General features: G+C 41.9%; 236 protein-coding genes, 3 pseudogenes, 5 riboswitches and 1 other annotated feature (2 of these 245 only partly in view). Of the genes and pseudogenes, 170 read left to right on the forward strand and 69 right to left on the reverse strand.

The genetic code is table 11. From position 1 onward, the window contains the following. The 6 genes from P9989_RS04200 to P9989_RS04225 all read left to right on the forward strand — a co-directional run. Positions 1-719, forward strand: the 3' portion of a protein-coding gene (locus tag P9989_RS04200) for an iron-containing redox enzyme family protein (RefSeq protein ID WP_283077566.1). Its footprint begins 10 nt before the window's first position; 719 of the gene's 729 nt are visible here — the last part of the coding sequence; the start codon falls outside the window, past its left edge; its stop codon occupies positions 717-719. Between the two features lie 82 nt (positions 720-801). Further along, positions 802-2,274 carry an aldehyde dehydrogenase family protein gene (locus P9989_RS04205; protein WP_283078828.1) on the forward strand — a complete coding sequence of 491 codons (1,473 nt, stop codon included), beginning with the start codon at positions 802-804 and terminating at the stop codon, positions 2,272-2,274. 26 nt (positions 2,275-2,300) lie between these two features. Beyond that, positions 2,301-2,780 carry a GlcG/HbpS family heme-binding protein gene (locus P9989_RS04210; protein WP_283077567.1) on the forward strand — a complete coding sequence of 160 codons (480 nt, stop codon included), beginning with the start codon at positions 2,301-2,303 and terminating at the stop codon, positions 2,778-2,780. Between the two features lie 56 nt (positions 2,781-2,836). Then, positions 2,837-3,430 carry a chromate transporter gene (locus P9989_RS04215; protein WP_283077568.1) on the forward strand — a complete coding sequence of 198 codons (594 nt, stop codon included), beginning with the start codon at positions 2,837-2,839 and terminating at the stop codon, positions 3,428-3,430. Continuing rightward, entirely contained in the window at positions 3,427-3,957 is a 531-nt protein-coding gene (locus P9989_RS04220) for a chromate transporter (protein ID WP_283077569.1), read from the forward strand. The genes P9989_RS04215 and P9989_RS04220 overlap by 4 nt, the downstream gene beginning before the upstream one ends. 146 nt (positions 3,958-4,103) lie before the next feature. Beyond that, on the forward strand, positions 4,104-4,787 hold the full coding sequence (locus P9989_RS04225; RefSeq protein ID WP_283077570.1) for a GntR family transcriptional regulator: 684 nt from the start codon (positions 4,104-4,106) through the stop codon (positions 4,785-4,787). 37 nt (positions 4,788-4,824) lie between these two features. Here P9989_RS04225 and P9989_RS04230 read toward each other — a convergent pair whose 3' ends face one another. Further along, on the reverse strand, positions 4,825-5,664 hold the full coding sequence (locus P9989_RS04230) for an aspartate dehydrogenase (protein ID WP_283077571.1): 840 nt from the start codon (positions 5,662-5,664) through the stop codon (positions 4,825-4,827). A 128-nt stretch (positions 5,665-5,792) separates the two neighbouring features. On the opposite strand from P9989_RS04230, the gene P9989_RS04235 reads away from it, so the two are divergent. From P9989_RS04235 to P9989_RS21635, 8 genes are all read left to right on the forward strand, one after another. Then, entirely contained in the window at positions 5,793-6,152 is a 360-nt protein-coding gene (locus P9989_RS04235) for a 2Fe-2S iron-sulfur cluster-binding protein (RefSeq protein ID WP_283077572.1), read from the forward strand. 317 nt (positions 6,153-6,469) lie between these two features. Continuing rightward, positions 6,470-6,928 (forward strand): RidA family protein, encoded by a 459-nt coding sequence (locus P9989_RS04240; protein ID WP_283077573.1) that lies wholly within the window; start codon positions 6,470-6,472, stop codon positions 6,926-6,928. An 86-nt stretch (positions 6,929-7,014) separates the two neighbouring features. Then, positions 7,015-8,043 (forward strand): NAD(P)/FAD-dependent oxidoreductase, encoded by a 1,029-nt coding sequence (locus tag P9989_RS04245; RefSeq protein WP_283077574.1) that lies wholly within the window; start codon positions 7,015-7,017, stop codon positions 8,041-8,043. A gap of 36 nt (positions 8,044-8,079) precedes the next feature. Beyond that, complete coding sequence (locus P9989_RS04250) at positions 8,080-8,307, forward strand: ferredoxin (RefSeq protein ID WP_283077575.1); 228 nt, start codon at positions 8,080-8,082, stop codon at positions 8,305-8,307. Between the two features lie 114 nt (positions 8,308-8,421). Continuing rightward, positions 8,422-8,868 (forward strand): Fur family transcriptional regulator, encoded by a 447-nt coding sequence (locus tag P9989_RS04255; RefSeq protein ID WP_283077576.1) that lies wholly within the window; start codon positions 8,422-8,424, stop codon positions 8,866-8,868. Positions 8,869-9,059: 191 nt separating this feature from the next. Then, a complete protein-coding gene (locus P9989_RS04260) occupies positions 9,060-9,467 on the forward strand; it encodes a hypothetical protein (protein ID WP_283077577.1) in 408 nt (135 codons plus the stop codon). Positions 9,468-10,099: 632 nt separating this feature from the next. Further along, positions 10,100-11,638, forward strand: coding sequence for a malate:quinone oxidoreductase (locus tag P9989_RS04265; RefSeq protein ID WP_283077578.1), 1,539 nt, complete (start codon positions 10,100-10,102; stop codon positions 11,636-11,638). Positions 11,639-11,919: 281 nt separating this feature from the next. Next, entirely contained in the window at positions 11,920-11,973 is a 54-nt protein-coding gene (locus P9989_RS21635) for a putative holin-like toxin (RefSeq protein ID WP_428841951.1), read from the forward strand. 276 nt (positions 11,974-12,249) lie between these two features. Here the strand turns inward: P9989_RS21635 and P9989_RS04270 are convergent, their stop codons facing one another. Next, complete coding sequence (locus tag P9989_RS04270) at positions 12,250-13,632, reverse strand: LLM class flavin-dependent oxidoreductase (protein WP_283077579.1); 1,383 nt, start codon at positions 13,630-13,632, stop codon at positions 12,250-12,252. A gap of 113 nt (positions 13,633-13,745) precedes the next feature. Continuing rightward, a riboswitch (SAM riboswitch) is annotated at positions 13,746-13,850 on the reverse strand. A gap of 199 nt (positions 13,851-14,049) precedes the next feature. After that, positions 14,050-14,158: riboswitch (SAM riboswitch) on the forward strand. A 219-nt stretch (positions 14,159-14,377) separates the two neighbouring features. Here P9989_RS04270 and P9989_RS04275 point away from each other — a divergent pair. Then, positions 14,378-15,880: a sodium:solute symporter family protein gene (locus P9989_RS04275; RefSeq protein ID WP_283077580.1), complete on the forward strand. Its 1,503-nt coding sequence runs from the start codon at positions 14,378-14,380 to the stop codon at positions 15,878-15,880. Positions 15,881-16,245: 365 nt separating this feature from the next. Here the strand turns inward: P9989_RS04275 and P9989_RS04280 are convergent, their stop codons facing one another. Beyond that, the gene (locus P9989_RS04280; RefSeq protein ID WP_283077581.1) at positions 16,246-17,403 is read right to left on the reverse strand and encodes a PucR family transcriptional regulator; all 1,158 of its coding nucleotides are present in this window, start codon (positions 17,401-17,403) and stop codon (positions 16,246-16,248) included. A 324-nt stretch (positions 17,404-17,727) separates the two neighbouring features. Between P9989_RS04280 and P9989_RS04285 the strand changes: the two genes are divergently transcribed. From P9989_RS04285 to P9989_RS04320, 8 genes are read left to right on the forward strand one after another with little or no spacing between them, the layout of a single operon-like run. Next, on the forward strand, positions 17,728-19,068 hold the full coding sequence (locus tag P9989_RS04285) for an aminotransferase (protein ID WP_283077582.1): 1,341 nt from the start codon (positions 17,728-17,730) through the stop codon (positions 19,066-19,068). 20 nt (positions 19,069-19,088) lie between these two features. Further along, the gene (locus P9989_RS04290) at positions 19,089-19,370 is read left to right on the forward strand and encodes a YhdT family protein (RefSeq protein ID WP_283077583.1); all 282 of its coding nucleotides are present in this window, start codon (positions 19,089-19,091) and stop codon (positions 19,368-19,370) included. Beyond that, positions 19,367-20,833, forward strand: coding sequence for a sodium/pantothenate symporter (gene panF, locus P9989_RS04295; protein WP_283077584.1), 1,467 nt, complete (start codon positions 19,367-19,369; stop codon positions 20,831-20,833). The genes P9989_RS04290 and panF overlap by 4 nt, the downstream gene beginning before the upstream one ends. Beyond that, positions 20,834-22,063, forward strand: coding sequence for a M20 family metallopeptidase (locus tag P9989_RS04300; RefSeq protein WP_283077585.1), 1,230 nt, complete (start codon positions 20,834-20,836; stop codon positions 22,061-22,063). It begins immediately after the preceding gene. Then, positions 22,063-23,151, forward strand: coding sequence for a tartrate dehydrogenase (locus P9989_RS04305; RefSeq protein ID WP_390306409.1), 1,089 nt, complete (start codon positions 22,063-22,065; stop codon positions 23,149-23,151). The genes P9989_RS04300 and P9989_RS04305 overlap by 1 nt, the downstream gene beginning before the upstream one ends. Continuing rightward, positions 23,135-23,881 carry an SDR family NAD(P)-dependent oxidoreductase gene (locus P9989_RS04310; RefSeq protein ID WP_283077586.1) on the forward strand — a complete coding sequence of 249 codons (747 nt, stop codon included), beginning with the start codon at positions 23,135-23,137 and terminating at the stop codon, positions 23,879-23,881. The genes P9989_RS04305 and P9989_RS04310 overlap by 17 nt, the downstream gene beginning before the upstream one ends. Positions 23,882-23,899: 18 nt before the next feature. Next, positions 23,900-25,342: an aldehyde dehydrogenase family protein gene (locus P9989_RS04315; RefSeq protein ID WP_283077587.1), complete on the forward strand. Its 1,443-nt coding sequence runs from the start codon at positions 23,900-23,902 to the stop codon at positions 25,340-25,342. 37 nt (positions 25,343-25,379) lie between these two features. Beyond that, complete coding sequence (locus tag P9989_RS04320; protein ID WP_283078830.1) at positions 25,380-26,840, forward strand: CoA-acylating methylmalonate-semialdehyde dehydrogenase; 1,461 nt, start codon at positions 25,380-25,382, stop codon at positions 26,838-26,840. Positions 26,841-27,171: 331 nt separating this feature from the next. Here P9989_RS04320 and bglA read toward each other — a convergent pair whose 3' ends face one another. Both bglA and P9989_RS04330 read right to left on the reverse strand, forming a co-directional pair. Further along, entirely contained in the window at positions 27,172-28,611 is a 1,440-nt protein-coding gene (bglA, locus tag P9989_RS04325; protein WP_283077588.1) for a 6-phospho-beta-glucosidase BglA, read from the reverse strand. Positions 28,612-28,626: 15 nt separating this feature from the next. After that, positions 28,627-30,534 carry a beta-glucoside-specific PTS transporter subunit IIABC gene (locus P9989_RS04330; RefSeq protein WP_283077589.1) on the reverse strand — a complete coding sequence of 636 codons (1,908 nt, stop codon included), beginning with the start codon at positions 30,532-30,534 and terminating at the stop codon, positions 28,627-28,629. A 175-nt stretch (positions 30,535-30,709) separates the two neighbouring features. Between P9989_RS04330 and P9989_RS04335 the strand changes: the two genes are divergently transcribed. Then, entirely contained in the window at positions 30,710-31,420 is a 711-nt protein-coding gene (locus tag P9989_RS04335; RefSeq protein ID WP_283077590.1) for a GntR family transcriptional regulator, read from the forward strand. A 312-nt stretch (positions 31,421-31,732) separates the two neighbouring features. On the opposite strand, the gene P9989_RS04340 is transcribed toward P9989_RS04335, so the two are convergent. Further along, positions 31,733-32,941: a metallophosphoesterase gene (locus P9989_RS04340; protein ID WP_283077591.1), complete on the reverse strand. Its 1,209-nt coding sequence runs from the start codon at positions 32,939-32,941 to the stop codon at positions 31,733-31,735. Between the two features lie 279 nt (positions 32,942-33,220). Between P9989_RS04340 and P9989_RS04345 the strand changes: the two genes are divergently transcribed. Beyond that, complete coding sequence (locus P9989_RS04345; RefSeq protein WP_283077592.1) at positions 33,221-34,129, forward strand: endonuclease/exonuclease/phosphatase family protein; 909 nt, start codon at positions 33,221-33,223, stop codon at positions 34,127-34,129. 58 nt (positions 34,130-34,187) lie between these two features. Here the strand turns inward: P9989_RS04345 and P9989_RS04350 are convergent, their stop codons facing one another. Then, complete coding sequence (locus tag P9989_RS04350; protein WP_283077593.1) at positions 34,188-35,402, reverse strand: PLL family lectin; 1,215 nt, start codon at positions 35,400-35,402, stop codon at positions 34,188-34,190. Positions 35,403-35,731: 329 nt separating this feature from the next. Between P9989_RS04350 and P9989_RS04355 the strand changes: the two genes are divergently transcribed. The 5 genes from P9989_RS04355 to P9989_RS04375 all read left to right on the forward strand — a co-directional run bounded on the left by P9989_RS04355 (position 35,732) and on the right by P9989_RS04375 (position 40,927). Continuing rightward, the gene (locus tag P9989_RS04355; RefSeq protein ID WP_283077594.1) at positions 35,732-35,884 is read left to right on the forward strand and encodes a hypothetical protein; all 153 of its coding nucleotides are present in this window, start codon (positions 35,732-35,734) and stop codon (positions 35,882-35,884) included. 56 nt (positions 35,885-35,940) lie between these two features. Continuing rightward, complete coding sequence (locus tag P9989_RS04360; RefSeq protein ID WP_283077595.1) at positions 35,941-36,378, forward strand: DUF5392 family protein; 438 nt, start codon at positions 35,941-35,943, stop codon at positions 36,376-36,378. A gap of 326 nt (positions 36,379-36,704) precedes the next feature. After that, positions 36,705-38,075 (forward strand): sigma-54 interaction domain-containing protein, encoded by a 1,371-nt coding sequence (locus P9989_RS04365; protein WP_346274888.1) that lies wholly within the window; start codon positions 36,705-36,707, stop codon positions 38,073-38,075. A 152-nt stretch (positions 38,076-38,227) separates the two neighbouring features. Next, positions 38,228-39,604, forward strand: a complete 1,377-nt coding sequence (locus P9989_RS04370; protein WP_283077596.1) for a YjiH family protein — start codon at positions 38,228-38,230, stop codon at positions 39,602-39,604. Between the two features lie 18 nt (positions 39,605-39,622). Further along, a complete protein-coding gene (locus tag P9989_RS04375; protein WP_283077597.1) occupies positions 39,623-40,927 on the forward strand; it encodes an aspartate aminotransferase family protein in 1,305 nt (434 codons plus the stop codon). Between the two features lie 166 nt (positions 40,928-41,093). Here P9989_RS04375 and P9989_RS04380 read toward each other — a convergent pair whose 3' ends face one another. After that, positions 41,094-42,488, reverse strand: a complete 1,395-nt coding sequence (locus P9989_RS04380; RefSeq protein WP_283077598.1) for an FAD-binding oxidoreductase — start codon at positions 42,486-42,488, stop codon at positions 41,094-41,096. A 283-nt stretch (positions 42,489-42,771) separates the two neighbouring features. Here P9989_RS04380 and rraA point away from each other — a divergent pair, with 283 nt between their 5' ends. From rraA to P9989_RS21600, 10 genes and pseudogenes are all read left to right on the forward strand, one after another. Further along, positions 42,772-43,251, forward strand: coding sequence for a ribonuclease E activity regulator RraA (rraA, locus tag P9989_RS04385; RefSeq protein ID WP_283077599.1), 480 nt, complete (start codon positions 42,772-42,774; stop codon positions 43,249-43,251). A 292-nt stretch (positions 43,252-43,543) separates the two neighbouring features. Then, complete coding sequence (locus tag P9989_RS04390; protein ID WP_283077600.1) at positions 43,544-44,518, forward strand: sugar-binding transcriptional regulator; 975 nt, start codon at positions 43,544-43,546, stop codon at positions 44,516-44,518. Further along, entirely contained in the window at positions 44,515-44,961 is a 447-nt protein-coding gene (locus P9989_RS04395; RefSeq protein WP_283077601.1) for a transcriptional regulator GutM, read from the forward strand. The genes P9989_RS04390 and P9989_RS04395 overlap by 4 nt, the downstream gene beginning before the upstream one ends. Then, positions 44,961-45,521, forward strand: coding sequence for a PTS glucitol/sorbitol transporter subunit IIC (srlA, locus tag P9989_RS04400; RefSeq protein WP_283077602.1), 561 nt, complete (start codon positions 44,961-44,963; stop codon positions 45,519-45,521). The genes P9989_RS04395 and srlA overlap by 1 nt, the downstream gene beginning before the upstream one ends. Then, positions 45,514-46,533 carry a PTS glucitol/sorbitol transporter subunit IIB gene (srlE, locus tag P9989_RS04405; protein ID WP_283077603.1) on the forward strand — a complete coding sequence of 340 codons (1,020 nt, stop codon included), beginning with the start codon at positions 45,514-45,516 and terminating at the stop codon, positions 46,531-46,533. The genes srlA and srlE overlap by 8 nt, the downstream gene beginning before the upstream one ends. A gap of 18 nt (positions 46,534-46,551) precedes the next feature. Continuing rightward, entirely contained in the window at positions 46,552-46,917 is a 366-nt protein-coding gene (locus tag P9989_RS04410; protein ID WP_283077604.1) for a PTS glucitol/sorbitol transporter subunit IIA, read from the forward strand. 18 nt (positions 46,918-46,935) lie between these two features. Further along, on the forward strand, positions 46,936-47,721 hold the full coding sequence (gene srlD / locus P9989_RS04415; protein ID WP_283077605.1) for a sorbitol-6-phosphate dehydrogenase: 786 nt from the start codon (positions 46,936-46,938) through the stop codon (positions 47,719-47,721). Between the two features lie 77 nt (positions 47,722-47,798). After that, on the forward strand, positions 47,799-48,455 hold the full coding sequence (locus tag P9989_RS04420) for a transaldolase family protein (RefSeq protein ID WP_283077606.1): 657 nt from the start codon (positions 47,799-47,801) through the stop codon (positions 48,453-48,455). Positions 48,456-48,515: 60 nt separating this feature from the next. Beyond that, positions 48,516-49,172 carry an HAD family hydrolase gene (locus tag P9989_RS04425; protein ID WP_283077607.1) on the forward strand — a complete coding sequence of 219 codons (657 nt, stop codon included), beginning with the start codon at positions 48,516-48,518 and terminating at the stop codon, positions 49,170-49,172. 139 nt (positions 49,173-49,311) lie between these two features. Further along, positions 49,312-49,585 (forward strand): annotated as a pseudogene (locus P9989_RS21600) (UTRA domain-containing protein); the annotation flags it as partial. A 148-nt stretch (positions 49,586-49,733) separates the two neighbouring features. On the opposite strand, the gene P9989_RS04430 reads toward P9989_RS21600, so the two are convergent. Then, complete coding sequence (locus P9989_RS04430; RefSeq protein ID WP_283077608.1) at positions 49,734-50,345, reverse strand: FadR/GntR family transcriptional regulator; 612 nt, start codon at positions 50,343-50,345, stop codon at positions 49,734-49,736. A gap of 190 nt (positions 50,346-50,535) precedes the next feature. Here P9989_RS04430 and P9989_RS04435 point away from each other — a divergent pair, with 190 nt between their 5' ends. The 4 genes from P9989_RS04435 to P9989_RS04450 all read left to right on the forward strand — a co-directional run bounded on the left by P9989_RS04435 (position 50,536) and on the right by P9989_RS04450 (position 54,008). Beyond that, on the forward strand, positions 50,536-51,249 hold the full coding sequence (locus P9989_RS04435; RefSeq protein WP_283077609.1) for a FadR/GntR family transcriptional regulator: 714 nt from the start codon (positions 50,536-50,538) through the stop codon (positions 51,247-51,249). Positions 51,250-51,311: 62 nt separating this feature from the next. Next, the gene (locus P9989_RS04440; protein ID WP_283077610.1) at positions 51,312-51,995 is read left to right on the forward strand and encodes an RraA family protein; all 684 of its coding nucleotides are present in this window, start codon (positions 51,312-51,314) and stop codon (positions 51,993-51,995) included. Further along, positions 51,988-53,070: an Ldh family oxidoreductase gene (locus tag P9989_RS04445; protein WP_283077611.1), complete on the forward strand. Its 1,083-nt coding sequence runs from the start codon at positions 51,988-51,990 to the stop codon at positions 53,068-53,070. Before P9989_RS04440 ends, P9989_RS04445 begins: the two co-directional genes overlap by 8 nt. 29 nt (positions 53,071-53,099) lie before the next feature. Next, positions 53,100-54,008: a fumarylacetoacetate hydrolase family protein gene (locus P9989_RS04450; RefSeq protein ID WP_283077612.1), complete on the forward strand. Its 909-nt coding sequence runs from the start codon at positions 53,100-53,102 to the stop codon at positions 54,006-54,008. A 59-nt stretch (positions 54,009-54,067) separates the two neighbouring features. Here P9989_RS04450 and P9989_RS04455 read toward each other — a convergent pair whose 3' ends face one another. Further along, a complete protein-coding gene (locus tag P9989_RS04455; RefSeq protein WP_283077613.1) occupies positions 54,068-55,783 on the reverse strand; it encodes an IlvD/Edd family dehydratase in 1,716 nt (571 codons plus the stop codon). A 381-nt stretch (positions 55,784-56,164) separates the two neighbouring features. On the opposite strand from P9989_RS04455, the gene P9989_RS04460 reads away from it, so the two are divergent. The 10 genes and pseudogenes from P9989_RS04460 (at position 56,165) to P9989_RS04505 (ending at position 65,732) form a co-directional block, all read left to right on the forward strand. Continuing rightward, positions 56,165-57,412, forward strand: a complete 1,248-nt coding sequence (locus P9989_RS04460; protein ID WP_487247022.1) for a nickel pincer cofactor-dependent isomerase, group 22 — start codon at positions 56,165-56,167, stop codon at positions 57,410-57,412. Positions 57,413-57,426: 14 nt separating this feature from the next. Continuing rightward, a complete protein-coding gene (locus P9989_RS04465; protein WP_283077615.1) occupies positions 57,427-57,726 on the forward strand; it encodes a UxaA family hydrolase in 300 nt (99 codons plus the stop codon). Beyond that, positions 57,727-58,896, forward strand: a complete 1,170-nt coding sequence (locus P9989_RS04470; protein ID WP_283077616.1) for a UxaA family hydrolase — start codon at positions 57,727-57,729, stop codon at positions 58,894-58,896. Between the two features lie 78 nt (positions 58,897-58,974). Continuing rightward, positions 58,975-59,982, forward strand: a complete 1,008-nt coding sequence (locus tag P9989_RS04475) for a tripartite tricarboxylate transporter substrate binding protein (RefSeq protein WP_283077617.1) — start codon at positions 58,975-58,977, stop codon at positions 59,980-59,982. A 51-nt stretch (positions 59,983-60,033) separates the two neighbouring features. Beyond that, positions 60,034-60,507 carry a tripartite tricarboxylate transporter TctB family protein gene (locus tag P9989_RS04480; protein ID WP_283077618.1) on the forward strand — a complete coding sequence of 158 codons (474 nt, stop codon included), beginning with the start codon at positions 60,034-60,036 and terminating at the stop codon, positions 60,505-60,507. Positions 60,508-60,518: 11 nt separating this feature from the next. Next, on the forward strand, positions 60,519-62,048 hold the full coding sequence (locus P9989_RS04485) for a tripartite tricarboxylate transporter permease (protein WP_283077619.1): 1,530 nt from the start codon (positions 60,519-60,521) through the stop codon (positions 62,046-62,048). A gap of 30 nt (positions 62,049-62,078) precedes the next feature. After that, entirely contained in the window at positions 62,079-63,074 is a 996-nt protein-coding gene (locus tag P9989_RS04490; protein WP_283077620.1) for a 2-hydroxyacid dehydrogenase, read from the forward strand. A 28-nt stretch (positions 63,075-63,102) separates the two neighbouring features. After that, positions 63,103-63,888, forward strand: coding sequence for an SDR family oxidoreductase (locus P9989_RS04495; RefSeq protein WP_283077621.1), 786 nt, complete (start codon positions 63,103-63,105; stop codon positions 63,886-63,888). Between the two features lie 87 nt (positions 63,889-63,975). Beyond that, positions 63,976-64,733: pseudogene (gene larE, locus P9989_RS04500) on the forward strand (ATP-dependent sacrificial sulfur transferase LarE). 21 nt (positions 64,734-64,754) lie between these two features. After that, positions 64,755-65,732, forward strand: a complete 978-nt coding sequence (locus tag P9989_RS04505; RefSeq protein WP_283077622.1) for a tripartite tricarboxylate transporter substrate binding protein — start codon at positions 64,755-64,757, stop codon at positions 65,730-65,732. A 182-nt stretch (positions 65,733-65,914) separates the two neighbouring features. On the opposite strand, the gene P9989_RS04510 is transcribed toward P9989_RS04505, so the two are convergent. Then, complete coding sequence (locus tag P9989_RS04510; RefSeq protein ID WP_283077623.1) at positions 65,915-66,583, reverse strand: GntR family transcriptional regulator; 669 nt, start codon at positions 66,581-66,583, stop codon at positions 65,915-65,917. A 368-nt stretch (positions 66,584-66,951) separates the two neighbouring features. On the opposite strand from P9989_RS04510, the gene P9989_RS04515 reads away from it, so the two are divergent. The 14 genes from P9989_RS04515 (at position 66,952) to P9989_RS04580 (ending at position 82,010) form a co-directional block, all read left to right on the forward strand. Next, complete coding sequence (locus tag P9989_RS04515; RefSeq protein ID WP_283077624.1) at positions 66,952-68,148, forward strand: CaiB/BaiF CoA transferase family protein; 1,197 nt, start codon at positions 66,952-66,954, stop codon at positions 68,146-68,148. A 29-nt stretch (positions 68,149-68,177) separates the two neighbouring features. Continuing rightward, positions 68,178-69,092: a hydroxymethylglutaryl-CoA lyase gene (locus tag P9989_RS04520; protein WP_283077625.1), complete on the forward strand. Its 915-nt coding sequence runs from the start codon at positions 68,178-68,180 to the stop codon at positions 69,090-69,092. 89 nt (positions 69,093-69,181) lie between these two features. Continuing rightward, a complete protein-coding gene (locus P9989_RS04525; RefSeq protein ID WP_283077626.1) occupies positions 69,182-69,427 on the forward strand; it encodes a hypothetical protein in 246 nt (81 codons plus the stop codon). A 3-nt stretch (positions 69,428-69,430) separates the two neighbouring features. Further along, a complete protein-coding gene (locus P9989_RS04530; RefSeq protein ID WP_283077627.1) occupies positions 69,431-70,918 on the forward strand; it encodes a sodium:solute symporter family protein in 1,488 nt (495 codons plus the stop codon). Positions 70,919-71,029: 111 nt separating this feature from the next. After that, positions 71,030-72,274, forward strand: coding sequence for an MFS transporter (locus tag P9989_RS04535; RefSeq protein WP_283077628.1), 1,245 nt, complete (start codon positions 71,030-71,032; stop codon positions 72,272-72,274). Positions 72,275-72,312: 38 nt separating this feature from the next. Continuing rightward, complete coding sequence (locus P9989_RS04540) at positions 72,313-72,921, forward strand: flavin reductase family protein (RefSeq protein WP_283077629.1); 609 nt, start codon at positions 72,313-72,315, stop codon at positions 72,919-72,921. Positions 72,922-73,124: 203 nt separating this feature from the next. After that, on the forward strand, positions 73,125-73,811 hold the full coding sequence (locus P9989_RS04545) for an N-acetylmannosamine-6-phosphate 2-epimerase (RefSeq protein WP_283077630.1): 687 nt from the start codon (positions 73,125-73,127) through the stop codon (positions 73,809-73,811). A gap of 13 nt (positions 73,812-73,824) precedes the next feature. Beyond that, the gene (locus P9989_RS04550) at positions 73,825-74,691 is read left to right on the forward strand and encodes an N-acetylneuraminate lyase (protein WP_390306440.1); all 867 of its coding nucleotides are present in this window, start codon (positions 73,825-73,827) and stop codon (positions 74,689-74,691) included. Between the two features lie 25 nt (positions 74,692-74,716). Then, a complete protein-coding gene (locus P9989_RS04555) occupies positions 74,717-76,240 on the forward strand; it encodes a sodium:solute symporter family protein (RefSeq protein WP_283077631.1) in 1,524 nt (507 codons plus the stop codon). 16 nt (positions 76,241-76,256) lie between these two features. After that, positions 76,257-77,933: an FAD-binding protein gene (locus tag P9989_RS04560; RefSeq protein ID WP_283077632.1), complete on the forward strand. Its 1,677-nt coding sequence runs from the start codon at positions 76,257-76,259 to the stop codon at positions 77,931-77,933. Positions 77,934-77,999: 66 nt separating this feature from the next. Next, positions 78,000-78,899: an ROK family protein gene (locus P9989_RS04565; RefSeq protein ID WP_283077633.1), complete on the forward strand. Its 900-nt coding sequence runs from the start codon at positions 78,000-78,002 to the stop codon at positions 78,897-78,899. A gap of 24 nt (positions 78,900-78,923) precedes the next feature. Next, positions 78,924-79,763, forward strand: a complete 840-nt coding sequence (locus P9989_RS04570) for a MurR/RpiR family transcriptional regulator (protein WP_346274889.1) — start codon at positions 78,924-78,926, stop codon at positions 79,761-79,763. 354 nt (positions 79,764-80,117) lie between these two features. Further along, positions 80,118-81,464, forward strand: coding sequence for a hemolysin family protein (locus tag P9989_RS04575; protein WP_283077634.1), 1,347 nt, complete (start codon positions 80,118-80,120; stop codon positions 81,462-81,464). A 99-nt stretch (positions 81,465-81,563) separates the two neighbouring features. Then, entirely contained in the window at positions 81,564-82,010 is a 447-nt protein-coding gene (locus P9989_RS04580) for a YkvA family protein (protein WP_283077635.1), read from the forward strand. Between the two features lie 161 nt (positions 82,011-82,171). Here the strand turns inward: P9989_RS04580 and P9989_RS04585 are convergent, their stop codons facing one another. From P9989_RS04585 to uxuA, 9 genes and pseudogenes are all read right to left on the reverse strand, one after another. Next, the gene (locus tag P9989_RS04585; RefSeq protein ID WP_283077636.1) at positions 82,172-82,486 is read right to left on the reverse strand and encodes a hypothetical protein; all 315 of its coding nucleotides are present in this window, start codon (positions 82,484-82,486) and stop codon (positions 82,172-82,174) included. Positions 82,487-82,550: 64 nt separating this feature from the next. After that, positions 82,551-83,444 carry an ROK family protein gene (locus tag P9989_RS04590; RefSeq protein WP_283077637.1) on the reverse strand — a complete coding sequence of 298 codons (894 nt, stop codon included), beginning with the start codon at positions 83,442-83,444 and terminating at the stop codon, positions 82,551-82,553. A gap of 64 nt (positions 83,445-83,508) precedes the next feature. Beyond that, a complete protein-coding gene (locus tag P9989_RS04595; protein WP_283077638.1) occupies positions 83,509-84,948 on the reverse strand; it encodes a glycoside hydrolase family 1 protein in 1,440 nt (479 codons plus the stop codon). Between the two features lie 20 nt (positions 84,949-84,968). After that, positions 84,969-86,522, reverse strand: coding sequence for a response regulator transcription factor (locus P9989_RS04600; protein WP_283077639.1), 1,554 nt, complete (start codon positions 86,520-86,522; stop codon positions 84,969-84,971). Between the two features lie 4 nt (positions 86,523-86,526). Beyond that, positions 86,527-88,278, reverse strand: coding sequence for a cache domain-containing sensor histidine kinase (locus P9989_RS04605; protein ID WP_283077640.1), 1,752 nt, complete (start codon positions 88,276-88,278; stop codon positions 86,527-86,529). Between the two features lie 35 nt (positions 88,279-88,313). Next, the gene (locus P9989_RS04610) at positions 88,314-89,192 is read right to left on the reverse strand and encodes a carbohydrate ABC transporter permease (RefSeq protein ID WP_283077641.1); all 879 of its coding nucleotides are present in this window, start codon (positions 89,190-89,192) and stop codon (positions 88,314-88,316) included. 16 nt (positions 89,193-89,208) lie between these two features. Next, a complete protein-coding gene (locus tag P9989_RS04615; RefSeq protein ID WP_283077642.1) occupies positions 89,209-90,084 on the reverse strand; it encodes a carbohydrate ABC transporter permease in 876 nt (291 codons plus the stop codon). 44 nt (positions 90,085-90,128) lie between these two features. Next, on the reverse strand, positions 90,129-91,403 hold the full coding sequence (locus P9989_RS04620; protein ID WP_283077643.1) for an extracellular solute-binding protein: 1,275 nt from the start codon (positions 91,401-91,403) through the stop codon (positions 90,129-90,131). Positions 91,404-91,529: 126 nt separating this feature from the next. Beyond that, positions 91,530-92,565, reverse strand: a pseudogene (uxuA, locus tag P9989_RS04625) (mannonate dehydratase). A gap of 131 nt (positions 92,566-92,696) precedes the next feature. On the opposite strand from uxuA, the gene P9989_RS04630 reads away from it, so the two are divergent. From P9989_RS04630 to P9989_RS04645, 4 genes are all read left to right on the forward strand, one after another. Next, positions 92,697-93,266, forward strand: a complete 570-nt coding sequence (locus P9989_RS04630; RefSeq protein WP_283077644.1) for a GNAT family N-acetyltransferase — start codon at positions 92,697-92,699, stop codon at positions 93,264-93,266. A 116-nt stretch (positions 93,267-93,382) separates the two neighbouring features. Continuing rightward, the gene (locus P9989_RS04635; RefSeq protein WP_283077645.1) at positions 93,383-93,754 is read left to right on the forward strand and encodes a hypothetical protein; all 372 of its coding nucleotides are present in this window, start codon (positions 93,383-93,385) and stop codon (positions 93,752-93,754) included. A 35-nt stretch (positions 93,755-93,789) separates the two neighbouring features. Continuing rightward, positions 93,790-94,008: a hypothetical protein gene (locus tag P9989_RS04640; RefSeq protein WP_283077646.1), complete on the forward strand. Its 219-nt coding sequence runs from the start codon at positions 93,790-93,792 to the stop codon at positions 94,006-94,008. Positions 94,009-94,096: 88 nt separating this feature from the next. Next, positions 94,097-94,318 carry a hypothetical protein gene (locus P9989_RS04645; protein ID WP_283077647.1) on the forward strand — a complete coding sequence of 74 codons (222 nt, stop codon included), beginning with the start codon at positions 94,097-94,099 and terminating at the stop codon, positions 94,316-94,318. A gap of 203 nt (positions 94,319-94,521) precedes the next feature. Here the strand turns inward: P9989_RS04645 and P9989_RS04650 are convergent, their stop codons facing one another. Next, on the reverse strand, positions 94,522-94,644 hold the full coding sequence (locus tag P9989_RS04650) for a hypothetical protein (RefSeq protein WP_283077648.1): 123 nt from the start codon (positions 94,642-94,644) through the stop codon (positions 94,522-94,524). Between the two features lie 390 nt (positions 94,645-95,034). Here P9989_RS04650 and P9989_RS04655 point away from each other — a divergent pair, with 390 nt between their 5' ends. After that, positions 95,035-95,286 (forward strand): hypothetical protein, encoded by a 252-nt coding sequence (locus tag P9989_RS04655; protein ID WP_283077649.1) that lies wholly within the window; start codon positions 95,035-95,037, stop codon positions 95,284-95,286. Beyond that, positions 95,237-95,521 carry a GNAT family N-acetyltransferase gene (locus P9989_RS04660; protein ID WP_283077650.1) on the forward strand — a complete coding sequence of 95 codons (285 nt, stop codon included), beginning with the start codon at positions 95,237-95,239 and terminating at the stop codon, positions 95,519-95,521. Before P9989_RS04655 ends, P9989_RS04660 begins: the two co-directional genes overlap by 50 nt. A 486-nt stretch (positions 95,522-96,007) precedes the next feature. Here the strand turns inward: P9989_RS04660 and P9989_RS04665 are convergent, their stop codons facing one another. Both P9989_RS04665 and P9989_RS04670 read right to left on the reverse strand, forming a co-directional pair. Beyond that, positions 96,008-97,309, reverse strand: coding sequence for an MFS transporter (locus P9989_RS04665; RefSeq protein ID WP_283077651.1), 1,302 nt, complete (start codon positions 97,307-97,309; stop codon positions 96,008-96,010). A gap of 35 nt (positions 97,310-97,344) precedes the next feature. Further along, on the reverse strand, positions 97,345-98,304 hold the full coding sequence (locus P9989_RS04670; RefSeq protein WP_283077652.1) for an ornithine cyclodeaminase family protein: 960 nt from the start codon (positions 98,302-98,304) through the stop codon (positions 97,345-97,347). 226 nt (positions 98,305-98,530) lie between these two features. On the opposite strand from P9989_RS04670, the gene P9989_RS04675 reads away from it, so the two are divergent. The 3 genes from P9989_RS04675 (at position 98,531) to P9989_RS04685 (ending at position 100,987) form a co-directional block, all read left to right on the forward strand. Continuing rightward, positions 98,531-99,073, forward strand: coding sequence for a helix-turn-helix domain-containing protein (locus P9989_RS04675; RefSeq protein ID WP_283077653.1), 543 nt, complete (start codon positions 98,531-98,533; stop codon positions 99,071-99,073). A gap of 346 nt (positions 99,074-99,419) precedes the next feature. Beyond that, positions 99,420-100,559, forward strand: coding sequence for a M14 family metallopeptidase (locus tag P9989_RS04680; protein WP_283077654.1), 1,140 nt, complete (start codon positions 99,420-99,422; stop codon positions 100,557-100,559). Between the two features lie 47 nt (positions 100,560-100,606). Further along, positions 100,607-100,987 carry a DUF2512 family protein gene (locus P9989_RS04685; protein ID WP_283077655.1) on the forward strand — a complete coding sequence of 127 codons (381 nt, stop codon included), beginning with the start codon at positions 100,607-100,609 and terminating at the stop codon, positions 100,985-100,987. 111 nt (positions 100,988-101,098) lie between these two features. Here P9989_RS04685 and P9989_RS04690 read toward each other — a convergent pair whose 3' ends face one another. After that, a complete protein-coding gene (locus tag P9989_RS04690; RefSeq protein ID WP_283077656.1) occupies positions 101,099-101,740 on the reverse strand; it encodes a TetR/AcrR family transcriptional regulator in 642 nt (213 codons plus the stop codon). A gap of 165 nt (positions 101,741-101,905) precedes the next feature. Between P9989_RS04690 and P9989_RS04695 the strand changes: the two genes are divergently transcribed. Beyond that, on the forward strand, positions 101,906-104,158 hold the full coding sequence (locus P9989_RS04695; protein ID WP_390306456.1) for an MMPL family transporter: 2,253 nt from the start codon (positions 101,906-101,908) through the stop codon (positions 104,156-104,158). Between the two features lie 256 nt (positions 104,159-104,414). Further along, positions 104,415-104,669 (forward strand): hypothetical protein, encoded by a 255-nt coding sequence (locus P9989_RS04700; RefSeq protein WP_283077657.1) that lies wholly within the window; start codon positions 104,415-104,417, stop codon positions 104,667-104,669. Here P9989_RS04700 and P9989_RS04705 read toward each other — a convergent pair. Further along, positions 104,666-104,902, reverse strand: coding sequence for a hypothetical protein (locus P9989_RS04705; RefSeq protein WP_283077658.1), 237 nt, complete (start codon positions 104,900-104,902; stop codon positions 104,666-104,668). The two genes, P9989_RS04700 and P9989_RS04705, sit on opposite strands and share 4 nt — an antisense overlap. A 317-nt stretch (positions 104,903-105,219) precedes the next feature. Here P9989_RS04705 and P9989_RS04710 point away from each other — a divergent pair, with 317 nt between their 5' ends. The 4 genes from P9989_RS04710 (at position 105,220) to P9989_RS04725 (ending at position 108,486) form a co-directional block, all read left to right on the forward strand. Beyond that, complete coding sequence (locus P9989_RS04710) at positions 105,220-105,477, forward strand: transcriptional regulator SplA domain-containing protein (RefSeq protein ID WP_283077659.1); 258 nt, start codon at positions 105,220-105,222, stop codon at positions 105,475-105,477. After that, positions 105,470-106,498 carry a spore photoproduct lyase gene (gene splB, locus P9989_RS04715; protein ID WP_283077660.1) on the forward strand — a complete coding sequence of 343 codons (1,029 nt, stop codon included), beginning with the start codon at positions 105,470-105,472 and terminating at the stop codon, positions 106,496-106,498. The genes P9989_RS04710 and splB overlap by 8 nt, the downstream gene beginning before the upstream one ends. A 195-nt stretch (positions 106,499-106,693) precedes the next feature. Further along, positions 106,694-107,140, forward strand: a complete 447-nt coding sequence (locus tag P9989_RS04720; RefSeq protein ID WP_283077661.1) for a PH domain-containing protein — start codon at positions 106,694-106,696, stop codon at positions 107,138-107,140. Positions 107,141-107,277: 137 nt separating this feature from the next. Then, a complete protein-coding gene (locus P9989_RS04725; RefSeq protein WP_283077662.1) occupies positions 107,278-108,486 on the forward strand; it encodes a Bcr/CflA family efflux MFS transporter in 1,209 nt (402 codons plus the stop codon). A 121-nt stretch (positions 108,487-108,607) separates the two neighbouring features. Here P9989_RS04725 and P9989_RS04730 read toward each other — a convergent pair whose 3' ends face one another. The 9 genes from P9989_RS04730 to P9989_RS04770 all read right to left on the reverse strand — a co-directional run bounded on the left by P9989_RS04730 (position 108,608) and on the right by P9989_RS04770 (position 118,603). Further along, complete coding sequence (locus P9989_RS04730; protein ID WP_346274890.1) at positions 108,608-109,075, reverse strand: hypothetical protein; 468 nt, start codon at positions 109,073-109,075, stop codon at positions 108,608-108,610. Positions 109,076-109,089: 14 nt separating this feature from the next. Next, positions 109,090-109,884, reverse strand: a complete 795-nt coding sequence (locus P9989_RS04735) for a hypothetical protein (protein ID WP_283077664.1) — start codon at positions 109,882-109,884, stop codon at positions 109,090-109,092. A 219-nt stretch (positions 109,885-110,103) separates the two neighbouring features. Then, positions 110,104-111,480 carry an SLC13 family permease gene (locus P9989_RS04740; RefSeq protein ID WP_283077665.1) on the reverse strand — a complete coding sequence of 459 codons (1,377 nt, stop codon included), beginning with the start codon at positions 111,478-111,480 and terminating at the stop codon, positions 110,104-110,106. A gap of 57 nt (positions 111,481-111,537) precedes the next feature. Then, positions 111,538-113,046 (reverse strand): FAD-dependent tricarballylate dehydrogenase TcuA, encoded by a 1,509-nt coding sequence (tcuA, locus tag P9989_RS04745; RefSeq protein WP_283077666.1) that lies wholly within the window; start codon positions 113,044-113,046, stop codon positions 111,538-111,540. A 12-nt stretch (positions 113,047-113,058) separates the two neighbouring features. Next, positions 113,059-114,573 carry a tripartite tricarboxylate transporter permease gene (locus P9989_RS04750; RefSeq protein ID WP_283078835.1) on the reverse strand — a complete coding sequence of 505 codons (1,515 nt, stop codon included), beginning with the start codon at positions 114,571-114,573 and terminating at the stop codon, positions 113,059-113,061. 17 nt (positions 114,574-114,590) lie between these two features. Beyond that, positions 114,591-115,040, reverse strand: coding sequence for a tripartite tricarboxylate transporter TctB family protein (locus P9989_RS04755; RefSeq protein ID WP_283077667.1), 450 nt, complete (start codon positions 115,038-115,040; stop codon positions 114,591-114,593). A gap of 73 nt (positions 115,041-115,113) precedes the next feature. After that, complete coding sequence (locus P9989_RS04760) at positions 115,114-116,091, reverse strand: tripartite tricarboxylate transporter substrate binding protein (RefSeq protein ID WP_283077668.1); 978 nt, start codon at positions 116,089-116,091, stop codon at positions 115,114-115,116. A gap of 202 nt (positions 116,092-116,293) precedes the next feature. Next, on the reverse strand, positions 116,294-116,974 hold the full coding sequence (locus P9989_RS04765) for a response regulator (protein ID WP_283077669.1): 681 nt from the start codon (positions 116,972-116,974) through the stop codon (positions 116,294-116,296). A gap of 36 nt (positions 116,975-117,010) precedes the next feature. Next, a complete protein-coding gene (locus P9989_RS04770) occupies positions 117,011-118,603 on the reverse strand; it encodes a sensor histidine kinase (RefSeq protein WP_283077670.1) in 1,593 nt (530 codons plus the stop codon). Positions 118,604-118,767: 164 nt separating this feature from the next. Here P9989_RS04770 and P9989_RS04775 point away from each other — a divergent pair, with 164 nt between their 5' ends. The 14 genes from P9989_RS04775 (at position 118,768) to P9989_RS04840 (ending at position 138,501) form a co-directional block, all read left to right on the forward strand. Continuing rightward, positions 118,768-119,901, forward strand: coding sequence for a zinc-dependent alcohol dehydrogenase (locus P9989_RS04775; RefSeq protein ID WP_283077671.1), 1,134 nt, complete (start codon positions 118,768-118,770; stop codon positions 119,899-119,901). A gap of 426 nt (positions 119,902-120,327) precedes the next feature. After that, positions 120,328-121,677 carry an aminotransferase family protein gene (locus P9989_RS04780; RefSeq protein ID WP_283077672.1) on the forward strand — a complete coding sequence of 450 codons (1,350 nt, stop codon included), beginning with the start codon at positions 120,328-120,330 and terminating at the stop codon, positions 121,675-121,677. A gap of 41 nt (positions 121,678-121,718) precedes the next feature. Next, positions 121,719-123,173 carry an APC family permease gene (locus tag P9989_RS04785; RefSeq protein WP_283077673.1) on the forward strand — a complete coding sequence of 485 codons (1,455 nt, stop codon included), beginning with the start codon at positions 121,719-121,721 and terminating at the stop codon, positions 123,171-123,173. 116 nt (positions 123,174-123,289) lie between these two features. Then, the gene (locus P9989_RS04790) at positions 123,290-124,474 is read left to right on the forward strand and encodes a CaiB/BaiF CoA transferase family protein (protein ID WP_283077674.1); all 1,185 of its coding nucleotides are present in this window, start codon (positions 123,290-123,292) and stop codon (positions 124,472-124,474) included. A 99-nt stretch (positions 124,475-124,573) separates the two neighbouring features. Next, entirely contained in the window at positions 124,574-125,974 is a 1,401-nt protein-coding gene (locus P9989_RS04795; protein WP_283077675.1) for a sigma-54 interaction domain-containing protein, read from the forward strand. A gap of 232 nt (positions 125,975-126,206) precedes the next feature. Then, on the forward strand, positions 126,207-127,709 hold the full coding sequence (locus P9989_RS04800; protein ID WP_283077676.1) for an aminotransferase class I/II-fold pyridoxal phosphate-dependent enzyme: 1,503 nt from the start codon (positions 126,207-126,209) through the stop codon (positions 127,707-127,709). A 119-nt stretch (positions 127,710-127,828) separates the two neighbouring features. Continuing rightward, on the forward strand, positions 127,829-129,421 hold the full coding sequence (locus tag P9989_RS04805; RefSeq protein ID WP_283078836.1) for a Na+/H+ antiporter NhaC family protein: 1,593 nt from the start codon (positions 127,829-127,831) through the stop codon (positions 129,419-129,421). Positions 129,422-129,655: 234 nt separating this feature from the next. Next, entirely contained in the window at positions 129,656-131,122 is a 1,467-nt protein-coding gene (nhaC, locus tag P9989_RS04810) for a Na+/H+ antiporter NhaC (RefSeq protein WP_283077677.1), read from the forward strand. Positions 131,123-131,182: 60 nt separating this feature from the next. Continuing rightward, complete coding sequence (locus P9989_RS04815) at positions 131,183-131,419, forward strand: biotin/lipoyl attachment domain-containing protein (RefSeq protein ID WP_346274904.1); 237 nt, start codon at positions 131,183-131,185, stop codon at positions 131,417-131,419. Positions 131,420-131,555: 136 nt separating this feature from the next. Further along, the gene (locus P9989_RS04820) at positions 131,556-133,688 is read left to right on the forward strand and encodes a sigma 54-interacting transcriptional regulator (RefSeq protein WP_283077678.1); all 2,133 of its coding nucleotides are present in this window, start codon (positions 131,556-131,558) and stop codon (positions 133,686-133,688) included. Positions 133,689-133,879: 191 nt separating this feature from the next. Continuing rightward, positions 133,880-135,265, forward strand: coding sequence for an aminotransferase family protein (locus P9989_RS04825; RefSeq protein WP_283077679.1), 1,386 nt, complete (start codon positions 133,880-133,882; stop codon positions 135,263-135,265). A 36-nt stretch (positions 135,266-135,301) separates the two neighbouring features. Then, positions 135,302-136,387 (forward strand): C45 family autoproteolytic acyltransferase/hydrolase, encoded by a 1,086-nt coding sequence (locus P9989_RS04830; RefSeq protein ID WP_283077680.1) that lies wholly within the window; start codon positions 135,302-135,304, stop codon positions 136,385-136,387. Between the two features lie 11 nt (positions 136,388-136,398). Next, positions 136,399-137,829, forward strand: coding sequence for an NAD-dependent succinate-semialdehyde dehydrogenase (locus P9989_RS04835; protein WP_283077681.1), 1,431 nt, complete (start codon positions 136,399-136,401; stop codon positions 137,827-137,829). Between the two features lie 21 nt (positions 137,830-137,850). After that, the gene (locus P9989_RS04840; RefSeq protein ID WP_283077682.1) at positions 137,851-138,501 is read left to right on the forward strand and encodes a GNAT family N-acetyltransferase; all 651 of its coding nucleotides are present in this window, start codon (positions 137,851-137,853) and stop codon (positions 138,499-138,501) included. 209 nt (positions 138,502-138,710) lie between these two features. Here P9989_RS04840 and P9989_RS04845 read toward each other — a convergent pair whose 3' ends face one another. The 6 genes from P9989_RS04845 to P9989_RS04870 all read right to left on the reverse strand — a co-directional run bounded on the left by P9989_RS04845 (position 138,711) and on the right by P9989_RS04870 (position 142,873). Further along, positions 138,711-139,217 carry a peroxiredoxin family protein gene (locus tag P9989_RS04845; protein WP_283077683.1) on the reverse strand — a complete coding sequence of 169 codons (507 nt, stop codon included), beginning with the start codon at positions 139,215-139,217 and terminating at the stop codon, positions 138,711-138,713. A gap of 73 nt (positions 139,218-139,290) precedes the next feature. After that, entirely contained in the window at positions 139,291-140,067 is a 777-nt protein-coding gene (locus P9989_RS04850) for a TatD family hydrolase (protein WP_283077684.1), read from the reverse strand. After that, the gene (locus P9989_RS04855) at positions 140,064-140,801 is read right to left on the reverse strand and encodes an ABC transporter ATP-binding protein (RefSeq protein ID WP_283077685.1); all 738 of its coding nucleotides are present in this window, start codon (positions 140,799-140,801) and stop codon (positions 140,064-140,066) included. The genes P9989_RS04850 and P9989_RS04855 overlap by 4 nt, the downstream gene beginning before the upstream one ends. Then, positions 140,794-141,567 (reverse strand): ABC transporter permease, encoded by a 774-nt coding sequence (locus tag P9989_RS04860; protein WP_283077686.1) that lies wholly within the window; start codon positions 141,565-141,567, stop codon positions 140,794-140,796. Before P9989_RS04860 ends, P9989_RS04855 begins: the two co-directional genes overlap by 8 nt. Then, a complete protein-coding gene (locus tag P9989_RS04865) occupies positions 141,567-141,857 on the reverse strand; it encodes a thiamine-binding protein (RefSeq protein ID WP_283077687.1) in 291 nt (96 codons plus the stop codon). The genes P9989_RS04860 and P9989_RS04865 overlap by 1 nt, the downstream gene beginning before the upstream one ends. A 23-nt stretch (positions 141,858-141,880) precedes the next feature. Beyond that, positions 141,881-142,873, reverse strand: a complete 993-nt coding sequence (locus tag P9989_RS04870) for an ABC transporter substrate-binding protein (RefSeq protein ID WP_283077688.1) — start codon at positions 142,871-142,873, stop codon at positions 141,881-141,883. Positions 142,874-142,994: 121 nt separating this feature from the next. Continuing rightward, positions 142,995-143,106, reverse strand: a riboswitch (TPP riboswitch). A 167-nt stretch (positions 143,107-143,273) separates the two neighbouring features. Here P9989_RS04870 and P9989_RS04875 point away from each other — a divergent pair. From P9989_RS04875 to gvpU, 15 genes are all read left to right on the forward strand, one after another. Continuing rightward, positions 143,274-143,456: a CsbD family protein gene (locus P9989_RS04875; protein WP_283077689.1), complete on the forward strand. Its 183-nt coding sequence runs from the start codon at positions 143,274-143,276 to the stop codon at positions 143,454-143,456. A gap of 430 nt (positions 143,457-143,886) precedes the next feature. After that, entirely contained in the window at positions 143,887-144,147 is a 261-nt protein-coding gene (gene gvpA, locus P9989_RS04880) for a gas vesicle structural protein GvpA (RefSeq protein WP_283077690.1), read from the forward strand. 43 nt (positions 144,148-144,190) lie between these two features. Further along, the gene (gene gvpT, locus P9989_RS04885; RefSeq protein ID WP_283077691.1) at positions 144,191-144,706 is read left to right on the forward strand and encodes a YtxH domain-containing protein; all 516 of its coding nucleotides are present in this window, start codon (positions 144,191-144,193) and stop codon (positions 144,704-144,706) included. A 32-nt stretch (positions 144,707-144,738) separates the two neighbouring features. After that, positions 144,739-145,197 (forward strand): gas vesicle protein GvpQ, encoded by a 459-nt coding sequence (gvpQ, locus tag P9989_RS04890; protein ID WP_283077692.1) that lies wholly within the window; start codon positions 144,739-144,741, stop codon positions 145,195-145,197. Between the two features lie 33 nt (positions 145,198-145,230). Further along, positions 145,231-145,491, forward strand: a complete 261-nt coding sequence (gene gvpJ / locus P9989_RS04895) for a gas vesicle protein GvpJ (protein WP_079526327.1) — start codon at positions 145,231-145,233, stop codon at positions 145,489-145,491. A gap of 75 nt (positions 145,492-145,566) precedes the next feature. Beyond that, on the forward strand, positions 145,567-145,827 hold the full coding sequence (gene gvpO, locus P9989_RS04900) for a gas vesicle protein GvpO (protein WP_283077693.1): 261 nt from the start codon (positions 145,567-145,569) through the stop codon (positions 145,825-145,827). 26 nt (positions 145,828-145,853) lie between these two features. Then, the gene (gene gvpN, locus P9989_RS04905) at positions 145,854-146,765 is read left to right on the forward strand and encodes a gas vesicle protein GvpN (RefSeq protein ID WP_283077694.1); all 912 of its coding nucleotides are present in this window, start codon (positions 145,854-145,856) and stop codon (positions 146,763-146,765) included. A 26-nt stretch (positions 146,766-146,791) separates the two neighbouring features. Continuing rightward, entirely contained in the window at positions 146,792-147,559 is a 768-nt protein-coding gene (locus P9989_RS04910) for a GvpL/GvpF family gas vesicle protein (RefSeq protein ID WP_283077695.1), read from the forward strand. Further along, on the forward strand, positions 147,559-147,819 hold the full coding sequence (locus P9989_RS04915) for a gas vesicle protein GvpG (RefSeq protein ID WP_283077696.1): 261 nt from the start codon (positions 147,559-147,561) through the stop codon (positions 147,817-147,819). Before P9989_RS04910 ends, P9989_RS04915 begins: the two co-directional genes overlap by 1 nt. 7 nt (positions 147,820-147,826) lie before the next feature. Then, entirely contained in the window at positions 147,827-148,633 is an 807-nt protein-coding gene (locus P9989_RS04920) for a GvpL/GvpF family gas vesicle protein (RefSeq protein WP_283077697.1), read from the forward strand. A gap of 18 nt (positions 148,634-148,651) precedes the next feature. Then, positions 148,652-148,930, forward strand: a complete 279-nt coding sequence (locus P9989_RS04925; protein WP_283077698.1) for a gas vesicle protein — start codon at positions 148,652-148,654, stop codon at positions 148,928-148,930. Then, positions 148,896-149,180 (forward strand): gas vesicle protein K, encoded by a 285-nt coding sequence (locus P9989_RS04930; protein ID WP_283077699.1) that lies wholly within the window; start codon positions 148,896-148,898, stop codon positions 149,178-149,180. The genes P9989_RS04925 and P9989_RS04930 overlap by 35 nt, the downstream gene beginning before the upstream one ends. A 45-nt stretch (positions 149,181-149,225) precedes the next feature. Then, positions 149,226-149,552 carry a gas vesicle protein gene (locus P9989_RS04935; RefSeq protein WP_079526342.1) on the forward strand — a complete coding sequence of 109 codons (327 nt, stop codon included), beginning with the start codon at positions 149,226-149,228 and terminating at the stop codon, positions 149,550-149,552. Positions 149,553-149,569: 17 nt separating this feature from the next. Continuing rightward, positions 149,570-150,427, forward strand: a complete 858-nt coding sequence (gene gvpT / locus P9989_RS04940) for a YtxH domain-containing protein (protein ID WP_283077700.1) — start codon at positions 149,570-149,572, stop codon at positions 150,425-150,427. A gap of 27 nt (positions 150,428-150,454) precedes the next feature. After that, positions 150,455-150,859: a gas vesicle accessory protein GvpU gene (gene gvpU, locus P9989_RS04945; RefSeq protein WP_283077701.1), complete on the forward strand. Its 405-nt coding sequence runs from the start codon at positions 150,455-150,457 to the stop codon at positions 150,857-150,859. 209 nt (positions 150,860-151,068) lie between these two features. Here gvpU and P9989_RS04950 read toward each other — a convergent pair whose 3' ends face one another. From P9989_RS04950 to P9989_RS04960, 3 genes are all read right to left on the reverse strand, one after another. Next, positions 151,069-152,721: a peptide ABC transporter substrate-binding protein gene (locus P9989_RS04950; RefSeq protein ID WP_283078838.1), complete on the reverse strand. Its 1,653-nt coding sequence runs from the start codon at positions 152,719-152,721 to the stop codon at positions 151,069-151,071. A gap of 458 nt (positions 152,722-153,179) precedes the next feature. Further along, the gene (locus P9989_RS04955) at positions 153,180-154,241 is read right to left on the reverse strand and encodes an NAD(P)/FAD-dependent oxidoreductase (protein ID WP_283078839.1); all 1,062 of its coding nucleotides are present in this window, start codon (positions 154,239-154,241) and stop codon (positions 153,180-153,182) included. Positions 154,242-154,363: 122 nt separating this feature from the next. Then, entirely contained in the window at positions 154,364-155,557 is a 1,194-nt protein-coding gene (locus P9989_RS04960) for a C39 family peptidase (RefSeq protein WP_283077702.1), read from the reverse strand. 207 nt (positions 155,558-155,764) lie between these two features. On the opposite strand from P9989_RS04960, the gene P9989_RS04965 reads away from it, so the two are divergent. From P9989_RS04965 to P9989_RS04985, 5 genes are all read left to right on the forward strand, one after another. Then, positions 155,765-157,141, forward strand: coding sequence for a Glu/Leu/Phe/Val family dehydrogenase (locus P9989_RS04965; RefSeq protein ID WP_283077703.1), 1,377 nt, complete (start codon positions 155,765-155,767; stop codon positions 157,139-157,141). A gap of 179 nt (positions 157,142-157,320) precedes the next feature. Next, a complete protein-coding gene (locus tag P9989_RS04970) occupies positions 157,321-158,136 on the forward strand; it encodes an amino acid ABC transporter substrate-binding protein (RefSeq protein ID WP_283077704.1) in 816 nt (271 codons plus the stop codon). Further along, complete coding sequence (locus P9989_RS04975; protein WP_283077705.1) at positions 158,120-158,821, forward strand: ABC transporter permease subunit; 702 nt, start codon at positions 158,120-158,122, stop codon at positions 158,819-158,821. Before P9989_RS04970 ends, P9989_RS04975 begins: the two co-directional genes overlap by 17 nt. Positions 158,822-158,833: 12 nt before the next feature. Next, positions 158,834-159,571 (forward strand): amino acid ABC transporter ATP-binding protein, encoded by a 738-nt coding sequence (locus tag P9989_RS04980; protein WP_283077706.1) that lies wholly within the window; start codon positions 158,834-158,836, stop codon positions 159,569-159,571. A gap of 247 nt (positions 159,572-159,818) precedes the next feature. Continuing rightward, the gene (locus P9989_RS04985) at positions 159,819-160,886 is read left to right on the forward strand and encodes a C45 family autoproteolytic acyltransferase/hydrolase (protein ID WP_283077707.1); all 1,068 of its coding nucleotides are present in this window, start codon (positions 159,819-159,821) and stop codon (positions 160,884-160,886) included. Between the two features lie 122 nt (positions 160,887-161,008). Here the strand turns inward: P9989_RS04985 and ssuE are convergent, their stop codons facing one another. Next, positions 161,009-161,554: an NADPH-dependent FMN reductase gene (ssuE, locus tag P9989_RS04990; RefSeq protein WP_283077708.1), complete on the reverse strand. Its 546-nt coding sequence runs from the start codon at positions 161,552-161,554 to the stop codon at positions 161,009-161,011. 120 nt (positions 161,555-161,674) lie between these two features. Continuing rightward, positions 161,675-161,783, reverse strand: a riboswitch (SAM riboswitch). Positions 161,784-162,027: 244 nt separating this feature from the next. Here ssuE and P9989_RS04995 point away from each other — a divergent pair. The 6 genes from P9989_RS04995 to P9989_RS05020 all read left to right on the forward strand — a co-directional run bounded on the left by P9989_RS04995 (position 162,028) and on the right by P9989_RS05020 (position 167,699). After that, positions 162,028-162,684, forward strand: a complete 657-nt coding sequence (locus tag P9989_RS04995; protein ID WP_283077709.1) for a FadR/GntR family transcriptional regulator — start codon at positions 162,028-162,030, stop codon at positions 162,682-162,684. 38 nt (positions 162,685-162,722) lie between these two features. Then, positions 162,723-164,000: an Nramp family divalent metal transporter gene (locus tag P9989_RS05000; protein WP_346274891.1), complete on the forward strand. Its 1,278-nt coding sequence runs from the start codon at positions 162,723-162,725 to the stop codon at positions 163,998-164,000. Positions 164,001-164,021: 21 nt separating this feature from the next. Then, entirely contained in the window at positions 164,022-165,230 is a 1,209-nt protein-coding gene (gene lhgO, locus P9989_RS05005; RefSeq protein ID WP_283078841.1) for an L-2-hydroxyglutarate oxidase, read from the forward strand. A gap of 129 nt (positions 165,231-165,359) precedes the next feature. Further along, positions 165,360-166,430 (forward strand): YkvI family membrane protein, encoded by a 1,071-nt coding sequence (locus P9989_RS05010; RefSeq protein ID WP_283077710.1) that lies wholly within the window; start codon positions 165,360-165,362, stop codon positions 166,428-166,430. Between the two features lie 158 nt (positions 166,431-166,588). Beyond that, a complete protein-coding gene (locus P9989_RS05015) occupies positions 166,589-166,759 on the forward strand; it encodes a hypothetical protein (protein ID WP_283077711.1) in 171 nt (56 codons plus the stop codon). 115 nt (positions 166,760-166,874) lie between these two features. Next, on the forward strand, positions 166,875-167,699 hold the full coding sequence (locus P9989_RS05020) for a YihY/virulence factor BrkB family protein (protein WP_283077712.1): 825 nt from the start codon (positions 166,875-166,877) through the stop codon (positions 167,697-167,699). Between the two features lie 62 nt (positions 167,700-167,761). Here P9989_RS05020 and P9989_RS05025 read toward each other — a convergent pair whose 3' ends face one another. The 3 genes from P9989_RS05025 to P9989_RS05035 all read right to left on the reverse strand — a co-directional run bounded on the left by P9989_RS05025 (position 167,762) and on the right by P9989_RS05035 (position 170,876). Next, entirely contained in the window at positions 167,762-168,247 is a 486-nt protein-coding gene (locus P9989_RS05025) for a DinB family protein (RefSeq protein WP_283077713.1), read from the reverse strand. Between the two features lie 162 nt (positions 168,248-168,409). Further along, positions 168,410-169,387 carry a bile acid:sodium symporter family protein gene (locus P9989_RS05030; protein ID WP_283077714.1) on the reverse strand — a complete coding sequence of 326 codons (978 nt, stop codon included), beginning with the start codon at positions 169,385-169,387 and terminating at the stop codon, positions 168,410-168,412. Between the two features lie 235 nt (positions 169,388-169,622). Then, positions 169,623-170,876, reverse strand: a complete 1,254-nt coding sequence (locus P9989_RS05035) for a dicarboxylate/amino acid:cation symporter (protein WP_283077715.1) — start codon at positions 170,874-170,876, stop codon at positions 169,623-169,625. A 116-nt stretch (positions 170,877-170,992) separates the two neighbouring features. Between P9989_RS05035 and P9989_RS05040 the strand changes: the two genes are divergently transcribed. The 4 genes from P9989_RS05040 to P9989_RS05055 all read left to right on the forward strand — a co-directional run bounded on the left by P9989_RS05040 (position 170,993) and on the right by P9989_RS05055 (position 173,145). Beyond that, complete coding sequence (locus P9989_RS05040) at positions 170,993-171,133, forward strand: hypothetical protein (RefSeq protein ID WP_283077716.1); 141 nt, start codon at positions 170,993-170,995, stop codon at positions 171,131-171,133. Positions 171,134-171,448: 315 nt separating this feature from the next. Further along, positions 171,449-171,865, forward strand: coding sequence for an HIT family protein (locus tag P9989_RS05045; RefSeq protein WP_283077717.1), 417 nt, complete (start codon positions 171,449-171,451; stop codon positions 171,863-171,865). A gap of 350 nt (positions 171,866-172,215) precedes the next feature. Continuing rightward, positions 172,216-172,632: a GNAT family N-acetyltransferase gene (locus P9989_RS05050; protein WP_283077718.1), complete on the forward strand. Its 417-nt coding sequence runs from the start codon at positions 172,216-172,218 to the stop codon at positions 172,630-172,632. 48 nt (positions 172,633-172,680) lie between these two features. After that, the gene (locus P9989_RS05055; RefSeq protein ID WP_283077719.1) at positions 172,681-173,145 is read left to right on the forward strand and encodes an NUDIX hydrolase; all 465 of its coding nucleotides are present in this window, start codon (positions 172,681-172,683) and stop codon (positions 173,143-173,145) included. A gap of 263 nt (positions 173,146-173,408) precedes the next feature. On the opposite strand, the gene P9989_RS05060 is transcribed toward P9989_RS05055, so the two are convergent. Continuing rightward, positions 173,409-173,858, reverse strand: coding sequence for an Lrp/AsnC family transcriptional regulator (locus P9989_RS05060; protein WP_079526793.1), 450 nt, complete (start codon positions 173,856-173,858; stop codon positions 173,409-173,411). 354 nt (positions 173,859-174,212) lie between these two features. On the opposite strand from P9989_RS05060, the gene nikB reads away from it, so the two are divergent. From nikB to eutH, 11 genes are all read left to right on the forward strand, one after another. Continuing rightward, entirely contained in the window at positions 174,213-175,154 is a 942-nt protein-coding gene (gene nikB / locus P9989_RS05065; RefSeq protein ID WP_283077720.1) for a nickel ABC transporter permease, read from the forward strand. An 18-nt stretch (positions 175,155-175,172) separates the two neighbouring features. Next, entirely contained in the window at positions 175,173-176,081 is a 909-nt protein-coding gene (locus P9989_RS05070; RefSeq protein WP_283077721.1) for an ABC transporter permease, read from the forward strand. A 17-nt stretch (positions 176,082-176,098) separates the two neighbouring features. Continuing rightward, on the forward strand, positions 176,099-177,640 hold the full coding sequence (locus P9989_RS05075; RefSeq protein WP_283077722.1) for a glutathione ABC transporter substrate-binding protein: 1,542 nt from the start codon (positions 176,099-176,101) through the stop codon (positions 177,638-177,640). 10 nt (positions 177,641-177,650) lie between these two features. After that, on the forward strand, positions 177,651-178,652 hold the full coding sequence (locus tag P9989_RS05080) for an ABC transporter ATP-binding protein (protein WP_283077723.1): 1,002 nt from the start codon (positions 177,651-177,653) through the stop codon (positions 178,650-178,652). Beyond that, positions 178,624-179,598 carry an ABC transporter ATP-binding protein gene (locus P9989_RS05085; protein WP_283077724.1) on the forward strand — a complete coding sequence of 325 codons (975 nt, stop codon included), beginning with the start codon at positions 178,624-178,626 and terminating at the stop codon, positions 179,596-179,598. The genes P9989_RS05080 and P9989_RS05085 overlap by 29 nt, the downstream gene beginning before the upstream one ends. Positions 179,599-179,676: 78 nt before the next feature. After that, positions 179,677-181,281 carry a gamma-glutamyltransferase gene (gene ggt, locus P9989_RS05090; RefSeq protein ID WP_283078842.1) on the forward strand — a complete coding sequence of 535 codons (1,605 nt, stop codon included), beginning with the start codon at positions 179,677-179,679 and terminating at the stop codon, positions 181,279-181,281. 30 nt (positions 181,282-181,311) lie between these two features. After that, positions 181,312-181,896, forward strand: a complete 585-nt coding sequence (locus P9989_RS05095) for a chromate transporter (RefSeq protein WP_283077725.1) — start codon at positions 181,312-181,314, stop codon at positions 181,894-181,896. Next, positions 181,893-182,423, forward strand: coding sequence for a chromate transporter (locus tag P9989_RS05100; RefSeq protein ID WP_283077726.1), 531 nt, complete (start codon positions 181,893-181,895; stop codon positions 182,421-182,423). The genes P9989_RS05095 and P9989_RS05100 overlap by 4 nt, the downstream gene beginning before the upstream one ends. 124 nt (positions 182,424-182,547) lie before the next feature. Further along, positions 182,548-183,243 (forward strand): AIM24 family protein, encoded by a 696-nt coding sequence (locus P9989_RS05105; protein ID WP_283077727.1) that lies wholly within the window; start codon positions 182,548-182,550, stop codon positions 183,241-183,243. A 153-nt stretch (positions 183,244-183,396) separates the two neighbouring features. Continuing rightward, positions 183,397-183,519: riboswitch (SAM riboswitch) on the forward strand. A 122-nt stretch (positions 183,520-183,641) separates the two neighbouring features. Next, positions 183,642-184,115 carry a peptide-methionine (S)-S-oxide reductase MsrA gene (gene msrA / locus P9989_RS05110; protein ID WP_283077728.1) on the forward strand — a complete coding sequence of 158 codons (474 nt, stop codon included), beginning with the start codon at positions 183,642-183,644 and terminating at the stop codon, positions 184,113-184,115. A 168-nt stretch (positions 184,116-184,283) separates the two neighbouring features. Continuing rightward, on the forward strand, positions 184,284-185,444 hold the full coding sequence (gene eutH / locus P9989_RS05115) for an ethanolamine utilization protein EutH (RefSeq protein WP_283077729.1): 1,161 nt from the start codon (positions 184,284-184,286) through the stop codon (positions 185,442-185,444). Here the strand turns inward: eutH and P9989_RS05120 are convergent. After that, positions 185,379-185,621, reverse strand: a complete 243-nt coding sequence (locus P9989_RS05120; RefSeq protein ID WP_283077730.1) for a hypothetical protein — start codon at positions 185,619-185,621, stop codon at positions 185,379-185,381. The genes eutH and P9989_RS05120 overlap by 66 nt on opposite strands. 226 nt (positions 185,622-185,847) lie before the next feature. Between P9989_RS05120 and P9989_RS05125 the strand changes: the two genes are divergently transcribed. Further along, positions 185,848-186,762, forward strand: a complete 915-nt coding sequence (locus P9989_RS05125) for a DMT family transporter (protein ID WP_283077731.1) — start codon at positions 185,848-185,850, stop codon at positions 186,760-186,762. Between the two features lie 127 nt (positions 186,763-186,889). Here the strand turns inward: P9989_RS05125 and P9989_RS05130 are convergent, their stop codons facing one another. From P9989_RS05130 to argS, 5 genes are all read right to left on the reverse strand, one after another. After that, positions 186,890-187,372 carry a ribonuclease H-like YkuK family protein gene (locus P9989_RS05130; protein WP_283078843.1) on the reverse strand — a complete coding sequence of 161 codons (483 nt, stop codon included), beginning with the start codon at positions 187,370-187,372 and terminating at the stop codon, positions 186,890-186,892. 297 nt (positions 187,373-187,669) lie between these two features. Continuing rightward, on the reverse strand, positions 187,670-187,924 hold the full coding sequence (locus tag P9989_RS05135; RefSeq protein WP_283077732.1) for a hypothetical protein: 255 nt from the start codon (positions 187,922-187,924) through the stop codon (positions 187,670-187,672). Positions 187,925-187,989: 65 nt separating this feature from the next. Continuing rightward, entirely contained in the window at positions 187,990-189,462 is a 1,473-nt protein-coding gene (locus P9989_RS05140) for a DHA2 family efflux MFS transporter permease subunit (RefSeq protein WP_283077733.1), read from the reverse strand. Positions 189,463-189,528: 66 nt separating this feature from the next. After that, entirely contained in the window at positions 189,529-190,083 is a 555-nt protein-coding gene (locus tag P9989_RS05145; RefSeq protein WP_283077734.1) for a uridine kinase family protein, read from the reverse strand. Positions 190,084-190,097: 14 nt separating this feature from the next. Next, the gene (argS, locus tag P9989_RS05150; RefSeq protein WP_283077735.1) at positions 190,098-191,780 is read right to left on the reverse strand and encodes an arginine--tRNA ligase; all 1,683 of its coding nucleotides are present in this window, start codon (positions 191,778-191,780) and stop codon (positions 190,098-190,100) included. Between the two features lie 39 nt (positions 191,781-191,819). After that, positions 191,820-192,030 (reverse strand) — a binding site (T-box leader). A 96-nt stretch (positions 192,031-192,126) separates the two neighbouring features. Between argS and P9989_RS05155 the strand changes: the two genes are divergently transcribed. The 6 genes from P9989_RS05155 to P9989_RS05180 all read left to right on the forward strand — a co-directional run bounded on the left by P9989_RS05155 (position 192,127) and on the right by P9989_RS05180 (position 199,306). Next, entirely contained in the window at positions 192,127-192,744 is a 618-nt protein-coding gene (locus tag P9989_RS05155; protein ID WP_283077736.1) for a DUF421 domain-containing protein, read from the forward strand. A gap of 420 nt (positions 192,745-193,164) precedes the next feature. Further along, positions 193,165-194,007, forward strand: a complete 843-nt coding sequence (gene proC / locus P9989_RS05160) for a pyrroline-5-carboxylate reductase (protein WP_283077737.1) — start codon at positions 193,165-193,167, stop codon at positions 194,005-194,007. A 56-nt stretch (positions 194,008-194,063) separates the two neighbouring features. After that, on the forward strand, positions 194,064-195,197 hold the full coding sequence (proB, locus tag P9989_RS05165) for a glutamate 5-kinase (protein WP_283077738.1): 1,134 nt from the start codon (positions 194,064-194,066) through the stop codon (positions 195,195-195,197). A gap of 83 nt (positions 195,198-195,280) precedes the next feature. Beyond that, positions 195,281-196,543 (forward strand): glutamate-5-semialdehyde dehydrogenase, encoded by a 1,263-nt coding sequence (locus tag P9989_RS05170; RefSeq protein ID WP_283077739.1) that lies wholly within the window; start codon positions 195,281-195,283, stop codon positions 196,541-196,543. A gap of 343 nt (positions 196,544-196,886) precedes the next feature. Next, entirely contained in the window at positions 196,887-197,678 is a 792-nt protein-coding gene (locus tag P9989_RS05175) for a nucleotidyltransferase domain-containing protein (RefSeq protein ID WP_283077740.1), read from the forward strand. A 152-nt stretch (positions 197,679-197,830) separates the two neighbouring features. Next, positions 197,831-199,306 carry a catalase gene (locus P9989_RS05180; protein ID WP_283077741.1) on the forward strand — a complete coding sequence of 492 codons (1,476 nt, stop codon included), beginning with the start codon at positions 197,831-197,833 and terminating at the stop codon, positions 199,304-199,306. A 180-nt stretch (positions 199,307-199,486) separates the two neighbouring features. Here the strand turns inward: P9989_RS05180 and P9989_RS05185 are convergent, their stop codons facing one another. The 3 genes from P9989_RS05185 to P9989_RS05195 all read right to left on the reverse strand — a co-directional run bounded on the left by P9989_RS05185 (position 199,487) and on the right by P9989_RS05195 (position 200,224). Further along, positions 199,487-199,642: a DUF1540 domain-containing protein gene (locus P9989_RS05185; RefSeq protein ID WP_283077742.1), complete on the reverse strand. Its 156-nt coding sequence runs from the start codon at positions 199,640-199,642 to the stop codon at positions 199,487-199,489. A 111-nt stretch (positions 199,643-199,753) separates the two neighbouring features. Next, entirely contained in the window at positions 199,754-200,029 is a 276-nt protein-coding gene (locus tag P9989_RS05190) for an OsmC family protein (protein WP_283077743.1), read from the reverse strand. Beyond that, positions 200,030-200,224, reverse strand: a complete 195-nt coding sequence (locus P9989_RS05195) for a hypothetical protein (protein ID WP_283077744.1) — start codon at positions 200,222-200,224, stop codon at positions 200,030-200,032. A gap of 102 nt (positions 200,225-200,326) precedes the next feature. On the opposite strand from P9989_RS05195, the gene P9989_RS05200 reads away from it, so the two are divergent. The 9 genes from P9989_RS05200 to P9989_RS05240 all read left to right on the forward strand — a co-directional run bounded on the left by P9989_RS05200 (position 200,327) and on the right by P9989_RS05240 (position 209,037). Further along, positions 200,327-200,839: a GNAT family N-acetyltransferase gene (locus tag P9989_RS05200; RefSeq protein WP_283077745.1), complete on the forward strand. Its 513-nt coding sequence runs from the start codon at positions 200,327-200,329 to the stop codon at positions 200,837-200,839. A gap of 339 nt (positions 200,840-201,178) precedes the next feature. Further along, a complete protein-coding gene (thpD, locus tag P9989_RS05205; RefSeq protein WP_283077746.1) occupies positions 201,179-202,081 on the forward strand; it encodes an ectoine hydroxylase in 903 nt (300 codons plus the stop codon). A 321-nt stretch (positions 202,082-202,402) separates the two neighbouring features. Continuing rightward, positions 202,403-203,614, forward strand: a complete 1,212-nt coding sequence (locus P9989_RS05210; RefSeq protein WP_283077747.1) for an MFS transporter — start codon at positions 202,403-202,405, stop codon at positions 203,612-203,614. A gap of 379 nt (positions 203,615-203,993) precedes the next feature. Next, complete coding sequence (locus P9989_RS05215) at positions 203,994-204,866, forward strand: 3-hydroxyacyl-CoA dehydrogenase family protein (RefSeq protein WP_283077748.1); 873 nt, start codon at positions 203,994-203,996, stop codon at positions 204,864-204,866. Positions 204,867-204,882: 16 nt separating this feature from the next. Beyond that, positions 204,883-205,281: an acyl-CoA thioesterase gene (locus P9989_RS05220; protein ID WP_283077749.1), complete on the forward strand. Its 399-nt coding sequence runs from the start codon at positions 204,883-204,885 to the stop codon at positions 205,279-205,281. A gap of 12 nt (positions 205,282-205,293) precedes the next feature. Continuing rightward, the gene (locus tag P9989_RS05225) at positions 205,294-206,349 is read left to right on the forward strand and encodes a phosphotransferase family protein (RefSeq protein WP_283077750.1); all 1,056 of its coding nucleotides are present in this window, start codon (positions 205,294-205,296) and stop codon (positions 206,347-206,349) included. A 1-nt stretch (position 206,350) separates the two neighbouring features. Next, positions 206,351-207,079, forward strand: coding sequence for a 2-phosphosulfolactate phosphatase (locus tag P9989_RS05230; RefSeq protein ID WP_283077751.1), 729 nt, complete (start codon positions 206,351-206,353; stop codon positions 207,077-207,079). Between the two features lie 182 nt (positions 207,080-207,261). Continuing rightward, positions 207,262-208,050, forward strand: coding sequence for an enoyl-CoA hydratase/isomerase family protein (locus P9989_RS05235; RefSeq protein ID WP_283077752.1), 789 nt, complete (start codon positions 207,262-207,264; stop codon positions 208,048-208,050). A 12-nt stretch (positions 208,051-208,062) separates the two neighbouring features. Further along, complete coding sequence (locus P9989_RS05240; RefSeq protein ID WP_283077753.1) at positions 208,063-209,037, forward strand: quinone oxidoreductase family protein; 975 nt, start codon at positions 208,063-208,065, stop codon at positions 209,035-209,037. 118 nt (positions 209,038-209,155) lie between these two features. Here P9989_RS05240 and glnA read toward each other — a convergent pair whose 3' ends face one another. Beyond that, positions 209,156-210,466 (reverse strand): type I glutamate--ammonia ligase, encoded by a 1,311-nt coding sequence (gene glnA / locus P9989_RS05245; protein WP_283077754.1) that lies wholly within the window; start codon positions 210,464-210,466, stop codon positions 209,156-209,158. 187 nt (positions 210,467-210,653) lie between these two features. Between glnA and P9989_RS05250 the strand changes: the two genes are divergently transcribed. Next, positions 210,654-211,112, forward strand: a complete 459-nt coding sequence (locus P9989_RS05250; RefSeq protein WP_283077755.1) for a DUF2188 domain-containing protein — start codon at positions 210,654-210,656, stop codon at positions 211,110-211,112. 93 nt (positions 211,113-211,205) lie between these two features. Next, positions 211,206-211,400: a YwbE family protein gene (locus tag P9989_RS05255; RefSeq protein ID WP_163529133.1), complete on the forward strand. Its 195-nt coding sequence runs from the start codon at positions 211,206-211,208 to the stop codon at positions 211,398-211,400. A 52-nt stretch (positions 211,401-211,452) separates the two neighbouring features. Here P9989_RS05255 and P9989_RS05260 read toward each other — a convergent pair whose 3' ends face one another. The 6 genes from P9989_RS05260 to P9989_RS05285 form a co-directional block, all read right to left on the reverse strand. Beyond that, a complete protein-coding gene (locus tag P9989_RS05260; RefSeq protein ID WP_283077756.1) occupies positions 211,453-211,854 on the reverse strand; it encodes a hypothetical protein in 402 nt (133 codons plus the stop codon). A 471-nt stretch (positions 211,855-212,325) separates the two neighbouring features. After that, a complete protein-coding gene (locus P9989_RS05265) occupies positions 212,326-213,318 on the reverse strand; it encodes an acrylyl-CoA reductase family protein (protein ID WP_283077757.1) in 993 nt (330 codons plus the stop codon). 42 nt (positions 213,319-213,360) lie between these two features. Then, complete coding sequence (locus P9989_RS05270; protein ID WP_283077758.1) at positions 213,361-213,558, reverse strand: hypothetical protein; 198 nt, start codon at positions 213,556-213,558, stop codon at positions 213,361-213,363. A gap of 114 nt (positions 213,559-213,672) precedes the next feature. Next, a complete protein-coding gene (locus P9989_RS05275) occupies positions 213,673-213,975 on the reverse strand; it encodes a hypothetical protein (protein ID WP_283077759.1) in 303 nt (100 codons plus the stop codon). Positions 213,976-214,074: 99 nt separating this feature from the next. Continuing rightward, positions 214,075-214,338 (reverse strand): hypothetical protein, encoded by a 264-nt coding sequence (locus tag P9989_RS05280; RefSeq protein ID WP_283077760.1) that lies wholly within the window; start codon positions 214,336-214,338, stop codon positions 214,075-214,077. 58 nt (positions 214,339-214,396) lie between these two features. Continuing rightward, complete coding sequence (locus tag P9989_RS05285) at positions 214,397-214,636, reverse strand: Parvovirus coat protein VP1-like protein (RefSeq protein ID WP_283077761.1); 240 nt, start codon at positions 214,634-214,636, stop codon at positions 214,397-214,399. A gap of 208 nt (positions 214,637-214,844) precedes the next feature. Between P9989_RS05285 and P9989_RS05290 the strand changes: the two genes are divergently transcribed. Next, complete coding sequence (locus P9989_RS05290; RefSeq protein WP_390306530.1) at positions 214,845-215,420, forward strand: M15 family metallopeptidase; 576 nt, start codon at positions 214,845-214,847, stop codon at positions 215,418-215,420. 56 nt (positions 215,421-215,476) lie between these two features. On the opposite strand, the gene P9989_RS05295 is transcribed toward P9989_RS05290, so the two are convergent. From P9989_RS05295 to mreBH, 3 genes are all read right to left on the reverse strand, one after another. After that, on the reverse strand, positions 215,477-216,397 hold the full coding sequence (locus P9989_RS05295; protein ID WP_283077762.1) for a ketopantoate reductase family protein: 921 nt from the start codon (positions 216,395-216,397) through the stop codon (positions 215,477-215,479). Positions 216,398-216,415: 18 nt separating this feature from the next. Then, positions 216,416-216,730, reverse strand: coding sequence for a hypothetical protein (locus P9989_RS05300; protein ID WP_283077763.1), 315 nt, complete (start codon positions 216,728-216,730; stop codon positions 216,416-216,418). 229 nt (positions 216,731-216,959) lie between these two features. Beyond that, positions 216,960-217,967: a rod-share determining protein MreBH gene (mreBH, locus tag P9989_RS05305; RefSeq protein WP_283077764.1), complete on the reverse strand. Its 1,008-nt coding sequence runs from the start codon at positions 217,965-217,967 to the stop codon at positions 216,960-216,962. A gap of 167 nt (positions 217,968-218,134) precedes the next feature. On the opposite strand from mreBH, the gene P9989_RS05310 reads away from it, so the two are divergent. Genes P9989_RS05310 through P9989_RS05325 form a run of 4 tightly spaced genes read left to right on the forward strand, consistent with a single transcriptional unit; the run spans position 218,135 to position 220,620 of the window. Beyond that, on the forward strand, positions 218,135-218,881 hold the full coding sequence (locus tag P9989_RS05310) for a YkgJ family cysteine cluster protein (RefSeq protein WP_283077765.1): 747 nt from the start codon (positions 218,135-218,137) through the stop codon (positions 218,879-218,881). After that, positions 218,871-219,506, forward strand: coding sequence for an MOSC domain-containing protein (locus tag P9989_RS05315; protein ID WP_283077766.1), 636 nt, complete (start codon positions 218,871-218,873; stop codon positions 219,504-219,506). Before P9989_RS05310 ends, P9989_RS05315 begins: the two co-directional genes overlap by 11 nt. Before the next feature lie 22 nt (positions 219,507-219,528). Further along, positions 219,529-219,900, forward strand: a complete 372-nt coding sequence (locus P9989_RS05320) for a DnaJ family domain-containing protein (protein WP_283077767.1) — start codon at positions 219,529-219,531, stop codon at positions 219,898-219,900. Positions 219,901-219,954: 54 nt separating this feature from the next. After that, positions 219,955-220,620 (forward strand): SOS response-associated peptidase, encoded by a 666-nt coding sequence (locus P9989_RS05325; protein WP_283077768.1) that lies wholly within the window; start codon positions 219,955-219,957, stop codon positions 220,618-220,620. A 389-nt stretch (positions 220,621-221,009) separates the two neighbouring features. Here P9989_RS05325 and P9989_RS05330 read toward each other — a convergent pair whose 3' ends face one another. Further along, a complete protein-coding gene (locus tag P9989_RS05330) occupies positions 221,010-222,389 on the reverse strand; it encodes an alanine/glycine:cation symporter family protein (protein ID WP_283077769.1) in 1,380 nt (459 codons plus the stop codon). 210 nt (positions 222,390-222,599) lie between these two features. Between P9989_RS05330 and P9989_RS05335 the strand changes: the two genes are divergently transcribed. From P9989_RS05335 to P9989_RS05345, 3 genes are read left to right on the forward strand one after another with little or no spacing between them, the layout of a single operon-like run. Beyond that, the gene (locus tag P9989_RS05335) at positions 222,600-223,082 is read left to right on the forward strand and encodes a low molecular weight protein-tyrosine-phosphatase (protein WP_283077770.1); all 483 of its coding nucleotides are present in this window, start codon (positions 222,600-222,602) and stop codon (positions 223,080-223,082) included. Then, the gene (locus P9989_RS05340) at positions 223,079-223,408 is read left to right on the forward strand and encodes a YtxH domain-containing protein (RefSeq protein ID WP_283077771.1); all 330 of its coding nucleotides are present in this window, start codon (positions 223,079-223,081) and stop codon (positions 223,406-223,408) included. Before P9989_RS05335 ends, P9989_RS05340 begins: the two co-directional genes overlap by 4 nt. Before the next feature lie 33 nt (positions 223,409-223,441). Further along, positions 223,442-224,260 carry a YihY/virulence factor BrkB family protein gene (locus P9989_RS05345; RefSeq protein ID WP_390306640.1) on the forward strand — a complete coding sequence of 273 codons (819 nt, stop codon included), beginning with the start codon at positions 223,442-223,444 and terminating at the stop codon, positions 224,258-224,260. A 116-nt stretch (positions 224,261-224,376) separates the two neighbouring features. Here P9989_RS05345 and P9989_RS05350 read toward each other — a convergent pair whose 3' ends face one another. After that, positions 224,377-226,302, reverse strand: coding sequence for a heavy metal translocating P-type ATPase (locus tag P9989_RS05350; RefSeq protein WP_283077773.1), 1,926 nt, complete (start codon positions 226,300-226,302; stop codon positions 224,377-224,379). Between the two features lie 302 nt (positions 226,303-226,604). Here P9989_RS05350 and P9989_RS05355 point away from each other — a divergent pair, with 302 nt between their 5' ends. From P9989_RS05355 to P9989_RS05380, 6 genes are all read left to right on the forward strand, one after another. Further along, positions 226,605-227,492, forward strand: coding sequence for a transporter substrate-binding domain-containing protein (locus P9989_RS05355; RefSeq protein ID WP_283077774.1), 888 nt, complete (start codon positions 226,605-226,607; stop codon positions 227,490-227,492). Between the two features lie 10 nt (positions 227,493-227,502). Beyond that, positions 227,503-228,195: an amino acid ABC transporter permease gene (locus P9989_RS05360; protein ID WP_283077775.1), complete on the forward strand. Its 693-nt coding sequence runs from the start codon at positions 227,503-227,505 to the stop codon at positions 228,193-228,195. Positions 228,196-228,432: 237 nt separating this feature from the next. Continuing rightward, the gene (locus P9989_RS05365; RefSeq protein WP_283077776.1) at positions 228,433-229,212 is read left to right on the forward strand and encodes a metal ABC transporter ATP-binding protein; all 780 of its coding nucleotides are present in this window, start codon (positions 228,433-228,435) and stop codon (positions 229,210-229,212) included. Continuing rightward, positions 229,209-230,066 carry a metal ABC transporter permease gene (locus tag P9989_RS05370; protein WP_283077777.1) on the forward strand — a complete coding sequence of 286 codons (858 nt, stop codon included), beginning with the start codon at positions 229,209-229,211 and terminating at the stop codon, positions 230,064-230,066. Before P9989_RS05365 ends, P9989_RS05370 begins: the two co-directional genes overlap by 4 nt. After that, positions 230,063-230,473 (forward strand): Fur family transcriptional regulator, encoded by a 411-nt coding sequence (locus P9989_RS05375; protein ID WP_283077778.1) that lies wholly within the window; start codon positions 230,063-230,065, stop codon positions 230,471-230,473. Before P9989_RS05370 ends, P9989_RS05375 begins: the two co-directional genes overlap by 4 nt. A 118-nt stretch (positions 230,474-230,591) precedes the next feature. Beyond that, a protein-coding gene (locus P9989_RS05380) for a metal ABC transporter solute-binding protein, Zn/Mn family (RefSeq protein WP_283077779.1) crosses the window boundary here: on the forward strand, positions 230,592-230,686 show its 5' portion. The gene runs 922 nt beyond the window's last position; the window shows 95 of its 1,017 coding nt (coding positions 1-95); the start codon lies at positions 230,592-230,594; the stop codon falls past the right edge of the window.

The following is a 230,686-nucleotide window of genomic DNA, read 5'->3' on the forward strand; positions in this document are numbered from 1 at the left end:
TATTATCAAAGGATGAGTTTCGTAAGGAGCTAGAAGAGGCGATTAAAGGGAACCACAGTCAGAAAGCACCTTTTACAGTTGCCTGGTCAGAAGGAAAGTTAGAGAGAAAACATTTCGCTAAATGGGCTGAAAACCATTACCACTATGTTGGACCATTTGCGAACTATCTTTCTTATATTTATCACAATACGCCAGAAGGACCAGAATTCGAAGATGCTAAGGACTTTACGCTACAAAATATGTATGAGGAAGAGATTGCAGCTGACCGTCACACGGATCTATTAATTCGTTTTGCTGAAGCATGTGGAACAACTGGTGATAGAGTTCGTGATCCTAAAAATATGGCAGCTACAACACTAGGATTACAAAGCTGGTGTTATTCGGTTGCATCTCGCGAGAATTTCGTTGTTGCTACAGCAGCACTTGTAGTCGGATTGGAATCTCAAGTTCCTGATATTTACCGTAAACAAACACCTACACTTCGTGAAAAATACGGGTTCGATGATGAATCGATCGAATTCTTCGACCTCCACATCGTATCTGATGAAATCCATGGGGAGCGCGGTTATAAGATTGTATTAGAGCATGCAAATACTCCAGAGCTACAACAACGTTGTTTAGAGATCGTTCGTACTGGAGCTGAAATGCGTCGCATGTACATGGATGGTCTTTGGAGAGAGTATCTTGAAAAAGACCTAGGTTCATTAGTACAAGCCTAATACTAAAAACAAATTAATAGTGTGGCAGTTTCCTCAAGAAGGGAGCTGCCACTTTGTTCATAAATAGCTATAAATGGAAAGGATGTATGGAATGTTAACAACGGAAGCAGAACTTTTTAATAATTTAGTTGATGGGGAGTGGAAACCATCAATTAGTCAAAGAACCTTCAATAGCATAAATCCAGCGAATAAAGAAGAGGTTGTTGGTGTATTTCAAGCCTCTACCGAAGAAGATGTAAAACTAGCAATTGAAGCAGCAGAAAGGGCTTTTCCGAACTGGTCCCAAACCCCTCCTTCTAAAAAAGCAACGATTTTAAACAAAGCAGCGGATTATCTTGAAGAAAATGTAGACCAATTTGCGGAAGAATTGACACGTGAAGAAGGAAAGGCGATTGGAGGATCTCGTAAAGAAGTGCTAAGATCCGCCCAAACGCTCCGTTATTATGCAGTCGAAGGACAGAGTTTCACAGGGGAAACGTTCCCGCATGATGACCCGCAAATGAAGGTTACATCTGAATTAGAGCCTTTAGGGGTTGTAACGGTTATCACTCCATGGAATTTCCCAATATCTATTCCAGCCAGAAAAATCGCCCCTGCTTTGATTACTGGAAACACGGTTGTATTTAAACCATCTTCCGAAACGCCTTTGATTGCTTTCCGCCTAGTAGAAGCTTTGAAGCAAGCGGGCCTTCCAGAAGGTGTACTTAATTTTGTAACGGGTAGCTCACGTGATATAGGGGACAGTCTAGTTGATCATCCTGGGGTCAAAGCAGTCACGTTCACTGGATCGACTTGGGCAGGGGAGCAAATTCATAGAAACGCATCACTAGATACACGAACACAGATGGAGTTGGGTGGGAAAAATCCACTTATTGTGATGAATGACGCAGATGTGGAGCTCGCCGCAAAGCTGACCATAAACGGTGGTTTTTCTTTATCTGGCCAGGCATGTACAGGAACTAGTAGAGTACTTGTCATGAAAGAAATGAAAGATCAATACCTTCAAGCATTAATAGAAAAAACAAGTGCCCTAAAAGTCGGAAATGGTTTTGAAGAGGGGGTAACGATCTGCCCGCTGGCCAGTGAAAAACAGTTGGAAAACGTCTTGAAGTACATTGAAATCGGAAAGGAAGAAGGGGCTGAGCTTGTATATGGAGGGAAGCATTTAACGGATGGCCATTATGCCAACGGTTATTATGTCCAACCAACCATATTCACCAATGTTTCACCCACCATGAGAATAGCTAAAGAGGAAATATTTGGACCAGTCATTTCAGTGATCGATGTGGAAAGTTATGAGGAAGCCATCTCCGTCGCCAATGATGTGGAATACGGGCTGGCTGCTTCTATCGTTACAAATAATATTGGCATTGCCCAACGGTTTACTAGAGAAATTCAAGCTGGAACCGTAAAAGTGAATCGTACGACAACAGGAAACTTGATTAATGCGCCGTTTGGTGGCATTAAAAAGTCTAGTACATCCACTTTCCGTGAATCAGGAAGAGACGGGTTAGGGTTTTTCACGCAAATTAAAACTGTATATGTTGGATATTAATTCACTTACAAGGAGGGACCCTTATCATGAAAAGTGTTATGAAATTGGACTTAGAAGAAGCAAAATTATTAATTGAAGAAGCCAAAAAGAAATCGGAAGAGATCAATGTGCTGGAAACGATTGCCGTAGTAGATGGGGGCGGGAACCTAATTGCTCTCGAGCGTATGAATGGCGCACGGATAACAGGTGCGGAAATTGCGATTGCTAAAGCATTCACCGCAGCAGGGCACAAACGCTCTACACATCTTTTTAACAAAGAGCCGAATGGACCGGTACTTCCAGGTAATGAGGCTTTTGGCATTCAGCACATGCTTCCTGGGAAATTTGCTGTTTTCGTCGGAGGTTTTCCAATTGTTGTTGATGGAGAAGTAATCGGCGGAATTGGTGTCAGTGGTGGAAATGGTGAACAGGATACAGCTGTAGGAACGGCAGCATTAGGCGCTTTGCAGAGTCACCTTCAACCAGATGGACATGAAGTGATTATAGAGGCTGATATCAAGGCATAGACGGTCCAGAACAGTACTTATACTTGCAGATTTTTTTACGAAAGAAGGAGATTGTTTTGAAACCTTATAAGGACCTTACAATCGGCTTCGCTAGGACAGGGGTTACTGGATACGGAGGCGGACCTTCAACGATTCCTTTGATAGAATATGAAGCTGTTAAGAAATACAAATGGATGACCGAAGGTGAATTTATCCAGACCTTGGCATTGGCTAACACGCTTCCAGGACCTATTGCGACAAAAATGGCAGCGTATATTGGCTATAAGGTGAAAGGGAACACAGGGGCAATTGTCGCTATTATCGCTCATATATTACCTTCTTTAGTGGGTATGTTGGTCATGTTGGGGGTATTGTACAGTTATAGGTCTTCTCCGATTGTTAGCGGTATGGTCCAAGGTGTTACTCCGATCATCGCCATTTTGCTGATGGGAATGGCATACAAGTTTGCGGACAAATCTCGTAAAGGGATGGGATCTCCGATCATGTTGTTACTCATGGGTGTCTCATTAGTTGTCCTGCAAGTTTTGAACCTGCATCCAGGCATAATGATCGGCGCCTGCCTAGCGGGGGGTTTTATCTTAGCAACCTATAAAAGTAAAAGGAACAAATCTCAGAGTAAATCTCAAGTACAGAGGGAAAAAAGCGTATGATGTATTGGGATATTTTTTGGGCGTTTTTTATTTCAAATCTACTTGGGTATGGTGGAGGGCCAGCTACTATACCTCTTATCCAGAATGAGGTTGTCAATCACTATGAATGGATGACCCTGAATGAATTCGGAGATTTATTTGCAATTGCGAATGTCTTGCCAGGTCCCATTGCAACCAAAATGGCTGGCTTTATTGGATATCAAGTCGGAGGGGGATTGGGTGCTGTTATTGCTCTGACGGCAACTATCCTTCCTTCAGCGATTGCGGTCATACTTCTGTTCAAGTTTTTAAATATTTTCAAGGATTCACCTCAGGTGAATCTAATGACAAAAGCAGTGCAGCCAGTTATTGCTGTTTTACTCGGTGTGTTGGCTTATAACTTCTTTCTTACAGCATTTGAGGACAGTGGTCTCATGCACCTCTCTATACTGACAGCGGCAGGATTACTTACAATGAATAAATTCAAGGTACACCCGGCGTTTGTCATCCTTGGGGCTTTATTTTATGGAGGAATTTTCCTATCATAGGATTATGGATAACATCGAGACGGTCAAGATATTCTTGGCCGTCTTTGGAATTTATACATGATAAAAATGGTGGTGTTCTGATATAATAGGTGTTAAAATGGTATACCATAAATCAGTATTGGGCAGGAAAGAAGGTGTTGCAAGTTATGAAGTGGGCAGAAGATGAACTGTTATCTATCCGTGAACGTGCATACCGTTACTTAAAAGATTTGATTTTAGAAGGGGAATACAAACCCGGTGATCGTTTGATTGAGAGGGAACTAGCTAATAAGCTTAATATTAGCCGTACACCCATACGGGAGGCGTTATTCAGGCTTGAGTCTCAGGGATTTGTGAAGACAGTACCCAGGAAAGGGGTAATCGTTTCCAATGTTTCTGAAGAAGAAGTGATTGAAGTGTTTACAATTCTTTCTTCGCTGGAAGTACTGGCGGCTAAGCTCGCCGCACAGAGAATGGATGAACCCACCCAAAAAGAGCTCGATATGAAAATTGAACAGTTGGAAGAACTGGAGAAACAAGACGATGAAGGGTTTGACAACAAACATATCGAAATGAACCTTCTTCTATATAAAGCTTCCAAAAGCCCCAGGCTCTACGAAATACTTTCCGGATTAACAGACTATATCCAGATGTCTGCAAACATGGGTTATGAAACCCCTGGTCGGAGAAAAGAATCGATGAGAGAGCATATTCAAATGATGAAAGCATTGCGAAACAAAGAAGATGATATGGCTGAATATTTAACAAAAATCCATATTGAAAATTCTAAGAAGGCATACATCAATTTTGTTCAACAACAAAAAGAGAAAAAGAAAAAAAATATTGAGTAAAAGCTAGGTTCAAAGGTACCTAGCTTTTTTATATGAATCAAATACCTATGACAATTGGGGAGGTGAAATCTTTTAACACCTTACAGATACTCATGGCAACGATGTAACCAGATTTTGGATTTTCAGCTGAAGGTGTGTTTTTAATGGTAAGCTCAACCTCACCAAAATACCCTTTCGCAACAATTTGGTGTGTATTGCTAGTCACTTCTGGATCGACAAGTACCTGTATCTTAGTTTTCTCGAATCCAACCCCTGCAAGGCTTAATGCAGCAGAAACATTCGTACTCTGAGGAAACAGTTTCGCTGACTCTTTGGCAGTACCTTCATAAATGACACTTGGTTCTAGGACGTTGTCTAAATTGACCTTCTCTTCTGCAATAGTGCCACGCCAAGCTTCCGGAGGTTTCCGTGTAACCAATTTGACCTCATCAATATTATGTATGGTAGATGCTGCAATCCGGTCCAATCCACCTATAGCGGCTGACGGGAGGATGAGCTTTTGGTTATGTGTATGGGCAGAGTGACGGACATCTTCAAGTAACTTCGTATCAGAAAACGCGCCAACGGATACTGTGATAAAATGGCTACCGGAAGAGAGAGCTCTAACAGCATATTGGTATACGGCTTCGTGCCCCGCACATTCAATAATCACATCATAATCATTTAGGAAAAATGTCTTCTCGTTGTCCGTCATTAAGTGGAAAGCCCCCGAACCTTCATATTTCCCTTTGTTTCTTACCAGAATAGAAGAAACAATTACACCTTTAACCTTGTGTTCCTTTATATATTCCAACACGTCTTTTCCGATTGCCCCATACCCAATCAAGCCAATCTTTAACATTTCTTCACCTGCTTTTATTTGTATTTGGTATACCATTAATTATACAGTAATCCATTTTTGGATTCAATTATAAATAAGCATCTCAATTTTTTTGCTATTTTTATTGTCAGAATATTTTAAATGTGGTATATTGTATACCAAACATATTGATAGGAGGATTCACAATGCCTAAAATCAACTATGCAACCAGCGGAAGAGTTATAGAGGCGCCGGAAAACTCAAATATTCTCAGAATTTCTTTAAGATATGATGGAGAACTTCCAAATAAATGCGGGGGAGGGATTTGTGGAACTTGCGTTTGTAAAATTGAAGAGGGCTATGAAAATCTTGACAATGTAAAGGTTCAGGAGAAAAGAAAACTGGGTGATGAATGGTTAAACAAAGGGTACCGGCTAGGTTGCCAATCATTTGTCACAGACGGGGATGTTACGGTTTCCTGGGATGAAGAAACAACAAAAGAAGTGAAGAAGCGTAAACCAGATAAAATTAAGAAAAAGGAAAAAATAACAACAACGGATAAATAATTTCACATTAGAAGTTAAAAATGAAAGGGCTTTCCAGCAATTATAGTGAAGAAGAGGTGGATAATATGTTGACATGCAGAGAACATGTAAAAGAAGCCATTCGTATCATGGACGTGCCTCATATTAGAAAAGCTCCAGCCGGTGTCAAATGTTCGTTTTGTAATCAGAAGGCATTACACGTTTCCTATATTAACAGACCTTGTAAATTCAAAATATCAAAACAGTTTAGGGAGAACATAGCGTTTGCGGAATAAACACTTCTTTTGAACGCTATGCAACTAGCTAGGAAGGGAAGCTGAATCGTGCAACTCGGAAAAATGGAAGTTGAAGATAAGCTACATTCGCTTGGTTTATGTTTACCTGATTTACCTAAACCATCAGGACATTACCTTGGAGCTGTAAAAGTCGACAAATTTTTATTTATAAGCGGTGTGACCTGTAAAAGAAATGGTGAATTGCTGTTTAAAGGACAGGTAGGAAGCGACTTATCAATCGAAGATGGGTATGAAGCTGCAAAAATAACGACACTAAATCATCTCTCTATCATTCAGGATATGCTCGGTGGATTCGACCAGATGGATCGTATTGTAAAACTGACTGGATATGTCAACTCTACGGATGGTTTTGGAAATGTTCCAGATGTGATTAACGGATCATCAGACTTTTTGGTTAATCTGTTTGGTGAATATGGAAAGCACGCCAGGTGTGCGGTAGGAGTAAGTTCATTGCCAGGCAATGCTGCTGTTGAAACTGATCTACTTCTTTCCATTAAGTAAATGGGAACATGCAAAATTTATAATTGAGCCGAATATTTTTAAATGCTTTAGGAGGTTACTATTCATTATGGAAAAGAGGTTCTACAGTGATTCAAGATGAATGCTATGATATTACAATTATAGGCGGAGGCCCAACCGGATTATTTACAGCTTTTTATGGCGGGATGAGACAGATGAAAGTGAAGATACTTGAAAGCATGCCTCAACTTGGGGGACAGTTATCGGCATTATATCCTGAGAAATATATATATGATGTTGCCGGGTTTCCTAAAGTGCGTGCACAAGATTTAGTGGAAGACTTGAAGGAACAGGCAATGCAGTTTAGTCCTACAGTCTCATTAGGGCAATCAGTCGACAAAGTGGAACGTTTAGAAGACAAAACTTTTTTGTTGACCACGGATAAAGGAGAGAAACACCTTACCAAAGCCATAATCATTACTGCTGGAGTAGGGGCATTTCAACCCCGGCCACTAAAAATCAGTAATGCAAACGACTATGAAAATAAAAACCTATTTTATTTTGTAAAAGACCTTAACCAGTTTTCAGGAAAGAAAGCCATTGTATGCGGTGGTGGTGACTCTGCTGTAGACTGGGCTAACATGCTGGAACCGATTGCAAGTGAAGTTACTTTGATCCATCGAAGAGATAAGTTCCGTGCTCATGAGAACAGCGTAGAGCAATTGAAAAACTCAAGCGTTAAAATCAGAAACCCGTACAACGTAAGAGAACTCATCGGCAGTGAGGAAAAGATCAATAAAGTTATCATTGAACATGTAAAAGATAAAACATCGGAAGAAGTCGAAATTGATGCTATTCTAGTAAATTATGGGTTTGCCTCATCACTAGGGCCTATTCAAGAATGGGAACTTGATATTAAAAAAAATTCCATTGTAGTTGATTCTAAAATGGAAACGAATATAGAAGGTATTTATGCGGTTGGAGACATCGCTACTTACGAAGGTAAAGTCAAATTAATTGCCACAGGATTTGGAGAAGCACCAGTTGCCGTAAGCAATGCGAAAAAGTATATTGACCCAAGTGCTCGTGTTCAGCCACTTCACAGTACGAGTGTTATGGCGGATAAAGGAAAGAAGAGTGAATTAGTTAATACCTAAGGAACCTGTTTTTATGAATGTTGAAGGAGGATTTAAATGGCAACATACACAAAGATTGATCAAGATACCTGTATCGGATGTGGTTCTTGTGGGGCGGTTTCTCCTGATGTCTATGACTATGATGATGAAGGTTTGGCATTTGTTATTCTTGATGACAATCAAGGATGTAAGGAAATTCCAGAAGATTTAATGGAAGATGTTGAAGATGCTTATGAAGAATGTCCGACAGAATCTATTAAACTCGCTAACGAACCATTCGATTGAATAAAATGCCTACGGTTACAAGTCGAGAGGGGAAGGGTATACCTTCCTCCTTTAATTAAACAAATCCCTGTAGCTCCAACTATATAAAAATCCAAATTATTAGAGGAAAGGTGAATGACGGTGTATGAGAAGAGGGAATCGAAAGCATTAGATTTATTAGAAGAATCAGGAGTGCGATCCACGCCTCAACGTCATGCAGTTCTTGATTATCTACTTAATACAAGGGTCCACCCCACGGCAGAGGAAATATACAGAGAACTGGAAGAAAAATTCCCACATATGAGTCTCACGACAGTGTATAACAATCTTCGTGTTTTACGTGAAGTTGGACTCGTTCGTGAATTAGCATTTGGTAATTTATCTAGCCGATTCGACTCTAACACAACGGATCATTATCATATAATATGTGATGAATGTGGCAAGGTTGTAGATTTTAATTATCCAATATTGAATGAAGTGGAGTCATTGGCCAGACAGCTAACAAGATTTGAAGTTAGCTACCACCGGATGGAGGTATATGGTAAATGTGAAGGGTGTCAAGGGTATCGAAAAGTTCAATGAAGTATTAATATAATTAGCTGCTGATCGAATCAATTCTTTTTAGGATTCTTCGTGCTCTATGAATGACAAATTATATGTTCAAGTACGAGGGGGGTCTTGTAGAACAAAGGATGAAAATAGATAGGGTATACAACAAATGTGTTGCGGAATGGTTACACCTAATCTCTCGTATTACAAGGAGGATCATTTTCATGAATAGGGAAAAAATCGCGGAAATGATTAGAGAAAGTGTTATTGATTACGATAAAGAGTTAATTATTGATGCAGCAGAAAAATTAAGGTCAAGTGTAAGCGATTTTTACTTTCAAGAGATTAATTTAAAAGGTAAATACCCCGATTTATCATTCAAATATTCTGGGAGTTTTGGTTTTACCTTTACATTTAAAGATAACAGCCTAGTTGGTCGTACTGACTTCGAACAATCTAAAATCATTCTTAAAAAAGTGTCTGGTCCTAAACACGTCCTCCAGCAGATAAAAGAGAGAATAATAGATGAAATCATTGCTAAAGACCATAAATTAAGTTGTAAAGACGGCGACTTTAACATTGAAGAAGTAGATGAATACCTCTCAAAAAGCATTGCAGAAATATTAAAATAAATTGTAATAACATTCATATTATCCTAGCGGGTTTCTGAAATAATCTCCTAGTGACCTATCACCCACTCTCTCTTATTCCAGAGTGTAAGAAATAGTGGCTTCTTTCCCCGACTAAAGGCAGTTATTGAGGGTCAATGCGATACATAAAAACAAACTTCTCCATACAACCTAACCACGTTTCAAAAAGTCAGGATATCAAATGGGAAAAAAGGGATGAGATTGACGTTTATAGGTAAGTTAACAGGTTGACATGAAAGTTTAGGAAGATGAAATTTACTTAAAGCAGAAGAAGATATTGATCCAGAAGGCATGAGTAAGTTGTTCCATTGCGCCGACAAATGATCATGCTGTGGGGAGATTTAGCTGATCAAAGCGAAAAAAGTCTTAATCCGTGCAAATAACCGGATTAAGGCTTTTTTTGTGTTTGTCCTACTGGGGTTATGGATGCACTTCCCTCCAACTTTTTGGTAAATATATAGTTTTAATTTTTAAAACAATAGTGATACACTAGGAAATAGTGAGTCAAAAAAGATATGCGTAATTAGGTTGCTCCCTGGATGATTGTGAAGCCTAAGTAGGAGCGCCTATATACTTTTGCTTTTTACAAATCTTAGTGAATAAGGATGGGACAAATGAGCAACAGCCAGAGTAAAACAGACGTTATTTTAATTGGTGCAGGAATTATGAGTGCGACGCTTGGAGCATTGTTGAAAGAACTAGTGCCGGACTGGAATATTCGCGTGTTTGAAAGGCTTGATAGTGGAGGAGAAGAAAGTTCAAACGTATGGAATAATGCGGGTACGGGACATGCTGCTCTGTGTGAGCTGAACTACACGAAGGAACAGCCGGACGGTTCGATCGACATGTCTAAAGCTACTAAAGTGAATGAACAATTTCAGGTTTCTAAGCAATTTTGGTCTTATCTTGTAAATAGTAATCTGATTCGTAATCCTCAAGAGTTCATTAAACCATTGCCTCATATGAGTATGGTGCAAGGGGAGCAGAATGTTAAGTTTCTAAGAAAGCGTTTTAATACGATGGTGGACAACCCTTTATTTGAAGCAATGGAATTTTCCGATGATCCGGAAACATTGAAAGATTGGATTCCGCTTATCATGAAGGGCCGGACTTCGAATGAAGCGATAGCCGCTACAAAAATCGATGCAGGAACAGATGTTAACTTTGGAGTGTTAACGCGTAAGTTGTTTGACACCTTAGAAAGTACAGACCTTGATGTCAATTACAAGCATAGTGTTGAGGATATCAAGCGAACTGACGATGGAGCATGGGAAGTGATGGTCCAGGATCTCGCTAATGATAAACTTGAAACCCATACGTCTGATTTTGTGTTTATCGGCGGGGGCGGTGGAAGTCTCCACTTGCTGCAAAAGACTGGTATTCCTGAATCCAAACATATCGGAGGCTTCCCGGTAAGCGGACAATTCATGGTGTGTAATAATCCGGAAGTGATCGAACAGCATCATGCCAAAGTGTACGGCAAAGCCAAAGTGGGAGCTCCGCCAATGTCTGTGCCTCATTTGGATACACGTTTTATCGACAATAAAACATCACTGCTGTTCGGACCGTTTGCAGGCTTTTCACCGAAGTTTTTAAAAACGGGCTCCTTGCTTGATTTGATAACATCCGTACGCAAGGATAATCTTGCAACGATGATTTCAGCAGGGGTGAAAAACGCTTCGTTGACGAAATATCTGATTGAACAAGTCGTTTTATCCAAAGAACAGCGCATGGAACAGTTACGTGAATTTATTCCAAACGCCAAGAGCGAGGATTGGGACTTAGTCACAGCGGGTCAACGTGTGCAAGTGATCAAAGATACGAAAGACGGCGGCAAAGGAACCCTTCAATTTGGTACGGAACTTGTGAATTCTGCTGACGGCTCGATTGCGGCCTTGCTTGGTGCCTCTCCAGGTGCTTCTACGGCCGTTTCTGTCATGCTTGAATTAATGGAGAAATGCTTTCCGCAGCATATCAAAGAATGGGAGCCGAAAATTAAAGAAATGATCCCTTCTTATGGAAAGAAATTAGTGGAAAACCCAGAGCTTATCCAGGAAATTCATACGTCTACAGCGCAAGCGCTTGACTTAGACGATCAAAAAAAAACGAATCCTGAGCAGGAACAGGAAACTCGTGTCTTACAAGAAGCATAAATAGCCGTTGGCTATTTATGCTTTCTTTTTTTTCTAGTTGTCTTGATTAATGATATAGACACATAACAAGGGATATATTCTTAATTGGATATATGGAAGAAGGTTCCAAGCCAAGAGAAGGGATTGCGGTAGTATGTAGTCTTAAAACATTATGGTGAATCCTATCATTTCTGCTATAATAATACTAGTATGATAGGGCTTTCATGGGTGGCGGTTCATTCCCCTAACTGTAAGATGAGAGGGGGTGATCCGATATGACAGTATTCGAAACACTGTTTCTGATGATTTCTTTCGGAACTTTAATTGTTGCTATACTGTCAAACCATAAAAAATAACCACCCATAGGCCTGGCAAGCATGTGGGTAGTTATTTCTAAAAACTCTATGTGAGCCGCCCCCTTGAAGGGCTATTGTACCTGACCGTTGGTGTGATAGCACTAACGGTCTTTTTTAGTATATGCAACTATTCTAATTTCATTATAACCTATTTTTTAAAATTGTAAAATTGATTTGTGTTGTATTATCGCGATTCGTTTATTATTGACAGTTAGTGTTTCTTGCAAGTATTACTGATGGGACAGTAGAGATGTCAACTTTGGCCCATCAAGGTAATCACGTTAACGAGTATCTATATTGACTGCCGGGATGATCCTCAGGTAGTACACTTTCCCCATGTGGAAACAGCTTTTCCCTCAATGTACCTTCCTGATAATCCTTCTTGTACAACCCGCGCTCTTGCAGTTCTGGTATCACCAGGTCAACAAAGTCCTCGAGGTCACCTGGGGTTACTAAATGGTTTAGGTTAAAGCCATCCACACCTGACTCTTCAAACTGGAATTGAATCGCGTCGGCCACTTCTTTCGGATTTCCGACGATAATACTGTTGCGGTCTGGGGATTCAAAGCGGTTCAACACTTCTCCGACGGTTAGTTTCTTAGGAGCATCCTTCGTCAGTGTGGCCGCTTTATAGTGGCCGCCTTCTGTAGACTTTGTGTATTCAAAAGGAAGATCCGGATCCATTTCTTCATACTCGCTGATGTCATATCCGCTTGCCCCGTACTGGGCTTTCGCGGCATCTGGACTCCAGTGGCGAGCGTATTCTTCAAACTTCTGCTCTGCTTCCTCTGTCGTCTCGCCAACGATTACGCTAAGGAAGGAGAAGATTTTAATATTGTCTGGATTGCGGCCGTGGTTTTCGGCCCGCTTGCGAATATCATCAGCATAGTAGTGAATTCGTTCTGGTGTTGGCCCACCGACAAAGATGCACTCGGCATGCTTGGAAGCAAATTCGCGTCCGCGTTCGGATGTGCCTGCTTGATAGATAACGGGTGTGCGTTGTAAAGACGGTTCACTCAGATGCGGGCCTTCCACGGAAAAGTATTTCCCTTCGTGATTAATTTCATGAACTTTGTCGGGGTCAACGAGTGTGTTGTTTTCAGCATCTTCTACAAACGCGTCATCTTCCCAGCTCGTTTCCCAGAGCTTATAAGACACATCGAGATATTCATCGGCGATATCGTAACGTTCGTCGTGTTTGATCATATTTTCTAAGCCAAAGTTGCGTGCTGCATTTGGCAAGTATGAGGTCACCACATTCCAGGCGACTCGCCCTTTTGTCAGGTGATCGAGGGTGGAGAAGCGCCGGGCATTTCCGAATGGAGCTTCATAAGTGGTGCTGACCGTCATCGCAAACGATAAATGCTCCGTCACGCTGGCCATCGCCGGGATCACTAGGGCGGGATCATTTAATGGCACCTGCAATCCATCGCGGATCGAAGGGTCTTTACTTTTTTTATAAACGTCATAGATTCCCAGTACATCGGCGAGGAACACGGCATCAAACTTGCCTCTTTCTAATAGTTTCGCTAAGTCCATCCAGTAATCTAAGTCTTTATAGCGGCGGTGGCGCTGACTTCTTGGATGCTTCCACAGTCCATGGGAATTGTGCATCGCGCTATTCATTTCAAAGGCATTTAGGATGATTTGTTTCGTCATTATGATTCCTCCTTAACTTCTCGCTGTATGTAGTTAAGCTTCAAGCACATGAAAAAGCCCCTTCTTTAAAAGAAAAAGAAGAGGCTGAATAACCGTACATGTATGAGAGCTCTTCCTTATCTTTCAAGCGTTCTCGCTTGCTGGAATTGGCACAGTACTTGATGTAGTCTGCTGCCGAGGTTTCAAAGGGCCAGTCCCTCCACCTCTCGGGATAAGAAATATCATTAAATTTTAAGTTGATCCAAAATATACAACATATCTGAAGACGTGTCAATGGCTGTTTTAGAAATATTCTGTACTTTACCTTGCAGGCATGGGGTTTATTGAATTTTTAAAAAATAGTGATTGACAGGGAATTCTTACCTCTGCTATGATGCTGTTTATCAGATTATTTGAACTAATTTCATAACGAATTCACTCTTATCAAGAGTTGGCTGAGGGATTTGGCCCTATGACGCCCGGCAACCACCCTATTAGGGGAACGGTGCTACTTCCAACAGACGGATGGATGTCTGGAAGATAAGAGGTTGGAGCAGTGTACATATTTCAGCCTCTTTCTTTTGAAAGGGGCTTTTTTATATGGTCCCGGAAAAAAGAGTTTTGGAACAGAAGAGTATTATGATCAATGAAAAGGAGAGAGGAATATGTTTACGATCTATTGGATTGCTTTGACCGCTTTCTGGGGAGTTGGCTTACTGATTTGGAATCGAAGCTATCGAAAATCTACGGAAGGAGGTCGTTACTAATGCAGCTCGTTACGGGACCGTTATTTTGGACGCTAGTCAGTCTGCTAGTCTTATATTTTATCTTTGTCACATGGATTGGGAAAAAGGGCAATAAGTTTAGTAAATCGATGAACGGTTTTGCCACAGCGAGAGGGAAGGTAAACCCGTGGCTGGTCGGGGCAAGCTATGCCGCGAGCTTTGCCAGTGCCAATTTGTTTATCGGAGTGCCGGGCTTAGCTTATGAGCATGGCGTATCCGTGTTATGGTACACGCTCGGCGGCTTCGGGGCTGGCTGGATTGCACTATTGCTGTTTGCGAAAAAGTTCTGGAAATACGGCAAGAAGTTTGGCGGGGTGTCGACCCTTCCTGAATGGCTCGGAAGGAGATACAACAGCAAAACCTTGCAAGTTCTTGTTACGTTTCTAGTCCTGTTTAACGTGTATTACATTGTCGGGCAAAATGTCGGATTAGCTACGATCTTTGAAACGGTTCTCGGCATTCCGTATTTCTGGGGAATTCTCGCCGGGGTAACGATTACGATTCTCTATATTGGCCTGGGTGGCGCTTTTGCACAAATTGTAACGGATGGTATTCAGGGAACCCTGATGGTGGTTACGTCGATCTTGATTTTTGCCTCTTTATTTTGGACGATCGGCGGGGGACTGAATTTATTTGGCGAACTTTCCTCCCAGCTGAAAGCGATCGATCCAGAACTCGTGGCTCCGTTAAATGGACCCTACAACAGTGTACTGGCCATATTATCGGTACAGTTTTTACATATCAGCTTTGTGGTTATGCCGCATTTGCTGAATAAGGTGCTGTCACTGGAAACGGAGGAGCAGCTGCGGCCGTTCACGATGTCAGCTGGGCTTGGTATGTTCTTCATTACTGTCTTGATGGTATTAGGCGGACTGGCGGCTCGAGTCATCGCACCATCTCTCGGCAGTGCCGACTCCGCGATTCCTGCTTATGTGCTAGAAGCATTTCCGCCGATCATTGGGGCGATCATTATCGTCGGGATCATTTCTGCGATTTTATCGAGCACCGACAGCCTGTATCTGAGTATCACCTCAAGCATTGGCAACGATCTCTACAAGGTATTGGCGCCGATTTTGTCAAAATCAAGGCTATCCGAGCATCAGCTCGATCTGCGTTCTGTCAAAGTGGCAAAAGGCTCGCTGGTGTTTGTTGGATTGGTCACCTTTTACCTCTCGCTCGATCGGCCTGAGTCGCTTGCGATCCTGATACAGTTCAGTTTTTCTGCGATTATTAGCGGCTTACTGGCGCCGATTGTATTAGGTTATCTCTGGGAAAAGGCGAACGGCTACGGTGCGATCGCCTCACTGCTTGCGGGGACGGGGCTGTATGTTGTGTTCACGAGTCTGAACGTTTTCCAAAATATTTATATTTCCTTGTTCCTGGCTGCAGCGGCCGGTTTCGTCGTGATGATCGTGACGAGCTTAGTTACAAAGTCTAATGTAACGAAAGAAGAAGAGGATGTCTTTCTAAAAGATGTGCTTTAAACCTATGAAAAATTAACTCAACGTTTTAGAAAGTTATAGGGTAGGCAAGTAATGGATTTAAGAAGGTACCTGTTTACAATGTTAAACAGATAACTAAATGAAATTATTCAAATAAACTTGTACACAAAGACCTAGCTCTACTACAATCTGTACTTTCTCAGTAGAAGGGGTAGCTACTGGCTTTGTCAGTAGCTCCAATTTTGTTGTCAATGCTGTTCAATTGAAATTTTACTTATCCATGAGTACTCCTTACCCGATAAATCCTAGCAATATTAAATACAGTTTCCATTTATTACGGTTGCGGCATCATGACGTCAAATAGAGTTAGGATAGTTATCATGGTTTGAAAGGGTCTGATATACAAGCTAGTTATTTTTTAAATGATTATTTATTTTTCCTTTATCTATTATGTTTCTAAACGACCAGAGGGCAATTTCCAAGGATAAGCGATCATATGAGGAGGTGAAATCTGTCTTCAAAAGTTTGTTGATCTTATCTAAGCGATGGTATAGGGTTTGGCGTACAATAAAGAGAGCGTTAGCCGTTTCTTGCTTGTTGCATTGATGACTTAAATATGTATCTAGTGTATTTAGCAGGTTGCTATCATTTTCTTGGTCATACTTAATTAGCGGAAAAAGATGCTCTTCAATTAGAGTTGAGAGTTTATTCTCTCTTATTAAGGGTTCCACTAACTTTTCAATGAACAATTCATCATAATGTAAGGTTCTTTTTTTTATTAATGAGTGATAAATTTTATTTGTTTCTTTAAGGGTGTTAATTGACTGAGCGACCTCATTCATATTGTGCATTTTTTGACCGATAAGTACTAGGGAAGGGAGAGAGTTGAAAAGTTTATCTAACCTTTTACGAAGTGTATGGATCTCGTCATTTAAATCGGAAACTAATAGAAATACCCCAGTTGTGGAGGCGAGGTTAGTGAAAATAATATTCAGTCCAAGCTCTTTTCCTAAGATACAAAAGTTAGGAACGGTCTCATTTGGATGGATCAAATAAAGGGAAGCAACTCCTGGATGCATGGGTTTTGTGGAAATGTCCGACATCACTGCCGTTGACGGATTATTCCACCATTGAATCAACCGTTGTTGGAAGGTTAAGTTTTCACCAGGGAAATAGAGTTGATCGTAGATTTTCTTGGTAATATCGATAAATCGTACTTGATTCTTGAACACAATAATAGGGAAGTTGTTTTCTTCAGCTATTTCTACCATCTCTTCAGGGATCTTCTCTACATAAGTGTTTAATTCTACACAGAGACCCGATGCTTGGTTTTCAATTAATTCATCCAAAAGTTTTGCACCTATATGAGGTTTCTCTGCCCATCCAATACCTGTCGTAAGTATTAATTCTCCCCCATTTATTAAGGCCTCGACCTTATTAACTTCGAGCACATGTGCCCATTTTACGATTCGTTGAGTACCTTTCAATCCGCATACTACTTTAGCTTTTTTAAAGCAGTCCATTGCTAACAACATTTCGATCGTTAATAGGTTATTTTCACTCATCTATATACCCCCTATTTTACACACTGTCCAAATATTTATAGTAAGATCTCATGAACTGTCTAATGAAATGTAAGTGCTTACATAATACAATAGAGTTAATATTCAAAATAATCATATCAAAAATTCTTAAAAACCGATAGAGAGGTGTCAAAATGAAGCAGGATAATACTGATCGTGTAAAGAGGTTAACGAATCATAAATAACAAATACAGTAGTCTGGATCGTGACACATACGAGTCAGTTTACAATCTGTCTAGTGGCGGTGTGCCCTTTTATAAGGGAAGAAAAGTAATTACGAGTCGTACTTAAACAGGGAGTGAGGATATGAATGAGACATTAGATTGGCAATGCAGGGATGAAGAAAATATTATGCACGCTCTAAAGCGGGCTAGTAAGCAACCACTTATAATTGAAAATGCAAAAGGGTGCTTTATTAAAGATAGTGATGGTAATAAATATTTAGATGGCATGGGGGGACTTTGGTGTGTCAATGTAGGTTATGGCAGAGAAGAACTTGCCGAGGCAGCAGCAGAACAAATGAAAAATATGTCCTACTTCCCTATGACAAACAGTCATCTTCCAGCAATTGAGTTGGCTGAAAAACTTAACACCTGGCTTAATAATGATTATGTTATTTTTTTCTCGAATAGCGGATCTGAAGCGAATGAAATGGCGTTTAAGATCGCTAGACAATACCACTCTCAAAATGATAGTTCGAGTAGATACAAGATTATTTCAAGATATCGGTCGTATCATGGAGCAACAATGGGTGCTTTGGCTGCAACAGGCCAGGCTGAAAGAAAGTATAAATACGAGCCATTAGCTGCAGGTTTTTTACACACAGTGCCCCCTGATTGTTATCATTGCCCATTAAATAAGAAACCATCTACTTGTAATCTTGAGTGCACAGACTTAATAGATCATACGATTACTTGGGAAGGGGAGGAAACCGTAGCGGCTATTATAATGGAACCCTATATTTCTGGAGGAGGCGTTCTAGTTCCTCCGCAAGGATATATGGAGAGGGTAAAAGATATATGTGAAAGACATGGTGTACTCTTGATTGTAGATGAAGTGATTAATGGTTTTGGACGAACAGGGAAAATGTTCGGTCACTTTCATGAGAATGTAACGCCAGACATAATAACAATGGCTAAAGGACTTACTAGCGGGTATCTCCCACTATCGGTAACAGCAATTCACAAGGACTGTTATGAAGCATTTGAAACCTCTGAAAAATATGACCACTTTCGAAGTGTAACAACCTTTGGGGGGAATCCAGCAGCCTGCGCAGTCGCGCTGAAAAATATCGAGATTATCGAAAGGGAGAAGTACATTGAGAATGCTTACAATCAAGGGGAACAGCTTTACGAGGATATGAAAGAACTCCTTTCTCACCCTAATGTTGGCGATATTCGATATAAAGGGTTAATGATGGGAATTGAACTTGTTGAAGACTCCATTAATAAAACACCCATTCACGAGGATAAGATAAATTTGGTTCTAAGCAAGTGTAAGGAAAAGGGAGTTATTATTGGGAAAAATGGGGACACCGTGGACGGATTTAATAATGTGTTAACGATTGCACCGCCATTATCGATCGATGCAGGAACTATAAGATTTCTTAGTGGTGTCGTGAAAGCTTCCATTTACGAAACTCTATAATTTAATGGGGAGATGGGAAAATGGCTCCAAAGAATCAAGACTACCGTTTTAAAATAGCAAACCGAGAGGCCTTAATCGGCGTTGCTTTAGCTATAATTAACTTCGTTTGGTGGTTTGCCTTTGCCTATGGGTTAGGAAGTAAACCGCCAGAAGAGTATAGTTATGTGTTTGGTCTGCCATCATGGTTTTTTTATAGTTGTGTGGGTGGTTTTATTTTCATAACTGTTCTGGTTATCTTTATTGTTAAGTTTTTTTTCGTAGAAGTGCCATTTGAAGATGAAGGTAGGGGTGATCAATCATGAATGTAGCCGTTATAGTACCACTATTACTCTTTTTAGTTATTATTTTTGCGGTTGGATTTATGGCGAGTCGATCCCTTAATAAGTCTAATAATGACTTTGTGCAAGAATATTTTCTTGGTGGTCGCCAGCTGGGTGGCTTTGTTTTAGCTATGACCATGATTGCCACTTACGGAAGTGCCAGTAGTTTTATTGGTGGACCTGGAGTAGCTTATACACAAGGTTTTGGTTGGGTTTTGCTCTCCATGTCACAAGTGGCTACGGGATACTTTGTTCTTATGATTTTAGGGAAGAAATTCGCTATTATGGCAAGAAGGTATAATGCGGTCACGTTAACAGATTTTTTAAAAGGTCGTTATCAGAGTAAATGGGTTGTGCTAACGGCGGCTTTTAGTATTATTATTTTTCTATTTTCAGCAATGGCAGCCCAATGGGTGGGTGGTGCAAGATTAATAGAATCTTTAACAGGAATATCTTACACTACATCCCTTTTTATTTTTGCTGTATCTGTGCTCATTTACGTAGTTATCGGTGGATTTAAGGCCGTCGCCTTAACGGATACTGTCCAGGGTGTGGTTATGTTTGTTGGAACCTTAGTCTTATTAATCGCTACGATTGTTGCTGGCGGCGGCATATCTAATATTATGGCAGATCTAGCAGCAGAAAACCCAGATTTAATTACGCCGTTTGGTGCAGACGGCAGTTTAACACCAACTTATGTTTCTTCCTTTTGGATCCTCGTCGGTGTAGCAGTAGTCGGGCTTCCTCAAGTTACAGTACGGGCTATGTCCTATAAAAGCTCGAAAGCGATGCACCGTGCCTTAATTATAGGGACAATCGTGGTTGGATTCATTATGTTAAACATGCACCTAATCGGTGTCTTTGCACGTCCGATCCTTCCAGGAATTGAAGTGGGGGATAAAGTTATGCCGCTCATTTCGCTAGAAGTGTTACCTGCCTGGCTAGCCGGGATAGTCTTAGCCGCCCCTATGGCTGCGATTATGTCAACAGTAGATTCCTTACTGCTTTTAGTTAGCTCATCGGTAGTTAAAGACATCTATATAAACTATATCAAACCAGATGCGTCACACCAAAGAGTAAAAAGCTTAAGCTTCGGAGTGACGACTGTCTTAGGAATACTAGTATTTTTAATGGCTCTAAATCCACCAGACCTGTTAATTTGGCTTAACCTATTTGCGTTTGGTGGTTTAGAAGCAACGTTTATTTGGCCAGTGGTCATGGGACTTTATTGGAAAACTGGAAATAAATACGGGGCACTCTCCTCTATGGCTGTTGGGATCGGTTCTTACATTATCATCGATCTCTTCTTTACATCACCATTTGGTATGCACAGTGTCGTTTTACCAGTTATTTTCTCCTTTATCGCATATGTAGTCGTTAGTTTAGCAACAAAAAGTATAGCTGTGAATAATATCGCCCAACAAAAAATTGAAAGGAGCATGTAAATGAAATCAACTAAACTACATTCTCAAAAAACGAGAGATCGTGAAGCTGTTATATCACTAACTCAGGAATTAGTTAGAATCCCTAGTGTTTACCGCCCTGGAGTAAAAGGCGGGAATGAAGAAAAGGTAGCCCATTATGTGGCTGACTATTTGAAGCAAAAAGGAATTGAAGTTCATATAGAAGAAGTTGAACCGGGACGGCCAAACGTCATTGGCATTGTGGACTCTGGGAAGCCTGGGAAAACGCTTCTTCTGGAGGGACATACGGACGTGGTGACAGAAGGGGATCATAGTGCATGGAGATATGATCCATTCGGAGCTGAAATTGTAGAGGGGAAAATGTATGGACGAGGAACGAACGATACGAAAGGAAATCTGGCCTGTATGATTACAGCTGTAGACTCTATCTTGCAAGATGACGAAGAATTTACAGGTAAAATTATTTTGTGTATCCCCTGTGATGAAGAAAGCATGATGATTGGAATCAAACATTTTATCAAAAATGGCTGGGCCGACAAAGTAGATGGTGCTATTATTTGTGAGCCTGAGGAAAATCAAGTATGTATAAGTCAACGCGGTGCTATGAGGCTAGAGCTGAAAACGTACGGAAAAATGGCACATGGTGCGATCTCGTGGAGCGGGATAAATCCTAACTGGAGGATGGCACGAATAATTGTTGAACTTGAAAGGCTAGAAAAGAAAGAGCAAGAGCGTCTAGGTAAGCATCCAACACTAGGTTGGCCGAGTATTACACCAACGATCTTAAGTGCACCAGTCAAAGGAGAAGCACAAATCAATGTCATTCCAGAGCAGTGTATGACAACATTAGATATAAGGACGGTACCGGGACAGGACCACGAGGTGCTTAAACAAGAGATTCTTGAGATTTTTACAAGGCTCAAAAAAGATGATGAGCATTTCAAAGCAGATTTTGGAGTGATAGAGGATCGTCCGTGGACAGAAACCGATAAAGAAGAGGCTGTGGTGAAAGCTGTCGCCAAAGCTGTAAAAAATGTGATGAAACAAGAGCCTAAATATAATGGAGTTCCGGGAGCTACCGATGGGACCTTCCTTCATATTGCTGGAGTACCTATAGTGACAATCGGTGCTGGTGATCGAGAAATTCCCCACCAAATTAATGAATATGTGGATATAGAAGAATTAGCTGAAACCACCCAAATCTATCGCCAAGCATGCTTGAATTTTCTTAATGAAGATGGTGACTGTTAATGCATAAAATTGCTGTGATTCCAGGTGATGGAATTGGGCGGGAAGTTATGGAGGAGGCCCTATGCGTATTAGAAGAGATTTGCAAGGCTAATTCTTTCCTTACCATCGAATGGGAGATTTTTAACTGGAGTTCAGAATATTACTTGCAGCATGGAGAAATGATGCCAAAGAATGGTTTGGACACCTTAAAAAAGTATGATGCTATATTGTTTGGAGCCATCGGTGATTCTCGTGTTCCAGACGAAGTGTCCATATGGGACTTAATCATGCCCATTCGTAAAAGGTTTAAGCAATATATTAATTTTCGACCTATAAAACAATTAGCAGGTATAAACGCTCCTCTACAAACTGAGAAGGACATTGACTTTGTTATCATTCGTGAGAACGCAGAAGGGGAATACTCCAATATGGGAGGAGGCCTCTACCAAGGTACATCTCAGGAAATGGCTGTGCAGAACACAGTCATGACGCGTGAAGGCGTGAAGAAGGCAAGTACTTTTGCTTTTAAATATGCTCGGTCAAAGAATTATAAAAAAGTAACGAGTGCCACAAAGTCTAATGCGATTTTGCATACAATGAAGCTCTGGGATAGGGAAGTGTCATCCGTTTCTAGCAATTACGATGACATCCATTTTGAGTCTATCTATATTGATGCCTTAACTGCTTATTTTGTTCAACGCCCCGAGGATTTTGAGGTAGTCTTAGCATCGAATTTGTTTGGCGACATTTTATCTGACCTAGGTTCGTCTATAGTGGGTGGTCTAGGAGTCTCGCCTTCAGCCAATATTAACCCTGAGGGGGATTACCCATCCATGTTTGAACCTGTCCATGGTTCTGCCCCGGACATTGCAGGCCAAGGAATCGCAAACCCAATTGCACAAGTGTGGTCGTTATCCCTTTTGCTCGAACATTTAGGATACGAACAACCCGCTGATGCCATTTTGCAATCGATTCAACATGTTATTCAAGAAAGTATCGTAACCCCGGATTTGGGAGGAACTTGCACAACTAAACAGGTAGGAAAAGCAATTCGAGATCAAGTTAAGTCAAACCTGTTGGAGGCCGAAAAGTATGAAAGTTCAAGGTAAGACGATTGTGGTGACTGGAGCCAATGGAGGAATGGGAGTAGCTGTCGTTAAACAATTACTAGAAGAGGGAGCCCAAGTAGTAGGCTGTGATTTGAAAGGTGATCAATTAACAGGATTGGGACAAGAAAAATTAGTGATTTTTGAAGGCGATTTACTAGAGGAGTCATTTGTTCGGCACGTATTTTCCGAAGCCAATGAACGATTTGGGAAGATTGATGGACTGGTTAATGCGGCGGGTATGGCTCAACAAGCCACTCCCATAGAGGAAACTACACTAGATATGTGGCATAATCTATTAGATATTAATATGACTCTACTATTTTTAAGCTGTAGAGAAGCGGTCAATTATATGAAGAAACAACAGAATGGAACGATAGTCAATGTTGCATCCATTTCGGCTGTACGGCCTCGTCCTGGATTACAATCATACATTGCATCTAAGGGCGGCGCAGAAAGTTTTTCAAGAGCGCTAGCTATCGAATTAGCGCATGAAAATATCCGAGTTAATACGGTTCATCCAGGTCCATGTGATACGAATATGCTTGAACAGTTTGCTGCTGAAGGTACGGATATGGAAAAGGCTAAAGAGGACATATTTAAGAGAAGTGTCCCTATGGGTAAACTGCTTACCCCAGAGAACATTGCTTCATCAATCGTTTTTCTGCTATCTGAGGAAGCGAACATGGTGACAGGCGCTACCCTAAATGTAGATGGTGGAAGAGGAATATAAAGAGAGAAAGGTGAAAAAATGGATAATCTCTTGATGTATGTAGATGGGAAATGGAAAGCTAGTCTTTCTGGTAAGACCATCGAGTTTTTGGATCCTTCAGACCAACAACCGCTTGGGACTATTCCAAGAGGTGAGAAGGCTGATGTCGATACTGCCGTGTCAGCTGCAAGGAAAGCTTTCGAGAGTGAGCTTTGGCGAACCATAAAACCTCACGAAAGAGGCTATATATTAACGGAAATGGCTAACAAAATTAGGTTAAATAAAGATGAGCTAGCAAATCTCGAAACGTCAGATGTGGGAAAACCTTTATCGCAAGCTTATTCAGATGTAGAAGCTGCGGCAAGATATTTTGAATTTTATGCAGGAGCAGCTGATAAGATAATGGGGGAAACGATTCCTATAGAGGATGGAATCATTGATTTTACCGTTCGTGATCCAATTGGTGTTACCGCTCATATTATTCCTTGGAACTATCCGATTCAAATTAGCTCAAGAAGTACGGCAGCGGCTATAGCCACTGGGAATACAGTGGTTCTTAAAACAGCTGAAGATACGTCACTAACAGCATTAAAACTAGCAGAGTATTTTCACGAAACAAACTTACCAAAAGGAGTCTTCAATGTCATCACTGGACTGGGTCACGAGGCAGGGGCAGCCTTATCCACACATCCTGATGTAAACCACATTACTTTCACAGGTTCTGTGGCCACAGGTAAGCAAATTATGAAATCAGCTGCTGAAAATATTGTTCCAGTCACATTAGAGTTAGGGGGAAAGTCTCCTAATATTGTATTTGCAGACTGTAACGAAGAGGCAGCACTTAATGGTGTAGTGAGGTCTATTATTCAGAACGCAGGACAAACCTGTTCAGCTGGATCGAGGTTACTTATTGAAGCTAACTATAAAGATAGGTTTCTTTCTTTATTAAAAGAGAAATTTAAGAAAGTTACAATTGGACCTGGTAAAGATGATTATGATTTAGGACCGATTCTATCAAAAGGTCAATTTGATAAAGTCTCTTCTTTTATTGAAAAGGCTTGGGAGGAAGGAGAGGTTATAACAGGAGGAGAAAGGGTAAATGTAAAAGGTTTCGAAGGTGGTTATTATTTGCAGCCTACCATTATCGACCAGATATCACATGAGAGTGATATAGCTCAACAAGAGATTTTTGGTCCAGTTTTATCGACCTTTTCATTTGAAGATGAACAAAAGGCCGTTGAGTTAGCTAATGGTACCGACTATGGATTAGTGACCGGAATTTGGACTGAGAATATCGGGAAGGCTCACCGAATAGTAGACAAAGTTCTTGCAGGCCAATTATTTATTAATAACTATGGAGCGGGCGGGGGAATTCAAATGCCCTTTGGTGGGTATAAAAGAAGTGGCTTTGGCAGAGAGAAAGGGTTGATTGCATTGAAAAATTATACTCAATTGAAAAACGTAGCAATTAAATATAAATAGGATAGCAATAGCTTAAGATATGAAGGGGGATGAGATGTTGACTCAAACAAAAGTAAAGTCAATTCAAAATTATGTGGGTGGAAAGTGGGTGACACCGAAGTCGGATCAAACGGAGGACGTGATCAATCCCGCTACAGGGGAAGTTATCGCCCGTGTGCCGATTTCGTCAGACGAGGACGTCGAGCATGCCGTAGAAGCAGCAGCTGAAGCCTTTGAAACATGGAAAGAGGTAGCCGTTCCAAAGCGGGCTCGCATTCTATTTAAGTATCAGCAATTGCTCGTAGACCATTGGGATGAGCTGGCCGAACTGATTACTGTGGAAAATGGAAAAAGCTTCAAAGAGGCATACGGGGAAGTGCAGCGCGGGATTGAATGTGTGGAGTTTGCTGCTGGGGCTCCAACATTGACGATGGGCTCGCAACTGCCATCGATTGCCTCAGGGCTTGAGTCCGGCGTTTACCGCTATCCTATTGGCGTAGTGGGTGGAATTACACCATTTAATTTTCCAATGATGGTTCCAGCCTGGATGTTTCCGCTGGCGATTGTGACAGGAAATACATTTGTGTTAAAGCCGTCGGAACGTACTCCGTTACTGGCGAATCGCCTGGCGGAATTGTTTGAGGAGGCTGGACTGCCTGAAGGGGTTCTGAACATTGTTCATGGCGCCCATGAGGTCGTCAATGGCTTATTAGACCATCAAAAAGTTGCGGCCATTTCTTTTGTAGGTTCTCAGCCTGTTGCTGAGTATGTATACAAACGAGGGACTCAAAATCTAAAACGTGTACAGGCTCTATCTGGTGCGAAAAACCATTCCATCGTGTTGCGTGATGCTAATATCGAAAATGCAGTCGACCAAATTATATCGGCGGCCTTCGGGTCAGCAGGTGAACGGTGTATGGCCTGTTCAGTTGTAGCTGTTGAGAATGCGGTTGCTGATGAACTGGTCGAAGGTCTTGTTCGCAAAGCCAATGGCATTAAAATCGGCAATGGATTAGACGAGGACGTTTTCTTAGGACCGGTGATTCGCGATCAACATAAAGAACGCACATTGCAGTACATCGAAACAGGTGAAAATGAAGGAGCCAAATTAGTGCGTGATGGCCGAGAAGATCAGAACATTCCGAATCAGGGATATTTTGTAGGACCGACGATTTTTGATGAAGTAACGAGCGAAATGAAAATCTGGCAGGATGAAATTTTCGCGCCAGTGCTGTCAATCAGCCGGGTGGAGAATCTTGAAGAAGCGGTACAGCTGACGAATCAGTCTCGGTTTGCGAATGGGGCTTGTCTGTTTACAAATGACGGCGGGCGTGTCCGTACATTCAGGGAAACGATTGATGCCGGGATGCTTGGTGTCAATATTGGAGTGCCCGCGCCAATGGCTTTCTTTCCGTTCTCAGGCTGGAAGGATTCCTTCTATGGTGATCTTCATGTCAACGGTCAGGATGGGGTGGAGTTCTATACACGTAAAAAAGTGATGACGACTCGTTGGGTATAAGATACAATATAGTGTTGTTAACTTGATAACCTTAAAACCTGGTTCGGTTCCAAGGAAACGGGAGCGGAGTGAAGGAATTGCATAACTTCCTATGCACTAGGGTTGCCGAGTAGCGTTATAAATTGAATTAAAACTCATCTATTTATAGAAGGGGATAGCGTTGGTTTAGCTTAGCTCCATTCCAAAATTTCCAAAGGTTAGCCTGGTAACTGATGAAAGAATAAGAGCCCAATTTCCTGATGAGAAATTGGGCTCTTTACATCTTCAGAACTGTAATTCTATTGTCCGCATTTGATAAATAAAATGGAGCGAGAACACCTATCTATTAAGATTACAATTCCTCACCATTCGTTTGAATGACTTTTTTATACCACTCAAATGAATCTTTCTTAGATCGCTTCATTGATCCATTTCCTTCATTATCACGGTCTACATGGATCATTCCATAACGTTTTTTCATTTCACCCGTTGTAAAGGACACGATATCTATGATTCCCCACGGCGTATAACCCATTAAATCGACACCATCGTACGTTACGGCTTTTTCTAATGCTTCAATATGAGACTTTAAATATTCGATTCTTTGGGAGTCATGGATGGAACCATCCTCTTCTAAAGTGTCGACAGCCCCAAATCCGTTTTCTACGATAAATAATGGGATTTGGTATCGATCATAGAAACGATTTAAGGTATACCTCAATCCAGTAGGATCAATCGCCCAACCCCAATCACTAGATTTAATGTATGGATTTTCTACACCATTTGGTAATCCACCATTAACGATATCTCCGGTATTATCATTTTCTATATCACTTTTAACGGTTGTAGACATGTAGTAACTGAAGCCTAAATAATCCACCGTACCATTTTTTAAGATTTCTGCATCCCCGTCTTCGAACTTGATCTGATATCCTTCTCTTTCAAATTCTTTTAAAGCATAGGTTGGGTAATATCCGCGAACTTGTACATCAGGGAAGAAGTATCGTTGTCTCATGACTTCTTCAGCTAACATGACATCTTCTGGTTTTGATGAATAAGGGTAAATAGGTACGTGTGAAACCATTGCTCCAATTTGGAACGCTGGGTTAATTTCTTTTCCTTTTGCTACGGCTAAAGCACTTGCAAGTAATTCATGGTGTCCCGCTTGATACATGACTTCTTTAGCGCTTTCGCCTTCTTTTACCACAACACCAGAGTTTGTCCATAAAAATATCGGGTTGTTCACATCCATTTTGTTATTGATTTCATTAAACGTCATCCAGTATTTCACTTTATTTTTATAGCGGTTAAAACAAACCTCTGCGAATCTAGCGAAAAAGTCTACTACCTTTCTATTTCTGAATCCGCCATATTCTCTTGCCAAATGTAATGGCATTTCAAAGTGCGATAGGGTAATGACAGGTTCGATTCCATGCTTCAGTAATTCATCAAATACATCATCATAGAATTGTAATCCCTCTTCGTTAGGCTCCGATTCATCACCTTTTGGAAAAATTCTAGTCCATCCGATTGAGGTTCTTAAACATTTTAATCCCATTTCAGAGAATAAGGCGATATCCTCTTTATAGTTACTATAGAAATCAATCGCTTCATGGTTCGGATAGAACTCATTTTCTTCAATCGTTTCTGTTATCTTTCTAGGAACGCCATGGGCACCCGCTGTCATGACATCTACTACGCTTGGTCCTTTTCCGCCTTGATTCCATCCACCTTCGAATTGATGGGCAGCTAAAGCACCGCCCCATAGAAAATCTTTTGGCATCTTACTCATTTTTTATTCCTCCCTTTATTTTACTACTGTCATCAATTTCTCGTTTAATGCACTATCATCACGCTTTTCGATGATAATTTCTTCATAATCACCTGAATTCGTTATGATAATAGGGGTAATGGTTTTTAATCCTTCATTTTGGATCAATTCTTTATCAAATTCGGCTAATACATCACCTTGATTGAATTTTTCGCCATCTTCTACATGTAAAGTAAAAGGTTCTCCATCTAATTTAACTGTATCTAGTCCAATATGCACAAGTAACTCAACACCATCTTCTGAACGTAAACCGATTGCATGTTTGGTATGTGCAACCATAACGACCGTTCCATCAAATGGGGCATATAATTTATTGTCTGATGGCTCTATGGCTACCCCCTTACCCATAGCTCCTGAACTAAATACTTCATCCGGAACCTCTGAAAGCGGCATTACCTTCCCGCTAAGTGGGGCAGTAATGGTTTCTTCATTAAGTTCAAACTGGTTTTGCTGGAATTCAGTTGCCTTTTGGCCCTGCTCTTCTACTAAGTTTTCACTACCTGCTTTTTTCGCTGTATCTTCACCATATCCGAAGATTTGAATTAAAATGACAGGGAGGATAATTGCAATGGCAACACCTAATAAGATCCCCCATATGGACATGGGGTAGTCGGCATCTATCCCATTTACAATGGTTAGAGGGCCTGGCAATCCTGCATAAGCAAAGTAATAAGGATTAAAGAAACTTGCGGCGATGGCACCAACCGCCCCTGAAATACAGCCAAATATAAACGGTTTCTTAAATCGTAACGTCACCCCGTAAATTGATGGCTCAGTTATGCCAAATATTCCAGTTATCCCGGCTGAAGCACTGACTTTTCGTATTTCCTGACTTTTTGCCTTAAGAAAAACACCCAACACGGCACCAATTTGTGAAATAACGGCAATTGTTTGGTAGGCCTGGAAAGAATCTCGGCCGTATAGATCGAAATTCGCTAACACCATAGGGGTAACTCCCCAATGTACGCCAAAAATAACGAGAATTTGCCATAACCCGCCAATAATAGCTCCAGCTACAGCGGGTGCGTTTTCTGCTAAGAAGTTATAACCATCTGCAATTCCATTTGCTCCTATAGTTGAAGCAGGCCCAATTAATAGAATCGTTAAAGGTACCATGATGATCATACATAAAAATGGGACAAATAACGGTCGGATCACTTCATTCATATTCTTGTTTAAAAACTTTTCAAGGTAAGACAAGATCCACACTAAAAATAGTGGTGGCAAAACCGAAGAGGTGTATACGGTTTCGGATAATCCAATACCTAAGAACGTAATGCTGCCACCTTCTGCAATTTTTGCCGCCATTTCTGCCCATGTCGGGCTAACTAATGCGGCACAACAGGCTACTGCTATATACGTGTTTGCTTTAAAGTGTTTTGATGCTGTAAGTGCGATAAAAATGGGTAAAAAGACAAATGGCGCCCATGAGATAAAACTTAAAACTTGGTAGGTTCCCGTTTCTACAAAACGATCAGAGAATAAATTAATCAATATTAATAAACCTTGTAAAATACCAGCTGCAGCTAAAATGTAAATAAACGGTGCAAAGACGGCTGACATCGTTGCAATAACACGGTTTAGGATCGTTCCTTTGTTTTCGCTTTCTCCCTCTGATGTATCCATGTTTACTAAACTCGAAAATTCTTCATAGACTTCTCCTACATGCTGACCAATAACCACCTGAAATTGACCATTATTTTCTACGACTGTAATAACTCCAGGCATGGATGATACTTCTTCTTTGGCTTTTGGTTTAGAACGCTTAAGCACGATTCTAAGTCTAGTTGCACATCTTTGGACTTTCAGAACATTCTCTTCTCCACCAACAGTGTCTAGAATCTCTTTCGCTAGTTTGGGATAATCTCTAACTTTTTCTGACATATTTAACCCTCCCTTGTTTATTTTTTATACGCTTACATTATAATTGTATCGGTATAATTAATCAATGACCAAATAATATTTATGTGATAGTATAATTTTACAGAGTGAGCTCCTGAAAGGTTTATGATATAATTTTCATAATGTATCGGGATAAATCAATTAAAGAGGAATGTCTATGTTAAAGTATCAACAAATTGCAAATGAAATTGAAACGTATATTAAAGAGCATGAACTTCAACAAAGCGATAAGCTGCCGGTATTAGAAACGCTAATGACTCAGTTTGAGGCGAGTAAGAGTACAATTACCAAGTCTTTAGATCTATTAGAAAAAAAGGGCGTTGTCTATCAAGTAAGAGGTAGTGGCATTTTTGTTAGAAGGCATAAAAGAAAAGGATATATTAGTCTATTCTCAAATCAAGGGTTTGCAAAGGAACTTGAAGGTTATCATTTAACATCAGAAGCGATTGAATTAGAAGTTAGAAAACCAACAGAAGAAGTGGCTCATAATTTAAATATTGGACTAGATGACGATATATATTATGTAAAACGGGTTCGTTATATAAACGGGCAAACCCTATGCCTAGAAGAATCCTTTTACAATAAATCAATCGTCACCTATTTAAATAAAGAAATTATCTCTGACTCCATATTTAATTATATTAGCGAAGGATTAGGTCTGAAGATCGGCTTTTCGGATTTATACCTTCGTGCCGATAAGCTTGAAGAGGAAGAAGCGAAGTATTTAGGTTTGCAAAAAGGGGACCCAAAAATTTACGTGGAAAGCATTTTTCATTTAACCAATGGGCAGCCATTTGACTTCTCAAAAATTTCCTATAACTATGAACAATCGCACTTTCTCATTCAAGGGACTAGTCATTTTTTATAAACATAAAAATATAAGCTTGGTTTCTTTTTCAGGGAAACCAAGCTTTTTTGTTGCCAGTGGAAGCGTGTCGGGCAGCGGCTTTGATAAGGGTTATAATCGAAGTGCTGCCCGACGTTTATTTATTCTATATCAAACAGACCCTATAAATGTTCATAGATCAACGCGCCGGGTTTTTTATCAATTTGCGTAAGGATTCCAAACATAGATACCTTGCAGAAATAACCAGAGAACAGATATCTTATCACCTTGTTCCCTGGTTATTCCCTGACTAGACATACTTAAATAATCGGTTATTATGAAAGACCAACAAAATCACTGATTATTTACTTTACCTTTATTCTTTCTTTGTTCAAGCGGTGCTGGGTCAATACTCTGATCGTTAGCAGTTAAGTCTATTCCATAGTCTTTAGCAAAAACCATGTGAGTATCCACCAGACCATCTTCTGTGTTTTCATCTAAATGAAATACTCTGGCACCGCGCAGCCTATTCTTTTCAGACCCTGATAAGCCGTATGCGCCAAAACCTGTGCTGCCGGCATAGCCGAGCATAATGCCGTAATAATTGCCTGCGTATGTATTGATGTGGTCATGGCCGCAAAAGACTCCTTTGACATCCCCTCTCTCAAGCATCGCTGAAAACAGGCCGCTATTAAACGGACCAGGGCACTCATCCTCATTTCTTTCACCAGTGATGCTGTGCTTTTTCACAGCTTTGGCATGGTCATCTGCGGTTCTTCCGTCAACACTTGCGAACCACATATACCTATGTTCCCAGAGAGGGATATGGATGAAGACAAGGGAAGGCACCTTACGTCCCCATTGCTGTTCGATTTTCTTTGATGTTTCATAATACCAGCTTACCTGGTTAAAGCGGAGCCAGTCCCATGTCGGGTAACCTGAAAAGTCCTGGCCGGCAATCGTTTTTGGAGCATATCTGCCACTATCCAGCAGCCAAAGGTTGAAGGCTGCCTTATTGCCTTTGGAGTTTTTAATAAGAAGATTCATATTCCCGGTTCCGGTAGTGTCTTTTGGCCCACGCGTATTTACATTATGTTTGTAGGATATGTAAACGTCCAGCATATCTTCTTCGTCAAGACCGCTTTTTGGAGTAGAATCCTCATCATGGTTACCAAATGTCACAGCCCATTTGATGCTGCGCTGTTCCATTGGTTGGGCAACATTGTTCATAGCTTGCTTCATTTCAGTAGGTGTCTCACAACCAATCGAAATATTGTCCCCGTTAAGGACAACGAGATCCGGTTTTTCTGAATCCAGCACTTTTTCCATGAGCTCGATTGTACGGCGATCTATGTGTTCATCATCCTGGGTATCGTTAAACTGTACAATTTTGAACTTTCCATCCTGGTTAAATTGAAGCTTTGCATGATCGTTTTTTGCAGCATAAGCTGTGTTTCCACTGAACAATCCCGTGGCCCCACCTGTAGAAGCCAGTGTTAATGCCAGTGTGCTCATTCCCCCTAATTTAATAAAATCCCTTCTGTTGAAATCTTTTTGATTCATCGTATGACCTCCTGTAATTGTGTTAGCATTTCACCTAATAGAATAGCTAAAGAAAATTAAATAGGTATGTACGGTCTGTAAACTATTGCTATAAAAAAGGATTCTATCCAGAAACATAGTTTTTATTTATCAATGTTCTTCTAAAGCATTCTTCGCATTTAGTAGGTTACAATCTAGGAATTTGAGGATAGCTTTAAAAGAATTTACATCTATTTATTAGGGACTTCACATAATTTTGGTACTTTTTATTTGTATTAACATTTTAGAGGAGGTTACAAATTGAGGAAAGTATGGAATGTTTTTATGTTGCTGCCCGTTTTATTTTTGATGGTGGGCAGCTTACTGTCCAGTCCCTTAGAGGCTTTTGCTTCTGAAAAAAGTAGTCAAGCTGCTGAAACAGAGTTAAGGGTGATGACGTTCAATTTAAGATATTTAAATGATAGTGATCCCTCTCCCCATACGTGGGAAGAAAGGCGTCCGACTGTGCGTCAGGTAATCAGAAAGGAACAACCTGATATCATTGGAACGCAAGAGGCTGTCTATCAACAGGTTAGACAGGTTGGTACCGATTTATCGAACTATAAATGGATTGGGTTAGGCAGAGAGGGAGGAAGCAAAGGAGAATTCATGGCGGTGTACTATAATGAGAACCGCTTTACGCCACTGGAATATGACCATTATTGGCTATCAGATACTCCACATATTGTTGGCTCGACTTCTTGGGGAAATACGATTCCACGGATGGTCACGTGGGTCAAATTTCATGATACCAAAACAGATCAGTCATTTTATTTTGTCAACACACACTTTGACCACATATCTGAGGAAGCGAGAGAGAAGAGTGCAGCTTTAATCAATGAAAAAGTAAAAGAGTTTGGCTCTGAGCTGCCTGTTATCTTAACGGGAGATTTTAATGCCAGTCCTGATAGTAAGCCTCACGAAATCCTTACAAAAGAGGGGCCATTTGTAGATACTTGGACTGCAGCAGATATAAGAATTAACGAACACCTCGGTACATTTAACGGATTCAATGATCCTACTGGCGGAGGACCGGACAAACGGATTGACTGGATTTTATCAACTGAGAATGTAACAACACAGTCTACCGAAATTGTAAACTACCGAAAAAATGGCCAGTATCCTAGTGATCACTACCCAGTTATTTCAGATCTGACTCTACAATACTAGACATATTTTGGGCAGCTTTTTCCACGTTTAAAAAGCTGCCCTTCGTTATTCTATAAAATTACTGCCCACGATAAATGTGGATCAGCTCACGATTATCTCCTCGCGCAAACACATCAACCCGGTTCGGTCCCCAGGACACCGCGGCTGGCTCCGAATTCAATGATCCGCCAAGGTTTTGCCAGTTGGACCACATCGAGCCGTTCCATGTTCTAAGATAAAGGTTTCGATTCGTGCCACGGACGAACACTTGCAGTTGATTTGGTCGTGTGGAGGAAACGGCAGGGCCTGATGTTAAGGTTCCGCCAAGACTCTCCCAGTTACTCCAGTTGGAACCGTTCCACCATTTGTGGATTAAGTTTTGATTTTGCCCTCTGGCGAAGACGTCAATTCGGTTCGGTCCCCAGGACACGGCCGCGGGTGCTGAGGATAGGGAGCCGCCGAGGTCTTCCCAATCTTCCCAGCGCGAGCCATTCCATGTTTTCTTATACAGGCGGTTGTTGGTGCCTCTGACAAAGACATCGAGCTGGTTTGAACGACGGGAAGAAACAGCAGGGGCACTCGTTAGCGTACCGCCGAGACTTTCCCAGTCACTCCACTGGCTGCCATTCCACCATTTGTGGTAAAGGCTGTCATCGGTTCCTCTTACGAATACATCAATTCGATTAGGCCCCCAGGACACGGCTGCGGGTGCTGACGTTAAGGTGCCGCCAAGGTTCTCCCAGTCACTCCACTGGCGGCCGTTCCACCATTTGTGATACAGACGATCTCCGGTTCCTCTGGCGAACACGTCAAGTCGATTTGGCTGCCACGAAGCTGCAGCGGGTCCTGACGTCAGCGTTCCTCCTAGACTTTCCCAGTTGGACCAGCCTTGGCCCGGCCCTGGTTGTGGCTGCCCTCCGCCGCCTCCGATTGCATCCAGAGTGATTTGAATGACGCGGGTCAAAATTCGCTGAGCGACATTTGGGGCAATACCAAATTGTCTGAAGAACAAGTTCAGCCATGGGATCCGCGCTTGGAATTGGGTGTAGATTTGGCTGGCGGATTGGCTGGTGTCGGCCTGGTTAAGCGTAAAGCTGACAGCAAGAGAAAATACATAATCAATTATGCCACGGTTCATGCCTGCTTGCTCGAGCTGGGTATACAAGTTGCTGTGCTGTGTACGAAGCAGCTGCATCACTTCCTGTAAACTCGGCTGCTGGCGCATATAGGCTTGGGGCGGGGCGTAGTAATAAGCTGGCATGTATGGGGGCTGCTCATATGGATGTCTAAACATGGATCTACCTCCTTTATTCATACAAAATCAGTATATGCAGAGCTGGGCGGAAGTGGGAATTCTTATTTGCTTCCTGACAACGAGCTCATATTGCGAACAAACAGCAATTGTGATAAAATAAAACCATAACATTTCCTATAACTTACTTATGTATATAAGGGGAGTAGCGTTGGAATGGGGGAAACTCATTCCAAAATAAAGTCCTCACGACATGGTTTTATAACCATCGGCTTTATTGACAAGCGATTGTTCAGCGAGACCTTTGCCCATCAGCGGCAAAGGTCTCGCTTTTTTTATTGACAAAATGACCATAATGGAGAGGTGCTAGAATGAAAGTAAATACATTAACTCTAGAAAAGATGAAGCGGATCGCTGCGATGTTGCAAAAGCAAGGGGTAAATGTTGAGCTAATCAAGAAGCCCAAGCCTTTAGATGTTTTTCCAAAGAAGCAATTTACTGTCATGACAGATCCAAAGTTGTAATAGTGTATAACGATAAACAGTTCGTATAAATTACTTCATTTAAAAGGAATGATCATATGAAGCTTATCAAGACAGATATGCCAGGTTTCATCAATAGGGAAATGGAACAGCTGCAGAAAACCGTGTCGCCTTTCATGAAGAAAGTATCTAACTATACATTGGTTTCATTGCCGTTCATTGCGATTTCCCTCATTAATCTCGTTTATTTATTAGTTGGTGCTCAGGGAGAAGTCTCACTGTTTACTCTCGGATTTTACGCACTGCTTGGTGCTATTGGTCTAGCACTATCGAAAGAAGCCAAGTTTCAAAAAAAAGAAATGGCCAAACGAAGCAGGGACTATATCATCGAGCGTATTCATAAGAGTGAAGTGATGTCTGAGGACAGTAAAAAGGAATACGTGTCTCTCATTAAAGGCCAGCCTTTCCACACAATGAACTATTTCATCAAGTTTCTGGAAGAGGAAAATCGAGAAAGCAGAATACAGGCCTATTAGGATGAAAAAGGACTCAGAGGATAATCTGGGTCCTTTTTATATAGGAGAGAAGAGAATTACGGCTTCCTGTCTGGGGAGGCTTTTTTTGTTTCATTGACAAGGGAGATAGTCGTTTTAGTGTATAAATAAAAATAGTTATGCATTTTTATAAAAACTGTTTGAATTTATCGAATTTTACGGTAGAATATAATACATGTTTTAACTTTATAAAATTCAAAAGTGAATAGGCGTCATGAAGTTGCTTGTATAAACGTTTTTCACCTTAATTAAAGTGATTTTATTCATATATGAATAAAATATTCATAGCCGGACGGGGAGGTTGAATCGTGGGAACAGATACCTGGAATGAATATCAGGCGATACTGCATTCGCTGAAAGATGACATTATCGTCACGAAGCCGGACGGAACGATCATGATCGCAAGTGAGACTGCAGGCGACATATACGGAATGGAGGCCGATCATTTAGTCGGGCGTTCCGTGTTCGATCTTGAAAAGGACGGGGTATTCACACCGCTCGCCACGCCGATGGTATTACGGATGAAAAAGCGCGTAACCTTCATTCAAACGGCTGCGAGTGGAAAGAAGTTGATGGTGACGGCACTTCCTGTACAGGGCCCTGCTGGTGAGATCACGCGCATTGTAAGTTATTCGCATGATATTACCGAGCTCAAGGAATTGAAGTCTTACATTGCCGACATGGAAGATGAGATGAAGCAGGTGCAGCACGAACTCGACCGTGTGAAACAAAAACAGCTGTCTCAGGAAGGCATAGTGTGGAAAAGTCACAAGATGCAGCAGATCATTCAAACCACCGAGCAGGTAGCGGATGTCGATGTGAATGTGCTGCTGCTTGGTGAGTCAGGAGTGGGGAAGTCATCGCTTGCTCAATTTATCCATAAGCGGAGTTCGCGTAAGGATGGCCCATTTATTGAAATCAATGCAGGGGCGATTTCTGAAACGTTGTTTGAGGCAGAGTTGTTCGGATATGTAGATGGAGCTTTTACAGGGGCTAAAAAGGGCGGCAGTAAAGGGTTTGCTGAGCTGGCTGAGGGAGGAACACTGTTTATCGATGAAATCGGTGAACTTTCCCAGCAGAATCAGGTCAAACTGTTAAAGCTTATTCAGGAGAAGCAATTTTACCGGATTGGCGGGCGCGAGTTAAGGACAGCTGATTTTCGCTTAATTACGGCCACCAATAAAGACCTCTCAGAGTCAATTGCTAAACATGAGTTTCGTGAAGATCTCTACTTCCGCATTAATGTCGTGCCGATCCAAATTCCCCCGCTCCGCGAACGTCCTGATGATATACCGGCTCTGATTGATCATATGATGGAGACCGTTTCTGATAAATATCGGAAGAAGAAGGTTCTCGATGGAGTGGTGTGGCAGGAGCTGCTGCTGAATCGATGGACGGGCAATGTCCGTGAATTGATTAATGTCATCGAACGGCTTGTGGTCACGTCTGTCGGGGAAGTGATTACGTTAGAGGATTTGCCGTCGGAGTTTAGGAACAACACACCAGCTCGTTTTAACAAACAACCAGACGAAACCCTGCCTGACACCTTAGCTCGTGTCGAGAGGCAAATTTTATTAGAAGCAAAGCAGCACTGCAAATCAACTGTAAAAATGGCGGAATTCCTAGGGGTTAGTCAGCCTTCTGTGTTTAGAAAATTGCGAAAACATGGAATAAACTAAAAATTTGGCATGATAGTTGCATTATTATAGAGCAGGTACTTTTTATCAGACTGCTGAAGCAGGCGATCATAATTAGATCATTGCTGTGGCAGGGCTTTTCCCGGCTTATTCAAAACTGAATAGCTGGATCAGAAAAATGAGGAGGGATTGTTATGGAACCAAAAAGAAGTACCTTGATACCAGAAGAACCTGCATTAAGAAGGGCAGATGTTTGGAAGTTTATGATTCCATCATTGCTCGGGATTATCCTGTTTCTTATCCCGATTCCGTTTGGTGGCAAAATTACAATCGGAGTCGGAGTATTTGCTGAAACGTTTCAGGGAGCTTTTGATAATTATCTCGTTGAAACAATGACCGTCGTACTTGTCCTATCAGCAGTTGGCGCTTTGTTCGCTAAACTTGCTAAGCCTGCCTTTATTGTGGACAAGCCCTTTATGAAAGGATTGTTCGATATTGGCTGGGGCTGGGTGATCACACGGATTGTTGCTGCAATTTTTGCGATTTTAACTTTATTCCAACTCGGTCCGAGTGTGATTCATTCAGATTTAACCGGTGGTACGGTGTTGTACTCATTAATTCCAGTGTTAACCACGTGGTTCTTATTTGCCGGATTTCTGATGCCGTTGCTTATGGATTTTGGATTGATGGATTTCTTTGGAACAATGTGCAGGAGAATTATGCGCCCGTTATTCAGAGTACCGGGCCGTTCATCGATTGATGCCCTTGCTTCGTGGATGGGCGCAGGAACAGTTGGGGTTTTGATTACTACACAGCAGTATGAAAGTGGCTATTATACGAAAAGGGAAGCCGCGGTGATTGCGACAAACTTTTCCATCAATTCAATTGCATTCAGTCTTGTTGTCATTAGTTTTATCGGACTGGAAGATATGTTTGTGCCGTTCTATCTGACGGTTGCCTTTTCAAGTATCGTAGCGGCGATTATCTGCCCGCGAATCCCGCCTCTTTCCAGAAAAGAGGATACGTATTATGAGGGAACAGGCAAGCAGATTTCTGAAGATATGCCTGAGGGAACCTCGAACGTGAAATGGGGTTTTCAAAAAGCTGTCGAGCAGGCTTCGAAGATTAAGAGCGGTGGGGAAGTTGTAAAAAGTGGCGTGAAGACGGTGGCGGATATCTACTTAGGATTGCTTCCACTCGTTATGGCTCTCGGAACGCTAGCTTTAATCATTGCGGAATTCACACCGATCTTTGATTATATTTCCTACCCGTTTGTCCCGATTCTCGAATTGCTGCAAATTCCTCAAGCTGCTGAGGCGGCACCGGCGATGCTTGTTGGATTTGCCGACATGTTCCTGCCGGCTGTCATTGGAGCGGGAATTGAAGCAGAACTGACGAAATTCGTAATCGCCTGTATTTCCTTGACCCAGCTAATTTATATGTCTGAAATTGGCATGCTGCTGATTAAATCGGAAATCCCGATTACTGTCGGCGAACTGTTCATCATTTTTTTACAGAGGACGGTTATCACACTACCTATCATCGTTGCAATTGCTCATATTATTTTTTAAAAAGGATGGATGTTCAACATGTCTCGTAAACTGAAAGAATTATTCCCGCAAATGTCTAACTTACTTGCCCCAAGCATGGCAAAAGATCATCCGAATCTGCCCGTCGTGAAAGAAGAAGGCTGTTATTATTACGGAGAAGACGGCAAAGAATATCTTGATTTTACGTCAGGGATCGCCGTAACCAACGTAGGTCACCGCCACCCTAAAGTAGTCCAGGCGATTAAAGACGGAGCGGACCAGCTGACACACGGTCCGTCTGGTGTAATTATGTATGAGTCAATTCTTGAACTTTCCAAACGGCTGGGGGAGAGATTGCCTGGAAAACTCGATTGTTTCTTTTATGGAAACAGTGGGGCTGAAGCCATTGAAGGTGCTCTTAAATTGGCGCGTCACGTGACCGGACGTCCCTATGCGGTCTCTTTTACCGGAGGATTCCATGGTCGTTCAATGGGAGCTCTCAGTGTCAGTACATCAAAAAGTAAATATCGCAAATTTCAGCAGCCGAATGGGCTGACTTATCAAATTCCTTATGCCGAACCTAAGGATGGCGCTGAAGCACAGTGTATCGAGCAGCTGGAAGCAGATTTCGAGCGGCTGTTTGATCATCAGGTGACCCCGGATGAAGTGGCTTGTGTGATTGTCGAACCGGTGCTTGGCGAAGGCGGATATGTCGTCCCACCTGCTGGCTGGCTGAAAAAAGTCCGGGAAATTTGTGATGAACACAGCATCCTGTTGATTTTTGATGAAGTGCAGACAGGCTTCGGTCGTACCGGAGAATGGTTCGCAGCCCAGACCTTTGGGGTCACCCCTGATATCATGGCGATTGCCAAAGGGATCGCAAGCGGAATGCCGCTTAGCGCCACCGTAGCCTCAAAAGAACTTATGGCCGAGTGGCCGCTCGGCAGCCACGCGACAACATTTGGCGGTAATCCCATCGCCTGTTCGGCCGCACTCGCTACTCTTGACGTTATTGAAGAAGAAGATCTGCTCGACAACGCCCGGTCACAAGGAGCCTACGCTATCGAGAAACTGTATGAACTCAAGCAGAAGTATTCATCGATTGGTGGTGTTCGCGGTGTCGGTCTGATGATTGGCTTCGATATTGTCGACCCGGAAACAGGAGAACCTGACAGTGAAGGGATGATGAATATTCTCAATCTTGCGCTGGAAAAAGGGGTCTTGTTTTACCTTGGAGGCAAGTATGCAAACGTGATTCGGATGATTCCACCGCTGATTGTGACGAGGAACCAAATTGATCAGGGGTTGCAGGCTTTAGAAGAAGCAGTTATTGCGCATGAGAAGGAATTGGTGATGAATAAATAAAGTAGGGATGGGAAGACCTTGTATATGTGTTAGGGAGGAAAAAGTTTCTTCGCTACTTGTAAATAGTTTAGATTATAATACCTTCGGAAAGCAGCTCAGGAATCCCCTGAGCTGCTTTTATCATTTTTCGGACAGAGGAAGGGAACAAAGTATTTATATATTAGATTTATAAACGCGTCTTTTTCTGATGGACTAGCTTGTAAGGATTAAGAATTTCTTTCTCATCTAAAGCTAACTTGATTTTTTCCATGACTCGTAACGCTTCGCCATGTTCTCTTTGCTGGTATTTCATTTTACCAAGACCTACTCCATGTTCACCTGTACAGGTGCCTCCTCTTTGTAGAGCATAGTCAACGATTTGCTCATTTAACTGTTCAGCTTTATTCACTTCATCTGGGTCATCCATATCCATCATAAGCAGAATGTGATAGTTTCCATCACCGACGTGACCAGTAATTCCGCCGTTAAGCTCGAGCTCATTCACTTTTTCTCTGGCGTGCTCAATCGCACCTGCAAGCTCAGAGATTGGAACACAAACATCTGTTACCATTAACTTTTTACCTGGATTTCCATGTACATAAGCATAAGCGAGGTTGTGTCTTGCTTCCCATAGACGGTTCCTCGCTGCATTATCTTTTTCAAAAAGAATCTCTTCACACTGATGGTCGGCAACGATTTCTTTCGTGAATTCTACGTCATAATTAAGCCCTGCTTCGTTTCCGTGAAATTCTAAAAATAAAGTAGGCTGCTCCTGATAACGCGTTTCACTAAACATGTTCACTTGCTTCATGGAGGGCTCATCGACAAGCTCCACTCTGGCAATCGGCACACCAGCCTGCAAAATGGATACGACTGCTTCCACTGCATTATTTACACTCGGAAAGGAAGCTCTCGCTGCAACAATATGCTCAGGAATTCCGTACACTTTGAACGTTAATTCTGTAATGCAGCCTAACGTCCCCTCTGAACCTACAAAGAGACTATTTAAGTTGTAACCTGAGGAAGATTTTTGTGCCAGGCTGCCCGTATGAATGATTTCCCCATCAGCGAGAACGACCTCTAAATCACGCACTTGATCTCGCATCACACCATATTTTACGGACGTTGTACCACTGGCGTTGGTAGCAGCCATACCGCCTAACGTAGCATCCGCACCCGGATCAACGGTGAAGAAAAGTCCGTATTTCTTTAGTTCTTTATTCAATTGTGAACGCGTGACGCCTGGCTGCACCTTGACTAGGAAATCCTTTTCCCGAACCTCAATTACTTTATTCATTTGCGAAAAGTCTATCGTAATTCCATGATCATAAGGAATCACATGCCCCTCTAAACTAGTTCCTAAACCATAAGGAGTGATAGGGGTTTGATAGGCATTTGCAACCTTCACAATTGCGCTTACTTCGTCAGTACTCTCTGGAAACACAACTAGATCTGGTGGACTGGCTTTATGATAGGATTCGTCATGACTATGTTGTTCGATTTGGGTTTCATTTTTTGAAACTTGATGCTCTTGTAAAAATGTTCTTAATTCCTCGTATAAGTTACTCTCTGTTAGGTTCATTTGAAGTCCCCTTTTAAAAGTTTGGTGGTAGTTGACTTATTTAAATAGGTTATTTGATATAAATTATACTAAATAGTCTAAATATTACAATGAGTGTGGAGTGACCAAATAGACGTTTAGCATTTGTCTCATCCCTTTTGAAGGCGAGTCAATTTATCCGTGATGCTATTATCAACACCTTGATATTAAACATCTAGTTATGTATAACAAAGTTGAATATAATTAATTGTAATAATACAATTATACAAACAATAAAAATGAATGATTGGAGGAATGAATTTAAATGAGCATTCAAACTGCAGATATTTGCGATACTCACCGCGAAAAGGTGCAAGTAGCGGAATCGGTGTTTAAACAATTCGGGAAGGTAAAATCCTTTTCAGGGTCTATTCATACCGTTAAGGTTTACGAGGATAATGTACTAGTTAAAAAAGCATTGCAAAGCATACCTGAAGGAAGTGTATTAGTTGTTGACGGAGGCGGCTCCCGTAAGTGTGCACTTCTCGGTGACAACTTGGCAGATATAGCAGTTACTCGAAAACTATCTGGTATTGTTGTTTATGGGTGCATAAGGGATAGCGCACAGATTAATGAAATGGACATAGGGGTTTTTGCCATAGGTACTAACCCATTAAAAAGCAATAAACAAGGAAAAGGCCAAGAAAATATTCCTGTACAATTCGCAGGAGTAAACATAGAACCTGGTTTTCATCTGTATGCAGATGAAGATGGGATATTGATTTCTGAAGATCAATTATTGTAGGAGACCGGTGAGAGGTAAGACACAGAAGGAAAGTGAGAATGAAACTCGACATGTAAAAGGAATAGGTGAATGGTCATCAGTCCTCAAGGAGTTTTCGATAACTCCTTGGGGACTTTTTTTACGAAACAACTAAGTATTTATACTTTGCACATTTGTGCTTTCCTTGCACAATCTTCTCTAATTTCCGACAAACCTATTGACCACCCCAGCACATGTCCTATAGTATAAAACTCAACAAATGCACATTATTTACACTAGTTGCACAAATGTGCGAAAAGGGAGGGGGAGACAAATGGATTGGAATGAAGAAAGACGTTTGATTAAAGTCGCCAAGATGTATTACAAGGACCAACTTACTCAGAGTGAGATCGCTAAAAGTCTGGGCATCTATCGAACAACCATTACGAGATTGCTTCAAAAAGCGCGAGAGGAAGGAATTGTTCAGGTCAATATTAAAGGAGAATATTCCGAACAGGTTGATTTAGAGGATCAATTATTAAAGCGCTTTAACATTAAGGAAGCTGTCGTCATTCCTTCATCACCAGAACAGACCGAGAGGGAGAGAAAGACGGATCTTGGTAAAGCTGCGGTCAATTTTTTGAACACGACGATAAGAGATGGTGATACTGTCGGCTTTGCTTGGGGAAGTACGCTTGGAAGCATGGTGGATGCGTTGGAGCGGTACAAAAAAAGGGAAGCGGATTTTGTTCCTTTAGTTGGCGGACCTGGAAAGATGCCTGTTGATCATCATGTGAACACAATTGTTTATAACCAGGCCAAGGCATTTGGGGGTCAAGCTCATTTTATTGATTCGGCAGCGATTGTTCCATCTACGCAATCTAAAAATGAAATTTTTGAATCCGCTTACTTCCAGGATGTGTTGGAGCTATGGAATAAACTTACCGTCGCTGTGGTCGGAATCGGCACTCAGCTAAGCTCATCCAATATGATTTTCTCAGGATTCTTAGGGGAGGAAGATTATAAGAGTTTAGAGAGTCAAGGGGCGATAGGTGACATTTGTTCAAGGTTTTACGACGTGAAAGGAAAGCCTGTTGATGGGAATGTCGGTGATCGTACGGTAGCCATTGAACTGGATCGGTTAAAAGAAATAGATTACTCAATTGGAGTGGCAGAGTCTGTTGAGAAGACAGCCTCAATCGTCGGAGCCTTAAGGGGAAATTATATTACCCACCTGCTGACAAATGATCAGACAGCGAGATCCATACTTGAATTTGTTGACGATGAAGAAGGAGGGGGTCTTACATGATCATTACTCTACTGGTGACGATAGCGGCCATGTTTCTAATTCAAACACTTCTAGGGATGGGGCAAGTCAAAAACTTCAATAAATATTATTCAGAAATGAGAAAAGAAGGCAAAGTCTCTATTGGACGATCCAAAGGTTTGATAAGGACCGGGGTTGTTCTATTAATCTCCATTGACCAGAAGGCAAGAATCAAAAAGGTTAAAAGGATGCAGGGGCTTACCGTCTTTACAAGATTTAAGGATTTAAACGGACTTGAAGGACAGCATTTATTAAAGATAGATGAGCAATCATTAAACCAATTTGATCGGTTTACCGTTAAAGCGATTATTGATGCGCAACATGTCTACAGGATTGTTCAAGCTGGGGGAGAACCTCCTAAACCGAAGAGTCCCTTGCAATCCGTACTACAGGTATTTAAAAGAAAAGAAGAGGTGAATAGCTAATGGATTTTCTAGTAAAGGCAGCCGAAGCGTTTATAGGACTGTTTGAAAGAGGAGCCGAGACATTTACCGGATTTGTTACCGGGATCATTCCGTTATTGATCATGTTACTAGTTGCAATGAATGCACTTGTGCACTTAGTTGGGCAAGATAAAGTGGAAAAGCTAGCAAGGAAATCTTCAGGCAATATCTTTACTCGTTATTTAGTATTACCCAATGTAGGGACGTTTTTTCTATTGAACCCAATGACTCTATCACTTGGAAGGTTTTTACCTGAAAAATATAAACCTGGCTATTATGCGTCAGCCAGTTATTCCTGTCATTCAATGAATGGGTTGTTCCCCCATGTAAACCCAGCAGAACTGTTTGTGTTTCTGGGTGTAGCAGCTGGTATTGAACAACTCGGTTTTTCTACGGCTGAATTTGCCCTTCGTTATTTCTTAGTAGGTATGGTTATGAATATGTTCCGAGGCTGGGTAACAGATTTTTGTGTGAGTTATGTAGAAAAACAACAAAAGGTGAATCTGCCTACTACGATGAAGGGAGAAGGGACGAGTGTCTAATCATACTGTGCTATACAATACGGTGATTATTGAAAAAGGACCAGGAGGATTTGGAGGACCATTAGAAATCACACCAACAGAAAAGAAAAATAAAATTGTCAACATTACGGGCGGACCGATCTCTTCTGTGGCAGAGCGGATAGCTGAAATCACAGGAGCGGAAATAGTAAATGGCTTTAAAACGAGTGTTCCTGAAGATGAAATGGCCTGTGTCATTATCGACTGTGGCGGGACATTACGAGCAGGTTTATATCCAAAGAAACAAATCCCTACCATTAATATCATGTCTACTGGTCCGAGTGGCCCGTTGGCCGAATTTATCAAAGAAGATATTTATGTGTCTGGTGTAAAATCGGAACAGCTTCAACATGCTGATGAAAAGAGTGAATCGGTAACTGAAGAGAAAGAAAGGGAACAAGAGGATTTAGAAGAAGCGGCTCAAGAAAAGTATGACACTTCGAAAAAAGTAAGTGAGCAATCTTCTGAGAATTTGATGACAAAAATCGGAATGATGATGGGAAATGTAGTCGGCGTCTTTTATCAAGCCGGACGTGAAACGATTGATACCGTTCTGAAAACGATTTTACCGTTTATGGCGTTTGTTGCGATGTTAATCGGTTTAATTCTTGAGACGGGGATTGGCGACCTTTTTGCTAACTTCCTATCCCCATTAGCCGGAAGTATCTGGGGACTGCTGTTACTATCAGCTATTGTATCTTTCCCGCTGCTATCTCCTTTCTTGGGGCCAGGAGCAGTTATTGCCCAGGTAATAGGAACGTTGATTGGTGTAGAAATCGGAAGAGGAAATATCCCTCCACAGTTTGCCTTACCGGCGGTGTTTGCCATCAACTCGCAAGCTGCTGCAGACTTCGTACCGGTTGGTTTAGGGCTGGCTGAAGCGGAGCCACAAACGGTTGAGGTAGGTGTTCCAGCTGTCTTATATGGAAGGTTCTTAACCGGAGCACCCACTGTTTTTGTAGCATGGCTGGCCAGCTTCGGCATGTATGAATAATTAAAGGAGTGTATTACCATGAGTCATATTTATCACACGAAAGTTACACAACTCGGACCTTTAGCGAATGAATTCATTAGTGAAAAAATCATTATCCTCTTTAAAGGAGATGCACCAGCTGAACTAGCTGAGTACTGTGTACTTCATAAAGAAAATCAATTAGAAGACCAAATCAAAGCGAATGATATTTTTAAAATCAATGATCGAGAATATGAAATTACTGGTGTAGGAGAAGCCGTTTATAAAAACCTCAATCAATTAGGTCATATCACACTTAAATTTGATGGGAATACAACACCGGACTTGCCTGGAACTCTTTCACTAGAAGACAAAGAGGTTCCTGAAATCCATGAGGGCGATATTTTAGAAATTATTCGAAACTAATTTTGGAGGGTCATATCTATGTCTAATAATCAAGATCAAGTAGCCATTGTTGCAGGAGGAGCCCAAAACCTTGGAGAACATTTAAGTTATCGGTTAGCTAAAGAGGGGTATAAGGTTGTCGTAGCAGATCTGAATTTTGATAATGCCAGTCAGGTAGCTGAAACGATTATGCAGGATTATGATACGGATGCACTCGCAGTTGAAGTGGATGTTGCCAATGAAGAAAAGGTAACGGCCATGGTAGAGCAAGTGAGGGAACGTTTTGATAGAATTGATGTGCTAGTATTTAATGCTGGGGTAGCCAAAAGTACAAAGATTACTAGCTTTGAATTAGCGGATTGGCAGTCTATGGTTAACGTTAATTTAACAGGGTATTTCTTGTGTGCAAGAGAAGTGGCTAAAGTAATGGTTGAACAAGGATCGGGTAATATCATCCAAATTAACTCCAAATCAGGAAAAGTGGGGAGCAAGCACAATGCTGGATATTCTTCCTCTAAGTTCGGCGGCGTTGGTTTAACGCAAAGTCTTGCCCTGGATTTGGCCGAACATGGAGTGAGAGTCAATAGTATTATGCCAGGAAACTTGCTTAAGTCACCTATGTTCCAAAGCTTAATCCCTTCTTACGCGAAGAAACTGGGAATTGCAGAAGACGAAGTGGAGAAGGTTTACGAAGAGAAAGTTCCAATGAAGCGAGGGTGCTCCTATGAGGATGTGGCCAATGCAGTCGTTTTCTATGCATCTGATCAAGCAGCTTATATGACTGGACAGTCTATTAACGTAACGGGCGGACAGGTCATGCATTAATTTTGAATAAAATAGTGATATTTGTTCCCCGGTGTAGACATGCAGCGGGGAACAGGTTTCTATCAGAAAGGAGTCAAATGATGAAACTACTAGTAGACTCTGCAAATCTTAGCCAAATTAAAAAGCTAAAAAACATCTTTCCAGTGACCGGGGTCACGACAAATCCATCTATTTTAGCAAAGGAAAGCCTCTTGCCACAGGAGTCTTTAAAGGAGGTTAATCATTTATTGGGTCCTAATGAAGAATTTCATGTGCAAGTTCTTTCTGAAAATGCCATAGAAATGAAAGAAGAGGCTTACCGTCTTTTGGATAATTACCGTGACTCTTTGTATGTGAAGATTCCAGTATCTGAGCAGGGATATAAGGCGATCGGCATGTTAAGCAAAGAGGGAGTGAGGGTAACGGCTACTGCTGTTTTCACTGTCCAACAAGGTATCCTTGCATCATTAGCCGGAGCAGATTATATTGCACCCTACGTAAATCGGATTGATAACCATAATGCTGATGGCATTGAGCTGATTAGCAAGTTGAGTAGCTTTTTTGAAAAAGAGCAGATCGAAACAAAGATCCTTGCTGCAAGCTTCAAGAATACCAAACAGATAGAAGATGCTCTGCTCCATGGTGCCTACAGTGTAACTGCACCACCAAGTTTGGTACGTGAAATGGGCAGCCATACAGGTACGAGTGATGCTATCAAAGGTTTTAAAAATGATTACAGCCAGGCGTTTAAATAAGATGACAACCAGGGGTATGCAAATAAGGCATACTCCTTTGGTTGTAAGGGAGTTGCTAAAGTGCTCAAGGCAATTATATTTGATTTTGACGGATTGATTTTCGATACAGAGACTCCACAATACCAAGTGCTGCAAGAGTTATTCAGAGAAAATGAAAGTGAACTTCCTTTAGAGGTATGGCAGGATGTCATTGGCACAGACTCGGATTTCTGTCCTTATACTTATCTGCAAACAAAAACGAATAAACAATATAATATAGAAAATCTCAAAAAAGAGATAGACAACCGCTTCCGAGAACGCGTGAAAACTATGGCATGCAGACCAGGGGTAAAAGACTATTTAAGCGAGGCAAAGGAAATGGGATTCAGGATAGGGCTGGCCTCAAGTTCTCATTATAAATGGGTGTCTACCCATTTAAAGAATTTAGGAATCTTTGATGAATTTGAGTGTATGAAAACAGCTGATGATGTGAAAAACGTGAAGCCTGATCCCGCACTCTACTTAAAGGCAGCCGAGGCTTTTAAAGTAGAAGCGGAGGAATGTTTAGTGTTTGAAGATTCGGCAAATGGGGCTTTGGCTGCAAAACGGGCGGGAATGGCTTGTGTGATTGTTCCTAATGAAGTGACAAGCGGGCTTTCCTTTTGTAAGGTTGAACGTCGTCTATCTTCTATGGAAGAAATAAAGTTGAAGCAGTTGGTCGAGGAAATTCAAATATAATTTTTTATCTTTTTAAATGATTGGGAATTATAGCTTGATTTTGCTGAGAACTATGAATATACAAAACGGTAATAAAGTAAAGGAGTGAGTAAGATGCAGAAAGAATTTTTATGAGGGGATGCTATATATGAATGGGTGAACCTTGTGCTTAGAAGAATCGTTTTACAATAAATCCAACGTTACCTATTTAAATTGAGAGATCATTTCTGACTCAATCTTTAATTATATTAGTGAAGGATTAGGACTAAAGATCGGTTTTTCGGATTTATACCTTTGTGCTAATAAGCTTGAAGAGGAAGAGGCTGCCTTTTAGGTTTGCAAAAAGGGGACCCTGAAATTTACGTAGAACCATTTTTCATTTAACCAATAGTCAACCTTTTGACTTTAGAAGGGTTTCCCATAACTATGAATAGTCACACTTCCTCATCCAGGGTACTAGTCATTTTTTATAAATCACGAGAAGAACATGCGTTAATTAAAACGTAGAAGCTTCCCAATGCTGTGATTAGAAAAGGGAAGCTTCTATGTTTGTATATGTGACTCACTGATTAGCCAGGCAAATTAAGGATGAAATGAGCTGAAAAAGTTCTCTAATATTTCTTGGTCTTCTTTATAGAAGGCAATTTTTAAATCATCAAGTTCCATGGGAGTTGTAACATTTTCAAAGTATTCATGACTGTTTAACAGCAAATAGATATTGTTCCATAAAGATAAGTAGTAATCATTAGATAGTTGGTTGCCAAGTTCATTGATCCAGGCTGAGAAACCAGCCCAAAAGTTCAATTTTTGACGTGAGTGAAGACTTACAGACGTTTCTTGTTTAAGTGACTTGATAATGATTTTCTCAGCACTCATTATGGCGACACCGAAATAATTTCTTAGCGTATCCAAACCGGGATCCTGTTGAATAAGGCTCATTGGAATGAGGAATGGGGGAGGTTCAGAGACAAAGGTTCCGCCGCCTTGCCTTGATTCTAGATACTTAAGCAATTCTAAAATTCGCAAGCCTTCTCGTACAGAGGAGCGGCTAACTTCTAGCAATTCACTTAATTTTCTTTCAGTCGGTAGTTTATCACCCTTTCTTAACTCATTCTCTTGAATATATGAAATAATTTGCCGGATTACCTCTTCAAACATCCTGGGTACTGAGTCTAATCGATAATTGTTCTTCATCCATCATCACCGTCTTTTTGTAGGTTAACTTTATTTTAACAAATATAATTACTTAAAAGTAGTGATTAGGGTATTGACGCATGGGATTGAATTCATTAGACTCTTTAATAAGAGTAATAATTTTAACATTGGTCAGACCATCATAAAAAGGATTCGTTGAACATAAAATTGAGTAAAATGGGGATAAAAAATGGTATTAAAACCGATTAAAAAAAAGAGGTTATTTGAAGAGATTATTTTAGCAATAGAGGAATATATTCATGAGGAGGGAATCCGTCCCGGTGAACGATTACCGTCAGAGAATCAACTCTCCACAATATTTGAAGTAAGTAAAACAGCTGTTAGAGAGGCAATGAGTGTGTTACATGCGAATGGCATCATTGAAAAGAGAACTGGTGCCGGTATTTTTTTAAAGGAATTACATGGGGAAAGTATTGCTGAAAGGGTTACGAATAACTTGCTTGAGCGTAGTGAATTACAAGAAATCCTTGAATTCCGCCGGGGGATGGAAGTGGAAGCAGTTGCCCTGGCAGCTATCAGAGCTACAACACAAGACATGGAGGTAATTCAGCAGGCGCATCAGAATCTTGTAGATGCCCATAACGATGGTTCCTTAGGATTAGAGGAAGATTATCTGTTTCATTATTCAATCATCCTGGCATCACATAATTCTATCTATAAGGATGTCTTTGACAGGGTATCTAATAAATTTGAAGAAGTCATGAGGATTAGTAAGATGCAGTCTGCGAAAGTCCCAGGTCGATTTGTGGAAGCCTATAAAGAACATGAACAGATTCTGAAAGGACTGCAGCTTAAGGATCCAAAAGCTGCCTCCGAAGCAATGAGACATCACTTGACGCAGAACGAGAGGAAAATTTGGTCGCACATTAAGAGTAAGGATTAAGTATAAGGTTCCTTACTCCACTTAATGGTCAGACCATAGTAAAATATAAAAGGAGGAAATGAATGATGAATGTTGGTTTTCGGATCAAAGAGGACTTTCCTCGTTTAGAAGATGTAGTTGTTAGGGGATTTAAAGGAATACCGACACCTATTATCGGTGATGTAATGGGAAGACAGCGGGCGATGAACCATTTTATCAAATCAGTAAATCATTCAGGTACTCATGTTTTTGGAAGCGCATTCACTGTAAGAACACATCCCTCTGATAACTTGCTTGTACATAAGGCAATGGATCTTGCGAAGCCTGGGGATATTATTGTAATTGATGCTTGTGGTGACATGGGGAATGCCATTCTGGGTGAAATTATGTGTCACTATGCAAAAGTAAAAGGGATTGCAGGGTATGTTGTCGATGGCCCAGTCCGTGATCTAAAGGGGATTGCTGATATGGGATTCCCGGTTTTTGCTAAGGGCGGCTCACCCCGAGGACCTTATAAAGAAGGCCCTGGTGAAATTAACACGACGATTAGCTGTGGTAATGTGCCAGTTTCTCCTGGTGATATCGTGGTAGGGGATGATGATGGTGTCATAGTAGTGCCGAAAAACGATGTCCCAGAAGTATTGCAAGATGCAGCAGCCTTAGCAGATAAAGAAGATGAAATTATCAAATCTATTTACGATGGGGACTGGGACAGGGCGTGGGTGGATGAAGTACTTCAAAAGAAAGGTTGTGTTGTTTATGAGTGATTATCAAGAGGAGCGTATTCCTAAGGAAAATCTGGAACTATTTATTGAAAAGATTTTTAGTGAAGCAGGTCTGGATGAAACCCAAGCCCGAACTATTGCCAGGCATCTTGTTTTTGCCAACCTGAGGGGGGTGGATTCCCATGGGGTAAATAGAGTCGATATCTATACTAAACGGCTTGATAGGAGTCTAGTAAAAAAAGAGTTCAGGTCTGAGCTGGTACGGGAATCTCCTGTTAGCGCTTTGATAGATGCACATAATAGTTCCGGAATACCCGCAGCTTCCTATGGAATAGAACTGGCGATAAAGAAGGCGAAAAGTTCGGGCGTGGGGATCGTAGGGGTTCACCATTCCAATCACTGTGGGATGTTGACTGATTACGTAAAAACAGCAGTTGATAATGACTGTATTGCAATCGCCACCACAAATGCCCCTTCAAATATGCCTCCATGGGGAGGTAAAGGCCGCTTTTTTGGGACGAATCCATTTTCATATGGAATACCTGCTGGAAACGAATCCAATATAATATTTGATATGGCGACGAGCAAAGTAGCCAGGGGGAAGATTATATTAGCGCAAAAAAATAATCAGGAAATACCGTTGGGATGGGCGCTATCTTCTGAAGGGGTTCCAACGCAAGATCCAATTGAAGCCTTAGATGGTGTAGTCCTTCCGGTTGGTGAGCACAAAGGATATGGAATTGCCTTTTTAGTAGAGACACTGTCAGCTCTTTTCACCGGGGCTGCATTTGGACCTTATATTGGGGATTTATATAAACAATTAGATCATTCTCAAAACGTTGGCCAATTCTTTTTAGTCATGCGTGCAGACCTTTTTCAAAGCTTAGATGTGTTTAAAGAGAGAATTGATCAAATGATTCGGGAGATTAGAGGTGTTCCGTTGATGGAGGGGGCTGAGAAGATTTACCTGCCTGGAGAAGTAGAGATGGAAACAATGAAGGAAAGAGAAGAAAATGGCATACCGTTATCAAGAGAGATTATTGATGAGCTAATAGAGGTTGCCGAACGATATAGTGTCGAACCTGAGCTTATTCAAAGCTTTAGGATCAATATATAATACCACCATTCAAAAAAGGAGAGTTTCGTATGAGATTAGCCACAATCAAAAGAAATGGACAAGAGAAGGCGGCTGTTATTACACAAAAAGGTGCTATTCTAGTAGAATCGATCAATCGTAATCTTAACTTGAACTGGAGTATAAATGTATTTGACCTCGTTCAAACAGGACAACTGGAACACTTGAAAGAATGGTACCGGTCCGGAGGTGAAGGAGAGTTAAATGATTTTCATGAAGTGATCCTTCATGAAGATATTGAAAATGGACCATTATACAGACAGCCACGAAAAATCTGGGGAATTGGTCTGAACTATGTGGAACATGCATCTGATCTTAGTGAGCAGGCACCAAATAAGGAACCAGCAAGCTTTATGAAACCAGATACATCTATTATTGGACCCGGAGACTGTATTAAAATACCACACCAATCTGACCGGACCACGGCTGAAGCGGAATTAGGTATCATAATTGGAAAAGAGTGCAAAAATGTCAGTGAAGAAGAGGCGCCACATGTAATTGCAGGCTTTACAACGGTTATTGATATGACTGCAGAAGACATCCTGCAGCTAAATCCACGGTATTTAACTAGGGCGAAGAGTTTTGATTCATTCTTCAGTTTTGGACCGGAACTTGTAACAGAGGATGAAGTAGATGAGGTCATGAACTTGCATGTATCAACCGTTATTAATGGCGAGCTTCACAGGAAAAATGTCGTTTCTAACATGACATTCCGTCCATGGGATTTGGTGTCCTTCCATTCAAAAGTCATGACGTTATTACCGGGCGACATTATTTCAACAGGGACTCCCGGGGCGGGTGTCATTAGGGACGGCGACGTCGTAGAATGCCAAATTGATGGATTTACTAAATTGACAAACCCAGTAAGAGATTTAAAAGTTAAGTCAAAAAAAGAAGCGTTGAGCAGGCAAATGATTTAAAAGTTTAACACTTCAATGGAAAAGGCTATCCCCCTTGAGGATAGCCTTTTTTAATGGATTTAATTTGTAGTTGCTTTTTCTTTTGTAGCAGCAAGCAGAAAATCAAAGTCACAGCCTCTATCTGCTTGTAGGACACATTCCTGATAGAGTTTCGTATATCCCCTGCCTTCTATGACAGGTGCTTCCCACTCTGAACGTCTTTTTTCCAATTCTTCTTCAGATACTAGAAGTTCTAATTTACGGTTTTCCACATCGAGTTCAATAAAATCTCCTGTCTTTACTAAACCAATCGGCCCGCCGACAGCTGATTCAGGAGCCACGTGCAGGATTACGGTTCCAAATGCTGTGCCACTCATCCGGGCATCGGAAATTCTCACCATGTCCCGGACTCCTTGCTTAAGCAATTTGTTCGGAATCGGCAGCATCCCGGCCTCTGGCATTCCCGGTGCTCCGACAGGACCTGTATTTTGTAAAATCAGGATATCGTCTGGACTAATATCCAACTCAGGGTCATCTATACGTTTCTCTAAGTCTTGAGAAGAACTGAAAACGACTGCTCTACCACTATGTTTTAGGAGTTCTTGTGAAGCTGCTTTTGGTTTTATGACAGCTCCATTAGGGGCAAGGTTTCCCTTTAATACAGCTATTCCCCCTTCTGTATGTAAAGGGGCATCAAAACGGGTAATAATATTCCGGTATACTTCAGGAACGTTCGCATCATCAATACTGTCTCTTAGGGGGGACCCTGTGACGGTTAATTCATCTAAATGGAGTAGCGGCTTCAATTCTTTTAGAACAGCTGGAGTTCCACCCGCCCTATAAAAATCTTCCATCTGATATTGGCCAGCGGGGCGTAAATTAGCGATAAAAGGAGTAGTCCTGCTTAATTGATCAAACAAATCAAGAGGTAATTCAATACCGAGTCTCCCAGCGACGGCTGTCAAATGAATGACAGCGTTGGTTGATCCTCCAACGGCCATCAAAGCCCGAATACCATTTTCAAGGGATTTTCTTGTAATTATTTTGGATGGTGTTAGTTCTTTTTCAACTAGTTCTACAATTTTCTTGCCTGTCTCTATGGCGTGATTCAGTCTTTTGTTTTCCGTAGCTGGAATAGCAGCACCGCCAGGAAGCATCATTCCAATTGCTTCTGAACAAACAGCCATTGTGCTTGCGCTTCCCATCACCATACAATGGCCAGCCGTAGGAGCTAACGCCTCATTAATTTCCTCAATTTGATTATCATCTATCTCACCGCCGCGGTATTCTTGCCAGAAGAAACGGCAGTCCGAGCATGCCCCTAGTGTTCTGCCTTCATATTCACCGTTATTCATAGGTCCGCCTGTAATCATAATCGAAGGGATATCTGCACTAGCTGCTCCCATCAGCTGGGAAGGGGTGACTTTATCACAGCCTCCAATTAACACAACACCGTCAATAGGCTGGGCTCGAATCATCTCCTCTGTATCCATTGCGGCAAGATTGCGGTAGAGCATAGTTGTTGGACTTGTATTGATTTCACCTAATGAAATGGTCGGAAATTCTAGTGGAATTCCGCCCGCCAATAATACCCCTTTTTTAATAGCTTCTATGAGTGGTTGAATATGGGAGTGACAACGATTGATTTCGCTTTTTGTATTGCAAATACCGATCACTGGCTTCTCATAGTCGTCTGGGTCAAACCCAAGATGCCGGTTAAATGCTTTCCTTATAAATTGGCTAAACCCAGAATCACCATACGATGTTAGTTTTTTAGTTTTATTAGTGTCTGTCATTTGTTTCCCTCCTAATCATTTTATATTATGGTAGGACCAAAGATATGCAATCTTTCTTTTTTAAGGGTACCACAAATGATCGGTTAACTGAACAAAAATTCAGAATTTTCGGAGCTGATAAAGTTTATAAAGGGAATATTGAGACATATGAGGTAGCTAAGTTAACTGTTGGTTTTTGAAAAACTTCTATAATCAGGTTGACAAAATTTTCAGAAATATTATATGATAACACCAAATCCATACATTTAGATTCTATTTTACAGCTTTGAATCTTTTAAAAGGGGAATAATTGGTCAGACCATATTAATATGGTAATTAAAACGGTTGTACTGAAATATGCATAGAACGAGAGGAGGGTAAGTCATAGTTGAGTTAATTGAAATTCTTCAGAAATTTTCAGGTCATTCCCTAACAGATTTAGATCGAAAAGTGCAGGAAGAAATCAGGAACACATTGCCTGTACATCATTTGCCTGCTCATGCTGAAATCGCCATAACAGCCGGAAGCCGAGGTATCACAAACATAGTAGAAATTTTAAGATCGGCGGTAGAAACACTTAAGCAGATGGGGTTTAAGCCGTTTTTAGTTCCTGCCATGGGAAGCCACGGGGGAGCCACTGATAGAGGACAGTTGAACGTATTAAAGCATTTGGGGATCACAGAGACTTCCGTTGGTGCCCCGATTCGATCATCCATGGAAACAGAATTACTTGGTCACACTTCTAATGGAAAACCGGTTTATATGGATAAAATCGCTTTTTCTGCGAATGGGATTATCGTTATTAATCGTGTCAAAGCTCATACAGCATTTCGCGGTAAGATCGAAAGTGGGTTGAGCAAGATGATTACAATCGGCTTGGGTAAGCGTAAGGGGGCATCATTTGTTCATAGTGACGGTGCTTTAAAAATGGCCGAAAATATTGAGAGCGTATCCAAATTCGCCCTGGAAAACAGTAACATTCAAATGGGCTTGGCTGTCGTTGAAAATGGCTATGAGGCTACAGCTGAGGTCGTAGGGATCAATAAACGCGATTGGCATAAACAGGAAGCGGAACTTCTCCAACAATCAAAAGCTATGATGCCAGGACTGCCAGTGGATAATATTCATTTGCTGATAGTTGAAGAGATGGGCAAAACATTTAGCGGAACTGGAATGGATCCAAATATTATTGGAAGGTGGAGGATCAACGGAGTCCCTGAACCAGAAAGCCCAGAGATTAAAAAAATTGCTGTTTTAGATCTTTCTGCCTCATCATTTGGTAATGCTCAAGGGATAGGATTAGCTGATTTCACCACAATGCGTTTGTTTAACAAAATTGACCGGAAATCTACCTATACAAATGCCCTCACCAGTACTTACTTGCAACGGGCGATGATCCCACTAATCTACGAAACTGAACAAGAAACGATTGAAACAGCCCTCCAAAGTCTTGGACCGGATACAGATATCGAATCTCTCAAAATCGTTCAAATTCCGAATACCCTTCATTTAGAAAGCGTATTTGTTTCCAGAGCTGTTCTGAAGGAGTTAGAGCAAAGCAACAAGGAATTTGAAGTTGTGGGCCGGCACCTTCTTTCATTTGATAAGAATCATGATTTGGAAAATAAACTTACTGTTACTTCACGTTGAAAAGGAGGGGCATATTGGAATCGACCAAAAAGAAATTGAAGTCTGCTTTTGTCATTCATCAAAAAGATAATGTCGCTGTCGCACTTTCATATTTGAATAAAGGAGATAAGTGCATCGTTAGATTGGGAGAATCAGAACGGGTGATTACAGTTTTAGATGATATCAACTTTGGTCATAAACTGGCATGTACGGCAATTGAAGAAAATGAAAGCGTTTTAAAGTATGGAGAAGAAATAGGAAGAATGAGCACGTCAGTAGAAAAAGGAAGGTGGATCCATAACCATAACATGTATTGCGAAAGGGGGCTGAAATAATTGCCAGATCGTTTTATGGGATACGCCAGAAAAAACGGACAAGCAGGTATTCGAAATCAAATCGCTGTTATACCATCTGTCTTCTGCTCCGCTAAGGTGGCTGAACGTATAGCTTACCAAGTACCAGGGTGTGTTTACTTTAGACATCCAGTGGGGTGCAGTCAAGTTGGGGAAGATCTTGAGGTAACCGCTAAAACGTTGATTGCAATTGGGAAAAATCCTAATTTTGCTGGTGTCGTTGTAGTTGGGTTAGGGTGTGAGCGCTTTTCTCCTTATGAACTCGCAGATGGGATTGCACCATCCAATAAAATGTTAGAGACTGTTGTAATTCAAGAAGAAGGTGATTCTTTATCTGCCATTCAAAAAGGGAGCAAGGTTGCACGGGAGATGCAGCAAATTGCTTCCAGGCAAGCAAGAGAAGAATTTCCGGTTAGTGAATTAATGATTGGATTAAACTGCGGTGGGTCTGATATGACATCTGGACTGATTGCAAACCCAGCACTGGGATACGCTTCAGACAAACTAGTCGATCAAGGGGGTTCTTCTATTTTAAGTGAGATCACGGAGCTAATTGGAACAGAAGATATCCTTGCCAGAAGGGCGAGTAGCGATGAGGTAGCGAATTCGATTAAAGAAACGATTAACCTTACTGAACAAAAACTGCAAAGACAGACACAAAATTCCACCAATAAAAAGCGAACACATCTCATTTCAAAAGGAAACTATGACGGAGGTTTATCAAGTGTTGTTGAAAAGTCTTTAGGAAGTATGAAGAAATCGGGTGATGCCGAGTTTAGTGGAGTCATCCAATACGGTCATCAACCTGACGGAAAAGGTTTGTTCTTGCTAGATTCTCCTGGTCATGATGGAGAAGTTTCAACAGGACAAGTGGCAGCAGGCGCTCAAATGATTTTGTTCCCAACTGGCCGTGGAACTCCCACAGGCTTTCCGGGGATTCCAGTCATTAAAATCACTGGAAACTCGAAAACTTACAGCAAAATGAAAGAAAACATAGATATTAATACTGGTTCTGTTTTAAATGGAGAGAAAACGTTAGAGCAATCAGGTGAAGGAATCTATCAGGAAATTCTAGAAGTAGCTTCAGGAAAGCAGGTAAAGTCGGAAATATTAGGACATGATGAGCAGTTTTGTATCACACGGCTGCCTTAATTATGTAAGCGCTTAAAGTAAGGGGGGAAAGTCTGAAGTGCAAATAGCTCAACCATTAAATCTTAAAGGAGATGAATGATGTTGAAAAAGTTATTTTCCATGTTTGCTATTTTTGGATTAATTCTTGTGTTAGCTGCCTGCGGTGGTGGTTCAAGTGCTTCTTCAGGTGACGGAGGGTCATCTGAGGGATCAGGCGCAGAAGGGTATCCTAACAAACCTATCGACATAATTGTCGCTTACGCAGCTGGGGGTGGAACCGATACGGGAGCACGTATCTTGAAGCCTTACTTGGAAGAGGAGCTGGGTGTAACCGTGAATATCGTGAATAAGCCTGGCGGCGGCGGATGGGTCGGATGGACTGAACTAGCTAATGCAGAACCTGATGGTTATACAATCGGGTATATTAACTCCCCAAACTTAATGACAGGCTATTTAAATCCGGCTTTTAATCGTGATGAAAGTCTTGAAAGCTTTATTCCGATTGCGAATCATGTTACGGATGCTGGTGCGATAGCTATCCGACCTGATGATGATCGCTTCTCTAATATCGAAGAACTAATCGAATATGCGAAAACACATGAGTTAACCGTAACCTCTACTGGGGTTGGCAGTGATGATCATTATGCCTCATTGAAAATGAATGACAAACTTGGAACAAAATTTAAACCGGTTCATAATAAAGGGTCTGCGGACAGCCGGGCACAAGTCCTTGGCGGCCATATCGATGTATTGTTCGCGAATGTGGGTGAAGTATTTAACTACCATAAGGATGGGAAGCTTAAGGTGGTAGCGACTATGGGAGAGGAACGCTCGCCGTTTCTAGAAAAGGTTCCTACGTTAGCTGAAAAGGGACACGAAGTTTACTCCTGGTCATCACGTGGGCTGGCTGCACCAAAAGGGGTCGATCCTGCAAAAATTGAAATTCTCCAAAAAGCATTAGAAAAAAGTATTAAAAATGAAAAGCAAATTGAGCAAATGTCCGAAATGGGACTGGAGGTTAATTACTTGGAGGGAGAAAGTTACATGGAGTCGTTAAAACAAGATGAGCAGGACGTTAAAGATCTACGCGATCTTCTAGGTTGGTAGTAAATATGGTCGGACTTTAGTCCGGCCTCTCTTAAAAAGGAGGAGGTTAACTTGACCAATAAGATCCATCAGGATGTGTTTGTTGGTGGTGCGATTGTGGCCATTTGCGTGGTTTTTTATATAAATTCTTTGGACCTCGCGGATCAGGCGGCATCATACCCACGCGGTGTCCTGGCAATCTTTGCTCTATTTGCTGTGATCATTATCATTAATGGGTTGAAAAAGACAAAACAAGAGAGGTCAGGGCAGGAAGTGGAATATGACGATGAAGAAGAAGATTTAAGCATGAAACTGCTTGAATCACCTCTCGTTGTACTGGGAATCGTTATCGTCTACGGAGTTCTTGTTTCATTAATTGGCTTTTTCCCTGCGACGGTATTATTTATGTCAGGGTTTTTGTTGTACAGGGGTGTAAAAGACTGGAAATCATACTTATACACGGTTGTCGGGATCAATCTTTTCATTTATTTGCTTTTTGTCATGCAATTAAATGTCCAGCTTCCACGAGGCATCTTTTTTGACTAGGGGGGAAAAGAATGAATACGGATCTACTGATTCAAGTATTTCAAAATCTACTTTCAGTCCAGGCTATCATTGCTTTGTTTATCGGGGTAGTTGGCGGCATTATTGTCGGTTCGCTTCCGGGGCTTAGTGCGACAATGGCGGTAGCTTTACTGGTCCCGGTTACATTCGGAATGGACCCCGCTGCGGGGTTGATGATGCTGGCCGCTATTTACACCTCAGCGGTTTATGGTGGCTCCATTTCAGCTATCCTCATTCATACACCTGGTACGCCAGCCGCCGCAGCTACTAGTCTTGATGGATATATGATGACCAAAAAGGGGCAAGGCGGAAAAGCAATTGGGGTCTCTACCATTTCTTCTATGATCGGCGGTACGATTAGCGGGGTTGCCCTGCTGTTTCTGGCTCCACCATTAGCCAAAGTCTCCTTAGCATTTAGTGCACCTGAATATTTTCTGCTGGGTGTTTTTGGATTAACGATTATTGGAAGCCTGGCAGGTAAATCGATGGCAAAAGGGCTTGCCTCCGGGGCGCTTGGTTTACTTATTGGTACAATCGGGGTTGATATTTTAACAGGATTTCCCCGATTCACCTTCGGGTCTATGTCACTAGAATCAGGGATTTCACTAGTTCCGGCCTTAATTGGGTTGTTTTCCCTATCACAAGTATTGATGTTAGCGGAAAACAAAGGGAAAGAGAAAAAAGAATCGGTAATCGGCAAAATTGGAAAAGTTCTTCCGTCCATTAAAGAGTTTAAGAGCATTTTTGTTACCATCCTTCGTTCTTCTGGACTAGGTGTATTCGTTGGTCTGCTACCAGGAGCTGGGGGAGATGTAGGTTCCTGGGTTGGATACAATGAGGCAAAGCGTTTTTCAAAGGATAAAAAGAAGTTTGGTACTGGTGCTATAGAAGGAGTCGCCGCACCTGAAGCTGCCAATAATGCGGTTACGGGTGGGGCATTAATTCCATTATTAACTTTGGGTATTCCCGGCAGCTCGACAACCGCAGTAATGCTAGGTGGCCTTATGATCCACGGTCTTGTCCCAGGGAATGGGATGTTTACTACAAACGCTAATATTACTTACTCCGTGATTTTTGGTTTTTTGCTAGCCAATATCTTGATGGGGATCGTTGGTTTGCTAGGTGCAAAATTTTTCATAAAAGCTTCAGGCATATCTGAAAAGCTGTTAATGCCAATTATTATCAGCCTTTGTGTGGTAGGGTCATTTTCCATTAATAATAATTTGTTTGATGTTTGGGTGATGATCGCATTCGGGTTGGTTGGATATTTGATGAGGAAAACTGGTTTTCACCCGGCTCCTGTTATTTTAGGGATGATTTTAGGTCCAATTGCTGAGAATGGGTTTAGACAGTCAATCTTAATGGCAGAAGGGAATCTACTTACTTATTATCTTACTCGACCGATATGCTTAGTTTTACTAGGTTTAATCATCATTTCTCTATTGTCACCTTTATTTCTTAAATGGAGACAAAAAAGGCAGGAGAATAATAACTTTTCAGTGGAAGAACAAGAAAGTGTCTAATTCATAAATAGAAATGAGGTGGACCTAACCATGCAAAATAAAAAAATTATCTATTTTGATAAAGTGTTTGATCAATTCAAACAGATTTTACATGAAAACAAGCCAGAGGGATTTGACTTGCAGTTTTGGACTGAAATGGGGGAAGAAAGGAAAAGCAGTCTTGAACAAGCGGAATACTTGCTGGTTGCCACAGAAAAACTAGATGAGGATATCCTATCACGGGCGAAACAGGCAAGGTTCATTCAGAAGACGGGGATAGGGGTGGATAATATTAATCTAGAGGCAGCGGAGAAATACCAATTACCTGTTGCTAACACCCCTGGGGCAAACGCGGCAGGGGTTGCGGAACTGACAATTCTCATGATTCTATCCCTCTATCGAAAGCTGCCGCTCCTCAATCAAGAGACCAAGTCTGGTAAATGGTTAATGTGGAAATTGAGGCCTTCATCGTTTGAAATGGAAGGTAAGACCCATGGATTTATCGGGTTTGGCAATATAGGCAGAGAAACAGCCCGCCGCTCAAGAGCACTCGGAACCAATGTCGTCTATTATGATAAATTTCAGGCTCCAGCGGAAACGGAAAGAGAATTAGACGCCGCTTATCTCCCGTTAGAAGAAGTGTTGAAGACATCTGATATTATCAGCCTTCATATCCCTTTTGTCCCTGAAACAAAAAGGTTAATCGGAGCGAGGGAGCTACAATTGATGAAATCAAATACTGTGCTGATTAATGTCTCAAGAGGAGGAATAGTTGACGAAAAGGCGTTAGCAGAGGCACTGAATAATGAAGTCATTGCAGGGGCTGGTATTGATGTTTGGGAAACGGAACCACCGGAGCTAGCTCACCCGCTGCTGAAATTGGAAAATGTGATTGCAACACCCCACATTGGAGCAGGAACTAGAGATACGTTAAACAGGGTTCTGCGAATGGCATTTGAGAATATAAAACGAGTGGATGAAGGAAATGCACCTAATTTCGTGGTTAATGGTGTGGGAAAACCAAAGGTAGAAAATGAGGTTAGGTGAAAAGGAACCGGAGAAAGGGGAGTAATAAATGGATTTGAACTTGGGTGGGAAAGTAGCCTTGGTTATTGCATCAAGCCAGGGATTAGGAAAAGCGATTGCTGCTCAACTGGTTAGTGAAGGCGCTGATGTTATGCTTACCAGTCGTAATGAAGAGAAATTAAAAAGCGTAAGTGAAGAATTAAAGCAACTTGGTAAAGGAAGTGTTTCGTATTTTCAAGCGGATATTACAAATGTGGAAGACATTCAATCACTCGTAGAAAACACCAGGGAAACATTCGGAAAAATTGATATTTTGATTAATAATGCAGGAGGCCCTCCTGGAGGAACATTTGATAAATTTGATGACGATGATTGGCAAAAAGCATTTGAATTAAATCTATTAAGCTATATACGTATTATTCGAGAAGTACTTCCGGATCTGAAAAAAGAAGGTGGACGAATCATTAACACAGCCTCATCATCAATTAAACAACCAATACCGGGTTTAATTCTATCCAATACATTCCGTTTAGGTATTGTGGGTTTAGCAAAAAGCTTAGCTGAAGAGCTCGCCCCTTATAATATTCTAGTAAATACTGTTGCGCCTGGCCGAATTGCTACAGACCGTGTAGCAGCTCTGGACCAAATGAAAGCTAATAACCAGGGGGTTTCTCAAGAACAAATAGAGGAAGCCTCTAAAAGAAACATACCCTTAGGACGATATGGGAGACCTGAAGAGTTCGCGAAGGTCGTAACTTTCCTGGTGTCAGAAGCTAGCACGTATGTAACGGGGAGCTCACTGCTTGTTGATGGTGGTATGGTGAAATCTATCTGAATAATGGTAAGCAGCAATACAAGGTATGTATTCTTTCGGGATACATGCCTTTAGTGTTCTAACTAAAAACAAAGAGGGGCGAGTAATATGAATAAAACAGTTAATGAGAAGAACCGCCACCTAGGTGAGATTCTTGAGGAAATGAACCGGGTTATTATCGCCTTTTCCGGAGGAGTTGACAGCACCTTAGTACTAAAAAGAGCACAGCAGGAATTGGGATCTTCTAATGTCTTAGCTGTTGTGGTAGCATCCGAACTTTTTCGCAATGAAGAATTTGAGGGTGCCGTTAGCCTTGCAGAGGGTATGGGCGTACGTGTCTATCAAACAGAAATAAAAGAACTAGAAGATGAAGGAATAGTAGCTAACACCCCTGATAGCTGGTACTACAGTAAAAAATTACTCTATTCCCATTTAAATCGGCTGGCTGAAAAGCGGGGGTTCGCAGTGTACTGCAGGAAGCCGGCTTCTATAAACAGGAAGTTCGCAGCCTAGCAAAAGAACTTGATCTTCCAGTTTGGGATAAACCTGCCTCATGCAGCCTGGCATCCAGAATCCCATATGGAACAAAACTGAATAAGCATAAAATTGAACAGGTAGACCAAGCAGAGAAGTTTATAACTAAACTAGGATTCAATACGGTTCGTATACGTCACCATGGGGAGGTCGCCCGGATCGAAGTAACTCCAGAGGAAAGTGCCGAGTTATTAGTTTATCGTGATAAAATAAATTCCTATCTTACTTCACTAGGTTATGTATCCCTAGATCTCCAGGGTTACCGTACAGGGAGTATGAATGAAATATTGGGTTATAAAACAACTGGTGCAGAAATACGGACTTTATCTTAATACAAAAACCGGGAGGAAGATATGTTGAAAAAGCTATACTGTCTCATTGGTCTCAGTATATTGTTGGTGTTATCTTCTTGTAGTATTACTACTGGCCAGAATGGAGAAAGTACTTTTCCCAATAAGCCTATTGATTTAATTGTTTCCTATGCTGCAGGGGGAGGTACAGATACAGGTGCCAGAATCCTGCAACCCTATCTGGAAGAGGAACTAGGGGTAACAGTAAACGTAGTCAATAAACCAGGCGGTGCTGGCTGGGTGGGCTGGACTGAATTAGCAAATGCTAAACCAGATGGATATACCATAGGCTATATCAATTCACCCAATATCATCACCGGTTACCTTGATCCGAAATTTAATCGAGATGAAAGCCTTGAAAGTTTCCAACTTATTGCAAACCATGTTCTAGACCCGGGGGTAATAGCAATACGACCTGACGATGACCGCTTCAGCAATATAAATGAGGTAGTAAAATATGCACAAGATCATAAACTAACTGCTACGACATCAGGAGTTGGGAGTAATGATCACATGGCGATATTAAAACTTAACAAATTTTATAACACAAAAATTACCCCTGTTCATACTAAAGGGGCAGCTAAGGGAGCAGCGCAGGTTTTAGGTGAACATATTGATTTATTTATAGCTAAGGTTGGTGAAGTTGCCAATCGACACAATAATGGGGAATTAAAAGCTGTGGCTGTTATGACCGAGGAAAGATCCCCATTTCTTGAAGAAGTACCGACGATGGAAGAGACAGGATATCCTGAAGTATCATCTAGGTCAGCACGGGGTATTGCAGCCCCTGCTGGTTTATCCAAAGAAAAACTTGAGATTTTAAATTCAGCACTTAAAAAGGCGATTGAACATAAAGAACAAGTGGAAAAAATGGAAGCTCAGGGGTTACAAATAAAGTACTTAGGACCAGAGGGCTTTCAAAAAATGCTTGAAGAAGATGAAAACTCAGTTAAAGGTCTAAGCGATTTACTAGGATATTAACAAAATGGTAAGAAGGTGAAGTTTAATAGAACATGATATTTTATTAAATCATTGGAGGTAATTGGAAAATGATATTTTTCCGGTTACCTCCATTTTTTCCATTTATGAACAATACATTCATAATGATTAGCAGAGATTTTAGGGATAGTAAGCATCTTAAAAGAATGCTCGCAGCCTTTAATTCAGTGAGCCTCACTAGCCGTATAACAATCATCAATATCATCGATCCGCAGCAGCACCTGATCTCGTCCGTGATAAATATGCTCATGCATCGCAACACGCGCCCGCTCCGTATCCTGTTCCTCGATCGCTTTCAAAATAACTTTATGCACATCAAGCGAGTGTCTTAGTTGATGCTCATCAAACCAGTAGAAAGAGCGGAAAATTAACGGGACTACGACTACTTTTGATATATGGGAATGAATATGCTGATTTTGCGAAGCCTTTATCACAGCGTCGTGGAACCCGTGGTTAATCTCTAAGATGTATTCAATGGTGGTTTCACCAGTTTTGAGGTAGCTATTGATCGCTTGCTCATACCTCTGATTGGCTGTCTTCATTTCCTCTATGTCGTCATCGGTGCGATGGATAGCCGCCTGGGCTGCAGCATACCCTTCTAACAATGTCCGTAAATCGTAAATTTGCTGAATATCCTGCTTGGTAAAGTGACGAACACGGACGCCCCGTTTCATAGACACCGTAAGTCCTTCTGATTCCAGTTGTTTAAGAGCCTCACGGATAGGCGTTCGGCTTATCTGTAATTTTTTTGCTAAAAATTCTTCGGTGAGTCGCATTTTCGGTGGGAATTCTCGATGCAAGATGGCTTGTTTAATATATTCATATGCATTCATGTCGTAACACCTCAACCTTATTGTATACAAAGGGAAGGCATGATTCAATGTGAAACGCTTTAATGTATACAAACATCTCATTTTTAAGGGATTATTTGCTATTTTATAGCATTTTTAGAATGTATGTTGATTTATTGTATACATAGTGCTACTATTAACGCAAGATTCAGAAATTTATGTATGCACCGAGCAAGTTGCTAAGGCAAATTAGACATCCCCTTTTAGCTCAGGATGAGAGTACAAATTTTTTTAGCGCAACAAAGAAAGCGCTGTCAAAATGGATTGAATTCATTCTCCAAGATTAAGGAAATCCAGAATGATGGAAGAGCGTTGTTCTACTTTACAAACTAGCACAAGAGGTGAGGTCCATGGGTCAAAGCTTAGAAGGAGTAAAAGTCTTAGAGTTAGGAAGTTTAATTGCTGGTCCGTTTGCCGGAAGGTTAATGGCTGAATTCGGGGCAGATGTAATAAAAGTCGAACCGCCGAAGAAAGGCGATCCGCTCCGCGACTGGCGTCATATTTACGAAGGAACATCGCTCTGGTGGCGGCTTCAATCCCGAAATAAAAAGTCAATTACCGTTGATTTAAAAAATGAGGAAGGTCAAGAGATTATTAAATCATTGATCAAGGAGTGTGATGTTCTCATTGAAAATTTCCGACCGGGGACTTTGGAGAAATGGAACCTTGGTTATGAGGAACTATCTGCGATTAACCCGGGTCTCGTGATGGTGAGGGTCTCGGGCTACGGACAAACGGGTCCTTACCGCGATAAGGCTGGGTTTGGCAGCATCGGAGAATCGATGGGCGGACTTCGTCACATTACGGGTAATCCTGAACTCCCGCCAACGAGGGTTGGTGTCAGCCTTGGTGATTCGCTTGCCGCTATGTATTCAGTGATTGGAGCAATGATGGCGATTTATCATCGCGACGTGAAAGGAACTGGAAAAGGTCAGGTGATTGATGTCGCTCTTTATGAGGCCGTATTTAGTTTAATGGAAGGATCGCTTCCTGAGTTTGATAAGCTTGGAGCCGTGCGTGAGCGGACAGGTTCGGCGCTGCCGGGGATTGCCCCTTCTAATACGTACCAATGCCTTGATGGGAAATACGTGGTGATTGGGGGAAATGGTGATGCGATTTTCAAACGCTTGATGAACGCGATTGGGCATCCGGGATTGGCTGAGGACGAACGGTTCCAGACAAATAGTGGACGGGCTGAGCATGCGGATTATCTCGATGAAACCATTGAGGCCTGGACGAAAACGGTGGATTTTGAAACAGCTTTACAAATGCTCGATGAAGCCCGCGTGCCTGCTGGGCCAATTTACAGTATTGACGACATCGTTAAGGATCCGCATTACTTGAGCAGGGAAATGATCCAGAATTTTAAATTGAATGAGCAAGAATCGCTGAAAATTCCTGGAGTTGTACCGAAGATGAGTGAAACACCAGGGGAAACGAAGTGGCTCGGTCCAGAACTCGGCCAGCATACCGATGAAGTGATGCGCAGCTGGTTGACGTATGATGATGCGAAGATTCAGCAGTTGAAAGAGAAAGGAATCATCTAGCCACATGCTTGAAGAGGGAGGAAATGGTTGTGCAGCGCATTTATATTCAAGAAGTCGCGACGAGAGACGGATTTCAAATTGAAGATCAGTTCGTACCGACAGACCAGAAGGTTGAGTTGATTAACAAGCTGGGTACAGCCGGGGTCGATAAAATTGAAGTGACTTCATTCGTGTCCCCAAAGGCGGTGCCTAACTTAAGAGATGCCGAGGAAGTCATGAAAGGTATTGACCGTAAGCCAGGTGTCACGTATACAACCTTAATTCCAAATGCAAAAGGAGCCGAACGTGCAGCAGCCTGTGAGGCAGACGAAGTCAATCTGGTCGCATCCGTCAGTGAAACACATAACAAGAAAAATGTTCGTCGGACGGTGGATCAATCGTTCGCTGATTTTAACACGATCGCAGACGTTCTATCCGGCACAGGAATCCAGATAAATGGAACACTGGCGACTACATTTGGATGTCCGTTTGAGGGGGGTATCGATGAAAACCGAGTGATGACCTTGATTGATCAATATCTTGACCTTGGAGCGGGCGGAATCACGCTCGCTGACACAACTGGGATGGCAACACCGAAGCAAGTTCATCAATTATGTGAGCATGTGCTCAATCGCTGGCCAGACTTACCAGTTACCCTACACTTTCATAACACAAGAGGAATGGGACTTGCCAATGTGATGGAAGGAATCCGTGTTGGTGTTACGCGCTATGATGCTTCGCTTGGCGGCTTAGGCGGCTGTCCATTTGCGCCAGGAGCAACTGGCAATATTTGTACTGAGGATCTCGTTCACATGCTGCGCTTTATGGATTATGAGATGAACGCAGATCTCGACCAGTTAATCGCAGCATCCAGGGATCTTGAGACTATTTTACAAAGGGAAGTGCCAGGGCAAATTATTAAAGCAGGCAAAATCAGCGATCTGCATTCTGTATCCTACTCATAGAAAAGCAATCTTCTTCCAGGAGAGGAGCTTTCGTCTTATTTTTTTATCAGTACATGTCTGAATATTGTGAACTAAGGGAGGATGGAAGTATGAGTAAACCGAAGAAAGAACCGATCAAGAACGGTAAGCTATGGATTATTTTTGGAATCCTGTTCGTCTTGATCAATCCATGGTATTTCCCGGAAGGTTCCTATCAGCCGCTGGTCTGGGGGATTCCGTACTGGGCGCTTATCATCATTGGTGCCTCGCTCTTATTGTCGGTGTTTATCTCCTATGTTATCAAATACCAATGGCAGTTGGAAGAAGAAGAGGAAGAAAAGAAGGAGGCGAAGTAATCCATGGAATTGGCATTTGCTGGCTGGTCAGGAATCTTAATTCTATTAATGTATGGTGTCATTATGCTTGGAGTCGGGATCGTCACCTATTGGAAGAATAGGAATGTCCACGAAAGTCTTGATGAGTATTATCTTGGCGGGCGCGGGCTCGGGGTCATGGTGTTGTTCTTTACGTTCTTCGCTACTCAATACAGTGGAAACACAGTTATCGGATACCCTCCGACGGCTTACCGGATGGGCTATGAGTATCTTGTATCTGTTCCTTATTTCATTCTGATTATCATGGTGTATTTAATGTTCGCACCAAGGATGTATTTGATGGGGAAAAAGTACAAACTGCTTACCCCTGTTGATTGGATTGAGAAGCGATTTAAGTCGAAACCGGTCTCGATACTGGCTGCCATTCTTATGTTGTATGCGTTAGGCAATTATCTATTAGAGCAGTTTGTAGCGATCGGTCAGGGTGTGGCTGGTTTAACTGGGGGGACAATTCCTTATCAAGTTGGGGTTGTATTCTTCATTGTTATCATGTTAATTTACGGCTGGCTTGGCGGTATGCGCTCCGTTGCCTACACGGATACCATGCAGGGGATCGCATTATTGTTCGGTGTGTTCATGCTTCTCATTGGTTCCATCATCTACTTTGGCGGATTGCCGAATGCTGCTGATTATATGCAAGCTTATTCTCCTGAGAAGTTAGGCGTTCCGGATGGGCCTGGCGCCGTCAACTGGTTTAGTTTATTAGTCCTTGTCGGCATTGGTGCGGCTGTTTATCCGCATGCGATTCAGAGAATTTTCTCGGCTAAAAGTGAAAAAACGTTAAAGAAGTCCTTTACACAGATGGCGTGGATGCCTTTCCTGACTGCAGGAGTTGTATTTATCGTAGGGATTATTGGTATCGCTGCGTTTCCGGATTTATCAACCGCCGAATCAGAGAAGCTTGTCGGAATGTTAGCGAGTGCGATTGCCAATCAACATGTCATTTTCTACTGGGCGATGGTTCTGTTGTTTGGCGGGGTAATCGCTGCGATTGTCTCAACAGCTGACTCCGTATTGCTGACGTTCTCATCCATTGTTTCCAATGATTTATATGGACGATATGTAAACCCTAAAGCTTCCGAGAATAAGAAAATTTTAGTAGGAAAACTTGTCGGGGTAGCAGCTGTGGTGCTGCTAGTGATTATTGCCTGGTTTCCTCCAGCAACTTTATATCAAATTTTCGTATTAAAGTTCGAACTGTTAATTCAAGTGGCTCCGGCCATCATTCTCGGATTGTACTGGAACCGCCTTCATCCGAAAGCTGTATTTACAGGAATGCTTGTAGGTACGGTGCTTGCTTCATTCATGACGTTTGCCAACATCACCCCGTTAGGCATATTTAGCGGCTTATGGGGATTGCTAATCAATCTGTTGATTTGTGTGATTGGCAGTATGTTTATGAGTGTGTCTGTTGCAGAGAAGGAAGAAGCTGATCAAGTTGTAGGGATGTAAGCTACAAGTGAACTATATAGACCAGTCAATCAGTAAATTGGCTGGTCTGTCTATGAGCTGTGGTAAAATGTGAGGAACTAGATTATCCGTTTAGAAAAGAGATGTCATGACATGAGAACAGTTGCAGTAAATCCTACACCGGTAAATTTGGCAAGTCCGTGGAAAATGTTGCTATGGCTGCTGATGGCTCAAATTATGGTCGCTTTTATTGGACGAAGCCTTGGACCGCTTGGTGTGTTAATTGAAGAAGATTTATCGTTGACAAAAACTCAAGTAGGCCTGTTGCCATCGGCGCTCTTCCTGGGCCAGGCGCTGGCTTCTATCCCTGCTGGTTTCGCTACGGATCGAGTCGGCTCAAGACCCTTGTTGCTCGTGTTATCCCTATGTCTTGGCACAAGCTTCCTGTTTATGACGTTTCAATCTGCATTTTGGCTTGTGCTTCTTTTAGTGATGATTGGCGGGCTGGGGTATGGCGGTATGCATCCCACCACTAATCGAGGTATAATTTATTGGTTTTCGCAAAAACAGCGAGGAACCGCAATGGGGATTAAACAAATGGGGATCACGTTTGGTTCAGCTCTCTCGGCAATTTTATTGTTGCCGCTAGCTGCTTCCTATGGCTGGAGACCTGTTGTGCTAATCGCCTGCCTAGGGTTAGTTAGTACAGGGGTGATAGCCTTTTTACTCTATCGTGATCCTCCCCAAGAAGCCGAAAAAAAAGAGAAGCCGACGTTTCGATCGGTTTATTCATCAATTCTAAGTATGGTTAAAAATAAAGCTTTATTACTCGTCAGCTTTAGTGCCATGGGGGTTAATGGCTCACAGATGTGCTTAAATACCTATCTTGTGTTGTTCGCCTATGAACAGCTAGGTCTGAGCCTCGTACTAGCAGGGACGCTGCTCGTCATTTCAGAGGTCGGCGGCTCGCTTGGCAGAGTAGGGTGGGGTGTGATCAGTGATCGTCTATTTGATGGAAAACGGCTGATCATCCTCGTGTTTATTGCTTGTATCACCCTGGCTGCGAGTGTCGTTGTAGCGTTTATTCCGGCTGGTACACCATTTTGGCTGCTCATACCTATTTTTCTCGTATTTGGCTTCTCGGTTTCGGGGTTTAATGGAATTTGGATGAATCTAGCCTCAGAACTCGTTCCTAAAGAGCAGGCGGGATTATCAAGCGGGTTCAGCATTACCCTCGGTTCAATAGGGGTGATCCTTATCCCGCCATTGTTCGGTTTTTTAGTTGACCAGAATCAGGGTTACACACTCGGCTGGCTGCTGATTTCCGGGATCATGGTAGTCGTGCTATTGATTCTAGCAAGTCTATACTTTGTGAAAAAGAGAGAAAGTGCCTTCTAATCACAGCGAGTTCATTTTACAAAAGGAGATAAGATGATATGAGGTTTGACCCTTCAGAACATGAGACGAAAAACATCTATAAATTATTATCAGGATCTGTGGTTCCGCGGCCCATCGCTTGGGTTTCAACCCTGTCTGACAGCGGGGTTCATAATCTGGCGCCATTTAGTTTCTTTACCGTTGCTTCAAGACAACCACCGATGCTCTGCATCTCAATTGGACCGGGGGTCGGAGCCAGAAAAGGAACAGTGAAAGACACTCTTGAGAACATTCGCACAAGTAAGGAATTCGTGATTAATATCTCCTCCACTCCACTAGGGAATGAGATGCAGAAAACATCTGAGAACCTGGCAAGCGAAGTAGATGAGTTTGAGGAAGCGGGGCTTACACCAATTTCGAGTGAAAAAATCAGACCGATGAGGGTCGAGGAAGCCCCGATTCACATGGAATGTAAGCTGCACCAGATCGTTGAGCTCGGCAGTGATCACTTACTGATTGGCGAAATGGTGCTCTATCATATTCAGGAAGATTATTATATGGAAGAGTATAAGGTGAATTTTGAAAAGTTGCGACCGTTAGGAAGGCTGGCAGCGAGTTTTAGCGAAAGCAGAGATTTTTTCTCGCTGCCAAAAGAAGATTTGAAATGAAGCGTTCTAGCATCCGCGTTTAAAGCTGATTTAAAAGCTTAAGCGCGGATGCTTTTTTATGCAGTCATCAATAAATGTATATTAACTATCATTTTTAAAAATAAATTGACAGTTTATAGTCATGGTGTTATAGTTCAATTACTGAAAGCGCTTTTCCATTTAGCTAATTGGACTATGCAATGACAATAGTAAGGAGATTCGTTATGAGCATTTTGGAAAAACTTAACAAGGGATTAATCGTGTCTTGTCAGGCATTAGAGGATGAACCGCTCCACAGTGCCTATATTATGAGCAAGATGGCATTGGCGGCTAAACAGGGGGGTGCTGCAGGCATTCGTGCCAATACGATTGTCGATATTCAAGCAATTAAAAAGGAAGTGGATCTTCCAATGATCGGCATTATCAAAAAAGACTTCCCTGAAAGTAAGGTGTTTATCACACCGACGATTCATGAGGTGGAGGCCCTTTATGAGGAAGGAGTGGACATCATTGCGCTTGACGCAACGAAGCAGCAACGGCCTGATGGAAAGAGTTTTCCGGAATTTTTTTCGGAAGTAAAGGTGAAATATCCGGATCAGTTATTTATGGCGGATATTTCTACACTCGAAGAAGGTATGGAAGCAGAAAAAACCGGGGTCGATATTGTTGCTCCAACTCTGGCCGGGTACACATCCTACTCGCAAGGAACCGTACCGTTGGAGTTAGTCAGGCAGCTGGTGGCGAGGCTATCTGTCCCTGTCATTGCGGAAGGTAATTTTGACACACCAGAAAAAGCGAAACAGGCACTCGAGTTAGGAGCACATGCAGTAGTTGTTGGAAGCGCGATTACCCGTCCGCAAGTGATTACGGAAAAATTCGCCGAAGCTGTCAAAGAAAAATCTTATAAATAGAAAGGTGATCGAGATGAAAGGGTTATATTCAGCACTTATGTGTTCCTTTGATGAACAAGGGCAGGTGAACGAACAAGGATTGAGGGAGATTGTTAGACACAATATTGATGTATCCAAGATTGATGGATTGTATGTCAACGGCAGTACGGGAGAAAATTTTCTCATTTCCACGGATCAGAAGAAGCAGATTTTTGACATTGTGAAGGATGAAGTGGGCAGTGACGTGAAGCTGATTGCGCAGATCGGTGCATTAAATATTGATGAAGCTGTGGAGCTGGGTCAGTTTGCTACAGAGCTCGGTTATGATGCGATCTCTGCTGTGACACCGTTCTATTACAAGTTTGATTTTGAAGAGGTAACGGATTACTATACAACTATTTTAGAGAACGTGGATAATGATTTAATCATCTATTCCATTCCTGCCTTAACAGGAGTGAATATGAATTTAGAGCAATTTGGTGAGCTGTTCGAACATGAAAAAGTCATTGGGGTGAAGTTCACAGCACCAGATTTCTTCTTACTTGAGAGGATCAGACATACTTTTCCTGACAAACTGATTTATTCAGGTTTCGATGAAATGCTGCTATCCGCGAGTGTGTTGAATGTTGATGGGGCGATTGGAAGTACGTTCAATGTGAATGGACAGCGTGCCAAGCAGATTTTTGAATTAGCACAAAGCGGGCAGATTGATGAGGCGCGAGAGGTGCAAAAAGTGACTAATGACTTAATTGGAGAAATTCTAGACAATGGGCTTTATCAGACTATTAAAGAGATATTGAAGCACAAAGATGTTGGTGCTGGAACTTGCAGGAAACCTATGAAATCGCTTACGGAAGATGGTGTGATCAGGGCTAAGCAGATGGCCGAGAAGTATTTGTAATTAATCAATAGGGGGATTGGTTGATATGACGGGAACTTTTGCAGTAATTGATTATATTATTTTATTTGCATACTTGTTATTCATCCTGTATGTCGGGATAGCGGTTGGGAAGAAAGGAATGAAAGGGAAGGAGTTCTTTAAAGGAGATGGAACGATCCCATGGTGGGTCACATCTGTCAGTCTTTTCGCCACATTGCTTAGTCCCATTTCCTTTTTATCACTTGCCGGAAACTCTTATGCTGATTCCTGGCAGTTATGGGTAGCTCAACTAGGGTTGTTTATTGCAGTGCCGATTGCTATTTTCATATTCTTGCCTGTCTATCGTAGTTTAAATCTCGATACGGCTTATGAATATCTGGAGAGAAGATTTGATAAGAATCTCCGCATGCTCGGAAGTATTCTGTTTATTGTGTATCAAGTTGGCAGAATGTCGATCATCATGTATCTCCCAGCTATCGCTCTATCTGCTGTAACCGGTATCAATTCCGTAGCTATTATTATTTTCATGGGGGTTATCGCCACCATCTATTCATCATTCGGTGGAATCAAATCGGTACTTTGGACGGACTTCATTCAAGGTGTTGTCTTAATTGGCGGTGGTGTGTTTGCTCTAATCATGCTGATTGTCTCTATTGATGGAGGGGTATCAGAAATCTTCCAAACCGGGATTGAGGATAATAAATTCTTCAGTAATGAGGTAATTTTTGACCCGAATATTCTTAATGACAGCTTATTCATAATTATTCTAGGTGCCGGGCTATCAACCGCCTTTTCTTATATTTCCAGTCAAGACATGGTTCAGCGCTATTTGACAACGAATGATTTGAAACAAATGAACAAGATGACGATTGGAAATGGGGTTCTCTCCATTGGAACAGCTACTTTGTTTTTCTTCATTGGTACAGCTATATATGTGTTTTATACGCAAAATCGGGGAGATAGTATTCCAAGCGGAAACTCGGATTTGATTTTTGCTAACTTTATCGTCAGCGAATTGCCAGCAGGAATTTCCGGGTTGTTGATCGCTGGTTTATTTGCAGCAGGTCAATCTACGCTTTCCACGGGATTGAACAGTGTTGCGACGAGTTGGACATTGGATATCCAGAAGGTCTTGAAGCCAGGTATGAGTGATGAGAAAAGTACTCGAATTGCTAGAAATGTATCGACGTTCGTTGGGATTCTGTCGATTGCCTTTGCCATTGCTCTCGTTTACTCAGACATTAGTTCGGCTTATGAATGGTTCAATGGATTAATGGGATTAGTGCTAGGTATTATTGGAGGAACTTTCACATTAGGTGTTATAACGAAAAAAGCCAATGCAAAGGGTGCCCTATACGGTTTTATTGCTACTTCTCTTGTTGCAATCTATGTATCATATTTCACAGACACCACCTTATGGGCCTACTCTCTCATTAATTTGGTTTGTTCCCTCTTATTCGGTTATCTATTTAGCTTAGTCTTCAGTGGAAAAAGTAAGGCAGAGGATGCCGATTTGGAACTTACCTTTTATGATCAGAAAAAAGAACTGAACGACAAAAAAATCGTGTAGCAGGTGGGTTGTGAACGTGAACATCAATAGAAAAATCACAACAGACGTATTGGTTGTCGGGAGCGGTTTATCCGGGATTAAAGTCAGCCAGGAACTTGCCGCTGCCAGCCATGACGTTCTAATGGTTACGAAAACAAAATTGGCTTCGGGCTCAAGTTTTTATCCGTTAAAAGCCTCCCTCGGGACTCAGGTGACCAAAGATGAAGAGGATAGGAAGCACTTCCTGGAGGATATTGAAGATTTGAGCCGTGGCATGCACAGACAGGATTTGGCTGAAGTGTATGTGAACGACATTCCTGATCGAGTACAGGAATATGAGGAGATCGGTGTTCATGCTAAGAAGTTAGAAGGCGAGAGGAAAGCTTGTTTCGCTAACCATTCCAGAGATATTTACTTGCTAAGTGACTGGGATCGAATTCGGAACAATGTCCGTGCGATTTTTAACCAATATAACAACCTGCAGTTAATGGAGAAAACAGTGGCGGTTTCCTTCATGAAAAAAGAAAACCGGGTTGTTGGCGCCTTGCTTCTAGATGAAGACAGCCAATTCGTTTTTGTTGAATGCAAAGCGGTCGTGTTAGCTTCGGGTGGGTTTGGCAGCATCTTTAAGCATAACCTTAACCCCGCAGATGTGGACGGATCTGGACACATTTTAGCACTTGAAGCGGGGGCCAGTCTGGTTAATATGGAATTCATTCAATTCATCCCTGGTATTACAACTCCCCGTTATAAAACATTGTTTGGTGAACACACGCTGATGTATTGTCAGGATATTGTGGATGACAACGGAGCCAGCTTACTTGATCCTTATTTACCAGAGGGAGTTTCAAAGCGGGAATGCTTGGAGATTCGCAGTACACACGGTCCGTTTACCCATTCGCTTAAATCAAAGTATTTTGATACCGCAATGATGAAAAACCTCATTACCTCGAAGGATGAACGAGGTTTCACTTTGTTATATGACGAAGAAATTTATAAAAATACTGAGGAATTTTACACAGTATATTTGGAGTGGCTGAAAGAGAAAAATGTCCATCTTACAGAAGATGAAGTGAAGATTGCCCCCTTTGCCCACGCGAGCAATGGCGGTGTGTTTATCGACACCTTTGGACGAACAGGCGTTGACGGGTTGTATGCTATTGGAGAACTCTCGTCTAACATTGAAGGGGCAAACAGACTCGGCGGAAACTCGACAGGGGCCTGCCTCGTGTTCGGTAAACGAGCGGCGGAGGATTGTGACAAGTATTTACGAACTTTAGCCCCTTATGAAATAAGTGAGGCAGAGGCTGATCAGTTCTTGCAAACACTTCTATCTGAGGCAGGGTCTGGTCATAAAATAGATCTTAATGTCAATCAGATGATTGATCAAATTAAGGAGATCATGTGGTATAGTGGAAATGTCGTCCGGTCAGAACAGCAGTTAATGACTGCACTGAAGGAAATCAAAGGATTTGAAGTAACCTTTCCTTTTGCAAAGTTAATCAAACATCAACACTCCCGGAAGCTGGCTGTTAAGGCAAGGAACTTTATTAAACTGGCTCAGATTTTGCTGCAGGCTATGCTTGAAAGGAAAGAAAGCCGAGGGGCTCATTATCGGGAGGACTATCCTAACGAGAATCCGGAATATAACAAACGATTATTTGTATCACAACAGAACGATCAACTGGTAACATTTAAGTTCTTTAATAAGTAGAGTTTTGAAGAGAAAAACCTTGTATAGGGGTTTTTCTCTTTTTATGAGAGAAAGGAGAGAACAATTATGCTGCTTGGTGTAATCGATATTGGAGGAACTTCGATTAAGTATGGAGCGGTAAATAAAATGGGAAAGCTGTTGTACAATGGGGCTGTTCCCACAGAGGCTCATTTAGGTGGACTTGAGGTTGTAAGGAAAGTGAATCAACTGTGTGAAAAATTAATGGATGCTTATGAAATTGAGGGAATTTCTATTAGCTCAGCGGGGCAAATTGACAGTGTAAGCGGAACAGTAGTCTTTGCGACCGATAATATCCCTGGCTATACAGGGGTGCCAGTTGAGGATATGGTAAGTAACCATACAGGATTGTCTGTAAAAGTGGAGAACGATGTAAATTGCACCGCGCTGGGTGAATACTGGCAGGGCGCAGCTTTCGGTGTAAATAATTTTCTATGTGTTACGATTGGGACAGGCATTGGTGGTGCTTTGTTTTTACATGGTAAACTATACACAGGCACACATTTCTCCGCAGGGGAACTCGGGCATATCCATCTTTATCCCGATGGAAAGCCATGTACATGTGGTAATTATGGATGTTTTGAAAGGTATGCCTCAAGTTCAGCTTTGGATGAGATGGTGACATCAGAATTTGGCAGCGAGGTCGATCTAAAGTTATTTTTTTCTTTAGTAAGGCAAGGGGATGCGGTATCCTTAAAGATTTTTGATCGCTGGATTGGAGATTTGACAACAGGATTACGCTCTCTTGTTCATATTTTTAATCCAGAGCTAATTGTCATTGGCGGAGGCATTACAGCCCAGGGAGAGTTCCTCCGAAGCGCCATTGAAGACTCGCTTTTACCACAAACGATGCCGAATCATCGCCACTCTTTACAGGTGAAACTTGCTGAGCATGATAATCAAGCGAATTTATTGGGGGCAGCTAAGCATTATTTGATGACTCAATAAGGAGGAAAGGAGCAAGAGGCTAAGGTGGAGAATACACAACGAAACGGAATTAAACCTTCTATATTAATGGAGCAAAATAAACAGATTTTCACGAAATCTGAAAATAAGATCTACAACTACATTCAATCCAACAAGCAGCGGGTGATTTACCATTCATTAACGGAATTATCTGAAGCCAGCGGGGTAGCTGAAGCAACCGTGTTACGATTTTTTCGAAAGTTAGGGTTTAAAGGCTTTCAAGATTTCAAGTTCTTATTTGCTCAGGAGATATCGTTAGAATCTGACCCTAATCATGATGAAACCTTTATCGAAAAGATTAGGAATAATATTGTTGGCGCTGTTGAAGACTCCTATGAGATCGTAGACAAGAGGGATTTGAACGAGGTGATTGAAGCTATTGATGCATCAGATGATGTTGTTGTATTTGGAATCGGTTCTTCAGGTATCGCCGGATTGGATATGCAGAACCGACTGATGCGCATTGGCAAACAAGTCAGTGTTGTAACAGACCCTCATTTTCAGGTCATGCGTGCGTCTTCAATGAATGAACGTACAGTAGTAATTGCTATCAGTTTGACGGGAAGTACCAAAGATATTATAGACACTGTAAAAATTGCTAAAGAGAAAAAGGCAACAGTTATTGCTTTAAGTAATTACACGAAATCACCATTAACTAAGTTTGCCGACCATGTGTTGCTTTCATCAGCCAAAGAAAGCCCGCTCGATAGCGGGTCATTGGTGTCTAAGATTACGCAACTGTTTTTGATCGATTTGATTTGTACAGGGCTGACGATGAAGAATTATGATGGGGCAGAGAAGGTTAAAATGGAGATCACGGAAAACATAGCGAGCAAGTTGTATTAATGTGCTTTATAAATATTGAAATATAAAAAGGACTCTTCCAAATGATTGAACCGAGGAAGAGTCCTTTTCTTATATATCTTGTCGATAGATAAAGTATTGTACATATATTCATTTTCTTCAGCAGGTCAAGGCTCTATAATAACAGGCCGATAGTTAATAGGGATGATCCAGTCGTTGTATGACTAAGATTCTGATCCCCTGTAGGCAAACAATCACACTTTTTCAATAGCAAAATAATACAGGATGAATTAGGAGAGGATTAAGATTATGGTTGAATGGGAAATGTAACATAATATTTCCTATCACTACCGCAAGTAGGGAATGATTTGTACTTTATATGGAGGGTTACATTCATTGACAATTGCAATAGGAACACTAATTATATTAATTATTATAAATGGTTTTTTTGCAGCATCAGAGATTGCTTTGATCTCATTAAATGATAAAAAAGTTAAGATGATGGCAGATAGTGGTGATAAAAAGGCGAAGAAACTTTACCACCTTATATCCGAACCAAGCCGCTTCTTGTCTACGATTCAAGTTGGCATTACACTGGCCGGATTCTTAGCCAGTGCATTTGCTGCTAATTTCTTTGCGGGGCCCTTAGCTGAAGCGCTGTATAATTTAGGGGTGCCGTTGTCTCAGGCGGTGCTTGGAACGATTTCCGTGGTGATTATTACAGTTGTGCTCTCTTATTTCACCCTGGTTTTTGGGGAGCTCGTACCGAAACAACTCGCCTTACAGAAAGGAGAGTTAATTTCAAACATTGCGGCAACACCTCTGACTTGGCTGTTTAAGGTTTCTTTGCCGATAGTGAAATTGCTTACTTTTTCCACAGACAACACGGTACGATTATTTGGGGTCGATCCTAATGCCGATAATGAAGAGGCGACCGAGGAAGATATCAGGATGCTGGTCGACGAGGGAGCGGAAAAGGGTTATATCCAAAAAGATGAGTCGTTTATGATCAAAAATATCTTTGAGTTTAATGATAAGACGGTTTCTGACATTATGACACACCGTACCGATTTGTCCGTGCTTTCGATGAATTCAACCTTACAAGAAACAGTACAATTAGTGAAAGAAGAAAAGTACACCCGCTTCCCCGTGTTTGAAGAAAGCATCGATCAAATTGTTGGTATTTTGCATACGAAGGATCTGATTCAATTCCTCGAGCGCCGAGAGTATGACTCATTTGATTTAAAGGAGACGATTCGAAAACCTCACTATGTGTTGGAAAACCAGCGCGTAGATGTCGTCCTCCGAGATATGCAAAAGAACAATATGCATATTGCTATTGTTCTCGATGAATTTGGAGGAACGGAAGGGATGATCACCTTCGAAGATGTTATTGAGGAAATCGTTGGTGAAATTTTCAGCGAAAATGTTGGCCCCGAGATTAGTGATGAGGAAATCACAAAGATTGACTCGGGAAAATATTCGGTGGCTGGGGTTGCACGGCTCTATCAACTCAATGAAGTGCTGGAAACTGATTTGCCAACTGACAAGTTTGAAACGATTAATGGATACCTTGTTGACCAAATAGGCTATGTTCCTACTGAAGATGAACATCCAGGGATTCAATATAAGCAGATCTCCTTTGAAGTGAAAGAAGTAGCGGACTACCGAATTGAAAAAGTTATTGCAACAGTTGAAGAAGGGGAGGAAGCGAGTGAACAACCCTCACAGGAAAGAAGTTGACCCTGCAGCTATTTTTGCCACAGAAGAAGTGGTCAGGTATAATTGCACCAGCCCCAGAAGGAGTAGAACAGCTCAGGGGTGAACAAGGAGGAGATGTAAGTGTCAACGGAAAAAGACTATGATAAGAAACTAGAGAATTTTGATTCATCTGAAGCCATTAAAGGGAAGGAAAAGCATTTCTCTGAAAATAAATATGTGGCCAAGCTGCTTAAGTATGCTAAGAAAATGGGAGTCAAAATCTCCTATTACAGCCTGTTGTTATTCTATACGTTCAAAAGTCCGGACACGCCTAAGTCTGTGAAAGTGACGATTGCAGGGGCCTTAGGATACTTGATTCTGCCACTGGATATTGTACCCGACTTTATCCCGGTACTGGGATTTGCGGATGATACAATGGTAGTTCTGTATGCCCTCTCCAAGGTCAAAGGTCACATTACGGATCCAATCAAGCAGCAGGCCCATGAACGTATGAAGCGAATTTTTGGTGTGAATTATGATGGCAAGAACGAAATAGATTCTACCCTGAAACCTCAACAAGAGGAATAATTCCTGAGTTTGAAATTGTAGAAAGCCTGATTTCACTGTGTATACAGCGGAAATCAGGCTTTTTTCTGTAGGATTGGAATTTTACTTAAAATCTGAGCAGTCGAATAAGAAACGTTCTTAGGGACTGATTCGTATAATATATAATTAATGTTCGGGATGGCTTAGAGCGTGCTTTGTAACTCTTCGTTTGAAACGGCACGCCAACCGTTATTTTTAAGCTTTTCTAAATAGGTTCCTATTTTAATTTCTTCCTTTTCAATCGCAAGGGGCGCGAGAGAAACCCAGCATTCATCAGAAGCATAATTTATTGTTACTTTTATTATTTCGTATCCATTGTGAAAGCCTGGATCAAATCCTGGGTCATCGATTATATCCCCTTCGACAGGGCGGATAGTAGATTCAAATGTTTTGATCAAAGTTTCACTCTCGCTTGGTTCTTTTACAGATGATATAAACAGCATTAAATTTATTTTCATGGGAGTCCCCTTTTTATATAGTGTACATCGCTTATATAAAGTATAGCTTATGGGGAAGGTGCGATCAATTAAATGCAGAGCTCTTTTCTTGCTGAATAAAACTATAAACTGCGCCTAATAAATTGGCATTCTGACGGAAATAACACAGGCCAATCCTAGGAGTTATCGTAGCGAGTTCTATTTTATCAATGATACGATTAACCCGCTTATCTATTTCCTCTACCAGATTATCACGAGCGCTGACACCGCCACTAATAAGAATCATCTCAGGATCATAAATATATTGGAGGTTATATAATCCAATTGCTAACAAGTGGTAAAATTCCTCAATCGCTTTTTCACAAATGGGGTCACCTTGATCGGCCATTTGGAAAACTTCTTCGCCAGTTAATAGGTCTGGATCCATATGTTTCTGTTTTGCTACTTTATGCACTAATGCTTTTGTGGAAGCGCGTCTGCTCCAAACATCGTTACTGTCGTGAATCTCATCAGAAACTAGCATATAACCGAACTCTCCGCCGTGAAGGTGGGCGCCTTTATGAATGTACCCTTCTTTAATGATCGTGCCGCCAATACCTGTCCCAATGACAACAACCAGAACATCGCTCTTTCCTTTCGCTGCTCCTTTCCAAATTTCAGCAATCCCTGCACAGTTGGCATCATTTTCTACGTTAACGGGTTTCCCGGTTAACTTCTCAACTGCTTGTTTCATCTTCCAACCAATAAGATACGGAATCGCACAGGATCCTTTAATCGGTCTTTCATTCGAGATAGCACCCGGGGAACTGATAGCAATACCTTTGCATGAATGAAATGTAACGGAGAGCTGGTGGATAAGCTGCAACAGACCTTCCTTTGTTGCTGGTGTTTTTTCTTTTCCCTTTTCATGAATGTTGGCGTCTAGATCGATGAGTCCGTATTTTACATAGGTCCCACCCAAATCGATCGCTAAATACATATAGATTCCCGCTTCCTTGAAAGAGGAGAGTGTTCCACAATCCGTGAATCACTCTCCATTTCTTTTATTTATAGTCTTTGTCATCAATGGCTTCAAATGTTTTTGAAGCGATCAGGTCTTTATACCAGTAAGCTGACTTTTTCAATGAGCGATCGCGGTTTTTTTCAAGGTCAATACTAACGAGACCGTAACGATTTTTGAAGGCATTCATAGGAGAAACATTATCAGAAAACGCCCAAAGCATATATCCTTTACAATTTGACCCTTCTTCTACCGCTTTTAATAGCCACTTCAAGTGTTCGCTTATAAATTCAATGCGATAATCGTCTTCGATCATGCCTTCTCCGTTGCGGAAGCGATGCTCATTTTCGACACCCATTCCATTTTCAGCGATAAACCATTCAATGTTGTTGTATTCCTGTTTCATACGCATCCCCATATCGTACATAATTTTCGGATAGATCTCCCAGCCACGGTAGGGGTTCATTTTCTTTCCAGGAAGTTCAAATTTCTCATAATAATAAGATGGATGAAACGGGATCCTCTCATTCCATACTGAGGTCCTCGCTTGCAAACGGTGGGGGAAGTAAAGATTCAACCCTACGTAGTCGACCGTGTTTTCTTGAATTGTTTGTATTTCTTCTTCTGTCCAGTCAAAATCAACGTTGTGTTTTTTTAACAACTCGAGTAATTCTTCAGGATAAGTGCCGTGGATAGCTGGGTCTAAGAACATTCGATTGAAAAATAGGTCATACATGCGTGCGGCTTCTTGATCGTGTGGAGCTGAGGAGCGTGCGTATGTAACTTCCGGATTCAGAATGACGCCAATTTTGGCTCCAGCTTTCTCAGCTAGATTTTTTTCCTTGAACAGTTCCACAACTTTAGCCGTCGCTACGTTTTTGTGATGGTTCCACTTCATCCATTTGTTTGTGTTTTGTTCAAACGGATAGCGAATCGCATCAAGAAAGACACGGGTTTGAACGACGACGGGCTCATTGAAGGTGAACCAGTGTTTAACACGGTCCCCATATCGATCGAATAATTTTTCTGCATATTGGACAAAAAGGTTAAGAACGTGCTTGGACTCCCATCCACCATACTCTTCGAATAGGACTGCAGGAACTTCGTAGTGTTCCATGCAAATCATCGGTTCAACACCTTGAGCGATTAATTCGTCGATAACGTCATCGATGTAACTAGCATATTCTTCATCTACTACAGTATTTTCATAATCAACTAAAAAACGGGACCAGTTAATGGAGGTGCGAAAATGAGTCAGCCCGATGTCCCTCATATACCCGATATCTTCTTTGTAGCGGTTGCGGAAGTCTGTAGCTACAGCTGGACCATAGCCGTTGTGCCAGACGTCTTTATTGTTCTTATACCATAAGTCTAAAAAAGAATCTTGAGAGTCTTTTTTTCCTGACCATCCTTCTGACTGCCAGGCAGATAGAGCTGCACCTATTATAAAATCATTGGGAACAGTTATATTTTGTGTTTTCATTTATGAATGCTCCTTTTCGTTTAACTTGATTGAACCGCCATTAATTTGCGGTATTTCGTAGGTGTTATCCCGGCTTGTTTTTTGAACACCTTTACAAAATGCTTATATTCCTGATATCCGACTTCCTCCGCGATCTCGCTCACTTTGAATGGGGTTTCGGTAAGCAAAGTTTTGGCGTGAGTAATACGTAATTCATGAATATATTCATTGAATTTCTTTCCCGTTTGCTGTTTGAAAAGCGAACTAAAATAATTGGGGGAGATATTGATTACATCAGCGACTTCCTGTGCTTTTATCTCTGATGTGTAATAGGTTTGAATGTATTCAATAGCCCTTTCGATTAACCACGCTTTAGGGTTTGTCTGGTGACTGTGAAGTTGCTTCAGAAGCTGTTGAATATCTTTCTGAAATAAACCTTTTATCAGTCCGTACGAGTTATATTCCCAAAAATTAATAGTAGAGTAGTCGTGAAAGTCCTCCGTTGCAGCTTCTCGACCAAGAAGTGATTCATATTGGTCGGTGGATTTTTTCAGCAGATGACTAATAGCATGAATCGTTTCACGGAAGGAGAAATTCTCTTCTTCCATGTGCGTAAACATCCTGTCGATATTTCTATGCACAGACTCTGTGTCGAACTGGAAGAGGGATTGACTCCATTCATCTACGAAGGAATCCGGAATTGTTTTCAAATTAGTCGGTTCTTTCTGTCCCACCCATACCTGTTCGTCTGAAAGCAGTGGAAACGTGGATAATTGGTGATTCATCTTGTTGTATGCTTCATGTAAATCCTGAATGATCACAAAGGTAGAATACGGGAGATGAATAAGACCGGGCTCCATATCTATGTCCAATAGTAGATCTGTGACTTCTGAACCTGTAGGGAGACGGCCCGTATTATTCGTCAGACAGGTGAGTAATACATTTGGCTCAGTAAAGATTGATAAGCTAGAATAACCATGCTCCTCTAGTTTAAGGTGGAGATTCTGCTGCCATTTTTGTTTGAATGCATCCAATTCATCATCGTTCTTATACTTAGTCACGTCTTTGTAGTGTTTTACCATACTGACAAAAGGGAGAACGGGTACTTGGTGATAAGCATGAAGCTCTTGGGGGGATTGTAAGGGTAAGCCCCATACTTGATGATAGATAGCATTTTCTAAATATGTTTTTTGAAGATGCTTCTGATCGGACCTGGTATTCTCAATTTCTCTTGCCACCTTTTGAATAAGAACAATCAGGTCATCGATATCTACAGGCTTCAATAGGTAGTCTTCAACACCGATTTTGACAGCTTGCTGAGCATAGGAAAAATCATCATAACCGCTAACCATAATGACTTTAATATGAGGGTGATATTCCGCCAGGTGAGAGGCTAATGCCAGCCCGTCCATGTTCGGCATACGGATATCTGTCAGGACGATGTCAATAGACAGTTTGTTCAACTGCTGCCTAGCGTCAATTCCGTCTACGGCACTAGCAGCCACTTCTATGCCATAATCGTTCCAGGGTATTGTCGTAGCCAGCCCCTGTCGGATCATTTGCTCATCATCGACAATCATAAGGTTACATGTCATAACGCTACCCTCGCTTTCCCTCTAAAGAATTCTTTTGTTGTTCCATGATGAATGGAAGTTTCAAACGCATCCAGGCCCCTTTTTCACAAGGGATATTTTCGAGGCCATACCCAGGTCCGCACGCAATTCTGATTCGCTCTTCTAAATTGTAAAGAGCGTAGCTCCCCTCCTGTTTAAAGGTGAAATCTTTATCTAAACCATGACCGTTATCTATCACATCTATCCATAGCTGTCCTTCTGTCCTCTGGCCATAAATGTGAATCGTACCTGAACGATTAAGGTTATGGAAACCATGGATAATGCTGTTTTCAATTAGCGGCTGAAGCAATTGCTTCAGCAATAGAGCATGGGAAAGGGAAGGGTCCACCTCAATTGAATAATCCATTCGGTCCCCCAGTCTATTTTTTTGGAGGTCTAAATAACTTCTAATATAATCAATTTCTTCATTTAACGTGATCCATGTTTTACCTTGATTTAAGTTGATACGGAAAATCTTAGACAAGTGCTCGATTTGCTCTCCAGTTTTCATCGCTTTTTCGATTCGAGCTGTCCAGCGAATCATATCGAGCGTATTATAGAGGAAATGTGGATCCATTTGGTTCTGTAAGGATTTTAGTTCTGATTCACGCTGTTTAATCTTCAACTTATATTCCTTATCGATATATTCCCTTATTTCCTGAACCATGTGATTGAATCGCATACCAAGTTGACCAATTTCATCGTGTGATGTAATCTTAACGGTTGCTGAGAAATCACCAGTTTCCAGCTGCTGAGTTTGATTGGTGAGCTCAATGATTCGTTTAACGTTAAAGCGGTAAAACCCGATGAAGGCAAGAACTCCTAATAAAATGAGCAAAACGATCATACCGGCAATTAGTGTCCTTACTTGATATAACTCACCGACAATGTTGTCTTCATCGACAATAGCAACGGAGAACCAGTCCGTATCTGTAATTGGTTTTTTAACGACGAGGTAGCTGTTGTCGTCAGTAACGTATCTTGTAGAATTGGTATCGCTTTCAACAACGAGATCGACAATTCGCTTGTTGGGGAACGATTCTCCAAGCATCGTTTCATCTTGATGAAGTACAACCTCACCGTCTTCTGACATAACAAAAAAGTTGCCTTGTTGATTACTTGTCCCTGTGCTGTATGCATCAAATAAATCTTGTTCATCAAGTCGAATGCGAACGAGTCCGATTGGTTTTGTAATGTTATCCAGGTCATTAATTTGTCTCGTTAAGCTAATAATGTGTTTTTCTCCGTCCCAAGCACTTATGACTGGGTAAGCATTACTCCAATGAATAGCACCCGAGGCTTTTTTAGCGTGTGCTGTTAATTGTCTCTCGTCCCCATGAGTGGGGTTACCAAAAGATAGCGTATGACCGTCCTTTGCTTGCAAATAGATTGAGTCAATATAATCCTGGGAAGTAATCTGAAAGGTGAAATATCCCCGAATTCCTTCCTCTGCCCTCTTATATGCCGCACTTGTCATATCTTCTTTTCCTGTTGTAAAAAAGGTTCGAAAGTTCTCATCATATATCATATAGGAGGACATACTTTCAATTCCTCTAATGACTGAGGTAAGGCTTTCTTCATTTTTATCAAGTAAATCGATCGTATTCATCTCTGCCTGGTTTTTAAATGTATTAGTTGTTTGAATATAAATGAGCGCTCCAAATAATACGGTTGGTAAAGTGATTAGTATGAAAAAAACCGAGGCGAATTGCTTTTTTAATCCCCAATGCTTGAACATGATGCATCAGCCTTTTTTTAATTGATACCTCAATTTTATCCTTTAACGGCACCTGCTGTCATGCCCTTGACGATTTCTTTCTCTAGTAATAGATAGAATGCCAGTATAGGAACGAGTGTCATCGTTAAACCGGCCATCTGGGCTCCGTAATCCGTGGTAAATTGTCCAGCGAAACTCGCAAGACCCAAAGGCAGTGTTTGAAGGTTCGGGTCATTAATAAGCACAAGGGCAAAAGAAAATTCATTCCAATTGTTAATGAAGTTTAGAATGACAACTGTTGCCAGGGCGGGCCGTGACATCGGGAGAATAATTGACCAGAAAATCCGGAAGATACCACAGCCATCCATAATGGCAGATTCCTCAATATCCTTAGGGAAAGCCTTCATAAAACTAGTTAATATAAAAATTGTAATTGGCAAGTTAAATGCAATGTAAGGAAACAGTAACGTAACTGAACTGTTTAATAACCCCAAGTTTCGAATTAAAATAAACATCGGAACGAGAGTGGCATGGATGGGGATAAGCATCCCAAAGAGGAACAACGTATATACTATTTTATTCATCTTGAAAGAGAATCTCGCCAAGAAGTAGGAAGCTAAGGCTCCAATGAAGACAGTTATAAGAGTGGCTGCTAAACAAATAAATATACTATTTTTAAACAGCACACCGAAATTTGCTGTGTTCCAGGCACTCACATAGTTTTCAAGAACAAATTCAGAAGGGAAGCCAAACTGGTTTACAGCAAATTCTTGCTCTGACTTAAAGGAGTTGATCACCATCCAAACAATTGGGTAAGCATTCACAATCGCAAATAGCGTAAGTATAATGTAAATGATTGTGTTTTTCTTGTTGCGCTTTTTCTTGACTTTTGATTTTGAATAAGTTTGAGAATTGGTACCAACAGTCGTGTCCATTCATATTCCCCCTTTCCTAAATCATTTTTCGACCAAGTAATTTAGTAACAATAAAGATTAGCAGTAAGCTGAAGAAGAAGATCACGACAGATACAGCACTTCCATAGCCATACTGAAGGTTACTGAACGTCTCATTGAACATATACAAAGCCATAACATCGGTGGAATGAGAGGGGCCGCCGTGTGTCATAACATAGATCAAATCAAAGGTTCTCAAACTCCCTGCGATACATAAAATAATCGCAACTAAAATGGTTTCCCATATCATCGGAATTGTAATTTTCCAAGTTGTGGTCCATTCATTGGCACCATCCATTCTTGCTGCTTCTAATACTTCTTCTGGAACATTTTGCAAGGCAGCTAGGAAAATGATCAAATAGAGGCCCACAAATTGCCAAACCACGGTTACACAGACTGCAATCATGGACCATTGTGTGTCGCCGAGCCAGTTTTGAGCCAATGCACCTAACCCAACTGCTCTTAATAATTCGTTGATCATCCCGTCCTGTGAGTTGTAAATCAAGCTCCAAGTTAAGGATATAACGACCGTTGAAAGAACAACAGGCATGAAGCCGATGGTGCGGAAAATTTTTGAACCTTTAAGTTTTCGGTTCAAAAGTAGAGCGATAAATAAAGCGATCGGCACCTGACCTAACACAGAAGCGAGTACGACATAAATGTTGTTTTTAGCAGAGTTCCAAAATAAAGGATCCTGAAATAACTCCTTGAAGTTACTTAGACCTACGTAAGTCATATCTGAGAAACCGTCCCATTCCATAAAAGAATAATAAAAGGATTGTAGGATTGGGTAAATGGCGAAAATCATATAGATGAGCAGGGCAGGGAAAAGGCCAAAAGTTATGGCCATTTGCTTGTTTTTAGCTAAATGCATCACTTTCCCTCCTTTAAAGTTGGCCACAAGTTGTGGCCTGCTTATTATTCGTTTTCTAGCTCTTCCTGCATATCTGCTGCTAATTCTTCCGGCGTTTTCTCACCTAATGTGATGGATTGAAGCCCGTTATTGATGACGTCTGTTACATTCGGTGGCAAGGTAGCATCATACACAGGTGCCAATCCATTTTGTGCAAAACTGTTTGCCTTTTTGTAGACTTCCGGTGCTCCATCAACCTCGACTTCTACAGGAACTATTATGTTTGCTTTCGCAAGCTCTTGATAGAGCTGATTTCCATAAAAGAATTTCAGAAATTTAAATGCAGCTTGCTGTTTTTCTTCGCTTAAGCTGCTATTTACAGCAATTCCGCCACCTGCTACGCCTGCAATTTTATTTTGATTGCCTTCGCCTTCTGCAAAGCTAGGAAACGGTGCCACTCCGATATTGTCTGTGTTTTCTACGTTATCTAAAATTGGACCAATGGCCCATGAGCCAGCAAAGTGCATTGCCGCATTTCCAGCAATAAATTCATTTCTTGACTGGGCTTCATCAAGTGTATTCATATCCACGTTAAATGCATCCATCTCTGAGAGTTCTTGAATGACAGTAAGAGCTTTAATGAATTGTCCATTTTCAAACGTACCTTCACCTTCTAATGTGTTTGGCAAAAATTCACTGCCAGTAAACCTGTCAGCAATTGTAGAAATATAGACAGACTGAAGAGGCCAAACCGCTTTGTTTCCCAGTGAAATGGGAGTGGTGCCCATGTTGTTTACTTCAGCAATAAGTTTTTTCAACCCTTCGTAAGAAGATGGAAATTCATTGTAACCAGCTTGCTGAATAATGTCTTTATTATAAAAAATAAGGCTGGTTTCACTAATGTTTGCAGGAATTGCATATTGTTCTTCATTAAAGGCGTAGTCTTTTAATATACCTTCAGGAATCTTATCTCTCCAATTATCCATGATCGGGTTCAGAGATAGTACAGCATTTCCCTCTACAAGCGGTTTGAGGCGAGCTCCTGGCCAAACGCGGAACATATCAGGAAGTTGCTTTCCGGCTGCTTGTGTGCGGAGTTTAGTTTCATATTGATCGTGAGGAATGCTTTCACTTATGACCTGAATATCTTCATGCTCCTTATTAAATTGCTTAATCATGTTTTTGTAGGCAGTATTTTCAGGACGTTCTTCAGTCCAGTCATTCCAAACGGTCAGTTCAATCACACCACTTCCGGAAGCTTCGTTACTATTCCCGCTACATCCAGCTAAGAACAGAACGAATATAACACTGAATAAAAGCCAACTAATTTTTTTCTTCAAAATTTATTCCCTCCTATTATTGAAGCGCTTACATAAAGTGTAGCAGGGTAAAAGAAAATCACTATCCTCTAAATCTACAAAAACATCTCCAATTTTACAAAATGATAAATATTTTGAATTGTAGGTTTATTTAAATCTTAAAGTATCGATAATTCCGTTTAAGTAAGTTGCTCCTAATGCTCTGTCATAGAGTCCGTAACCAGGTTTACCTTTTTCTTTCCAAATCATTCGACCATGGTCAGGACGAATTGGTCCATTATAGCCTGAGTTTACAAGGTGTCGCATAAGATCGACCATGGGAATAGAGCCGTCATGAATGGAGTGTGATGTTTCATGAAAGGATCCTTTCTTCGTATGTTTAACGTTTCTCGCATGAATGAAATGAATGCGATCTTTGGCAATATCTACTATATCAATTAGATCATTGTTCGGATCGGATCCAAATGAACCTGTACAAAAAGTGATACCATTATAGTAGCTGTCCATTTCTTTAAGGAGAAACTCTACATCTTGGCGGTTTTTCATAATTCTAGGGAGTTCGAAAATGCTCCAGGGCGGATCATCTGGATGTATAGCCATTAGAATATTTTCTTCTTCTGCCACAGGGATGATTTCTTTCAGGAAGTAGAGCAGGTTATCCATGAGCTGTTTTTCCGAAACTGTCTGATACCTTTCTAGTAATGTGTGAAGTTCTGTGGACTGGTAAGATAAATCCCACCCAGGTAAGGTTAAATGACCACTCAGAGGATTTATTTTTTCTAACTCATCAGCATCGTAAGAGAGGGTAGTAGAGCCATCGGATAACGTAGTCTGAATATTGGTCCTTGTCCAGTCAAAGACAGGCATAAGAGTTATAGCAAACCGTTTTAATGTTTGCTTGTGAGAGATGCTTTAGTGTTTGTTTATAATTATAGATATAAGTATCCCGATTTGAAGACCCGAGTTTAATTTCCTCATGTACAGGGACACTTTCTATTACTTCAAGCTTCATCCCGTGTTGTTCCACCATATCTTTTAGAGACATAATTCTATCTAACGGCCAAATTTCTCCATTAGGAATATCATAAATGGCAGAGACAATGCCTTTGACATTGGGGATTTGCTTAATCTCCTCCAATGAAACAGAATCTTCTTTTCCATACCAGCGAAAACACATTTTCATTGAATGTCCTCCTTTCTATTAAACAGGTTTTTATAATTGTATCTTTTTGAAGCAGGGAGGACATCCATAGAAACTACAAATTTATCACAATTTCTATTTTATATATAATGAGGTTTATTAGGAGGACGAGAATGAGGGTTAATCAAAAAAAATTTTACAAGAACAAAGTATATTACATAATTAGATCAGCCATAGAACAGGATGCGAAAACCCTGTCCAAAGTTAGAGCGGAAATTGATGGGGAGACGGAAAATCTCGATCGGGAGAAAGGAGAGGATTACATAGATGAAGAAGGTTTTAAAAAAATAATTAAAGAAGATACAGAGCGTATAAATAACCTATTTTTAGTTGCTGAAGTTAACAGAAGAATTGTAGGTTTTTCAAGGTGTGAAGGAAACAATTTGAAAAGGCTTTCCCATAAGGTGGATTTTGGAGTTGGTGTGTTAAAGGAATATTGGGGATATGGGATTGGAAGAAACCTTTTACAGGAATCTGTTTGTTGGGCTGATTCAAATGAAATTAAAAAAATGGCTTTGAATGTAATTGAAGCCAATGATAAAGCTGTAGAGCTTTATAAAAAATTTGGTTTTGAAGTAGAAGGTATTTTAAAAAAAGACAAATTCCTTTCAGACGGAAATTACTACAATACCATAGTGATGGGACGTTTGGGACCTCCAATGTCCCATTGGGTGGGTACATAATATCGAAACATTAAAGGATAAATTTATAAAAATATAGAAGGGGTTACTTAGGTGTTTTTAATAAAAAGGGGGTAAAAGATGAGTATTGAAAAGAGGTAGCAACCCAGGTTTATCGAATGCGAGAATTGCACGAGGATTTTTCAAAAGGCAGATTTGATGAGATGAATGAATACTATTCTAAGGAATTTCAGGGGTATCTTTATATGCCTGATCAGGATCAAGTAGAATTATTTAACTGGGAACAAATTAAAGAGGGAAATGAAAGTGCAGCAGCACATTATAAAGGGAAGGATATCAGATTTATTTATTCTGGCCTAACGATTATTCCCCAGTCTGAAATACAGGCTGCTGTTTCCTACGAAATAACGCATAAATATAAAGAAAAGGTCGTTCGAGCTTTATCGCTTGAAGTATGGCGAAAAGAGTCCGACGAAAAATGGAGAATGCTCAGGTGGTACGAAGAAAAGGGCTCAGTTTTAAATCAGTAGTTGCCGTTGCTACGGGAATGGAAGGGGGGATAGTTTTGATCAACACAGTATTGTTAGCTTTACTATCTTTCATCCTGGTAAGTGGTTTACTAGTGTTGATTGGATTCATGTATGATATCAAACTATTGATGTTTAGTTATTACGAAGAGACTTCCAGTGGGTTTGTAGCGGGAAGCTCAGTAATCCCTTTCATAATTGGGGGATTTTGTAGTTATGTTGTCAGAAGTTACTATCAGAAGAAGATCGTTAGGTAATGAGTTACAGGATTGACTTGTAATGAAACATAGAGGTGGTTTAACACGTATAAGGAATAAGTATTTTTTGTAAGGGAGTGATTTATGTATGACGACGAGTATTTTGACTCTCCTCGGGATCATTGTAGTGTTCGTATCACCAGTTTTAATTGGAATGTTTCGCAAACGTTCATCACGCTCCAGACACGATGCTGATTATGGTGACAGGTTGGAAAAAGCAAAAACGGCTTCTCGCGCTCAAGTAGAAGCCAGAAGCAAGATCAATGTGGAAATATACAGGAATTCTTCCGGCGGAGGTCCAGGCTGGTAGAAGAATAAAAACTAGATGGAGATATTCAAGGCGGATTATCTATTCCTTTATAGTTTATAAGGTTTAGGAAATGAAATAGGAAACAGCTACAAAAGTCTACCTGAATTCGTTTTAATAAGAAGATAAGAGACGTGCCGGATCCCCCATTTCAAAAGAAAGGGAATCCAAACACGTCTCTGAATAGTAGAGTCTGCTGTTTGCTATTAAACTAGGAGACTCTCTCTATCAATGGAAAGGGTTTGTAGTCTAGAACCAATCCCAACCACGACGTCGATGATGTCTACAGCAGCATCTATTACGATCTTCTGCACCACCAACCATATCATCTCGTAGACATCGGTTTACGGCACGACAGAAATCCTCGCCGTCAATATAAGATCTTACTGGAACCTTAAAATTATTATTTGAAGCACCAGCTACGTTGTTACCACAGTGTCTTCGATTAGAAGCACCGCCTACGTTATTATTACCACAGCAACTCATAGTAATCTCATCTCCTTTCCTACTAAATTGGTCTTACACGATATCTTATGTAAGCTGGAGGTTGTTGTTCAGACAACCCCCCATCCAATCAACAAAATGTGTTATAGCTTACTAGATAAGTTCCTCAGAAATATGGAGTAAGGGAAGGTATCTTATCGTATTAAACGTATAATGTCAGTTTCTAATGACGTAACGGGAATAGTTTTAACAAAAAAGCAAAGGGGGGGAATTGTATGGTTGTCATAAGTAGGGCGTCTTATGAGCATGTTGAAGGGATTTCCAGAGTTTGTTCTGAAGGATGTCTAGACACCTATCAAGGGATTAGAAGTGAAGAAAACATTATGAGGAATAATAAAATTTTTTATAACCATGATCGTATACACCGGGAACTAAAGGAAACAGTGGGGTGGGATGGTTATATTGTGGCGCTTGCGGATGAAGAAGTGGTTGGTTGGGGCGATTGGCGGCGGTATGATCGATCATGATAAAAGTGAGATTTACGTGTTATATTTAGATCCTAAACGTCGGAGAGAAGGGGTAGGTACTCACCTGCTCGATTACATAACCAGTATTCAAATTGAAAAAGGTGCAAAAGAACAATGGGTGTCAGTACAGAAAGGAAACCATAAAGGAATTCCTTTTTATGAAGCCAGGGATTTACTAAGAACTCTGAGAAGCTGGCTTACTCCAATGCGTCTGAAGAAGATTATATTTCCTTGAGAATGGTGAGGGAAATTTAACTTCTTTCCAGCTATTTATTGCAGTAAGCCCTTTTTAGAAGGAAGAAAGGCGATTCTAAAGGAAAAGGATATTGTCGCTGTTAAGAAAAGTAAACCTGGTGATTTCTGTAGCAGTGCTTGGATATGTAGGCTCGCTTATTTTTTGGGATGGTTTTGAACTGCCTACTCATCTAATGTTTTCTTTTTGGCCTTGATGTATTTGCTGATGGGTATAGAAGATGTTAAAGACAGAGGAGAGAAGTTTGGTTATCTTTATATTATTACATTCTTAATACTCTTCTCATTGCTACTTGGCGACCTGTTGAATATATTCTGAACTGCTAGAAACTCGCGCAAAACAGTAATAGATTGGATTTTTCTGGGGCTCTTTTTCAAGAATAGGTTTTCGCCTTTAACTGATAGTAGAATAATTATAACACCAAGGGATTTCCGCAAGTGGGAAATCCCTTGAGTATTTTGAAGTGTCTTAAATAGATTGTCTTGATTTTGACTGGTCTGAAATAGAGGTAACCTTAGAGTCACTAGTAAACTTAACTGCTATCAGTGAAATAACACCTGTTACAATTATAAAAATCGAAATAGGTGATGATGAATTATTGAATTGACTTAAAAGCCAGGTCGCAATGAGCGGCGCGGTTCCACCAGCTAAAGCAGCCCCGATCTGATAGCCTAAGGATATCCCAGTATAGCGGACTTTTGTCGAAAAAATCTCCGAGAACATTGTCCCAAGCACAGCTGTGATGGGCGGCCAAACAATTCCTAGAGCGATCACAGTAGCTACAATCACAGCCCAGGTCTCCCCAATTGATAAGAGTAAAAAGTATGGGTAGGCGTAGAGAATCATTCCAATTGTTCCGGCGATATAAACTGGTTTTCGTCCGACTTTATCCGAAATACGCCCCATAATGGGGATCATAATTGCTGTAATAAATGTAGCTATCGTAACGGAATTCAACACATTAATCTGGTCATACCCGAGTGTATCGGTTGCATAACTAACAACGAAAGTTGCGAAAATGTAAAACGGTGCGGTCTCGACAACTTTGGCTCCAACTGCAATTAGTACTTGGCGCCAGTGATACTTTAGTGTGTCGGCAATCGGCATTTTAGAGACTTGCCCTGATTCTTGCGCTTCTTTAAATGCCGGGGTTTCATCAAGCCCTTTTCGAATCCATAACCCGATAAAGACAAGCCCGGCACTGAGGATAAATGGCACTCTCCATCCCCATGCCATGAAGGCAGCTTCAGGAAGCAAGCTCATCAATGTTAGTGCTAATGTCCCTAATAGTAATCCAATCGGAACTCCCATTTGGGGGATACTTCCAAAAAAACCTTTCTTCTCCTCAGGCGCATATTCGACGGCAAGTAACAGGGCGCCGCCCCATTCTCCGCCAAGGCCGAGTCCTTGAATCAGTCTTAAGGTAATGAGTAAGATCGGTGCCCAGACACCAACTTGAGCATAGGTAGGAAGAAAGCCGATTAATACGGTGGCTCCGCCCATGAGGGATAAGGTTAAAACCAGGGTTTTCTTTCGTCCGATTTTGTCACCAATATGAGCAAATATGATTCCGCCCAGTGGACGAATGAAAAATGTTAATGAAAAGGAAGCGTAGGCTAACAGCAAGCCAATGACAGGATCAAAGCTAGGAAAAAACAATTCATTAAAAACAAGCGATGCTACAGTTCCATACAAAAAGTAATCAAACCATTCGATCGAACTTCCAGTTAAACTGGCAATTAATACTTTTCGGCTTAGTCGTTTATCCATCATCTTCCTCCTTGTATTCAGTCTTCAAAACATCCTTAATTTTGGACCATTTTTTCATACACTTTTGCGGCTGCAATCGTATCCATATAAGCCACACCTACCGACTTGTATAGTGTGATTTCATCATGGTTCCGTCGTCCTGACTTTTGCCCTGTGACGAGTTCAGCTAACTCACCGTTTACTTGATCCCATGTCCATTTCCCATGATCCGCTGCCTGAATCAGTTCACCGGCTTCATGTTGAACGCCTTCTAATGTATCGACCCACAATTGATCAAGCCGCTCAAGCGTATCCACACCGAATTCTTTCAGGTCAGGACGATAAGAGCCAATCGCATTAATGTGAACACCCGGTTTGAGAACATTGGCATCAAATAAGGCTTCCTGTGATTTTGAGCTCAACGAAAGTACGTCTGCTTTAGAAGCAGCATCATTAGCTGTATCACTAACGATTACGTCACCTTTCCAGCCTGACTGCTCGATTTCTTCCTTAAACGCCAAAGCTTTCTCTTCTGTCCGGTTCCATAAAAAAATGCGATCAATCGGTCTGATGGACAGGACAGCCTGGAGTTGTCCTCGTGACTGAGCCCCGCATCCTAATATGGAGAGCTGCCGCGCATCTTTCTTCGCAAGGTATTCTGTCGCAACACCAGCCCCGGCTCCAGTCCGCATCACAGTCAACCCGCTGGCTTCAATCGTAGCTAGATGCTGCCCATGAACTGTTTCCGTTAATAAAATTACTCCTTGTAAGGTGGAGATTCCGGCTGCGGGATTGTTTGGAAAAATACTGACGACCTTGACAGTTTCATACTCCATGTCTTCAATGTAAGAAGGCATAAACAAGGTGTTAGCTCCAGAGTGGGAATGATCCAACACTGTTCGGACAGGAGCATAGGTTTTATTTTGCGAATATAAGCGGAAACCTTCCTTCAGGTCTGCAATACACTCCTTCATCGTGTAAACAGAATCAATATCATGCTGAGTAATAAAGTTCATATTAGTTTCTCCTCTCTTTCATAAAATGGGACAGGTTCTCAGACTCGGGAGGTATAAATCAACTTTAAAATTGAAGTGTCACTTCAATTACGAAATTAGTTAAAATGTTATGATAGTTCAGATAATTTTACAAGCCTTAATCTGTTATTTGGTAAAATCGTTACATTTTGCCCATACTCCTGTATCCTTAGGGAGGAGTCCATCATTTGCAAAAGGATGCATACATATGAAAAACATAATCGGGAATCAAATCAAAGAGTTACGAAAGCAGAAGAAACTCACATTAAAACAAGTGTCTGAGAGGACCAGTCTATCCATCAGCTTTTTATCACAAGTTGAGCGGGCCAAGTCCTCTGTTACATTAGATTCGTTAAAGAAAATATCAGAAGTTCTGGATGTTAATCCGAGTTACTTCTTTCCGAGTGATCCGAAAACTGCCGTGAAGCGTAATACTGTAGACGAAAATTCGACTCCAACCACCCCCTTTATTTATAAGGATTTATCCGGTAACTTTGACCATTCGGTATTTACTCCGATCTTAGTTACACTAAGCCCGGGGGAAACGAATGGAAATCCTCTTTCTCATAAAGGTCAGGAGTTCTTGTATGTGCTGGAGGGAGAATTGACCGTATGGATGGAAGCGGAGGAATATGTACTGAGCCCGAATGATTGTATTCACCTTAACTCGACTGTTCAGCATTATTGGTTTAATCGGACAGAGGATGTTGTTAAATTTTTGTGTGTTTCAACTAATCCCGGACTGAATTAAAATAATGACCAGTAATTGCATTGTTCTAACTCTATAACTAAAGAGGTTTGTGTAAAGGCAGGGAAATACTTCTCTGCCTGTTTTTTTAACTTAGGGTCTTCGTTGTCTCCAGCATTGGCGATGGTTGAGCATGGAAGTTAGTTTAGGATTTATTTCATGAAGTTTACGTTGATAAGAAGAATTAATCTTAAAATTCTAATGGATCCGTTTCAATCACCCTTAAATCAGGAACAGTACAACCAAATTCAATTGACTAAAGCAGCATGGTATTCGCTGATTTCAGGTTGGTAAGGTTTTAATTTCCTTATTTGTAAGGCCAAATTTTCATACAAAGGATGGGAAGGCAATGGAAAAGACAGGTACCTATTTCAAATCAAACTATGAAGAATCACGAAAAACATTTCGGAACCATTTGGATACGATCAAGTTAAAATGGCCACAAGCTGTATTGTCCAGTGAAGTGATTGGTCAGGAAGATGATAACACCATAGATGTGATTTATTCACCTGCCGTGACGTCCAATCAGCAAGTACTGTTTTTTACAACCGGCGAACATGGCATAGAGGGGCATGCCGGGGCTGGTGTTCTTCACTTATTTGTAGATGAGTACCTTGATCAGGTAGATCCTGAAACTACTGGGATTTGCTTGATTCATGCCTTGAACCCATGGGGAATGAGACACTTCCGGCGGGTAACGGAAAATAATATAGACCTCAATCGGAACTATTTTTATAATCAATCTTCCGTAGCAGAAGAAGTAAATCGGAATTATGCGAAGGAAAGGGACCTTTTCCTTCCAAATGGGAAAATAAATGATCTTAAGGAAGAAAAGAGGAAACTGTATATCGAATTAGGCAAAGCATTGGCCAGAGAGGGATATGGTGGGATTACGAAAGCTAAAGGGATGGGGCAATTTGAGTTTAGACGGGGAGTTTATTTTGGAGGAAATGACGAGGAAGAATCCACTGCATTCTTAAAAGAGTGGCAAAAAAAACTATTATCCACCTATCCACGCGTCATCCACATGGACTGGCACACAGCCCTTGGCCCAGCAAACGAGATGACGATGGTCGTTTCAGAGCACGATTCTCGCGAGGAAAAAGAACTAAAATCTGACTATCAGATAAAAAATATAAAAAAGTTTACACCAACAGATGTGAAAGGCGATTCGACTAACCATTTTCACAAAGTACAACAGGAATTATATCCAGAGACGTATCTTTTCTCAGCCTTGTTCGAATTCGGGACATTCGGCACGAGCAAGAAAGCTGAGCTGCGTGAATTTACGACTATGATTTTAGAGAATCATATGTATTGGGGTGGAGCTGAGCAAGAAGAAGATGCTCAATGGATCTTGGATGAGTTTCAAGCTATGTTTTATCCAGATGATGCGAATTGGAGAGAAGCGGTGGTGAAGGAAACACGGGCAGGTATTGAATCGGTACTAGGAAGAGAGGGGATCTTGGCTGTTAATCAGTTTAAATAAAACTGCTTCTATACTAAAGCCTATCATAATTGAAGGAGGAGAGAATCATGGATCATGTAAAGGCGCTTGCAATTAAAGGGGTTATGACACTCCTATTCCTCTATGTAGTCTTAACCCTCGGATTTGGTGTTTCATTTCTTAATGTGCTGATCGTCACGATTGTTCTCGGAGCCGTTTCGTATCTCTTAGGTGATCTTTACCTTCTCATTAAAACAACGAACAGTGTGGCTGCGACAGCAGATGTGGGTTTAACGTTTATCATTGTGTGGCTGCTCGGCATGGCTTTGACTGGCCTCGGTACAGGGACAATGGCAGGTGCAGCAGCTATTTCCGCTGTAATCATTGCGCTTGGAGAATACTTTTTCCATATTTACGTTGTGTATAAGAGACTTGCAGTCAAAAAACGGTTAAAAGCATATATGTATTAATAATAGGAGGACTGCCCTGTTTATAGGGCAGTCCTTTTCCTTTCCTACACACAAATTGAACACTTAACGTTTGCATTCCCCCAAAATAGCCAGCCCATATGCCTGGTTGGTCTAATTTTGCGGGTCTTGAATATCCTTCGTTAAACCCTTCCAAAAGAAGTCAACAATTTGTTTGGCAGCTTCTTGTGGGGAAGAGAATATCGTTTGTTTATCGGCATTCTTATAGTTACCCGTATTGAGCAAAGAAATATATCCGTGCACAGCAAAGGCGGGATTGATGGGGGAAATGATCCCCTGATCGGTCGCTTCTTGAAAGAATTCCTCCATCGACGTATACATTGCTTCTTCTGCTTTTTGGATAGCCGTCAACTGCTCCTTCGAAAGCATGTTCTTGGCATTATGAATAAAACGCTCGGTATCTAAGTCAACCGAAACTTTCAGATAAGCTTCCGCCACGTTCAGCAATCTCGTTCGAAAGGGCTTGTCTTCGTTCAGGAGTTGAAGGGTCATATTTTGAATACGATACATCAACCTGATCATTGTCTCTGTATAAAGCTCTGATTTGGTTTTGTAATAATAGTACACCGATGCTTTCGTTACATTACAAGCCTTTGCCACATCATCCATCGATACATCCTGATAGCTGTTCTCGAGAAAAAGTTGAGATGCGTTGAATAGGATGAGTTCATCTGTCGGCTGTTTGTCTTTATAGTGAGGGGGACGTCCTGGGGAACGATTTGTTTGTTTCTCCATCTTTAAACTCCTTATACGAAAGGTCAAATTTAGTATAACACAGGCGGTTTGCTGAAAAGAAATAGCAAACTTTTGATAATTAACTGTCTAGTATATATAATTTAGAGTACATGTTTAGAGTATAAATACATAACGGTATTTGTAAAAGGGGAGGGAGAGATTCTTTTGAAAAAATCACTTATCACCCAGTGGGGTCAAATGGTCGCTGGTTCGAAAACGCGTTGGCTGACGATCATGATTTGGCTTTTGCTGGTTGTTGTTTTATCATTTGTCTGGCCACAGGTCAATCAGGAGGAAACCAATTCAAGTCAATTACTTCCAGACGATGCTATGTCGGTGGAGGCTTCAAATATTTCGTCCGAGCAATTTTCCAATGATTCGGGAGTTCCTCTATTAGTGGTCTGGCATCGAGATGGAGGACTTGAGGAAAAGGATTATGAAACAATCCAGAAGATTTATGGCAGCCTGGAAGAAGAGCCGGTCTCCAAACAGAAGTTAATCCCACCGTTTGCGAAAGCACCGCCGCAAGCTTTAAAGGGAGCAAGCTCTAAAGATGGGGTGGCCCTAACGACTCCTGTCTTTTTTGAAAAAGGGGCATCGACGGAATCGTTACAGCATGCTCTGGCTCAATTACAAGAGAGAATTATTGATCAGACTAGTGAGTCGGTCTTTCAGGAGGACCTCTCAGAAGATGGGCTGCACGTACGTTTTACGGGGCCAGTTGGCATTCAGATTGATGCTACAGAGTTATTTAGCAATGCCGATGTGACACTGTTAATGGCAACGGTCGGATTAGTTTTAGGACTGTTGATAATCTTATATCGCTCTCCGATCCTTGCATTAGTTCCTCTTGTTGCTGTAGGGGTGGCTTACGGTTTAATCAGTCCATTACTCGGCTTTATGGCCGATCAGGGTTGGATTGTGGTCGATTCCCAGGCGATTTCGATTATGACCGTCTTATTATTTGGAGCGGGAACAGACTATTGCTTGTTTCTCATCTCCCGGTACCGTGATGAATTACGAGTTGAAACAGATAAAAATATCGCTTTACAGAAAGCGGTTAGCGGGTCGGGTGGCGCGATCATGGTCAGTGCCTTAACGACGCTCACTGGGCTGTTAACATTAGGGCTGGCTTACTACGCTTCTTATGACCGCTTTGCCGTGCCGTTTAGTTTATCCATCCTGGTGATTGGTATTGCAGCCTTAACTTTGCTGCCAGCAATACTAGCTATCTTGGGAAGGGTGGCTTTCGTACCATTTATTCCTCGTACGGAAGAAATGATTCAAGAGGGGGAACGTAAAAAAGGAAAGTCCTTGCGGCGCCCCGAATCAACTGGTCCTATTAACCGGGCTATTGGTCGCTGGGCAACGGATAAACCATGGGCCATTATCCTTTCATGTACAATTTTGCTAGGTGGTCTGGCGCTATTTGTACCGAAAATCGATTACACGTATGGTTTGCTGGATTCTTTCCCGGAAGATATGCCTTCCCGTGAAGGATTCTCAATCATTGCTGATCATTATTCACCTGGAGAGGTGGCTCCTGCTCAAGTGATCGTTGAGACAGAGGGGGAAAAGGTGAATGTGATAGAGACGCTAAGCTCGCTTTCTGTTGTTGGATCGGTTAGTGGTCCGGTGGAAGGATCCGAGAATTCTTCCCTACTGAAATACAAAGTCACTCTAGCTGCTGATCCATATTCGGAAACAGCCATTCAGTCTATTCCGAATATGAAGAGCGAGGTAGCGGCCGCCCTCGAGGAAGCAGGAATAGAGAATGCCGCCAATAACGTGTGGATTGGGGGGGAAACGGCCGGACTTTATGATACGAAACAAATAACAAAACGAGACCAGTCCGTCATCATCCCGGCTGTACTGATCATCATCGCTGTGCTGCTGCTCGTTTATCTGCGTTCTATTGTAGCCATGATCTATTTACTAGGAACCGTAGTGCTATCATACCTTGGTGCCTTAGGGTTAGGGTGGCTGATCATCGATTACATCTATGAGGCAGATGGTATGTCAGGATTAATCCCGCTTTATGCTTTCGTATTTCTTGTGGCACTGGGTGAAGACTATAACATATTTATGGTCTCAAGCATTTGGAAAAAGCGCCATCACATGCCCCTGAAACAGGCTATACGCGAGGGAGTAAGCGAAACGAGTGGAGTTATAGGTTCTGCCGGACTCATTCTGGCGGGGACATTTTCGGTGCTTGCCGTGCTGCCACTTCAAGTATTAGTTCAATTTGGAACGGTGACGGCTATTGGCGTTCTCCTTGATACGTTTATTGTCCGACCATTACTGGTTCCTTCTCTCACCGCTGTATTAGGAAGATTCTCATTTTGGCCGGGTAAACTATGGAAGAGGAAAGATAGTGAAGGCGACATGGTTCAAAAGGAAGGGGAGTCCATGGAGTAGAACGAAGAGTGAACGGATTAAAAAATGGACTAGAAAGAATAAAGCACGTTTAGTTAAACGGGCTTTATTCTTGTAGAAAACTTAATATTATTTAGTCCTAATATTCAAAATATTAGACAGGAATTGTAGTTGATCTTACTATTTTGTGATAAAATGTAGAAAGCTATCTAAAAGTTTCATACAACCAAAACTACTTCGCCTCGAACCTCCGCAATACAAAGTTTGCTGTTGAAAAATGAATGAGGAGGGACTTGTCATGAGTTTTAAAGTAGTCGCTTTTTATAACGAAAAAACTGAAATCAACTTTCTCCAAAGTTCTCTCTTGGATTATAGAACAGAATTACATTTTAATACGAATGAAGAGGCCGAAGCTTTCATTTGTTATATAAAGAACAATGAATTCTCTCATGAAAATTATCGCTTTAAAATCATGCCATATAAACATCACCTTCTTATTGATGAGGGGGGGAAACATAGGGAAAAAAATATGGAAGCTTCGTCACTTTTTTAAATGGATCCACGGTTGTTTGGATCGGGGTCAATAAGGAAAAAATAGGTATCCTCCATTCCTTTAAAGGTATAGACAAACTTCCCGTGGTCTGAATGGAAATAAACAATCAGATAATCACCAGTTTGGTCTACCATTTTTTTACCCTTGTGAAAATGAGGACATTCGGTGATCGATACCTCATGAACATTTATAAATTCCTTGAGTGCGAGCATCATTTGCTGTGTTAAGTTCAAGACCATCACCTTTTATTTAAGAAATTAAACAATAAAGCCATAATTTGTCTGATCCGTCCCAGTGTGCTAAAGTCTTTTCCAATTAAAATCCACAGAAATCTTCCACTTACTAAACCAGAGATATCAAGGTAACCTCGATACCCCCTTCTCCGTTTAAGGGTTTAAGCTATTACTTGTACTTCTAAACAATACCCTTTACTTTTCTCTATAAACCCAATAGATGGACCTTGTTCTCGACCCACGATAAGAAAATCCCTATCATAAACTTCCTGTTCTGAGAGACAATAAGGCAAAATGTTTACAGAAAAGGTGAGTTTATGGAGTTACAGGAAATGTATAATGCTGGAGAAATTGTCTATGTGATTATTAGAAATCCTCACGCGCAAGACGTAGCTAACGTCCAAGAAGCAGCTGTTGTTCAGAACCCCGAGAACCCTCAAGAGTTAGCGCTGTTTGTGTATGAAACTTTTTATCCGCTAACAGATGAAGTGGCCGTATATAAGTCAGAAGAGCAAGCAGAACAAGCCTATCGTGAGGCATTTGGGACAAATGGAGAGGGTCAATTTTATGGTTAAGCCCTTTGTCCCTCAGCTCGTTTATGTGGAGCCCCGCGCCTTGGAATACCAAAAAGGGAGGGAGCTCATCGATAAATTTGAAGAGATGGGACTGGAAATTAAGCAGACAACGTCCCATAATCAAATTAGAAATTTGCCGGGGGACAATGATTTTCAGAAATATCGAATCGCAAAATCGACCCTTGTGGTTGGAGTTCGTAAGACATTGAAATTTGATACTTCGAAGCCTTCCGCAGAATATGCGATTCCCTTTGCAACAGGTTGTATGGGCCATTGCCACTACTGTTATTTACAAACGACGATGGGGAGTAAACCCTATATTCGCACATATGTGAATACAGAGGAGATTTTTTCAGCTGCAGAAGAGTATATGAAAGAGCGGGCTCCTGAACCCACTCGCTTTGAAGCTTCCTGTACATCAGATATCGTCGGTGTGGATCATCTGACTCACACGTTGAAAGATGCCATCGAATATTTTGGTCAATCAGAGCATGGAAAGCTCCGGTTCGTAACCAAGTTCGCTCATGTCGATCATTTACTCGATGCTAAGCATAATGGCCGTACTCGTTTTCGTTTCAGTATTAATGATGATTATGTGATTAAATATTTTGAACCGGGAACCTCGAAGCTGGATGACAGAATAGAAGCGGCTGTTAAGGTTGCAAAGGCAGGCTATCCTTTAGGATTCATTGTTGCCCCTATTTATTTGCATGATGGCTGGAAAGAAGGATACAAGAAGATGTTCGAGAAGCTGCAAGGCGTTCTCCCTGAACAGGCCGTTCAGGATTTAACCTTTGAGTTGATCCAGCATCGGTTTACGCAGCCTGCTAAACGAGTTATTCAGAAAAATTACCCCATGAGTAAGCTTGAGCTTGAGGAATCGAAAAGAAAATGGAAATGGGGCCGCTATGGGATTGGCAAGTATGTTTATCAGGATGAGGAGCAGGAAGATATGAAACACACGCTCGGAGGATATATTGAGCACTATTTTCCAAACGCAAAATTAGAGTATTTTACTTGATCCGCCCTATAATTAATGCCTCACGTCTTTATGTTACGAAGCAAGACTTATGCTGCAGTTGGAAAGATGCAAAATGATTTATAAAAGACATGCTGTGTACATCACGCATGTCTTTTTTCTTTTTAACAGGACGCTCTTTCTGTAAAATGTATTAGAAGAACCAGCTAGATAACTTATCAATCTGGAGGGGATGAGTTGAGATTTCGGTCGAAAATAGATTCTATGTTTATAGCTATTACGTCGGTGGTACTTCTAATTATTGGAATTGTCTTTCTGGTTCCTTATATCTTTGATGAATCCACCCATACATTTACTTTTACTGCAGTATGGTTATCAATATTTTTCCTTACCATAGCGTTTATTTTGTGGGTCTCTTTTTCCATAAACTATACATTTCATGAAACTTATTTGCATGTGAAAGGCGGCCCCTTCTTTAGTAAAATTCCATATGATGAGATTACCAAAGTAGCCCCTACGGAAGATATCTATACAGGTTATCGATTATTGTCATCCAGTAAAGGGATTGAAATCCATTATAAATCCGGGATCCTTGGCAGTGTGAAAATATCACCTAGAGAAAAGCATAGGTTCCTCTCTGAGCTCAAGAAGCATTGCCCCCAGGCGGAGGTTTATGAGAAATAAAGCGGAAAGGGTTGTGATCAGGGAAGACTAATTAATTGTATCAGGCATATACCTTTGCTAAAATAAATGAATTCGTATGAGGAATAGGGTTTCTATAGAGTTTAGATAAGATAACCAGGAAAGGTGTTTGAGGATTTATGCTGCATAATCCAACAGGGAAAGAAAGGATAGGGTTGGCCTTTCTCCTCGGTATGCTTGGGATATTAGGACCTCTTAATATTGATATGTATTTACCAAGTTTCCCTGCAATCGCTGATGATTTTGGGGCTAGTGCTTCACTTGTTCAGCTCAGTTTAACGGCTTGTTTAGTCGGGCTTGCGGTCGGTCAGCTGGTCGTCGGTCCTATTAGTGATGCACAGGGTAGAAGGAAACCGCTAATGATTTTCATTTTCTTATTTGCGTTAGCATCCCTTTTCTGTGCGTTGGCACCGAATATCATCACGTTAGTGGCGGCTCGTTTCCTGCAAGGATTTACAGCTTCAGCAGGGGTGGTTCTTTCTCGTGCTGTCGTACGTGACGTGTTTAGCGGAAGAGAACTTACGAAGTTTTTCGCACTTTTAATGGTGATCAATGCAACGGCTCCGATGATAGCCCCCATGACCGGAGGGGCTATCTTACTTTTACCATTCGCCACCTGGAATACGATTTTCTACTTTTTATGTATTCTTGGATTGATTATTGTTTCAGTGATTGCCTTAAAATTACCTGAAACCTTACCACCTGAGAAACGGATCCCAAGCTCGATTGGTCATTCCTTTCGCACTATTGGCAGTTTATTAAAAGATCGTTCTTTTATTGGCTACGCCTTGACGATTGGCTTCGTTCACGGCGGCAGCTTTGCTTATGTATCAGGAACGCCTTTTGTGTACCAGGGAATTTATGATGTGTCGCCTCAAGTGTTTAGTATTCTATTTGGTATTAATGGTCTGGCGATCATAAGCGGCAGTTTTATCATCGGTCGCTTGGGAGGAATCATTCATGAGCGGAGTTTGCTCAGAACGGCCGTCCTTATAGCTGTGAGTGCCACCTTCTTTTTGCTGATCATGACGATTATTGAAGGACCGTTAGCGACGCTTGTGATCCCGATTTTTATTTACATGACCTCTATGGGCATGATTCTCACCAGTACCTTTACGCTTGCAATGGAGAAACAAGGACATCGAGCAGGAAGTGCCAGTGCTGTCTTAGGGATGCTTCCGTTACTATTTGGATCGATGGTTTCCCCGCTTGTCGGCATCAATGAAACGACAGCTGTACCGATGGGAGCGACTTTATTTGTTACAGCTTCCATAGGTTCTGTAGCCTTTTTTACGATGACAACGAAGAATCAACAATCAAAAGCATAAAGGTTCTTCTTGAGAAAAGTTATTTATTAGGCTTCGTATATAGAGGGTTTTCCAATAGAGAAGAAGTGAGAATACAGGTGCGCATAAAGTGTTCTCACTCTCTTGCCCCTAAAAAATTGCGCTATACGCTTTGATAATCATTATCTACAGTGGCCACACCAAGAGCGAGGTTATCCCAAAGTATTTCCTCGACCATTTGAATTTTTTCTTCGTCACAATAAATGATAAGGATGAGCTCAGACGTTTTCCCTCTTAGTTTCCTTTGTTTTTTACGCTTTTTTATGTTGAACCACAGACTGATTAAGACCCCTGTCACACACCCAATTATAGCTGCGATGATCCCCCAGACAATCGGCCCCCATGCCAGGCGAAATCCCACACTGGCTCCAATCACTGAAAAGGCAGTTGCAAGAGCCGCCCCAATATCAAATAAACTAACTCCGTCTGAATGATGAATCGTATCAAGCAGCCTCCGGTTTTCTGTTCTATTATTCAAAGGAATAGCTAGTATACTCTCTTTTGGGATTTTTTCCATCTCAAGTGCTGAAAGCGCTAATTCCAAATATGTCGAATGTTCAAAGGTAGACATCACATACATCTCAATCACCTGTCTCTTTTGTTAAGGGTGTGGGGTAAGTCAAATTTGGGTTTCTGATAACGCTGTTGCAAAAAGGTTCTCTGCTCATTATCAAACAGCTTGTTATTTTCTACAGTATTGACGTATGAATCATACATAGCAAAGAAATAAACGGAAGGAATAAACAGGAGCCACTCCATATTCAGAACCTCGTTTGCTTGAGTAAGGTTTCCTAATACAAGTAAATGAATTCCCTCAAGAAAATGCGATAAATAAACGATGGTGACGACCCAGATCATAATGAAGAAGGCTGTCACGATTCTATGAATATAAAGCTGACCTGCCCCAGGCATAAAAAACGACCACATCACGGCAATCCACGGTTTTCTTTTATCGAGGTAGTTAATTTCCAATGCTGTAATCTGAAAATTAATAAAACGAGCGTTTTCCCGATCTGCCAGAATAAATACTTTATTCGTATCAACCGTTGTTCGGTAGCTGTCCCATATGCCATAAATGTAGACAGGAATATAGAGCAGCACCCACCTTGGTTCAAGGATCATTTTGGCCATCTCAAATTCCCTGTTAAATGAGTAGATCATGGCGAGATTAATATTGGCATTGACATTTATAATTATTTCCCAGAGAACCAGTACGTAACCACGAAGGTATTTGCATAAGAGGAGGTGTCCAAATCCAGGGAAAGCTGCAGACCACCAGGCGATAACAAATGGGTTTCTCAAATGGATTTGAGTGGTTCCAAGTGGACTGATATATGCTTTGTACCGTCGAGCTCGATCAGCGTTTTGGTAAGTTTGCAAAAAGATCCTCCCCTCATCACTTACAGTTATTCCCTATTCTGCTCATCTAGTCTAGTATTATACTTTCTAAGGAAAGAGGAGATGTGGTCGCTTGCTCAGTTAAGGGGGAGGGAGAGGGTTTGGATATGCTCGAATTTAACCACACTAAAAAACCCGAATAAGGGTAATTCTTTATATAATATTCGGGCTATTAGTTCATAAAAGAAAGGCGGGGTGAATTTATAATAAATAGTTCCAGAACAGGAATACAGAACCTCCAATGAGTGTCAGCCACAATACCGCGGAGGGCAGCCCAATCTTGAGTAAATCCCGATCCGTAAAATACCCGTAGGAATAGCTGATTAAGTGCACAGGTGACTGAGTGATTAGGAAAAAACCTGGAATACCGGTTAAAAATACGGCCATCGCTACAACGAGTGGTGAGAATCCTGCCAGGTTTTCACCGATTTGAATGGAGAGCGGAATCATGATCGTTAGGAAACCCAGGATATTTACAAAGATAATCCGGATCAAGGCGGTACATAGAATCAACGTTAATACAACAAGAATAGCTGATTGTGAGGACATGGAATCAATGAGGAAGTCCGCGATCCATTTGATTGTACCAGTTTTTACGAGCATCCCTGAGACCATGAGAGTGCTGGCGAAAAAAAGCATCATGTCCCAATTGATGGAGGTTTTGGCTTGTTCCCATTTCCATACCCCTATACCGGGGAGAATAGTTAAGACCGCTCCTAATAACCCGATTAGAGGGATAGAAAAACCGTGTAAGTTTTGTGTCGCCCATAAGACGAGCGTTAGACTCATTATGGCTATTACTTTTTTCTCGGCAATACTTATGTGTCCTAACTCTGCTAAGCGGTTGTCGAGCAGCTGCAGCAAGTGCTGCTTATCGATGTTTTCTGGTGGAAAGTAATATAAAAACAGACCCCATAATAAGACGACATATACTAGAATCGGTGGAGCGAAATACAACATCCATGTCATGTAATTCAGATCAGTAGAGAGGTCTGAGAAGAGTCCGAACGTATAGATTGTAGAGCTTGCACCTGTGGCAACAAAAGCCCCAGAGATGGCAGCTAAATAGCTGATGCCTATAAATAAAGCTGCACCTAAATTTTTCACCTCGCTAAATTCTTTTAAACTTTTTAATAGGCGATCAAGAACAGAGGTGACGAGATTCGCTTTGCCGACATTTGATGGAATCAGAATCGCCAGCACAAGCATTAGAATAAAGGATATAAACACCAGGGCACGGCCGGAGCCTCGGGATATTTTCAGCAATTGAAAGGAGACGCGGCTTGCCAGACCTGTTTCGATAAAAGCATGCGAAATGATGAATGTGGCAAATAGCAGCCAGACAATCTCAGAACTAAAGTAGGAAAGGGTTTCCGAATAGGTGAAAAAGTGAAAAGAAAGCAACAGAATAAATAATAGGGAGCTATAAGCTAATGGAAACACTCGGCCGATCCAAAGAATTTGAATAATTGTCAGCGCAGCAACAGCCTGTAATTTGATGTCCAGGTGGTAAAACGGCAGAAAAAATAGGAAGTATAACAAGATTGAAAGAATTAATAAACATGTTTTTTTATGCATAGAAGATGCTCCTATGGAAGAGAAAAACCACCATGAATCCGGTGGTTTCTCATTTGCTTATGAAGTGGTATTCGTTGTTTTATTTTGTACATAACGCGCTGCGGAAGCGCCGGCTGTTTTGCCAAAAACAGCTCCTGACATTAATCCGGACCCCCCGGGATAGTTCCCGTAGAAAATCCCGCCTACCATCTCCCCGGCAGCAAACAGGCCGGAAATGGGTTTGTTTTCTTCATTCAAAACTTCGCCCTCTGTATTAACGTGAATGCCGCCAAAAGAGAAAGTAATGCCACAGGTGACAGGGAAGGCGTAGAAAGGACCTTGCTCAATTGGCAGCGCCCAATTGGTTTTAGCTGGTATGATCCCGGTTGTTGATTTGCCATCTTTAACGGTGGGATTGTAGTAGCCATCTTCTACAGCGCTATTATAGTCAGCAATTGTTCTTAAAAACTGATCTTGGTTCACATCCAGTTTCTCAACTAATTCTTCAAGGGTGTCAGCTTGATAATAGGTCGCTTCATCTAAATTGTATTCTTTACGCAGCATTGGTCGAACTTGTTGATCATAGATTTGGTAGGCGATGTGGTCAGGCTGTTTTAGAATTTCCCGTCCATATTTTGCGTACGTATAATTTCTGAAATCGGCGCCTTCATCGACGAATCGTTCGCCTGCTTTATTCAGCATGATACTTAATGGATAGGAGTGCTTTTTGAAAATATCACCAGGTTTCGTAAAATCGCCAACCTTTGGAGCGTTATAGTCAGTGCCGATGGAGTGGCAGCCAGACCATTCGCCATATTTCTGAGCGCCTATATTAAGGGCCATCGTCAATCCGTCACCTGTATTGTACTCCGTACCGCGCACAATCGCTGCTTCCCATTCTTCGCCAATATGCTCAGAACGCATTTGTTTATTAGCTTCAAAGCTGCCGCACGCAATGATAACGCTTGTCGCAGGGACTTCAATCGTTCCATCGTTCTGTTCAACTACAACAGAAGAGATTTGATTGTTCTGCATGTTAAGTTGAACGGCACGTGATTTGTACCAAATATCAATTCCAAGCTCTGAGGCCCGTGCGAACAAAGTCTTCATCAGCCCCATGCCAATATTCTTCGTTTTGACAGGGAGTCCGCCCCAGAAGTGGTATTGTCCTTCTTTTTCAAAAGACTGATTGGCGTAATTGAGTTCAAACTCAACGCCATTCTCACTCATCCAGGAGATCGTTTGATAGGAATGATTAACTAAGTGATTGGCTAGAGCCGGAGTACTTTTCTCGCCGGTGACGCGCATGATGTCATCATAATAATCTTGCGTACTATACTCTGGCATCACTATCTTGTCAGCTTCTTCGTCTGTCAAATCAGGCATTAGTCTTCTAATATCACTAAGATCGTTGTAAGCAAAACGGATGGCCCCGTCTGTAAAATACGAGTTGCCGCCCCGTTTGTGTTCAGGCCCTCGTTCGAGAATAAGGACGCTAGCTCCTGTTTCTCGGGCTGAAATTGCTGCACATAAGGCAGCATTTCCAGCTCCGACAACAATTAAATCGTAATTGGAAACATTTTGCATTGTAGTTCCTCCTTAAGATGTTTTATGAATCTCGTCGTCTAGAACGTTATTCTTACTTCTTTTTTTAACCAGCTTGATGATAAGCGGGTAAAGCAGGGACAATAAGGTTAGGACGATTAAACCAATACTTACTCCAGATGAGAAGAAAATGCCAAGGCTGCCGTTTGAAGATAAAACAGCCATACGGAAATTCTGCTCCATATCGGCTCCGACGATTAAGGCAAGAACAAGTGGTGCAATCGGGAAGTCCAGCACTTTCATCATTAAGCCGAACAGCCCGAACACAAGTAGTAAGAAAAAGTCGATCGTTGAATAGCTTAAGGTGTACGTCCCGATAAAAGCTAATAGGACGATCACCGGGTAAAGCACTTTAGCCGGGGTATCAAGAATTTTGACAAGTAATCCCACGAGAAGGATATTAATAATGACTAAAGCGATATTACCGATAAACATACTGTTGATTAAGGCCCAGGCTGTCTCAGGCTGCTGTTCAAATAAAAGCGGTCCTGGTCTTAAGCCCAGCATAATCAAAGCGCCGAGCATGACGGCCGTGGTACCCGATCCCGGAATTCCCATAGTGAGGAGTGGTATCATTGCGCCTACTGAGGCAGCGTTGTTGGCGGATTCTGGTGCGGCCAGCCCTTCAACGGCACCATCTCCAAATTCCTCGGACTTTTTCGAGAGTTGTTTTTCAGTGGTGTATCCAATCATCGAGGCAATCGAACCACCGGCCCCTGGAAGAACACCGATCACGAATCCTAATGGTCCGCTCCGCAAAATCGGCCATTTCGAACGTTTCCATTGTTCTTTGGAAAACCAAACCTTGCCGACTTTTTTCTTTTCCTTTTTTTGTTGATCAATATTTAGAAAGTTATAGAGTACTTCACCTATGGCATAGACACCGATGATAACAATAAGAAAATCTATTCCTTCACTTAAATGGGGAAAACCCATGGTAAAGCGATAAACACCGGTTTGGGTATCGATTCCAACTGTACTTAAGGTAAGTCCAATCATCATCGCAAGGAACCCCTTGACCATTTTTCCAATAGACAGAGCGACAATCGCTGAGAGGGTCAGGAGCATTAATAAGAAATACTCTGCCGGTCCGAACTCTAAGGCAAAATTGGCTAACGGTTTAGCGAGAAAAATAAACCCGACAACAGCTATCATTCCGCCGATAAAGGAAGCAACAGCAGATATCGCCAGGGCTTGACCAGCTTGACCCTTTCTCGCCATGGGATAGCCATCAAATGTTGCGGCAATCGCTGAACCATCACCAGGCGTATTAAGGAGAATGGAGCTTCGTGAGCCGCCATACATCGCTCCATAATAGATAGCTGCCATTAGGATAATTGCACTGACTGGGTTCATACCAAACGTAACGGGGATTAATACGGCGACAGCAGTCGCTGGGCCTAGACCGGGAAGCATTCCAACAACGGTTCCTAAGAAACCCCCGATGATGATCCACATGATATTGATGGGTTCTAAGGCCATCGAAAGTCCTTCCATAAAACTGCTCATATCCATTTGACCACCTCCTAAGGTAAACTGACTCCGAGTAGGACGCTGAATGCATACCACGAAGCAAATGAAAAAATAATGGTAACCATGATATTTACCAGCCATTTTTTGAGACCATTAATATAAAAAAGAAGGGCACCTAAGTAAATAATGGTTGAAAATAGGAAGCCGATGCGGTCGAAGAGCAAGGCATAAATCGCACCGAACAGAAGAGTAAATCCAATCAATTTTGGTGTTCTTCCGGAAAGGATCTGTTTGATGTACTCATTTTCTTTATGAAGGTTCTTTAGTTCCTGAAAAAAGTAAATCACACTAAAGATCAGCATGATAACGCTTAATCCTGCTGGGAAATATATCGGTGCATTTGGGTTACCCAAGTTCGCCTTTGGCAAATTTAGTGACGCGATCAGGAAAACGATGCTGAATAGAATGAAGAAGACAGGGACGCCCACTTTTATAGTTTTCACCAGGTATTCACCTCTTTTTGTTAGAAATAAATGCCCGTTGCCTTATACTCCGACAACAGGCATTATCCATTGATCAGTCAACTAATCCAGAGTCTTCGATGAGTTGTTTGTATAAGTCGTGCTGCTCTTGTAAAAAGGCTTTGGTTTCTTCACTGTTCTTGTAGAAACCTTCCCAATCATTGTTCTTTAAGACTTTCTTCCATTCATCTGTTTTAACCATTTTGCTTAATTTCTTATCCCAGAAAGCGATCTGTTCTTCTGTCATGTCTGGTGGTCCCATTAAGCCTCTCCAGTGAGGGAAGACCAGGTCGACTCCTTGTTCTTTCCAAGTCGGCACATCTTCAATTCCTTTAATAGGTTTCTCAGAGGAAACGGCTAAAATCTCAAGTTTGTTAGCGATGTGCTGATCTTTCACTTCAGATAGGGAAGTAGTGACTGCGTCAACATGACCACCAAGCAAGGCTGTTACGACATCTCCACCACCTTCATAAACAAGAAAGTTCAACTTTGATGGGTCTATGCCATATTCACTGGCTGCTTGAACGATTGATAGGTGATCATCATTTCCAAGCCCTGGTCCTACGCCAATTTTGATGGAACTAGGATCTTCTTTTAGCGCTTTCATAAAATCTTTGGCTGACTTAAATTTCGAGTCTTTAGGAACAGCAAGGGATTGCCATTCTGTTGCTAGGGTAGCGATTGGAGTAAAATCTTTGTAAGTAAGTTCACTCTGACCCAACAGATTATTTGTTAACACCAGGCTTGAGTTAACAGCTAGGGAGTGAGCATCCTGGTTCTTTAAGTATTTCCAGCCTACTTCTCCACCGCCGCCAGGTTTATTAATGACGTTAATGTTTTCTTCTACTAATCCTTGTCCAGATAAAACCTTTTCAAGGGAACGAGCAGTTAAGTCCCATCCGCCGCCAGGTGAAGCGGGTGCCACGATCTCAAGATTTTTTGTAGGGTATTCCTGACTGCTTGAAGCATTACCTGAACAGGCTGCCATTAAGAGAAGAAGTAATAAAAGAGGAATCATTCCAAACTTTCGCATACAAACACTCCTTTTAGATTTTTTAGTCTTCCTTCACCTTACTTTGTTCATGAACGGTGCGAATGACTAATTAAATTTATCTTACCGTCACAAGCAATTTAGTGTAAACGTTTTCAAAATAATGTGTTTTATATAATTAAAAAACATTTTGTGCATTAAGTTCACAAAATGTTTTTACTATTTGTAAAACTATATAATAATTCTATTCATTACTATAGTAGCGACGTTCAGGACGACCAACGATTCCATAAACTTGTTCCACCGACGCTTCGTTAATCCCTACTAAATATTCAAGATATCTTCGAGCAGTTGTTCTCGATGCACCGATTTTTTCTCCAGCTTTTTCTGAAGTGATCCCCTCATTTTCCTGTGTCAGAATGGTTTTTATTTTCTCCAGTGTTCTAAAGTCAATCCCAGTTGGGAGGGAGGGTCTTTCCTGTTTCTTCGGCGGTGAACCTGAACCGAATACTTGCTCGAGAATATCTTTATTGACCTCATCCGTTGATTGGAGCATCTTCTTTTTCTTTTGATATCGAGCCAGGGATTCTTGGAATTGTTCGATCGTAACCGGCTTGATTAAGTAATCTTGAACTCCGTAATTGATCGATTTTTCTAAAAATTCCTTGTCTGTTGCAGCTGTGATCATAATAATATCAACTCTAGGATGCTGCTCTCTGATTTGGTGCAACAGTTCGGTCCCAAGCTCATCAGGCATATAGACATCCAATAGGAGCAGGTCAATCGAATGGTCTTCTAATAATTGCAATGTTTCTTTTGCAGTGCTGGCTTTGCCTGTTAACTGCATATTTTTCTCTTTAGCTAAAAACTCCTCATGAATTTGCGCCACTCGAAAGTCATCTTCTGCAATAACTACATGAAACATCAAACCATCCTCTCCAAGGTATTTTTCTAGTTCTATTTATCTCCATTCTTTAGGAAGAATTATGGTAAAAATGGTTCCCTCTAGTTCACGACTGTTTATTTCGATCGATCCTCCTAACATATCCACTTCTTCTTTCACATTGGCAAGACCATATCCACGATTATGGCCTTTAGAGGAAAAGCCCTTTTGAAAGATACGCTGCTCCATTCCATTTTTTAATCCACTGCCTTGATCGGCAATCTCAAACACAATATCGTTTCCTAAGTCGGTTACAAAGAAAGAAGCATGCTTATCTTTTTGATCAGAGACGGCTTCAAAGGCATTGTTAATGAGGTTGCCCAGAATCACAATTAGTGGAGATAACTGAATGTGCACTGGCAATGGATCTAAAGAACTGCCTTCTTCAATAATGAAGGTAATTTTTTTCTCCGAAGCTTTAGCAAATTTCCCTAGCAAGATTGCCTGTACTTTCTCGTCACGAATCTTTTTGAAAAACATTTCGGTGACCTGTTCTTGCGTATGAGTCTCTTCCTGAATCAACTGAATCGCTTCATTATATTTTCCGAGTTGAATCATTCCTAAGATCACATAGAGTTTGCTGGTGAACTCGTGGGCCTGGGCCCTCAGGTCTTCAGAATACTGCCTGACTTCAGAGATCGCGTCAATCATTTTTCTAATTTCAGTTTTATCTCTGAAACTGACTACTGTTCCTGTTCTTTTATTTTCTGCAAAAATAGGTCTGCTGTTGACGATGACTGTTTTTTCTTTATATTGAAGTTCTTTATTGACGATCCCTTTCTCAGAATGAACCAGATCAAGCAATTGAGGTGAAGTGATCACATTATGGATATTGTGACCCTCCATCTGGTCCGGAAGCTCCAGAAGTTCACGTGCAGACAAGTTAATCATTGTAATTGTCCCATTATGATCAAAGGCAATCATTCCTTCTTTCACGGATTGCAATACTGCATTCCTCTCTCGATAAAGGGCAGCTATTTCAAAGGGTTCAAGCCCAAGAGTATCTTTGCGAATACTTCGAGCCAGGAAAATGCTGCCGGCAATTCCAAGGAGAAAAACGGTGCCTGAAGCCATAATGATCTTTTTAATGTCAGAGGTAATTTCATTATGTATCGATTGCATTTTAAATTCTACGGCCACTGCACCTTCTACTTTTTTATAATCCCCGTAGTCGATGACTATAGGGGAAATCCCTTTGAGCAGTTGATCCTCGCCATTCGTAGTCTGCAAGACATAATTACTTCCATACACTAATGCCCGGTAGTGATCTTTAATGGGGACAGATTCCGGTTTATCTGGCCCGGCATACCCGTAGATGTCACCGTCCCGATTCACAATCTTAATAGCTGATGCTTCTACTTCTTCTTTAATTTGGTCAGCCAGGTGATCCATTTTATCTGTTGGCCTGTCAGACAGGAAGGACTGCTGGATAACCGGCATATAAGAGAGCGTTATCGCCGTTTGGATGGCTAGGTTCTCTGCATTCTCGACATCTTCATTTGATTCCATATAGGCTACCATAAAGGTAACCAGGCTCAAGACTAGCAGCAGGAGAAAAATAACCAATCCTAGTATTTTAACTTGAAGGGAAACTCTTAGAAGTTTTTCCATAAAGACCTCCGATTTAAGGGACTGAAGTTGATCTTTTCTAGTATTCTAGCATATTCAAGGTTTGATAGTGAGTCGGTGTGAGCTGAAGCATCGATCAGACTACGTTTGAGAAATCGCAAACAAGGATACAGTTACATAAATGCTTGGAAAAGGAAGTGAGATAGATGAAAGCTGTCACATTTCAAGGAAAAGAGCAAATGGTAACGAAGGAAGTGGAAACTCCTTCTATTCAAAAGAATGACGACATGATTGTTAGGATTACCGCTAGTGGAGTATGCGGGTCAGACCTTCATTTATATAAAGGCGGAATCAAACCTGAACAAGATTACGTAGTAGGCCATGAACCAATGGGGATTGTCGAAGAAGTGGGTCCCGACGTTAAAAGTCTTAAAAAAGGCGACCGGGTGGTCATCCCGTTTAATATTGGTTGCGGGGAATGTTTTTATTGCAAGAATCAAATGGAAAGTCAATGTGATGAATCTAACCCTCATGGCGAGATCGGCGGTTTATTTGGGTTTACAGAAATGTTCGGGAATTATCCGGGTGGTCAGGCCGAATATCTCCGGGTTCCTTATGCGGACTTTACTTCATTTAAAGTGCCGGAATCCAGTAATTTAGATGATGAGAGTGTTATGTTCTTGTCTGATGTGATCCCGACAGCGTACTGGAGTGTGGAACACAGTGGCGTGAAGGAAGGGGACACGGTGGTTGTTCTCGGAAGCGGACCAATTGGATTGATGGCCCAAAAATTTTCCAAACTAAAAGGAGCGGAGCGTGTAATCGCTGTTGACCAGGTAAATCACCGCCTTGACCACGCCGGACGTACGAATAACGTGGAGACATACAATTTCAGAACGAATGAAGAAATTGGCTCTCTTTTACATGAAGAGACAAAAGGCGGTGCTGATGTTGTGATTGATTGTGTCGGAATGGATGGCACTGTTCCACCAAATGAGGAGTTCGGTTCAGAATTCGACAACCAGTTTGGTACGATCAGCCCGATTAAGACGGCTTCACAGTCTGTCCGCAAATTTGGGACTGTACAGCTTACGGGCGTATATGGAACGGAAGCCAACGGTTTTCCAATCGGAGACTTCTTCAGCCGCAACGTTTCATTGAAAATGGGACAGGCACCAGTGATTCATCTGATGCCGAAACTATATGATATGATTGAAAATAATGAGTTTGACCCGACCGATATTATTACACATCGAATGTCTCTGGAGGAAGCCCCTAAAGGTTACGATATTTTTGATAAAAAAGAAGATGGAAACATTAAAGTCATTTTGAAACCATAGGATAGAAGCAATCCGCGCCTGGAGTTAGAAGATCGAGGTGCGGTTTTTTTATGTCCGCTCATCATCGGAGAAGGTTAATAATGGGACTCATAAGAAGTGGGAAATGTCATATAATTTAAATAGAGTAAAATAATTTAGAACCTTCAGAAATCCATTGACACCCATTTCACATCATTGATACTATGTTTTTAAGCGAATCATTAAATCATTAACTGTCAAATCTAACAGACTCTACTTATGAAGTAGAGCAATCCTTAGATTAGAGCCAGTTATATAGGCGGGGAGTTCTATGTGTATTTCTCTGTCGATATAACTGGCTTTTTAATTTAATGCCAAAAGTGCTCGTTCCATGCCTGTTGCACGACCTTATTTGAAAGCGGTTTCTGTTTTGTTGGAAAAATCTAATCTATTAAGGGAGAGATGAAGATGAAAGATTTATTTGAGTTGGACAAAAAACATTTTATTCACCCGACCTCCTCTATTAAACAGCAGCAAGAACAAGGTGCCAAATCTATTATGAAAGAAGGAGACGGCATTTATTTAACAGATACAGAGGGAAAAACGTACATCGATGCGATGTCGTCGTTATGGAATGTCAATATTGGACATGGAAGAAAAGAGCTGGCTGAAGCGGCCAAGCAGCAAATGGAAACGTTAGCCTTCAGTTCGGCTTTTTCCACGTTCAGTAATGAACCTGCTATTTTGCTGGCGGAGAAGATTGCAGAACTCTCGCCAGATGGTTTAAACGCAGTGTTTTTTACATCTGGGGGTTCAGAGTCCAATGATTCGGCCTTCAAATTAATTCGCCACTACTGGAAGATAAAAGGTGAACCTGAGCGTAACAAAATTATTGCTCTTAAAAAGGGGTACCACGGTGTAGCTACTGCCTCTACTAGTGCGACTGGAATTCCACAGTTCTGGGAAATGGCTGATCTTACGGTTCCAGGTTTTGTCCATGCAGAATCACCATATGAACGAGGTACGAAGCCATCGATTGATTCGATTCGCGAAGTTATTGAACGAGAAGGCCGCGAACAGATTGCTGCATTTATAGCTGAACCGATACAGGGCGCTGGCGGTGTATTAGTTCCTCCTGAAGACTATTTCAAAGAGGTCCGTCAGCTATGTGATGATTATGGGATTTTGTTTGTGGCCGATGAGGTGATTACAGGATTTGGGCGGACCGGAAAGATGTTTGGACTGGAGCATTCTGGAGTCGTTCCTGACATGATGACGTTCGCTAAAGGAGTGACAAGCGGCTACATTCCACTCGGTGGTGTTGTAGTATCAGATGCGATTCATAACGTATTGAAGGAAAAATCTTCGGGTACGCTCTTCCATGGCTTTACGTACAGCGGCCATCCAACAGCTGCGGCGGTAGCCTTGAAGAATATCGACATCATTGAACGAGAGGGCCTTGTTGCCAACTCACAAGCGATGGGAGATGAATTATTAAAGGGGTTCAGGCAAATTAAGACCGAGTTAAACATCGTGGGTGATGTGCGTATGACCGGCTTACTTGGGGCGATGGAACTCGTGGAGGATCCTGAGACGAACAAACGCTTTTCGCCCGAGTTGCAAGTAGCACCGAAAGTGATTGAAGCACTGCATGAACGAGGGGTCGTCTGTCGGGCGGTTACTTACGACAGCACAGATATTATTTGCTTCGCGCCGCCATTAATCATTAATAAGGCGCAAGTTCACATGATCGTGGCAAAATTGCATGATGCGGTACTATCCGTACAGAAGCAGCTTGGTGATCGAGTGTCGTCATAAGTCGTCGCTCACTATAAAATTCCAAACTGGGGGTCATCACCATGCATGATCAAAAATTGGTAAAGGTGCTTGGGAATAAAGATGTTCTTGCTCTTGCTTTTGGTGCAATGATTGGATGGGGCTGGGTCGTCACTGCAGGTCTGTGGATTACCGAGGCAGGTTCGCTTGGAGCGATTCTTGCTTTCGCTTTAGGAGGTATCCTGGTTACGTTTGTTGGTTTGACGTACGCCGAACTGGCATCTGCTCTTCCTTTAACCGGGGGAGAGCATGTCTACAGTTTTAAAGCGATGGGCAGGGTGGCTTCGTTTGTGACAACGTGGTCGATAATCCTTGGTTACGTATCCGTAGTCGCTTTTGAGGCAGTGGCCCTGCCAACCGTCTTTGAGTATTTGATTCCAGGCTATAGCCAGGGGTACCTTTATACCGTTTCCGGATGGGACGTGACGGCAACGTGGGCGGGAGTAGGTATTATTGGATCGGTTTTAATTACATGGATTAATTATCGAGGCATTAAATTAACGACTTCGATTACGTTCATCTTAACACTGTTAATTATCATAGCAGGAATCTTATTAATCACAGGTGGAACAGCGGCAGGTAACGTACAAAATATGCAGCCGCTGTTTGATAAAGGGACTGCCGGTTTATTGACCGTTATTATTATGACGCCTTTTATGTTCGTAGGGTTCGATGTGATTCCACAGGCTGCCGAGGAAATCAACCTTCCACGAAAAAAAATTGGGCAGCTATTAATTTTCTCTGTCCTGCTTGCCGTAGCCTGGTATATTCTCATTATTTTAGGGGTGTCCCGTATCATGCCTCCGTCAGCCATTCAGGAATCAGGATTAGTGACGGCCGATGCGATGGCGGCAGCATTTGGAGGCAGCGCGCTCATGGGGAACATTCTTGTGCTTGGGGGAATTGGCGGAATCTTAACGAGCTGGATCGGTTTCTATGTTGGAGGCAGCCGCGCTATTTATGCGCTTGCGAAAGCTGGGATGCTGCCTAAATCACTTGGTGAACTTCATCCAACGTACAATACACCTTATAAAGCGATTCTGGCGATAGGCGTTCTATCCACGATCGCACCATTTTTCGGTCGGCCAGCTCTTGTATGGTTAGTCGATGCAGGCGGGTTAGGCCTGGTCGTGGCCTGGCTGATGGTAGCGATCTCCTTCATCATCCTTCGGAAAAAGAATCCTGCCATGAATCGTCCATTCCGTCTGCGGGGAGGAACGACGATTGGGTGGATAGCTGTGCTTATGTCGCTAGGCGTATGCGTTCTTTACATGCCAGGTATGCCTTCTGCCCTCATTTGGCCTTATGAATGGATTATCGTCCTATCCTGGATGGTGCTCGGAGCGATTCTCTATAACATTTCTATCGCGAAATATGGTGCAGGGAATTCAGACACTCATATGAATGAGGAGATAGAAAGAGTCATGAACGAAGCCGATTCATCATCTGACATTCTCTCACAAGTTAATGAAAAGTAGCTGGACATTTTTATCAGAATGGAAATCTGTCACACATAAATTATTAGATAATCATTTTTTCTAGAAAAATTACTTGGTGCAGCTAACATTGTACCTTCAAATAGGAGTGTCTCGTAATGAAGCAACCGTTGGAAGGAATCAAAGTTCTCGACCTGTCGCGTGTATTGGCCGGCCCGTTGGGATCCATGCAGCTAGCAGACCTCGGCGCCGAAGTGATCCGTGTCGAAGCCCCTGGCGGCAAGGATGACATTCGCCATTGGTGGCCATTCGTTGAAGAAGAAAGCACATACTATCTTTCAGCTAATCGCAATAAAAAGTCGATGACGATTAATCTTAAGCAGGAAGAAGGGAAAGCCCTTTTTAAAAAAATGGCGGCCCAGGCGGATGTTGTGATTGAAAATTTTAAAACAGGCACATTAGACCGGCTTGGATTAGGGTATGACACACTGAAGCAGCAGAAGGAAGATGTTATTCTCTGTTCGGTGACCGGTTATGGACAGACTGGTCCTTATAAACATCTTCCAGGATATGACCCTGTTATTCAGGCAGTGGGAGGGCTGATGGATATTACCGGAGACCCTGAGGCTGAAGCGACACGGGTAGGAACACCCGTCGTTGATATTATGACCTCTCATTATGTGGCTATTAGTGTCCTGGCCGCCCTGAGGAAACGTGATCTGACAGGGGAGGGAGAACATATTGATTTGTCGCTTCTTGATATTCAAGTCGCTTCCCTTGGTAACATTTCAAGCAGTTATTTATTAAAAGGGCATGTTTCCAAACGAATGGGCAATGCCCACGGCAACATCACACCATACGAGACATTTCACTGTGCTGATAAGCCGATTATGGTCGCAGCTGGAAATGACCGGATGTTTTATCAGCTGGCAGAGGTGATGGGCCATCCGGAATGGAAAGAGGACGCGCGGTTTAAAACGAATGCCAATCGGATTGAACATAGGCAGGAATTAAGAGAGCAGTTGGAGAAAGAGTTTTTGAAAAAAGGTGCCGATGAATGGGAACAGCAGTTATCTTCCCGTAATATCCCGTGTGGACCTGTGAACAATGTGCAGCAGGTTTTTGACCATCCGCAAGTTAAAGCACGAGATATGGTCCAGGTCAGCGACCATCCTAAGGTCGGAAAGATGCGGACCGTTCGAAACCCAATTAAATTTAAGCATACGAATATAGAAGCGAAATCCCATCCTCCGATGTTAGGAGAGCACACCATTGATTTACTGAAAGAATTTGGCTTATCGGAAGAGGAGGTTGTTGAACTTAGAAACAAAGGGGCTATATAAACTTTTCATCATGGTCTTGATTCCATTAATGAAGGGTGCCAAATTTCCGGCACCAAAAGTGATGAAAATTGAGCACATTTTTCTTAGGTAACAGGAGGTATGGAGATGGCAAATGCGAAAGAAATGCTCCAGGCGATTTTAAGTACCATTGATGAAGGGATTCATGCAGTGGACGCAAGTGGAGTAACGATTTTCTATAACCATATCGCATCAAAGCTCGATGGCCTAGAAAGAAAAGAAGTGTTAGGAAAGCACTTATTAAGTAATTTTCCTTCCTTGTCTACCGAGACAAGTACATTAATGAAGGTCTGCCAGACAGGGGAACCGATTTTTAATCAACATCAATCGTACCGTAACATTCGCGGCGTGCTCGTGGATACCGTCAACACGTCCCTGCCTATTAAGGTGAATGGCAAGCTGGTCGGAGCGGTCGAAATCGCCAAAGACTTAACAAGAATTAAGCAATTATCGGAAAAGCTGATCGATTTACAGGCGAGAATGGATTCAACAAGTGGTCCGGAGAAATCAACGAACAACAGAACGGGGGCCACTTTTCACATGACCGATATTATTACACAGGACCCCGACTTTCTTCAACTGAAATCCAAAGCAGAAAAGGTTGCTGCCACGACATCCCCAGTTTTAATTTATGGTGAAACAGGGACAGGGAAAGAACTGCTCGTGCAATCGATTCATAATGCTTCACCGCGTCACAAGCAGCCATTCATTGCGCAAAACTGTGCTGCCATCCCGTCTTCCCTGCTGGAAAGTATTTTATTTGGAACCATTAAAGGCAGCTACACTGGGGCAACGGATCGTCCAGGATTATTTGAACTAGCAGACGGAGGCACATTGTTCCTGGATGAACTGAGCAGCATGCCGCTCGATATTCAAGCCAAGCTGCTCAGGGTGCTGCAGAACGGCGTGATACGAAGGGTCGGGGGGACGAAGGAAAGGGCTATGAACCTCCGGATTATTGCTGCTCTGAATGAACCGCCTGAAGTTTGTGTCCGTGAAAAGAGACTGCGATCTGATCTATATTTTCGTCTTAACGTTGTGCCGCTCCACATTCCGAAGCTAAAAGACAGACGTTGTGATATTCAGCTGTTAGTGGATCACTTTGTGCAAAAATACAATTTTCAATTTGGCAAGCTGGTGACAAAGGTAGATGAAAGGGTAAAGGACATGTTTCATCACTATGAATGGCCGGGCAATGTTCGTGAATTAGAACACGCGATTGAATCAGCTATGAATATGGTGGAGGGGGATCGGATCTTAACAGAACACTTGCCGCCACATATTACCGAAAGCTGTGCTGCGATGAAACGGACGTCCCAAACACCCCTGCAGCCTCTTAGAAAAGTATTATTGGAAACGGAAGAACGATTGATCACACAGGCGTTGGAGCAAACGAACGGCAACATTCAACAAGCCGCTAATTTGCTGCAGATCCCTCGCCAAACCTTACAATATAAATCCAATAAATTGAAGCTGTCGTAATCTGCCGCCGAAAATTCGGCGGTTTTTTTATGTTATTTAACAAAAAGCACCCCTTGAATGAAACGTGAATAGTTTACAGTAAGCTAATTTTTATTGTGGTATCAGGCTTTCTAAAAATAGATCAGCGTTTTGGCACGTAACTTGCTTTAGTAAAACAGTGAATGAGGAATACATTGCATACGTTCGACTTCTATTAAAGCGAACGTATGGGGTGGAAGAAGGAGAGGGTGTAATGGTTTTTAAAGCGACAACACATCACGAGGAACCACACTCAATTATGGACCATACAGCAGCCCCGCTTTATGAAGCGCTTTGCTCGTATGGAAGAAGTCAACGTACCTCTTTACACGTTCCAGGACATAAAGATGGACGTGTATTTGATGAAGAAGCACTAGGACGTTTTTCAAGCATATTAAAGATTGATACTACAGAATCAGTAGGGATTGATGGTTTACATCACCCAACTAATTTCATCGCCGAAGCACAAGCGTTAGCTGCTGATGCCTTTGGAGCAGATCATACATTTTTTCTTGTTGGAGGAAGTACGGCCGGAAATATCGGGGCTGCTCTAACTCTATGCAGTCCTGGTGATAAAATCATTGTTCAGCGCAATATGCATAAATCCGTTTTCCATGGGCTGATGGTAGCCGGTGCTCAACCTATTTTTATTGCCCCATCCATTGAACCAACAACTAAGGTTGCTAAGGTTTCCGATCTGTCATTTATTGAAAAAGCATTGAAGGATAACCCCGATGTGAAGGGAGTATGGATTACCAATCCAAATTATTATGGAATGAGTCAGGATATCACTTCTTTAGCAAAAGCCTGTCACCAGGCAGGAGTGCCTCTCGTAGTAGATGAAGCTCATGGCCCTCACTTTGGGCAAGCAGCAGAGGTGCCGCCTTCAGCCCTTTCGCAGGGAGCAGATATTGTTGTCCAATCTACACATAAAATGTTAACAGCGATGACGATGGCATCTATGCTTCATGTGAAAGGAAACCTGGTGTCTCGTGAACGGCTGGGGCAAGTGCTCGGAATGATTCAGTCGACGAGCCCTTCCTACCCGCTGTTAGCCTCTCTGGATTTGGCAAGGCGTTATTTAGTCACGAAAGGTCGCACTCAAATCAAAGAGACAGTGAAACGACTAGAAGATCGAAGGATCGCTCTTGACTCTGAATTGCAAACGCTTTCTATTTGGGGTGGAAGTCAAGAGGTTGATAATAGAGATCCATTGAAGTGGATTATTTCAGGTAAGACTGGTGTCGTTTCAGGATTTCAATTGCTAGATATGTTTTATGAATTAGGCTGTACTGCGGAAATCTGTGATCCTCGTAACGTTGGCTTCTTATTTTCACTAGATGAAAGGGAGGAAGACATCGAGAAAGTTGTTAGGAAGATCAAGGAAATGGATGAAAAGCTGCAAACCATGTCTGCAGCTGAGCAGTCACCCCCTTCTGATATGGTTCTTTTTGAAAAGGAAGGAACCCTTTACAAACCAGCCTTATCGTTACATGAGGCTTTTCATAAGCCACGCAAACGTGCAACTTTGCAAGAAGCAATTGGAGCTATTTGCGGCGAAATGGTGCTGCCTTATCCCCCAGGCATTCCTTTGTTGACGCCTGGTGAACAAATTACAACTGATCATGTAAAAACGATCCGTCGGCTTAAAGAGATGGGCGCTTATTTCCAAAGCCCTTCTGATGATACGATGAAATCCTTATATATACTCTGCTAGCTTGCAGTCTGGACTATAGCCCCCGAACCCCTTTGGATGATTACTAATAAGGGTGATTAGAGGGGGCTGACAACTAGAAACGACAGATCAATAAAAAAGGAGGAGATTGATACGTGGAGATGGAATTTGTCAATTCAGTATTTTCATTAATCCCGCCACTATTAGCCATAATCATGGTCATTGTTACACGGAGAGTGCTTTTATCACTTGGGATAGGTATATTTTTAGGTGCCCTCATGCTTCAACAATTCGATTTTGCGGGGGCCGTTGCTAAGATATTCAATACGGTCCGTGATATTTTTGTGGCCATGAATGAATCTGCTTGGGAGTTTAACACATGGAACCTTTTCATCCTGTTATTCTTATTGATTCTTGGGATAATGACAGCTTTCATTTCCATGGCTGGTGGAACACGCGCTTTTGGTAACTGGGCGATCCATCGAGTAAAGTCTCGTAAAGGAGCTAAGTTATTAACTGTTTTTCTCGGCCTTATTGTATTTATTGATGATTATTTTAACTCTTTAGCTGTCGGACAAGTTAGCCGGCCTCTAACGGATCGTCACCGCATTTCTAGAGCGAAACTTGCTTATTTTCTAGACTCGACGGCAGCTCCAGTTTGTGTCATTTCTCCGATATCCAGTTGGGGAGCTTATATTATCGGGTTAATTGGAACCGTGCTTGCCACGCATCAAGTGGCAGAGTACAGTGCATTTACCGGGTTTCTCTATATGATTCCGATGAACTTGTACGCGGTTGTTGCCATTTTACTCGTCATTGCGACAGCCTGGTTTAACATTAACTTCGGTTTAATGAGAAGCCATGAGGATAGAGCCGTAGGCATGGATGAGGGATTAGGTAATGAAGAAAACCAGGACGTATTAACAAATCTCCCCGAAAGCCATCAAGGCAAGGTTGGTGACCTGATTTGGCCGATCATCGCTCTTTTGGTTGGAACCGTTGGCGCGATGGTCTACACGGGATACCAGGCAGTAGCTGCGACAGGCATCAATGTGACAATCTTAGCTATTTTTGAAAATACAGCTGTTGCCAAATCACTCGTCTACGGAGGTTTAGCTGGCTTAATCGTCACGTTGCTTGTTTTTTTACCAAAAGGATTTTCGTTCAAGGATTGGATGCTCGGATTCAAAAGTGGGATCCAGTCTATGCTCCCGGCCATTTATATCTTAATTACCGCTTGGACGATTACCACGATAATCAGCCAATTGGAGACAGGAGCGTATCTGGCAGGATTGGTTCAAGAATGGAATATTCCGCTTGGATTATTACCAGCGCTGGTCTTTATCCTTGCAGCATTTATGGCCTTTTCAACGGGAACTTCATGGGGAACGTTTGGCTTGATGCTCCCGATTGCCGGGCAGATTGCGGCGAATACGGATGTTTCTTACATGCTGCCTATGCTCGCAGCAGTTCTTGCAGGCTCAGTGTTAGGTGATCATTGTTCACCTATTTCCGATACGACGATTTTATCATCTACTGGAGCAGGGTGTGATCATATGGACCACGTCAATACACAATTGCCTTATGCGATTATTGCCGGAGCTATCGCTACAATTGGTTACCTCGTGCTTGGCTTTACAGGCAGCATTATCCTCGGTTGTGCAGCATCCATCCTTTTGTTAGTTGTATTTGTCTGGTATATGAAGAAATCAGTAAAACCTATCGTCGAAGGAAAACTTGCCAAAAATGGGTGAATGTTATTTCATCAGTACTATAAAAAATAAATTCTAAAACGAGGACTTATCCTTCATTACTCTCCATTCATTTATGAAAAAGCAAATAATTTATGCAAAAATGGGTAGGAATTCAAGATAAATAATCTGAATTATCCGAATTGAACGTGATATGGGATCTGGCATGAAACTTGCAAACTATAAGGATGAACCTTTCCGTTGAGACGGCGGAAGGCAATATTCAAGGAGAGAGGGATGAGTGTGCAAGGAAATAAAGTGAAGAAAGCGGTTAAAAGACCATCCTTTAAAGTGGCCATGATCCCAATTGTATTTATGATTATGGCGCTGTATGTAGGCATTGCAAGGTTTGGGCTGGATCCTCATGTACCATTACTGTTAAGCGGGGTTGTTGCTGCAATTGTCGCTCTGTGGCTTGGTTATTCATGGGAAGACATTGAGAGTAGTTTTCTAGATACGATTAGATTATCTTTACAAGCGATCGTCATTTTATTGATTATCGGCGCGATCATAGGCTCCTGGATAGCTGCCGGGATCGTTCCGACGATGATTTATTATGGCTTGGGCTTATTGTCACCAGGATATTTCCTAGTATCAGCATGTGCGATTTCTTGTGTCGTAGCTTTAGCCTCAGGAAACGCCTGGACGGCTGCTGGAACCATTGGAATCGCTATTATGGGGATTGGTCAGGGTCTTGGAGTCGATTTGGCTATGGTAGCAGGCGCCGTCATATCAGGTGTGTACTTTGGGGATAAAGTATCGCCTTTATCGGAAACAACCAATATGGCACCAGGGATCACAGGGGCAGAGTTGTTTGAGCATATCAAGCACATGATGTTTACAACGATCCCTGCGCTATTGATTGCTCTGGTGATCTACACGATTCTAGGATTGCAATTTTCAGAAACTCAATCAAGTATCGCTGAGGTACAGACCCTTCAAAAGCAGTTGAGTGACATCTTTGTTATTTCTCCGTGGCTGCTGCTCGCGCCTGCAGCCGTTATCCTCATGATGATATTTAAAATGCCGGCTATTCCAGGGCTTACTATTGGATCTCTTATCGGGGTTGCCTTTGCTATCGGTTTTCAAGGGATGGGCACAGGCGATGCATTCAGTGTAATGTATTATGGTTTCTCAAAAGAAGTCGGTATTGAAGTAGTGGGTAATCTTTTGAATAATGGCGGGATGGAAAGCATGATGTACACCGTCGCCTTAATCCTTATTGCCATGTCATTTGGGGGGATTTTAGAGAAAGCAGGAATTTTAGAAGCAATTGTCGTGGCATTATTATCCTTTGCCAAAAGAACAGGAAGCTTAATTATGGCTACGGTTGGGACATGCATTTCAGCAAATGTGATTGCCTGTGATCAGTATCTCTCGATTATTCTTCCTGGACGGATGTACTCGAAAGCCTACAAAGATCGGAACCTTCATCCTAAAAACTTATCAAGAACACTTGAAGATGCTGGAACGATGACATCTCCGCTGGTACCGTGGAACACATGTGGGGCGTTTATGTTTGCGACATTAGGGGTTTCCGCATTCAGTTATGCTCCTTATGCTTTTTTAAACCTGATCAGTCCGATCGTTGCCGTTATTTACGGATATGCTAATTTTAAAATAGAATACTTGTCTGATGAAGACGAGCAATCTCAAGAATCAGCGTTTGCTACCGATCGTGAAGCAACGGAGGAAGCTAAGTGATGGGAATTAGTGAAAGCGCTTTACTTAAAGATAGGAGTGAGGGATTTGAAGTCAAGTGAGATGGTAACAAGCCCATGCCATGGAGTAGTTGAAGATATATCTATACAAATCAACAGTCGTGTCTATGAATGGGAATCTTTGTTTACGATTAAAACGGATGAGGGGCATCGTGAAACAGTGACGATAGGATTGAGCGGCACAGTTGATTCATTGGAAGTTCAAGTTGATGAAGAAGTTGTTCCCGGAATGGTCTTAGCTTATATAAAAGAGGACATAGTTGTAAGCGGAAGTGACTAATTATAAGTTTCGATCATGGAGAAGATTGAGATGACTCAATCTTCTCCATTCTAATTAAGTGTTCATACCATTTTTCGAAAAATTGTAACATTTGTTATAATGAAAAGATCGACGGCAACTGGAAGGAGCACGGTAGATGAATCATACGATTAGCAATAAACTGCGCCCCCTTTTTTGTATATCTGTAGACTCTCCTGAAGAGGGCTGGAGGGAACAAATCTCTCAACGAAGAGAACCATTCGTATTTCTGAAGAAAAACGATCAGGTCTATGCCTATGTTTATATGGATGATCTGACTGTCGCCGGGGTAAACAGTTTAGACCTGACGATCGAGTCACTTCAATCCTATGCCACTCCTATCGATCACGTCGGTGAGTTGAAGCCTGGAAGTTCAGCCACCTTACCGTTCATTTTTCAAATCCTTGGGGAACACGTCGCCTTGATTAAAAATGAACAAAATGAATACAGCGGCTACATACGGAGAGAAGATGCTCTTGTTGAATTGTTTCGCCAGGATCATAATATCAACCTTTTAAAAGTGATGTTATCCTCCATTCCTATGGGGATTTTTGTTGTAGATGGAGAGACAAAGATTGTAAATAGTAATGAATCAGGGTTAAAAATGATTAAGTCTTCTAAGGAACAAGTGATCAACATAAATGCCGGAAAGATATTTAACCAGGCTCATATCAACCAGGCCTTATCAACAGGGGAAACCCTGCTGAACCAACTTCATATCACTGATGAAATCGGAGTTCTCGTCGATTATAGTCCGATTGTTAATGATAACAAGCAGGTTGACGGGATGATTATTATCGTTCAGGACTTACCTATGGTTGAAGAGATGGCTATGGAAATTGAATATGTTAAAGATCTCAACACAGATTTGAATGCTATCCTTGCTACCATGTACGACGAAATATTAGTCGTAAATCATCGTGGTGAGCTGCTTCGGTATAGTGATAATTTTATCCCTGGTTTTTGGGGTGTCTCTGATTTAAAAGAAATCGTCGGAAAAAGTTTGCTCGAATTGGAAAAGCAAGGAGTATTCAGCCCGTCTGTCGTAAGGTTGGTCCTTGATAAAAAGAAGAAGGTTTCAGTCGTTCAAACTACACCAAATGGGAAAAGCGTATTAGCGGTGGGGAACCCTGTTCTGAATGACAAGGGAGACATCCATCGCATTATTGTCGCCTCAAGGGATATCACAGAAACGAAAAAATTAAAATCTGAATTAAGAGAAACGAAACGAATTTCGAAAAACTATAAAGAAGAGTTAGAAAAGTTGAAAACTAACCATCACGTTAGAAAAACGATCATTTACTGCAGCCCGCAAATGGAACAAATCATGGACAAAACAAAAAAATTGGCTGATTTTGATTCAACCGTTTTGATCCTTGGTGAATCCGGTGTCGGAAAGGAATTGATAGCTAAGTCGATTCATAGAGAAGGAAATCGTGTGAATCAACCTTTCATGACAGTAAATTGTGGTGCTATATCTGAAGAGTTGCTGGAAAGTGAGCTATTTGGTTATACCAAAGGAGCGTTTACGGGGGCGGATTCGAAAGGGAAAGTCGGCTTTTTTGAACAAGCCGATAAAGGTATTCTGTTTCTGGATGAGATCGGTGAAATCCCATTGCGGCTGCAGGTGAAATTGTTACGGGTTTTGCAAGAAAAGGAAGTCACTCCTGTTGGCAGCACGAAACCGACCCCGATTGATGTACAAATCATCGCTGCCACAAACCGGGATTTAGAAAAAATGGTGAAGGAGGGATCGTTTCGTGAAGATTTGTATTACCGTATTCATGTCATTCCGATTCAAGTTCCTCCATTAAGAGAAAGACCAGAAGATGTGCCTTTATTGGCGTTCCATTTCATTCAGCAGTTGAACGAACAATACAATAAAAACTACCACCTATCCCCTGAAGCTCTTAATCTATTGGAAGTCTACGATTGGCCGGGCAACATTAGAGAGCTGCAGAATTTAATAGAACGGCTGGTGGTTACGGCCGATGATGATGTCATCACTGCCGATTTCGTCAATCAATCGTTAAAATTTGGTGAAAGCAAGCACTCAAAACCTGTGATCACAGGAATTGTTCCTTATCGAGAGGCACAGGAACACCTGGAAGAACAATTGATTCTGCTAGCCATGAAAAAATATAAAACGACCACGAGGGCGGCAAAGGCACTTGAGATCAGTCAATCTGCGATAAGCCGCAAGTATCAGAAGATCTTACAGAGAAAAGCGAATACGGAAACCCCCCAGTAACAACTGAGCTACTTTTTTAGGGAAGTAGCTTTTTTTATGCAAAAAGGAATAGCCTATGCATATATTCATAGCCTCGGAAGAATACACGTTTACAATGCTCGAGTATAGCCCAATGTTTTCGAGTGAACAAAGTGGCATAGAACTTGCATTAAATAGTAGTGAAGAGAATATTCAATCAGGAGGTTTTATACATGACTGATCAACTGTCCTTTAAACATTCAAAGCATTCGGAGTTAGAAGAATTGGATAAAAAACATTACCTTCATCCGACTACGATTCCTAAAACACACGCCGAACAAGGTCCAAAACTCACTTTTGCAGAAGGGGAAGGAATTTACGTCCGTGATGTGAACGGTGAAAAATATATCGATGGGCTTTCGATGCTTTGGAATGTTAATCTTGGGCATGGCCAGCAAGAGCTTGCGGACGTGGCGAAAGAACAGATGTCTAAATTGGCGTTTAGCTCGTCCTTTGCCGGATACTCTAACGAACCAGCGGTAAGGTTAGCCGAAAAGCTTGCATCTCTGGCTCCGGGGGATTTGAATTCCGTATTCTATACGTCTGGCGGTTCGGAATCAAATGATACCGCTTTCAAATTGTCTCGTTTTTATTGGACCTTAAAAGGCAAGTCTGAAAAAACAAAGATAATCGGGATCAAACAGGCCTACCATGGGGTGACGATTGCGGCTCAAACTGCTACTTCGATTCCGTTGTTCCATGATTTTTCCGGTTCAAAAATTTCCGAAGTATTCCATGCCAATCCGCATTTAACGAATTGTGAACGTGGCGATAAGAGTGATCCTAATTATGAAGGATGTATACGGGATATCGTTGAAAAAGAGGGAGCAGACACGATTGCTGCAGTCATTATCGAGCCTGTCCAAGGATCGGGCGGTGTTCATGTACCTCCCGAGGGCTATTTGGAAGCAGTCAGAGATCTGTGCGATGAATTCGGTATTTTGTTTATAGCGGATGAAGTCATCTGTGGTTTCGGACGTACGGGAACAATGTTTGGTGTGGAAAACTGGGGAGTTGTACCTGATTTGATGAGTGTGGCTAAAGGGATTTCAAGTGGGTACTCTCAGTTAGGCGGTGTTCTTATCAAGGAAAGCATTCGCGACGTACTCGTTCAATATGATCAAGTTCTGGCTCATGGATTCACTTACAGCGGTCATCCCACAGCTTGTGCGGTTGCATTAAAGAATATTGAAATTCTGGAGCGCGACCAAATTGTTGCCAATACGAAAAATATGGAGTATGAACTCAGGGCAGGATTTGAATATTTGCAGGATAAACATCCTACCTTCACAAAATCAAGAGCAGTAGGATTATTAGCTGGTTTTGAGCTATATGCCGATCGTGACAGTGGCAAACCATTCGATTCAACGATTCTTCCGTCGGCGGAAGTGGTAGAGGAATGTTTTAAACGTAAACTAATTCTAAGAGCACTTTCTTCAAATGTTGGAAGGAATATCGTCGCCATCGCCCCGCCGTTGATCATAAACAAACAACAAATTGATGATATGATCAATATTTTAGACGATTCTATCACTGTGTTTGAAAAGAAATTTTGTTAAACCTGGAAAACTAGTAACTGGAAGGGGCCGTAATTCATGATTAAGAAGTTGACACTGCAAGGTTCTCCAAGGGAGATAGGCAGGCAGCATGGAAGTCAAGGGAAAGCGGAAGTGCATAAGAGTTTAGAGACATACGAAAAACTATTCCACGGATATAAAGGCATCAACTGGGGGGAAGCCAGGAAAATTGCTCTTGAGCATTTGCCAGCGATCAAACAATATGATCAACAGCTGATTGAGGAGATGCAGGGGGTCGCTGAAGGCGCAGGGGTGGAATTTGAAGATATTCTGGCTTTGAATGCCCGTAGTGAAATCGCCTTAGCCAATTATAGAGGAGCGAATTTTTCCGATGGTTGTACAGCTATAGCTGTGACAGCCCCATTAACGACAGATACGATCGTTGGACAGAACTGGGATTGGAAAGCTGAACAAAAGGAAAGCCTTCTGCTGCTTGAAATTCGTAGTGAAACAAAGCCAGTGATCACTATGGTGACCGAGGGAGGCATCATTGGGAAAATCGGCTTTAACTCCGCGGGGGTTGGTCTTTGCTTTAATGCCCTGTTGACGGATAAAAAGTCGAATGAAATTCCCATCCATCTCGGGTTACGGAGCGTATTAAATTCTAGCTCTTTACATGAAGCTATTTCTAAGATCAAAGGCGGCCAAATAGCTGCTGCTGCAAGTTTCTTAATTGGAATCGACGAAGGAAATGGGCAAGGCATGGCATTAAATGTAGAGGTTTCCCCATTTGGTATTGATATGGTAGGGGGAAATGATGGGAAGTTGGTCCATACTAACCATCTGGTCTCTCCAATTCTTAAACAGAACTTAAAAGACATGAGTGAATTTGTCTTTGATGATTCAATGATCCGTAAGAAGCGGGCCGAGCAGTTAATCGACACTTGGATTGCCAGACAACACCCTATTCATGAAGAGACGTTTAAAGAATGGCTTTCGGATCACTTTAATGCACCGAATTCTATCGATCATTATGAAAACCTGCGCGCCCCTGAGCATCGCCGCATGGAAACCGTGTTTTCGATCATTATGAATCTATCAGAACGGAAAGTATGGCTTTGTGTCGGACACCCGTCAGACGCACAATTTGAAGAAATAAAGTAAGGAGGGATCAAATGCTCTATATCAATGGAGAATGGAAGCCATCAATCACTGGAAATACTATCGAAGTTTTTAACCCAGCAACGGGTAAGCTGATTGACAAAGTAGCAGCAGGCGGCCGCGAAGAGACGATCGAGGCTATTGAATCAGCTAAAGCGGCTTTCAAGAAGTGGAAAAAAGCACCTGCCCAAGAACGTGGCATGTATTTAGCGCAGATATCTGCAAAAATGAGAGAGAAGGCAGACGAGATTGCTGAAACGATTACACTTGAAATGGGGAAGCCTTTGCCTGATGCAAAGCGAGAAGTACTGGGGGCGATCAATTATGTGGATTGGTACGGAGAAGAAGCGAAAAGAGTGTACGGGGAAACCATTCCGGCTTCGCAACCTGATAAACAGTTGATGGTCCTCAGACAGCCAATCGGTGTAACGGCTGCGATCACGCCCTGGAATTTCCCAGCGTCAATGATTACACGCAAGATTGCCCCGGCAATCGCGGCAGGGTGCACCGTTGTGTTGAAACCGGCACCCTCTACGTCGATATCAGCCATCAAGGTGTTCGAATGTTTTCATGAGGCCGGATTACCAAAGGGTGTAGCCAACCTAATCCTTGGTCCAGCGGAGGAAATTGGACCTGAATTGACCCAGCATCCTGACGTTCGTAAGCTGACATTCACGGGCTCAACTGCTGTCGGAAAAAAATTACTCCGGGATTCAGCGGATACCGTTAAAAAAGTTTCTATGGAGCTTGGCGGGCATGCGCCGCTAATTGTCTTTGAGGATGCTGATATCGATGCTGCCGTAAAAGGTGTTTTACTGACGAAGTTCAAAAATTCTGGCCAAACGTGTATTAGTACCAATCGTGTATATGTAGCAGAAAGCATTGCAAATGCATTCAGTCAAAAATTAGCTCAAAAAGTATCCGGGTTAAAAGTAGGGGATGGAATAGAAAACGGGATAGATATCGGTCCGCTTATCAATGAGCGGGCGTTAGAGAAAGTCGAAAGTCATGTGGAAGATGCACTTCAACATAATGGAGAAATTCTTTGTGGTGGGAAAAGGTACGTGGATAATGTACCGAATGGCCATTTCTATGAGCCAACTGTCATCAATTATGCTAATGATGACATGAAAATAGCTCGAGAAGAAACCTTTGGACCCGTGGCTCCGATATTTACGTTTAAGGATGAAGAAGAAATCGTTAAGCGAGCCAATCATGATCGGTATGGACTCGCTGCTTATTGCTTCACAAAAGATTTAGGTAGAGGTCATCGAATGATGCAAGAGTTGGAATACGGCATTGTTGGAATCAATGATCCGGCTCCAATTGTCACTCAAGCGCCCTTCGGTGGTATGAAAGAAAGCGGTATGGGAAGAGAAGGTGGTAAGTCAGGAATTATGGAGTATTTGGAAGAGAAGTTTGTCTCTATTCATACGGGTAAGTAAACAAGAAAGGGGCGAAAGGCTATGTCAAACATCAACTTAAACAGGTCAGAGCAAAAAATCGTCATCCGTAATACGACAGAAGGGGATTTAGAGGAAGTCGCAGCCCTGTCAGATCAAAGTTTCGGTCCGGATATTTCCTTTAAACGGGAACACTTTGCCAGCCAATGTGAGCTTTTTCCAGAAGGCCAAATTCTTGTAGAAGTGGACGGGAAAATTGTAGGCTCATCCTCAAGTCTCATCGTTAATTTTGACGAGTACAAAAACAATCATTCCTATACAGAAATCTCAGATTACGGATATATCCGTAACCATAACCAGGATGGGGTCAATCTTTATGGAGTCGAAGTTTGTGTCCACCCTGATTACAGACAGTTAAAACTAGGACGGCGTTTGTATGAGGCTAGAAAAAAACTTTGTAAGGATTTGAATTTAAAAAGTATTGTGATCGGCGGCCGGATTCCCAATTATCATAAATACGCTGATCAATTATCGGTAGAGAAATACGCCGACCAGGTCATAGAGAGAAATATTTACGACCCAGTAATGACCTTTCAATTGAAAAACGGCTTCGTGTTAAATGAAATTATTCCTGGTTACTTGCCAGGGGATAAGGAATCTCTAGAATATGCGACTTCCATGGAATGGCATAACGAGGATTACACTCCTGAATGATAGGTTCATATAATGCTATCCGCAATTTCTGTTAAGGTGTAATCCCCAACCATTAGGGAAGAACCATTTAGGCTTTGGGCAGAATCATAATGAGTTTAGTCAAAATTTTGAAGCTTATGGGCTGTATTAGTCATCCTAAAGCACAATTTTAAAAATCAAAAAAGCCCAGATAATTGGGTCATCCAATTATCTGGGCTTACCAAATCATGCTACTTGAAGTTTTCACTAATATATTTGATGATTTTTCCGATTTCCTTCGGGTGAGGGCGGCCGAAGGGACTTGTCTGCCGCTGTTGATAGAGAAGATTGCCTCGATCATCTGTCAAAAAGTAAGCAGGTTCACCATGTGTGCCATGATCTTCATAGGGATCTTCTGTGCCATGATAGTAGACATCATATTGAGCTAAAACAGTTAGATCTCCGTCCGATAATACCGGAAACGAAAGCCCATGTTTATCAACCATCTTCCTCAAACTCTGACTATTATCTGTAGAAATAGTGGTTATTTTTACTTTTTTATCTTCAAAATGATGCTTGCTTTCTTCAAATTCCTTTAATTCTGTCATACAAGCCGGGCACCACGATCCTCTGAAATAGATAAGTAAATGCCAGTACCCCTCATTGGCCTGACGATATTCTTCAAAGGTATAATCTTCGCCTGAAACAGCCGGCAATGTAAAGTTAGGGACTTTTTCTCCTAATTTAAACACGCTCATAGGGAGCCTCCTTTATTATTGGTTATATAACCCCTATACCCGTTTTGACAACATTTAAATAGTGGAAGAATAGTTAATCTCCAAAAAACCTGATCGTATTTTGGTAGAGCTGGTAGTGAACTTCGTCTAACGCCATCCCCTTCACCTTACTTATGGTAACTACTGATTTATGAATCATTTTTGGATGAGTAAGTTCATCTTTGAAAACTCCTTCAAATGGCCAGGGTCCATCGGTCTCGACCATCATCAACCGCAGGGGGTATTCCTTGATAAGTTGCTGAATTTCGGATTCATACAAGCAATCAGGTGTCACAGAAATAAAGTACTGGTTGTTAATCATACGCTGGATCGTTGGAGATGAACCTTTAAACCAGTGGAAGTGAGCTTTATGAAAATCATAATTTTCTAGTACATCACAAGCAAGATCAGCATCCTCATAAATAGCATGGAGAATGAGGGGTTTGTTCAGTTTAACGGCTAGCTGAACGAAGCTTTCAAGCAGGTCCATATAAGGCTGCAAATTGAGTGAAGGATCTTCTTTTCGTAAATAGTAAGGGAGGCCGACCTCTCCAATCGCTGTGATATTTTCTTTGTGTCGATCAATAAGCGAGAATAGCTGCTGCAGTTCTTGTTCGTTAGGCAGCTCTTGCTCCGGGTGAAATCCGATGGCTGGTTTGACTCGTTGATCCTGGTGAGCTAACTTCAAATTCGTTCGTGCCGATGTTGCGTGGTTCGAGACTGAAATTAAATGATCGATATGAAATGTTTCCAGCTCTTTTAAAATCTGCTCTCGTGCTTCATCACTATACATATCGAGATGAATATGGGCATCAATAATACGCTGCGTCATGAGAATTCCCTCAATTCATTATAGATTGTTTTTTTCCATTCTAAGAATTCATGAGTGAGCATTAATGATTCTTCCCTTGGCCGTTTGAAGGGGATTTTGAACTCTCTTTGCACATATGCAGGTTTATTTGATAATACAATAATTCGGTCTGACAAAAACAGGGCTTCTTCGATATTGTGGGTTACAAATAAAATCGAGCGTTTATAGTGTTCCCAAATTGACATTAGCCATTTTTGCATTTCGAGTCTGGTAAATTCATCGAGTGCAGAAAAGGGTTCATCTAAACAAATGAGTGATTGTGGGCTGAGCAGGCTTCTTATAAAGGAGGCACGTTGTTTCATGCCGCCTGACAGCTGGCTTGGATAAGCGGACTCGTACCCGCCCAGACCGGCTTTATCCATCATAACCCTGGCTGTTTCTGTATCACGCTTCCCAGCAATTTCAGCCCCTAACAGCACATTATCAAGAATCGTACGCCAGGGAAGAAGGGAGGGGCTTTGCGGCATATAGCTGATAGCTCCCCTTTTTCCAGTAATTCGTTGACCATCGAGATAAATGTCACCCTTTTCAGGAGGATAGAGACCTCCAATTAAATGAAAGAGCGTACTTTTCCCACTTCCTGAAGGTCCTAAAATGGAAACAAATTCAGCCTCATCAACATGAAGGGAGAGGTCTTTAATAATAGATTCGGAACCAAATGATTTGGATAATTGCTCAATCGATAACTTAGCCATCTTGTTGATCACCGCCTTTTGATTGCCACTTCGTAAGAACCTTCTCTACCTTTGATATCACTCCAAAGAACAGCAGACTTAACATCATAATGAAGAAGATTGCCACAAATACACGGTCTGTACGAAAGGAAGAAGAGGCTAGTGTCATGTAGACCCCGATTCCTTCATTCGCTCCCAGCCACTCGGAAATAACGGCTCCCATAACACTATAGGTTGCTGAGATTTTTAACCCGGAGAACATGGAAGGGATGGCATGAGGCCATTGTAATTTGCGAAAAATCTGTCCCTTTGATGCGCCAGCCATTTTCATGTAATGGATGAGCTCTTGGTTTGTTTGCCTTAAGCCGTCCATCGTGGCAACGGCGATTGGAAAAAAGCAGACGAGTACGATTACGATGACTTTTGGAAGCCAGCCAAAGCCGAACCAAATTACGAGCAAGGGGGCAAGCACGATGATCGGTATGTTTTGCGATAAAATGATCAACGGATAAAAGGCTTCCCGTAAACTCGGGATCATGTGTAGGAGGATGGCTACAAGTAATCCGAAGCTTGTGCCAATTACAAAACCCAGCAACGCTAGCTGGATTGTTGAGAACAGGTGATGAGAGTACTGATCCCAGCCGTTTATGGCTTCTTGCCAAATCAAGGAGGGAGCGGGCAATATCCAGTCGGGCACCTCAAATAGCTTGCTGCTTGCTTCCCATAGGATAAGCAGAAGGATGAGGACCAACCCTGGTCTCCACCCTTTATAAATCAGCTTTTTCATTAACGATACTTCTCCGTAAGGGAGTCCATAGAAGTTCCGTTTGGCTGGTAAAGCACTTTAATTTGTGAAATGACGTTACTGGCACCTTTCTCGACCATGGCTTCATTTACCTTTTCTATCAAAGGTAAAATCTCTGCCAGGTTACCTTCAATCGTTGTTTCAAGAGGATGCACCTTATAGTTTAATCCGGATTCATGGATCACGGAGATGGCGTGATCGACATAAGGGATGACATCTTCTTCATCTTTCGCCTTTGGAAGGATTTGTATGCTTACGAGTGAATTAGTCATGCTATTGTCCTCCTATTAATCTTTTATTTTTCGGGTAAGAATTTATTCGTGAAGGCTTCCTTAGCTTTCAACTTCTTATTAAGTAAATCATGGTTGTACATCCATTCAGCATAATTCTTCCAAACTTCTAAATCCTGCTGTCCCCAGCGTTTCGCATCGGCTTGATATTTAGGCGACAACCATTCTTGGCTGGCGTGAACGAGTTCCGGATCCAGGTCAGGCACGGCTTCGATTAATAGATCTGCTGCTTTGTCTGGATGATCGATGGCAAACTGATATCCTTTTGATACAGCGGCCATAAAGGCTTCAACGGTTTCTGGGTTATCGGCCATCATACTTTCACTTGTCGTTAAGATGGGAGTATAGTAATCTAGTTTTTCAGAGTAATCGGTTAAGTACATCATGTTCAATTCTTGACCCCGAAGCTCAGCCTCTACACCTGTCCAGCCATAATAAATCCAGGCGAAGTCGACGTCTCGTTTAACAGCTGTGAAAAAATCAGTATTCCCCATATTAATGATGTTAACTTTCTCAACATCTGCATTTTCCTTTTTCATTAATGAAGAGAGTACAGCTTTCTCGACAGGCGCGCCCCATCCACCGTATGTTTTACCTTCAAAGTCTTCAGGTGATGTGATGTCTTTCTCTTCAGGTGAAGCGAATCCTGAAGTGTTGTGCTGGATAATCGCTCCAATCGAGACAATCGGGATCTCTTGAATACGAGCTTCTGTCACCGTTTCCTGTGCACTAATGCCGAAGTCTGCTTTACCAGAGGCCACGAGTTGGTCTGCCCCGGCTTCCCCCGGGAGCATAATCTCAACATCTAAGCCTTGTTCTGCAAAGTACCCTTCAGCTTGAGCCACATAAAGTCCAGTATGGTTTGTGTTGGGTGTCCAATCGAGTACAAGCTTTACTTCCTGCTTTTTATCTCCGTTATGAGCCGTGTTACTTTCTTCACCACTCGAGCAGGCGGCTAATACAAGTAATGTACTAAAGAGTAATAAAAGCTTTTTCATCTGGTTTCCTCCTAAAAAAGTGATGGTATGTTAACGCCAAGTTTAATTGGAAGCAGGGATTTTAGAGCATGAAAAAAGCACCCTGGTACCATACCTAGGGTGCATATCTACTAATAAACGAAAGTTCGTTTCATATGTTTCCTACGCTGGTTTAAACCAGATCAGGTTCCAAGGGTCAGCATCTTTTACGGATACAATCTCAACCAGCTAAACTGGTCCCCCTACATTCAATCTATACATTTTTGTTAACACGTTGTCTTTTAAACTGTGCCATAGATGCAGGTAATTATCAAGGGGGGGTGAGATATATAGGGAGAATAGTTAGTTTAATAAAGTTCGTTTCAAAAAAGTTTACAGAATTCGGAATTCGTTTATACATAGGGCAAGGAGGCGATAGAAAATGAGTAAAGGAAAAGGATATTCAGATAAAGTTAAAGGAGCTGTAAGCAAAGCAAAAGGTGAAGTGAAGGACCAGGTAGGAAATGCTGCAGATAACAAGAGAATGCAAAATGAAGGGAAGAAGGATAAGTTGAAAGGGAATGCTCAGAACGCATCAGGCGCTCATAAAAACAGAGAACAGTAGTAAAACCAATGTTTCTATTGGCGATATAATACGATCTAAGGTGAAAGAAATTGGGTTTGATGCTTCTAAGGCCGAACAATTAGAAGAGGAATTAAAACCGCTCGAGCAATCGAGCGGTTATTTTAATGGGATAAGATGGCTTTTCCAGAGGGATTCGCACTTAATCATTTATCAAAACGGACTAATTATCAGAAATGTAATTCAATTGTTATGTTTGTATTATTTCTAATTCTGCACGTCTAAATAAGTTGATTCCATTGGCTTTATTATATTACAAACAACGACCTCTAAATAATAATTAAGGAAAAACATGTAAATATTCATTCTTTATGAATGAAGCCAGGTTTTAAGTATTCATAAAGGTGTTATTGTGCACTAAAGCAAATTAATGATGTCGTTTCGAGGATTAACTTTGAAAGGAGAATCAAAAATGAGTGTGCAAAAAACTGCAGATAGTTCTAGTCTCGCGGAAGTCATTGACAGAATTCTTGACAAAGGAATTGTAATAGATGCGTATGCACGAGTTTCCCTTGTAGGAATAGAAATTCTGACGGTTGAGGCCAGAGTGGTAATCGCAAGTGTGGATACATGGTTACGGTACGCCAATGCGGTTGGTTTACTGCGGGATGAAGCGCAAGAGGAAGGCATGGTGAAGCAACAAGGTGAGCGTGATACTCAATTCAGCTTCTAACCATCCAACCATATCAAGAAAAAATTGAAAGAAGGTGAGTCTAGTGGCAAATCAAGAAAACAGCGAACAGCAAACCATGCAACAGAGCGAAGAGCAGCAGACAGACCAGAATAAAAATCAGCAGGATCATGAGCAGAAATCTACTGAGTCTGCAAACTCTACGAATCTGGCTTTAATTGGCGGGGTAGTCGGAGCTAGCATGGGACTGTTGGCAAGTCCCGAAACAGGCAAAAAAGTAGCCGGTCGTATCGGGCAGTCTGAGGTATTCAAGGGTGCGAGCAGAGAACTCCGAAGAACTGCACAGGAAATCATTACTGAGCAGGCTATGATTACGTTAAGGCAAACAGCCGCAGGATACTGGGGTAAATACGAAAACAAATTGCTGAACCATGGCCAGGAAAAAGAGAAATCAGAAGAAGACAGAACGTCAAGTACAGAAACGAGTGAACATGATGATTCTGAGCAGTACAAGGAACTGAAAGAGGAAAATAAACGCCTAAATGAAAATCTTCAACGGATTGAAGAGAAATTAAATGCATTGCTGGAGGCCAAAGGATAAAACCATAAGTCACCCTTGGAAGGGGGGATTTAATGAGTGCTAAACCTATGAAGAAGGCCGTAGGGAAGGCGGCAAAGAAAGCAATCAAGAAAGCTCCTTCTGAATGGAAGCAGAAGGCTAAAGATGAACTTCAAAATAAAGCCACTGATAAAGTGGAAGAAAAAGTTCAATCAAAAGTAAATCAAGCTTCTGAGAAATTGGCTGAAGTGAAAGAGAACAATGCCCATAACGTTCATGGGAAAGCAGAAGATGCAAAAGAAAAGGTTCAGGATGTATTACTGTCAGTCCGTGACAAGCTTGGAAACGTAAAAGAAGCAGGGGAAGAGTTTCAGAAGAAAATCTCCTCAAGTAATAAGAGGGACAAGGTAAAAGGTGTTGAGAACCTTAAAAGTGTCTCAGATATAAAAAGTGCAACCAATATTAAAGGACCATCTGAAGTAAAAAAGTCAACGGATTTGAAATCAGTAAACAACATTAAAAAAATAGGCTGATTCTTGACTTTAATTTTGAAAGGAGAATGTAAAGTGGCTGTACAAAAGACTGCTGATAGTTCCAGTTTAGCTGAGGTAATTGACCGTATTCTTGACAAAGGAATTGTGATTGATGCGTATGCAAGAGTTTCTGTAGTAGGAATTGAAATCCTTACGGTTGAGGCCAGAGTCGTAATTGCCAGTGTTGATACGTGGTTACGTTATGCTGAAGCTGTAGGTCTGCTGCGAGATGACGTGGAAGAAGAAGGGCTTCCTGCCCAACCGAATGAAAGAAATGCACAGTTTAGTATTTAGGAAAAATGTGTATGAGGGAACTCGCAACAATTGCGGGTCCCTCCACTTTTACTATGAACCACGTGGAGGAAGACTATGGAAATTAAAGAAATCATGCAGAATGTGAATAGTTTTTTTGCTGAACATGTAGCCCCGCCTCATAAAATTACTTCCGTTGAGAAGGCAGAGGAAGAAGGGTGGAGGGTTACGGTAGAAGTGATTGAAGAAAAGGAATATATGAAAAAGTATGCAAAGGACGAGATGCTCGGGACGTACGATGTTCTGGTCAATCAAGATAAAGAAGTCACCTCCTTTAAGCGAGTTGATATCCGATATCGGAGTAAGATCGAAAGCTAACAGAGGTGACTGGAGGGATGCCCTAAATGACAGTCCTAAAGGAGAAAATTAATCATGACTCAAAAGCGCTGATACAGGATACCAGGACAAAGAGTCTGCTTTCCCGTTCTTTAAGGTATTTAAAAGCAGGTTATCCGGTTCATTTTACGGGACCTGCCGGGGCAGGAAAAACCTCCCTGGCTCTGGCTCTCGCGAAGAAACGAAAGCGCCCAGTCATGTTGATGCACGGGAATCATGAGTTAAATAACAAGGATCTGATCGGCGACTTTACGGGTTACACAAGTCAAAAGGTTGTCGACCAATATGTACGATCTGTTTATAAAAAGGATGAAAATGTTACGGAAACATGGAGAGATGGCCGGCTGCTTGAGGCAGCTAAACATGGGTATACGCTAGTGTATGACGAGTTTACCCGTTCGAGGCCAACGACGAATAACATCTTTCTGTCCATTTTAGAAGAAGGGGTGATCCCTTTATATGGATCGAAATTAACGGAGCCTTTCGTCCGTGTACATCCTGAGTTTTCAGTGATTTTCACGAGTAATCCGGTTGAATATGCAGGTGTTTATAAAACACAGGATGCCTTATTGGATCGGTTGATTACGATTTCTGTGGATTATCAGGATCTTGATCGGGAAGCAGAGATTGTGTCTGAAAAAATAGGTGTCGAGGATAGTGAAGCAAAGGCGATTACGACTCTAGTGACGAAATTACGCCAGCAATGTACGAAGGCTGACAGTAAAGGACCGAGTTTACGCTCCTCGCTTATGATCGCAAGGCTGTCTTCAAAAGAAGATATTCCGATAGATGGGGAAAATGAAGACTTTCAGGAGTTGTGCCTGGATCTATTAAGTCATACAGTGAGCCGTTGCCTGGAAACTGAGCATCCTCTGCAAGAAGCTGAGAAGTTGATCCTCAATGAGTGCAGCAACGTATAAAGGATGAAGGTAAAGGAGAGAGAACAATGGATCAACAAAATGAAACAGGAATTTATATTTTCTGTGGAATTCAAACGAATCATGACGAGCAATTCGGGACAATTGAACTGGAAGGGGAACGAAGGGAAACATTTACGATCCCTTATAAAGATGCTGCGATGGTTGCGGCTGAAGTTCCGATGAAGATTTATCATCCCAACCGGGAAAACTTGATGATGCATCAAAATGTGATCTCAAATGTGATGACCCACAATGATACGGTAATTCCGATTAGCTTTGGTAATGTTTTTCAAACGAAAGAAGATGTAGCCGTATTGCTCGAGAACTTGTACCCGCAATTTGAAAAGCTGTTTCCAGAAATCAAAGGGAAAATTGAGCTTGGTTTGAAAGTCATCGGGAAAAAAGAGTGGCTTGAATCGAGAGTTAATCAAAATCCTGAGGTAGAGGAAATGGCTCAGACGGTTCGCGGTAAATCCGAAGCGGCTGGTTATTACGATCGCATCAAACTCGGCGGTGCTGCACAAAAGATATTTGCAAGTATGCAGGATGAGTTGAAATCAAGCGTTTACACACCGTTAGAAGAAGCAGCTGAAGCAGCTAAAGCGAATGATCCGATTGGAGAGAAAATGCTTCTTAATGCCTCGTTTTTAGTTGACCGCGATAAAGAGGAAGCGTTTGATGAAAAGGTCAACGAAGCTCATGAGGAATGGAAGGATAAGGTCGAATTTAACTATACGGGTCCTTGGCCCGCATACAATTTCATCGATATCCGATTGACTGTTGAGGAAACCTGATGCTGCATAAATTGGTGACCGGGCCAATGAATATGGTTAAGAAAATCGGTGAAAAGGTGCAGGAAGAAGCCGACAAGGAGTTGTATGACCTTTCAACCATTCAACAGAAGCTGGTGCAGCTGCAAATGATGTATGAGTTAGAGGAAATTCCCGAAGATGTTTATAAAGAAAAGGAAGAGGAACTGCTACAACGATACGAAGTGGCTAAACGTAAAGAAATGGAACAGTGGGAAGAGCTGACGAAGCAAAAGGAAGAGTGAATAAACAATGGATAAGAAAATCTATTTATATGGCTTAATACCGGGAGCAGAAGCAGACCAACAACCGCTTCCATCCGCGGAAGGGTTTGATGGTGAAGGAACTCTTTACACCCTCCCTATAAATAATATCAATGCAGTCGTTTGTGATCTTGATCCAAATGACTATGATGAAGAATCGATTGAACAAAAGATTAATAATGATTTGGAATGGCTGCAGAAGAAGGCCTTTCATCATCATGAGGCCTTAACATTACTTTATAACAACTATACAGTGATTCCCCTGAAGTTCTGCACGATTTATAACAGTAAAGAGAGTTTACAACAATCGATTGAATCGAATGAAGATAAGGTTGAAAGTTCATTTCAATTGCTGCGGGGCAACGAGGAATGGAACTTGAAAATATATTGCGATGAAGACCAATTGAAGCAGCAAGTAAGCCAAAACAATGCTGCCATTGAAGAGAAGCGAAAGGAAATCAAGGAATTGCCTCCGGGACGACAATTTTTTGAAAGAAAGAAGATTGAGCATCTCATTGAAAAAGAGCTTGAGAAGGAAAAGGACCGTATTTGTGACTACGTTCATGAAGAGCTGAAAGACTTTTCGATGCACGCGGATGTGAAAAAAAATTGGGGTAGGGACGTCACAGGTCTTAAGGAGAATATGAGTTGGAACAGTGTTTACCTGCTTCCCACAGCTAGTGTGGAATCCTTTTTAGAAAAGGTGGAATCTCAGGAAAAGGAACTGAGTGGTTCAGGATTAAGGCTCGAGGCATCAGGACCATGGCCAGCTTATCATTTTTCCAGTTTTTCTTGAAATGAGGGGAATGGATAAATGTCATCACTTAGAGAAACCGTTGAAAACAAAGAGGTAGGACTCATAGATATATTGGATGTCATTCTTGATAAAGGAGTGGCGATTAAAGGCGATTTAATCATATCAATTGCCGGTGTGGACCTTGTGTATTTAGATTTACGAGTTTTAATTTCTTCAGTAGAAACACTAGTCCAATCTTACGAAAACGATCGAAGTGGTGTAACTTCAAACAACTTCGATGAGCAAAGGAGGGAGTTAGTCAATGCAACCGGCCAGCCAGACAAATGGACGGATTAACCTTGATCCAGATAACGCAGAAGATGGACTTGCCCAGCTTGTAATGACGGTGATTGAATTACTACGGCAAATTGTGGAACGACATGCGATGAGGCGTGTGGAAGGTGGTACCTTAACAGAGGAACAAGTTGAGGAACTTGGGGTCGCTTTAATGAATTTAGAAGAAAAAATGGAAGAATTGAAAGAGGTTTTTGGTCTTGACGCCGAAGATTTAAATATAGATCTTGGTCCTTTAGGAAATCTATTGTAAGACGGCATTCGAAGATATAAGGAAGTAGGAAAGGAGGCACCGAGTATGGCAGTTGAACAACCTATGCAATCTAGCACAATCGTCGATGTACTGGAAAAAGTGTTGGACAAAGGTGTCGTCATAGCAGGTGATATACGTGTCGGAATTGCTGATGTGGAACTTTTGACTATTAAAATCCGCCTCATCGTCGCCTCTGTTGATAAAGCGAAAGAAATAGGTATGGACTGGTGGGAAACAGACCCCTACTTGAGTTCAAAAGCTACAGAAAATAATCAGGCATTGGAAGAAGAAAACAAGAAATTAAAAGAACGGCTCGATGCACTGGAAAGTCAAATGAGTAACAACCGCTGGAATACTGCTGATCAAGAATAAAATTGGAGGGATCACTTATGGCTGAGCAAACGAATGAAACGAAGAATACAAACAACACAAACAACACAAACAAAGGCGGCCCTATCAGACGTGCTGCGACGGGTGGAATTGTAGGTGCGACCGTTGGTTATTTATCCACACCTAAGAACAGGAAAAAGCTGATAGCTAAAGTTAGCAAGGACGCTTTGAAGGGGCAGAGCTCGAAGCTTGGTAACATGGCTAAGGAAACATTTACTAGTATAAAAGATTCAGGTATGGAAAAATCAAGCAAAGCTTTTCAGAGTATGAAATCTTCTACCTCGAACTTTTTAAAGAAAGATCGGGATGACGTTTCTGAGGATGAGGAAGAGGAAAATACAGAAATTGCAGAGGATGTGGATACCGAACTTGAACTGAGTGAAACAGGGAATAAAGCTCATGAAAGTGACGATGAAGAGGAAGAGGACCGTGATTATCAGAACTTAAAACAAGAAAACGAGATGCTTCAAGAACGTCTTCAGAGTCTCGAAGAAAAAATGGACAAATTCCTTGAAATGAGCAGCACCGCTGCCGCTACCTCTGAGGAAGACGATGTGGAAGAACAAGAAGAGGATGTCGAGGATCAGGGTGAAGAACAAGAAGAGTCAAGGGACCAAGACGAAGAAAAAGAAAAAGAAAAAGCTTCCAAACCAACTCGTTCATCCAGCAAAACTAAACAGAATGATAAAGAAGAAGACGTAGACGAAGATAAAGAATCCAATAATAATTCAAAGAAGAAAAGTACGAATAAGTCCAGTACTGCCAAAAAGTCAAAAGCTAAGAAACAGGATACCAAAGATGAAGACACAAATGAGGAAGTGACAGCATTATCAAGTAATGATGACACTTCTGCATAAGTAATTGAGTAATAAGGAGAGATGACTATGAGTGAAGCAGCAAAAGATAATATATTGGAATTCTTTGTAAGAGCCTCTAACAAGCATGGATTCGAGCTGGATATTTCCTTACTCGTTAATGGAGCGATTGTTTCCGGAACGATGGTTTCAGCTAAAGAATATTTCGAGCATTTAAGTGAATCGTTTGAAGATGGCAGTGATGTTTCGCAGGAATTGAGTAATCAGCTTGCGCAAGCAGGTGAATCTGCCGAGTCCAATAATGACGGAGAAGCTCATTTCATTCATTTGAAAAATACACGTGTTTACTGTGGTGACAGCAAACCTACCCCTTCAAAAGGAAAAATTCTCTGGAGAGGGAAGTTAAGTGAAGTAGACAGTTTCTTTCTAGGTAAAATCTCAGAACCTAAAAGCAGCAGTAACAAAAAAGGATGATTTATTTTCAAAGTAGGGGAGAAGTCTTTTTCGATCCTTAAGGAACGTACCAGATTCGGATCATGGTGCGTTCCTCTCTTCTTTCTTCGCAAGTTTCATTTTAAAGGTTGCGGAGTACGTCCGGGATGAAAAATACCTGGCAGAAAATGCTCTCTGCCAGGGTTGATGGAACTTACCTACATGATTCAATTTCATAGCAGTTGAACCGTCTATTTTCCTTCTATATATGCGTATTTATAAATGTAACCTGACCCCATTGGGTTTCGGAACGTTCCTTTGATATAAGGTTTTTGCAGTTTAGCGGAACCTTTCTGGTAGATTGGTGCGATGACGGCATCTTCTTTGATTAATAGTTTTTCAGCTTGTAAGAATGCTTCAAACCGTTCTGCGGGTTTTTGAGCTAGTTCGTTATTGGCGCGCTCGATCAGCTTATCATATTCTTCACTTGCGTAGCCTGTTTTGTTATTGGCACCATCAGTCACCCATAAATTCATGAACGTGTTGGCGTCAAGGTAGTCAGGCAGCCACACATAGTTTTGCAGTTCATATTCCATTTCTGAGTTGCGTCGTAAACGCTCTTTGAATGGAACGGATTGAACATTAATGGTCAATCCCTCAAGCTGTTCAAGCTGACCTTTGAAATAGGCCGTCATTTTTTTGGCTACTCCCATATCGTCTCCTAAGAGATTTAATTCTACTTCCTCAACGCCCAGTTCTTCTTTCGCTTTTTGCCAAAATTCCTTAGCCTTCTCTGGGTTATATGGTGCGAGATTTCCATTGATCTCACGGAAGTCTTTTCCAGACTCAGGGTGTGAGACGAACTCCGCAGGCATGGTTCCGCCGATCGGGGTAGCTCCATTATTTAAAATAACGTTGGCGACATTTTCCTTGTTAATAATGCGCTGGATCGCTTTTCTGGCATTCTTATTACTCAGAATTTCATTTTCCTGGTTCATCTTAATGTACAACAGACTAGGCTTTCTGATCGTAGAAAATTCCGGTGAAGAACTGTACTTATCGACAAATTCGGCTGTCAAACTTGTACGGTCTAAATCCCCCGATTCATACAGGTTAACAGACGTGGCGATCTCTTTGACCACTTTCACATTGATTTTATCGAGTTTGACATTCTCTTTATCCCAATAATTCTCGTTCTTCTCGAGTACCCAGCCTTCACCGGCTTTCCACTCGGTAAACTTGAAAGGGCCATTAGCGAGAAGAGCGTCCGCCGACAGGGCAAAATTTTCTCCATGCTTTTCGACAAATTCTTGATTTAATGGCAGAAACGTAGTGAATGTCGTCAGTTCCTTGAAATAGGGAATAGGTTTCTCCAGTTGGACTTCTAAAGTTGTATCATCGATTGCTTTTACACCAAGCTTTTCAACGGGCATTTCCCCTGTTGAAACAGCTTCTGCATTCTTAACGACACCATTGAACATGTAAGGTCCGTATTCCGAACCTACTTCCGGATTTACTGCGCGACGCCAGGAATAAACAAAATCATGAGCCGTCACAGGGTCGCCATTCGACCACTTGGCCTCCCGCAGCTTAAATGTCCACGTTGTTCCATCCTCACTTACCTCATGGCTCTTAGCAATCCCCGGTTCAATTTCTGCATTTTTACCGAACCGGTACAGGCCATCCGTGGTTGCTGCAAGCCATTGAAAAGCAACAACGTCTGTTGCCATGGACGGATCCATCGTAGGTATTTCACTTGATTCCGATATGTTTAGAACCTGTTTATCATCGGACTGTTCATTCCCATCGGAGCTCGTTTCAGAGTTAGAAGACGATGATTCTCCTGAACACGCCGCTAAAAAAGTACTTAACATTACCATACTGAACAACAAGGTCTTGTACATTTTCACTGTTACACCAACCTCCAAATTATGTAATTGATAGAAACAACTTTTATAGTAGCAGACTTGTCAGTAAATTCGCAATTATTTAATTCAGGAAGATATTAAAGCTTTAAAGCTTGTTTGAAAAAGCGTAAAAGTCACGCTAATATTGATTTACCACGGGATTTGTGGAATTAGTAGATAGTTAAACAGGTGGGAAAAGATAAAAAAGCGGCCACTTTTTTAATAGGCTATTTGAACCTTTTTTTGGAATAGTTAGGAATATAGGGAATGTCGGATTCTTTGAAGGGAGAAGGGGTAGGGAAGAAAGGCCTATGATGATTTATAGGTGATTTCCACCACTTTTTGTAATTGGTTTTTTTGTGAAAAGAAAAAAGTAACCACCCCGAAAGAATAGAGTAGTTACTTTTTGTAGATTGGTCCTCACGATTATTGTGAAAATAAGTATTCGTACCGTATTAGTGGCGTTTGCTTAACCAGAGCACACCTGATTTAGCTAAACGAGGTAAACGCCCTGTCACAGGCTGCTGCATCATATTTCCAAAACCGTCAGATTTCCCGAGGGATCCCAATGTACCTTTTAACTTAATTTCGGCGGGTTTCTTCGGTTCCTCTCCCTTGAGCACAGCTTCCAGGACCTCAGCAATTTGCTCACCTTGCTGACCGGCCAGCTGGGCACTCGGCGAGTGATAAGATGAGGCACAATCCCCTACTACATATACCTGCGGATGTGTAGGCACTTGATAATAATCATTTAGGATAATCTTTTCCTGTTCATCCTTTTCAAAAGAAAGCTCCCGAACTAAGTAATTAGGCCGAACGCCGGCTGTCCAAATGGTGACGTCATTCAAGTAACAAACCCCGTTATTGCAAACGCCGTCTCGTTCTACGTATTCAACATTGGAATGATGAATGACTTCTACATCATTTTTAGCAAACCATTCTTCTACATATCCCTGAATTTTAGAGTCAAAGGCTTTAAGAACAGATGCCCCGCGATCAAGCAGCCTAATATTAAGATCTGGCCTGCTTTCTCTTACTTCTGAAGCTACTTCGATTCCGCTTAGTCCGGCACCGACGATGGTTACTATTCCATAAGCTTGTAAATTACCGATAGCCAGTCCGGCACGTCTTGCCTTGCCGAATGTTTGTACACTCTCGGTGAATTCTTGTGCTCCTTCAATGCCATGGTAGTTGTCCTCACAGCCAAGACCGAGCACTAAATAATCAAAGTCAATGGCTTCACTCGACTGTTTCATTAAAATTTGCTGATTGTCTATATCAATTTTCTCAATTTCTCCATACTCATAATTTACCTGGTCATCCGTAGGAAACTCCATACGTACATCGCGATCGGCAATGGTGCCGGCTGCAATCGTGTAGAATTCCGTTTTTAACGAATGATAGGGATTCCGATCGACTACAGTAATATGTACATCATCAGGGAGGTTATTAGAAATTAAGTTCATTAATATTTTAAGACCGCCGTAACCTCCGCCAAGTATAACTAATCTTTTCAACGTTAACACCCACTTTTTAAAAATAGCTCTCATTTCATACTTTGATCCATCGCAACCGCTTTCGGATGTTTCTACTTCAACATTACCAAAAATAATAGAAGAAAACTACAGCAAAAGTCAGTTTACATAGTGATGACGATCGCTTGACTGCCTAGCTGCTTCCAGCCTTTAATAAACTGTTCCTTATTTACTTTCTGGTTTTTGAAACCATATGGATTGTTAATATAGAAATTATTTTTATCATAGCCAGTTAGGACCACACTATGTAAGTCAAAAGTAATCTCGATTTCTCCACTTGGTGTGTCCCAAGGGCGAAAACTGTTGACAGGTCCGAATGTCGACGTCACAATCACCCAAACAGGGAGTCCCTGATCAAGATAGTGAAACAGCTTTTCGGGGCCGCTTCCCGTGAAATCAATGAGACGATCACCGACATAACTTCTAGTCGCTTCAGCAAGAGGACCATGGTAAATCGATAACCCCGGCCCATCCTCCATATCCCCGACGAATCCTTCGTTAGGATTTCCTCTAAGTCCGTTTGAATAGACCAATGGCACGCGGTTTACCTTCTCAGCTAGTTCATTTTTCGTAACGGCTATATCAAAATAATTAAGAATCATGGCCATACTCGTTACTTCGCACCCATTATATAGTCGTGGCGGGTCCATTTGATTTAGGAGTGGGACATCGAGCGGAAAGTCAGATGTTGGTTTGATTTCATCCCCTATGTTAATGAGGCCACCCTTTACCGTGACAGGATAGGGAAGGATCTCTTTAACAGCAGCAAGTGATAAATAAGGCTGATTATCTTTGAACAAGCTCGCTGCGCTTTTTACTTTAGAAGATGAGACAACTTTATCTCCTTCTTGAACGATGACCAGTCCATTTTTGTGAAAGGAATATTTCGTGTGATCTGCCTTTGTAATCTGGATGTGATCTTCTTTTACTTGAATTTTGTCCCCAAGAGCCTTTACTACAGGTGTTATAGGAATATACAGTTTGTGATTATGTAATAAAATATGGCTGTTCTCGCTTGGAGTCCCATTCAGGGAGAGATTCTTAATAGTCGTTGCATCATATGACTGTAACTTAGCTGTTGTTTGAGCGGACGGCAGGTGCTTTGGATTTGCAGCTGTGTTAATTTCGGCGTCAGAGACGGTTGTCTCGTTTTTCTTCAATTCTTCACCAGTCTTTTCTTTAGGTAGTTCCTTGTTTGGTTTCTCCCCGGTGTAGTCTTCCCATTGTGCAAAAACAACCCCGTAAATACTAAGCATACTAATGAGAAGCAGGAACATAAATAAATATTTAAAACGCACTACACCTTCTCCTTCATATAAAACAGTATTTCTTATTCTGTACTAACAAGTATCAGATTACCAAAATTATTAGAGAAACACTAGAAAAAGTGTGGGCACCAGGCTGGTTTTCATGTCCAATAACATCCTTTTGTTTTAGAACTTTTTAAAAGGGAATAGACATATAGGAATAATGACCTGCATTCATGATAAGGAGGATTTATTTTGATGAGTGAGAAAACAAACATAATTGAACAATCGCTAAAAGCGCTGCTGGAAGATGAGGATTTCCTTCCTGATTTGAAAGCTCAAACGAGAGACCAAGCTTTCAAATCATTAGTGTCGATCCTCTCGACACCGAACAAGATACATAAATCGTTCCTAAGGATTGCCTTAGAAAACGGAACCATCGTCCGCATCCCCTCATTTCGTATCCAGCACAACAATACACTAGGTCCCTATAAAGGAGGGATCCGCTTCCACCCATCTGTAAATGAAGAGGAAGTGTCCAACCTGGCCAAGCTTATGACACTGAAGAACGCGCTTCATGAGGTTCCTTTTGGCGGAAGCAAGGGTGGTGTCGTGATTAACCCGAAAGACTACACCCCGAAAGAATTGAATTTAATCTGTAAGAAATTTGTGCAATATAATAATGATATTCTCGGTCCTGATAAAGACATTCCTGCCCCTGATGTGGGCACGGGAGACCGTGAGATGGATTGGATGATGGCAGAGTATAAGAACACTCACCCAGGTGAACCTTACAGAGGAAGCTTTACCGGTAAAAGCATTATTAACGGAGGGTCATTGGGACGCCGAGAAGCGACAGGAAAGGGTGTCTACTTTACCTTCCGTTACATGATGCACAATTTTCTTAACGACAATAAACAATGGCTCAAGAAAACGGATAATATTTTTGCCAAAACGGCTTTAGATCATGCAGACCGTAAACTGACTATGGCTGTTCAAGGATTTGGAAACCTTGGATCTGTTGGTGCTCTTGAAGCCTACCAGTGTAATTACATGCAAAATCAGATTGTTGCAGTGAGTGATCATAATGTTATGCTTTATAACTCAGATGGGCTTGATATTCCTGCGTTAAACAGCTATGCCAAAGAGCATGATGGGGAGCTGCCGACGACAGAGGAGGAACTCGCAGCCAGCGACATTAAAGCAACAGTCCAAAATCGGGATGACTTATTAGAGCTTGATGTCGATGTGCTCATGCTCGCTGCTCTGGAGGATCAAGTCCATGATCGCAATATGGACCAGATTAAAGCGCGAATTATTATCGAGGGGGCGAATGCTCCGATTACAGAAGAAGCGGATGAATATCTAAGTGACAAGGGTGTATTAATCGTGCCGGATATTCTAGCGAATGCCGGTGGTGTAATTGTTTCTTATCTAGAATGGATTCAAGGTCGTGAGACGCAATTCTATAAGGAAGAAGAAATTTACGACCTTCTTTTTGATAAAATGAAAACGACGATGGACACCATTCTGCCGCAGTTCTTTGGCGATCCGTTCGCACTAAGACAGAATTGTTATATTCATTCTGTTATGAAGCTTTCTACGGTAATGTTTCGACAAGGCAAACTGTATTAAAATGGGCACAAACCTCTTGGATTTCGAATATAGAAATTCAAGAGGTTTTTTATAAAAAAGTCTGCTTATACTAAGAAGCGAGCTCTATTGTTGACGAAGTATGGTTCACCTTGTATGATCTTATAGGTAACTAATCCGACTTTACTAATAGGGATTGAATATAAAGAGGAGGAAAACGAATGAAGAAATTTGGCGCAATGATGATTATGTCCTTATTAATACTTATTCTAGCTGCTTGTGGATCAGGCGCGTCTGAGAATAGTGGAGACGAAGCAGCAAGTGATCAATCTTTACTCGACCAAATTAAAGAAAAAGGGGTCCTGACGATAGGAACAGAAGGTACCTATGCCCCATATACCTTTCATAATGATGAGGGCGAACTGACTGGATACGATGTTGAGGTGGCCCGTGAAATTGCGAAACGGATGGGCGTTGAAGCTGAATTTAAAGAAACAAAATGGGATGCAATGTTTGCCGGGTTAAACAGTGATCGGTTTGATATGATCGCAAACCAGGTAGGAATTAAACCCGACCGTGAAGAGAAGTACAATTTTTCTATTCCCTATACGTACACATCTGCTGTGCTTGTAACTAGTAAAAATAATGAAGAAATTAAAAGCTTTGAAGACCTGAAAGGCAAGACGTCAGCACAATCCCTGACAAGTAATTACTCAGCGATTGCTAAAAGCCATGGGGCTGAGATTGAAAGTGTAGAAGGATTTAACCCAGCCATGCAGCTGCTTGCTAATGGGCGCGTAGATGCAACAGTAAACGATCGTCTGTCGGTGCTTGATTATTTGAATGAACAAGGGGAAGGCGCACCAGTTCAAATCGTCGATAAAAAGGAAGAAGCCTCTGAAACGGCGATGATGTTCCGTGAAAATAATCCTGAGCTCGTAGAAGCTGTAAACAAAGCGTTGAAAAGTATGAAAGAGGACGGAACACTAACAGAAATCTCAAAAAAATGGTTTAACGAAGATGTTTCAGTTAAGTAGTGTACTGCTGAGCCCGGAATCAATTGAAATCCTTAAGAACTCCTTTCTGCCCTTGTTGAAAGGAGTTCTTGCTTACACGATTCCATTGTCCTTGCTCTCTTTTTTCATTGGGCTGATATTAGCCGTAACCACAGCAATTCTGCGGATATCGGGAATTAAAGTGTTAAGCGGAATTGCACGTGTTTACGTGTCCATTATCCGCGGAACCCCGCTTCTTGTGCAATTATTTATCGTGTTTTTCGGACTAGGCTCACTTGGTATTGAATTTTTGAAGTTTGATCCTTTTGTAGGTGCTTTAATCGCATTTTCCTTAAACACGGGGGCGTACGCATCTGAGACGATTCGTGCCTCTATTCTATCGATCGATAAAGGACAATGGGAGGCTTCTTCTTCGATTGGAATGTCCAATTTCCAGTCCCTAAGGCGTGTCATCCTGCCACAAGCAACCCGTGTTTCGATTCCGCCGTTGTCCAACTCGTTCATCGGACTGGTTAAAGAGACATCACTTGCTTCGACGATTCTGGTAAGTGAGATGTTTAGAAAAGCGCAGGAAATTGTGGCCACCACCTATGAGCCATTGCTCGTTTATATGGAGGCTGCCGTAATTTACTGGGTGATTTGTTTCATTCTGTCCCTTGTTCAAGATCAAATCGAAATTCGATTAAATCGTTATGTGAAAACGTAAGGAGATTTATCTATGCTAACCATGGACCATATTTATAAACAATTTGGGGACCTCGTTGTATTAAAGGACATTAGTCTCAATGTTGAGCAGGGAAAGGTGGTTGTCATTATTGGACCTTCGGGTTCTGGGAAAACCACGCTGCTGCGGTGCCTAAACGTTCTGGAACGACCTGAAAGCGGCTCCGTGACCATCGACCAGCAAACCTTGAACTTTACGAAGAAACTTACGAAAAAACAAATCCGTGATTTCCGCAAGCAGTCTGGCATGGTTTTTCAAACGTACAATCTTTTCCCACACTTAAGTGTGATTCAGAACGTCATGGAAGGACCTGTGACCGTGCAGAAAGTGGATAAAAACAAGGCACGTGACAAGGCTGCGGAATTGCTGACAAAAGTAGGTCTTCAGGAAAAAATGTATGAATATCCCTACAAGCTTTCAGGTGGACAACAGCAGCGTGTCGGCATTGCCCGGGCGATGGCAATTGATCCGAAGGTCATGCTGTTTGACGAACCAACTTCAGCCCTTGACCCAGAGCTTGTCGGTGAAGTCTTAAGAGTTATGAAAGGACTTGCTAACGAAGGGAGAACAATGGTTGTCGTTACCCATGAAATGAAATTTGCCAAAGAAGTCGCCGATGAGGTGATCTTTATGGACGATGGAGTTATTGTTGAACGCGGCGCCCCTTCTGTTTTGTTTGAACATCCAAAGGAGCAGCGAACTCGACAGTTTCTCAATATGATCAATCAGTAGAGGTGGCTAATTTGGCTGCCTCTTTTTTTACCGTTGAAGTAAAGTTGCTTTCAGTCGATCCGGATCATAAATTAGAAAATAAGCTCATAAAAGGGAAAAAGGCGCTCATGAATTTAAAGAAACGCTTACTTTTTACTCCTAAACGCTCACACTAGAATTGTTGGAGAGAGTTCGAATCGCTTTACCGCTTAGAGCCATTGACTTAAACTAAATGAAATAAGACATACAACAAAAGAGGGATTGTACTTTGAAGCCTATACATAGCGATATTTTACAATTTAGAGGGACACATTATGATTTCGGCTATCAGCAAGGTGAGCAGTTGAAAGGCTCGTTGACGGTCAAAAACCGTGAGAAGCAATGGAAAGTAAGGAAACCGCGGTTTAGTGTGAAGGAAACGGAAGTCAGGGAGGCGATCAGTCGCTTTGCTCCAGGTCTCTGGGATGAGCTATTGGGTCTGAGTGATGCTTTAGAATGGCCGATGGAGCGGGTGATGATGGAATTCGGTGGTTACCGGGTTGATTATAAGCGCTCTGGCTGCTCCATTATGACAGGGGACGGGTATATGATCCGAAACTATGATTATATGCCAAAAACCTACGAAGGCCGCTATAGTTTCTTTCAACCGACAGACACAGGCTATGCTATTGCTGGTCCCACTCAGCGCATTACCGGACGAATGGATGGGATGAATGAAAAAGGACTGACGCTCGGTTACAATTTCATGCACCGAAAAAAGCCCGGAGATGGATTTATCTGCTGTGCGATTGGCAGGCTCGTGCTAGAATCTTGTGCGACGGTCGAGGAAGCTGTAGCCATGCTTCAGGAAATTCCCCATCGTCATTCGTTCAGCTACACTGTTTTTGGCAAAAGTGATCAAACCTATGTTATTGAAGCTTCTCCTCGGGGAGTGGAGGTTCGTCAAGCCAACGTCTGTACGAATCATTTTGAAATCCTGACAAAAGAAAATCGTAACCATCTTGCCGATTCCATGAGGCGGATGGAATCGATAAATAGCCAGCGTGGTCAGCTTGCTGGGGCCTATGATGCATTTCGATTGATGAATGATACCGATAAAGGAGTCTTTTCGAAGCAATACAGGAATTGGGCGGGAACCATTCATACATCTGGTTATTTGCCAAAAGAAATGAAAACGTGGTTTGCGCTTGGAGGAGACACCGAGCCTGTTGAGCTTGACTTTGGCAAGTGGCTCAATGGGGAAGCCCTTGAATTGGATCGGATCCATGGGGAAGTGGATACGGATATTCCGTTTGTTCATATCGATGAGGGGGCGTATTGGACAGGAAGAAAATAACCAAGTCACTTTTAGTGAAAAGAAGGAAGCACGTTCACAGCCAGTGAACGTGTTTTTCCTTTTTTTAAAAAAAGTGATTACAGAGCCCTCCTTCACCTCGGCCGGAACTACAAGATCGTTGCTTATAATGTTAGGGGGACCTGCTTCTGAATAATTTGAAGAAAATAACCGAGCTGTTTCTGCAAGCGTTGGTCACAGTCCTCATCGGTAATTGGACGGGAAGGTTTAGACTTATCAATCTGATCATCCAGTAAATAAACACCTTTAAGATTTTGTCCCTTTAACGTAGCCAGCAAAGGTTTAAGCGCGTATTCAATGGCGAGTAAATGAGATTTACTGCCGCCGCTCATAATGGGAAGAACGGGCGTATCCTTTAAGACATCCTGTGGCAATAGATCGATGAGGGCTTTAAGGATTCCAGAGTAGGACGCTTTATATACGGGTGAAGCAACGATGACACCTTTTGCTTGTTGGATCGTTTCCGCAATTTCCCCAATTGCCTCACTATCGAAACGGGCATAAAATAAATCCTCAGGCGAAACACTACGAACTGAAATTTTCGTTGTAGATAACCCTTCCTCAACTACCAATTGATTTAAGTAATCTAAAACCTTTTCTGATCTAGACTGCTCCGAGGGGCTGCCTGACAATAATACGATTTCGCTCATATGACAACTTCCTTTCTATTAAATCATAATGTGCTGCTTTCATTCATAGGAAAATATCCATACACATATAAAAACCCTCTTTTCTTGTAATGAGAAAAGAGGGTTTAACGGTTCATTCCGCTCTTATCTCCCAAGAATTAAATCTTGCTGGACGGAGCACCTTCCTGACAGCAGTCAGAGGTTGCTGAAGCTTCGCAGGGCCAGATCCCTCAGCTTCTCTGGATAAGAATTTTTAATTTGAGTCTAATCGTAATATGAACTCACTGTTATTGTCAATGAATAATCAGAAAAAAGATTAAAATCAGAAACTTATGTGACTTATTACAGGTATCGTAAAAGGTTCTAAATAATCATTGAATTCTGAAAAGTCACCTAGTAAACTAAACTGGACCATCCACTTACCCTGTCCAATAATTTATGAAAGGGTCGAGAAAATGAACGGATCTCCCGTTAGAAAAAAACGTGTCTATCACATGATCGTAGAACAAATCAAAAATTGTATTAAAAGGGGGGAAGTTTTACCTGGGGAGAAAATGCCTTCAGAGAGAACGCTGGCTTCCAGATTGTCTGTATCGAGGACCTCTGTGAAAGAGGCATACAGTGTGCTGGAGTCGTCCGGTATCGTTGAAATCAGGCAAGGAAGTGGTGTTTATCTTTTAATAAATAACGTGGAAGATATTATGAATAAGCTCCAAGCCCTTATTCGTGGACAGTCGGCTAACATGATTGATCTTATGGAATTGCGACAGGCCTTAGAAGTGGATATTGCTTATTACGCAGCTTATAGGAGGGGGCAGCAGGATATTGTGAAGTTAGAACAATCCTATCTCCAGCTGGAACAAGCCGTGTTTACTAATAGGTTGGCTGCTGAAGAAGACTTGGCTTTTCACATGAACATTGCTAAGGTTGCAAGAAATTATTTACTGGCTCAAGTTATGAACATGGTCTCAGACCAGGTATTAATTGGACTGGAAGACAGTCGGGCCCGTTCATTGGATGTGCCGGGGCAAAGTGAACAAATCTTACAGGAGCACCGGGCCATCTATCAATCGATCAAAGACGGTCACCCCAGTTCTGCCAGTGCAGCGATGAGAAAACATCTTGAAAATGTTAAACAACGGTATTTATAATATTCTTTTTTGAAAACGATTACAATGGAGGGATGGTTGTGAGTTCAGAAGCACATTCTCATGAGAAAATGCATACAGAGATTCCAAAAGCTCCCACGACGATCGGGGGAAAGTTAAAAACAGTAGGACCAGGGATTGTTACGGCTGCTACAGGCGTAGGTACTGGTGACCTGGTCGCAGCACTTGTCGCTGGCGTTTCATTCGGGACCACCTTGATTTGGGCGATTATCGTCGGTGCAATTCTTAAATTCTTTTTAACAGAAGGAATGGGACGCTGGCAATTGGCAACAGGAAAGACCATTTTAGAAGGCTGGCGTTCGATGGGAAAATGGGCAACAGGTTACTTTGGCGTTTATTCTATTCTCTGGGGGTTCAGTTATGGGGCGGCAGCCATGACGACTTCTGCGCTGATGATGGTCACTATGTTTCCCATCATGCCTTTGTGGGCATGGGCCATGATTCATGGTATTGCCGGGCTTTTAATTGTTTTGACAGGCCGTTACGATATATTTGAACGAGTGATGACTGTATTGGTAGGGGTCATGTTTGTAACGGTCGTGGGATCAGCGATCATGATCGCGCCAGACCTTGGAAATATATTAAGTGGAACGATTCCGCGTTTCGACAGTGGATCCTTCTTACTTGTACTGGGCTTGCTCGGCGGTGTGGGCGGTACCATTACGATGGCTGCATATGGTTATTGGATTCGCGAGAAAAATTGGCAAGGAAAATCGTGGATTTCGATGATGAGAATTGATACGTCCGTTGCTTATATCATTACAGCCATTTTTACAACATCACTGCTCGTGATCGGTGCTGAATTTTTATACGGAACGGGGGTTGAAATCAACGGAGAGGAAGGGCTTGTAACGTTAGGCTCAATCTTTAGTTCTGAGTTTGGAAATGTCGCCCGCTGGTTGTTTTTAATTGGTGCTTGGTCGGCTGCCTTTTCATCCTTACTGGGTGTTTGGAACGGGGTTCCTTATTTGTTCGCCGATTTCATGAGACTTGTCCGTAAACGGAACATGGACACGCCAGTGTCAGAAAAAGAACCCGCTTACCGCTTCTACTTACTATGGCTGACATTCCCGCCAATGCTTTTGCTATTCTTTGATAAACCGGTAGGAATTGTTATTGCTTATGGAGCCTTAGGGGCTTTGTTTATGCCATTCTTAGCTATTTCATTGTTGACATTGTTAAATTCCAAACGAGTGGAAGAGGTCTATCAGAATGGCTGGATCACAAATGCTGTATTAGTCGGGAGCTTGTTGTTGTTTGGGTATTTAGGTGTTGTGGAACTTATTAATTTGTTTTAGTAAAGGAGAAGCAGATAAATGATGTATGACTATACGATAATCGGAGCTGGAATCGTAGGTTTGTCTGTAGGGATGGAGCTGACGAGGCACTATCCGAATGCCCGGGTTCTAATTGTTGAAAAGGAATCAGCTATTTCGGCTCATCAAACGGGAAGAAACAGCGGAGTCATTCACTCTGGGATTTACTACAAACCAGGCAGTTTAAAGGCAAAGCTGGCTCGTACAGGCAACCAGCAAATCGTAGACTTTTGTAAAAAACACAACATTGAGCATGACATTTGCGGTAAAGTAATTGTCGCTACAAATCAGAAAGAGCTTCCGTTGCTTGAAAATCTTTATGAACGGGGCTTGCAAAATCACTTGGACGTGGAAAAGATCTCACCGAAAGAGCTTAAAGAAATAGAACCACATGTCAACGGAATTGCAGCGATCCGGATCCCGAGTACTGGTATTGTCAATTACCAGCAGGTCGCGAAAGTATTTGCAGAACAAATTCAACAAAATGGCGGGCAAATTATGTTGGATACAGAGGTCCGAGATATGACGGATGGTGTAGATGGAGTTGAACTCCACACCAACCAGGGGATCTTCCAGAGTCGGTCCCTCATTAACTGTGGCGGTTTATTCAGTGACCGGATTGCTCAAATGGCCGGTATTAAAACGGACATGAGAATCATTCCGTTTCGCGGGGAATATTTTGAGTTAAAGCCTGAGAAGCACCATCTTGTTCAAAACCTGATCTACCCGGTTCCTAATCCAGATTTTCCTTTCCTGGGGATTCATTTTACAAGAATGCTGGATGGACGGGTTCTGATCGGTCCTAATGCTGTTCTGAGCTTTAAACGGGAGGGATACAGCAAAAAGGACTTTGAAATGAAAGATTTTATCGAATCGGCTACTTATCCGGGGCTGCTTAAATTAGCTGGCAAAAATGCGACGGAAGGGTTAAAAGAGATGTATCGTTCTTATAGTAAGAAAGCACTGGTTAAGGAGGTTCAGCGGTTTATTCCTGAAATCGGTGAAGATGATATTGTTCCGGGAAGAGCGGGGGTTCGTGCCCAGGCTCTTGACTCTGACGGGCATTTGATTGATGACTTTATGATGATCCAGGACAAGCGAATGATCCACGTATGTAATGCGCCCTCTCCAGCTGCCACGGCATCGATCGAAATCGGCCGTGAGATCGTCTCGCGTGTGGGGAAAAATGAGCAAGGAACGGTAAGTTACTAATGGATATTTTGAAAGGCCAGTAGAATTTCCTGGCCATTCTCATGTTGAAGTTTATCGATAATTGACATTTCTGATAAACTGAATGGTAGACTGAGATATGAAAGGCCTTTCAAAGGAGAGAACATCTACATGAAGAACACACTACGAATCGCCGGCGCTTACGTCGGTATCATTATTGGAGCAGGATTTGCTTCAGGGCAGGAAATTGTCCAATTTTTCACAAGTTTTGGGTTATGGGGGATTATCGGAGCAGTTATAACTATTGCCTTATTTGCGTTTATCGGGATGCAACTCATACAGTTGGGGTCGCATTTACAGGTCTCCTCCCATAAAAAAGTCATCCGGCATATTTGCGGAAAATACTTAGGTCCAGTTGTCGATATTACGTTGACATTCTTTTTGTTTGGGGTGGCTACCATTATGGTCGCTGGCAGTGGTTCGATCTTCGAACAGCAATTTGGGATGTCACCCTTAGTAGGTAATATCTTAATGGTCATTTTATCTACCCTGACTCTTTGTCTAAATACAGACAAGGTGATTTCAGTGATTAGTTTAATCAGTCCCTATATGTTGACACTGATTATTATCATCACGATTTATTCTTTCTTTACCAGTAACGCCGAACTATCGGAATTGGAAAGTACTGCGTTGGCCCAGCCATCAGCAGCCTCGCATTGGCTGCTTAGTGCACTGTTGTATGTCGCCTTTAATATTGCGGTAGGTTTTTCTATGATGACACTAATCGGTTCTACTGCCAAGGATAGTAAATCGGCTGGCCGTGGGGCTGTTCTAGGCGGAATTTGCCTTGGCGTTTTAGTTGTTCTTATCAATTTAGGAATCTATGCAAATATCAATCGATTGCAAGGGATTGACATGCCGACATTGTTGTTGGCTTCTGATATATCACCTGTCGTAGGAATTCTGATGTCGATTGCGCTGCTTTCGATGATCTTCAACACAGCGGTTGGCATGCTGTATTCATTTACCGCACGATTTGTTGAAGCAGATACACCAAAGTTCAGAGGTGCGGTAGTTGTGGTAGGGCTTCTATCTTTTGCAGCAAGTTTGGTAGGATTTACTGATCTTGTCAGCACCGTATACCCATTGATGGGCTATCTAGGATTCATTTTGATCGGCGGGGTAACGATCTCCTGGGTACGGTCTAAGAAGCAGCCGGCCCCGGTGGCTGCTGAGGAATAAGAATTCTACACGCGCTATCGTAAGTGAAGTTTCCGCAGATGTAGTATATGAAAATTAGGAGATGCATTCAGTAGAAAAATGCATGGGAAGCCGAAGCAATGGGAGACCTTGCTTCGGCTTTCCTTATATGATTCTTGTTAGGATAAGGGGGGATTTGTATGGGAACATCTGAACAACTTGGAAAGGAAATAATTTCAAGGTTTTCTACCTGTATTGATGTGCCTATTAACCTAATGGATCCTATTGGCAGAACCGTCGATGAGCTTAATCAGCAGTATTCATGGCCACCGCTTTATCTTACGGGTTATTTACCTGACATCCCCTCTTGACGCCAACCCCCTGACCAAAAGAAGGTCATCACCCTGCCCTCTAGGTAGATTAAGCGAATAATGTGCAGAGCGGCGAATACAGTTTGTACAAGAGGCTTACATTGAGGGGAGTATGATGACACAATACAATACGGGATTTTACAAGGAGTTAATCAACCGTTCTATCCACGATAAAGTGTTTGATATGGCTGCACAGCTGGCTTATTATTTACTGCTCGCACTGTTTCCATTTTTAATTTTAATGTTCAGTTTGTTAAGCTTTCTGCCCATTTCAGTTCAATCCGTCTTAAACTTGGTCAGGCCGTTTGCCCCACAAGGTTCTATGCAGTTGATTGAAAACAACTTATATCATGTACTTGAGGTAACAAGGGGAGACTTATTATCACTGAGTATGGTGATGACCGTTTGGTTGTCAGCATTAGGGACCAACGCCTTGATTCGTACACTAAATAGTGCCTATCGGGTAGAAGAAAGCAGATCCCCCATTAAATCGCTGGTGGTAGCCATTATGCTTACAGTCGGAATGATTGTCAGTATAATTATTTCTTTATTGTTATCAGTTTTTGGAAAAGAAATTGGGCTGTACATTTTTTCTCATGCAGGATTATCCACTGCCTTTTTACCTGACTGGAATGTGCTGCGGTGGTCTCTCAGCTTTTTTATTTTAATTTTGTTATTTGCCTGCTTATACTTTGTGGCCCCAAATGAGAAACTGCGTGTAAGAGATATCATCCCTGGTACGCTATTTGCTGCGATTGGGTGGCAGCTGGCTTCGCTTGGATTTTCTTATTATGTAGGAGTCAGCAATTATTCTCTCATCTATGGAAACCTTGGGACCATCGTCGTTCTGATGGTTTGGCTCTATCTCTCTTCATTGATGATCCTGCTTGGCGGCGAAATCAATGCCATAGTAAGGAGCGGCAGGATAAGGGTAATGTAATTATTGAAGAGGTTCACAAAGCCATTATAAGAGAGGACCGGGCGGCCACGGTCCTCTTTTCATTATGAAATGTTTTCTTTAACCTCTTTCATTTGATCAAGGTGACGCAATTCATGCCAGCCGATAAATTCCACCCACTGAACAAGATTCATATCTCCGAATATTGGATGAGGGAAAGCTCGGTTTTTCAAGATCTCTTCCTCTTTATTATGGATTAAAAACATCGTGGCTTCCCTGCTTTTCTCTAACCCTTTTCTAGCATCCTCTATTGTATGAAACTCTCCTTTTGGCTGAACAGCTTCAGGTGCGGGTACTTTCTGGCTGCGATCTGGTGTATGGTGGACAGGTTTGTCACTGACCTGCTGCTCATCACCTTCTTTTAATGCTTTTCCTATTTGGTAAACAACAAGTTGTTCCATTAAATAGAGGTGTTCCAGTACTTCAAGGATCGACCAGGATTCTTGCCCTGGTTTTACGGTGGCCTGATCGTCGGAAATGTTCTTCACGAATTCAAGAACTTCCTGTCTCTTTTGATCTAATCCGTACATTTTAAACGTCCTTTCTAACAAGAGGATGTATTCATTTTACCATAAAAAGGGCAACTGTTTCTCTTTTAAACCAGACTGCTAGATTTGCTCGTAAACATGCCAGTTCGCATTATTGCAAGGTAAAGCCATCCCATCAAACAATGGGAGAATCAAGATAGTTTACTATGAAACGGAAGAGATAGAATCCTCATCCTGACTGGTATCTTTCTCATTTTTTTCCTGTTGTTTTCTAAAAATCGTAGCAATGATAGGACCGGATATATTATGCCACACACTGAAGATCGCACTCGGAACAGCCGCTAAAGGGCTGAAGTGGACAGAAGCCAGGGAAGCTCCGAGCCCGGAGTTCTGCATCCCCACTTCAATAGAAACTGCGCGCTGTTTTGCAGCAGGCATTTTAAATAATTTGCCGATACTGTAGCCAATGAGATAACCGAGCACATTGTGGAGCACAACGATCGCGAATATGGTCATCCCTGTCTCAGCTATTTGACTTTGACTGTCACTAATAACAGCCGCCACAATCGCAACAATAGCAGTAACCGAAACGAGAGGCAGGGCTTTCACGCCAGTCTGGACTTTGTTCCCTAATAATGCCTTTACCCCAAGTCCCAGTAGAATTGGAAACAGAACAATTTTGACGATGGACATAAACAACGCCCCTGCTGAGACGGGAAGCCACTGACTGGCAAACAACAATACGAGCGCAGGGGTGAGAAGAGGGGCAAGCAAGGTAGACACCGATGTGATGGATACAGACAAGGCTGTATCGCCTTTTGATAAATATGTCATAACGTTTGATGACGTTCCGCCAGGACAGCACCCTACTAAAATAACCCCAACCGCCACCTCAGGCGATACGGGCAGGATCGTAACGAGTAAGAAAGCGAGCAAAGGCATAATGGTAAATTGTGCACCTACGCCAATCGCCACATCTTTTGGTCGGCGAAATACTTCTTGAAAATCATGTTTAGATAATGTCAGCCCCATTCCAAACATGATAATTCCTAATAAGGGCACGATGTAAGGGACGATCCACGTAAAACCTGAAGGAAAAACGAAGGATAAGACCGCAAATAATAATACCCATATGGCAAATGTACTTCCTACAAAACTGCTGATTTTTTCTAATGTTTTCATACTATTCCTCCTTTTCGAATGAATTATTTTCAGATTATACTATATCCTCAGTTAATTCACTTAGGAAAAATAAGAAAAAAACCAGTTTAGAAAATAATTACGGGGAAGACGGAAGGAAGCCAAGAAGGCAAGCAGCAGAAAAGGGGCGTTGTTCTTTGGCTTCCATAGTTATTTCCCCCCTCTAAATAAAGAAAAGAGCAGACCATTTAGGCCTGCTCTGAAGATATGTGTATAACTAGTTGCTTACGTGACTAATGTCTGTTTCCACGGGCTCTTCTGGCAGACCGTGTTTTTTCTCTGTTTCCGTTACGACAACGGCACAAGCTGCATCACCTGTAATGTTGATCGCTGTACGAGTCATGTCAAGAAGGCGGTCAATCCCGATAATTAATGCAATACCTTCAACTGGCAGTTGTACCTGGTTAAGAACCATGGCCAGCATGATCAGTCCCACACCTGGGACTCCTGCTGTCCCGATACTAGCGAGTACGGCGGTGACTACAACCATAATCAGTTGCGAGAACGCCAAATCACTTCCATACACTTGAGCAATAAAGATAGTGGCTACCCCTTGCATGATGGCAGTCCCATCCATGTTAATAGTGGCCCCTAACGGTTGAACAAAACCGCTGATTGATTTCGGAACACCTAAGTTTTCCTGGGCTGTTTTCATCGAAATTGGCAGTGTGGAGCTACTGCTTGACGTACTAAATCCAACCGTTGCTGCAGGGAAGAAGCCTTTGAAGAAACGGATCGGATTCATTTTACCGATTAAGGAAACAGCTCCACCATACACAACAAATGCATGGATAAATAATGCGAGTAAGACGACTAACATATAGGCGGCCATCGCTTTGGCACCATCTAGTCCCATTTGACCAATGGCCGAAGCTAGTAAACCGAAGGCACCGTATGGAGCGAATCGCATAATTAGGTTAACAAGAAACATCATAATTTCATTACCTTGTTCAATAACCTTCGTTACACCATCCACCTTTTTGCCAAGCATTGTTAGCGCAAACCCAATAAAAATGGAGAAGGCAATAATTTGCAGCATATTCCCTTCTGCCATTGCCTGGATAGGGTTAGTAGGAATAATACCTGTGAATGTTTCGACAACTGACGGTGCCTGCTGACTTTCGTATTCGGCTCCAGACGTGTCAATCCCTGAGTTCCCAGGCTCGAACAGGTAGGCTAATCCAATTGCAATGGAAATAGCAATTGTTGTGGTTACCAGGAAAAAGGCAACTGTTTTCGTCCCTATTCTTCCTAGTTTCTTCGGATCTCCTAAAGAGGCGACACCGAGAGTGATAGAGAAAAACACGATTGGCACAACTAACATTTTAATTAAGTTTAGAAAGATTGTACCAAGTGGACTGAATACATAAGCATCTAAAGTATCAAATAAGTCCGGTGCAAAAAAATGCAAAATTAGACCGACGACAGCACCTAGAGCAAGTCCGATTAAAATCTTGGCTGTTAATTTCATACATTTACCCCCTTAGGTATATTATTGAGAGCGTTTGCTTAAACAATTATATTGCCTCTCAGCTGGTGGTATGTGTCATGGAGTTAAGTTAAATCGAATGTTTTGAAGAAACCTGTATGTTGGTGACACATAACAGGAATAACCGTAAGCGTGTTTGCAAAGGCTTGGCAGCTTCTGAGGAGAAGCTGCCAAGTTATAGTAAGGATTTGTCACGGCAGGAATATAATTTATATGGTGGCGATCATGCTTTTGTGTAAATATAAATAAAACATCTTCAAATTAACTCACTCATCCGCCTGGCAAGCTTCTCATAGGGCAAAAACCTTGCTCAAACAGCTTAACGACACTTTCCCTTAATTATAAACTATCATAATTATATGTTTACATAAAGACAAAAAATTTTCCAAAATCACTTAATTCCTAATAAAACAGCATTTTTTGATAGATTTTCTGCAAAAACGATAGAATTTGCCCCCTTATATAGATAAAATTGGATTTCTTTGATTATTTATGGAATCCTTCACCCAGAAGTGAGAAAATTACAGAAAGAACTTGAAGGAGATTTGGTACATATGAATAACGATTGTCCATTTTGTCAGATTGGTCTTGATCCAGAACAACAGATTATTTTTGAAAATAAAACCTGTTATTTTATCCAAAAACCTTCTGAGCAGGAAATTCTGGAGGGAAGCGGACTGGTTATTCCGAAGACACATACCCAAACAGTGTTTGAATTGTCAGCGGAACAGTGGAGGGATTCGCAGGATTTGTTGAAAAAAGCAAAGGATTATCTGGACCACTTCCATTCTCCAGACGGGTACAGTGTCGGATGGAACACTGGGGAGGTAGGCGGTCAGTCGATCCCTCATGCCCATTTACACGTAATTCCTAGATATAAGGATGAACCATATGCGGGCAAGGGAATCCGGTACTGGATTAAACAACCCAGTAATTCACGCCAGTTATCTAAAGAGATGAGATCGCAATGACTGGTGTGAAGCGAGGTCTCCACACATATTTGCTTATAGCAAGCTAGTTTAATAGCCTCATATTTACTAGTTGTGCCCCTCAAGAATCTCAGAAAATAGTGTCTTATCCTCTAAAACTGATAAAAAATAAGAAGATAATGAATTGAATAGCAAGATTCGCTTTTTTTCTACAAATGATCTTTTGTAAAATGTAATAGTGTTTTATAAAATGGATTCTTTATATGAATGAATACTCACTCACAGAAGGGGATGAAAAATGTTCGGTATTTAAACGATTTATAAGTGAAGTTGGAATCGGAAAGGTTTATGTAAATTGAGGTGACAGGTTGAAATACAAGGTGAAAATGGAAATGGAGCGAAACAGTCAGTTTCAGGAGTACCTTCATCATAAGATTATGGAGTACAACGAGGATTTTTCTTTGCATCATAGTCTTACTAGACGCCGAAACTCAGCCCAGCCAATCAATATGATCGTAACAAATATAGACAACAAATGGGTAGGAGGAATGTCTGCGGAACTATATTCAAGCTGGCTTGAAATCATAGATTTGTGGTTTAGCAGGTCATTTCGAGGAATAGGTATTGGAACAGAGTTACTTCATAAGGCAGAGTCTATGGCTAGAAAAAGAGGAGCTGAATACTCTATGTTAACTACATTCGATTATCAAGCGAAATCTTTTTATGAAGCAAAGGGGTACAAAGTTGTTGGTGAATTAAAGGACCATCCCCCTGGGTTAAGTTTTTACACGTTGACTAAAAGTCTTTAAGAATGTATAAACACATCATAACTTTTATAAACGTTGGGAGACTGGATAATGGGGTATGTAGAAGATTTAAGACGAATTGTTGGACACCGGCCGCTCATTTTGGTGGGGGCTGTTGTGATGATTGAAAATCGTAATGGTGAAATTCTTCTTCAACAGAGGAAATTCCCTAAAGACGTTTGGGGACTTCCGGGAGGTCTAATGGAACTTGGAGAATCTACGGAGGAAGCAGCGAAAAGGGAAGTGTTTGAGGAAACTCAGCTTCAGGTTCATGACTTAGAGTTAATGGATGTATATTCGGGGGCAGATTTTTTCGTTGAGGCGCAAAATGGGGACGAGTACTTTACGGTAACTACGGCTTATGCAACTTCTTCCTATACAGGCTTCTTAAGGGCTGATCCTGAGGAATCCACACAGTGTTCTTTCGTTGACCCTAAGGTTCTGCCAGTAAATATGGTAGGAAGTCATCGACTAATGATTGAGGAATACGTAAAGAAAAAACATCAAATGAATTAATGATCCTGTGGACATGCGAATACCCCCAAGGACATCACCTTTGATGTATGAAAATTTCCAGCAACCGCCTCAGCAGTGGTTGGATAGGTTATGAGACAATGTACTTGTGAATAAGCCATACTCACAAGGTTGAGAACGGTTGTCTTACTTCAAAACCATTTCATCTAATTCGTGTTGGGAGACAGGGGAGTGAACAGATACCACAATCAGTATGAACCATTAAGCTAAATAAAAGGCTGTCGAGAATGTGTCTCGACAGCCTTTTATAATTTTAAGCCGCTTCTGCTTTTAAACCGGCGCAGCAATGTATGGCTTTCAACTCTCGTAATCCCCTCAAGTGCATAGAGCTCATTATTAATAAACGACTCCAATTCTTTAAAGTCTTTGACTAACACATGCATATGAAGGGTGCTGGGTCCGGTCATTTGATAACAACTGGCCACGTAAGGGTTATTTGCTAAATTCTCAGCCACTTCCACTAGTGAACGAGGCTCACAATCCACTTCGAAAAAGGCAGAAACTTTTTTCCCCACCTTTTCACTGTTCACAACCGCTGTAAACCTTTCAATCACCCCATGCTCAATCAGCTGATTTACTCTCGAACGGACGGCTACGCGTGAGAGCCCGAGAGTTTTTCCTATATCGGCATAAGACTGCCGGCCGTCTTCAATTAACAACTCAAGGATCCTTTTGTCTGTATCATCAATTTTCATCTTTAACTCATCTTCCATAAACATCCACCTAACATGAGTAATAAATCGTTTTGACTAGAATGATTGTATATTTTTCCATTATAACAACCTCGTGTAAAAATAGTAGCACGAAGCAAATTGCCTTTCAAATAATATTTGAAATATATGAAAAGAATAAAAAATCTGAATTTTTAACAAAAAGGGGTTTAAAATTTTCTGGTATTACCTTATAATCAATAACAATATCATACGATTGTTAATTATATTAAGTTATTTATTGACGATTGTAAACAGTAAGTGGGTGATTTATTTTGAAAGTAAAATAATTAAGTGATATTCCTTTCGAAGTAATATTATTAACAAAGGAGGGTGAAAATGGTTGGTTTAATAGTAAAACGCTTCTTACAGCTGTTACTTCTACTCTTTGGAATTTCTTTTCTCGTTTTCATGAGCATGCACATCGCACCTGGTGATCCAGCAACGGTCATTGGCGGCCCTACGGCAACAGAGTCTGATCTCGAGGCCATTCGAGAAGAATTAGGATTGAATCGACCGGTACTCGTCCAATATGTCGATTACATAAAAGGGGTCGTCCAAGGGGATCTTGGTTATTCATTCCAAAACAATCAATCTGTAGCAGAAGCGATCATGACACGGTTTCCACAAACGTTAAATTTGGCAGTGGCCAGTATGATTGTAGCTATATTAATCGGAGTGCCGGCAGGGATTATTTCAGCTATCAGACAGAATTCCTGGTTTGACTTTTCAAGTACTACCGTCGCCCTTGCAGGCATTTCCATCCCGAACTTCTGGTTAGGCGCTATGCTCATCCTGATCTTCTCTGTACAGCTGCAGTGGCTGCCAGTTGGAGGCTTAAGTGCACCTTTCTGGACGATTGAAGGCATCAAACAGCTTATCCTTCCTGCGATAACACTCGGAACAGCCTCAGCGGCTATGATTGCGAGAATGAGCCGGTCAGCCATGCTTGAAGTGATCCGTGCAGATTACATTCGAACAGCAAAAGCTAAAGGGGTAAAATCCTGGGGTGTGATCTGGGTGCATGCCTTGAGAAATGCCATGATTCCTGTAATCACAGTAATCGGGTTAAATTTTGGATTTCTACTTGGAGGGACGATCATAACGGAACAAGTATTCGCAATTAATGGAGTTGGCCGGTTAATGATCGATGCGATTGCCGCCCGTGATTTTCCAGTTGTTCAAGGGACTGTGTTATTAGTAGCTACATTATTCGTGGTCGTTAATCTGCTCGTAGATATTATTTACGCATTAATTGATCCTAGAATCAGCTACGATTAAATGAAAGGAGGGTGTGTAATGGCAAGTTCAGAATTAATTGGACGTAGCGGAGTAGAAACAGAGATTAAGAAACAAAAGAAAGAGCGAATGCTAGTCAAGACGATTAAACGAATGCTGAAAAATAAATTAGCTGTTTTTGGACTTATCATCATTGCTATTCAGGTAACTATGGCTATTTTCGCTCCTCTGTTCGCAGGATATGATCCAGTGGAACAAGATCTTCCGAATGCCCAGCTTGGCATCGGGACTGAAGGACATTGGCTCGGCACGGATAATTACGGCAGAGACGTGTGGTCACGGATCGTGTTCGGAGCACGTATTTCCCTTATTGTCGGTGTGACGTCGGTATCACTCGGTTTAATCGGAGGCGTTTTTCTAGGATTGCTTTCGGGCTATTTTAAGAAACTCGATGGACCGATTATGCGGGTTGTCGATTTATTGTTTGCTTTTCCTGGTATCCTGCTTGCCATGCTTATTATCGCCATGCTGGGTACCAGCTTAGTAAACGTTGTCATCGCTATTAGTATTTGGTCGATCCCAACCTGTGCCAGAATCGTTCGAGGTAGCGTGCTATCTGTAAAAAAACAAGAGTATATTCTGGCTATGAGATCACTTGGAGCCAGCAGTACAAGAATATTATTTAAGCACATTCTTCCTAACTGTATGGCACCGATTATTGTATTCGCTACGATGCGTATGGCAACAGCGATATTGTCCACGGCAGCTTTAAGTTTCTTAGGACTAGGAGCTCAGCCGCCTACTCCTGAATGGGGAGCTATGATCGCAACGGGGCAGGATTTTATGTTTACGTCCCCGCATTTAACAATTATCCCGGGAATAGCGATTATGCTGGTTGTATTTGCTTTTAATGTGGTAGGGGATGGGTTAAGAGATGCCCTTGACCCTAATATGGAGCTTGATACTTAAAATGGGAGGTTTTTAATATGAAAAAACAGTTTGTTCAATGGTTTGCCTGTATTTTATTAGCGATTGTTACTTTAGCAGGTTGTAGTAGTAATGCTTCAGAGAGTGGAAGTGACAGTGGTTCAGATGTAAGCCAGGAGCTTACCTATGCCACTACTTCAGATGTAGTAGGTCTGTCACCTATTGATACGAATGATTCGGTATCTTCAGCCGTCATTGAACAAGTGTATGAAACCTTATTTGTAAGAGACCCAAAAACCATGGAAATTAAGCCGCGTCTGGCAGAATCCTATGAAACCCCTGATGAAACGACATGGGTGATTAAATTAAAAGAAGGCATAACGTTTCATGATGGAACACCGTTTAACGCCGAGGCAGTAAAATACACATTTGATCAGTTTATGAGTGAAGAGAGAGCTGCACCAAGAGCTTCATTACTTGAGCCAGTTGAATCAGTCGAGGTTCAGGATGAATATACCGTTGTGATCAAGACAAAAGAACCTTATGGTCCATTACTAGCAGCCCTGTCCCATACGAATGCATCCATTGTAAGTCCGGAGGCTGATAAAAGTGGTGACTTGAATCAGCATCCAGTAGGTACCGGACCGTTCGTTTTTGAAGAGTGGGTACAAGGGAGCCATGTGACACTTTCTAAAAATGAAGAATATTGGCAAGGGGCTCCTCAGCTTGAGAAGGTTACGATGAAGGTAGTTCCTGAGTACTCTACAGCGGTTTCGATGCTACAGACAGGAGAAGTTCAATTCGTAGACGCGATCCCAACTGAACAACTTCCTCGGATCGAGTCACTAAAGAATGTAGAGGTCCAGAAGAGAGAAGGAACTCCAGTTTATTATTTAGGTTTTAATATGAACAAAGAACCTTTCAATAACATTAATTTCAGAAAAGCAGTTTCCCACGCGATCAATCGTGAGGCTTACGTGAAACAATTAAATGGGTTGGGAACAAAGAACGAAAGCATTATTGGTCCAAAAGTGTTTGGCTATGATGAAGGGGCTGCAGATGCCGGGTACAGTTATGACCCTGAAAAGGCTAAACAAATAATTGAAGAAAATGGATTTAAAGGCCAGCAAATTACACTGTTAGCTGCAAACCGTGAATCTTATATGAAGATGGCTGAAATCGTTCAGGCTCAGTTAACAGAAGTAGGATTGAATGTAGAGATTGAAACCATGGAATGGGGAACATTCCTTGAGACAACATCTGAAGGAAACTTCCAAATGACTTTCCTTGGATGGTCTAATAGCACAGCAGATGGAAGTGAGCTGCTGTATCCAAACTTGCATTCGGATAACATCGGTTCCTCTAACCGCATGGGCTATAACAACAGTGAGTTTGATAAACTTGTCGATCAGTCACGAGTAACAGTAGATCAGGAAGTAAGAAAGCAAAAGTTGATGGAGGCTAATTTAATTGCCATTAAGGATGCTGTCTGGATTCCTATGCATCATGGTGTTGTCACGGTAGCTTACGATAAATCCGTAAAAGGATTACAGATTGACCCAACAGGACAATGGTCCCTTTATAATGTCCACAGAGAGTAGAGGTGAGACAATGGAACAATTATTAGAAGTAAAAGATTTAGTTACCTCATTTCGAACAGCCGGGCAAAAGGTCCCTGCTGTTCGAGGGGTCTCTTTTTCAGTCGACCGAGGAGAGACGTTGTGCATTGTCGGGGAATCTGGCTGTGGAAAAAGTATTACCACCTTATCTGTTATGGGGCTGCTTCCTAACAATGGAGAGATCTCAGAAGGATCGGTTAAGTTTAATGGAGAAGAGTTAACTGTTAAAAAGAAAGATGAAATGAGAAGGTTGCGCGGTAATGAGATTTCTATGATCTTTCAGGAGCCTATGACAGCATTAAACCCTGTATTCACTGTAGGCTATCAGCTCATGGAACCCCTGAAAATACACACAAAGCTATCAAAGGCAGAGGTCAAACACAAGGCCATTGACTTATTAAATCAGGTCGGGATACCCAACCCTGAGAAAAAGTTAAAGCAATATCCTCACGAGCTTAGTGGCGGGATGAGACAGCGAGTCATGATCGCGATGGCCCTTGCTTGTAACCCTGCACTTTTGATTGCAGATGAACCTACGACCGCACTCGATGTAACGATTCAGGCACAAATTCTGGATTTAATTGATGACCTAAAAGAAGACCTGGGGATGGGGGTTGTTATGGTTACCCACGACATGGGTGTTGTGGCTGAAGTTGCTGATCACGTTATGGTGATGTACGCAGGAAATGTGGTGGAAACGGGAAGCGTGGAAGAAATTTTCGCAAATCCTAGTCATCCTTATACGAAAGGTTTGCTCGCGTCTGTTCCCAATGTTGACGATGCGAATCAATTATTAGAAGCGATTCCTGGTTCTTTACCCAATATCAATGAGGAGATTTCTGGATGCAGATTTCATCCCAGGTGTCCGTTCGCTTCAGATAAATGCAAGCAAGAAGATCCTCCTCATTTCACCTTGAACTCCAGTCATCAATCGAAATGCTGGTTACTAGAGGAGGTGACCGAACATGAGTCTCGAAACAAAGCCTTTTCTTGAAATGAATCAAGTTAAAAAATATTTTCCTATTAAAAGCAGCTTGCTTAAAAAAACGAAGGCAAACGTTCAAGCGGTTGAAAATGTATCCATCGACGTATTCGAAGGGGAGACTCTTGGGATCGTAGGAGAGTCTGGCTGTGGTAAGTCAACTTTGGGCCGAACCATTCTTGGACTTGAGGAACTAACCGGCGGATCAATCAAGTTTCGTGGCGAGGAAATTGGTGGTCTTTCGGAGAAGAAACTGAAGAAGTATAAAAAGGAAATGCAAATGATTTTCCAGGACCCGTATGCTTCCCTCAACCCCCGCCAGCGTATTGGAGATGCGCTAGAAGAAGCTTTTATTATTCATACGAATATGGAGAAGAAGGAGCGTGAACAGAGGGTTCGTGAGCTATTAGTTGAAGTGGGTCTTAAAGAAGACCATGGAGATCGTTACCCGCATGAGTTCAGTGGGGGCCAAAGACAGAGAATTGGCATTGCGCGAGCCATCTCCTTAAACCCTTCTTTAATTGTATGTGATGAAGCGGTATCTGCCCTTGACGTTTCTGTTCAAGCTCAAGTGATCCAACTGTTAAAAAAACTGCAAGACAGCCACCAACTGACCTATTTGTTCATTTCACATGACTTGGGCGTAGTCAGACATATGTGTGACCGCGTGCTTGTCATGTATTTAGGAGCTACCGCGGAGTTAGCACCTGCAGGTGAACTGTATGCCAATCCACTTCATCCCTATACGAAAGCTCTTCTTTCGGCAATTCCAAGACCGGTACCTGGCAAGAAAAAAGATAGGGTTCGTTTAGAAGGGGATCTTCCTAACCCTGCTAATTACCCGACGGGCTGTCCTTTTCATACTCGCTGTCCATTAGCCCATGACCGCTGTCGCGAGGAAAGGCCGGATTGGAGAGAGATTGAATCGGATCACTTTGTCGCCTGCCATGAAGTGTAAGGGCGCAGCAGTATAGACTAAAAAATACAGAACATGATAGTTACGATATGAATAGAAAGAGGCGAGAGAATGGATCAAATGGATTATCTTTATCAACCATATACAGCAAATCGAGTAGCGACTGTCGCAAGCAAGGGGATGGTTGCTACATCCCAGCCCTTAGCATCCCAAGCTGGATTGGATATGTTAAAACAAGGAGGGAACGCCATTGATGCGGCAATTGCTACGGCAGCTACGCTAACGGTCGTCGAGCCTACATCGAATGGAATCGGCGGAGATGCCTTTGCTCTCGTCTGGACAAAGAATAAACTGTACGGGTTAAATGGGAGCGGGCATGCTCCGGCCGCATTATCTATAGAAGAACTTAAGAAACGCGGCTATAATGAAATCCCTAAATTTGGATTTGTACCTGTAACCGTACCAGGAGTGCCGGGAGCGTGGGCAGAGCTATCGAAGCAATTTGGTAAGCTGCCTTTTAAAGATGTGTTAGCGCCCGCCATTCGATATGCGGAAGAAGGATTTCCAATATCCCCGGTGTTAGGTAGGTTTTGGAGATCAGCAGCCGAGAAGTTTAAGGAAACCCTTAAAGGAGAAGAATTTCAACATTGGTTCGATACGTTTGCTCCTAAAGGACGGGCACCCCAAATCGGTGAACAGTGGATTTCCCAAGGGCATGCCAATACTCTGAGAAAAATTGCTGATACAAATGCGGAGGATTTTTACCACGGAGAGCTGGCGGATAAAATTGATGAGTTTTCCCAAAAGCATGATGGGTTCCTGCGGAAAGAAGACTTGCAAAACTATCAGCCGGAGTGGGTGGACCCGATTTCTGTGAATTACCGTGGATATGACGTTTGGGAGATCCCTCCTAATGGTCAGGGGATCGTAGCTTTGTCTGCGCTTAATCTTCTAAAGGGTTTTCAAATGGAAGATAAAGAGACAGTTGATACGTATCATAAGCAGATTGAAGCGATGAAATTGGCTTTTGCTGACGGCCAAAAGTTTGTAGCTGATCCGCGTCATATGAATTTGGATTATACTGATCTGCTTGATGAAGAGTATGCTAGTGAACGTAGAAAGCTCATTAGCGAGCAGGCTCTTACTCCTGAACCCGGGCATCCTCCGAAGGGCGGAACGGTTTATTTAGCAACTGCGGATGATGAAGGAAACATGGTGTCCTTTATTCAAAGCAATTATATGGGCTTTGGTTCAGGTTTAGTCGTGCCGGGTACTGGCATAGCCCTGCAAAATCGTGGTCATAATTTTTCATTAGATGAAAACCATGCGAATGCACTAGCTGGAAACAAACGATCCTATCACACTATCATTCCTGGCTTTCTTACGAAGGAAAACAATCCTGTAGGGCCTTTCGGTGTTATGGGAGGGTTTATGCAGCCGCAAGGTCATGTCCAAGTGGTAATGAATACTATTGACTTTCACTTAAACCCGCAAGCTGCCTTAGATGCCCCTCGCTGGCAATGGATGAAAGATAAGACCATATGGGTGGAGCCGAATTTCCCTAGTCATATAGCTGAATCCTTAGCGAGAAAAGGGCATCATATTGAAGTGCAGCTTGAAAAAGGGGCTTTCGGGCGCGGTCAGATTATTTGGCGTGACCAGCAAACCGGTACATTATTTGGCGGTACGGAATCACGGACAGATGGGACCATATCTGCTTACTAAAGCCATAAAAGATCGAGAGGAGATGAGAGTATGATACAGCATTGGAATCTCTTCCTTGCTTTTTTTCGAGTAGGTATGCTCGGATATGGTGGTGGACCGTCCTCAATACCGCTTGTGCATAAAGAGGTCGTTGAAAAGTACAAATGGCTGTCCGATGATGATTTTGCTGACATTCTAGCATTGGGAAACTCGCTTCCAGGTCCAATTGCGACAAAAATGGCAGGATATATTGGGTTTCGTGTGTGTGGGATCTTAGGTATGTTAAATGCTGTTCTGGCTACGATTATTCCGACCATCACCATCATGATTGTACTGATTACTTCATTAAATAGTTTTAGGGATCAATCCTGGGTTAGCGGAATGACCCAAGCTGTCGTTCCCGTGGTCGGGGTCATGCTCGCCACACTCACCTATGATTTCTTTAAAAAGGCAAAAGGCAACCTGGGGTGGCTCTATACGATTCTATTAGCACTGGGTTCCCTCCTATTAATTGAATGGGTGGGGGTTCACCCTGGGATTCTCATTTTTACGCTTCTTCTATCAGCATTGGTGCGGCCAATGGGTAAGAAGGGTGAAGAATCGAAAGCTGCTGTACGTAAGGAGCAATCCTCATGATTTATTGGAAGATATTCATAGCGTTTTTTATTCCAGGAGTTGTAGGGTATGGGGGCGGTCCTGCTTCGATTCCTTTAGTAGAGAACGAAGTCGTAGAACGTTTTAATTGGATGACAGTCAACGATTTTAGCGAAATGCTGGCGATGGCGAACGCTTTGCCTGGCCCAATTGCAACGAAAATGGCAGGATTTATCGGATATCAGCAAGCTGGAATCCTCGGTTCGTTTGTAGGGGTGTTTGCAACGGTGGCCCCCTCATTAATCTTAATGATCGGGCTGCTCAGTCTATTGTATAAATTTAAAGACTCTCCCCGGGTTAAAACGATGACCGCCCTGATTCGGCCGACCATTGCCATTCTGCTTGGCGTGATGGCTTTTCAATTCTTCCGTAATTCCTATTTTTCAGCGGGAGCGATGCAAACCGTTATCCTGATTGTCGTTAGCTTCTTTTTATTGGAAAAAATAAAAGTCCATCCTGCTTTTGTTATTTTAGGGTCGTTAGTTTATGGAGCAATTTTTCTAGGGTGATGAATCCAGGCCATTTTTTAATGGTGTTGTTTTAATATCAGCAATAGCTTCTGCCTGCGAGAGTTGAAACTTTTCCGCTCTTGATTCGTATCTAATAGAAGTACGAAAGAGGAGGATCATGCATATGAGCAATTATTCACTTGATCAATTCGTTCAGCAAACGAAGCAGGATGAGGCAGAGAATGATTATTTTGAGTTAGAAACACAACGGATTCTGGAAGTAAATTTAACGGATGAAGTATGGGCGAAGTCTGGTTCCATGATTTCCTATAATGGCTCTATAAAGTTTGAACGAGAAGGAATTCTTGAGCATGGAGTTGGCAAGATGTTTAAGAAGGCTTTTTCTGGTGAAGGAAGTTCACTTATGAAGGCACAGGGGAGGGGGCGTCTATACTTAGCTGATCAGGGGAAAAAGATTACGATTTTTGACCTTGATCATGAGTCTATTACTGTGAATGGGAATGACCTCCTTGCTTTTGAACCAAACCTCGAGTGGGATGTTAAGTTGATGAAGAAAGTAGCAGGAATGATGTCAGGTGGTTTGTTTAATATTACAATGGAGGGGAGCGGGAGAGTGGCGATCACCTCACACTATGAGCCGCTGACGTTACTGGTCCGTCCTGGAGAATCTGTCATCACTGATCCCAATGCTACGGTAGCCTGGTCAGGACACCTGCAACCAGAGTTCCGCACAGACATCAGTTTTAAGACATTTCTTGGACGGGGGAGCGGCGAGTCCATTCAAATGGAATTTAAAGGGGAAGGGTTTGTGATCGTCCAGCCTTTTGAAGAAGTCTATACAACTGGAAGCAGCTCTTAACTGAAACGGTATTTTTATAAAATTAAACCTGTTAGTCATTTTTCATTGGGCTGCAGCATATTTTAAAAAACATGAAAAAAGTTAAGTCTTCACTCTTTACTTCATTGGAAAATCATTGTATTATGAAAGATATCAAAAAATAATAACGGAAACTTCTTATCCAGAGAGGCGGAGGGACTGGCCCTTTGATGCCCGGCAACCATCGAATCAATCCAAATAGGATTGACGAGAACGGTGCCAATTCCTGTAGGATGGTAACATTCTAAGAGATGAGAGGATCGTACGGAATATTACGACCCCTTTTCTTATACTGGATAAGAAAAGGGGTTTTTTGGTTTATAAACCGTCATACTCTCTTTATAAAGAAGTTCCGAATTAACAGAAAGGGAAGATGAGTTATGGCTACAGCTATTTTTGGTGCAGGATGCTTCTGGGGAGTAGAACCCTTCTTTGAACGATTTGATGGAGTGATCGCAACACGAGTGGGATACACGGGAGGAAATGCCGAGCATCCAACTTATGAACAAGTAAAAACGGGCACGACTGGTCATGCAGAAGCTGTGAAAATAGAGTATGATGCAAGCGTGCTGACGTATGAAGAGCTGGTCAATATCTTCTTCGAAGCACATGACCCAACGACGATTAATCAACAGGGGATTGACGTTGGTCATCAGTATCGCTCAGCTATTTTTTACAGCAGCGACCATGAAAAAACAATTGCCAATGAGAAAATTCAGCAATGGAATGAAAAAGGGATTTTCAAACGGCCGATTGTAACAGAAGTAACCAAAGCGACCGTATTCTATGAGGCAGAAGAACATCATCAAAAATATTCACAAAAAAATGGATCAGCTGCTTGCAGCATTGGTTAATAATAGTGCAAGAGGAAAGAGCCTTTCTTTTATAAGGAAGGTTCTTTTTTTGTAGCCTTAGAACATACTTCCAGTGATCTGCAAAATATGAAAGAATAGAGTGGGAATAGAAGGAAGTCTTTTTAATTCTTCGTTCATTGTTTTGCCAGGAAAGGAGGATGGGCATTCGTGTGGTTTAATGATGGGCTGCTCCTGATCATGACCATTTTTATGGTAATTGGAGCAGTAGATTACTATATTTTACATAACCGATGGGGTCTCGGACAAAGGTTCTATGATGCCTTTATGATGATGGGACCGCTGGCACTTGCGATGGTGGGTATCATTTCTTTATCGCCTGTTCTTTCGGCATGGCTGGCTCCTATCATTACACCAGTCTATCAATGGTTAGGGGTCGATCCTTCGATGTTTGCGTCAACGATTTTGGCAATTGATATGGGGGCCTACCAGCTTGCTGAATCTCTTGCGGAAAGTGATGATGCCGCGGTCTTTTCCTGGGCTTTTCTTGGAACCATGATGGGTCCTACGCTGGTTTTTACGATTCCAATTGCTTTAACGATGATCAGTAAACAGGATTATCCTTATTTTGCAAAAGGGATATTAATTGGCTTGATTACGATTCCTATCGGCTGTCTCGCTGGAGGGGCGGTGGCAGGCTATGAACTGTGGTGGATGATTCGGAATCTGATTCCTACAGTCATCCTGGCAGTCTGCATTGGATTTGGTCTGTGGAAGTTTACACATGTAACGATTAAGTTGTTTGCTCAATTTGGTAAAGCCGTTGAACTGCTGATTATAAGTGGACTAGTTCTGATCATTACAGAGACATTAACAGGCATTTCTATTGTGTCAGGTATGGCACCGATAAAGGAAGGAATAGGCATTGTAGGACGGATCACAATCATGCTGGCAGGTGCTTATCCGATGGTAACTTTTATTAATCAGCGCGGCCAGCGTTTATGGGAAAAGTGGAGCCGGAAACTTGGTGTAAACTCACTTGCTATGACTGGTTTTATTGCGTCTCTCGCTCATCATATTCCCATGCTTGCAACAATGAAGGAGATGGACACTAGGGGAAAAGTAATGAACGCAGCGTTTGCCGTCAGCGGGGCGTTTGTGCTTGGGGGCCATTTAGGATTCGTCGCCAGTGTCAATAAAGAGATGATTTTCTCTGTCGTCATTGGGAAGTTAGTGGCTGGTGTCCTGGCGGGCTGGATTGCTTTGCTGACAACCAGCCCTGCCGAAGAGACGAATGAGACCTTTTTAGAAAATGAAAATGGCTGTAAGAATGATTGCTATCAAAAAGGTGACCCCATAAATGATTGCTAAAAGGCGAAAGCTCGTTTTCTTTCCATGGTCCTGGAGACTTGCTGCTTCTTCAGCTGAAGAATACCCTTCTGACTCGTACTTGGCAATCGTCTGGTTGACGTTTCTCCCAACGTAAAGCGTCCCTACAAGTGCTATAATACTAACTAAAATGATGACAGCCATTAAAATCGGAAACATGATGACCACCACTCCTTTATTATTATATTATACATATATTGTACCTTATTATCGGTCATTGTGAGCCAATCATATATATAGGTTTGGTGAACTTTTACTGAGCAATTTAGTTCCAAGCGTGACGGAGCAGAGGTATAATTTAGTAGCTTGCCATTTTGAACGATAAAGCACCCTTTTTATAATAGATAACGGTGTGATTTTTTCTGCTGAGAAGGGCGGGGATAACGTGAGGTTATATAGTGCTTTAATTGGTCTAAGTTTAATTTGGGGAATGTCCTTTGTTTTTATAAAATGGCTGCTTGAACCTGCAGGTCCATGGGGAACAGTGTTTCTGAGGTGTTTTGCAGCTGTGGTCATTTTGCTTCCTTTTCTATGGATGAAAAGGGATAAAATAACTAAACCAATCCCCTGGAAGCCGATGCTCATTGTCGGTGTCTTTAATGCAGGTCTCCCATGGGGACTGATTGCTTTAAGTGAAACACAGATTAATAGCAGTACAGCCGCTGTCCTAAATGCTTTAACGCCGATTTGCACCGGACTTGTTGGGTTTCTTTTTTTCTCGATTCTGTTAAAAAAACGACAATGGCTTGGAATTGGATTAGGATTTGCAGGTATCCTCGTATTAATGGAGTTTAATGTCGGGCAGTTGTTTCATGAGAGCTTCGTGGGGATAGGAACCATGGTATTAACCACGATTTCTTACGGGTTCGCCACACAATATACAAAAAAACATTTGCAATCAACTAGTGTTTTGTTGCTAACCACATGCTCACTAGCTGCAGGAGCTCTGGTAGGCTTCGTCGGTACGATATTTACAGGCACAACAGCAGGATTAAAACCAGCCTTATTAACGGACCCTCTTATCTTGTTCGCGATAGTTGGTCTCGGGTGTTTCGGATCCGGAATTGCCCACTTGATCTTTTACTACATTATTAAAAACAGCAGTGCAGAATTTGCAACCTCTGTCACATATCTTGTTCCGATTACTGCCATGATCTGGGGGTATGTGCTGCTCGATGAACCTATTACGAAAAATTTAGCAATCGGTCTGCTGATTATTTTCGCCGGTGTTTATTTGGCTACAAGAAAGCCGAAAAAGGAACGCGAGATGAGTGAACAGCGGATGACCGAGGAAGCATGAGTCACACCTATCCTCAAATAAATTATAGGTACCTGCTTGTCTATAGTGATTTCGCAGTAATCATAAGTCTCGCAGGCAGATCATTCTAACGGTAGATGTTGTACTGTGTTAACCGGAATTCTAATGGTCACTTCGTAAACTTGTTTGCATAGCTGCTAGCTACCATGGAGTCTGGTTTTATTTTCGGTTCGATTCCTAGAGATTGGATCCGTGCCATCATCTCATTGACATATACACGGGTCTTATTTCGCTCCCCGGCCCCGATGTCAATATGGCCCTCTACCATAAAACTGGCTCCTTTATAAATGTAGGGGAGTACGATCTGGATAAGGGCATCAATGTACTCTTTGGTAAAAAGGGAGGCAACTTCTTCAGTTAAAGTCGTTTCATAGGAAATTCGTTCATGTAGTACAGTCATACACCTGGGAACGGTTACTTTGCGAAAGCATGCCCATGCCCCTTTGCCAATTCGCTGAACAACTATTCCTGTAATAAATAAAGTATGGCTCTCATGAATTTGAGAATCTGTTCCGAGCATAAGTTTATAATTACCTCTCGGGTCGTGCTTCATAAAAGAATAAATATGGGAGAACACTTCACTGTACGTCATCTGATTTTCTACGGAATTCTGAAACAGTATAGTCTTCAACCTCACCAGCTCTTTCTATGTGGATTATGAATCATTGGCGTAGAATGCCCATTTCTTATAGTCTATTCATTTCCTTTTTCTACATGTAAAAAAAGACAAACTCCGCAAGTAGGGAGTTTGTCTTTGCCCCACACGACGTGGGAAGCCTGATGTTGGCACAGGCCCTGCACGACGTAGGGTCTTTCGGCGTTGAAACAGGACGTTTCGGTTTTAGCCGAGCTTCCTCAGTAGAGTCCACCGGGACTTACGCCTTTGTTCTTAGAAGATAAAAATCCAGATCAATACGATTGCAATTATAAATGTAATGGTATAGATCGTAGTCAGCGTTGTAATGCTGGAGCTTTTTCCTTCTTTTTTTAAACTAGCCAATTCCTCTTCTGAAGAAGAATCTTCTTTTTCCTTTTTGATCATATCCCTTGCTACATACAAAGTACCCACTAAGGCGATTAAACTAACAACGATCGCAATGAAATAATAGATGGGATACATAGAAGTCATTCGCTCCTTTTTCACCGCTATGTTCCATTTATTTTATCATGTATCAGCTGAACCAGTCATTTGTCTGCACTACGTTATCATTAAGCTTGCTGTTGTGACACATCATCTGGTTTTGCCCTTTTGACAAACAGGGTAAGGATAAATCCAGCTAAAGCCAGTGTAAACGCTATCGTGTACACAAGCTCAACCCCGGCTACCATCGATTGGGACTGCGCCGCTGGTGAAGCAGGGTCTGCAGCATTTGCTAAAAAGTTCTCTCGTCTTGCCGTCATGATGCTGATGAAGACAGAAACACCAATCGCTCCGGAAACGGGCTGCAGTGTATTCATAATGGCTGTGCCGTGCGGGTAAAGCTGTTTCGGCAGCTGATTTAACCCATTCGTCTGCGCTGGCATCATCATCGCTGAAACTGACAGCATTAATAACATATAGCTAATAATGATCACGTAAAGCGGTGTGCTGGATCCAACTTGGCTGAGCGAGAACATGGTGGCGGTCAAGACCGCAGCTGCCGGGATCATTAACTTTCTAGGTCCGTATTTATCAAAAAGTTTCCCCATCACTGGCGACATCAAACCGTTTAGCAAGCTGCCCGGCAAGAGTACGAGCCCGGCTGCAGCTGCTGTTAACGCAAGCGGACCTTGCATAAACATCGGCAGGATAATTTCTGAAGAGAACATCGCCATAATGATAATAATAAATAAGAGCACCGCCTGCGTGAACATCGGATATTTAAAGACTCGAACATCGAGCAGCGGTTCCTCTATTTTTAATTGCCTTATTGTGAACAGGGCTAAAGCTATTACTGCAACAATAATCAGGGTTAGCACAAGAGGGTCTAAGAATCCTGCCTCATCTTCCCCGGCCAAACTAAAACCGAGGACCACTCCGCCAAACCCGACAGTTGAAAGCAGGATGGAAAGGATATCAACTTTAGGTTTAGTCACGTCACCGACATTTTTTAAGAATTTATAGGCGAAAGCCATGGAGAAAAGTGCAAACGGGATAACTGTAATAAAGAGAAATCTCCAGCCCAAATGTTCCACAATAATTCCTGATAGGGTTGGGCCGATCGCAGGCGCAAACATAATGACCAGGCCGACCATTCCCATGACGCCTCCACGGCGTTCCGGCGGGAAGATCAGTAAGAACGTGTTAAAAATAATCGGTATTAATAATCCTGTACCAACGGCCTGAATGAGGCGGCCTGCTAGTAGTACAGGGAAATTTGGTGCTAAGGCACAAATCACAGTTCCGATTGTAAACACAGTCATAGTTCCCATAAACATTTGTCTCGTTGTGAATGATTGAAGCATCAATGCAGAAATGGGGATCAGAATTCCCATTACAAGCATGAATCCTGTAACCATCCATTGGACAGTTGTTGCAGAAAGGCCGAATTCAGCCATTAGAGTCGTTAAAGCAATATTAAGCAGTGTCTCATTTAAGATGGCAAAAAATGCACCAATAATAAGTGAGATCATGACAGGTTTTACGCTGAAATTTGGATCATCAGCGAGAAATTCATAGTTTTTTTTGTTCGTTCCTTCCATAGATATGCTCCTTTACTTAGCTTCCTAACAATCTACTATTATACGGAAAGTTACGAACGAAAGATATCATTTTGTTTTAATTTTTTCCGTTCCGTCGATTATCCAATCAACTTTACTCCTAGGTTGCTGATTATCCTGATAACGATCCTCTTGCTTCATCCAATCAAGCCAAAAGGATAAGGCATCTTCACCGTCACGTTTAAGCCCACGCTGGAGACGGAGGCCCCGTGGGCAATCCACCCAGACGGTATAATCATAATAAGGACGCAGCTCATTACGGGCAGCGTAGCATCCTTCGATGACAACTACTCCAGATGGAGAAACGTCATGCCATTCAGCTAGCTCATCGTTATCCCAATCATAGCATTGATAACAGGCAGCTCGGTTTTGAGACAAGGGTTCAAGGACCTGTTCAAGCATCCGTTTCCAATCAAAGTGCCCGCCAATGTCTGGAGGGTAGACTCTTTGCCTGGAAGGGAAGTAGAAGTCGTCCATATGAACAACGGCTCCTTTCTGGGTAATGGAAAGCATATACTCAGCCCAGGTGCTTTTTCCGGCGCCACCACAGCCATCAACCCCAATTAGTAAAAGCTCCTTATCGTTGTTATGCAACCAGTCCATTACTTATCCTCCTTCTACATTTTTTCCGGTGTGTGAATGCCCAGAAGACGTAATCCTTCCTTTAAGACGACCGAAAAGCCGTAAACTAAAGTCAGTCGGGCGTGCAACTGTTCTTCCTGCAAAATTTTTGTGCCTGCATAATACTTATTGAACGCTTTAGCTAAATCAAGTAAATAGCGCGCAATTTTGGAAGGGTCGTAGTCTGTGTAGGCTCTCATAACCATCTCAGGGAAAAGACGTAATTGCTTCACAACCGTCCATGCATTTGGGTCATGAAGAGAAACTTCTGCATCCTCCTGCACATACTTAGCTTTTTCAAGCAGCGACTGGGCGCGCGCATTAGCATATTGCAAATAGGGAGCCGTATCGCCTTCAAACGTCAACATATCTTTAAGCGAAAACTCAACATCATTACGACGGTCATGCTTCAAATCATGAAAAATTACTGCACCAACACCGACCTGTTTCGCAACCTCCTCTTTATTAATCAAGGCAGGATTTTTATCCTCAATGTTAGTCTTCGCCTGATCAATAGCCTCTGCTAAAACCTCTTTTAATAAAATCGTTTTGCCTTTCCTCGTAGACATTTTAGAGCCATTCTGAAGCATCATCCCAAATGAAATATGTTTAACATCCTGGGCCCAGGGCAAGTTTAATTTCGCTAGCACATGTTTAATCTGTTGAAAGTGCAGCGTCTGCTCATGCCCAACTACATAAAGGGCCTCGTTGAACTGATAGCTGTTGTAACGGTCAATAGCTGCTGTTAAGTCACGTGTCGCATAAATTGTGGTGCCATTGCTTTTCTTAATTAAGCAGGGAGGAAGGCCTTCATCATCCAAGCGCACGACTTTCGCACCTTCTGAATCGGTTAGCAAGCCATTTTCTTTCAGCTGATACACCGTGCCATCCATTTTGTCATTGTAATAGGCCTCGCCGCGTGTAAGGTCAAAGGTTACGCCAAGCAAGTCATAGATTTTATTAAATTCTTCCAGGGAGGCATCTTTAAACCATTTCCAGTGCTTTACGGCTTCCGCATCGTTTCCCTCAAGTTTCTTAAACCAATGACGTCCTTCTTCAATTAGGGAAGGGTCCTGTTCCGCCTCTTCATGAAATCGCACATAAATCTTCGTCAACTCAGGGATTGGATTGGATCTGATTTGCTCATCATCTCCCCATTTCTGGTATGCAGCAAGCAGTTTGCCAAACTGTGTGCCATAGTCGCCAATATAATTGATCTTCATCGTTTCATACCCGCACTTTTCTGCCAGGTTCGCTAATGCATTACCGATCACGGTCGAACGAAGGTGTCCCATTGAAAATGGTTTGGCGATATTCGGGGCAGACATATCCAGTACAACATTTTGGTCTGCTCCAAACTGATGAGAGCCATAGTTAGTGCCTTCGGTGAGAATTTGCTTTAGTGTCTGTTCGGTTAGGACGGGCTGATTTAAAAAGATGTTAATATAACCACCGGCTGGTTGAGCGCTCGCAAACAGGTCATGCTCCAATCGAGGTGCAAGTTGGGCAGCTATTTTTGCTGGCGATTGTCGAAATGATTTGGCGAGTTGAAAACATGGGAACGCTAAATCACCGAATTTTTCCTGCTTAGGAATTTCAATAAGTGAGTAAACCCATTCGCGGCTAAATTCTTCCCCGAGCAGGTGGGATAATTGTAAGGCAAGGACGTGCTTTTCCATTATGAATTCCTCCTTTTAATATAAAAAACCTCGTCTCCCTAAAGAGACGAGGTTTAAGCTCGCGGTGCCACTCTCATAGCTGTAAACAGCCACTTGAAGTTGATAACGGGGGTCAACCCCGGCAGCTCCTACTAGCGTTCAGAGCAGCTTCTTAAAAGTCCGGTTCGCTCGTTGGCAGTCCATCAGGCTCACACCATCCCTGACTCGCTGAATGACACCTAAGAGTTACTCTCTTTATCTTAGAATTTTAGATATTGAGAAGATTATAACGGACTCCTAATCGGATTGCAATGTCATTTTTAAGAATAGTTGATGTCGCTTTAGGAATAATAAAAGGACGAGGAGGATGAATATGGATTGGATATGGAAAGCAGTTCTTATCATAATCGTAGGAACGTTAATTCTAAGAATAGCCGGAAGAAAGTCGATTTCACAAATGACACTGGCCCAGACAGTGATTATGATTGGGATCGGCTCCTTATTAATTCAACCTGTCGCCGGTAAAAATGTATGGGTAACATTTGGCGTTGGAGCGGTGCTCGTATTGACGCTTGTCGTGATCGAATACAGTCAAATGAAGATGAATTGGTTTGAAAAGTTTATTACCGGGCAATCTATAACGATTATTAGTAACGGCCAGCTTCATGAGAAAAATTTAAAGAAGCTTCGATTTACGGTGGATCAGCTTGAAATGAAGCTTCGACAGCAGAATGTGTCATCGATAAATGACTTGAAAACGGCAACGCTTGAACCGAACGGCCAAGTCGGCTATGAACTGAAGGATGATAAAAAGCCTGCCACGAAGCAGGATATTGATGATTTAAAAAACGAGATCATTAGTCTTAAAGGAGCATTAGGATCAAATGCTGGATTGCAGAGTGCACCTTCTACGAGTGGGAACGACATTTTTAAAGAGGTTGAAGATAAAGGGCGGAATCAGAATCCACCACAACAGCTTCAATGACCACTTAGCGGATTTACTACCTATATAAATGTACCTACATTGCAACCTGTGAGGATAGTGGTGATTGTTTTATGATAACCGTATAACTATCCTTCTTTCACTGCATACCCCATGCTTTAAATAATGGGGTATTTTTTCTCGCCAAGACAATTGTTAGAATATTATGCTATTTCCCCGTCATTGCGGGGATTTCCGTTTTTTGTAAAAAAATGAATCTCCATATAATCGCTTGTAACTCTATTAATAGCGATGAGAAAGGATGAATCGCAAATATCTCTCCATGAAACCGCTTACGCTCACTAATTGGAGTTTATAGGCATGACTTGTTTTATAACCCTTGATATACATTTGCCAAGTGTTATGATGAAACACGTCATATTAAGAGCGAACAAAAAATGCGAACGGGAGAGATTAACTCATATGATCAAACAAAAGATTGCTTTTCTAGGTGCAGGGTCAATGGCAGAAGCTATGATTTCTGGAATGGTTGAATCCGGGAATATTCCTGCCGAACAAATTATTGTTACGAATAGAAGTAATCGAGATCGTCTAAATGAGATTGAAAATAAATACGGGGTACGGACAGTTTTAAAAGATGAATTAAATTTTTCAGAAGTAGATCAATTTATTTTAGCTATGAAACCAAAAGATATTGATGCTGTTCTTGAAGATTTAAGACATAAAATCACACCAAATCAAGTGCTGGTATCTGTACTTGCAGGTATTTCCACCTCTTATATGGAAGAGCGCCTGAATGAAGAACAGCAAGTGATTCGTGTGATGCCGAACACATCAAGCATGCTTAGAGAGTCAGCAACTGCTGTGTGTCCGGGGAAATTTGCTGGGATGGATAATGTGTTAGTAGCAAAAGAATTACTGCAGTCCATTGGAGAAGTGTTTGTGATTGAAGAAGATAAGATGGATGTATTTACAGGCATTGCAGGGAGCGGACCGGCTTACTTCTATTATTTAATGGAACACATTGAAGAAACAGGAAGTGCAGAAGGCATGGATCGCGAAACGTTGAGAGAGATCGGGGCTCAGACTTTACTTGGAGCAGCGAAAATGATGCTTGAGCAGGACATTACACCGTCTGAACTAAGAGAAAATGTTACGTCTCCAAACGGAACGACTGCAGCAGGGCTTGACGCACTAAACCGCGCAGGTGGAGGAAACGCAATTTCTGAAGCGATAAAAGGTGCGGCAAGCCGTTCAAAGGAAATGAGTAAAGAATTAGAAGGAATGCTTGTCGGTCAAAAATAAATGAATTTGGACGTTTTCGAATAGATGAACCACAACGAAGAATTAGGAGTGATAAGTTGGTTAACGAAAAAAATAAGAAACGCGTAGTTATTAAAATTGGCAGCAGTTCATTAACAAGTCTTCACGGTGAAATCAGCCGCCGCAAACTTGAAAAACTTGTCGATGAGGTTGTCCAGCTTAAAGACGATGGTCATGAAGTACTTCTCGTATCGTCAGGGGCAGTGGCAGCAGGATACCGTAAGCTTGGCTGCTTATCACGTCCTAGTTCATTACCTGAAAAACAGGCTGCCGCCTCAATTGGTCAGGGGCTGCTGATGGAATCCTACTCTGACCTGTTTTTATCTCACGGATACATGGGTTCTCAAATTTTAATTACCCGCAGCGACTTCTCAGACGAAAATCGTTATAATAACGCGCGTAATACGATTAATGTTCTGTTGGAACGTGGCATTATTCCGATTGTAAACGAAAATGATACCATTACGATCGACCGATTGAAATTCGGTGACAACGATACACTTTCTGCTAAAGTAGCAGGTCTTGTGGATGCAGATGATCTAATCATCTTATCTGATATTGACGGTCTCTATGATGCAGACCCCAGAGAAGATGCTAATGCCCAGCTGCTCGATCGCGTGTACGAAATTACACCTGAAATCGAAGAAGCAGCCGGAGACCCTGGCAGCGACGTGGGTACAGGTGGCATGAAATCTAAAATTGACGCCTTTAAAATTACTATGGCTTCAGGCATCTCCTCGTTTTTAGGAAAAGCCAGCACGAATAATATCGTATACGATGCTGTTTATCGAAATGCTGTCGGGACTTATTTCGAACCAACACCAGAGCAAGTAAACTTAAATCAGAAAAAACAATGGATTGCGTTCAACTCCGGTCCTGAAGGGGAAGTTACGATCGATCACCGTGCGAGAGAAACGATTGTAGATATGAAGAATAGCTTGCTGCCAATGAATGTTCATCATGTAAACGGCCGCTTCAAGAAAGGATCCGTTGTGCGCATTCATGATTTAGAAGGAGAAGAAATTGGCCTTGGAGTCGTTAATTATTCTTCAGAACAACTTGAAGAAATGATCGGATTAACAGAACCGGAGCTTGAGTCTTATGAGTTAGCAGCCATTGAAAGTAAAGATTTAGTTTGTCACTTAGAAGTTTCGTTACCAGTAGGTGTGTAAGAAAGACTTATCATGCTCGATGAATGTTCACCAGCATCATTTCCCTGCTTCGACCGGGGATTAAAAAATCAAGGAGGTCTTGGATGACACTAACAAAAAGTAATGTGAACGTTGAGGAACAAGCGATAGAAGCCAAAAAAGCTTCGAAAAAGCTAATGGTACTTTCCACGGAAGAAAAGAACGCAGCACTCATCCACCTGGCAGATGTGTTAGAAAAAGAATACGAAACAATCCTGACAGCCAATGAAAAGGATCTTGCCAACGGTCGTGAGAAAGGATTTTCAGACGCATTTATGGATCGTCTGTCTCTATCAAAAGAACGCGTCGAAGATTTTGCTAAAGGGTTGCGTGAAGTAGCTGAACTTGATGATCCAACGGGTAACATTCTTTCTGATTGGAAATTAGAAAATGGTCTCCAAGTTGAAAAAGTGACGGTACCCCTTGGTGTCATCGGCATGATCTACGAAGCTCGCCCGAATGTAACAGTTGATGCAACTGGTCTTGCACTTAAGTCCGGCAATGCTATTATCCTAAAAGGCGGTTCTTCAGCCATCAATTCTAACCAGGCTATTGTAGAAGTTATGCACAAAGGACTCGCTGAAACGAAGATTCCGAAAGAGGCAGTACAATTTATCGCCAGTACAGACCGTGCTGCAACTAACCAACTTTTCACGATGAAAGAGCATGTTGATGTACTAATCCCACGTGGCGGCGGTAAACTGATTCAAGCAGTTGTGGAGAATGCCACTGTGCCAGTACTAGAAACCGGAGTCGGAAACTGCCACGTTTATATCGATAAAGAAGCTGACGTTAATAAAGCGATCAACATTTTGGTCAATGCTAAGACTGATCGTCCTGCAGTTTGTAATGCAGCTGAAACCCTTATCGTTCATAAAGACTGGCTTGAGAAAAACAGCGAAGCCCTAGTAAGTGCTCTACAACAGAACGACATTTCCGTTCATGGGGATGAGCACGTGATGAGTATTATCCCAGGATCCGTTCTTGCAGGCGAAGAAGACTGGGCTAACGAATACCTGAGCACAGACATTGCGGTGAAATCAGTCAACGATCTTACTGAGGCAATTGCTCACATCGAAACGTACGGTACGAAGCATTCAGAAGCAATTGTAACTGAAGATAATAAAGCTGCTCAAACTTTCCTGAACCTTGTTGATGCCGCAGCACTCTATCACAATGCATCAACTCGTTTCACGGATGGAGGAGCACTAGGGTTTGGCGCAGAAATCGGTATTTCCACACAAAAACTGCACGCCCGCGGTCCAATGGGATTACCAGCGCTAACGACGATCAAATTCCTTATGAAGGGCGACGGCCAGATTCGATAGAGCTTTTGTTCAATGGAGGGGAAACGGATGTTTCCCTTCCTTTTTTGTTTTTGAATGATATCTGTGAGTTCCCTTCCGGACTTATCTCATTACTGATCAGAAGCTGATAATCTCTAAGCGCTGCTAGATGAGCATCTCCAGATTTAAAGCCACATTTCAAGCAATACCAGTGATCACGCTCCCGGACCATTGGATAACTGCGACATTCCGCACATTGTCACCCATGATCAGGTCATCGTTTTGGTTCGTTTTTTCAAAAGTAAATCATTCCTTTATTAGATTGTAAGAAAAATCCTTCAATGGTACGATGGTGTAATCTGTATTTTTACAAGGGGGTTATCTAATGAGGCAGGAAGAAGCTGTTAAGGTTGTAACAGAGAGTTTAAGGAAGGATGAACGAGTCAAAGCAGTTTTCTTAAAAGGGTCGATGGGTCGAGGGGAGAGTGATGAGCATTCTGATGTAGATTTGTATTGTTTGGTGGAGGAGCAAGACGAGGAAGATTTTTTACAGGACCGAATGCAGCACTTAGAGGAGTATAGGGAAATTCTCATTTATGATGATATCTTCATTATAGCTCCGCAAGTCATTGCCGTATACGATAACCTACTGCATATGGATTTATTTACGGTGACGGAGAGAACGCTCTTACATAAAGATTATTTCAAAGTGTTGCATGATCCAGAAGGGAGGATGGAGAAATTCCGTCCATATCAACATTTGCGTTTATCGAAACAGGATTTCGTTGATGTGGTGGATGATGCGGCGTTCTTCCTGCTTCAATATAAAAAGTCAGCGGGCCGGGGGAACGATTTCTGGTGTGTGAAGGTGCTCAATGATGTGATGGTGAATGCAACGAAGATTCTGCTTCATCATTACTGTCCTGATCGTGCTCAACTCGGATTGAAAACTGCTGAACGCTCATTGCCAGAAGAATGGGTGGCGAAGCTTCAGTATGTTTACCAGCGAATCACGGTAAACGATCATACTTCAGCCGCAACCTTGGCTGCAAAGATACTTGCTCGGGAATTTAAGTGGATCTTTAATGAATTATCAGCAGCTAAGCATACAGCTACTGTCGCCTTTCTGAAAAGGATGATAGAGGAAACCTGTGGCGGTATTAGTGAGGAGTTTTGACTGAATTCTACAATATTTTTATAAATTTTTAGATGATAATTATTAAAAACAAGTTTGTACACTCTTACCGCAGGGTAGATAGTTAAAGTGCAGGCAAGGGAGTGAGAACTAACTTGACTCACGCTACTACTTATTTGGAAAGAGAGGGTATTATGTCTGAAAAAAATGATCGCAAACGCATGACGACGAACCAAGGTGTGCCGATTTCTGACAACCAAAATTCCAAAACAGCAGGTAGAAATGGTCCTATACTTATTGAAGATTATCAAATGATTGAGAAAATCGCTCATTTTGATCGTGAGCGTATTCCCGAGCGGGTTGTGCACGCCCGAGGGGCAGGGGCTCACGGTGTTTTTGTGACGAAAAACAGTATGAAGAAGTATACAACAGCAGATTTCTTAGCAGAAGAAGGGAAAGAAACGCCGGTTTTCACACGTTTCTCAACCGTGATACACGGAAAACACTCCCCTGAAACAGCACGGGACCCTCGCGGCTTCTCTGTTAAGTTTTATACAGATGAAGGAAATTACGACTTTGTAGGAAACACATTGCCGATATTTTTTATTCGTGATGCCATTAAATTCCCTGATGTCATTCATTCCTTAAAACCTAATCCTGTGACAAATGTCCAAGATCCAGCTCGTTACTGGGACTTCATGTCACTGTCTCCAGAATCAACGAACATGATGATCCACTTGTTCACAGATGAAGGAATTCCGGCAACGTATCGCAATATGCGTGGTTCAAGTGTGCATTCGTTCAAATGGTACAATGAACACGGTGAAACCTTCTATATTAAACTTCGCTGGGTGACAAAGCAGGGAATTAAGAACTTAACACCAGATGCTGCTCAGGAAGTTCAAGGGAAAGACTTCAACCATGCGACTGTAGATTTATATAATGCGATTGAGTCTGGAGATTATCCAGAGTGGGACCTATATGTGCAAGTGCTGCGTCCCGATGAACTGGATGACTTTGACTTTAATCCTTTAGATGCCACGAAAGATTGGCTAGAAGAGGACGTGCCGTGGGAGTTTGTCGGGACCATGACATTAAATAAGAACGTGGACAACTTTTTTGAAGAAACGGAACAAGTAGGTTTCAATCCGGGTGTACTCGTCCCTGGAATGATGCCATCTGAGGACCAGCTGCTCCAAGGTCGTCTGTTCTCTTATTCAGATACTCAGCGTCATCGTGTCGGACCTAATTATATGCAGTTGCCTATTAATCGACCGAAAAAGGGTGTGAGTAATAATCAGCAGGAAGGGTTCATGGCACGTGACACGGGCATTAGCCATACAAATTATGAACCAAACAGCCGGGAAGAGGAACCAAAACCGGTTGATGGTTATAAAGAACCTGCCCAGCCTTTAAGCGGAGAAATTGAACGTTCCATCATTGACAAACCAAATTATTACGGTCAAGCTGGGCGAATTTACCGAAGCTATGATCAGGATAAGAAAGCTGCGTTAATCCGCAACTTACTTGGTGATTTTGACCAAATTAAGGACCGCAATATTGTTGGACGGGCGATCGCTAACTTTTACCAAGCTGACGAATCTCTTGGAAAAACTTTGGCAGAAAAATCTAAGATTGATTTAGATGAGTATGTAGGTCGTACCGTATAGAACGGACAAAACCCTGCCACCTTAAATGGGAGGCAGGGTCCTTTACTGTACATTGAGGACACTGGGAGATGGTGGTATTCTGAATGAAATGCTTCAGATAAAAACAGGCAACAACAGTCTGAAGCTGATGTCACCTGTTATGAAAAAAATTTTTAACATCTTACCGCATTCGTTTTTAAATTAGGAAGTTGGCTTAAATGTTTTACAATCAGTTTCTTCACTATGATGTGCTTGTTTCCCCTTGTGACTCACTACATAAATAGAGTCTGCATGACATTTGTTTCCTGATCCCCAATATTTACAATTGTTTACTTCACAAAGAACATCTTGCGCCATAGTATCACACCTCCTTGTTTTGTATGATGAACAAAATGGGGGGTGTTGATACTATAAGGGAGGTAAGGAGTTTTTACCATATCCATTTGTGAACAGGATTAATATTTCAATTTAAGCATCTTGTTCTTCGATTTCCCAATCGTAATCAATTTGAACACTGTCCTTTAATGTTTGCGCTACTGGGCAGTTACGTTCAAAAACTTTTAGAGCACGTTCAGCTTCAGGCCGTTTGCCTGTTGGGATTTCTAATTGAAAGTGAATTTGTATATGTGTAATTTTCATGACACCTCCGGGGGCTTCAATGGTCCCTTCAGCATCTGCCTTCATTTTATCGGGGTAGGTTGGTATTTTGCGCGCCTCCAGCGCGCCGGAAAGTGTCCCGATCATTCAACCAGCAGCTGATGCAACAATGTGGTCAAGCGTCGACGGATATTCTGTTTCTGGTTCCTTTTTGTAAAAGTCCTTCACACCACCGTGAATCCCGTAATGAAAAGGCTCCTCAAAGTTGCCGATATAAGCACGGCGGTTTGGCGGTTGATCTTGATAAATACGAATTTTGGAAATCTCAATTGGTTTTGCCATTGTTGTTCTCCTTTCTCTTTTTTCTCTTAGTTCCCTCGCCATCTACACGTAAAACATTTGATTGGATCTAAAAGCGTTAATGCTTTAGAAAGGAGAAGTTTAATGATTAAAAGTGAAAGGCTTATATTTAGACCATATACGTTGGAGGACTTGGACTTTTACGCTTCTTTATGGGGAAATCCTGAGGTAGTCCGTTATATTGGGAAAGGCAAAACGAAAAACTATCAAGAATCCAGAAAAAATATGGAAAATTGGCTCTTTCCCCAGTATAAAGAAGGGATAGGATTATACGCCATGATTCTTAAATCAAATCAGCAATTAATAGGCCATGCAGGTTTAGTAAATCAAGAGATAGACGGGAAAAATGAAGTGGAAATCGGATACTGGTTGGTACCAAGCCAATGGGGGAATGGTTTTGCTAAGGAAGCATCGATTGCCTTTAGAGATTATGGGTTGTATGAACTTAACTACGGCAAGTTAATTTCTCTAATTAACCCCGATCATCCTGCTTCCATATTCGTTGCACGTAAAACAGGTCTTTCTTATGAAAAAACAGTAAGGTTAGATGAGGGCGATACATTAATTTACTCAATTTGTAAATCTTCCAACCGTTGATTCTAGTCCCGAAAAATCAAAAAATCTGCCTTACTAATGCATCATTCATCTTTGTGTGAGTGATGTATATTTTTATTTCTAAATCGATTTAAGCGTCTTGAAATGTGTTGTGGCTTTTCCAATGCCGTTGTAGTAAACTTAGCCATTTTTTGCTGTCTTTTTTTGCTTTTTTTTAAGTCATCCTGCTTTTATCAAAGGAATCATAAATAAGGGTGTTTACCAATTTTTACAGTGGGTATGAATTCCGTACGTGGGAAAGTTCCTCAATGTAAGTTCAGTACTAGCAGCAACTACGAATCCGACTTCGGAGAATCAATTTTTTGACAAGGAGTGTTATTTATGAAAGACCTATACCCTTCTAGAAAAAATAATAAGCCGGAGATTTTGGGACGGAAAGACCCTGTGATTCATACGGATCGATCAAAAGATGATCAAGCGCCTATTACCAGGGAACAGCTTGATTTCTATGAAGAAAATGGTTTTTTACAGATCGAAAACTTTTTCTCAGAGCAAGAGGTATCTCAAATGCAAAAAGGCATTTTTGAGCTGCAGGATTCCAGTAAAAATGTTACTTCTGACAAAGTAGTTCGCGAGCCGCAGAGTGATGAAATCAGATCGATCTTCCATGTGCACCAGGATGATGACTACTTTAAAAAAGTGGCCAATGACCAGCGCTTACTCGATATTGTCAACCATCTTCTTGGAAGTGATGTCTATATCCATCAGTCCCGTATTAATTACAAACCTGGTTTTACGGGAAAAGAATTTGACTGGCATTCTGATTTTGAAACATGGCATGTTGAGGATGGAATGCCACGGATGAGAGCAGTTAGTTTGTCCATCGCCTTATCAGACAATTATACATTTAACGGGCCATTGATGCTTATACCAGGGTCCCATAACTACTATGTCAGCTGTGTAGGGGAAACGCCAGATAATAACTATAAAGAATCATTGCAAAAGCAAAAGCTTGGAGTTCCGGATCATGACAATCTTAGCTGGCTCGCCGATCAAGGTGACGGCATTTCTGTACCTACTGGAAAAGCGGGTTCCATTACTCTATTCGAAAGCAATACCATGCATGGGTCAAACGGCAACATTACACCATACAGTCGTAACAATCTGTTCATGGTATACAATAGTGTGGAAAATCAGCTGGTGGAACCCTATTCAGGAGGGAAAAAACGTCCTGAATTCATCGCTGTTCGAGAAGGTGCGCCAACATTGACGGAGAGTAAGTAATTGCATAAAGAGGAGCTTTTCCCGAGAGTACTGACTATAATAACAAGCTGTTTCAAATAGGGGATGCCTTCATTTGAAACAGCTTTCTTTATTCTTATCTGTTTTGACAAAAACAGTCCACCTTTTTACATTTTTGAATGGATGCTTAAGCATACTTTTTTTGGTTTCATCAAAAATGAGATATACTATATGAAAAGAATTCGGTTCCTGGTTAACATTCACCACAGTTAACTTTTTAACCTGAAAAATGAGCTCCTGTTACTTAAAACTAAGGAGTTATTTTTTTATGCTTTTACACCTAGGCGATAGGAAGTGATTCATATGAGCCACACAGAAAATATGACGGGCGAATCGGGATATAAATCAAAGGATAAACCTTTTTGGATGGCCATTGTTGCGTTGACAGTTGCCTCGTTTATGACTTTTTCAAATATTTATATGGTGCAGCCGATCCTGCCTCAGTTTGTTGGCGAGTTCGGAGTGACGCCGACTGTATCTAGTTTAATGTTATCCCTAACGATTTTCTCGCTTATTTTGGGGTTGTTGTTTTTTGGTCTAATGTCGGATCGATGGGGCAGAGTAGCCTTAATGAAAGGGACGATTCTGCTTTCTATCATTCCTTTACTCATTATTCCCTTTTTAGAATCCTTTACGAATATACTAGTGTTAAGGTTTGTACAGGGTTTTTTTGCTGCTGGACTGCCTGCTGCAGCCATTGCTTATATTGGAGAGGAATTTGAACAGCGCAGTGTACGGATAGGGATATCTTTTTACATAGCTAGTAATGCTGTTGGCGGTATGTTTGGCAGGGTTTTCGTAGGTTATCTGACTGAGCAAACGTCCTGGCAAACTGCTATGTGGCTGTTATTTGGGATAGAAACGATTTTTTTCTTGCTGTTTGTTTTCTTACTTCCTAAATCTCAGAACTTTGTAGCAAGTGAGCTTCCAGTGAGAAAGGATTTGGCTATGATGTTTGTCCACCTGAAAAATAAAAATCTTATCCCCGCATTTTACATGGGGATTGTGATTCAACTGGCATTTACAGGGGTTTGGACCTATTTGCCCTTCTATTTAATGGATGCCCCCTATTATTTATCGATTGGAACCATTACGTTAGCTTATTTTGCATATGGTATGGGGTTAGTTGGATCACCACTTGCCAGCAAACTATCTCTCACATTTGATTTAAGTAAAATTGTCATTATTAGTGCAGTAGTGATGTTGACAGGGATCGCCGTAACGGTATTACCGATGGCATCGCTTGTTTATACTGGTCTAATTCTAATGTGTTTAGGATTTTTTGTCATCCATTCGATGATGGCATGGCTTGTCAATCAACAAGCCACTCATCACAAGGGAGGGGCTTCTAGTCTCTACCTTGTCAGTTATTACGTGGGAGTATCTGGAGGCGGTACAATTACAGGTTTCCTATGGAGTCGATGGGGCTGGGCGGGCGTTATTTCGCTAGCTGTTCTTGTCATCCCAGGTGTCTTGTGGGGCAAGAGAACATACCTGCGCCCTTCATCAACATAATATTGTCTGCCCTTAAAGACCCCACATGACGTGGGGTCTTTTGATGTTGGCACATGCCCTATACGGCGTTGGGTCTTTCGGTATTGGCAAATACCCCATATGACGTGAGGTAGTTCGGTGTTGGCACAGGACGTGCCGGTTTTAACCGAACTTCCTCCGTCTCTCCCAGCGCACTTGCGATAGTGTTCCCAACATCTCGTTTTATGTAGGGTGGACCAAATGAATGAATACTCATTATCTGACTTGAATTTTCAGAATAGTCGATATAAAATAGGTTTACATACTAACTGGTAGGTATGTTCAGATGAATGTTAGACAAGCGTTCAATGAATCGGTTGAGCTATTTTTAAAAATCAATAAGGAATAGGGGAGAATTCACATGACGATTGAACAGGTGTCGGTAATTGGAGCGGGTTCAATGGGACATCAGATTGCTATGCTTAGTGCGATGGCAGGCTTTCAGACGAATATACAAGATATGAGCTTGGATTCTCTTGATGAGGCGAGGACAAAATTAACAAACATTATGGACAAATGGGTACGCAAGGAGAAGATCACCACGAAAGCTCGTGATGAAGCATTTGAGCGTCTCATGTTTACTACAGACTTACGGGAAGCGGCGGATGAAGCCGATTTGGTTATTGAAGCGGTGGTGGAGAAGCTTGATGTGAAGCGTAAAGTCTTTGCAGAATTGGATGAGTTGGCCCCGAAACACGCTGTATTTGCCACAAATTCATCTACGATTGTAAGCTCGTTGATTGCTGATGCGACTTCGAGACCGGAGAAAGTGTGCAATATGCACTTCTTCTTTCCGCCACTCGTGATGGATTGTGTAGAAGTCGTCAAGGGGGAACATACATCGGATGAGACTACTCAACTTGCCATGGATGTTTGTGATCAGATGAATCGCACAGCTGTCCTGTTGCAAAAAGAAATCTCAGGTTTTATCGCGAACCGAATTCTGTTTGCCATTCAGAAAGAAGCAATGGCTTTATACGAAGGAGGATACGCTGACTTTGAGGATATTGATAAAATCACTCGTAAAGCATTAGGTCATCCTATTGGTCCATTTGAAGTGATGGATCTTTCAGGCATTGATGTCGGGTATTATGTAATGCAGCAGCGTTATGCGGAATCGGGAGATCCAAATGATCAACCACCAAAGACGCTTGTTGAAAAAGTGGAAGCTGGTGAATTTGGCCGGAAAACAGGCAAGGGTTTCTATACCTACAGCAGTAAGGTGAAGAACTAGAGGAGGAAATGATTCAATGCATGAGACAGAAATAGGCGTGCGATTTTGCGAAACAGATTTACTGGGACACGTGAATAATAATAACTTTTTTGTTTATTTAGAGGATGCAAGAATACGCTTTTTTGAGGATCTAGAGTTAGTAAAAAAAGATTGGAATTTCATTCTTGCTTCTATTAAGTGCGACTTTTTAAAGCAGGTTTATTTTAACCAGAAGCTGATTATTAAAAGTGGCGTAGCTAAGATCGGTAATTCAAGCTTTCATTTGGAACAGGATATTTACGAGAAAGAATCAGGAGAAATTGTAGCGAAAGGATCAAGTGTAATTGTCCAGTTCGACTTCGAGCAGCAGCAAAGTGCTCCCTTAACGGAAGCCATGAAAAAACAGTTGGAAGTTTACCAAATGGCAGCTAACTAGGAGGGAAATGTATTGGCTTATACAGTTGATACTCAGAGAGTTCGTAAAGGTGAAGAAATTGATGAACAGGGGATTGAGTCCTTTTTACGTGAAAAGCTTCCTAACCTTCCAGATGAAAAACTGGAAGTAAGGCAATTTGGGGCGGGACATTCCAATCTGACCTATGAACTGACAATAGGTGGTTGGGAGGCGGTGTTACGTCGTCCACCTATGGGGCCAGTTGCTCCCAAGGCCCATGATATGGAGCGTGAGTACCTTGTGTTACAAGCGCTTCATCCGGTTTTTCCTCTAGCACCAAAGCCGCTTGCTTTTGAATCGGGGAATCTCTTAGGCCGGCCTTTTTTTGTGATGGAGCGTCGTCATGGACTTGTTTTTGACACGGAATTTCCTAAAGGGATTCGACCCAATCCCGAGTTCGGTCGTAAGCTTTCTGAAACCATGGTGGATCGATTGGTAGAGTTGCATTCAATAGACTATAAAGCTACTAAGCTCAAAGAAATGGTGAAGCCCGATGGATTTATGGAACGTCAAATTCACGGCTGGATCAAAAGATATGAAAAGGCAAGAACAGATGATGTGGTGTCAGGTGAGCGATTGAAGAAATGGCTGGTGGCGCATATTCCAGACTCAAATGAAGCGTCCATTATTCATTACGATTATAAATTAAACAATGCTTTGTTTGATGAAGAAGCGAATATGGTCGGGTTATTCGACTGGGAGATGACTACGGTTGGTGACCCACTGGCTGATCTCGGAGCAGCAATGAGTTATTGGATTGAAGCAGAAGATCCGGAACTTCTAAAAACGGGCCTCGGCAAGTCGCCGCTTACGGTTAACGAAGGATTTTACACCCGGGACGAGTTTATGACCAGATATGCGGAAAAGAGCGGTCGTGATCTCAGTAATATAAACGTGTATGTAACATTTGCCTACTTTAAACTGGCCGGGATTATTCAACAAATCTATTCCCGATACAGGAAAGGCCAAACCGATGATCCAAGGTTTTCTCGTATGAATATATTTGTTAATAACTTAATTAAGCACGCAGAAGAAACGGCCGGGTTATGAGATGAGTGACATCCAAGTTATTTTTAAAAAAGAAGATATTCAGCCAGACCTGATGAAAGGGAAAGTCGCTGTCGTATTTGATGTACTGTTTGCCACGTCAACTATTACAGCCGCTCTTGCTGACGGAGCGACTTCGGTCATTGCCGTATACGATCAGGCTCAAGCCCGTGAAAAAGCAAAAACGCTTACCGATCCTTACGTGTTAGCTGGGGAAGACAAAGGAAGGACGATAGAAGGCTTTGAGCATCCCTTACGAAGATACTTGCAGCCAATTGCAGCCGGAAAGCATGTAGTGTTGTCGACAACGAACGGAACTGTGGCACTTAATCGATCAAGCCAGGCTGATGCTTTATATGCCTCGTCTTTATTAAATAATCCGGCAATGGCGCACTACCTGGCTGAGAAGCATAAGAACGAGACAATCGTACTTGTCTGTTCAGGTACAAGCGGACATTATACTATGGAAGACTTTTATGGCGCAGGTAGTTTAGTATCTTTTCTTATGAAAGAAGGAGATTTTCAGCTTTCTGATGCGGCACGCACTGCTTTGCATTTTTATCAGGGGAGCGGTTCCACTGCCTTTGAGTTACTGCGCTCTACTAGGATTGGGAAAATACTTGTGGAAATGGGCATGGATGAAAAAGAGATTGAATTTGCAGCACAGGAAGGACTTTTTAAAACGATCGCTAAATATGAGCCAGAAAGCGGCTCAATTAAAAAGTTAACGTAATATATTGTGATAAATACAGATTACTGACACAGGTCGACAATAATTTCCCGGGAAATATAACCTGAAAACGGAAGATTTGCCCTCAAAAAAGGCTGTTTTGCTGCGGAACAAGTAGCAGCAAAAATCCATACGAAAAGCGCCAACAAAAAATATGCTTTGAATTCTATAGGGAGCTGATAGTTATGAGAAATCTAAGTAATGATCATTTGAGTGTGTCACTGAATGGACCAGTTCTTTCCTGTGTATTAAACAGACCCGATAGCTTGAATGCCTTTTCTGACCGGATGATTGCAGGTTTACAGGAAGCGTTGCTTGAAGCGGAGAATAATGAAGAAATTAAAGTTGTGGTCCTGTCCGGGGCTGGAAGGTCCTTTTCAGCGGGTGGTGATGTGAAAAATATGGGCAAGGCGACAGCCAACCATCTGTATGAGCATGTGGGAGAATTAAACCAGTTAATTCTTAAGATCAAGGATCTTGCTAAACCTGTAGTTGCTGTGGTGCACGGTTACGCTGCGGGAGCCGGGTTTAACTTAGCCCTTGCCTGTGATCAAATCATTGCAGCAGAGGAAAGTAAGTTTGTATTAAGCTTCGCACAGGTTGGGCTCGTCTCAGATGGGGGAGGGCACTATTTTTTAATGAAGATCCTTGGTCCATACCGAGCGAAGGAGCTTCTATTTAGAGCCGAACCTTTGCCGGTGGAAACAGCGGTTGAGTGGGGATTGGTCAATCGTATATTTCCGCTTTCTGATTTGGAGGAAGGGGCTATGGAGTATGCCCTTCGTCTGGCCAAAGGACCTGGACAAGCACTTGGAATGATGAAAAAGCTTGTTGATCAGTCAGACCAATCTGATTTAGCGACAATTCTTGAACAAGAGCGGTTAACGCAAACTATGATGGCACAAACGGACGATCATAAAGAGGGAATTCAAGCCTTTAAAGATAAACGAAAGCCTGTTTTTGTTGGAAGGTAAGGAGGTGTAAATATGAAGGTTGTTCAGTTCGAAGAGTATGGAGGACCAGAAGTTTTACAAATGGCTGAAATGGAGAAACCGAAACCTATGCCTGGTGAAGTACTGATTGCAGTAACAGCCATCGGTGTGAATTATGCTGATACGGCTAGGAGGGAAGGGGCGTACGTCGTTCCCACGCCGCTCCCCTTTATACCTGGTGCAGAGGTCGCGGGAATCGTTGAAGAAGTTGGAGAAGACGTTGATAGCTACAAGGTAGGAGATCGGATTGTTACACTTGTCGGTTCAGGTGGTTATTCAGAATATATAGTCACAAAAGCTGCTGCGCTTATTCCTTTGCCAGAAGATTTAACTGATGAAATAGCGGCCTCTCTCCCGCTTCAAGGGTTAACTGCTTATCACCTGTTAACCACCATGGGTCGTCTAGAAAAAGGTGAAACAGTGCTTATTCATGCGGGCGCTGGAGGAGTTGGGTCTTTAGCCATTCAGCTTGCTAAGCATTTTGGTGCCGGCAAAATTATTGCGACAGCCAGTACGGAAGAAAAGCGAAAGACAGCTCGTGATCTAGGAGCTGATCATACAGTGGATTACACGAAGTATGATTGGCGGGATGAAGTGATGAGTGTAACAGAAGGAAACGGGGTTGATATCGCCCTCGAAATGGTGGGAGGAGATATATTCCACGAAACCATTCGGTGCATGCGATCATTTGGCCGAATTGTTGTTTATGGGGTTGCCAGTGGGCATCTGGCTGAAATGTATCCTTCGGGGCTAATGAATCGTAATTTGTCCATTATCGGTTTCTTTTTGCCAGAGATTATGAAGAAGCCAATTTTATTTGAGCGAAGCCTTCAAGACCTGATGAAGTTGGTCAGCAGCGGAAAGCTGAAATTAACAATTGGAGGGACTTATCAGTTAAAGGATGCGGCAAAGGTTCATGAATTAATGCAAGCAAGACAGACGAAAGGGAAGTTAATTTTAAAGCCCTAGTGACTGGAATAAATAGAAAATCAAACTCAGTTTGAGCATTTATATGAACAAGAAATTTCAAGTCTCCTGAATATACTAAAGGCTGCACTCTAATAGGGGAGTGCAGCCTTTGCCAGAGTTATTTATTCATATAGTGCTCAATTTCCCATTGACTGACTTGCAGAGAGTAAGTGTTCCACTCTCGTTCCTTTTCTTCAAGGTAGATTTTTGAGGTGTGCCCCCCTAAAGCATCCATCAATACTTCATCAGCCCTTAAAGCTTTAAGAGCTTCTTTTAAATTAGTTGGTAAAGTAGGAACACTTTCGTCGCTGACTTCATAAAGGTTGCGAGTTTCAGCTTCTCCTGCATCCAGTTCGTTTCGAATGCCTTCAAGACCTGCTTTAATTAGCACGGCGAGTGTGAGATATGGGTTCGCTGTCGGGTCAGGGTTACGAACCTCAAATCTAGTGCCATTGCCACGGGTCATAGGAACACGGATCATGCAGCTGCGGTTTGAGTGGGACCATGCTACACTAACCGGTGCTTCATAACCTGGAACGAGACGTTTATAGGAATTTACATTTGGATTGGTAATCGCAGCGATTCCGTTAGCATGCTGTAAGATTCCCGCCATAAAATGTTTCATTGTATCTGAGATTTCATCATCAGCATGCTGATCGTAAAAAGCACTGTCGCCATCAATAAATAACGAAAGATGACAGTGCATACCGGATCCATTTCCTCCGGTGATCGGTTTTGGCATAAAGGTCGCATGATAATCATGGTTTGATGCGATATCCTTTACTACGTTTTTAAAGGTTTGAATGTTATCCGCTGTCTTTAACATATCGTCGAATCGAAAGTTGATTTCATGCTGACCCTGTGCAACTTCGTGGTGAGAGGCTTCCATCTCAAACCCGAATTTCTTCAGGGTACGGGCAATATCGCGGCGAACTTTATCCCCCTTGTCTTTAGGTGAGGCATCAAAATATCCTGCCCGGTCATTCATTTTACGAACAGGATATCCTTCTTCGTTTAACTTAAATAGAAAGAACTCTGGTTCTGGACCGACATTTACTGTATATCCCAGATCCTTAGCTTCTTTCATGGCTCTTTTTAATATATATCGTGGATCCCCTTCGAATGGGGTGCCATCGGGTGTATAAATGTCACAAATAAATCGAGCAATACGATCTTCATTAACATTTTCAGGTAACACCTTAAATGTGTCTAAGTCTGGTACGAGATACATATCACTCTCTTGAATTTCAGAAAAACCGGAAATAGAAGAGCTATCAAACATAGCTTCATCATTTAATACGCCATCAATTTCTTCAACCGGTAATTCCACATTCTTTGTATCGCCTAACATATCGGTAAACTCCAGGCGAAGAAATTCTACGGCTTCATCTTTTACAATCTGTTTAATACTATCTTTCGAATAATTCATGCATTTCCCCTCATCTTCAATTTTGTTTATATCATACTTAGGTAGATTCCCATGAATACTTTCTATTAAACCATGGAATATTATGGGGATGTCAAGGCGCTGACAGAAAGTATGAGAGGGCAAGGTTTAACTTTCTGTTATTTGCGGTAAAGAACAACTAAATCTATTAGAAAAAGGAGTGGGCGATATGCCTTGGGACACTCAAGATTATCCAAGTTCATTAAAAAGCTTAGACACTGTGGTAAGGAAAAAAGCGATTGATATTGCAAATGCCATGATTGATGAGGGATATGATGAAGGGCGCGCCATTCCAATTGCAACGGAACAAGCTAAAGAATGGTATGAGAATGCATCACAGGCTGAAAAGCAGGAGATGAGCAATAAAAGTGACAAGGGGTTGCGGAACCGGGAGAAAGGTGATCAATCCTCCAGTCGTCCAGAGTTATTAGATAAAGGCGAACATGTTGTCTCCCATGAGAACGGCTGGGCTGTTCAGGCGGAAGATGCCAAACAGCCTTCTGATGTATTTGAAAATAAGCAGGATGCTGTAGATCGAGCGAAGGAAGTAGCAAAAAATAAAGGAACGAGTGTGATCATTCATAAGCAGGATGGCAGTATTCAGGACCAGACATCTTACAGCGATTAAACGATCATTCTAAACCAGAAAATATCTTAGATTTGTTCTGTTACCTATAAAACATGGTATGATAAAGGGAAGAAATAGCATGGAGGTTAAGAGATGAATGGTCAGCAACGCAAAGATATTAAACCTGGTTTAGAAGTCGATATCGTTTTAAAAAAAGATCAGCGTAGTGGAAATTTAACACGAGGAATAGTTAAAGATTTACTGACTAAATCACACAGCCATCCTCATGGCATCAAAGTTCGTTTGGAGGATGGGCAAGTAGGAAGAGTAAAGCAAATACATGGATAAGTGAAAACCCCCCGCAACCTGGCTACTTAGTGGCAAGGTACGGGGGATTTTTTCAGTTTGTTTCCTGCCTTGATTTTACAAAATCTTTAAATGGAATCTCTACAGTAAAAAAGTCACCATCCTCATCTTCTGTAACAGCCATGATGGTGTAGTTTTCACCGAAAATTCTTTTCATTGCATAATCTCCGCTATTAAATGGCTGACCGAGGCCGAAACCCGTATTTATGATGGTGTGCCGGTTTTCCTCTGTTAGGTTAGCGGTTTCTTTTAACATGACCATTGGCCGGAAAGCAGAGGTATTATAATTGTCATTAATTTTATCCCAATCTATTTCAACAGTAACGAATTCAGAAGCTTCTCCTAACATTTCTTGTATTAAATCTTTAAGTTCCCTTAGATCTAATAAATAAACTACGTCTTCAGGTACGAGTTGATTTAAGTAATGAGCAGGCATTTTCTTCGCTCCTTTGCTTACTGACAATGTTATAGTATCATAGTTCGGAAAAATAAAGCTTATATATTGGAAAAAGCGGTTCAGACTACAGTCTGAACCGCTTTATAAGTGAAAGAAAGCAACATGTTCAGCTTTCCTCTTTGTATACATCGGACTAATGAATTTAAATTTTTCGTTGATCGTCTTGCATTTCCATTGCAAGTGGTTATGAACCAATATTGCCGCGGTTCTTCTACAAGGTAGTTTTTATCAACTTAAACGACGCAATCCCTACCTCTATTGCATCCTTACAGCTCCGAAGCTGATCCAGTGTGATTAAGTCGTGATAAAACATAGCAGAATGCCAGTCTCATACACATCACTCTTTCATTGTTCCGAGTTACCTTTAGCGAAGGCACTAATTTAACAGTATAGTTTAGTTTATATGATTTGTCAATATTGGTACTCTGGGTTAAGAATGTGGCCTTGATGTTATCCTAGTTTCACAATGGTCCGGCCACGCGTTTTGCCCTCCAGGATCTTCGTTAATGTTTCAGGAACTTGTTCCAAAGAAATTACTTCTTTAATTCTATTGAATGTATCATTTATCTTCAGGTCACCTGCCAGTCGGTTCCATATTTCCTTTCTTGTTTCCATCGGGCAGTAAACTGAATCTATCCCAAGAAGATTAATACCTCTTAGAATAAAAGGATAAACCTGTGTTGGAATATTTGTCCCCGCCGTAAGTCCACTTACAGCTGCAGCCCCATTATACTGAAGCTGAGAAAGAAGGGAGGCGAGCGGTTCTCCTCCTACGGGATCAACAGCTGCGACCCAGCGTTGTTTCCCGAGAGCCCTTAGTTTCCCGTCATATACATCTTCCCGTGAAATGACAGAGCCAGCTCCAAGATCTAATAAGTAGTCTTTATGTTCTATACTGCCAGTGCTTGCTTCTACCTCATAGCCTCGCTTGGCGAGCATAGCAATAGCCATACTGCCCACACCGCCTGTAGCCCCTGTAACCAGAACGGGACCATCGCCTGGAATGAGACCGTTTTTCTCTAATTTATGGATAGACAATGCAGCAGTAAAGCCTGCGGTCCCATAGATCATTGCTTCTTCAAGGGTTAACTTATCCGGAAGCGGAACAATCCATTCACCAGGGATAGAGGCGTATTCACTATATCCGCCATGGTGGGAAACGCCGATCTCGTAACTTGTAGCAATCACAGCGTCCCCCTCCTTGAAACGATCATCTTGTGATTGAACAACAATTCCAGCTAAATCGATTCCTGGAATGATAGGATAATCTTTTACCATCGGGTTTCCAGGTGTTGATACCATTCCATCTTTATAATTCACACTTGAATAATGGACTTTAATTAAGACCTCGCTTGAAGGAAGATCATCAGTTGAGATGGTCTTTATGTCGGCCTTCGTCTTTCCATTCGACTGGTCAATATAAAATGCATTAAAATTACTCAAACGGATCACCTCTTTTGTTGAATACCAGTATCCTAAGATAGTCTACTTATTATTCTTTAAGTCTTCGTCATATTTTTCCTCAGATGAAGAGTTATTCTTGGAGCGTTCACCGTGTTTTTCATCGCGCTCATTCTGTTTGACTTCTTCTTCAGGGATGTCATCATCTATAAGCTGTTCCTTCTTGATTTTTTCTTGAAAATCTTCCTTATCTGGATGGATTTTTTTACTTTGCTCAGGCATCTGCCCCACCTCCATGACAACTATATACCCTGATATTGCTTATCACTAAACCTATAATATAAATATTCTAATACAAAAGGATCGGCTGCTCTTGACTCCCGAACAATCGATCTTTTACGACCCTTTCCTTAAATTTTTAGGGTCTTTTTTGTTCCTGTAGTGATTTTTAAGCTTTCTTACAACAGGGAGATGCGTCACATAGTCAATAGCTTTACTCAGGATTAGTCCATGAATGATCACCCCGATTACCGTAACGATAACGATAATGACATGTCCGACTATCGATTCTGGCTCAAATCCAGCTCTGCCGAAAAAGATTAGCGCCGTAAGGGTATATATAAATGCTTCGGTATAGCTGGTCAGTTTATCTTCTATGAGAGTTAGTGGAATAATGAGTAATAAGATAAACAGGAACATGATGATGGCAAGAGGGAAAAGACGCTGACTTTTTAAGAACCGGATAAATGGCTTTGTATAGTATTTTGTGATTGATTTAAGCCTAAATAAATGGAGGATTCATGCTACTCTGGCAAATTGAAACAGGGCATCTAAGGGGATGGCTGCGATGACAATAAATGGGTTCTTTTTTATAAATGACCATTTATGTTCACTAGTAAATAGCCTGTAGAGAAAATCGATGAAGAATATACTCCACGTAACCCATACGATAAAACTGTCATAAGGTGTTTGCTGCCAAATAGTTGAGACAGACAGTGTAGCAAGGAAGACCATGATCAATTCATAGGTGGTTTTGGAGAGGTTAGTTTGTAATTGCTTCACTGTTATTAATCTCCTTCCTAAAAAAACATGCCACAAACTAATTATAGCATGTTGGCAGTTACCACATAATTTTAAATCTCATAGCCGCCTCCATTAATCGTGCATCTCTTCCCATTCTTCCAGGGTGATGCATCCATGGTCTGATCCTCTCTAAAAACACTTGATCGCACATTCTTTTTGAACCGTATTTCCGGTAACAAACGTCATGTTCCATACAGAGAGCATCTAACTGATTTACAGGAGCCCCTGGACCGCTGCACCATGGCCCGCAATATCGATAACCAGGAAAACAAGGCATTTTACCTTCATCCTTTCATGATGTGATCTATTATTCTATGTGGTGCAGCGGTGGGGTGATTAGTGGAGGTGTCTAGATGGAAACAAATTACATGGATGAACATTCAGGGAAGCTATAAATGGGGGAATGTTCCAGAGTTAATTATTTTCTATTAGAATGAGCATTATGATATGATCATTCTAATATCGATAAAAGGAGTCGTTTATGTGTGAGGGGACTATTTAATCGTGTTGTTTGGACCTTATTCTTTGGCGGGGTCACAGTTTCCCTTATATTTACGTTGATAGAATTACAAGAACGAAATTCACATATATATCAAGTGAAAGATGCGAAAACACCTTCGGAATTGCATCCAGCTGTGGAAGAAGGAAAGAAACATTTAGTGAATCAGGCAGCTGAACAGGGGATTGATATGATCATTACAGACGCGCTTAGGACGAAACAAGAGCAAGAAGCGCTATATGCCCAGGGGCGTTCGACTGAGGGAAGGATTGTAACTTATGCCTCGGGTGGTGAATCCTATCATAACTATGGATTAGCCATTGATTTTGCATTGCGTTTGGACAATGGGGAGGTCATTTGGGATCGAAGCCACGATGGGAATGAGAATGGGCAGTCCGACTGGATGGAAGTAGTGGAAATTGCTAAGGGATTAGGATTTGAATGGGGTGGAGACTGGCAGTCATTTAAGGATTATCCTCACCTGCAAATGGATTTTGGGCTGAGTATCCATGAATTGCAAAGAGGTATGCGCCCAAAACCTAAAGCCTTAGCAGAAGAGTGATAAAACACCCCTCTAGTGAAACTTACACTAGAGGGGTTCTTCAATTTAAGGTATTCTTAATGTTGATAAGCTTCGTATGGTTTGATCATCGCCCGGATCGTTTCAATATAAGGCATATGAAGGTTATGCTCTTTACCGAGTCGTAAAGCACCACCATGCAGGTGCTCAGCCTCGAGTGGTAAACCTTTTCTGCGGTCCTGGTGCATAGAGGAAGTGGCTTCATGCCCGAGCTCCTGTAGTTGCTTAAAGGCTTTTTCAACATGTTCGTCTGTTAAGTGAACTTGATGAGCCGCAGCCAGATCTTTCATTTCTTCGAGCATTCTTCTGGCAATCAGGAAGGTTTGCGGGTAGGTGCGCACCTCTCCGATTGGAAGGTCGGTAGCTGTAGTTATCCCTGAGAAGGCAGTGATAAACATATACTTTTTCCAAATGTCTTCTAAGATATTTGGACTTAATCTCCCATTAAGGTTGGACTGATTACAGGCTAAGGACAACTCTTCACAAATTTGCTGCTGGGAAGGGTGTAGGGGTCCAAACACAAGATCATGAAATGAACTTGTATGTACGACATGGCCTTTGTCAGCAAGGGTAGCCATAATATAAGAAAGCCCGCCTATTACAGCTTCTTCTCCGAGCTCCTTTTGTAAAATAGGGAGGTGTTCTACTCCGTTCAGGACAGGATAAACCTTAGCTCCTTTTTGTACAAGCTGTTTTAACCAGTGTAACGTTCCTTCGAGGTGATAGCCTTTTACAGCAAGAAAAACAAGGTCAGGGTCTTCAATTTCTTCCGGATCTTCAGCAATGATTACGTCCTCAGCCGTATAATCTCCCTGTTCACTATGTAACGTCAAACCGTTCTCCGTTAATTGTTCTGCTCTTCCAGATCTCACCAGGTTAACTACTTCATGACCAGCTTCTTGCCAGCGTGATCCAAAATATGCTCCTAATGCACCTGCACCTAAAATAACGATTTTCATAAAAACACCTCTTTTAAATTATTTATTGGTCTTTTGCTTTGCCTTGCCTGTCTCCTGACCAGCGTCAATTAAAAGTACGAGAGCTGCAGCCGTGTGAAGCATCCAGCCAAGGATAGGGATCGCTCCAAGGAAACTGGCTATCATGCCGACGATGCTGCCGGAGCTGAATTTTGAATCTTTAATGGAAATGACCAGTGTTATGGCATGAAGGATAAACATGACTAATAATGCCATCCAGCCTGTACTGATTACAAAGGCGCCCCCGGCAATAGGAATAGCCAAAAGCCCTTCGGCAACACCGGTTACCCATTTTAATAATGTCGTACGCTGCATAATGATTCCCCTTTAGTTAATTTGATAACATTATTTTATCTTATTATCTCATTCGCTCGATGATTTTTGAAAAGATACGCTCTGTTTCTGACCATTCCCTTTCCTAACTTAAATCATTCACCATTTTTGGAAGATTTCCTTTATTTTTAACAAAAAAAGCTGACCTGATCAGGACAGCTTTTCAGTGATATATAAAAGATTCATGATTTCTAAAAAACTCAGGGCCGGATTATTTCGTTGCTTTCTGAAGCTTCTGGATCATTTTTAGGGAACGGCCTGTGCCGATGGCTACTGATTCTAATGGTGATGGAGCCATATGGACAGGGACAACGATGACGTCAGACAGCCAATCCTGCATTCCTTTTAGTAAAGAGCCGCCTCCAGTTAAAATTACCCCATGATCGACAATATCCCCGCTTAATTCTGGAGGACATTCTTCTAAGGTAGCACGAATTGTTTCAAGGATTTGTTCCAATGTTTCTTTTAAAGCCCCTTGGATTTCGGTAGAGGAAAGTTCAATGGTTTTAGGTAAACCGGTCACCATATCGCGCCCGCGTACATCCATTTTTTCCTCTGGGTGGTCGATAAGCGCATAGCCGACTTCCATTTTGATTTGTTCTGCAGTTCGCTCGCCAATCAAGATGTTGTAAGCTTTGCGAACGTACTGAATGATTTCTTCATCCATGACATCCCCGCCTGTGCGAATGGAACGAGAAGAAACGACTCCGCCGAAGGAAATAATCGCCACTTCAGTAGTTCCGCCGCCAATATCTACGATGACGTTGGCGATCGGTTCATCGACAGGAAGGTCAGCCCCAATTGCTGCGGCAATTGGCTCTTCAATAAGGTGTACTGTTTTAGCTCCATAGCTTTTTACAGCGTTATGAATAGCTCTTCTCTCTACAGAAGTAGAGCCAGAAGGTGTACAAATGACAACGGTCGGCTTACGCATCGAAATGCCGGATTTTTTGCTCACTTTCTTTAATAATTCCTTCAGCATTTGCGCAGTCATATCGTAGTCAGCAATGACTCCATCCCTTAGTGGGCGAACCGGGATGATATTTTTCGGTGTCTTCCCGACCATTTCTTTTGCTTCTTTCCCCACAGCCACGACATTCTTGGTTTCCGTATCATAAGCGACAACGGACGGTTCATTAAGCAGGATTCCCTTGGCTTTTGAATAGATTAATATATTAGCTGTTCCTAAATCGATCCCGATTTCAGCATTTGATAACATGTAGACGTACCTCCATAAGATGACAGATTCTCTTATAATTCTTCTTTTATTTTAAAAGGTTTATGGGGGTCATACAACAGGAATTTAATGGGCGGTGTTGAAGGTAGTCGATGGGGATCTAGGACGTGTATAATAAGAGTTAGGTTAGATGAAGGAGTTTTTTACTAATGGAGAGGTATTTAAAACATCAAGAAATTATAGAAAAGACAAAGCGAATCAGCGGTTCATATGCGCTTGATCAGGGGTTTTTCGATGACATCATTGATCAACTTTTAAATAGTGAGCTAGAATCAGAAGATGTTATTTTAGAAGGACTTCAGCGGTTACTTCAAGAAGTAGATCATGAAATAGGGCGGATGGAGCATTTTGCGGATTTAACAGCCAGTTGTTTTAAAGGCTGTGACTTCTGCTGCTATTTCCCTATTGTATTAAGTAAAATGGAAGCTAAAATGATGTTTCAATCGATTAAAAATTTTTCGGAAGATCGTAAGCAAGCTATCTACGATCACTGGGACCGTTATTATGAAAAATATGCAAAAACCCTGAAGCAAGCGTTAGCAATGGATCATAGCGCGGACGATACGAAGTTAGCCTATAAAAAACTGAATCTTCCTTGTCCGATGCTCGATCCTGAAACGCAAGCTTGTATGGCTTATGAGGTAAGACCCATACCATGCCGTACTTATTTAAACTACTCTGACCCAAAGGTATGTGCAGAACAACATCTTCCTCAAGAACCTACCAGTTATGAATTTTTATATAATCATTATTTTGAAGCTATTAATGAGCTGGTGCAAGTACTCTATGAAAATGGGGAGGATGTAGTAGTGGATTATCCTAGTGACGTATGGAGTTATGACTACCTGCCTGCATGGATTGAAAAATGGAGAGAGGGGATATGGGATGAGCTTTAAATTGCTTTCGTTGAACGTTGGAAGGCCGGAAAAGTACTTGACAGATAACGGTGAATTGAGAAGTGCTTACCGAAAACAGCCCGTAACGGAACCGGTCTATTTAAGTTCTTTAAATTTTGCTGGGGACGAACAAGCTGATAAAAAGCATCATGGAGGAGTAGATCAAGCCGTTTGTCTCTACCCCGCTAAACATTACCCGCACTTTGAAAAGGAATATGGAATGCCATTTCCTTACCCATCCTTTGGGGAAAATATAACGGTTGAAGGAATTCATGAGCATGAAACGAATATTGGGGATATTTTTACGTTGGGAGAAGCACAAGTGCAAGTTACAAAACCTCGGAAGCCTTGTTATATCATTGCTCGTACCCACGGCATAGATGATTTCCCGGCATGTTTAATCAAAACAGGTTTTACAGGTTTTTATTTACGTGTATTGAAAGAAGGATATGTATCTCAAGGTGATGTAATGCATTTAAAGCATGCTGACCCAGCGGGCGTGACAGTGGCTGATGTTAACGACGTGAAGTTCACAGATCAGAATAATAAAGAGAAAATCAACCGAATTATCCGAGTCGAAGCTCTTGCAGAGGATTTACGTCAATCTTTGTCAAGGCGTTTATAATTTGGAAAGGGGACTAGCTGCGATGGATTTTGGTCATATTATTGAAGAGAAAATTAAGCAGTCCATTGATCGGGGAGATTTCGACCATCTGCCTGGAAAAGGTAAGCCGTTACCAAAAGATGAGCTCGCCTACGTTCCTGATGATTTACGTAATAGCTATCGTGTTTTGAAAAATGCTAATATGCTTCCAGAAGAAATGCAGATTAAGAAAGATATCGTGCATCTGGAGGATTTGTTGGTGAGGTGCGATGATCCCGAGCAGCAATCCGACTTTCAACACCAGCTCTCTGAAAAGAGAATCCGGTTTAATTTGCTAATGGAAAAGCGAAAAATGCAGCAAACAGGTGCTTTTCGGCAATACCAGGGAAGCATCCATCGTAAGTTCGGTTTTTAGAGAGTCCGTTTGTAAAAGATGATGTCATTCTATTAAGTATAGGAGGGCTTCTCGATGTGTGGACGATTTACACTGGCAGTAAAAGAACCAGACATATTAAAGGAGTTCGAGCTGTCAAAACCAATTGAGCATTATGAGCCCAGGTATAACATTGCTCCAGGACAAAAGGTATTGGCGGTTATCCATGATGGAACAAGGAAGCGGGCTGGCTACATGAAGTGGGGTCTTGTCCCCCCATGGGCGAAGGATCCGAAAATAGGCTATAAGATGATCAATGCCAGAAGTGAAACTGTGCATCAAAAGTCTAGTTTTTCTTCACTATTAAAAAGGAAACGCTGCTTAATCCTGGCAGATAGTTTTTATGAGTGGAAAGCTTCCGATGGAAAAAAGCAGCCAATGAGAATAAAACCAAGTAATCGAAAGATATTCGCTTTTGCAGGTTTGTGGGATAAATGGACAAACAATGAGGAAGAACTCTCCACCTGTACGATCCTGACTCAGTCTGCTAATGAGTTTATGGAAAATATTCATCACCGCATGCCCGTGATTCTGGAGCCGGAATTCCAGGAGCAATGGATTGCTCCGAACTCATGGGAGACTGCATACGCTCATCAGTTTCTCCAGCAGAGGACTATGGAGGAGCTTGAGGCTCACAAAGTAAGTACGTATGTGAATTCCGCTAAAAATGAAGGGGAAGAGTGTGTTGCCCCACTGACCTGAAGCCAGCTATGTTGTTGCATTTCAGGTCTGTTTGTATGTTCCGATAAGGTGTTTATTGATTCTCGTTCACTCTTTTCAATGCTTTATTCTGCAGACATATGAACAAGGAAGTCATAACTAATTTGAAATCGGAGTACGCTTCTTATTGGTCATAAAGGGATGGTTCAAGAAGCGAGCGAATCTTTTTGCCAGCTGGTTTAGAAGGACTATAGAAAGCCGCCAGAATTGGACAGAACCGCTCGTAGAAATGGTTCAGCTGCTGACAAAAAGAACGACCTATACCTCAAATGATCCTCGATTTTCTCGCTGAAAAGGTATAAAAAGAGAGCCGTTCCGATATTTTCGGAGCGGCTCCTTTGCCGTGTCTGCCAGGACGCTTGCACTTTTGTTCAAGAGGCTGAATTACGTGCGCGTTTTTCTTCTGCTTTTTCTTGTTTGGCCACTTTTAAGAACTTATTTGTTTCAGCCGCAACAACTCCTGACAGAAGCAAGAGGCCAATTAAGTTCGGGAAGGCCATTAAGCCATTCATAACATCTGCGAATTTCCAAACGGTATCGAGCTTTGCGATAGCTCCTATAAGAACGAACAGGACAAAGACAGCTTTATATACATTGATACCGCGTCCGCCTGTTAAGTACCCGAAACATTTCTCACCATAATAGGACCAGCCCACGATTGTGGAAAAGGCAAAGAATATTAAACCGAGCGTAACGACGTAAGCACCTATATCACCAAGGAACACTTCGAAGGATTCAGAGGTTAAATCAGCACCTTCTAGTCCTCCACCATATTCTCCGGCCATTACTATGGTTAACCCTGTGATGCTGCAAACAATAATCGTGTCGATGAATACCTGGGTCATAGATACTAAAGCTTGTCGTCCCGGGTAATCAGTTCTTGCTGCGGCTGCTGCAATAGGAGCTGAGCCTAACCCAGCTTCATTTGAGAACACTCCTCGTGCCACACCATAACGAATTACAGTACCGAGAATCCCTCCGCCGACAGCATTAGCTGAGAATGCATCAGAGAAAATCGTTCCAAGTGCCTGCGGAACTAACTCAAAGTTTAAGACAATAATGATTAACCCGCCGATAATATAAAAAACTGCCATGATTGGTACGAAAAACGCGGTAACTTTTCCGATGCTTTTTATACCCCCTAAAAGGACGAGACCAGCAAAGAAGGTAAGAATAATTCCAGTCACCCATGTTGGAACATTGAAGGTGGTTTCCATAACATCAGAGACAGAATTTGATTGAACCATGTTACCGATACCAAATGCTGCAACAGCACCAAATATGGCAAAACAAACGCCAAGCCATTTGGCTTTTAATCCTCGTTCAAGATAGTACATGGGTCCGCCGGACATTTGTCCGTCTTTGCCTGTAACACGATATTTAACAGCAAGGATAGCCTCGGCATACTTTGTAGCCATACCGAATAAGGCCGATATCCACATCCAAAAGACGGCTCCAGGACCGCCGAGAACAACAGCTGTCGCTACACCGGCAATGTTGCCGGTACCAATCGTAGCAGCTAAGGCTGTTGTTAAGGCTTGATAATGAGAGATATCGCCTTTTTCACCATCTTTAGGCTTACTTGGCTTAAACGCAAGCTTTAAAGCGTACGGCAGGGTCCTGAATTGCAAGAAACCCAGACGCAATGTTAAGTATATCCCTGTTCCCACCAGAAGAGATAATAAGACCGGGCCCCAGACAATCCCGCTTGCCCAACTTAAGAAATTATAAATGACTCCTCGATCTTCCATATGACGCCCCCTAACAGTTTTTAAAAACTTGTCTTTATATTAAATATTCCGAAAATTATCTCAAATTGTCAAGCCTAAATAATCTAAAACTAAGGAAATTGGTTTTATTTTGAATGGTGGAGGGGAAATAATCTACATAAAGATGAACGATTTAATTTTTTTCGATATAATCTGTAATAGATGAAATAATAAAGATGGGGGACAATGAAAATGATTCATGTATTATTTGTCTGCCTGGGGAACATCTGTCGTTCTCCAATGGCAGAGGCGATTATGCGAGATCTGGTCAACAAAGACGGATTAAGCGATCATGTTTCAGTTGATTCAGCTGGGATTGGTCATTGGCATGTAGGAGCTTCTCCACATGAAGGGACCCGAAATATATTAGATCATAATCTTATTTCATATGAAGGGATGGCGGCAAGGCAAGTAGACCCTTCAGACTGGGACAGGTTTGATTATATTATTGCCATGGACCAAAAGAACATGAAGGACTTACAAGGCATTCGGGAAAAGAATGGGGTAGTTGTGAAGATGTTTATGGATTATGTGTCAAATCATGATGAAAAAGATGTTCCCGATCCCTATTTCACAGGAAACTTTGATAAAGTGTACGAATTAGTAAGCGAAGGCTGTGCAGGCCTTCTAAATGAAATTAAACAAAATGTTAGAAAAAAGGAGGAATTATCATGACAAAGCATAAGCTATGTAAAGGTATGGTACTGGGGGCTATTGTTGGCGGTGCCGTAATGCTATTTGATAAAGGGACACGCCGTTATGTAACCGTTAAGACTCGAAGTGCGGGGACTTCATGTAAAAAGTTTGCCGCTCATCCATCGGCAGCTGTTCATTCACTGCGAATGAATTATGAATCATTTGCGCAATGTATAAATAAAGGCATTGATGATGTGCTAACGATATTAAATAAAGCAGAGGAAGCTCTTCAAAAGCTTAGTGAGATCGAAAAAGATGTAGGTCAAAAGCTTGAAGCAGTAGATGATTCAAAAGAGGCTTCTTAAGCGGTCCAGAGGGGGAGAGTGCGTTTGAGTAAGGTGATGCGTTTTGGCAAGGAGCTGTTTACCCGGTTTGGGGAAGATGATATCCCAGGTATGGCAGCTCAACTTGCCTACTTTTTTTTGCTTTCCTTGTTCCCGTTTATCATTTTTCTGATTACCTTATTAAGCTACATGAACATTCAAGAGGGGCGAGTATTGGATTTCATAAGTACATACGCTCCCCCCCAAACATATGAGATGATTTCTGAAAATGTTACAGAATTGCTTAACCAGCAAAACGGTGGGTTATTATCTGTTGGGATCATCGGGACTTTATGGGCGGCTTCAAATGGGGTTAAAGCGCTTATGCGTGCTTTCAACAGAGCTCATAATGTCGAAGAAAGCCGGTCCTTCTTCGTGGGAAGACTTACTGCAATCGTATTGACGATTGCCATGGTCTTTGTGATAGGCATTGCGTTTCTCCTTCCTGTATTAGGACACTCAATCAGCACATTTGTTTATTCTTTTTTTGATGTGTCGGGTAATTTCATTTTCTTGTGGGATATTTTAAGGTGGGTAATTTCATCTGTCATTTTCTTTATAGTCCTTTCCTTTCTCTATTTAATGGCTCCTAATAAACCTTTGAAGATTAATGAAATAACGATTGGGGCCATTTTTGCTACAATAGGCTGGCAGTTGGTCTCTCTTTTGTTTTCCTATTATGTTAGCAGTATGGGGAATTATTCAGCCACTTACGGCAGCTTGGGCGGGGTTATTGTATTAATGATTTGGTTTTATCTATCCGGTGTGGTGATTATTTTGGGCGGTGAAATAAATGCAGTTATTTTAAAGTGGCGGGAGTCGAGCGGCAAATAAAAAAGCAGGGAGCATTTCCCTGCTTTTTTATGCGTACGTCGGACGAATGCCGCTCCCTTTCCGAGGCCTTGCAGAATGCGAAGCTTCGGATACAATCTCTGCCTTTAGCCTGGTTCTTATCCATACCCTTTTAGTAGACGCAGTCCATTGAGAATGACTAAGATCGTACTTCCTTCATGTCCGATTACCCCGAGAGGAAGATCTAATACTTGAAAGAAATTTGAAATGATCAACAGCATAATAACCGCTATGGAAAAAACAACATTCTGTTTGACCACTCGGTTCATCCTTTGAGAAAGTTTCATGGCCTTAGCGATTCTCGGCAGGTCATTTTTCATAAGGACGACATCAGCGGTTTCCAGCGCTGCGTCTGTACCTTCGCCCATTGCGATTCCTACGTTAGCTGCCGCCAGAGCTGGGGCGTCATTTATGCCGTCACCCACCATAGCAATTTGTTTGAAGCGCTTTTTAAGCTTTTTAAGTTCGCCCACTTTTTTATCTGGCATACATTCCGCTACAAACTGATCAATTCCTGATTCTTCTGCAATAGCTTCGGCTGTTTTCGTATTGTCACCCGTTAACATTACTGTGTAAATGCCGTGGTCTTTTAGCACCTTAATCGCTTGTTTCGTTTCTGCTCGAACCGTATCTTTTAAGGCCATAATCGCGATGACCCGATCCTCATTCGCTGCAAAGACCACTGTTTTCCCTTCTGAGGCCAGCCGTAGAGCTGCCCCATCCTGAAACATTTCTGCTGCCGTTTCTCCAATAAAATTAGCGTTACCAATCTTCCACGTTTCCTCACCTACTACTGCTGTGACTCCTTGCCCGCTGAAATTCTTCATATTCTCCACAGGTTGTAAAGTGACATTAGATCGATTAACAGCATAGTGAACAATTGCTTGGGCCAGGGGGTGGTTTGATTCTTGTTCAATTGAGGCGATGACTGCCAGTACATCCTCCTTATTGTAAAGCGGATCTATATACATGTCTGTCACCTCAGGCGATCCGTTAGTCAAGGTCCCTGTTTTATCAAAAGCGATGGCTTTAATGTGAGATAAATTCTCAAGATGGACTCCGCCTTTAAACAAAACTCCGTGACGGGCACTGCTTGAAATGGCTGACAGTGTGGCCGGCATAATGGAGGCTACTAAAGCGCAAGGTGAGGCCACAACCAGTAAAATCATCGCCCGATATACCGTATCCATCCAGGTCCAGCCAAACAGGAAGTGTGGAAGAAAAAGCATGAAGGCAACAACTAGCAGAACCCCTTTTACATAAGTACCTTCAAAACGCTCAATGAATAATTGGGAAGGGGACTTCTCCTTTTGAGCTGTTCGGACAAGCTCCATAACTTGCTGAAAAACGGTGTCTTTCATTGGCTTCGTAATTTCGACCGTAATACTGCCGTCCATCGTCACTGTACCAGCAAAAACTTCCTCCCCGTTGGTCTTCATTACCGGTAAAGATTCTCCAGTTATGGCACTTTCGTCTATAAAAGTTGTTCCTTTCACAATTTTCCCATCGGAAGGTACGCGTTCCCCAGCCTTAATTAATATGTTGTCCCCGACCATTAGTAAGTCTGTAGCAACTTCCGTATATCCATCCTTTGTGACTTTCCACGCGTGGTTAGGTTGAAGATCCATAAGAGAGGAGATCTCCCTCTGGCTTTTGTTCATGGTATACGTTTCGAGAGCACCGCTTAACGCGAAGATGAAAATTAAAATCGCACCTTCCGTCCAGTAACCGATAGAAGCGCTTCCGATTGCAGCGAGGATCATTAACATCTCAACATTTAATTCCCTATCACGAATTGTCGCTTCTATTCCTTCTTTAGCCTTGGCATACCCTCCTGTGACGAAGGCAAAGACATGCAAGGTTATATAAGCACTGTGAGAGAGGTGTTCGGTGTTCAACCATGTGAAAAATAGGAGCAGGCCACTGAACAGAGCAGCTATTAATTCCAAATGCTCTTTGCTTTTTTTAAATAGTGATAAAAAATTAAATGGATTTACACGAATGGAACGAGCTTCTGCAGGCATTTTATTCTCATCTCCCTTTATATAATTGATAATGATTATCTTTCCATTTAGTTAGAGGCCATTCCAGAAAGTGTTTAAACAAAATCATTAATTTATAATGATTTTAATTTTATATATATTATTATATTATCAATATTTTAATATAAGTCAATAAAATAACGATCAAAAGGGATTTATAAATTCAGAAGATTTTTACATAAGTTCAAGATGAAAATATCCAAGCTCGAAGGTTGATATTACACGTGTCAAGTTGCTATATTGATAAAGTGTGTTATTAAAACGTAGAGAGGTGGACATATTCCATGCGAAAAGGTCTTTTACTTATATTTATTCTCATGTTTTCGGTTGTTCTCGCTGCCTGCGGGGCGGATGAGAATGAAAAGGGTTCAACTGAAAGCAGTGAGTCAGCAGAGAAAAATACATCAGACTCAAAATGGAGTGAAATTCAAGAGTCAGGTGAAATTGTGGTCGGTACATCAGGAACGCTTTATCCAGCTTCCTACTATCCTGAGGGTTCTGACAAGCTTACAGGATACGACGTGGAAATTATGCGTGAAGTGGCCAAACGTTTAGATTTAGAGCTTTCTTTTGAAGAATACGGAGTAGATGGATTGTTATCTGCTATTAAAAGCGGTCGTATAGACATGGTAATCAATGATATGGAAGTTACTGAAAATAGGAAGAAGGAATTTGCATTTAGTGATCCATATAAATATTCATATTCCACTATGATTGTGCGTGAATCAGATCTATCAGGTATCGAAACCTTAGAGGATCTTGAAGGGAAGAAACATGGTGGAGGCGCAACAACAGTGTTTTCAAAGATTGCTTCACACTTTGGAGCTGAAACGAAGACTTACGGAAACGTAGCCAATGATGTGTATCTTCGTGACGTGGCTAATGGACGTACGGATTTCATTATTAATGACTACTATCTGCAAACCTTAGCGCTAAAAGCATTGCCGGATATACCGGTGAAACTTCATCCAGATCTCAAATTTCATCCAACAGAATCAGCCATTGTTATGCCAAAAGATGCTTCAACTCTAAAAAAGAAAATTGATGAAACATTAAATGAGATGAGAGAAGATGGAACGTTAACTAAAATTTCTAAAGAATTCTTCGGTGGAAAAGATGCCTCTAAGAAACCCGAAGCCGATGTAAAAGAAATTGAAGGTTTAGACCTGTAGGGGTCTCATTATGTTTGGTATTGAAATCAATGACGTCAATTTAGAAAAGCTGTTTGTGCCAGAACGCGCTTGGGACAATTTACCTTTTGTGTTAGAAGGAGTACCTTATACGTTACTAGTAGCTATTCTGGGTATGGTACTCGGTCTAATTATCGGGTTCTTTTTAGCTTTGGCAAGGGGATCAGACAATCGTCTGTTGAGATGGCCTGCTCGTATTTATATTACCTTGATGCGTGGGACGCCGATTCTGGTTTATTTATTTGTGCTCTATTTTGGACTTCCGGTAATCGGGATCACAATGACAGCGCCAATAGCTGCTATTATCGGATTCGGGACGAATAGTGCGGCGTACATCGCAGAGATCAATCGCTCTTCACTGAATAGTGTGGATCATGGTCAATGGGAATCATCGCGAGCGCTTGGATTATCTTATTGGAAAACAATGCGAAGAATCATTGTGCCGCAAGCAACGAGAATTGCGATTCCACCGCTAGCGAACGTTTTTCTTGATATATTAAAAGCAACTTCTTTAGCTGCGATGATTTCGGTTCCAGAGATTTTGAACAAGGCCCAAATTGTTGCAGGACGCACAACAGATTCGTTAACGATGTATATCCTGGCTGCAATGATCTATCTGGTATTAACCTTGATCTTCTCGGTTCTTCAGGATTATTTAGAGCGTCGTTACAATAAATTTTTATAAACGTCTATCGTCGGTCCTGGGTGGCCGGCGATTTTATTTGCAGCAGCCTTCAGCGGGTAAATTTATACCTTTTTCCTTGTTAGAAAAGAGGTGTGACTTTGCATCACGGATCCAATCCTACTATGATGTAGTATGGCAATTGTAAATCGTAATGGTTTTGAATTACTCGTTTACAATTAATTTAGGAACCATTATAATTAAATCGTAATCATTCTTATTTTTGAAAGGGAACTGTGTATGGGCAATGATAAAATTATAGAAGTAGACCATGTTTCTTTTAAATATGATGCAGAGTGGATTGTGCAGGACGTGGATCTATCTATTGAAAAAGGACAATTCTTAGGTCTTGTCGGCCCAAACGGATCTGGAAAGTCTACGCTAATTAAATTAATGCTTGGTCTGGTTAAACCAGATCAGGGAAATATTCGTCTCTTTGGGCGAGAACTGCGTTACTTTGATCAATGGCAGGAAGTCGGATTTGTTTCACAGAAAGCAAATAGTTTTAATTCAGGTTTTCCTGCTACTGTACTTGAGGTTGTGAAAACCGGGCTCGTGTCTCGTATAGGGGCTTTTCGTTTTTTTAATCGTAAACATAAAGAGAAAGCATTGGAAGCTTTAAGAATCGTGGAGATGGACGATTACGCTGATAGCAGCATTGGCGAGCTGTCAGGGGGCCAGCAGCAACGTGTATTTATTGCCCGCGCACTTGTCAGCGACCCTGCTTTGCTGATCCTGGACGAGCCCACAGTTGGTGTAGATGCCAAACATGTTGCTGACTTCTATGACTTACTGGCTAGGCTAAATCGGGAGCAGGGCATATCCTTGTTAATGGTGACACACGACATCGGAACGATAACAGAACATGCAACACATGTGGCATGCATGAATAAGTCTGTGCACTTTCATGGGGCATCTGAAGAATATAAAGGATTTGATGAGGGGAATTTGAATCAATTATATGGCCATTCCGTTCAACAGCTCACTCATAACCATGAGCATGGGGTGAATCACTCATGATCGAAAGTTTTTTTCAGTATGAGTTTTTACAAAATGCAGCCATAACAGGAATGCTGATCGGGATAGTGGCTCCATTATTAGGCGTCTTTATCGTGGTTCGAAGACTTTCTTTGATTGCCGACGCCCTATCTCACATCACACTGACCGGTATTGCGGCTAGTCTTTTGTTAGAAAAGAAAGTTTCGGCCGTGCAGGATCTTAACCCTGTTTATATGGGAATGGTGTTTTCTGTTGGCGGCGCTATTTTAATCGAGAAACTCCGTAAAGTCTATAAACATTATGAGGAGCTGGCGATTCCTATCATTTTATCCGGCGGGATCGGATTAGGTGTGCTGCTGATCTCATTAGCAGACGGTTTCAATACAGATTTGTTCAGTTATTTATTTGGCAGTGTAACGGCCGTCAGCCGTTCGAATATGTGGACGGTATTAATCATTACTCTTGTCGTTCTCACGATTGTTATCCTTTTTTATAAGGAATTGTTTGTCTTGTCATTTGATGAAGAACATGCTTCCATTTCCGGGGTGAATGGCAAATGGATCCACCTCTTGTTTATTGTGATGGTTGCATTGGTAATTGCTTCAGCTATGCAGGTAGTCGGGATACTGCTCGTGTCAGCACTGATGACATTGCCGGTGGCAGCTGCCTTACGAATTGCTGCCAGCTTCAAACAAACCATTGGGTTATCGATTGCATTTGGAGAGCTATCCGTTATTCTTGGTTTGTATGCCTCCTACCATTTAAGCGTCCCCCCTGGAGGAACCATTGTTCTGACAGCGATCATTATTCTAATAATGGCGATGCTTTATAAAAAGGTGAGAAATCAACTCTATATAAAGGGTGAAACAGTATGAATGTGGAAACAGCCTTGCAACTCCTTAAAGAAAAAGGATATAAACGGACGAGACAAAGAGAGCGTATTGTTGAAATCTTTGTCAATCAAGATCAGTACATTGCCGCAAAAGCTATTCTCAAGCAAATTCAGGAAGACTTCCCCAGTGTCAGTTATGATACGATTTACCGTAACCTTTACCTGTTAACGGAAGAAGAAATTCTTGAAGCTACGGAATTAAGCGGAGAAAAGCATTTCCGTTTAGGTTGTGAAACTCATGGTCATCATCATCATTTTATATGTACGGATTGTGGAAAAACGAAGTCGATTGAGTTCTGCCCGATGGAAAGTATTAACGAACATCTAAGCGGCTATGATATTGAAAATCATAAATTTGAGATTTACGGAAAGTGTCCCCGATGCAGTTAGTAAAGGTCTGCGACACGAGTCGCGGGCTTTTATTTTAGGTTTATGCAAAAAGTAATGATTACAATTTATAAATAGTAATCATTCATGAGATGACTTTCAAAAGAAGGAGGAGGTAACCATGAGTAAATATTTAAGTCTTATTTTGATACTTACTTTATTTTTATCTGCATGTGGGAACGAGACATCTCCAGAAGATTCGTCAGACAAACAGTT

This window comes from Halobacillus naozhouensis, assembly GCF_029714185.1.
Classification (GTDB): domain Bacteria; phylum Bacillota; class Bacilli; order Bacillales; family Halobacillaceae; genus Halobacillus_A; species Halobacillus_A naozhouensis.

Excerpts from the sequence above, each read along its gene's own strand:
- P9989_RS05340 (WP_283077771.1), top strand. The coding sequence starts at position 223,079 with ATGACAAAGCATAAGCTATGTAAAGGTATGGTACTGGGGGCTATTGTT.
- P9989_RS04310 (WP_283077586.1), top strand. The coding sequence starts at position 23,135 with ATGAAAGTTCAAGGTAAGACGATTGTGGTGACTGGAGCCAATGGAGGA.
- gvpT (WP_283077700.1), top strand. The coding sequence starts at position 149,570 with ATGGCTGAGCAAACGAATGAAACGAAGAATACAAACAACACAAACAAC.
- P9989_RS04835 (WP_283077681.1), top strand. The coding sequence starts at position 136,399 with ATGCTCTATATCAATGGAGAATGGAAGCCATCAATCACTGGAAATACT.
- P9989_RS04280 (WP_283077581.1), bottom strand. The coding sequence starts at position 17,403 with ATGAGTGAAAATAACCTATTAACGATCGAAATGTTGTTAGCAATGGAC.
- P9989_RS04550 (WP_390306440.1), top strand. The coding sequence starts at position 73,825 with ATGAAAGGGTTATATTCAGCACTTATGTGTTCCTTTGATGAACAAGGG.
- P9989_RS04845 (WP_283077683.1), bottom strand. The coding sequence starts at position 139,217 with ATGAGCGTGTTTAAATTAGGAGAAAAAGTCCCTAACTTTACATTGCCG.
- P9989_RS04510 (WP_283077623.1), bottom strand. The coding sequence starts at position 66,583 with ATGAATGCATATGAATATATTAAACAAGCCATCTTGCATCGAGAATTC.
- P9989_RS05185 (WP_283077742.1), bottom strand. The coding sequence starts at position 199,642 with ATGGCGCAAGATGTTCTTTGTGAAGTAAACAATTGTAAATATTGGGGA.
- P9989_RS04340 (WP_283077591.1), bottom strand. The coding sequence starts at position 32,941 with ATGAATCAAAAAGATTTCAACAGAAGGGATTTTATTAAATTAGGGGGA.
- P9989_RS04790 (WP_283077674.1), top strand. The coding sequence starts at position 123,290 with ATGAAGCAACCGTTGGAAGGAATCAAAGTTCTCGACCTGTCGCGTGTA.
- tcuA (WP_283077666.1), bottom strand. The coding sequence starts at position 113,046 with ATGCAAAATGTTTCCAATTACGATTTAATTGTTGTCGGAGCTGGAAAT.
- P9989_RS04865 (WP_283077687.1), bottom strand. The coding sequence starts at position 141,857 with ATGACTAATTCACTCGTAAGCATACAAATCCTTCCAAAGGCGAAAGAT.
- P9989_RS05175 (WP_283077740.1), top strand. The coding sequence starts at position 196,887 with ATGAGGCAGGAAGAAGCTGTTAAGGTTGTAACAGAGAGTTTAAGGAAG.
- P9989_RS04975 (WP_283077705.1), top strand. The coding sequence starts at position 158,120 with ATGTTTCAGTTAAGTAGTGTACTGCTGAGCCCGGAATCAATTGAAATC.
- P9989_RS05055 (WP_283077719.1), top strand. The coding sequence starts at position 172,681 with ATGGGGTATGTAGAAGATTTAAGACGAATTGTTGGACACCGGCCGCTC.
- P9989_RS04275 (WP_283077580.1), top strand. The coding sequence starts at position 14,378 with ATGCAGCTCGTTACGGGACCGTTATTTTGGACGCTAGTCAGTCTGCTA.
- nhaC (WP_283077677.1), top strand. The coding sequence starts at position 129,656 with ATGAGTGTGCAAGGAAATAAAGTGAAGAAAGCGGTTAAAAGACCATCC.
- P9989_RS04925 (WP_283077698.1), top strand. The coding sequence starts at position 148,652 with ATGTCATCACTTAGAGAAACCGTTGAAAACAAAGAGGTAGGACTCATA.
- panF (WP_283077584.1), top strand. The coding sequence starts at position 19,367 with ATGAATGTAGCCGTTATAGTACCACTATTACTCTTTTTAGTTATTATT.
- P9989_RS04710 (WP_283077659.1), top strand. The coding sequence starts at position 105,220 with ATGGAGTTACAGGAAATGTATAATGCTGGAGAAATTGTCTATGTGATT.
- P9989_RS04950 (WP_283078838.1), bottom strand. The coding sequence starts at position 152,721 with ATGTACAAGACCTTGTTGTTCAGTATGGTAATGTTAAGTACTTTTTTA.
- ssuE (WP_283077708.1), bottom strand. The coding sequence starts at position 161,554 with ATGAGCGAAATCGTATTATTGTCAGGCAGCCCCTCGGAGCAGTCTAGA.
- P9989_RS04205 (WP_283078828.1), top strand. The coding sequence starts at position 802 with ATGTATGGAATGTTAACAACGGAAGCAGAACTTTTTAATAATTTAGTT.
- P9989_RS04590 (WP_283077637.1), bottom strand. The coding sequence starts at position 83,444 with ATGTATTTAGCGATCGATTTGGGTGGGACCTATGTAAAATACGGACTC.
- P9989_RS05070 (WP_283077721.1), top strand. The coding sequence starts at position 175,173 with ATGGCAAGTTCAGAATTAATTGGACGTAGCGGAGTAGAAACAGAGATT.
- P9989_RS05050 (WP_283077718.1), top strand. The coding sequence starts at position 172,216 with ATGGAGCGAAACAGTCAGTTTCAGGAGTACCTTCATCATAAGATTATG.
- P9989_RS04305 (WP_390306409.1), top strand. The coding sequence starts at position 22,063 with ATGCATAAAATTGCTGTGATTCCAGGTGATGGAATTGGGCGGGAAGTT.
- P9989_RS04870 (WP_283077688.1), bottom strand. The coding sequence starts at position 142,873 with ATGAAAAAGCTTTTATTACTCTTTAGTACATTACTTGTATTAGCCGCC.
- msrA (WP_283077728.1), top strand. The coding sequence starts at position 183,642 with ATGGCTACAGCTATTTTTGGTGCAGGATGCTTCTGGGGAGTAGAACCC.
- P9989_RS04270 (WP_283077579.1), bottom strand. The coding sequence starts at position 13,632 with ATGACGAAACAAATCATCCTAAATGCCTTTGAAATGAATAGCGCGATG.
- P9989_RS04420 (WP_283077606.1), top strand. The coding sequence starts at position 47,799 with ATGATGAAACTACTAGTAGACTCTGCAAATCTTAGCCAAATTAAAAAG.
- nikB (WP_283077720.1), top strand. The coding sequence starts at position 174,213 with ATGGTTGGTTTAATAGTAAAACGCTTCTTACAGCTGTTACTTCTACTC.
- P9989_RS04600 (WP_283077639.1), bottom strand. The coding sequence starts at position 86,522 with ATGACATGTAACCTTATGATTGTCGATGATGAGCAAATGATCCGACAG.
- P9989_RS05170 (WP_283077739.1), top strand. The coding sequence starts at position 195,281 with ATGACACTAACAAAAAGTAATGTGAACGTTGAGGAACAAGCGATAGAA.
- P9989_RS05095 (WP_283077725.1), top strand. The coding sequence starts at position 181,312 with ATGATACAGCATTGGAATCTCTTCCTTGCTTTTTTTCGAGTAGGTATG.
- P9989_RS04930 (WP_283077699.1), top strand. The coding sequence starts at position 148,896 with ATGCAACCGGCCAGCCAGACAAATGGACGGATTAACCTTGATCCAGAT.
- P9989_RS04805 (WP_283078836.1), top strand. The coding sequence starts at position 127,829 with ATGGAATTTGTCAATTCAGTATTTTCATTAATCCCGCCACTATTAGCC.
- P9989_RS04685 (WP_283077655.1), top strand. The coding sequence starts at position 100,607 with ATGGATCATGTAAAGGCGCTTGCAATTAAAGGGGTTATGACACTCCTA.
- P9989_RS04785 (WP_283077673.1), top strand. The coding sequence starts at position 121,719 with ATGCATGATCAAAAATTGGTAAAGGTGCTTGGGAATAAAGATGTTCTT.
- P9989_RS05200 (WP_283077745.1), top strand. The coding sequence starts at position 200,327 with ATGATTAAAAGTGAAAGGCTTATATTTAGACCATATACGTTGGAGGAC.
- P9989_RS04450 (WP_283077612.1), top strand. The coding sequence starts at position 53,100 with ATGAGATTAGCCACAATCAAAAGAAATGGACAAGAGAAGGCGGCTGTT.
- P9989_RS04595 (WP_283077638.1), bottom strand. The coding sequence starts at position 84,948 with ATGAAAACACAAAATATAACTGTTCCCAATGATTTTATAATAGGTGCA.
- P9989_RS04565 (WP_283077633.1), top strand. The coding sequence starts at position 78,000 with ATGCTGCTTGGTGTAATCGATATTGGAGGAACTTCGATTAAGTATGGA.
- P9989_RS04820 (WP_283077678.1), top strand. The coding sequence starts at position 131,556 with ATGAATCATACGATTAGCAATAAACTGCGCCCCCTTTTTTGTATATCT.
- P9989_RS04375 (WP_283077597.1), top strand. The coding sequence starts at position 39,623 with ATGTCTCGTAAACTGAAAGAATTATTCCCGCAAATGTCTAACTTACTT.
- P9989_RS04585 (WP_283077636.1), bottom strand. The coding sequence starts at position 82,486 with ATGAAAATAAATTTAATGCTGTTTATATCATCTGTAAAAGAACCAAGC.
- P9989_RS05030 (WP_283077714.1), bottom strand. The coding sequence starts at position 169,387 with ATGAAAACATTAGAAAAAATCAGCAGTTTTGTAGGAAGTACATTTGCC.
- P9989_RS04775 (WP_283077671.1), top strand. The coding sequence starts at position 118,768 with ATGAAAGCTGTCACATTTCAAGGAAAAGAGCAAATGGTAACGAAGGAA.
- P9989_RS04740 (WP_283077665.1), bottom strand. The coding sequence starts at position 111,480 with ATGCATAAAAAAACATGTTTATTAATTCTTTCAATCTTGTTATACTTC.
- P9989_RS05310 (WP_283077765.1), top strand. The coding sequence starts at position 218,135 with ATGGAGAGGTATTTAAAACATCAAGAAATTATAGAAAAGACAAAGCGA.
- gvpU (WP_283077701.1), top strand. The coding sequence starts at position 150,455 with ATGAGTGAAGCAGCAAAAGATAATATATTGGAATTCTTTGTAAGAGCC.
- P9989_RS05255 (WP_163529133.1), top strand. The coding sequence starts at position 211,206 with ATGAATGGTCAGCAACGCAAAGATATTAAACCTGGTTTAGAAGTCGAT.
- P9989_RS04490 (WP_283077620.1), top strand. The coding sequence starts at position 62,079 with ATGCAAAATAAAAAAATTATCTATTTTGATAAAGTGTTTGATCAATTC.
- P9989_RS04815 (WP_346274904.1), top strand. The coding sequence starts at position 131,183 with ATGGTAACAAGCCCATGCCATGGAGTAGTTGAAGATATATCTATACAA.
- P9989_RS05120 (WP_283077730.1), bottom strand. The coding sequence starts at position 185,621 with ATGTTTCCGATTTTAATGGCTGTCATCATTTTAGTTAGTATTATAGCA.
- P9989_RS05295 (WP_283077762.1), bottom strand. The coding sequence starts at position 216,397 with ATGAAAATCGTTATTTTAGGTGCAGGTGCATTAGGAGCATATTTTGGA.
- P9989_RS05315 (WP_283077766.1), top strand. The coding sequence starts at position 218,871 with ATGAGCTTTAAATTGCTTTCGTTGAACGTTGGAAGGCCGGAAAAGTAC.
- P9989_RS04515 (WP_283077624.1), top strand. The coding sequence starts at position 66,952 with ATGGGTCAAAGCTTAGAAGGAGTAAAAGTCTTAGAGTTAGGAAGTTTA.
- P9989_RS04795 (WP_283077675.1), top strand. The coding sequence starts at position 124,574 with ATGGAGATGGCAAATGCGAAAGAAATGCTCCAGGCGATTTTAAGTACC.
- P9989_RS04610 (WP_283077641.1), bottom strand. The coding sequence starts at position 89,192 with ATGGACACGACTGTTGGTACCAATTCTCAAACTTATTCAAAATCAAAA.
- P9989_RS04635 (WP_283077645.1), top strand. The coding sequence starts at position 93,383 with ATGCGAGAATTGCACGAGGATTTTTCAAAAGGCAGATTTGATGAGATG.
- P9989_RS04555 (WP_283077631.1), top strand. The coding sequence starts at position 74,717 with ATGACGGGAACTTTTGCAGTAATTGATTATATTATTTTATTTGCATAC.
- P9989_RS04445 (WP_283077611.1), top strand. The coding sequence starts at position 51,988 with ATGAGTGATTATCAAGAGGAGCGTATTCCTAAGGAAAATCTGGAACTA.
- P9989_RS05020 (WP_283077712.1), top strand. The coding sequence starts at position 166,875 with ATGACACAATACAATACGGGATTTTACAAGGAGTTAATCAACCGTTCT.
- P9989_RS05275 (WP_283077759.1), bottom strand. The coding sequence starts at position 213,975 with ATGTTCCTGTTTATCTTATTACTCATTATTCCACTAACTCTCATAGAA.
- P9989_RS04780 (WP_283077672.1), top strand. The coding sequence starts at position 120,328 with ATGAAAGATTTATTTGAGTTGGACAAAAAACATTTTATTCACCCGACC.
- P9989_RS05320 (WP_283077767.1), top strand. The coding sequence starts at position 219,529 with ATGGATTTTGGTCATATTATTGAAGAGAAAATTAAGCAGTCCATTGAT.
- P9989_RS04645 (WP_283077647.1), top strand. The coding sequence starts at position 94,097 with ATGACGACGAGTATTTTGACTCTCCTCGGGATCATTGTAGTGTTCGTA.
- srlA (WP_283077602.1), top strand. The coding sequence starts at position 44,961 with ATGGATTTTCTAGTAAAGGCAGCCGAAGCGTTTATAGGACTGTTTGAA.
- P9989_RS05260 (WP_283077756.1), bottom strand. The coding sequence starts at position 211,854 with ATGCCTGCTCATTACTTAAATCAACTCGTACCTGAAGACGTAGTTTAT.
- bglA (WP_283077588.1), bottom strand. The coding sequence starts at position 28,611 with ATGAGTAAGATGCCAAAAGATTTTCTATGGGGCGGTGCTTTAGCTGCC.
- P9989_RS04440 (WP_283077610.1), top strand. The coding sequence starts at position 51,312 with ATGATGAATGTTGGTTTTCGGATCAAAGAGGACTTTCCTCGTTTAGAA.
- P9989_RS04915 (WP_283077696.1), top strand. The coding sequence starts at position 147,559 with ATGCTGCATAAATTGGTGACCGGGCCAATGAATATGGTTAAGAAAATC.
- P9989_RS05325 (WP_283077768.1), top strand. The coding sequence starts at position 219,955 with ATGTGTGGACGATTTACACTGGCAGTAAAAGAACCAGACATATTAAAG.
- P9989_RS04730 (WP_346274890.1), bottom strand. The coding sequence starts at position 109,075 with ATGTCTACCTTTGAACATTCGACATATTTGGAATTAGCGCTTTCAGCA.
- P9989_RS05365 (WP_283077776.1), top strand. The coding sequence starts at position 228,433 with ATGGGCAATGATAAAATTATAGAAGTAGACCATGTTTCTTTTAAATAT.
- P9989_RS04605 (WP_283077640.1), bottom strand. The coding sequence starts at position 88,278 with ATGTTCAAGCATTGGGGATTAAAAAAGCAATTCGCCTCGGTTTTTTTC.
- P9989_RS04475 (WP_283077617.1), top strand. The coding sequence starts at position 58,975 with ATGTTGAAAAAGTTATTTTCCATGTTTGCTATTTTTGGATTAATTCTT.
- P9989_RS05235 (WP_283077752.1), top strand. The coding sequence starts at position 207,262 with ATGAGAAATCTAAGTAATGATCATTTGAGTGTGTCACTGAATGGACCA.
- gvpQ (WP_283077692.1), top strand. The coding sequence starts at position 144,739 with ATGAGTGCTAAACCTATGAAGAAGGCCGTAGGGAAGGCGGCAAAGAAA.
- P9989_RS04535 (WP_283077628.1), top strand. The coding sequence starts at position 71,030 with ATGAGAACAGTTGCAGTAAATCCTACACCGGTAAATTTGGCAAGTCCG.
- srlD (WP_283077605.1), top strand. The coding sequence starts at position 46,936 with ATGTCTAATAATCAAGATCAAGTAGCCATTGTTGCAGGAGGAGCCCAA.
- P9989_RS05035 (WP_283077715.1), bottom strand. The coding sequence starts at position 170,876 with ATGAAATTAACAGCCAAGATTTTAATCGGACTTGCTCTAGGTGCTGTC.
- P9989_RS05215 (WP_283077748.1), top strand. The coding sequence starts at position 203,994 with ATGACGATTGAACAGGTGTCGGTAATTGGAGCGGGTTCAATGGGACAT.
- P9989_RS05155 (WP_283077736.1), top strand. The coding sequence starts at position 192,127 with ATGAATATGGATTGGATATGGAAAGCAGTTCTTATCATAATCGTAGGA.
- P9989_RS04350 (WP_283077593.1), bottom strand. The coding sequence starts at position 35,402 with ATGTTTAGACATCCATATGAGCAGCCCCCATACATGCCAGCTTATTAC.
- P9989_RS04690 (WP_283077656.1), bottom strand. The coding sequence starts at position 101,740 with ATGGAGAAACAAACAAATCGTTCCCCAGGACGTCCCCCTCACTATAAA.
- P9989_RS04675 (WP_283077653.1), top strand. The coding sequence starts at position 98,531 with ATGAAAAACATAATCGGGAATCAAATCAAAGAGTTACGAAAGCAGAAG.
- P9989_RS04760 (WP_283077668.1), bottom strand. The coding sequence starts at position 116,091 with ATGCGAAAGTTTGGAATGATTCCTCTTTTATTACTTCTTCTCTTAATG.
- P9989_RS04300 (WP_283077585.1), top strand. The coding sequence starts at position 20,834 with ATGAAATCAACTAAACTACATTCTCAAAAAACGAGAGATCGTGAAGCT.
- P9989_RS04410 (WP_283077604.1), top strand. The coding sequence starts at position 46,552 with ATGAGTCATATTTATCACACGAAAGTTACACAACTCGGACCTTTAGCG.
- P9989_RS05025 (WP_283077713.1), bottom strand. The coding sequence starts at position 168,247 with ATGTACGGATTAGATCAAAAGAGACAGGAAGTTCTTGAATTCGTGAAG.
- lhgO (WP_283078841.1), top strand. The coding sequence starts at position 164,022 with ATGTATGACTATACGATAATCGGAGCTGGAATCGTAGGTTTGTCTGTA.
- splB (WP_283077660.1), top strand. The coding sequence starts at position 105,470 with ATGGTTAAGCCCTTTGTCCCTCAGCTCGTTTATGTGGAGCCCCGCGCC.
- P9989_RS05270 (WP_283077758.1), bottom strand. The coding sequence starts at position 213,558 with ATGCCTGAGCAAAGTAAAAAAATCCATCCAGATAAGGAAGATTTTCAA.
- P9989_RS05045 (WP_283077717.1), top strand. The coding sequence starts at position 171,449 with ATGAATAACGATTGTCCATTTTGTCAGATTGGTCTTGATCCAGAACAA.
- P9989_RS04260 (WP_283077577.1), top strand. The coding sequence starts at position 9,060 with ATGAATAGGGAAAAAATCGCGGAAATGATTAGAGAAAGTGTTATTGAT.
- P9989_RS04360 (WP_283077595.1), top strand. The coding sequence starts at position 35,941 with ATGAAGCTTATCAAGACAGATATGCCAGGTTTCATCAATAGGGAAATG.
- P9989_RS04495 (WP_283077621.1), top strand. The coding sequence starts at position 63,103 with ATGGATTTGAACTTGGGTGGGAAAGTAGCCTTGGTTATTGCATCAAGC.
- P9989_RS05080 (WP_283077723.1), top strand. The coding sequence starts at position 177,651 with ATGGAACAATTATTAGAAGTAAAAGATTTAGTTACCTCATTTCGAACA.
- P9989_RS04505 (WP_283077622.1), top strand. The coding sequence starts at position 64,755 with ATGTTGAAAAAGCTATACTGTCTCATTGGTCTCAGTATATTGTTGGTG.
- P9989_RS05370 (WP_283077777.1), top strand. The coding sequence starts at position 229,209 with ATGATCGAAAGTTTTTTTCAGTATGAGTTTTTACAAAATGCAGCCATA.
- P9989_RS04770 (WP_283077670.1), bottom strand. The coding sequence starts at position 118,603 with ATGGAAAAACTTCTAAGAGTTTCCCTTCAAGTTAAAATACTAGGATTG.
- P9989_RS04330 (WP_283077589.1), bottom strand. The coding sequence starts at position 30,534 with ATGTCAGAAAAAGTTAGAGATTATCCCAAACTAGCGAAAGAGATTCTA.
- P9989_RS04700 (WP_283077657.1), top strand. The coding sequence starts at position 104,415 with ATGAGTTTTAAAGTAGTCGCTTTTTATAACGAAAAAACTGAAATCAAC.
- P9989_RS04380 (WP_283077598.1), bottom strand. The coding sequence starts at position 42,488 with ATGAACCTAACAGAGAGTAACTTATACGAGGAATTAAGAACATTTTTA.
- P9989_RS04210 (WP_283077567.1), top strand. The coding sequence starts at position 2,301 with ATGAAAAGTGTTATGAAATTGGACTTAGAAGAAGCAAAATTATTAATT.
- P9989_RS04390 (WP_283077600.1), top strand. The coding sequence starts at position 43,544 with ATGGATTGGAATGAAGAAAGACGTTTGATTAAAGTCGCCAAGATGTAT.
- P9989_RS04725 (WP_283077662.1), top strand. The coding sequence starts at position 107,278 with ATGCTGCATAATCCAACAGGGAAAGAAAGGATAGGGTTGGCCTTTCTC.
- thpD (WP_283077746.1), top strand. The coding sequence starts at position 201,179 with ATGAAAGACCTATACCCTTCTAGAAAAAATAATAAGCCGGAGATTTTG.
- P9989_RS05220 (WP_283077749.1), top strand. The coding sequence starts at position 204,883 with ATGCATGAGACAGAAATAGGCGTGCGATTTTGCGAAACAGATTTACTG.
- P9989_RS04765 (WP_283077669.1), bottom strand. The coding sequence starts at position 116,974 with ATGTTTCATGTAGTTATTGCAGAAGATGACTTTCGAGTGGCGCAAATT.
- P9989_RS05180 (WP_283077741.1), top strand. The coding sequence starts at position 197,831 with ATGTCTGAAAAAAATGATCGCAAACGCATGACGACGAACCAAGGTGTG.
- P9989_RS05060 (WP_079526793.1), bottom strand. The coding sequence starts at position 173,858 with ATGAAAATTGATGATACAGACAAAAGGATCCTTGAGTTGTTAATTGAA.
- P9989_RS04230 (WP_283077571.1), bottom strand. The coding sequence starts at position 5,664 with ATGGTATACCAAATACAAATAAAAGCAGGTGAAGAAATGTTAAAGATT.
- P9989_RS05230 (WP_283077751.1), top strand. The coding sequence starts at position 206,351 with ATGAGTGACATCCAAGTTATTTTTAAAAAAGAAGATATTCAGCCAGAC.
- P9989_RS04630 (WP_283077644.1), top strand. The coding sequence starts at position 92,697 with ATGAGGGTTAATCAAAAAAAATTTTACAAGAACAAAGTATATTACATA.
- P9989_RS05375 (WP_283077778.1), top strand. The coding sequence starts at position 230,063 with ATGAATGTGGAAACAGCCTTGCAACTCCTTAAAGAAAAAGGATATAAA.
- P9989_RS04995 (WP_283077709.1), top strand. The coding sequence starts at position 162,028 with ATGATCGTAGAACAAATCAAAAATTGTATTAAAAGGGGGGAAGTTTTA.
- P9989_RS05355 (WP_283077774.1), top strand. The coding sequence starts at position 226,605 with ATGCGAAAAGGTCTTTTACTTATATTTATTCTCATGTTTTCGGTTGTT.
- gvpN (WP_283077694.1), top strand. The coding sequence starts at position 145,854 with ATGACAGTCCTAAAGGAGAAAATTAATCATGACTCAAAAGCGCTGATA.
- P9989_RS05105 (WP_283077727.1), top strand. The coding sequence starts at position 182,548 with ATGAGCAATTATTCACTTGATCAATTCGTTCAGCAAACGAAGCAGGAT.
- P9989_RS04265 (WP_283077578.1), top strand. The coding sequence starts at position 10,100 with ATGAGCAACAGCCAGAGTAAAACAGACGTTATTTTAATTGGTGCAGGA.
- P9989_RS04525 (WP_283077626.1), top strand. The coding sequence starts at position 69,182 with ATGAGTAAACCGAAGAAAGAACCGATCAAGAACGGTAAGCTATGGATT.
- P9989_RS04875 (WP_283077689.1), top strand. The coding sequence starts at position 143,274 with ATGAGTAAAGGAAAAGGATATTCAGATAAAGTTAAAGGAGCTGTAAGC.
- P9989_RS04435 (WP_283077609.1), top strand. The coding sequence starts at position 50,536 with ATGGTATTAAAACCGATTAAAAAAAAGAGGTTATTTGAAGAGATTATT.
- P9989_RS04670 (WP_283077652.1), bottom strand. The coding sequence starts at position 98,304 with ATGAACTTTATTACTCAGCATGATATTGATTCTGTTTACACGATGAAG.
- P9989_RS04965 (WP_283077703.1), top strand. The coding sequence starts at position 155,765 with ATGAGTGAGAAAACAAACATAATTGAACAATCGCTAAAAGCGCTGCTG.
- P9989_RS04540 (WP_283077629.1), top strand. The coding sequence starts at position 72,313 with ATGAGGTTTGACCCTTCAGAACATGAGACGAAAAACATCTATAAATTA.
- P9989_RS04935 (WP_079526342.1), top strand. The coding sequence starts at position 149,226 with ATGGCAGTTGAACAACCTATGCAATCTAGCACAATCGTCGATGTACTG.
- P9989_RS04220 (WP_283077569.1), top strand. The coding sequence starts at position 3,427 with ATGATGTATTGGGATATTTTTTGGGCGTTTTTTATTTCAAATCTACTT.
- P9989_RS05015 (WP_283077711.1), top strand. The coding sequence starts at position 166,589 with ATGGGAACATCTGAACAACTTGGAAAGGAAATAATTTCAAGGTTTTCT.
- P9989_RS04335 (WP_283077590.1), top strand. The coding sequence starts at position 30,710 with ATGTTAAAGTATCAACAAATTGCAAATGAAATTGAAACGTATATTAAA.
- P9989_RS04980 (WP_283077706.1), top strand. The coding sequence starts at position 158,834 with ATGCTAACCATGGACCATATTTATAAACAATTTGGGGACCTCGTTGTA.
- P9989_RS05130 (WP_283078843.1), bottom strand. The coding sequence starts at position 187,372 with ATGACGTACAGTGAAGTGTTCTCCCATATTTATTCTTTTATGAAGCAC.
- P9989_RS05210 (WP_283077747.1), top strand. The coding sequence starts at position 202,403 with ATGAGCCACACAGAAAATATGACGGGCGAATCGGGATATAAATCAAAG.
- P9989_RS04825 (WP_283077679.1), top strand. The coding sequence starts at position 133,880 with ATGACTGATCAACTGTCCTTTAAACATTCAAAGCATTCGGAGTTAGAA.
- P9989_RS04830 (WP_283077680.1), top strand. The coding sequence starts at position 135,302 with ATGATTAAGAAGTTGACACTGCAAGGTTCTCCAAGGGAGATAGGCAGG.
- P9989_RS04850 (WP_283077684.1), bottom strand. The coding sequence starts at position 140,067 with ATGACGCAGCGTATTATTGATGCCCATATTCATCTCGATATGTATAGT.
- P9989_RS04750 (WP_283078835.1), bottom strand. The coding sequence starts at position 114,573 with ATGAGCAGTTTTATGGAAGGACTTTCGATGGCCTTAGAACCCATCAAT.
- proC (WP_283077737.1), top strand. The coding sequence starts at position 193,165 with ATGATCAAACAAAAGATTGCTTTTCTAGGTGCAGGGTCAATGGCAGAA.
- P9989_RS05335 (WP_283077770.1), top strand. The coding sequence starts at position 222,600 with ATGATTCATGTATTATTTGTCTGCCTGGGGAACATCTGTCGTTCTCCA.
- P9989_RS05285 (WP_283077761.1), bottom strand. The coding sequence starts at position 214,636 with ATGCCTTGTTTTCCTGGTTATCGATATTGCGGGCCATGGTGCAGCGGT.
- P9989_RS05250 (WP_283077755.1), top strand. The coding sequence starts at position 210,654 with ATGCCTTGGGACACTCAAGATTATCCAAGTTCATTAAAAAGCTTAGAC.
- P9989_RS04235 (WP_283077572.1), top strand. The coding sequence starts at position 5,793 with ATGCCTAAAATCAACTATGCAACCAGCGGAAGAGTTATAGAGGCGCCG.
- P9989_RS05075 (WP_283077722.1), top strand. The coding sequence starts at position 176,099 with ATGAAAAAACAGTTTGTTCAATGGTTTGCCTGTATTTTATTAGCGATT.
- P9989_RS05300 (WP_283077763.1), bottom strand. The coding sequence starts at position 216,730 with ATGCAGCGTACGACATTATTAAAATGGGTAACCGGTGTTGCCGAAGGG.
- P9989_RS04355 (WP_283077594.1), top strand. The coding sequence starts at position 35,732 with ATGAAAGTAAATACATTAACTCTAGAAAAGATGAAGCGGATCGCTGCG.
- P9989_RS04395 (WP_283077601.1), top strand. The coding sequence starts at position 44,515 with ATGATCATTACTCTACTGGTGACGATAGCGGCCATGTTTCTAATTCAA.
- ggt (WP_283078842.1), top strand. The coding sequence starts at position 179,677 with ATGGATTATCTTTATCAACCATATACAGCAAATCGAGTAGCGACTGTC.
- P9989_RS04240 (WP_283077573.1), top strand. The coding sequence starts at position 6,470 with ATGGAAGTTGAAGATAAGCTACATTCGCTTGGTTTATGTTTACCTGAT.
- P9989_RS04800 (WP_283077676.1), top strand. The coding sequence starts at position 126,207 with ATGGTTTTTAAAGCGACAACACATCACGAGGAACCACACTCAATTATG.
- P9989_RS04615 (WP_283077642.1), bottom strand. The coding sequence starts at position 90,084 with ATGCATTTAGCTAAAAACAAGCAAATGGCCATAACTTTTGGCCTTTTC.
- P9989_RS04545 (WP_283077630.1), top strand. The coding sequence starts at position 73,125 with ATGAGCATTTTGGAAAAACTTAACAAGGGATTAATCGTGTCTTGTCAG.
- P9989_RS04860 (WP_283077686.1), bottom strand. The coding sequence starts at position 141,567 with ATGAAAAAGCTGATTTATAAAGGGTGGAGACCAGGGTTGGTCCTCATC.
- P9989_RS04650 (WP_283077648.1), bottom strand. The coding sequence starts at position 94,644 with ATGATATGGTTGGTGGTGCAGAAGATCGTAATAGATGCTGCTGTAGAC.
- P9989_RS05145 (WP_283077734.1), bottom strand. The coding sequence starts at position 190,083 with ATGGACTGGTTGCATAACAACGATAAGGAGCTTTTACTAATTGGGGTT.
- P9989_RS05195 (WP_283077744.1), bottom strand. The coding sequence starts at position 200,224 with ATGGCAAAACCAATTGAGATTTCCAAAATTCGTATTTATCAAGATCAA.
- P9989_RS04370 (WP_283077596.1), top strand. The coding sequence starts at position 38,228 with ATGGAACCAAAAAGAAGTACCTTGATACCAGAAGAACCTGCATTAAGA.
- P9989_RS04655 (WP_283077649.1), top strand. The coding sequence starts at position 95,035 with ATGGTTGTCATAAGTAGGGCGTCTTATGAGCATGTTGAAGGGATTTCC.
- P9989_RS04855 (WP_283077685.1), bottom strand. The coding sequence starts at position 140,801 with ATGGCTAAGTTATCGATTGAGCAATTATCCAAATCATTTGGTTCCGAA.
- P9989_RS05040 (WP_283077716.1), top strand. The coding sequence starts at position 170,993 with ATGTTGGTGACACATAACAGGAATAACCGTAAGCGTGTTTGCAAAGGC.
- P9989_RS04530 (WP_283077627.1), top strand. The coding sequence starts at position 69,431 with ATGGAATTGGCATTTGCTGGCTGGTCAGGAATCTTAATTCTATTAATG.
- mreBH (WP_283077764.1), bottom strand. The coding sequence starts at position 217,967 with ATGTTATCAAATGCTGAAATCGGGATCGATTTAGGAACAGCTAATATA.
- P9989_RS05240 (WP_283077753.1), top strand. The coding sequence starts at position 208,063 with ATGAAGGTTGTTCAGTTCGAAGAGTATGGAGGACCAGAAGTTTTACAA.
- P9989_RS05085 (WP_283077724.1), top strand. The coding sequence starts at position 178,624 with ATGAGTCTCGAAACAAAGCCTTTTCTTGAAATGAATCAAGTTAAAAAA.
- P9989_RS04840 (WP_283077682.1), top strand. The coding sequence starts at position 137,851 with ATGTCAAACATCAACTTAAACAGGTCAGAGCAAAAAATCGTCATCCGT.
- P9989_RS04680 (WP_283077654.1), top strand. The coding sequence starts at position 99,420 with ATGGAAAAGACAGGTACCTATTTCAAATCAAACTATGAAGAATCACGA.
- argS (WP_283077735.1), bottom strand. The coding sequence starts at position 191,780 with ATGGAAAAGCACGTCCTTGCCTTACAATTATCCCACCTGCTCGGGGAA.
- P9989_RS05140 (WP_283077733.1), bottom strand. The coding sequence starts at position 189,462 with ATGGAAGGAACGAACAAAAAAAACTATGAATTTCTCGCTGATGATCCA.
- P9989_RS04315 (WP_283077587.1), top strand. The coding sequence starts at position 23,900 with ATGGATAATCTCTTGATGTATGTAGATGGGAAATGGAAAGCTAGTCTT.
- P9989_RS04255 (WP_283077576.1), top strand. The coding sequence starts at position 8,422 with ATGACGGTGTATGAGAAGAGGGAATCGAAAGCATTAGATTTATTAGAA.
- P9989_RS05330 (WP_283077769.1), bottom strand. The coding sequence starts at position 222,389 with ATGGAAGATCGAGGAGTCATTTATAATTTCTTAAGTTGGGCAAGCGGG.
- P9989_RS05100 (WP_283077726.1), top strand. The coding sequence starts at position 181,893 with ATGATTTATTGGAAGATATTCATAGCGTTTTTTATTCCAGGAGTTGTA.
- P9989_RS05350 (WP_283077773.1), bottom strand. The coding sequence starts at position 226,302 with ATGCCTGCAGAAGCTCGTTCCATTCGTGTAAATCCATTTAATTTTTTA.
- P9989_RS04665 (WP_283077651.1), bottom strand. The coding sequence starts at position 97,309 with ATGGATAAACGACTAAGCCGAAAAGTATTAATTGCCAGTTTAACTGGA.
- P9989_RS05190 (WP_283077743.1), bottom strand. The coding sequence starts at position 200,029 with ATGATCGGGACACTTTCCGGCGCGCTGGAGGCGCGCAAAATACCAACC.
- P9989_RS04290 (WP_283077583.1), top strand. The coding sequence starts at position 19,089 with ATGGCTCCAAAGAATCAAGACTACCGTTTTAAAATAGCAAACCGAGAG.
- P9989_RS04225 (WP_283077570.1), top strand. The coding sequence starts at position 4,104 with ATGAAGTGGGCAGAAGATGAACTGTTATCTATCCGTGAACGTGCATAC.
- P9989_RS04970 (WP_283077704.1), top strand. The coding sequence starts at position 157,321 with ATGAAGAAATTTGGCGCAATGATGATTATGTCCTTATTAATACTTATT.
- P9989_RS04285 (WP_283077582.1), top strand. The coding sequence starts at position 17,728 with ATGAATGAGACATTAGATTGGCAATGCAGGGATGAAGAAAATATTATG.
- P9989_RS05360 (WP_283077775.1), top strand. The coding sequence starts at position 227,503 with ATGTTTGGTATTGAAATCAATGACGTCAATTTAGAAAAGCTGTTTGTG.
- P9989_RS04910 (WP_283077695.1), top strand. The coding sequence starts at position 146,792 with ATGGATCAACAAAATGAAACAGGAATTTATATTTTCTGTGGAATTCAA.
- gvpO (WP_283077693.1), top strand. The coding sequence starts at position 145,567 with ATGGAAATTAAAGAAATCATGCAGAATGTGAATAGTTTTTTTGCTGAA.
- gvpA (WP_283077690.1), top strand. The coding sequence starts at position 143,887 with ATGAGTGTGCAAAAAACTGCAGATAGTTCTAGTCTCGCGGAAGTCATT.
- P9989_RS04250 (WP_283077575.1), top strand. The coding sequence starts at position 8,080 with ATGGCAACATACACAAAGATTGATCAAGATACCTGTATCGGATGTGGT.
- P9989_RS05010 (WP_283077710.1), top strand. The coding sequence starts at position 165,360 with ATGAAGAACACACTACGAATCGCCGGCGCTTACGTCGGTATCATTATT.
- P9989_RS04660 (WP_283077650.1), top strand. The coding sequence starts at position 95,237 with ATGAAGAAGTGGTTGGTTGGGGCGATTGGCGGCGGTATGATCGATCAT.
- P9989_RS04920 (WP_283077697.1), top strand. The coding sequence starts at position 147,827 with ATGGATAAGAAAATCTATTTATATGGCTTAATACCGGGAGCAGAAGCA.
- rraA (WP_283077599.1), top strand. The coding sequence starts at position 42,772 with ATGAGCATTCAAACTGCAGATATTTGCGATACTCACCGCGAAAAGGTG.
- glnA (WP_283077754.1), bottom strand. The coding sequence starts at position 210,466 with ATGAATTATTCGAAAGATAGTATTAAACAGATTGTAAAAGATGAAGCC.
- P9989_RS04485 (WP_283077619.1), top strand. The coding sequence starts at position 60,519 with ATGAATACGGATCTACTGATTCAAGTATTTCAAAATCTACTTTCAGTC.
- P9989_RS04455 (WP_283077613.1), bottom strand. The coding sequence starts at position 55,783 with ATGACAGACACTAATAAAACTAAAAAACTAACATCGTATGGTGATTCT.
- P9989_RS04430 (WP_283077608.1), bottom strand. The coding sequence starts at position 50,345 with ATGAAGAACAATTATCGATTAGACTCAGTACCCAGGATGTTTGAAGAG.